A 225836-nucleotide genomic window follows, 5' to 3' on the forward strand; every position below is an offset into this window, starting at 1 on the left:
CGCGCTTCCGGCAATTTGCTGACAAGCCCGAGAAACGGAGCCCCTATGGCGCGCGTCACCGTCGAGGATTGCGTCGACAAGATCGAGAACCGTTTCGATCTGGTGCTGCTCGCCGCGCACCGGGCGCGGCAGATCTCGGGCGGCGCGGAGCTGACCATCGACCGCGATCGCGACAAAAATCCGGTCGTGGCGCTGCGCGAGATCGCCGACGAGACGGTCACGCCGATGCAGCTCTCCGAATCCGCCGTCACGGGAATGCAGCGCGTCCAGATCGACGAGGACGACGCGATCGACGAGATGGGCTCGCTCGCCCAGTCGGCGGAGGCGCTGCGCCTCACCGCCGCCGCCCCGGCGCGCAACCAGAACAGCGGTTCCGACTACGAATAGCCGCGCTTCGCGGTTGCGCTGACCTGCCCCCGCGCCACATGATGGCGTGGTGATGAGGCAATATGAGCTGGTCGAGCGGGTACGCCGCTACGACCCCGACGCGGACGAGGAGCTGCTCGACCGTGCCTATGTCTTCTCGCTGAAGGCGCACGGCACGCAGAAGCGGGCGTCGGGGGATCCCTATTTCAGCCACCCGATCGAGGTGGCCGGCATCCTCACTGACCTCCGCCTCGACGACGAGACGATCGCGACCGCGATCCTCCACGACACGATCGAGGACACGGTCGCCACCTACGAGGAGATAGAGCGGCTGTTCGGGCCCCGCGTGGCGCGCATGGTCGACGGCGTCACCAAGCTCTCGAAGATCGAGGCGCAGTCCGAGAGCGAGCGCGCGGCGGAGAACCTGCGCAAGTTCCTGCTCGCCATGTCGGACGACATCCGCGTGCTGCTGGTCAAGCTCGCCGACCGGCTGCACAACATGCGCACGCTCCACCACATCGCCAATCCCGAGAAGCGGCGACGCATCGCGCGCGAGACGATGGATATTTACGCGCCGCTCGCCGAGCGGGTGGGCATGTACGAGTTCATGAAGGAGATGCAGACGCTCGCCTTCCGCGAGCTCGAACCCGAAGCCTATGAATCGATTACGCGGCGGCTGGAGCTGCTGCGCGACGACAGCGGCGACAGGATCGCGCGCATCTCGTCGGGCATCACGCTGCTGCTCGGCCGCCACGGCATCCAAGCGGAGGTGACGGGGCGCGAGAAGCATCCCTACTCGATCTGGCGCAAGATGACCGAGCGCCACATCAGCTTCGAGCAATTGTCCGACATCATGGCGTTCCGCGTCGTCGTCGCGGATACCGAGCAATGCTACCGCGCGCTGGGCCTGATCCACGGGCGCTGGCCGATGGTGCCGGGGCGCTTCAAGGATTACGTCTCCACGCCCAAGCGCAACGGCTACCGTTCGCTGCACACCGCCGTCATCCACTCGGAGACGGCGCGGGTGGAGACGCAGATCCGATCGGAGGCGATGCACGCGCAGGCCGAATATGGCTATGCCGCGCACTGGGCCTACAAGCAGGGCACGCCCGCCGACACCGGCGGCACCAAGGAGAGCTGGATCCGCGACCTCGTCGAGATCCTCGATCATGCCGAGAGCCCCGAGGAGCTGCTCGAGCATACGCGGATGGCGATGTACCAGGATCGCATCTTCGCCTTCACGCCGACGGGCGAGCTCATCCAGCTTCCCAAGGGCGCGACGCCGATCGACTTCGCCTATGCTGTGCATACCGCGCTCGGCAACCAGGCGGTGGGCGCCAAGGTCAACGGCCGGCTGGTGCCGCTGCGTCACCCGATCGCAAACGGCGATCAGGTGCAGATCCTCAAGTCCGCCGGGCAGAAGCCGCAACCCGAGTGGCTGGGCTTCGTCGTCACCGCCAAGGCCCGCGCCGCGCTCCGCCGCTTCGTCCGCAACAAGGAGCGCGAGGAGATGATCGTGCTCGGCCGCAAATTCTACGACGAGATCGTCGCGGGCCTGCCTGCGCCGCTCGGCGCCGGCGCGATGCGCGAGGCGCTCAGGCGGTTGCACCTGCCGAACGAGGACGCCCTGATGGAGGCGATCGCGCGTCGAACCGTCGACGACGAGGCGGTGGCCGACGCGCTGATGCCCGGCGTGCGCGGCTCCGGCGCCGCGCCGCCGCGCCCGCTGCCGCATCGCGATGCGGTTTCGATCCGCGGCCTGACGGCAGGCGTCGCGTTCCAGCTCGCGCAGTGCTGCCATCCCGTGCCGGGCGACCGCATCGTCGGCGTGCGCCGGCCCGACGCACCGGTAGAGGTCCACGCGATCGATTGCCCGGCCCTCGCGAGCGAGGGGGACGATGCCGAGTGGGCCGATCTCGCCTGGGGCGAATCGGACGGGGGCACTGCGCGGCTGCACCTGATCCTGCGCAACGAGCCCGGCTCGCTCGGCGCGATGGCGGGGATCCTCGGCGCGCACGCGGCCAATATCCTCAACCTGTCGCTGATCCACCGCGACCGGAGCTTCCACACCTTCCTGATCGACCTGGAGGTGCGCGACCTCGCCCATCTGATGCGTATCCTCGCGGCGCTGCGCGCGGCGGATGCCGTATCCTCCGCCGAGCGTGTGCGCGAGGACGAGGAAAGGTGGGAGGCCGCCTAATCCTCGATCGGCCGCGCATCCGTCACCGCGCCGTACGGGATCGGACCGTAGACGTGAGGGAACAGCGCGCCGCCGCGCGCCGGCTCCCAGCGCACGGTATCGCCGAGCGCGTCGAGGTCGATCTCCACCAGCATCAGCTCGGACAGGCCGGCGAACCACTTGGCATGTGTCTCCGCCACCTGCTCGGCTGCCGACAGGTGAATGTATCCGTCGGCGAGATCGACGGGCGCGCCGGAGAACATGCCCGCCGCCTGCCAACCAGCCCACTGCCCGCGCGTCAGGATCTTGTACGCCTTGCTCGCCATCGGGATCATGGGTGGAGGTTGTCGACGCGGCACGGCGCCGCCTCGGTCTGCAAGGTGACGTGGCGCACGCCGAAGCGCTCGGCCAGCATGGCGGTGAGGCTGCGGCACACCGGCTCGGCATCGGCGATGTCCGCAACCTCGACGTGCGCGGTCAGGCTGGCGTCGTCGCCTGCCAGCGACCAGAGGTGGAGATCATGGACGCCGGCGACGCCGGGCGCGCCCGCCAGCGCCTCGCGCACTTCGGTGAGCGACAGGCGGGCGGGCACACCTTCCAGCAGCACCTGCGTCGTGTCGCGGAGCAGCGCCCAGGTGCGCGGCAGCACCCACAACGCGATGCCGATGCCGACCAGCGGATCGATCCACAGCGCGCCCGTCGTGCGGATCAGCACCGCGCCGGCGATCACCCCGAGCGAGCCCAGCGCGTCCGCCCAGACCTCCAGATAGGCGCCGCGCACCGTCATGCTGTCGCCGCGGCCGCCCGCCAGCACGGCCATCGCCGCGACGTTGGCGACGAGCCCGGCGGCGGCCACCGCCATCATACCCAACGACTGGACCGGCTCCGGCTCCAGGAAGCGACGGACGCCTTCCACCAGCACGATTGCGGCGACGACGAAGAGCAGCACGGCGTTGAACGCGGCTGCCAGGATCTCGAAGCGGCGATAGCCGAAGGTGCGCTTCTCATCCGCCGGCTTGCGCGCGATCCGCAGCGCCGCGAGCGCGATGCCGAGCGCGGCCGCGTCGGTGAACATGTGCGCCGCGTCCGAGAGCAGCGCGAGGCTGGAAAAGGCCCAGGCGCCGGCCAGCTCCAGCCCGAGCACCGAGAGGTTGAGCGCCAGCGCAACGCCGATCCGCCCCGCCGACGCGCCGGCGGCGTGATCGTGGTGGTGATGGCCATGATCGTGGCGGTGCACATGGTCCCGGTCGTGCGGATGAGCGTGGATGCTCATGCCGATCTCCCCACGTGGCCCCGGACCCGGCCCGCTGCCAACGACAGGACACGCGCGGGCGCGTGCCGGCGAGGCATCGGACCCGCGGCGAGGGCGGGGCCGGAACAGGGTCGGCGTGTCACCGGACGCCGCGTCAACCCGCCGCCCAGTGGATGTCGATCGGCTGCTCGGCGTCGGCCAGCACGCGGCCGATCGGGTATTCGGACTTGTTGCCCTGCTCGATCGCCTCCTCCAGCACGCGCTTCTTCTCGTCGCCCTCGATCGTAACGAGCAGCGCGCGCGCCGAGAGGATCGCCGAGCGTGTCATCGTCACGCGTGCCACCGGTGCCTCGGGCGGCAGCGGATCGGGGGTGACGCCGACCGCGCGCTTGGTGGACGACAGCGCCTCGTCGAAGTCGGGCCCGTGGAAGATCGACGCGGTGTGACCGTTCGTGCCCATGCCCAGCCAGACGAGGTCGGGCGGCCAGTGCAGGTCCGCGAGCCGCGCGTCGGCCGCCTCGCCCGCCTGCCGGACGCCGAGCTTGCCCGCCGTCAACGGCACCACCCGCGCGCCCAGCGGCATGAAGTGGCGGGCCAGCAGATTGGCGTTGGACAGCGGATCGGTGACGTCGACGAGCCGGTCGTCGCCGGGCACGATCGTCACCTTCTTCCAGTTGAGCTTGGCCGCCTTCAGCTTCTCGAAGATCGGGATCGGGCTCTTGCCGCCGGGCAGCGCCAGCACGCAGTCGCCGCGCGCGTCGAGCGCGCTCTCCACGATGAAGCCGATGTCGCCGGCGACGGCGTCCGCCATCTCGGACGCATCCTCATAATCCCACCACTCGGCCTCAATCATGCCAGCTCACTCCGTCACGTTCGGTGAGCGCAATCGCGGCAGAGGGCCCCCAGGTTCCCGCCGCATAGGGGCGAGGCTGCACGCCGGCCGCCGCCCAGCCGTCGCGGATGGCGTCCACCCACTGCCACTGCGCCTCCACTTCGTCCCGCCGGACGAACAGCGTGGGATCACCCTCGATCAGATCGAGCAGCAGCCGCTCGTAAGCGATGCGCCTGCGGAAGCCCGCGAAGGCGGTGGTCAGCGAGAGGTCCAGCGGCACCTCGCGCAGGCGGATGCCCTCGCGATCGAGACCCGGCTCCTTGGCCATGGTGTAGAGGCTGATGCTCTCCTCGGGCTGGAGGCGGATCAGCAGCTTGTTGGACTGCAGCACCGCGCCGCGCGATCCGAAGATCGAATGCGGCACCTGCCTGAATTGGATGTAAATCTCCGAGTGGCGGTTGGGGAGCCGCTTGCCGGTGCGGAGATAGAAAGGCACGCCCGCCCAGCGCCAGTTGTCGACATGCGCCTTCACGGCGACGAACGTCTCGGTGGCGGATGCGCGGCCGAGCTCGTCGGCGTAGCCCGGCACCGCCTTGCCCGCGACGGCACCCTCGCCATACTGGCCCGTGACGGAGTGGGTGGCCGCCGTCGCGCGGTCTATGGGCCTGAGCGAGCGCAGCACCTTCACCTTCTCGTCGCGCACCGATCGCGGGCCAAAACGCGCAGGGGCCTCCATCGCCACCAGCGCGAGCAGCTGGAGCATGTGGTTCTGAAGCATGTCACGCAGCGCGCCGACACCGTCATAATAGGAGACGCGGCCTTCGAGGCCGACCGTCTCGGACACGGTGATCTGGACGTGATCGATCCCTTCCGCGTTCCACAGCGGCTCGAACAGCCTGTTGCCGAAGCGCAGCGCCAGCAGGTTCTGCACCGTTTCCTTGCCGAGATAATGGTCGATCCGGAAGGTCTGCTCCTCGGTGTAGGCGGCGGCCACCGCGTCGTTGATCGCGGCCGAGGAGGCGAGATCGTGGCCGAGCGGCTTCTCCAGCCCGATGCGGACGTTGGCCCCGTCGAGGCCGGCGGCCTGGAGGCCCGCGATCGTCGATCCGAACAGCGACGGCGCGGTGGAGAGATAGATCGCGGTCGGCTGCTCCTCGCCCGCGCCCACCGCTTCCGCCAGCGACGCGAAGCCGGTCGGATCGGACGCATCGACCGCCACGTAGCGCAGGCGATCGAGGAAGGCGGCGATCGTCTCGTCGTCCTTGAGGTCGGCGGGCAGGTAGGTGTCGAGCGCCTGCCCCGCGATCGCGCGGAAAGCGTCGTCGTCGAGGTCGGAGCGCGCGGTGCCGACGATGCGCAGGCCCGGCGCGATCAACTTCTCGGCGTGCAGCGCGTAGAGCGAGGGCAGCAGCATGCGCTTGGAAAGGTCGCCCGTCGCGCCGAACAGCAGCAGTCTCGTGGCGGGAAGGGGGCGGGCGGCGCCCGACGGCGTCTCGATCAAGGGGCAGCTCCCGAGCTTTCCGCCCCGCTTAGCCGCAAAGCGCGTGACGAGGCTAGCGGAGAGGGACGCGTTCGGGTCAGCGCCGTTGCGCCACGCTCTCCTCGCGGGCGGCGCGGAACTCGCTGCCGTCGTTCCACGTCGGCCAGGCGCGCGAGTTGGCGAGACTCCAGCCGACCGTCCGCAGCGCTTCTATGTCGGCGACCGCGCCGCGCAGATCCCAGTCCGGCGACCAAAGGTCGCAGGTCTGGTGATAGCAGTGCGCGGTGTAGTCGCTCACCCACTTGTCGCCGCCCGCGCGGCCGCCGTTTAAGAGATCGACGCCCCCGCCCGCGCCCATCAGAAGCAGCGTCGGCACGCCGCGCTTGGCGAGCGAGAAATGGTCGGCGCGGTAGAAGAGCCCGCGCTCGGGCTTGGCATCGGGGGTGACGGTGCGGCCCTGGCGCGCGGCGGCCGCTGCCAGATCGCGCTCCAGGCTGTCCTGCCCGGCGCCCACCAGCACGATGTCGCGCGAGGGCCCGGCGGTCTGGAGGATGTCGATCGTCAGGTTGGCGACGGTGGCGGCGATCGGGAAGGCGGGGTGGCGGGCGTACCATTCCGAGCCGAGCAGCCCGCGCTCCTCCGCGGTCCAGAAGCCGAAGCCGATCGTGCGATCGGGCGCGGGGCCGGCCTTGAAGGCCTTGCCGAGCGCCAGCAGCGCGGCGACGCCAATGCCATCGTCGTTGGCGCCGGGACGGATGGTGCGGCCACGCGCGTCCGGCTTGCCGACGCCGTAGGCGTCCCAATGCGCGCCGTAGAGCACGGTTTCCTGTGGATGGCCGGAGCCCGGCAGCTTGGCGAGCACGTTGTGGCTCTCGACCCGCTCGGACGACACCGGCATGTCGATCGAGAGCGTCGCGTCGCCGATCGGCACGGGGCGGAAGCCCGCGCTTCGCGCCTTGACGGCGAGCGCGGCGAGATCGAGCCCCGCCGCCCGGAACAGCCGCTCCGCGAACGGCCCGCTGATCCAGCTCTGAAGCGCGACGGGCTGCGGCTCGCCCGGCCCGACGGGCAGCGCGTAGGTGCCGCCCACGCTGTTCCCCGCGACGTTCCAGCCATAACCCGCCGCCGCCGGCTCGTGGACGATCAGCGCGCCGATCGCGCCGCGCCGCGCGGCCTCTTCATACTTGTACGTCCAGCGTCCGTAATACGTCATCGCCTGGCCGCCGAAGCGACCGAAAGCATCGTCGCCGGGCTTCGCCGCGAAATCGGGATCGTTGACCAGGAAGACGGCGATTTTGCCGTTCAGGTCCACGCCCTTGAAGTCGTCCCACTTCCGCTCGGGCGCGGCGACGCCGTAGCCGACGAAGACCAGCGGCGCGCCCTCGATGCGCACGCGATCGGCCGCGCGCGCCGTGCCGGGGGCTATGTCGGTGCCGACCGCGATCGGCACCGGCTTGCCGCCAGCCGTGACGGACAGCGCGCGGGGCGTGCCCGCGACGTCATGGATCAGCGGCACCGCTTGCGTCCACCCGCCACCCGGCGCCGCCGGCTGGAGCCCGATCGCCTTCAGCCTGCGGACGAGATATGCGATCGTCCGCGCCTCGCCCGGCGTTCCGGGCGAGCGGCCCTGATAGGCGTCCGACGAGATCTCCTTCACGGTCGCCGAGATCTCGGTGGGCGTGATCGGCGCGGGTGTGGCGGCGAGGAGCAGCGGCGCGAGCGCGAGGACGACGCGCATCACGACGCCCTATAGGCGGCGAGCATGTCGAGGCGGAGCGCCGCCCCGCTGTCCGGCCGCGCGTAGAACATGTGCCCACCCGGGTACATGCGAAGGTTGACGCGATCCGCCCGCCCGTAGCCCGGAAGCTGCGCCGCGATCAGCCGCGAGGCGAAGTAGGGGCAGGAGAGGTCGTCCCAGCCGTGGACGATCGTGACCGCCATCCTGGGATCGATCGCGATCGCCTTCCGGAGATCGGATACCGGCGTGTCGCTCTGGTCGCGATCCCAGTCGGCGTTCACGACGTCGCTGAGCGCCTCGTAATGCGCGTCCACCTTCCACCCGACTTGGTTGGTGATGAAATCGACCATCGCGGACGTCGTCGGCGCGATCAGCGTGTCGAGCAGCGGATCGCGATACTGCTTGGTCGCGCTCGCCGGAAAGGGATCGAAGGCGGTGACGTTCGAGTCGTAGCGCGAACCGACCTCGCCCGTCGATCTGCGGATCTCGCGAAGATAGGTGTCGACGTCGACGCGGCCGTTCAGCCGGCGGACGAGCGCGGGATCGAGGCCGGTATATTCGGCCACCTTGGCGGATAGACGGTCGGTCGCCGCCTTGTCCTGCGGCCCGGCGAGCAGGTCCGTCACGAAGTCGGTACGGGCGTACTGCTCGACCGGGCCCAACGTCGCCATGTCGAGCGGCTTGCCCTGCCGCTCGAACTGGCCCGCCGCCATCGACGGCAGGTTGATCATCCACGGCAGCGGCGACAACGCGTCGTCCTCGCCGATCGCCGGCGGATCGAGATAGGGCGAGACCATGGTGATGCCCGATATGCCGACTCCAAGCTTCGTCTGGAGTTGGAAGGCGAGGCGCGGCACGCGATAGCCGCCATAGCTCTCCCCGACGAGATACTTGGCCGACGTCAGCCGCCCGTTCCTGGCCAGCCAGTCGTACACGACGCGGCTGAGATACTCGATGTCGGTCTTGGCGGTGTAGAAGCTCTTCTTGGTGCGCTCCTTGTCGACGAGGCTGCGCGAGAAGCCGGTGCCGATCGGATCGATGAAGACGAGATCGGTGAAGTCGAGCCAGCTCACCGGATTGTCGCGGAGGATCGGCCGGTCCGACGGCGCGTCACCCTGCCGCCCGAACTCGACGCGCTTGGGTCCGATCGCGCCGAGGTTGAGGTAGACCGACGCGGCACCCGGCCCGCCGTTGAAGGCAAAGGTGACGGGCCGCGCGGCGGGCGTGCGCCCGGCGACCGTGTAGGCGGTGAACACCACCTCGCCGATCGTCTTGCCCTTGTCGTCGCGCACCGGGATGGTGCCCACCGTCGCCTTGTAGTCGATGCGCCTGCCGGCGATCACGGCCTGTTGCTTGATGCTGCGATCGGCGGGCAGCGGCGGCAGGTCGATATCGGTCTTGGCGGCGTCCTTCGCCTTGTCGGTCGCCTCGTGCCCCGATGCGGGCGTATCATCCTTGGCGACGGCGGGGGCGGACAGGCAGGCGAGCGCCACGCAGGCGAGGGCGGAAGACGGTCGGAACACGCGCGATTTCCCGTTTCTACCCCCCGGCTGCGCCTGTAGACCACGCCTCAGGGCGCGCGGCAACCCGGCCGTCACCTTCGCGATTGCGGAAGACACGGTTTCGTGCTGACAGGCCTGCCCTATGCGTAAAGGACAGGGCCGCCGATGACCGACGATCGCACTGGCGAGCCGCCGACCGACGGGCGGGAGGGATTCCGCGACGGCTATCGGCGGGGTTTCCACGACGCGCGGGAGGATCGCGACGACGGGGAAGACGCGCAGGACGGAGGCGAGGACCAGGAGGGCGAGAGCGGCGGCGAAAAGGACGATGGCGACGAGGAGCGGAAGCCGCCGCCCTACAAGCGCCCGATCTTCTGGGTCGTCGTCGCCGTCATCGCCATTGTCCTGATCGTGGGAGGCATCCTCTACTGGCTGCATGCGCGGCGCTTCGTGTCGACCGACGACGCCTTCGTCGACACCCATATCGTTCGCGTCTCCGCCGAGGTGCAGGGCAAGCTCACTCACGTCGCCGCCGCCGACAACCGCCACGTCGAGGCGGGCGCGCTGCTCGCCACGATCGAGCCGCAGGGGCCGCAGGCGAACCTGGCGCAGGCTCAGGCGGGCGTCGCCCAGGCCGATGCGCAGATCCAGCAGGCGCAGGCGCAGCTGATTTCCGCCCGTGCCCAGCGCGCGCAGGCGGTGGCGAACGCGCGCGATCCGGAAGCGCAGGCGATCCGCGCGCACCGCGATCTCGATCGCTACCTGACGCTGCGCCGGCTGGATTCGGCGGCGGTGTCCGGAACGCAGATCGACCAGGCGCGTCAGCAGGCCGAGAGCGCCGACGCGCAAGCCGCCGCCGCGCGCCGGCAGGTCGACAATGGCGACGCGCAGATCACGGTCGCCGGCAAGCAGATCAAGGCCGCGCGCGCGCAGCGTGCCTCCGCGCTGGCGCAGAAGCGCCAGGCGCAGGTGACGTTCGGCTACCTGGCGCTGCGCGCGCCGGTGTCGGGGCAGGTCGTCAACCGCTCGGTGAACGTCGGCTCCTACGTCAGCCAGGGCACGCAGCTCCTCGCGATCGTGCCCGACCAGATCTGGGTGACGGCTAACTTCAAGGAGACGCAGCTCGCGCACATGCGGCTCGGCCAGCATGTCGACCTGAAGATCGACGCCTTTCCGGACGTCGCCTTCGAGGGTCATGTCGATTCGATCCAGCGCGGCGCAGGCCAGGCCTTCGCGCTGCTGCCTCCGCAGAACGCCACGGGCAACTACGTGAAGGTGGTGCAGCGCGTGCCGGTGCGCATCCTGTTCGACCGGCCCGATCCGCGCCGTTACGCGATCGGCCCGGGCATGTCGGTGGTGCCGACGGTCACGGTGCGCTGACGGTGGCGAGCGCCGCCCAAGGTTCGCATGGCCGGGCCAAGCCTGTGGGCGCCCGCCGGCGAAAGCTGGCATCCGAGCCGAACAAGGGGGGCGCGGGCGGCGGCGGCTGGACGCCGGCGCGGTCGGCGGCGGGGCGCCACAATCCGTGGCTCATCATCCTCATCATCAGCCTGGCGACCTTCATGGAGGTGCTGGACACCGCCATCGCCAACGTGGCGCTCACCCATATCGCCGGCAGCCTCGCGGTCTCCAACGACGAGGCGACCTGGGTGCTGACGAGCTACCTCGTCGCCAACGCGGCGGTGGTGCCGATCTCAGGCTGGCTGTCGGAGGTCGTGGGCCGCAAGCGTTTCTACATGATCTCAGTGGCGCTGTTCACCGTCTCCTCCTTCTTCTGTGGCGTGGCACCGAGCCTCACCTTCCTGATCCTGGCGCGCGTGGTGCAGGGGATCGGCGGCGGCGGTCTCGCGCCCTCCGAACAGTCGATCATCGCGGACACCTTCCCGCCGGCCAAGCGTGGGCTCGCCTTCGCGGCGTACGGAGTGGTGGTGGTGGCGGCCCCCGCGCTCGGCCCGACGCTCGGCGGATGGATCACCGACAACATCTCGTGGCACTGGATTTTCCTCATCAACGTGCCGGTCGGCATCCTGTCGCTGGCGCTGGTGCAGACCTTCGTCGCCGAGCCCGACGTGCTGAAGAAGGAGCGGCGCGAAAAGCTAAAGGGCGGGCTGCGCGTCGACTATGTCGGCTTCGCGCTCGTGGCGCTTGGCCTCGGCTGCCTCGAAGTGACGCTCGATCGCGGCCAGCGCGACGACTGGTTCTCGTCGGGCTTCATCCTGGCGATGGCGGTGATCGCGGCGGTGTCGCTGATCCTGCTGGTGGTGTGGGAGCTGCTCCACGATGAGCCCATCGTGGACATCCGGCTGTTCGGGAACCGCAACTTCGCGGTCGTCTGCTTCATGATGTTCGTCGTCGGCGTGGTGCTGCTCGGCTCGACGCAGATCATGCCGCAGATGCTGCAGGAGGTGTTCGGCTACACCGCCACCCTGTCGGGCGAGGCGCTTACGGTGGGCGGCATATTCGCGGTGCTGGCGATGCCGTTTGCAGGCCTCCTCGTCGGCAAGGTCCAGACGCGCTACATCCTCGCCGGCGCCTTCGCGCTGCAGGCGGTGGCGATGTGGCACTTGACGGGGATCGACACCGGCGCCTCCTTTTCTCACCTGGCCGAGGCGCGGCTGTACCAGGCGATCGGTTTGCCCTTCCTGTTCATCCCGATCACCAATCAAGCCTATGCCGACCTGAAGCCACAGGAGACGGGGCAGGCGTCCGCGCTGCTCAACGTCATGCGCAATCTCGGTGGCTCCTTCGGTATCTCGCTGAGCCAGGCGCTGATCCTCCGGCGCGAGCAGTTCCACCAGTCGCGGATCACCGAAGGACTGAGCCCGATCAATCCCGACTATGTGCAGGGGCTCGATCAGGCGCGGCAAACGCTGGGTCAAGCGTCGCCGGGCGACAACGCGCCGGTAAACGTCATCTATCAGCAGGTCACCGGGCAGTCGGCGATGCTCTCGTACATCGACGCCTTCTGGGTATTGGCGATCGTGGCGGCGATCGCGTGCGTGATGGCGGTGCTGCTGAAGCCCGCGGCGGGCGGCGAGGGCGGGGGGCATTGATGCGCAGGCTCGCACCTCTCGCGGCGGCGCTGGCGCTCGCCGGCTGCACCGTCGGCCCCAACTACAAGGCTGGGACGCCGGCGCCGCCGTCCGCCTTCGCGGGGCCGCAACGGGTAGGTCCGCCACCCGAGGTCGATCTCGCGCGCTGGTGGACGGCGTTTGACGATCCGGAGCTTGCCCGCCTGATCGCGATCGGCCTGCGCCAGGCGCCCGACCTCCAGACCGCCGCCAGCCGCGTGCGCCAGGCGCGTTTCGCGATCGTGCAGGCGCGTGCGCTCGGCCTGCCGCAGATCAACGCCAGCGCATCGCCGACCTATACGCGCCTCAGCAAGAATGCCGGTTTCTCCAGCCTCGCCTCGAGCTTCGGCGGGGGTGCGATGGGGGGCGGCGGCGCGGCGGGCGGCGGGGCCGGCGGCGGCGGCGCGAGCGGCGGTTCGGGCAGTTCGAGCGGGATCGGGCTGCCGGGTTCGGGGTTTGGGACCTACTCGCTGGGTTTCGACGCGAGCTGGGAAATCGACCTGTTCGGCGGCGTCCGCCGCCAGGTCGAGGAGGCGCGGGCGAACCTCGCCGCCGCCGAGTGGGACGCGCGCGACGCCCGCGTCCAACTCGCCGCCGAAATCGCCTCGGATTATCTCCAGTTGCGCGGCTATCAGCGCCAGGCCGCGATCGCGCGGGCTGAGGCGGAGCGGCAGGATCGCTCGCTCCAGCTCATCGCGCACACCGCGCAGGCGGGCCTCACGCCCGACCAGGACACGATCCGCCAGCGTACGCAGCTCGCCACCTCGCGCGCCCGCGTCGCGCCGCTCGAGGCGCAGGCGCTGGCCCAGATCGACGCGGTCGCGGTGCTGCTCGGCATGGCGCCGGAGGAGCTGATCGTCGAGCTGAAGGTTGAGCGGCCGCTGCCGCCGGTGCCGCCCCTGGTTCCCCCCGGATTGCCCGCCGATCTCGTCCGGCGCCGCCCCGACGTGCGCGCCGCCGAGCGCCGGCTAGCCGCGCAGACCGCCGCGATCGGCGTCGCGGTCGCGGATCTCTATCCGCGCCTCACGCTCACCGGCATGGCGAGCCTCGTCTCGACCGCGCTCGGCAACCTGTTCCAGGGCGACTCGCTGATGCTGACCGCCGCCGGCCAGGCGACCTTCCCGATCCTCGATTTCGGCACGCGCCGCGCGCAGGTCGACATCGCGCGCGAGCAGCGCGAGCAGGCCTATATCCAGTGGCGGCAGACCGTGCTCGGCGCGCTGCGCGACGTCGAGGACGCGCTCGTCCGCTTCGAGGGCGAGCGGCGATCCAATGTCGAGCTGAGTTCTGGCGTGGCGGATGCCGGCCGTTCGCTGAAATCGGTCGAGGCGCAGTACCGCGTCGGCCTCATCGATCTCCAGCCCGTGCTCGACGGCCAGCAGCAGCTCCTCACCGTGCAGGACAATCTGGCGCAGAGCGACGTCCGGCTGCGGCAGGACGTTGCGGCGCTCTACAAGGCGCTCGGCGGCGGCTGGTCCGACGCGGACCCGCCGCCCCTCCGGCCGGACATCGTCGATCAGCCGAAGGGAGGACGGCATGACTGACCTCTCGCGCTTCGTGGAGGCGCAGGCGGACGGCCTGTTCGAGCAGGCGCTGGGCGAGATCGAGCGGGGACGGAAGACCAGCCACTGGATGTGGTTCGTCTTCCCGCAGATCGCCGGGCTCGGCCAATCCCCTACCGCGCGTCATTATGCGATCCGCTCGATAGACGAGGCGCGTGCCTATCTCGCCGATCCGGTGCTCGGCGCGCGGCTGCGGCGCTGCCTCGTCGCGTTGGCCGCGCTGCCCGATCCAGATCCGCAGGCGGTGTTCGGCGGCATCGACGCCGTGAAGCTGCGCTCCTCGCTGACCCTGTTCGAGGCGGCGGGGGGCGGGGAGGCGTTCGGCGCCGCGATCGATCGCTGGTATGGCGGCGAGCGCGACGTAGCGACCACCCGGCTGATCGGATGAAGGCCGCCGCGTTCGCGCTGCTCCTCACCGCCGCTCCGGCGCTCGCGGATGCGCCGGTGGCCCTGCTCGTGGCCGGGGTGTCGCGCGGCGCGGACGGCGTCACCGTCGATGCGGTAATGCTCAACGACGGCGACGTACCCGTCCGGCGCGTGGTTCCCGCCACGATCGAGGCGAGCGCCCCGGCGGGTGACGGCGCGGCGCCGGTCATGCTCCGTCGCGCGGCTGGCCAGGCGGAGGCGGTCATCGTACCCGCGCACGGCTTCGCCCGCGTCCATTATCTCGGCCCGGTCGGGTTGGCGGCAGGTTTGACGCTGAGCCTGCCTGCTCCCGCTCAGGCCGCGGCGCCGAGCGCTGTCGCGAGCGCCGCGTCCTTCGCCGCCGAACCCGCGCCGTACCGCTCCGCGGACAATGACGGCGGCAATCACTTCCTCGCCAATCTCTCCGCGTACGAGCCGATCTACGCGGTCTACGGCCCGGGCACCGACAGCGACGCGCGGCTCCAGATCAGCTTCAAGTACCAGCTCCTCGGCCAGGCCGGTAAGATCGGACCGGGCAGCCCCTGGGCCAACGGCATCCACTTCGCCTTCACGCAGCGGCTCTACTGGAACCTCGGCGCCGAGAGCTCGCCCTTCCGCAACGTCGATTATCTCCCCGAGCTGTTCTACCTCGTGCCCGCCCGCTCGGTGACGGATCGCATCGCGATCGGTGGCCAGTTCGGCTTCCGCCACGAATCGAACGGGCGGGCAGGAGCGGATTCGCGCAGCTTCAACACGATCTACGTGCAGCCGGTAGGCACGATGCCGCTCGGCGACTGGAAGCTGGCGATCGGGCCGCGCCTGTGGGCCTATGTCGGCAGCCGCGAGGATAATCCCGACATCCGCCGCTATCGCGGCAACGCCGGCCTGTTCGCCGAGGTGGGGCAGGACGAGGGCTGGCGGCTGAGCCTCACCACCCGGCTCAATCCGGGCAGCGGCAAGGGCGCCGTCGACGCGCTCGTCTCCTACCCGCTCGACCGGCTCGTCTGGCGCGAGCTCAAGCTGTACGCCTTTGGCCAGGCGTTCGCCGGCTATGGCGAGAACCTGCTGGACTACGACCGGCGCACGACGCGGCTGCGCGTCGGCGTCGGGCTCGTGCGCTGACCGCGATCGTCACCGCGCCTTGCGCGTAGACCATCGGCGCAAGGATGCATGCCGCCGGACGTCGGAAAACGCGAGCGCCGCTCGGCCCGATGACACCGTTCATCGCGCCCACAGGGTGACGCCGTACATGAGCGCCATTCCGATCAGGCTTGCTAGGCTGGTCCGCATCCTCGGATCCAGCGCATGGCTGCGCGGCATCAGCTCGCATGCGCCGATGTAGAGGAACGCACCCGCGAAGAAGGCCAGGAGCAGCGACAGGGTCGTGGCCGGCAGGTGAATGGCCGTGCCTGCGAAGGCGCCCGCAATCGGCGACAGCGCGTCGGCCGCCAGCCAGAACCGCGCCGCTTTCCTGCGATCGGCCGCGATGCAGAGGCTCACGATGTTCACGCCGTCGGCGACGTCGTGCGTGAGAACCGCGATCGCGACCAGCCAAGCGATCTCGGGCGAGACATGGAAGGCGAGGCCGATACCGAGCCCGTCGATGAAACTGTGCAGCGCCAGGCTCGCCGGTCCGAGATGCGCGCGCCATGAACGGGGCGTTCCGCCCGCGCCCAGAGTGCGATCGAGCAGCATGTAACCAACCAGCCCGGCCGCCACCCCGACGAGGATCGTGCCGCCGCCGAGCGCGTCGCCGACGCGAAGCGCCTCGGGCAGAAGGTCGAACAGCGCGACGCCCAGCACCACGCCCGCCGTCAGGCCGAGGACGAGCGTGATGCCGCGCCGGAGCCGAAGCGCCAGCACGCCACCCGCAAGCGTCGCGGCGCCCGCCGACGCCGCCAAGTCGAGAGGCGTCGTCGCGATCACGGGCGTGACGTCGTCACGCGCGCCAAGAGGCCCGGTATGGCGCGGCAGGCGGCTTGCACGGTCATTGCTCTCACTTCCGTCACCCCCCCTTGTCAGCGAAGGGGCGCTATGCCCCTCGCGAAGACGTGATACAATGTCTCATGAGAAACACTCCCGCCAGCCGCGAGCCGCGGCACCGCACGCCATCGCTGCTGGCCCGTATGGCCAGCGTCGGCCTGCTGCTGGTGGCGGCCTCACCCGTCCCGGCGCGAATGCCGACGGATCGAGGGAGCGTCGTCGCGCTGACGTTCGACGACCTTCCGCTGTTCGGGCGCTACGCAAGCGCGGACGAGGCGCTACGCGTCACGACGCGGCTGTTCTCGGGGCTCAGGCGCCATCATCTGCCCGCGACCGGCTTCGTCAACGAGATCCAGCTCGAAGGGCCGGATCGCACGGCTCGCGCGGCGCTCCTCGCGCGATGGCTGGACGCGGGCATGGACCTCGGCAACCACACCTACTCGCACCTGTCGCTCGACCGCGTGTCCGTCGATGCGTACATCGCCGACACCGCGCGCGACGAGACCGTCACCCGGCCGCTGCTTGCCGCACGGGGCAGGGGAGAACGCTGGTTCCGTTATCCCTATCTCGAGACCGGACCGACCGTCGCCGCGCGCGACCGCTTTCGCGAGTGGCTGTCGAACCATGGCTACCGCATCGCGCCGGTGACGATGGAGAACGCGGACTGGCGGTTCGCGCCGGTTTATGACGAGGCGGTCGCGCGCGGCGATCCCGCGCGTGCCCGCGAGGTTCGCGCGGCCTATCTCGCCTTCACCGACCACATCGTGGGCTGGTATCAGGAGGCGGGAACTGTGCTTTTCGGCCGCGAGCCGGCTTTCGTCTTCCTGCTGCACGCCAGCCGGCTGAACGCGGCGGCGATTGATGATCTCGCCCGCATCCTCTCGCGCCATCGGCTGCGCGGCGTGACGCTCGACCAGGCCACCTCCGATCCCGCCTACGCCACGGCGGACGATTATGCCGGTCCGGACGGGGAGGGGTGGCTCTCCCGCTGGTCGCTCACGCTGCACCGGAACCTGCCCTGGCCGTCGCTGCCGCAGGTGCCACCGGACATCGTCGCCGCCGATCAGCGCATCGACGCGGGTGCGAGCGCCCTGCCGGCGTCCTGAACCCCGCTTCCGTCGCCGCCCGGTCTAAGGTGCGCGCGCCTGCGCGACGACCGGCTCGGCGGCGGCACCGCCGTCGTCCGCCACGATCGGCAGCAGCACGGCGCTGGCGTGCGCGCCGCCGTGATAGATGCTCTGGGTCGCGGCGCGATAGCTGTCTCTCGACGCGTTGAAGATGTTGGGCACGAAGGTCTGCGGGTTGCGGTCGTAGAGCGGGAAGAGCGTCGACTGGACCTGCACCATGATGCGGTGGCCGGACAGGAAGACGTGATCGACATTGGGCAGGCCGAAGCCGTAGCGCTCGACCGCGCCGGGGGTCAGCGCCGCCGGCGTCGCGAGGCCGTGGACGTAGCGGCCTCGGAAGATCTCGATCCCGATCGGCAGCTCGTAGCCCGCCATCGACGGCCGCACGCCCTGCTGTCCGGCCTCGGGCGCGTCGCCCGGCATGACGTCAATCAGCTTCACCACCCAATCGCTGTCGGTGCCGCTCGTCGCGGCATAGAGCGAGACCTGCGGCGCGCCCATGACGTGGACCGGCTTCGTCAGCGGTTCGGTGCGGTAGGTGAGCACGTCCGGTCGGCCGTCGATGAAGCGCTGATCGCGGACCAGCCACGTCGTCCACTGCTCGCTGGTGGAGAGCGACACCGGGCGCGGCGAGAAGGGCACCGGCTTCATCGGATCGGAGAGATAGTCGTCGTGCCCCTCCGCCTGAGGCGCGGCGAAGCCCGCGCGAAAGCCGGCATCGAGGTAGAGCGGGGTAGGCGTCCCTGCCGGCCACTGGGCCGACACCTCCCAGCGGTTCGCGCCGGTGGCGTAGGTGAGCACGGGTGGCGTCTGTGGATCGGGCGCGTTCTTCAGCCAATGATCGAAGAACGGCTTCATGTACCGCACCCGGAACTCGCGTGCGGTGTCGCCCGTGAAGCTGAGCGCGCCGAGATCGTAGCCATAGTGATTGACGCCCGAGTGCCGCCACGGCCCGATCACCAGCGAGACCTTGTCGTTGCCCGTGTCCTTGGGCTCCAGCGCGCGGTAGGCGGCGGGTGCGCCGTAGCTGTCCTCCTGGTCCCACTGGCCGACCACCAGCATCGTCGGCACCGTAAGCGGGCGTGTCGCCAGCCATCTGTCTACCGCCTGGCCTGACCAGAAGCCGGAATAGGCAGGGTTCTCCATCAGCTTGCGGACGAAGGGCACCTGATCGACGCCCCACTGGCGTGCGAAGTCGCCGACGGAACCGGCGGCGAGATAAACGTCGTAGTCGTCACCCGATCCGCGCGGGATCTTGGCCCCGGTCTCCGCCTTGCCGGTGCTCTGCTCCAGCGCATAGTCTAGGCCGGAGACGCGGAACGCGCCGTTGTGGAACCAGTCGTCGCCCATCCAGCCGTCCACCATCGGGCTCTCGGGCACCGCGGCCTTGAGCGCGGGATGCGGATCGATCTCGGCGGCGAGCGAGGTGAAGCCGAGATAGGAGGAGCCGACGATCCCGACCTTGCCGTTGCTCTCCGGCACGTTCTTCACCAGCCAGCCGATCGTGTCGTAGGCGTCGGTGGATTCGTCGATCTTCGTGGGGTTGAGTGGCCCGCGGATCGGGCGGTTCATCACGAACTCGCCCTCCGAGTGGTGGAGGCCGCGAATGTCCTGGTACACGCGGATGTAATGGTCGTCGACGAACTCGGCGTCCATGACGGGCAGCACCTCGGTGAGGGTCTGGCTGTCGTTGCGCGACGTCGATGCCTTGGCGTCGTAGGGCGTGCGCGAGAGCAGGATGGGGGCGTTGGCCGTGCCCTTGCGCATGAAGATAACCGTGTAGAGCCTGACGCCGTCGCGCATCGGCACCATCGCCACCCGCTTCACATAGTCCGCCTGCGGGCGAACCTCGTCGTAGCTCTTCACGACGTCGGGCGTCATCGGCGTCACCGGCCCGGTCGCGGCGCTAGGGGGCGCCGCCTCGGCGTAAGCCGGCGCGGCGAAGGCGGCGAAGGCGGCGATAAGGCCTCCGGTGCGATAGAGGCGAGCAGTGCGACGTCGGCTTAGGGGCGGACCGGACGGGCGAGCGTCCCCGATCAGCATGCTCGACAAGGTAGGTCCTGCTGCACGAGCCCGACCGAAGCGATGTCCAAGGTTCCGCCGCGCCATGATCCCGAACTGTCTCCCTCACCCGTTCGACGCCCCGCCGCGCGTGCGACGAAGTCTTTGCCGCATTAGGCTCATCGAACGGCGACGAGCTATGCGCCAGGCACAATGATGGTACAATGTCTCTGCCGCGAGTTTCGCCCGGCATGGTCGGACCTCCCGAGCACGCCGATGTCGTCTTGGGGAGGGCGGGAGCTCGCGTCCGGCTTCCGGCTTAGAAACAGCTTGCGGCCGGGTAACTTTATATCATAGCGAGGCTCGGCGCGACGGATCGCGCTTGGCTGGGATCGGATCATTGTCGCTCGCCCTGCGCCAACGCGCCAGCGCCTCCGCGGCGGGATCCGCGCCGGTAAGCGAGCCACCGGTCGCGCGTCGCTCCGGTCGCCTCCTGGCGTTTGCGCTCGCGATCCTAGTCCTCGTCTGGCAGAGCCTGGTCGTCCAGACGCATGTCCACGCGCCGAGCGTGCCAGCGCCCGCTCTTGATCATGCGCCGACCGTCGCCACGGCGTTCCTCGTGGCAGGGCCTGGGCGGGACGACGCACCGGCGACCTGTCCCCTCTGCCGCGAACTGGCGCAGGCAGGCAGCTACGTCTCCCCCGGCGCGACTGTCATCGCCGCGTCGGGATCGGCCTTCCATCCGCCGGCGACGGCGACGCTCGCCGTTGAGGCCGAGCGGCAGCTCTCGCACGCGTGGCTTGGCCGAGGGCCTCCGTCTCTTCGACCCCCGACTTCGACATAACGGGCGGCATGAGCCGCCGGCCCGCCTCGCTTGCCGAGCCGGCGCCTATCCAAGGTTCACGGAGATACCCATGCGTTACGCCTACCTCGTGGGCGCGGCTACCGCCGCGCTCTTGCCCGCCGCTGCCCAGGCGCAGCCGAGTTCCGCCGTGCCGCCCGACGACCGCAACACGATCGTCGTCACCGCCTCGCCTTTCGCCACCGCCGCCGACGACACGCCGACCATCGTCGCCAAGGTCGATCGCGAGACCATCCGCACCACCGGCGGCGCCAGCATCGCCGACTCGCTCGCCAACGTGCCGGGCGTCTCGGCAACGGCGTTCGCGGCGGGCGCCAGCCGTCCCATCATCCGCGGGCAGGACGCCAACCGCGTGCGCCTGCTGGAGGACGGCGTCAGCAGCTTCGACGTGTCGGACATCGGCCCGGATCACGGCATCCCCATCGATCCGCTCGCCGCGCAAAGCATCGAGGTGGTGCGCGGCGCCGCGACGCTGCGCTACGGCAGCCAGGCGATCGGCGGCGTGGTCAACGTGCTCAACAACCGCGTGCCCACCGCGCTGCCGGACAAGCCGCTCGCCGGTGAGGTGAACGGCAGCTATGGCACCGTGTCGGACGTCGGCGAGGCGGCCGTGCTGGCGGACGCAAAGGTCGGCAGCTTCGCGCTGCACGGCGACGCGTTCGAGCGGCGCGCCGACGACTATGACACGCCGCTCGGAACCCAGGTGAACAGCTACTTCCGCGGACATGGGGGGTCCGTCGGCGGCGCGTATATCGCGGGGGACACGCATCTCGGCGCCGCCTACACGCGCTACGACGCGAACTACGGCATCCCGAGCGACGACACCCATATCGTCATGCGGCAGAACAAGTTCCTGACCCGCGATGCGATCTCGATCGAATCCGGTGTGCTGAAGGAGTTCGACCTTTACGGCGGTTACGCCGACTACAAGCACAGCGAGGTCCAGCCCGACGGCGAGATCGCGACCACCTTCCGCAACAAGGAGTGGGATGGCCGCGGCGAGCTGCTGTTGAACCCGATCGGGCCGATCGCGAACACGGCCATCGGCGCGGAGGTGCAGCGCCGCCGCTTCTCTGCGGTAGGCGAAGACTCGAGCTACCTGTTTCCAACGCTGACGCAGAGCTACGCGGGGTATATCTTCACCGAGCTGCCGCTCACCACGGCGCTGAAGGTGCAAGCCTCCGGCCGCGTGGAGCATACGCGCGTCCGGGGTACGCCGGCCGGCTTCGACACGCGCGTGAAGACTGATTTCACGCCCGTCAGCGGATCGGTGGGCGCGCTGCTGAACGCGACGCAGGCGATCAAGCTCGGCCTCACCTTCTCCTCGACCGGCCGCGCGCCCGCGCAGACCGAGCTGTTCGCACGCGGCGGGCACGACGGCCCCGACACGTTCGAGACGGGCGATCCCGACTTGAAGATCGAGCGCGCCAACTCGCTCGAAGGCTCGTTCCGGCTCAACTCGGGCAGGCTGCACTTCGACGGCAGCGTGTACTACACCTGGTTCCGCAACTACATCTTCGGCGACCTGACGGGGCGTAGCTGCGACGACGACGGCGTCTGCGTCGAGGGCGACGGCGAGGATCTGCGCGAGCTCGACTACCGGCAGGGCGGCGCCCATTTTCGGGGCGCGGAGGGCGAGGCGACCTACGATCTCGTGAGGACCGGCTCGGGCGGGAGGCTGTCGGCCAACGCGCTCGCGGATTATACCCGCGCGACGCTGAACTCCGGCGGGAACGTGCCGCGTATCCCGCCCTACCGCGTGGGCGGCGGCCTCACCTACAAGAGCAAGCCGCTCGATGCCAGCGTGCTCTACCTCTACGTAGGACGGCAGGATAAGTTCGGCGTGTTCGACACGCCGACGCCGCACTACAACCAGCTCAACGCCCAGGTGGCGGTCAGGCCGTTCAGCGCCTATCCCGGCATCGAGCTGGCCGTCGTCGGGCAGAACCTGACCAACGACGTTCAGCGCGCCGCTACCGCGCTCAACAAGGATGTGGTGGTGCTGCCCGGGCGCAACGTCCGCTTCGTCCTGCGCTTCGCCTCCTTCTGACCGGCCCCGCCGCCGTCCGGGCTCCGGGCGGCGGCGGAGTGGGCCATCGGGCGCCGCCTGAACGGAGGCTTATATGCGAGACGGCGCCCGCCGTCGCGCGGCGGGCCGACCAGCTCGGCGCGACGGTTCTGCTGCAGAGCGTGAAGCAGGCGCGCGAGAGATCAGGTCTCACTAGCCGAAACCGCCACATCCTGCTTCGCGTGCATGCATATCTCGCTACTTCTCGGCCGCCAGTTTCGTTACGCATCGGGTGAGACCGCCAGCTACGGCGGCAGCGAGGAAGCGAGATGAGCGGCGAGGCGGACGAGCGGCACGAGGAGACACCACTTCCCTGGGAGACGGAGCCGAGTGGCCTCGGCACAGCCCACTGCGAGTGGTGCGGGCGCGACATCAACGCGCCGGCGCTGCCCTGCTCGGCGACGGACGGCGAGGGCATCGCTTCTGCCGCCACGACGCCGGGTCTTGGAGAGCGCTGCAAATGGGAGCTACGCGTTCGCGGCTTCGGCACGTAGCCGGTGGCGGAGCTTCGCGTGTCGTCGGGGCGTGGTACTCTCCGCGATAACGATCCAGGCTGCGGCACGGCCGCCGGCTCTCCGTATCCGGGTCAGGAACTGGGCGTCGGCGCCGATCGAGCGGACATGAAGATGCGGCGGCTTGAGTTCGGCCCCGATCGGGTTGCGGCACGATGAGCGCAGCACCCTTCGCCGCCTGGAACATCGCGGGGGCCACGAGCACCGACCCTTTCGGGTCCGCAGTCCGGGCTGATGTCGGCGGATTGGCCCGGGCCATTGCGGCGCCGGACGCGAGGACCGCTGCGGGCGAGACGATGCCGAACCTCATCAACTTTCCTCCAGCTATCGCATCCCGCGACCGCTCCCGTTGGAACGGTCAACCAACCGATTGTTAAGGCTCATCGTCCAGGTCCTGTACTCAGCCGGCCTGCAGTGGAGCGGCGGAGTTGATTCAGGGTTGCCGGAGGTGATCCGGCGATGGCGCGATATGATCGGAGCGAGGCGCAGTGGCGGCTGGTGGAGCCGCTTGCCGCCGGGTGGGCGCAGGCCGGCGCGGGTGGACGCCCAGGCCGCCGTCGCAGACCGTGGCTACGACAGCGATGCCGTCCTTGCGCTCGTCCAACGGCGCGGATCCGCCGCTCACATCCCCAGCACCTCGCGCCGCATCGTCCGCCGCTCGGTCGACCCCGACCTCTACCGCCAGCGCAGCATAGTCGAACCTACTTCTGCAAGCTCAAGCAGTTGCGCTGCGTAGCCACCCGCTTCGACAAGCTCGCCCGCAACTTCCTTGCCGCCGCCATGCTCGCCTCAACGCGCAACTGGCTCAGAGCGGTTGAGACCACGCCTTAGCACTACTTTGGCAGGTTAGAGGAGCCGGCTGGGATCGTCGTTGATTCTCGTGTGTCAGTGTAGGCTGACGGATCGATGGCGATGGTGGTGGACGAGGGCTGGCGAAGCGATCTGGAGCGATGGCTTGAGCCGTTCCTGGCGGGGCTGTCGCATCCAGCGCGACGCAGGATGTGTCCGCAGTATGTCGCTGGTCTGATCGGTCCCGGCGATCGCAAGAGCGTGCAACCGATGGCCGCTCGTGGCGGTGAGGCCGGCTATGACCAGCTCCACCACTTCGTCGCCGCGGGTGTCTGGGACAGTGCACCGCTCGAGGCGGCGCTGCTGAGCGAGGCCGACCGGTTGGTGGGTGGCGCCGGAGCCTTCCTCGTCATCGACGATACCGCCATGCCGAAGAAAGGGCGGCACTCGGTCGGCGTGGCGCCGCAATATGCCTCGTCGCTCGGCAAGAACGCGAACTGCCAGACGATGGTGTCGGTGACGTTGGCATCGCGCGAGGTGCCGGTGATGGTGGGCTTGCGCCTGTTCCTGCCGGAGAGCTGGACCGGCGACCCGGGACGCATGGCGAAGGCGAAAGTGCCCGCCGACCGGCAGGCTGCCCTGACCAAGCCGGAGATCGCCATCGAGGAGATCGACAAGGTAAGGGCCGCGGGCGTGCGCTTCGGCTGCGTGCTCGCGGACGCCGGCTACGGGATGAGCGCGCCGTTCCGCCAGGCGCTGAGCGAGCGTAGCCTGTCCTGGGCGGTCGGCATACCGGGGCGACAGAAGGTATATGCGGCCGATGTCGCGATGATCTTCCCGGTGGCAGGCCACGGGCGGCCTCGCCAGCACCATATCCCCGACAGCAAGTCCGTCGCTGCCGAGACGCTGCTGGCCGGACAGCCGTGGAAACAGGTCAGCTGGCGGCGCGGCACGAAAGGTCGGCTGGCCGCGCGCTTCGCGGCCTTGCGCGTGCGCGTAGCCGACGGTCCGACCCAGCGTATCCGTGACATGGGCAACCAGCATCTGCCGGGCGAGGAAGTATGGCTGGTCGGCGAGCATCGCTCGACCGGCGAGCGCAAATACTATCTCTCGAACCTGCCTGCCGACACGTCGATCAAGACGCTCGCCGGCGCCATCAAGGCACGATGGATCTGCGAACAGGCGCATCAGCAGCTCAAAGAGGAACTCGGCCTCGACCACTTCGAGGGCCGGTCGTGGACAGGGCTACACCGACATGCGCTGATGTCGATGATCGCCTACGCCTTCCTCCAGTCCCGCCGCCTCACGGCAGCGGGACGGAAAAAAAAGAGTCGGGGGACCACCACCGCAACCGAGCATGCCGGCCGTCAGGCAGGCCATCCTCGACATCTTCGCACGACCGCCACCGACACACTGCCCCCATTGCAATAAGCCGCTTGCGACAACCTCAACTACAAAAATGCCAAAGTAGTGCTAGGTTGTGGATTCATTTGATCTACTCGGCCACGGTGGCGGCGAGCGCGACGCCGGCGAGGTAGTTGCTGGCGTGTCGGTGGCATTGCGTAGCGATGCGGCGCCAGTTCTTGAGGCGGCAGAAGAGGCGCTCAACGACGTTCCCGCGGCGATAGATGCGCCTGTTCAGTAGGTAAGGCGTCCGGCGCGAGGCGGTCGAGGGAATGACGGCCCTGATGCGCCGCTCGGCGAGCCACAATCTGATCTGATCGAGCGCGTCGCCGTCGCCGGAAGTCAAAGCCGCGGATTGACAGCGTGCCGCCGGCCGAGCCGAACGGATTGTTGTTCTGGGAGCTGACGCCGGGCAGCAGGTTGATGATGTCGTCGCTCGACTGACCGGGCGTCTGCCGCTGGATCAGCACCGAGTCGAGGGCGCCCTTGGCCTTCGGTGGGCGGATTGATAATGCCATCGACGTCGTGGATCGCCTTCGATCGAGTAACGACGATCGTCTGCCGGTCGAGAACCTGCGAGCCGGTGGACTGGCCCCGTGCCGCCGTCGCGAGCGCCAGGGTGGACGCGCAGACGTAGGCCGACAACTCATACGCGTGGTTTGGAACGCTCCCAGAGTGGCGCGCGACATCTACCCGGCCGCGCTGCTGTGGCACGGCTAGGCGCGGTGCACGCGGCGTTTACCGCGCTATGATCCGCGTATGACGTTGCCGTGGAACGCGGTCAGGCGCGCTCCAGTCCCGGCTTGCCCGCCGCCACCGACCAACTCGCCGCGGTGCGGATCGGCAGCCCTTTGGTGGTTACTGCGTCGAGCGTGCGGAAATGCCCCGTCCACGCCTCGCGCGTCACGTCGCAGGAGAGGTAGCCGCGTCGATCGTTGGTCCAGCGCACTTGCGGGTTGCGCGCCATGATCGCCTCGTTGCCCGGCCGCATGTCGTAGCCGTCGCCGCCCGAGGTCATCGAGGTCGCGACATATTCGGACGCGACAGCGCGGCCGCCTCGCATCAGGTCATTGGCCCAGTTCTGATGCTCGTCGCCGGTGACCACCACGACATCCGCGCGCATGGCTAGGATGTCGAGAAGGCGCTCGCGCGGGCGCTGATAGCCCGCCCAGCTATCCATGTTGTAGGTGGCGGGACCATCGGCGGTGCGCGTGCGGTCCACCGGGCACACCATAACCTGCTGTGCCACGAGCTGCCAGCGTTGGCGGCTGGCGCGAAAGCCGTCCGCCAGCCAGCGCTCCTCCTCCGCGCCCATCATGCGTGCGGTCGGCGACGACACCGCCGGGCACACCTCCTTGAAGCCGTCGTCGCAGGGCTGCGGCGTGCGATCGAGCCGCGAGTTGAGGAAGTGACCGCGCATCAGGTCGCCGAAATCGGCGCGCCTGCGGCAATCGACGCGGCCGTCCGCGCCGGGCAGCGACGCGCGGCGGAGGGGCATGTGCTCGTACCAAGCCTGCAGTGCCTGGGCGCGGCGCAGGCGGAACAGTTCGGGCGGGGTGCCGTGGCGATCGGTGTCGCCCGCCCAGTCGTTCTGCACCTCGTGATCGTCGTAGGTGCAGAACCACGGGTGCGCCGCGCGCGCCGCTTGAAGATCCGCGTCCACTCCCTCCTGCGCGTAGCGGCGGCGATAATCGTCAAGCGTATAGGGCTCGGGGCCGACGTAGCGGCGCACCGGCTCGATCGGGCGGTAAAAGGCGTCGAGGACGAAGCCGGGGCTGTATTCATAAATGTAGTCGCCATAGTGGAAAACGAAATCGAGCGGCTCCTCGGCGACGTGGCGATAACCGGTATACCAGCCCGCCTCGTAATGTTGGCAGCCGACGGCGGCGAAGCGGACGCGATCCACCGCGGCACCCGGCGCGGGTAGCGTCTGGGCGCGTCCCTCCAGGCTCTTCTCGCCCGCGCAGCGGAAGCGGTACCAGTAGCTCCGTCCTGGCTTCAGCCCGCCGACTTCGGCGTGGACGCTGTGCGCGAGCTCGGGCCGCGCGATCTCCTGCCCCTTGGCGACGATGCGCTTGAAGGCGTCGTCCTCCGCCACCTCCCAGTCGACCGGAACGGCGCCCGCCGGCATTCCGCCGCGCGGCTCCAGCGGCCGTGGCGCGAGCCGCGTCCAGGCGACGAAGCCGACCGGGGTGGCATCGCCCGCCGCGACGCCCAGCGAGAAGGGGTAGTCGCCGAAGCCGAGCTGCGCCCCGGCTCTGGTGGAGAGGAGGAACGGCGCAGCCGCCATTCCGTGTAACACGCTTCGCCGCGAGGGGGAGCGAGGGCGCCCGGCGACCTCGATGCCGGCCCTCCGACCGGGCCGTCCAAGACGATCGTCCATGATACCACGCCACATCGTACAGCCACCAGCTGGGGGCGTGGCATCGCATGATGACGGAAAGAAGACGTTCGACACGGCCCGACACGCCGCTGGCGGGGAGTGGCGCTCGCCGGCCGCGCACCTGCACTAACAAGTTTTAGGCGGATTAGCCGTCAGCGACGCGGAGCCGCAGCCGCTTCCAGCGTTATAGCCGCTTCAACCAACGGGGCTCGTGCCATGGCCACCACCTATCCGCCACGCGCTGTCATGCGCACGCATCCGGTACACGGGATCCTCTCCGCCTATCCGCTCGCCTTCTTCACGGGCGCGTTCGCGACCGACGTGATCTACGCGCGGAGCGCGAACATGATGTGGGCGAATTTCTCAACCTGGATGATCACGGCGGGACTGCTGATGGGCGTGTTCGCCGCCGTCGCCGGGATCGTCGACGCGGTCACGTCGCGCGGCCGGGCACGACGGACGCGGCGTCCTTGGCCGCACAGCGTAACGACCGGGCTGATGATGGCGCTCGGGCTCGTCAACGCCTTCATCCACAGCCGCGATGCCTGGACGTCGGTGGTGCCAATCGGCCTCGTCCTCTCTGCGGTCGTCGCGGTGCTGGCGCTGGTATCGAGCTGGCTCGGCTACAGCCTCGAAGCCCGGCAGGAGGCGGCATGATGCGCACGACAGCCACGCTCCTCGCGACCGCCGCGATGCTCACCGCCTGCGGCGGAGGCGGCGGTTCGCCCGCCGCGCAGATCGGCGCGGGTCCGCCGCTGCCAGGACAAAACCAGTATCTGTTGCCGCCAATGCACATCGCCAAGCCGGCGCCGTGGAACGGCGCGCTCCCCAGCGTGCCGGCAGGTTTGAAGGTGACGGCGTTCGCCGACGGCTTCGCCAACGCGCGCTCGGTGTTCACGCTGCCCAACGGCGATGTGCTGGTGGTGGAGCCCAAGGGACCGCCGACGGTGGTCTTCCGGCCCAAGGACATCCTCGCCAGCTGGATCAAGGGCTTCGGGCACAGCAAGACGAAGGGGGGCGATCGCATCACGCTGCTGCGCGACGCCGACGGCGACGGCAGGCCGGAACTGCGCACCGTCTTCCTCGATCACCTCCACTCGCCGTTCGGCGTCGCGCTGGTGGGCGGCGACCTCTACGTCGCCGACACCGACGCGATCCTGCGCTTCCCATACCAAACCGGCACGACCAGGATCACCGCGCCGGGCGCGGTGCTGACTGAACTCCCCGCCGGTGCGATCGACCATCACTGGACCAAGAGCCTCGTCGCCAGTCCCGACGGCAGCAAGCTCTACGTCGGCATCGGCTCGAACAGCAACATCACCGAGAACGGCATCGACGCCGAGCAGGAGCGCGCGCGCATCTGGGAGGTGGACCGCGCAACCGGCGCGCACCGCCCCTACGCGACGGGCTTGAGGAACCCCAACGGGCTCCAGTTCGAGCCGCAGACGGGCAAGCTATGGGCCGTCGTCAACGAGCGCGACGAGCTCGGGCCCGATCTCGTGCCCGATTATCTGACGTCGGTGACGCCCGGCGCCTTCTATGGCTGGCCGTGGAGCTATTGGGGTCGGCATGTCGATCCGCGCGTCCGGCCCAAGCGGCCGGACATGGTCGATAGGGCGATTTCGCCCGATTACAGCCTGTCTTCGCACGTAGCGCCCCTCGGCATGGTGTTCGATACCGGCGCCAGCCTGCCGGCACCGTATCGCGGCGGCGCCTTCGTGGGCGAGCATGGCAGCTGGGATCGCGGCAATCTCAACGGCTACAAGGTCGTGTGGGTGCCCTTCACCGGCGGCCGGCCGAGCGGGCCGGCCAAGGACGTGCTGACGGGCTTCCTGGACGGGCAGGGCCATGCGCGCGGCCGTCCGGTAGGTTTGGCGCTCGATCGCACGGGCGCGCTGCTCGTCGCCGACGATCTCGCCAACGTCGTTTGGCGGGTGACGGCCGCGGCTTCGTAGGTGGCGGCGGACGGGCTCGACGCGGCGCCGGCGCTGAAGGGCCCCGGGTCCAGATCGTCCGCATCGGCGAGGAGCGCACCGCGCTGTGCGTAGACGACGCGAGGTGAGAGGCGCCATCGGCGTCGGCCCGCTCGCACTGGCGGCACTGCTCTCCGGCGGTCCGCTCGCCGCGCGGACCGTGCCGACGATCGATACCGAGGATGCCGATCTCGGCAGCCAGCAGGTCGGCGACCGGCGCTTCCACCCCGTCATCGGCGCCGACGTGCGCAACGGCGACTTCGCGCGCGGCAGCTACGACGACGATGCCGCCAGCCTTGACCGCCTGCCCGTCCACGCGCAGCTCGGCTTCGGCTGGGAGCTGCACCGCGACACCGAGAGGAGGGCCGACGCGTGGCTGGTCGGCACCTCGTCTAACGGCTTCCACGCGCCCGCCTCCTCTGAGAGGACCTCGCCCCGTGGCTGGTACGAGAGCAACAACCTTCTCGGCGTCGTGATCGAGCCTGCCAAGGGGCTGAGGGCGGGCCTGGCCTACGCGATCAAGACGAGCCCCAACGGCGTTTCCGCCACTACGCACGAGGCGAGCCTGACCGCCGCCTACGAGGCCGAACATGGCCTCGGCATCCTCCACCCCAGCTTCGCGGCGACGGTGCGGCCAAAGGGCGGCCACGGCGTCTTCACGCAGGCCGGCATCGAGCCCGGCTTCGCGCTCTCCGCCGGCGAGCAGGCGGCGAAGCTGAGCGTGCCGTTGCGGTTCGGCGTGGGATGGCGCGGCTTCTACGAGGCCGGCAGCGGCGACGTGACGTACGGCAGCGCAGGGCTCGCGCTGTCGCAGCCGCTCGCGCTCGGCGGAACACGATGGCAAGTTCGCGCCGAGGCGCTGGCCGTGGTGCGGGACGGCACGCTCCGACGCCTTGGGAGCGCGGATGCCGAGACCTCGACCGTCGTGCCGCTCGTCACCATCGGCGCCGCGCTGGCGCTCTGAGCGCCGGGAGCGGCGGCCGCAGGCTCGCGGGGCGACTAAAGCCGCCGCGCCTCGTCCACCAGCATCACCGGCATGCCGTCGCGGATCGGATAGGCGAGCCCCGCCGCCTCCGACACCAGCTCGCGCGCGTCGTGATCGTAGCGCAACGGCGTCCGCGTCGCCGGGCAGACGAGGATACGCAGCAGGTCCGGATCGATGCCGCCCTCGATCCTCATCGCGCCGGCCTCATCGCATCCCTCATTGCAAGGTCGCATCCTCACCGTCGTCGCCCAATCGGAAGAAGCGCAGGAACTGAGCCACCAGATCGGCGCGCTCGGCCAGATCCGGCGCCTCCAGCAGCGCCTGCTTGGCGGCCGCGTCGAACGGAGCGACCTGCGCGACGGCGTTGACCAGCGACTCGTCGTCCAGCCGGCCGACCGCCTCCCAATCGATCGCGTAGCCCCGCGCGTCGGCGAAGCGCCGCGCCTCGCGCTCGATCTCGGCGCGCACCACCGACGCCAGCGGATCGGGATCGTCGGCGTCGTCCCCGAACATATCGAGGTCGGCGTCGATCTGGCGGAACGGTGTGGCGACGTCGAGTTCGGTGACGAGGCGGAAGCGGCTCCTGCCCTCCAGCACGAGATTGAAACGACCGTCGTCAAGCGCCTGCACGTCGACGATGTGGCCGACGCAGCCCACGTCGAACAAAGCCGGCGGCCGGCCCGCGCTCTCCGCCTCGCGCGGCTGGATCATGCCGATCCGCCGGTCGCGCGCCATCGCGTCCGTCACCAGCGCGCGGTAGCGCGGCTCGAAGACGTGGAGCGGCAGGTGCGCGCGCGGGAACAGGATCGCGCCCGCCAGCGGGAAGATCGAGATGCGTGCCACCCGCGGCCGATCAGGTGAACAGGACCGCGGAGAGCCGGCGGCGCTGCGCCGAAACCCACGGATCCTCCAGGCCGACGGCGGCGAACAGCGTCAGCAGCCTCTCCTTCGCGGCGCCCTCGTTCCACGCGCGGTCCTCGGCGATGAGCGCGAGCAGCGTGTCCGCCGCCTCGTCGCGTTCGCCCGCGGCCATCAGCGCGCCGGCGAGATCGTAGCGCGCCTGCATGCCGCCGCCGGCAGCCGCCGCGCGCGCCGCCGCGAGGTCGCCGCCGCCGCCCGCCGAGGCAAGCCGCACCGCCGCGCGTGCCTGATCGAGCGCCGGGTCCTTGCGATCAGCAGGCACCGCATCAAGCAGCGCCTGCGCCTCCTCCGCGCGGTCGAGCGCGAGGAGCGCGCGGGCGCGGAGGGCCAGGGCGCCAAGGTGATCGGGTGCCATCTCCGCCACCTGCTCCAGGATACCCAGAGCCCGCGCCGCGTCACCGGCGGCGAGCACCTCGTCCGCCAAGGCCAGATACTGCGCGACGTCCTCCGCGCCCGGATCGCCGCCGGCCTGGATCGGCAGCTGCGCGAGGAGCTGATCGAGCAGGCGGGTGAGCTGGCCTTCGGTGCGCGCCTGTGTGAGATCGGCGACGGGTTGGCCCTGGAACAGCGCGTAAACGGTCGGGATCGACTGGACGCGGAACTGGGCGGCGATGAACTTGTCCTTGTCGACGTCGATCTTGACGAGCCGCACGCCCTTGCCGGCATAGGCATTGACGACCGTGTCGAGGATGGGCCCGAGCTGCTTGCATGGCCCGCACCATTCCGCCCAGAAATCGAGGATGACGAGTTCGGTCATCGAGGGCTCGACCGCGTCGCGCCGGAACGCCTCCACCGCCTCGCGGTCCGCCGCACTCATTCCCAAGGTCGCCACGCGCGTCTCCTCCTGTCCGAAGCCTTATGTGGGCTCGGAGGTGCCGCTGCCAAGCCCGCAGACGCAAGGGCGAGTGAGGCTTGCCTTTCCCCTCGCTGGAACGACACCTCTGTTGGAAACAAGGTCAGAAAAGTGGAAAACTACCGCTTTGGGGGGGGGGCTACGGTCCCTTTTCTTGGCCCCGCCGAAGTACGGGCGCGGATGAGAAGAACCGCAGAAATCTGCCGATGTTGGAGCGTGCTCGGCCGTGCTGTGACGCATGGAGTAACGCATGACTGACGCACGAGATGACGCCGAACCCGACCTGCTCTACGGCCTTGAGGCCATCGCGCAGCACGTCGGGCTAACGATGCCGCAGGTGAAATTGGCAGATAACGAAGAGCGGCTGGCCGACCTTCGAGCAGGGCGCGATCGTCTGCGCCCGGCGCTCGACGCTGGCCAAGCACTTCGCCGCGCAGGCCGCCGCCGCGAAGGCGGGTCGCTGATCCCGCTATGGTGGGCCGCCTCACCGCCAAGGGGCGCAAGCGCCACACGCGGTATACCCGGATCGACCACAGCATGATGGAGACGGCGGCTTGGCGCGATCTCGCCGGATCGGCGGTGAAGGTGCTGCTCTACGTCGCAGCCTGGAGGACGGCTCGAACAACGGCGAACTGCGATGCGGCGTGCGCGAGGCGGCGGCGGCCACCGGCTTGAGCAAGACGCCGCCGAGCGTGCCTTGGGAGAGCTACAGGGCCACGGTTTCATCGCGGCGACGATCGCCGGCCATCTCGCGGTCAAGATGCGCGTGGCGACGTGCTGGCGGCTCACCTAGGCGGCATGGCGCGCCGACAAACGACTTCCGCGAGTGGCGGCCGAAGTAAAATCTACAGCCCCCCTTTTCGGACCGCCACGGCCCCCGAAAAAGAACCGTCATCCGCGTAAACACTATTACCTATCGCAGAACCCGCCAACTACTTCAACTTCTGCGGCCACGAGCCAGACCAAACGAACCCGCTCCGTGAAGCGGCGATCCAGCTATGGACCTCCTGAACAACTTCTGGCTAAGGGACGGCGGACAAGATCATCTTGATCGTCCCCGCCGGCCTTGCCGCTTGCCGATCCTGGAATCAGCGCCATTCCTCTTCTACGAACAAGCGGGTGAGATGCGTACGCTGGATCCGCCACACGCCATTGGATTTGACGTAATCCTCGTGGTAATGACCATAGCCAACGAAGGCGCAGGTCGGAAAAAGCAGGTAATCGCGCATGGCCCAAACGCCTCTAGCATGCGTCTCGTCAATGATTTCGATCTCTGGCGCGTAAACGGAGTGTACGGTTGGAATGTTTTGAAGGTTGGCGGCGGTGCCGTCCGCTACCGACTTGCGGCCGGCGACGTGCGCGACTTCAGGTTCATCCTTACTGGCGCGCGGCATCCCGTCGTACTGCCCGGTGAAGTCCTCCGCCAAGCAATCCCCGAAACCGTCCCAGTCCTTGGTGTCAAGCGTCCGACAATAACGCGCCTTCAGCGCCGTGATCGCAGCAAGATCTTTAGCAATGGATGCCTGCATCATACTCTCTCCGATAGTGCCGTCGAATGCGGTCCATACTAGTTGGCACGCTTTGGCGGAAGGGGCTATGGGCCCGGTTCCACACGGCGGGCCCGTCCGACCGGGCGGTCATTCAAATGATACCGCGCGGGAGTGAGGAGAGCTGAGGGCGCTCGCCGGCCGGTACGGGATCAGCCCGACGAGCATGCGGAAGCGCGCGCTCGGCTATCACCGGTTCGTGATCCAGTGCAGGGACGCGGGCGCGTTCGTCAGCGCGCAGTTCGGCCATGCGCACGCGGGTGCTATCCTCGGCGTCCACCTGACCTTCCCTATCCTGCCCGGCGTGCCGAATGACGCGGGCGACCCCCCGCCGACTTCACCGAGACCGAGAAGAAGATGGCGGCGGGCGACGCCGAACGCGGCAAGACTGCGCAGATCCACACGCTCGTGAACGCGATCAGTTTGCAGACGCTCGCCTGGGCAATGCACGACGGTTCGGTCGGACTGGCCGCCTGAACTTCCAGGAAGGCCGTTTGGTTTGCCTGAAGTACAGGCGATGAGCGATGTCAGGAAGGTCCGCGACCTTTTCCAAAGCATCTCGGGACGCGGTTCCGCGCTCGTCACCGCCCCCTCGATCCGACGCGCTGCGTCGAATGCGATCCCAATATCGGCGACAGCGTCGATGGCCTGATCCGCTACGACGCCGAGCCGGACCTCGCCGACTGTCTGACGCTGGTCAGGGGGTTCGCGGACGGCGCGCATGTCACCGCACTGGCTGACGGCGGGTTCGCGGCGACAGGTTTTTCTACTCCCTTGCGTCTTGAGGTCGTTGGCACCGGCACGTCACATCCGATCGTGTGGCGCAAGGCGGCTCGAGATTTGCAACGCTCGGCGAGGTGATCTTTGTCCCAATTCGCCGGGCGCGGAGGCCCGCCTCTCCTGCGCCGATCCGCTTGCTCGGGCGCTGACGGACGGGTTTCCGCGCTCGATGGAACCGGCTTCAGCGCAAGGACAATGTCTCGACTCGCAAGGTTCCGGCTGACGCGCCGATCGCCAGGGCCGGCGTGACGCACCCCAGGTGGCGACCCGGACGATCCCGATCCAGCACGTGCAAAGCCACCTCGACGATGATCGCCGCGGTCGCGGTATAGCCTGGGTGGCCGGTGCCCTCCAGGCTGCTCGTGCCGATCCGACCATCCTTGGCGGTCGCGCGCGCCTCGACCCTCCAGGCCCAATCTTCGAGGAACCGGTTGGAAGGTCCCGTCCCCGCTTCGGGCAATACCTGGCGCAGTCCCGCGGCCGCCGCCTGCCGCACCGCCAACGGCAATCCGGTCGCCGCGACCGCTAACTGCTGTAGTTCGCCTTTCGCCTTCGCCTTGAGCTGGCGGCCGAGAGCAGCGGCGAGCGTCGCGCCACCCATGTCTTCGCCCTCGACGTAACTGGCGGCGCTGTAGGGAGCGTTCCGGCCGGCTGCGAGCAGGGCCGCCGTGCGACGGATGATCGGGGGATTTAGGAACGCCACCGGCGGCACCGGTCCCAGCACGCGTCCCTGCGCATCGCTTGCCCCGAACCGGAGCCGATCCGCCTTGCCGCCGCCCGTGCCGTCCGGCAGCAGCGCGTCGGCATGACCAACCAGGGCAGCGTCGGGGTCGTCGAGCATGGCGACGACGCTCGCCATTGTGCCGGCCGAGACCTGCTGCCTAAACGGCACGCCGCCCTCGGGGCGCCGCGTGAAGGTCACGGACACGACCACCTCCGCGATCGGGTCGGCCGCGCCCGGGCCGTCGGCACCAGCCTCGTCACCGACCGCGCGCCGGCACGCGACCAGCGTGGTCAGGTCGGCCGGCATCGCCTCCCACCCGGCCATCTGCACCACCTGCACGCCCGCAGCTCGCGCCGACGCATCGAACCGGTCGATTACTCGGCGCAGGAACGGGATCTCGCCGCTCAGGTCGACATAAGAGGTGCCTGCCTCGACGCAAGCCTCGATCAGGCTCGCCGCCTTCTGCGTATAGGGACCGGCGAGGTTCACGACGGCGGTCGTTCGCCGCGCCAGGGCCTGCAGCGATGCAGGCTGGTCGAGATCGGCGACCAGGATGTCGACGCCGTCCAGCTCCAGCTCGGCCAGCATTTGGGTGACCTGCTCGCGGTTGCGACCCACCGCGGCCCAGAGCCGCTTCCCGTCCGGCCCGCGCGGTTGCGCGTCCATTCCCGCCAGCTGTCTCACCACAAGCCGACCGGTGAGCCCGGTCGCGCCAAACACCGCCAGATCGTATTGGCGGGGTTCGTGGGAGTTGCCGGTCACCATGTCCATCACGTCGCTTAGACGAACTTCGTTCTTGCGCCAAGGGATCGGATGGGCCCGGCCGGCATGGGGGCGGAGGGCGTTCGCATCGGCCCGACATCATGCCGGTTAGATCGATGCAGCCGCTCCGTAGCATGGCCGTCTCTCGCCCCCTGGCGCGCCTCCGGTTTAGTTGAAGGCGTCGAGCAGTTGGCCGATGTTGGTTTGGACGGCCTCGCGGTTGGCGCGACGGCCTTGCGGAGCAGCGCCCCGAGCTTGAGAAAGACCTGCCCGGTGGAGTTTAGGTCGGGAGAGTATGGCGGCGAGTAGAGAATCATCGCCCTCATCCGCGGGGTCCAGGAGGAGGCGACGTGGTCGGCGGTCGCGGCTGAGGCGTTCACGTCGCTCGTGGTAGCGAAGTTCTGCGCGATCTAGTTACCATGTAGACGAGCCGGTCCAAACGTCCATTCGGCTGCCACCGCCGGCTCGTCGTGACGTTTCGACGCGACCGGCGGGCGAGCTCCTTGTAAGCCTCCTGCCATTGGTCGGGCCGTTGGAGGGCGTCACCTGACCGCCGTCACCTTGTACGCGGGACAGTTGGTGACCCGATCAGAGAAATCGAGGTGACGACGTTCGCTTGCGTGTCCTGGTGGGAAGGTGGTGTAGACCACGCCTGGCGTCACCCGGTTGGTCACCTTCGCGCGCAGGGTTCTCTCGCCCGGTCGGCTGGCGCGCCGCACCCAGTCGCCGGTGTCGAGACCGCAAGTTTGGGCATCTTGCGGGTGAAGCTCCAGCATGTCCTCGGGATGCCACGCGACGTTCTCGGTACGGCGGGTCTGGCCGCGATCTCGTCCATGATCTCGGACGGATGACGGTGGTCCCAGCCGAGGCCCAACGCATTCGCCACCAGCTGCACGATCTACCAACCGGCATGGCCATTGAGCGCCTCCGTCACGCGGCGGACGCGCTGGATGCGCCCGCCCGGCATCGGTGAAGGTGCCGACCTTCTCCAGGAAGGTGGAACCCGGCAGGAAGACATGGGCGTAGTTTGCCGTCTCGCCGTCTATTGCGTCGGATACATGGGTTTTCTGAGATGCCGTTGCCGGGAGCATGGTCGGCATCAGTCGCCGCATGATGGGCTTCGCGCGGCGACCTCTCCAAGGTTCAGGACGCACTCCGATGCCCTGAGGCGCCGGATGCAACGAACGTCGCGGAGTGGGTCGGCCCTACGTCCCGGCAGGATGTCTCGCAGCGCCTTGCGACGCGGGCGAGCCGGGTATTAGGCTGTGGCGAGTGTCTCTCTAATCGGTTCACCGGTGATCGGCATGCTGTGCATGGTGACCGCGAGCTTGCGGGCGACCGCGACCGCGGCGCGCTTAGGCCGAGCCGTTCACGCAACTGCAGCCCCCCCTTGCGCAGATCGCACTCTGACCGGCTGCGCACGAGCAACACGGTCGCGGCCGCGTAGAGGAGCCCGCGCAGGTGACTGTCACCCCGCCGGGAAATATGCCCGTCATAGTCGATCTCGCCCGACCGGTAGCGGCGGGTCGTCAGTCCGACCCAGGCGCCCACTGATCGGGAGCGCCTGAAGTTGGTCGGATTTTCGATCGCGCTGATGAAGGAGGACGCCGTCACGACGCCCACGCCAGGAGTAGACATGAGGAGCTGGCAGGCGTCGCTGCGCCGCGCATCCGCCAGCAGCTTACGCCAAGATCAGCGGCATGAAGGCGAACGGCGTGCCAAGCCTCGAGCAACGGACGTATGATCCGATCAAGTCCGGCATTGTCGGCCAGCAGGGCCTCTATCTGGCGCTCGAACTTGCTGCCCGACGCGGGTGGAACGATGAGCCCGAACGTCTTCATCAAGCCCGGATCTGGTTCGACAGCTCGGATGCCGTTCGAGCAGCGGAGCCTGTAACGGCGGCATCTTTGAACCCGCGCGACAGATTGAGCTTTCGCATAGGCAGCCGATGGTCGCCCAACTTCCGCAGCCTATCGGTCCAGAACGGCGCCAGCCGGCAGATCCGTGAATCCTTAAGACGATGCTCCTGCCCCCTGGAAACTTCGTCTTCAGGATTTCCGCCCTTTGCCGCCGAACGATGAGCGGGTGGCTGAGGCGAGCCAAGCCGTATCGATCTCTCTCCAGTCGAGCGCGAACGACCCGGCCTCCTCAAGCAACTCGTTATGAGTTGCACCACTTCTCCGCTTCGAAGAAGCTCCCCTCGTTGTCCGGGCTACGGCGACCTGCCTGCGTAGGCGCCGCCGGGCCGAGCAGCGACAGACGACCCGCCGTGGCCAAGGTGCCGCATGCGATGCCATGCCGACCACGAGAAACGCATTGGCTCGCGGGGATGCACTACGTAGGAGTGCATTGGTCTCCGCCTCGTCGGATTGGCGCGGGACATCCTGCCGGCCGAGAGGGTTCAAAGCTTTGATCACGGTCAATCCCGTTGCCGATCGGGCCTTTCGTTCGACCCTGCGATAACATTCGTCGCGACGTCATTGTCCTGCCGTCGCCTTCGACGCCGTGGCGATACTCCCGCCGGAGGAGTAGGTGCGCTGCATCGACCATACTGCACCTACTGTTCCTCCGTAGCCCGTTACGCCAATTCTCCCGGCAGCGCCGCAAGAGGCTGCGCCTGGGCGCGACCTTCCCTCGACAGGAACTCGTCGAAATAGGCGATCGTGCTCCTCAATCCCTCCCGGAGGGGGACGCTCGGTGTCCAACCGAGTTTTGCGCGCGCCAACGAGATGTCGGGTTTCCTCTGCTTGGGATCGTCGGCGGGCAGGGGATTGTGGATGATCCGCGACTTAGAGCCGGTCAGCTTGATCACTTCTTTGGCGAGCTCCAGCATCGTGAACTCGTCCGGATTGCCGATGTTCACTGGCCCCGCGACATCATCGTCGGACGCCATGAGGCGCAGGAAACCATCGACCTGATCGGAGACGTAGCAGAAGGCGCGCGTCTGGCTTCCGTCGCCGAACACCGTGAGGTCTTCTCCGCGCAGCGCCTGGACGATGAACGTCGAGACGACCCGACCGTCGTTCGGGTGCATGCGCGGACCATAGGTGTTGAAGATTCGGACGACCTTGATCCGAATCCGGTGCTGCTTGCGATAGTCGAAGAACAGCGTCTCGGCGCAACGCTTTCCCTCGTCGTAGCAGGATCGTGGCCCGATCGGATTGACGTTGCCCCAATAGCTTTCAGGTTGCGGGTGGACGACGGGATCGCCGTAGACTTCGGATGTGGATGCCTGGAATATCTTGGCGCCCACGCGTTTGGCCAGGCCGAGCATGTTGATCGCGCCCATGACGCTGGTCTTCGTAGTCTGCACGGGATCGCGCTGATAGTGGATCGGGCTGGCGGGGCATGCCAGATTGTAGATCTCATCCACCTCAACGTAGAGGGGGAAGCACACGTCGTGACGGATCAGCTCGAAGCGCGGATGATTGCGCAGGTGCGCGATATTGGCATGCGCGCCGGTGTAGAAATTGTCGACGCAGATGACGTACGCGCCCTGCCCGAGGAGGTTCTCGCAAAGATGTGAACCGAGAAAGCCGGCGCCACCGGTGACAAGAACGCGCTTTTCGAGGTGCATTACCGTATCTGCTCCAAAACGTCGCCACGCGTATCGGGATAGTCGGGCGAAACCAGGTCCTCGTCCCACCTTGGATGGGCCTTGATGTGCCAATCCCAGGCCGACCGGATGATGGTGCCGAAATCCGAGCTGCACGGCGCGAAGCCCAGCTCGCCGACGACGAGCGGTCTCCAGCGCACGTTGCGTTGCTGCCCCAGCGGCAGATTGTCGTAGACGACCGGAGTGAAGCCTGCGGCGGCCAGAGCCTTGCACGTATGGCTGGCGATATAACCGGTGCCGCCCGTCACGAGGATCTTTGCGTTCAATGTTCCGCCTACCGGATAGTCGAGGGCCGCGCATCTCGCTGTGCGGCGTCGTAGCGTTCGAAGCAAGGACCGCCGGGCCTTAGCGAGGGGAAGCTGCGTTCGTTGCGACACGATGCTTCGTCGAGACGCGCGGGCGGGACCAGCGCGGCAAAGACGCCTGAAACGAAATCGGCATGGCGCCCAACTCTCCGGCGCGGTCAATGTCAGGCGCCGGCATCGCTCGGCGATCCTGCGATCTGTAGCGCGAGTCGTGAAGCGACAGGTAGACGATACCGTTCATCACCCGCCGATCGTCCACCCGCGCCGGCCCGCGCCGGCCCGCGCCCAACCGGCGGCAACAGCGGCTCACCAGCCGCCACTCCGCCCCGCTCAGATCATATCGCGCCATCGCCGGATCACCTCCGGCAACCCTGAATCAACTCCGCCGCTCCACCGCCGGTTGAGTACAGAGCCTGGACGCGGCTCGGGAAATGTCGGCGCGGATAGCCATGGCGCGACCACTCAGCGGGAGATCGGCCAGCCGCTGGCAGCTCGGGCAAGGGCGGAAGGGATTGGTCGACGCGCCATGACCGAAACTCATGTCGGCCCGGGGCAGGAAAGACCTGTTCGCTGATCCGCATGGCCCGTGACGGTCGCCTCATTTACAAGAGGTTCGGCCGGGCCTCGTGCCAGTCGGTGATCGCCTGCACCGCCATCGCGGCGGCCAGCACGCGCCCGTCCGCGCCCTGAGGCCCGACGAGCTGGACCGCGACTGGCAATCCCGCCTCGTCCTGCCCCGCTGGCAGGCTGAGGGCTGGCGTTCCCGCGAAGTCGAACGGCGCCACGTAGCGGATCAAGCGATGGCTTATGGTCGCGGGATCGGCGATCATCGCCGCCATTTCGGCGAGCGTCGGCACCCCGATCGGCAATACCGGGCAGAGCAGCAGATCGATCCGGGTGAACAGCTCCGCGAGGTCACCGCGCAGGGCGTCTCGAGCAAGCCCGGCGGCCGCGATGGTCGTCGCATCGACTTGCCGGAGCGCCGCAAGGCTGAGGGCGAGCTCGGGACCGTACTCCGCGCGGCGCGACGGCCAGGTGTCCCGATGGTTAGCAGCCTGCTCGGCAACCACGAGGGCGAGCCCGACCGACATGATCGCCTGAGTCGATGGCATGCTTACCCTGATGAGTTCGGCGCCGAGTTCGCGGAGCACCGCTTCGACGCGATCGAGCGCAGCCGCGACCGGTGGCGCAAGGTCGCGGCGGTTCCAGTCGTCATCCAAGCCAATCCTCACGCCGTTCAGATCGAGCTTGACCGGAGCCTTGAGACTGCCCGGCAGGCTAGTCGGATCGGCAGGATCCCGTCCGGCGATCGCGGCGAGTACCAGTGCCGCGTCCTCGGCACTGCGCGCCAGCGGACCGATATGATCCAGGCTCTGCGCGAGCGGCAGAAGGCCGGCGCGGCTGACGCGACCATAGCTCGGCTTCATGCCTGTGAGCCCGCACGCCGCAGCCGGAATCCTGACCGAGCCGCCGGTATCGGTGCCGAGCCCGGCGAAGCAGAAGTCGGCTGCGACCGCGACGCCCGTGCCCGAGGATGAGATGCCCGGCCAATGATCGAGACTCCAGGGGTTTCGCGGCGGGTCGACGGACGGATGATGGGCGACACCCGCACCCTCGGACATCTGATGCTTGCCCAAGATCACGGCGCCCGCCTCCCGCAGCAGGCGAACCGCGGTGGCGTCATTGGCCGCTGGCGGAGCGTCTGCGCGCACCGTCATGCCGCCTAGCGTCGGCTTGCCGGCTATGTCGATCAGGTCCTTGATGCCGATCGGCACGCCATGAAGCGGCCCTCGCGTTCGTCCGGCGCGGCGTTCCCGATCTCGCGCGCGAGCCTCGGCAAGCGCGGCCTCGCCGTCGACGGCGACGTGCGCGCACAAAGCACCATCATGCGCCTCGATCTGCGCCAGCGCCTCCTCGGTGAGTCTTTCGGCACTGGTTTCGCCCGCTTTCATCGCGGTGGCAGCCGCGACTATCGTGTCCGGCCGCTCCATCCTATCTTCTCCCTCCCGAGCGGGCGGAGGATGGCCGCGCATACTTATCATGGCAAGCGTTCAGTGAGGTTCACGCTTCGCCGGCTCGATCCGCACCCGCTCGGTAAAGCTTTCGGCGGCAGCCGGTGCAGCCATTATCGCCCCCTTCTCGGAGCCGTCCACCCACCGAACAACCATCGCACGGCCGCCGGGTAGTGCGATGGGCAGCAAGTGCCGAGTTGGCCGGAAGACGCAAGGGGTAGAGGCTTGGAGGCGACAGTCCAGCGTCACCGCCCGACCGTGTTGGAAAACCGCGGCGCGGCGCAAGATTATGATGGCGCTCCGCCGCGAGACGCTGCCATGCTGGACGGCGGAACCATGCTCTCCCGCGACGTGAAGGAGAAGATGATGGCGGATCTCGGCGGTCTGCCACGGCGCCGCAGGATGTAAGGCGGATCGTGGTGCCGTTTCGCGGCATTCGCCGGATCTCGCGTACTTCCATGACGGGCAAGTCGAACACATGGTGCTCTGGGACAATTGGCGGCTGATGCACAGCGCCAAGAGCGTTGCCGCCGATGATCGGCGTGTGATGAAGCGGACGACGATCGCGGGCTATTACGCGCTTGGCCGAGTGGAAGGCGGCGTGCTCTTCCCCGACACTCTTCGGATCGGCGTCTGAGTTACTTGAGTGGAGGGCGCGCTCGGCGCAGGCGATCGGCCGCTCGCGCAAGGGCTGATCGATCAAGGTCGACGCGCTCGCCGCCGTCATCGGCCGTTCCCGTGTCATCTCGGCCTCGTCACCGCGATCGCGCGGCCGCTGCGGGGGCGAGCGCCGGTGCTCGCCAATATGCTGGCCTTCGCGCGCCGCGTGACGCGCTAGGGGCGTCGTCGCACGGGCACCGGCACGTTGCACAAGTCGGCGCCGCCGGCGGGGCGCACGAAGAAGGCGTCGCGCCGGTCGAGGCGCGCGTCCACATAGGCGGCGAAGGCGGCGCCGTCGGTCCGCATCGTCTGATAGGCGGGGCGCCCGGCCGCGGGCAGGTCGGCGGCGAGGCGGATCGAGGCGATCGGGACGCGCTGTCCCGGCCGCTCGTAGACGCCGAGCGCGCCCGTGCCGCGCGGCAGCGCCGACAGCGCCTCGATCCCGTCGATCACGCGGCCGACAACCGCTATGTTGCGATCGAGGTGGCGCGGCGCGTGGCCGATCACCGCGTAGAGTTCGCGCCCGTCGCCGGTATCGGGCGGCATGTCGCGCCCGACGCCGACGAAGCCGTAGCAGTGCGGCAGCCACGCGCGGCCCTCCTCCGACGCCACCGGCCAGCCGCCCGCGAAGCCGACGTGCGCGGCGTAGGCGTCGCGAACCGGCAGCAGCGTGAGGGCGAGGCCGGCAACCGGCCGATCATATTCTGCGGCGGGTTTCGCGATGACTCCGGTCGGCGTTGCGCGCCGATCGGCGGCGTCGCCCCACTGGACGACATAGTTGTCCTGCACGCGCGTGATCGCCCGGCCATCATAGCCGCCGGCGCGTGCGAGCGCGCGGATGTTGGCGACGTGGGCAGGCGCGAAACCGGGCGCGAGCTCGATCGTCACGCGACGCCCGTCGCCGAGCGTCATCACCAGCAGCGCGTCGGCGGGAATGTCGCGCCACGCGGACGCAGGCGCGGCGGCGGCGATCTCGCCGGGGCTGCGCACCGGCGCGGGCGCGGCGGCGAGCGTGGCCGCTGCCGCCACCAGCGCGGCGCCGCGTCGCCAAGCGGACGCGACGCGCACGCGCCTCAGCCCTCGTTCTGCTCGGACTCGGGCGCGCCGAGATGCGACTGCGCAGCGGCCTTGGCGGCCTTGATCCCGCGCGGCTTGCGACCCGGCTTCACCGCGTCCACCACCGCCTCGGCGGCGTGCGCCACCGAGGCGACGACCGCGCCCGCCTCTTCGACCACCTTCTTGCGGCCGAGACCGATCTTGTGCGCGAGCCCGCGGCGCTGCTCGGCATAGGCCGGGGCGACCATCGGATAGTCCCGCGGCAGGCCCCACTTCGCGCGATACTCGTCGGGGCTCATGTCGTAGTTGCTGCGCAGGTAGCGCTTGAGCATCTTCAGCTTCTTGCCATCCTCCAGGCAGACGATGTGGTCCTGCCGGACGGACTGGCGGACCGGTACCGCCGGCTCCTGCTTCGCCGCCGCTTCGGCGGGCGCGGGCTCGCCGGCGCGGGCGAGCGCGTCGTGGACCGCGCGGATGAGCACGGGCACGTCGCCTGCGCCCACGCTGTTGTGGCTGACATGCGCGGCGACGATGTCGGCGGTGAGGCCGATGAGATCGGTATCGGACACGGGATCGCTTACTCCGAAAGCGGGAGAACAGACGGCGCGCAACTAAGACCGTATCCCGTTCCGTTCAAGTATTGGCGGCGATCTTCCGGTTCCGACGACTGGATCAGGCGGCGACGCCGCGCCGTTCGAGGGCGTGCGCCGCCTCGTCGACCAGCGTCGCGAGGATGTCGGCCAGCGGCTCCTCCTTCGTCACCATGCCGACCGACTGGCCCGCCATCAGCGAACCGTGCTCGACGTCGCCGTCGATCACCGCCCGGCGCAGCGCGCCCGCCCAGTAATGCTCGATCTGGAGCTGCGCCTCCGCCATGGCGACGCGGCCCTCGTCGAGCGCCTGCGCCACCTCGCGCTGCTTGGCGCTGAACAGATCGCCGCCAGCGTTCCTGAGGGCCCGGACCGGGATGACGGGAAGGCGCGGATCGATCTGCACCGACGCGACCGCGTCGCGGGCGGACGCGCGGACGAACGCCTTCTTGAAGGCCGGGTGCGCCACGCACTCGGTCGCGCAGACGAAGCGCGTGCCGAGCTGGACGCCCGCCGCCCCCATCTCCAGATAGCCCGCGATCGCCTCGCCGCGCCCGATGCCGCCGGCCACGAACACGGGCAGCTCGGACGCGATCGTGGGCAGCATCTCCTGCGCGAGCACGCTGGTGGAGACGGGGCCGATATGGCCGCCCGCCTCCATCCCCTCGATCACCAGCGCATCGACGCCCGAGCGGATCAGCTTCTTCGCGAAGGGCAGCGTCGGCGGGAAGCAGATCACCTTGGCGCCCGATCCCTTGATCCGCTCGATCGCGCCACCGGGCGGCAGCCCGCCGGCCAACACGACGTGGCCGACCCCATGCCGCGCGCAGACGTCGACGAGGTCGGCGAGCTGCGGGTGCATGGTGATGAGGTTCACGCCGAACGGCCTGTCGGTGAGCGCGCGCGTTCCCGCGATCTCGGCGTCGAGCAGCTCGGGCGTCATCGCGCCGCATGCGATCACCCCGAAGCCGCCGGCGTTGGACATGGCGGCGACGAGGTTGCGCTCGGAAACCCACGACATCGCGCCCGCCATGATCGCGACCTCGGAGCCGAGGAAAGCGATGCCGCGCGCCATCAGGCGATCGAGCCGGTCGCGGCCGGTAAGCCGGGCAGGGACAGGGGCGGGAGGGGAGACGTCGATGGTGGCCATGCCGCCTCCTAGCAGGCCGGCGCGCCGGCTGAACAGACGAAGCCGGATCGCGCTTCGTGCGCTCGCCGCCTTAGCGCCGATCCGGAACAGGACATTGTCTTTGATTAACCCATCCGCTTAACTGGACCTCATCGTTCGACGTGGCAGGGCACCCGCGGTCGAGCGAGGATCGCGATGTCGCGCACCATCTACCGCCCGTCGCGGGCACCGGACCGGACAGGCCCCGCGCGGTGAACGCGCCCGTCCTGCTGCGAGCGCGCGAGGCCGCGCTGCTCGCGCCGCCACTCACGACCGGAGCGGGGCAGCGTGATTTCCTGCCGCACGTCCACCGCATGCGCGGCCTGGCGATCCTGCTCGTCGTCGCCGCGCACTGCTGGCCGTGCTTCGCCTGGACGCCGGCTCAGGAGCACGCGATCCTGCTGCTGCTCGACAACGTCACCGTGCTGTTCATGTTCATCTCGGGCTTCCTCTTCCAGCATCTCTCGCCGCGCTTCCGCTATGCCGCCTACCTGAAGCGCCGGATGGGCATGGTGATGCTGCCCTACCTGCTCGTCTCGATGCCGGGGATCGCGATGGCGGTCTTCGTCGCGCATCGCGAGGATGTCTGGCCGTGGGTGTACCGCCTGCCGGCGTGGCAGCAGGTCGCTTTCTTCCTGGTCACCGGCCGGCACCTCGCGCCCCTGTGGTTCATGCCGATGATGGCGCTGTTCATCCTCGCGGCGCCGCTGTTCGTGCGCGTGGACCGGCGGGGCGGCTATGGCCTGATCCTTCCACTCGCCGCCGCCTTCGCCACCGCGACCGGGCGCGATTGGGCGCCGGGCCTCGCCAACGTGCTGAGCAAGGCGAGCTTCATGGCGCCCGCCTACCTCGCCGGCATGGCGTTCAGTCGGCATCGCCTCGCCTGCGAGGCGTGGTGCGAGGCGCACTGGCGCCTGCTGCTGGCGCTGCTCTGCGCGATCACCGCCGCGATCGCCAGCCGGTGGTTCGCGGCCGATCTCAGCCTCATCCAGAAGCTGGTGATGGCGCCTCTCGTGCTGATGCTCGCCACGCGCGTGCCGGGGGGCGGCCACGTCGACGCCGCGCTCACGCGGCTCGCGACGCTGAGCTTCGGCATCTACTTCGTCCACGGCTACGTCATCTCCGCCGCACGGATCGCCTGCGCGAATTTGGGGGCGCCAAGCCATCCGGCGGGCACGGTGTTCGTACCGTCGGCGATCGCGCTCGCGCCGACGGTGGCGATGGTGACGATCGCCTCGGTGGCGATCGTCGAGGCGGTGAGGCGCGTCGCGGGGGAGCGCAGCCGCTACCTGATCGGCGCATAGTCCCGCGCGCCACGTCGACGGAGGACCGGCATGTCGCCCTGCCTTGTCGTGCCCACGACAAGCTGCGATCCGTGACCGAGGACGCGAAGACTCGGGGGGCGGACGATGAGCGGCATTTCTTACGCAGTGGATATCCAGCGTGCGGGCGGGCGGCTCGACGTTCAGGTCGACTATGTGGTCGATGCCTATCAGGATCCCGAAACCGGCGAGACCTTCAGCGACACGAACTGGATCGCGACCTACAAGGAAGCGGGGAAGGCCGCCGGCAGCAGCTCGGGCAACGGCGCCGATACCAACGTCGTCTACCTGAACCTCGGACTGCCGACCGACGCGGCGCTCCACCGCTATGCCTTCGACTTCGTCGCGCGCAACGATCTCGGCGGCGATCCGGTCAGTCAGCACCTCGACGTCCAGGCCGCGCCCGACGCGACCACCCCCCAGACGCTGATCGGCGGCGAAGGAGTCGACATCCTGATCGGCGGCGTGTCGGACGACGCGCTACGCGGCTTCGGCGGCGACGACATCCTCGACGGCGGCGACGGCGACGATATCCTCGACGGCGGCGCGGGCGGCGACCAGCTCACCGGCGGCGCGGGCTATAACACGCTGGTGGGCGGCGCCGACGACGACAGCTACTTCGTCGGCGCGGCGACCGACACGATCGTGGAGCGCGCGGGCGGCGGGTACGACACGGTCTACTCGACGATCAGCTACACGCTCGCGTCCGACGTCGAGCAACTGGTGCTGACGGGCGGCGGCCCGCTCAGCGGCACCGGCAACGAGATCGCCAACAGCATCGTAGGCAACGGCGAGGCGAACTTCCTGTTCGGGCTCGGCGGCGACGACACGCTGGTGGGCGGCGGCGGTAACGACAGGCTGTATGGCGGCGAAGGCAATGACATACTCGAAGGTGATACCGGCCGCGACCTGATGTATGGCGGGACAGGAAACGACATCTATGTGGTGGACTCGAACTCCGACCAGATTTTCGAAGATTTGAACAGTGGCTCCGACACGGTGCGCGTCGGGAAGATAACCTCTTATTACATGCCGGCGAATGTCGAAATCTTCGAGCGGATCGGCGATAGTGCCGTTTCCGTTTACGGCGGGGCCCTCGCCGAGAGAATGACCGGTGGCGGGGGCGACGATCTGTTTTTCGGATCAAATGGCGCCGACACGCTGATCGGAGGCGCAGGAAGCGACACGGTCAGCTACATAACTTATCTTACCACAACGGGATCGGAGATTTCTGTCGATCTCGGCACCGGGCAAACCGCCGGAAACGCGGCGGGCGACGTCCTCATCGGGATCGAGAACCTGACGGGCAGCGGCTCCGCCGATACGCTCGTCGGGGACGGCGGTGCCAACCGCCTGGACGGCTACTACGGCGCCGACACGCTTCGTGGCGGCGCGGGCGACGACACCATCATCGGCGGCCCGGGCGGCGACGCGATGTTCGGCGACGCCGGGCTCGACACGCTGAGTTACGTCGGCTCGACGAGCGGCGTGATCGTCAACCTGCTGGCCGGCACGGCGAGCGGCGGCGACGCCGCAGGCGACAGCTTTTCCGGCTTCGAGAACCTGATCGGCAGCGCGTACAACGACGTGCTGACCGGCGACGGCGCGTCGAACAGCCTCGTCGGCCGCGAGGGCAACGACACGCTCAGCGGCGGCGGCGGCAATGATTATGTCGACGGCGGTCCCGGCGCGGACCGGCTGATCGGCGGCGCGGGTGTCGACCGGCTCGCCTATGGCGGCTCGTCGGCGGGCGTGACCGTCGATCTCGCGAGCGGCAAGGCCTCCGGAGGCGACGCCACGGGCGACGTCTTCTCCGAGTTCGAGAACCTGCGCGGGAGCAACTTCGCCGACACGCTGCGCGGCGACGCCGGCGCCAACAAGCTGGAAGGCCAGGGCGGCGCCGACCTCCTCGACGGGCGCGGCGGCGACGACCTGCTGACCGGCGGCGCGGGCGGCGATGGCTTCGTCTTCGCAACCGGCTACGGCCACGACCGCATCGTCGATTTCGACGTCCACGACGGCGAGGTGATCCGCCTGTCGCTCGGCGCCTACTACGACAGCTACGACGAGGTCATCGCGGTGGCGAGGGCGAGCGGCGGCAACACGGTGTTCGATTTCGGCGGCGGCGACACGCTGACGCTGGCGGGCGTACAGCTGAACCAGATATCGTCGGCGGACTTCGTGTTCGGTTGAAGCGGGCCGCGCTGAAATTCGGGTTTCGGCGGGGACGAACGACGTGCTAGTCCGCGAGGCGAGACGGCAAGGGCGGTGGGTCGGTACGAAGCCGAAGGAATCGGGACATGAGCGATATTTATGTCAGTTCCACCAGGAACCAGGATGTCCAGATAACGGAAATCCTATTCGGCTACGCGATCGGGGGATACACCGATCCGATCACCGGCCGGTATAGCGACGACACGAGCTGGACGTTGACCACGACGGATCGGAACGGCCAGTCCAGCTACTCCGGTCATGGTGGCGCGGACTATCAGCTCACGACCGGCATACCCGCTCCCGAAGACGGCCAGATGGCGGTCGCGGCCTACGACTTCACCGCTCGCAACGATGCCAGTGGCGAGACGGTGACGCTGCACGTGGACCTGCAGGCGGCGGTCGATGCGGGCGTGGAATTCCCGCCCTTTATCCCGGTTCCGCAAACTTTGACCGGCAGCGATGGCTCCGATTTCCTGGTCGGCGCCGTGTCGGACGACGTGCTGCGCGGATTGGGCGGGAACGACATCATCATCGGCGGCGGTATCTACCGGTCCATCGCCGGAGCGGACAGCATCGACGGTGGCGCCGGGGACGACCAGCTCACGGGCTCCGGCACGCTCGTCGGAGGATCGGGCAACGACTATCTCAACGGTACCGGGATGCTCGACGGCGGGTCGGGTGACGATCAGATCGTGGGAACCGGCACGCTGCTCGGCGGCGCGGGCAACGACTTCCTCGTCGCGACGGGTGGCTCCGTCAGTCTGGAGGGCGGGCCGGGCGCCGACTATCTGGGCGGCAGTTACCTCGCCTCGACGCTCGTCAGCTACGCGCACTCGCCGGGAGCCGTCGTCGTCGACCTCGCCAGCCAGTCGGCCAGCGGCGGCGATGCGGACGGCGACACCCTGTCCGGGATCGAGAGCGCGCAGGGGAGCGAGTTCGACGACAGCCTCTCGGGCGACGGGAACGCCAACCACCTGTTCGGCGGCGGCGGCGCCGACATGCTCCGCGGCGGCGGCGGCAACGACACGATCGTCGGCGGCATCGGCGCGGACACGATGGGCGGCGGCGCTGGCACCGACACGCTGAGCTATGCCGGCTCGTCCGCGGGCGTAACGGTGGATATCGCAGCCGGCGCCGCCGCCGGCGGCGACGCGGCCGGTGATCGCTTCGCGGAGTTCGAGAACCTTCGCGGGAGCAGCTTCGCCGACACGCTCGGCGGCGATGGTGGCGCCAACATCCTCTTCGGCGACGCGGGCGACGACGTGCTCGACGGCCAGGGCGGCAACGACCTGATCGAGGGCGGCGCGGGCGCGGACCGGCTGGCCGGCGGCGCCGGCATCGACACGCTCGCCTACAAGGGCGACATCGCCGGCGTCTCCATCGATCTCGTCGCCAAGGCGGCGAGCGGCGGCGATGCCGCCGGGGACGTCTTTTCCGGCTTCGAGAACGTCATCGGCGGCGCCGGCGCCGACCGGCTGATCGGCGACAGCCACGGCAACAGCCTGGTCGGCAATGCCGGCGACGACACGATCCTGGCCGGCGCCGGCAACGACTATGTCGACGGCGGCCGCGGGAGCAACGTGCTGAGCGGCGGCTCCGGGATCGACCGGCTCTCCTACTCGTCGGCGCGCAACGCCGTCTCGATCAACCTCGCCACCGGCTCCGGCAATCATAGCGACGGCTCCGACACCGTCTCGCAGTTCGAGAATCTCGTCGGCAGCCGCTTCGGAGATTATCTCATCGGTGACAACGGCAGCAACCTGATCGACGGCCTTGGCGGCGACGATCAGCTCGACGGCCGCAAGGGAGACGACGTGCTGACCGGAGGCGACGGGCGCGACAGCTTCCTGTTCCGCACCGGCTACGGCCACGATCGCATCGCCGATTTCTCGGTCGGTGCCGGCGGCGAACAGATCAGGCTCGTGCTCGGACCCGCCTATGACAGCTATCGCGAGGTGATGGCTGCCGCGCACGTGAGCCGCGGCGACACCGTGTTCGATTTCGGCGGCGGCGACACGTTGACGCTCACGGGCGTGACGCCCGCGCAGCTCTCCGCCGGTAACTTCCTCTACGGCTGATCCGGCCTTCGGATCGCTACGCCGCGTCCTCCGCGTCCAGCCCGTAGGCGGTGTGGAGGACGCGGACGGCGAGCTCGGTATAGTCCTGGTGGATCAGCACCGAGACCTTGATCTCCGACGTGGTGATCGCGAGGATGTTGATGCCGCGCCCGGCCAACACGTCGAACATGGTGGCGGCGACGCCCGCGTGGCTGCGCATCCCCACCCCCACCACCGAAACCTTGCAGACTTCCGTGTCGGGGACGAGCGTCGCGAAGCCGATCGTCTCCTTCGCGCGCTCCAGCACATCGAGCGCGCGGGTGAGCTCGGCCGCCGGCACGGTGAAGGTCACGTCGGTGGAGCCGGTGCCGTGCGCCACGTTCTGCACGATCATGTCGACGTTGATCGACGCGTCGGCCAGCGGCGCGAAGATGCCGGCGACGGCGCCCGGCTTGTCGGGCACCGCCGTCAGCGTGATCTTGGCCTCGTTCCTGTCATAGGCGATGCCGGTGATGAGCTGGTCTTCCATCTGGTCTCCGATCTCCTCCTCGCTCACCACGAAGGTGCCCGGCGCCGGCTCCTCGTCGGGATCGCCGAACGAGCTGAGCACCTGCACGCGCACCCGCTCCTTCATGGCGAGCCCCACCGATCGCGTCTGGAGCACCTTGGCGCCCACCGAGGCGAGCTCCAGCATCTCCTCGTAGGTGATCCGCCCGATCTTGCGGGCGCGGGGCACGATGCGCGGATCGGTCGTGTAGACGCCGTCGACGTCGGTGTAGATGTCGCAGCGGTCCGCCTTCATCGCGGCGGCGACGGCGACGGCGCTGGTGTCCGATCCGCCGCGCCCGAGCGTGGTGACGCGGCCCTCGTCGGTCAGCCCCTGGAAGCCGGGAACGACCGCCACCTCGCCGGCGGCGAGGCTCGCGTCCATCGCGGCCGTGTCGATGCCGCGGATGCGGGCCGAGGCGTGCGCGTCCGAGGTGCGGACGGGCAACTGCCAGCCGAGCCAGCTTCGCGCGGGAACTCCGATCGCCTGGAGCGCGATGGCGAGCAGCCCGCTCGTCACCTGCTCTCCGCTTGCCACCACCACGTCATATTCGCGCGGATCGTAGAGCGGCGAGGCCTCGCGGCAGAAGCCGACCAGCCGATCGGTATCGCCCGACATCGCCGAGACGACGACCGCGACCTGATGGCCCTTCTTCCACTCGCGCCGGACCTGGCGGGCGACGACGCGGATGCGTTCGATGCCGGCCATCGATGTGCCGCCGAACTTCATGACGATGCGGGCCACGGGCAGGCTCTGTCGGTTGGGTGGGAGGGCTTGGGCGGAATGCGGGCGACCTGATAGGGGCGGGGCATGAGCGATGCAACCACGACGCCCGCCTCCTCCATCCTGGCGCGCGAGGCCGCGCATTTCGGGGGCCTCGCGGCGGAGTGGTGGGACCCGAAGGGCTCCTCGGCGATGCTCCACCGGCTGAACCCGGTGCGGCTGCGCTTCGTGCGCGAGGCGGTGAATGCGCACTGGGGCGCGGACGCGGCCACGCGCCGCCCGCTGGCGGGGCGGAGCGCGCTCGACGTCGGCTGCGGCGCGGGGCTGCTCGCCGAGCCGCTCGCGCGGATGGGGGCGGCGACCGCCGGGCTCGACGCCGCGCCCGAGAATGTCGCGGTCGCCGCCGCCCATGCCGAGGGCCAGGGTCTGGCGATCGACTATCGTGCGGGCAGCGTCGAGGATCTGGGCGAGGACGAGCGCTTCGATTTCGTCTGCGCGATGGAGGTGGTGGAGCATGTCGCCGATCCCGCGCCGTTCGTGGCGGGGCTGGCGCGCGCGCTGGCGCCGGGCGGCCTGCTGGTGATGTCGACGCCCAACCGCACCGCGCTCTCGCGCTTGGCGCTGGTGACGGTGGGCGAGGGCGCGGGGCTGATCCCGCGCGGCACGCACGATTGGAGCCGCTTCCTGACGCCCGGCGAGCTCGGCGCGCTGCTCGGCCGCGCGGGGCTGGCGGTGACGGAGACGCGCGGCTTGTCGCTCGATCCGCGCCGCGGCTTCGTACTGTCGGACGACGTGACGATGAATTACCTGGTGGCGGCGCGGCACGCCTGACGCCCCTACCTCCGCATGAAGTCGCTCGCGCCTTCCGGCGGCGCCTCGTGAACCTCGACGGCATCGACACGGGCGTGCTCCGGCCCTTCGCGGCAGCGCTCGACCATCGCTTCGATCGCAAGGGCCTCGCCCTCGATCCACGCCTCGACCCGCCCGTCCGCAAGGTTCCTGACCCAGCCCGCCAGCCCGAGCGCGCGCGCCGCGCCGATCGTCCAGTCGCGGTACGAGACGCCCTGAACCCGGCCGGAGATGAGGAGGCGCCGCGCGATCGTCACGTCGTCACCCTGCCACACTCGTCAATCGCCCGTTAACCTTATTCGGCGATGCCTCGTTCACCGCCTCGGTGGTGCGCTTGCCGCGGACGGCGGCCGGTGCTAGCAGCTCTCACCGCGCATCGCGGCGGCGTTCCGCCCGCCGATGCCGGCGCCGGCTTCCTGCCGGTATCCCAGGTTGACGTCCATGATGCCGATTTTCTCCGCTCCCGCAGACCGCCTTGCCAGAGATGGCGGCGCGCGCGTGGCGGATGGCATCGCGACGGCCGCACTCCTTCCCATCCCGGCCGATCCCGCGCGCTTTTCCGCGCGGCGGCCCTTCGCGCGCGCCTCAAGGGGGCTGCGCGCCTGGAGACACATATATGACCCAGCGCATGCTCATCGACGCGCGCCACCCGGAAGAGACCCGGGTCGCCGTTCTATCCGGTAACCGGATCGAGGAGTTCGACTTCGAATCCGCCGAGCGCAAGCAGCTCAAGGGCAACATCTATCTCGCCAAGGTGACGCGCGTGGAGCCCTCGCTCCAGGCTGCCTTCATCGAGTTCGGCGGCAACCGCCACGGCTTCCTCGCCTTCTCCGAGATCCATCCCGACTATTACCAGATCCCCAAGGAGGATCGCGAGGCGCTACTGGCCGAGGAGGCGGAGGGCGCGCTCGACGTCGCGGACGAGGACGACGAGGAGGCGGCGGACGCCGCGCGCGACGCCGAGGACGAGGGCGACGACCTCGACGAGGCGTTCGGCGAGGAGGGCGGCGACTACGAGGAGGGCGAGGCCGAGGCCGGCGAAGGCGAGCCCGCCGCCCCCACGCCCAAGCGCGCCGGCGGCAACGGCGACGCCGATCAGGTGGACGCGTTGCGCCGCCGCCGGCAGTCGCTGCGCCGCCGCTACAAGATCCAGGACGTGATCCACAGGCGGCAGGTGCTGCTGGTGCAGGTCGTCAAGGAGGAGCGTGGCAACAAGGGCGCCGCGCTCACCACCTACATGTCGTTGGCCGGCCGCTACTGCGTGCTGATGCCCAACACGTCGCACGGCGGCGGCATCAGCCGGAAGATCTCCAGCCCGGCCGATCGCAAGCGGCTGAAGTCGATCATGGCGGACCTGAACCTGCCGCGCACGATGGGCTGCATCGTGCGCACCGCCGGCCTTTCGCGCGGCGAGGGCGAGATCAAGCGCGACTTCGACTATCTCGCGCGGCTGTGGGACGAGATCCGCGAGCGTACGCTGGGTTCCTCCGCGCCGGCACTGATCCACGAGGATTCGAGCCTTATCAAGCGCGCGATCCGCGACGTCTACACCCGCGAGGTCGACGAGGTGCTGGTGGAGGGCGAGGGCGGCTACCATGCCGCGCGCGACTTCATGAAGCTGCTGATGCCGGCGCACGCCAAGAAGGTGCGGCCCTATTCGGACGTGGTGCCGCTGTTCCAGCGCTTCGGCGCGGAGGACCAGCTTTCCGCGATGTACAACCCGGTCGTGCAGCTGAAGTCCGGCGGCTACCTCGTCATCAACCCGACCGAGGCACTGGTCTCGATCGACATCAACTCGGGCCGCAACAACCGCGAGCATAATATCGAGCAGACCGCGACGGCCACCAACTTGGAGGCCGCGCACGAGATCGCGCGCCAGCTTCGGCTCCGCGACATGGCCGGCCTCGTCGTCATCGACTTCATCGACATGGACAATAATTCCAATGTCCGGAAGGTCGAGAAGGCGATGAAGGAGGCGCTGAAGAACGATCGCGCCCGCATCCAGGTCGGCCGCATCTCGTCCTTCGGACTGATGGAGATGAGCCGCCAGCGGCTGCGCACCGGCGTGCTGGAGGCCTCCACCCGTGTCTGCCCGCATTGCGAGGGCTCGGGCTTCGTTCGCACCGCCTCCTCGGCGGGCCTGTCCGCGCTCCGCCTGCTGGAAGAGGCCGCCGCGCGCGGCCGGGGCTCGCTGCTCTGCCTGCGCACCAGCCGCGAGGCGGCGATCTACGTGCTCAACCGCAAGCGCCACGAGATCGCCGACATCGAGGATCGCTACGGCGTGCGTATCGAGGTGCTGCCCGACGGCCATGACGAGGGCGCCCGCATGGCGATCGACGTCTCCGGCCCGCCGCCGGCGCACGCGCCCAAGCTGCCGCCGCCGGTGGAGCCCGAGACCGACGACTACGACCTGATCGAGGACGAGGAGGACGACATCGTCGAGGCGGACGACGGCGACGCGGAGGGCCGCGACGCCGAAGGCCGCGACGAGGGCGATCGGTCCGGCCGCAAGCGTCGGCGCCGCCGCCGTCGCGGCGGGCGCCAGAACGAAGGTGGCGATGAGATTTCGGGGGAGGCCGAAGCCGAGGGCCCGGCCGGCGACGCGCCGGTCGACGACGACGCCGCCGCCGAGCGCGTGGTCGAGGCCTATGCCGACGCCGCCGAGCCCGGCACCGAAGCGCCGGAGGGCGAGCACGAGGCCCGCGACGAGGGCGATCGTGCCGGCCGCCGTCGCCGGCGGGGGCGTCGTGGCGGCCGCCGCAGGGATGGTGCGAGCGAGAGCGGCGCCGAGGGTGCCGAGGGTGCCGAGCCGCTGATCGTCGACGCCGGCGACGTCGGCTTCGCCGCGACGGACGTCGAGGAGGCGCCGGTCGGCGCGTCCGCCAACGCGGACTTCGCGCCCGTGCCGCAGGCGGCCGCGCCCGAGGAGCCATCCTCCGACGGCGAGCCCGCGCCGCGCAAGGCGCGCCGCCGCCCCCGTGCTCGTACCGAGGCGGAGAGCGAGCCCGCTATCGTCGCCGGGGCCGACGAGGCGATCATGCCCACTCCCGACGCGTCGCCGGACGAGGCGTCCGGCGACGACGCGCCGCGCCGCCGCCGCTCGCCCCGGCGCAAGCCCGAGACGGAGGCGGCCGAGCCCGCCGCCGAGACCGGCGACACCGCAGAGGCCGCCGCGCCACGCGCCCGGCGTGCGCGGCGCAAGCCTGCCGACGAGCTGCCGCTCGATCCCAGTCCGGCCTTCGACCCCGAGCTGTCGCCCGAGCCGGTCCCCGGCCCGTCCGCGACCGAGACGCTGCCCGAGCCGGCCTTCCCCGAGCCCGTCTCGGCGACGATCCCCGATGCAGGGGCGGAGTCCGAGCCTGAAGGAGAAGCGGCGACCCCGCGTCGCGGCTGGTGGCAGCGCACCTTCGGCGGCTGAGCGTCCCGCCCGCCGCCGCGCCGCACCGCCTTCAGCGCGGGTTCAGGGCGCGGCGGCGAGCACGGGCCATGTCCCGCCGCCGGCCGCTCCGCGCGGCGTTCCTGATCCTGCTCGCGCTCGTCGTGCCGTTGCATGCGGTGGCGGCGGACGACGGGCCGCAGATCCTGCGCGATACCGAGACCGAGCGCTTCCTCAACGGCATCGCCGATCCGCTCGCGCGCGCATCCGGTCTCGCGCCGGGCGCGATCAAGGTAAACCTCGTCCAAGATCCCGAGATCAACGCCTTCGTCGTCGGGCGGCAGGAGATCTATATCAACTCGGGCACGATCCTCGCGGCCGACAACGCCAACGAGCTTGAAGGCGTGATCGCGCACGAACTCGGCCATATCGAGGGCGGGCACGTCCCGCTCGGCGACCAGAATGCGCGGCCCGCCACGCGTATCGCGCTGCTCTCGCTGTTGCTCGGTCTCGCGGCGGTGGCGGCGGGCGCGGGCGAGGCCGGGCTGGCGGCGATGGGCGCCGGCCAATCGCTCGCGCAGGCCAATTATCTCGGCTTCAGCCGGGCGCAGGAGGGCGCGGCGGACGCCTCGGCGGTGCGCCACCTCGACGAGGCGCATCTCTCGGGCAAGGGGATGATCTCCTTCTTCGGCAAGCTGCGCCGCGAGGAGTATCGCATGCAGTCGAGCTACGCCTCGACCGACCCGTTCGCGCAGACCCACCCGATGACCGCCGATCGCCAGGCCGCGCTGCAGGCGGACCTGTCGCGCTCGCCCTGGTGGAACACGCCGATCGATGCCGCCAAGCAGGCGCGCTTCCTGCGCGTGAAGGCCAAGCTCGCGGGCTATGTGCTCGATCCCGACGTCGCGCTGAAGCGCTATCCGCTGGCGGACCAGTCGGTGCCCGGACATTATGCGCGCGCCTTCGCCTATCATCGCGCGGCCTTCCCCGATCAGGCGATGCGCGAGGCGGCGGCGCTGCTGCGGGCGGCGCCCGCCGATCCCTATTTCAACGAGCTGGACGGGCAGATGCTGCTGGAGAACGGGCATCCCAGAGAGGCGCTCGCGCCGCTGCGCCGCGCGGCGGTGGGATCGGACGAGGCGCCGCTCATCACCGCGATGCTCGGCCACGCGCTGATCGCCACCGACGACCCCAGGAATTTCGCCGAAGCCGAGCAGGTGCTGCGGCTCTCGGTCGCGCGCGATCGCGAGGATCCGCTCGCCTGGTACGCGCTGGGCGTCGTCTACGCCAATCGCGGCGACGAGGCGCATGCCAGCCTCGCCAGCGCCGAGCGCTACTCGATGGACGGGCAGGACAGGCTGGCCGGCCTGAACGCGGAGAGGGCGATGCGCGTGCTCAAGATCGGCACGTCCGACTATCTGCGCGCCGAGGATATCGCGCTCGCCAGCCGCAACAATCTCGACTGGAAGGAGCGGCGCAAGTGAGCGGTCGGCCATGAATGGGGGGTGGCGCGCCTTCGGCGGCACGATGGGCGCGGCCTTGGCGGGCGGCGCGGGGGCGGCGGCGGTGATGCTGGCGCTGGCGGGGCCGGGCCAGAGGCCCGGCGGAGAGGCGGTGCGCGGCTACCTGCTCGATCACCCCGAGGTGATCCCGGAGGCGATGCAGCGGCTGCGCGACCGGCAGGACGGGCAGGTGGTCGCCGCCAACCGCGACCAGATCGTGACGGCCTTTCCCGGCGCCGAGGCGGGCAACGCGCGCGGCGACGTCACCGTCACCGAATATTATGATTACGCGTGCGGCTATTGCCGGCAGAGCGTGGCCGATCTGGATCGCCTGGCGGCGAGCGATCGCCAGGTCCACGTGGTCTTCAAGCAGATGCCGGTGCTCTCGCCGCTGTCCGACGAGGCGGCGCGGCTGGCGCTGGCGGCGGCGCGCGCGGGGCGTTTCTCCGCCTACCACCACGCGCTGTTCGACGCGGGCACGCTCGACGAGGCGACGATGGCCGCCGCCGCGCGCTCGGCCGGCATCGACGCGGTCGCCGCCGACACGCCGGCGATCGCGCGCGAGATCGAGGCGACGCGCGCGACGGTGCGCGCGCTCGGCCTGACGGGCACGCCCGCCTTCGTCGTGGGGAACCGCATCCTGTCGGGCGCGGTCGGCTACGACGCGATCCGCGAGGCGGTGACGTCCGCGCGGAGCGGGGCCGCGCCGGCTTAGCCGGGCCGGCCGGCGATGGGCCGGCGCCCACGCCTTCAGGAAATCTTCGTCAATTTCGACGACACCATATGCGACGGCGTGTAGAGGCGTCGGGCAGGGTGACGGCGTGATCCGACTGTTCAAACATTATGTGCCCCACGCCGTGCTGCTGCTCGGCGCGGTGGACCTGTGCCTGCTGGCGGTGGCCGCCGAGATCGCGTGGGACCTGCGCGCCTGGCAGATCGGCACCGATGCCGGCCTGCTCAGCGGCCGCATCGGCCCGCTGGCGAGCTTCGCGATCGCGGTCGAGCTGGCGATGGTGGCGGTGGGCGTCTACGGCGTCGAGTCGCTGCAATCGGTGCGCTTCGCCACCGTCCGCCTGCTGGTGGCGATCATGCTGGGCATGGTCGCGGTCTCGACGCTCGGCTTCCTGGTGCCGGGGCTGACGCTGTGGCGATCGAACGCGCTCTACGCGGCGCTGATCTCGCCGACCTTGCTGGTGCTCGCGCGGCTGCTGCTCGGCAGCGTGATCGGGCACGAGGCGTTCAAGCGCCGCGTAATGGTGCTGGGCGCGGGGCCGCGCGCGGCGCGGATCAGGGCGCTGGCGGACAAGCCGGGCGCGGGCTTCTGCGTGTGCGGCTTCGTCGGCATGAACGACGGCGCCGACGCGGTGCGCGGTGCCATCAACCGCAACGCGATCGAGAGCCTGGGCGACCATGTCGTCAACCTGCGCGCGAGCGAGGTGGTGCTGGCGCTGGAGGAACGGCGCAACGCGCTGCCGCTCGCCGACCTGCTGCGCATCAAGACCACCGGCGTCCACGTCAACGAGCTGTCGAGCTTCCTGGAGCGCGAGACCGGCCGCGTCGACCTCGCCACCGCCAGCCATAGCTGGCTGATCTTCTCCGACGGCTTCTCGTCCGGCCGGCTGATCTCGGCGGCGTCGAAGCGGCTGTTCGATCTGGTGGCGAGCCTGCTGCTGCTCGTCGTCGCCGCCCCGATCATCGCGGTGTTCGCGATCCTGATCCGGCTGGAGAGCCCGGGCGGCGCCTTCTACCGGCAGAAGCGCGTCGGCCTGTTCGGGCAGGAGTTCGACGTGCTCAAGCTCCGCTCGATGCGTCAGGACGCGGAGGTCGCGGGGCAGGCGGTGTGGGCGGCGGAGAACGATCCCCGCGTCACGCGCGTCGGCCGCGTCATCCGCAAGGTCCGCATCGACGAGCTGCCGCAGGCGTGGACGGTGCTGAACGGCCGGATGAGCTTCGTCGGCCCGCGCCCCGAACGCCGCCAGTTCGTCGCCGACCTGGAGCAGCGCCTGCCCTTCTACGCCGAGCGTCACATGGTGAAGCCGGGCATCACCGGCTGGGCGCAGATCAACTATCCCTACGGCGCCAGCCTGGAGGATTCCAGGAACAAGCTGGAGTACGACCTCTATTACGCCAAGAACTACACGCCGTTCCTGGACCTGCTGATCCTCCTCCAGACGCTGCGCGTGCTGTTGTGGCCGGCGGGCGCGCGATAGGAGGTAACGTCGGATTGTGGTGGTGAGCGGACAGGCGGCTACAGCGCTGCGCGACCGTGAGGCCGCGCCCGACCTCTTCAATCTTGTCAGCCATCTCGGTCGCTCCGATCACACATCCGAACGCCGAGGCCCCAAGAACATGCCCGGCGGCCGGTGGCCGGCGGAGGTTCCGCGTGCCAGCGCAGAACCTGCGTCCGAAACGGCACTTGCGCCTCATTTGGATCATCAGGCATTCGGGTAGGCTAGATCCGCAGCGTCCTGATGGTGGAGCAAGCACGATGGCGACGTTCATTCTAGTTCACGGCGGCGCGCATGGCGGATGGTGCTGGGAGCATCTCGTGCCGGAACTGGAGAAGCGTGGCCATCGCGCGCTCGCACCGGATCTGCCCGGCATGGCCGACAGCCCACTGCCAACCGCTGCGGCGACCATACCGAACTGGGCGAAGTTCGTCGCTGAACTGGCCCGGGCACAAGGCGAGAAGGTGGTGCTGGTCGGCCACAGTCGCGGCGGCCCGGTGATCGGGGAGGCCGCCGAGCTGGCGCCCGAGCTGTATCTCGGTCTCGTCTATCTGACGGCGCTCCTTCTACCCGCTGGCAAGGCGACGGTAGATGCCTTCGACGATCCTCAGCCGCGGCTGATGGAAGGTGCCAGCCAGACGGCTGACGGAGCGGCAGTTGTCTTCAACGGCGAGTCGGCGCGGGCAGCGTTTTATCATCGCACGCCGAAGGCCCTCTCCGATGCAGCGATCGCACGGCTGTGCCCCGATCCTATCGCGCCCAACATTGCTCCCATGACGGTGACCGAGGGACGCTGGGGCAGCCTGCCGCGCGCCTTCATCGAATGTACCGACGATCAAGTCATGCCGCTATCGCTGCAGCGACAGCAGCAGGCGGCGCTACCATGCAATCCCGTGATCACCCTTGATAGCGATCATTCACCGTTTCTGTGGATGCCTGAAGCGGTCGCCGACGGTCTTGACCAAATCGTCAGAGACTTCATTGCACGAAGCACATGACGCACGTGTCAGCTTCTCCGTTATGAACGCGTTGCAGATAGTGCACGGCGAGCGTCTATGCCTTGTAGCAGCGTAAGCTGACGGCGGTGTGCGCAAGGTGGAGTATGCCTTCACTTCGAACGTCGGCCTATCGCCTTCGTCACCCGAGGCGCTACGACAAGTTCTCGACCAGGACTGCCCGATGGTCAGTGCCATCACGTCCAACGACCACGCAACGTCTGTTATCGGGATCGGCGCAATGGGTAAGCTATGTCCGCGATTGTGAAGGAAATCGGGCACCGGCAGGTGTACGATATCCTCCAAAGCAGGAAGCCGCGGGCCACGGGCGGTGAGCTATGGGATTTTCGGTTTCAGGCCGGTTGTACGGCGAGCGCGATGGCTGGTGGGCTGCGCGGCAGCCGACGATAATGAGGCTGCCGGGCACGACGTTGGCTGAGGATATCGATCAGGTCTGCGGCTTGGGACGTGCATCGGGACGGCGGCCGGCAGCGGCAGCGCGACCGACATCGTCGCCGGAAGCGCAGGATCTGCGTGGCGGGATGACGGCGAGCCATGCCGGGTCATGGCGCGATGGTGCCGGTCGTGGCGGCGCCGTCCGGAGGCGCCCGCGGCTGTCGCCAGCGCTCGAAGGTCTCGATGACGAGCATGCGCCCGCCGCAGCATGGGCACGGTGGGCGGGTGTCGTCCGGCTCGACCGGGGCATCAGGTGCGGCGGGCAGTGCGACTCCGAGCAACTGACGGGCACGTTCGAGATGCCCCTTGCGGGTGGCGCCGGCGAGCAGGCCGTAGTGGCGGATGCGGTGGAAGCCCTTGGGCAGGACGTGGAGCAGGAAGCGGCGGATGAACTCGTGCGCGCTGAGCGTCATGACCTGCTGGCGGTCGGTGCCGGCGCGGCGGTAGTCCTTCCACCGGAAGGTGACGCCGGTCTCGTCGAAGCGGATGAGACGGCTGTTCGAGATGGCGACGCGATGGGTGTAGCGCGACAGGTAGGCCAGCACCGCCTCCGGCCCGGCGAACGGCGGCTTGGCGTAGACCACCCAGCGCTTCTTCCTGACCGGGGCCAGGTGGCGCAGGAACGCGCGCCGGTCGCCGAGATGAGCGATGCTGCCGTAGAAGGCGAGCCGCCCGGCGTCGTACAGCGCCACCAGTCGGGCAAGGAACAGACGGCGGAACAGCTTGCCCAGCACGCGCACCGGCAGCAGGAACGCCGGACGCGACGCGATCCAGCGGCTCCCGTCGGGCGGCAGGCCGCCACCCGGCACGATCGTGTGGATGTGCGGGTGGTGGGTCATCGCCGAGCCCCAGGTGTGGAGTACGGCGGTGATGCCGATGCGGGCGCCAAGATGCTTCGGATCCGCGGCGATGGTCGTCATCGTCTCCGACGCCGTCTGGAACAGCAGGCCATAGAGCGCGGCCTTGTTCTGGAAGGCGACGTCGGCGACCTCGGCCGGCAGCGTGAACACGACGTGGAAGTAGCCCACCGGTAAGAGGTCGGCTTCGCGCGCGGCGAGCCAGGTGCGTGCGGCGGCACCCTGGCACCGCGGACAGTGCCGGTTGCGGCAGGAGTTGTAGGCGACCCGCCAGTGCCCGCAGTCGGTGCAGGCCTCGACATGCCCACCCATGACGGCGGTGCGGCAGGTCTCTATCGCCGACATGATTTTGAGCTGGTCGAGGCTGAGGTGCCCGGCATGCGCGGTCCGGTACGAAGGGCCTGAGGCACGGAAGATGTCGGCGACCTCGAGAGAGGCGCGCACGCGGCGTCACCCCGCGGGCGTCTTCCCCTCCATGAGCGCCATCAGCTGGTCGAGTGGGCCGGTCACCGCGCGGATCGTGCGTGTCGCGACCTTGGTGTAGAGCGCGGTGGTCTCGAGCTTGCTGTGCCCGAGCAGCACCTGGATGACGCGGATATCGACATCCTGTTCGAGCAGGTGGGTGGCGAAGCTGTGCCGCAGCGTGTGCGGGCTGACGCGCTTGCGGATGCCCGCCGCCTCGGCAGCTTCTTGAACGGCGCGGTGGAGCTGCCTGGTCGAGATCGGATCGGTGTAGCTGCGGCCGGGGAAGAGCCAGCCGTGCGGCAGCAGGACACAGCGCCGCTTGCCCTCGCGCCACCATAGCCGCAGCAGCTCGAGGAGCTGCGGCGAGAGCATGGCGTTGCGGTCCTTGCGCCCCTTGCCCTCCTCGATGCGGATCAGCATCCGCTTGCTGTCGATGTCGTCGGCCTTGAGGTGAGCCACCTCCGACACGCGCAGCCCCGCGCCATACGCCACGCCGAGCGCCGCCCGGTACTTGATGCCCGGCGCCGCCTCGAGCAGCCTCGCCACTTCGTCGACACTGAGCACGTCGGGTAGCTTCCTGGGACGCGGCGCCAGCACCAGGCGGCGCGACAGGTCCGGCCGGTCGAGCGTCACCGTGAACAGGAAGCGCAGCGCCGACACCGTGCCGCCGATGACGGCCTCGCCCGCGCCGTGCTCGCGCTGGTGGACCTGGAAGCGCCGCACGTCCTCGGCGGTCGCGGTATCCGGCGAGCGTCCCAGGAAGGCGGCGAACGCGCGGACGTGGCGGACATAGTCGTGCTGGGTTCGCGCCCGCATCAAGCGCACGGCCATGTCGTCGAGCATCCGCTGGCGCAGCGGGGTGACGGGTCGGTCGGTGGGGAGAGAAGCCATGGGGAGTTCCTCTTGCTGAAGAAACTCCATCGTCCGCCGCCGCTCCGGCCGGACCAAACCTCAGCGCAGGCGCGCTACCTCACCGCCGAGCACCCCTGCCGCGCGAGCGGCTTCGTGCACTGGGGCGCAAGCAGACACACCTCTCCCTCCGCCCGCGCGGAAGAAGGGAGAAACGGCCGGCGCGTCCTGCCACGCGCACCCGGTTGCCGGACGACTTCAAGTGTCACGCGATGGTGATCGCGTCCGGACTTTCATGCCCCTCGGCGGTCCCGTCTCCCGGTGGTGGCCGGGACGGTTTCAGTTAGCCGAAGCGGCTGTTCACTTGCGGAGCCCCGTCTCACGAACCGGATGTCTCCGCGCCGGCCGCCGGCCTCGACAGGCTGTTGCCCGACGCGACCGGTCCCGTTCGTTCGCCGCGTGCGCATCGCGGCTCCCGAACGGCGAAGTCTATAACCAGAAGGGTTAGGAAAGTCAAGATGCGTGCGGGTGCGGCTTCAACCCGCCGCCGCGTCTCGCTATGCGGGCGTCAGCATGACCGACCCTCTCTACCGCATCGCCGCCGCGCTGGAGCGGCTGGCGCCACCGCCGCCCGCTGCCGCCGATCCCGCTTCGCACCCCGCCTATGTGTGGCGCGACGGCGCGCTGGCGGCGACGCGCGCGTTCCGGCCGCTGGCGCTCGAGCTGCTTACCGGCATGGACCGGCAGAAGGCGGCGGTGGTGGAGAATCTGCGGCGGCTGGGCGTGGGGCTGCCCGCGCACGACGTGCTGCTGTGGGGGGCGCGCGGCACCGGTAAATCCTCATTGGTGAAGAGCGCGGTCGCTCATCTTCAGGCCGGCGGCGCGCGCCTCGCGCTGGTCGAGGTCGCGCCCGACGCATTGCCGACGCTGCCCGCCTTGTTCGACCTGCTGGCGCGGACGGATCGCGCCTGGGCGCTGTTCGTCGACGATCTCGGCTTCGAGGAGGGCGGAGGCGAGCTTCGCGCGCTGCGCTCGCTGCTGGAGGGTGGGGCCGAGGCGCGGCCGGCCAACGCCCGGCTCCACGTCACCGCCAACCGCCGTCACATCGTGACGCGCGAGTTCGCCGAGGAGGAGCGGGCGGTGAACGCGCGCGACGTCGCCGACGATCGGCTGGCGCTCGCCGATCGCTTCGGGCTGAGCCTAGGCTTCCACGTCGTCGACCAGCAGGCCTATCTGGAAATGGTAGAGGGTTATGCGCGGGCGTTCGGCCTGGCCTTCGATCAGGCCGAGGCGGTGGCCTTCGCGACGGGGCGCGGCGCGCGATCGGGGCGCGTCGCCTGGCACTATGTGGTCGATCTCGCCGGCCGCGAGGGGGTGACGCTGTGACCGAGCGGGACGCGCGCGAACGGCTGGCGTGGCTCGCCGCCGAGATCGCGCGCCACGACCGGCTGTATCACGGCGAGGACGCGCCCGAAATCGCCGACGCGGATTACGACGCGCTGGTGCGCGAGAACCGCGCGCTGGAGGCGGCGTGGCCCGCGCTGGTGCGCGCGGACTCGCCCTCCGGCCGCGTAGGCCACGTGGCGCCCGGTCCGCTCGCCAAGGTGGCGCACGCGCGCGCGATGCTCAGCCTCGACAACGCCTTCTCGGACGACGAGGTGGCGGAGTTCCTGGCGCGCGTGCGCCGCTTCCTGGCGCTGGCGCAGGAGGAGCCGGTGGCGCTGACCGCCGAGCCCAAGATCGACGGCCTGTCCTGCTCGCTGCGGTACGAGGAGGGGCGGCTGGTGCAGGCCCTTACGAGAGGCGACGGAAAGACCGGTGAGGACGTGACGCCCAACGTCCGCACCATCGCCGACGTGCCCGAGCGGCTGAAGGGCCGCGCGCCCGACATCTTCGAAGTGCGCGGGGAGGTCTATATGGCCAAGAGCGATTTCGCCGCCTTGAACGCGCGGCTGGCGGGCGAGCGCGTGTTCGCCAACCCGCGCAACGCCGCCGCCGGCTCGCTCCGCCAGAAGGACGCCGCCGTCACCGCCGCGCGCCCGCTGCGCTTCCTGGCGCATGGCTGGGGCGAGGCCTCGACGCTGCCGGGCGACACGCAGCGCGACGTCATGGCGGCGATCGCCGGCTGGGGCCTGCCGGTGTCCGATCTGCTGGTGCGCTGCGACACGATCGAGGAGGCGTTGGCGCAGTACCGCCTGATCGAGCGCCGGCGCGCCGACCTGCCGTTCGACATCGACGGCGTTGTCTACAAGATCGACCGGCTCGACTGGCAGCGTCGGCTCGGCGAGGTCGGCCGCGCGCCGCGCTGGGGTCTGGCGCACAAGTTCCCCGCCGAGCGCGCCGAGACGGTGCTCAACGCGATCGACATCCAGGTCGGCCGCACCGGATCGCTGACGCCGGTGGCGCGGCTGGAGCCCGTGACCGTCGGCGGCGTCGTCGTCACCAACGCCACGCTGCACAATGCCGACGAGATCGAGCGGCTGGGTGCGCGCGCCGGCGACCGCGTGACGATCCAGCGCGCCGGCGACGTGATCCCGCAGGTGGTGGAGGTGCTGACCCGCAACGAGCCGCGCGCGCCCTACGACTTTCCGCGCGCCTGCCCCGAGTGCGGATCGGCCGTGGAGCGCGAGGCGGGCGAGGTCGTCTATCGCTGTACCGGCGGGCTCGTCTGCCCGGCGCAGCGGGTGGAGCGGCTGCGCCACTTCGTCTCGCGCCACGCCATGGACATCGATGGGCTGGGGTTGACGCTGATCGAGCGCTTCTTCGCCGACGGGCTGATCGCCACCCCCGCCGACATCTACCGCCTCGACGAGGCGCGGCTGCTCGAACGCAAGAAGTCCGGCAAGGTGTGGGCGGCGAACCTCCTCAAGGGCATCGACGAGAGCCGGACGCGCCCACTCGACCGTTTCCTGTTCGCGCTCGGCATCCGCCATGTCGGCGAGGTGACGGCGCGCGATCTCGCCCGCGCCTATCGCTCGCTCTCCGCGTTCCGCGCCCGCATGGCGGAGCTGGTGGCGATGCGCGGGGAGATCGTGGCGGCGGTGGGCGAGGCGGACGACAAGCACGCCGCCCGCGTCGCCAAGGCGCTGGCCGACGCGATCGGGGTGGCGGGGATCGGCCCCGAGGTCACCGACGCGCTGGTCGATTTCTGGGCGGAGTCGCACAATGTCGCCGTCGTCGACGATCTCCTCGCGCAGGGCGTCGCGCCGGCGGACGTGGTGCACGAGACGCTCGCCTCGCAGGTGGCGGGCAAGACGGTGGTGTTCACCGGCAAGCTGGAGACGATGAGCCGCGACGAGGCCAAGGCGCAGGCCGAGCGGCTGGGCGCGCGCGTGGCGGGATCGGTCTCCAAGGCCACCGACCTCGTGGTCGCGGGCGCGGATGCGGGCTCCAAGCTCAAGAAGGCGGCCGATCTCGGCGTCGGCGTTACCGACGAGGCGGGCTGGGCGGCGATCGTCGCGGCGGCGGGATAGGCGCGCCGCCAGCGCCGGGATCGAGTAGGCGCGACGCGGGTTGAGAGCATGTCTGTCACCTTCTCGTTCCTGTCGCGTCCGCTTTCCCCTCCTGTTCACGGATCGGCCATGGCGCGTCGCCTTCTCCTCCTGCTCACGGTCACGCTCGTCGCGGCCACGCCGCCGCCTCCGCTCGATCGGACTAAGCGTGTGCGGAGCGGCATCGCATCCTTCTACGGCCATAGCGAGGCCGGCAGGACGACCGCGAGCGGCAAGCCGCTCGACCCGCGTCGCATGACGGCGGCAAGCCGGACGCTGCCGCTCGGCACGCGGGCGAAGGTGGTCAATGAGGAGACGGGCAAGTCCGTGCAGGTGACGATCATCGATCGCGGTCCCTATGCCAAGGGCCGCGTGCTAGACGTCACGCCGAAGGCCGCCGAGCAGCTCGGCATGACGCACGACGGCGTCGCGCCGGTGATGGTGAAACCGGTGGCGCTGCCGCCGCCGCCGCCGCCGTCGCGCTGATCGCCTGCCCGGACACACCATCCGGATACAGGCGCGCGATGCGGCGTTCAGGGGTGATGCTTCGCGCCCTCATCAACCCGTTCCTCATTGGCCTGGCCGGCGGCCAGCGCGGGATCACGCCGCTGTCGGTGGTCGCCGCGGCGGCGCGCCGCGATGCGCTGCCCGCCGGCGCGCCGCTGCGCGCGCTCCTCGCCAATCGGCTGGTGGCGGCCGGCGCCGCCTCGCTCGCCGCCGCCGAGATGGCGGGCGACAAGATGAAGACGGCGCCCGATCGCACCGTGCCGATCGGGCTTGCGGTGCGCGGCGTCACCACCGCCTTCGCGGGTGCCGCGCTGGCGCCGCGCGGGAAGCGGATCGCCGGCGCGGCGCTCGCCACCGCGACGGCGCTCGCCGCCGCGCCGCTCGGCCTGCGCCTGCGCAAGCGCGCGATGGCGCGCTTCGGCCAGACCGCGACGGGCTTCGTGGAGGATGCGCTGGTGACGGCGGTCGGCCACTATGCCGGCCGCCGACGCGGAGCGTGACGGCGGTGGCCGAGCACGTCCTCGACAGCCCCCCGCCCGGTGCCGGCGCCGACTGGACGATCCCGCAGGATTGGGAGGCGTTCACGGCGGAGGAGCACGACACCTGGAACATCCTGTTCGAGCGCCAGACCGCGCTGCTGCCCGGCCGCGCGTGCGAGGCGTATCTGCGCGGGCTCGACGTGCTGCGCCTCTCGCGCCCCGGCATCCCCGACTATCGCGAGCTCAACGCCAGGCTGGGCGACGCCACGGGATGGCAGGTGGTGGCCGTGCCCGGCCTGGTGCCCGACGACGTGTTCTTCGATCATCTCGCCAACCGGCGCTTCGTGGCGGGCAACTTCATCCGCCGGCCCGACCAGCTCGACTATCTGCAGGAGCCCGACGTCTTCCACGACGTGTTCGGCCACGTGCCGATGCTCGCCGACCCGGTGTTCGCGGATTACATGGAGGCGTACGGGAAGGGCGGGCTGCGCTCGCTGGGATTCGGATCGCTCGACAAGCTCGCCCGGCTCTACTGGTATACCGTCGAGTTCGGTCTGGTGCGCGAGGCGGGCGGGCTGCGGCTGTTCGGATCGGGGATCGTCTCGAGCCGGGGCGAGAGCCTGTTCGCGCTCGACAGCGACAGCCCCAACCGTTTGGGCTTCGACCTCGAACGCGTGATGCGCACCCGCTACCGCATCGACGATTACCAGCAGGTCTATTTCGTCATCGACAGTTTCGCGGACCTGCTTGCCGCCACCGTCGAGACCGACTTCGCGCCGCTGTACGAGCGGCTGGCATCGCTGCCCGATCTCGCCCCCGACGCGCTCCTCGATGACGATGAGGTGCTGACGCGCGGCACGCAGGCGCATGCGACGGAGCGGGCACCCGCCTAACGCCGCATCCGCATCTCCAGGATCGTCCAGGCGCCGCGCTCGATCGCGCCCGCGCGGCGGAAGCCCTGGGCGACATAGGCGGTGCTGACGGCGGCGGCCTGGGGGCTCATCAGCCCCGCCAGCACCAGCGCGCCGCCCGGCGCTATGACGCTGGCGATACCGGGCGCGAGTTCGATCAGCGGCTGGGCGAGGATGTTGGCGACGACGAGGTCGAACGGCCCCATCGCCTCGTACAGCGGGTGCGCGACGCCCTCCGCCACCGCCGCCACCAGCCGCCCGCGCCCGTCGCCGATGCGCACCTGGTTGGCGACGGCGTTGTCGAGCGTGATCTCGATCGAGACGGGATCGATATCCGTCGCCAGCGCCCGCGCGCGGGGCCACAGCTTCAGCGCGGCGAAGGCGAGCAGCCCCGTCCCGGTGCCGACGTCCGCCACGGCCGCGAAGCGCCGGCCCCGCCGCTTGAGCGCATCCAGCGTCTCCAGGCAACCGGCGGTGGTGGCGTGGTGGCCGGTGCCGAAGGCGCGGTTGGCGGCGATCTCCAGCCCGATCTCGCGCGCGCCGACCGCGGCGGCGTGCGCGGGGGTGTGGACTACGAAGCGGCCGGCGCGGATCGGCTCCAGCCCGGCCTGGCTCATCGTCACCCAGTCCTGCGGCGGCACGGCGGCGATCTCGGGCTCGGCGCCGGTGGAGGCGATCAGCGCGCGCACCGCCGCCACCGCCTCCGCGTCCGGCTCGCCGAGCGTGTAGGCGTCGAGCAGCCAGTCGTCGGGCCTCGCCTCGTCGGGCTCGCGGACGTCGATCACCGGCGGCTCGTCGAGCGTGGCGAACAGCTCGGTCGCGGATGCCAGCGCCTCGGCTTCCGCGCGCGTGCAGGGCAGGGTGATCCGCCAGCTCTCGGGCTCGGCGGTCCCGGAACTAGCGGACATAGCTCGCCCCGTTGAGGTCCAGCGTCGCGCCGGTCAGCGAGGCGGGCGCGTCGAGCGCCAGCCAGCGAACCGCCTCGGCGATCTCCTCCGTCGCGGCGACGCGGCCGAGCGGGATGTCGGCAAGCAGCTTGTCCCCGCCGCGCGACGCGAGATAGTCGTCCGCCATCCCCGTCATGGTGAAGCCCGGCGCTACCGCGAAGGCGAGGATGCCGTCGCTCGCGTAGCCGCGCGCGATCGTCTTGGTCATCGCGATCATGCCCGCCTTGGAGGCGGCGTAGTGCCAGTGCGCGGGCGAATCGCCGCGATGCCCGGCGCGGCTGGCGACGTTGACGATGCGGCCGCCCACGCCCCGCTCGCGCCAGTGGCGCACGGCGTGGCGGCACAGTTCGGCGGCGGCGGTGAGGTTGATGCGCATCGTGCGCTCCCAACCCTCCAGCCAGTCCTCGGCGTCGATCGGGTTGGCCTCGAACACGCCGGCATTGTTGACGAGCACGTCCACGCGCCCGTCGAGCCGGTCCAGCGCCTCGCGCCACAGCGCGTCGGCGGCGCCGGGCTCGGCCAGGTCGGCGGGGACGGCGGCGCTGCCCTCGGCGGGGCGGCTGGCGTGGCCGACGAGGCGGACGTCGGCTTGGTCGAGCGCGGAGGCGATGGCGGCGCCGATGCCCCGGCTGGTGCCGGTGGCGAGGATGTGGACGGTCATGGCGACGCCCTAGCTGCGCCGCCGCTGCGGCACTAGGGGCGGGGAATGGCCGATCGCACCCCCGTCGCGGAGACCGGCTGCCGCTACGCGCGCTCGCTCGTCTTTCCGCAAGCCGTGGAGGTGGGGCTGGCGGTGGAGCGGCTGGGCACGTCCAGCGTCACCTACCGGCTGGGCGTGTTCGCGCGAGGCGAGGCGGAGCCGGCGGCGGAAGGCGGCTTCGTCCACGTCGTCGTCGGCCGCGATTCGCGTAGGCCGGTGCCGCTCCCGGACCGCTGGCGCGAGGCGCTCACGACGCTGCTCTAGCCGCCCGACGGCTGTAGCCGAGATACACCGCCAGCCCGATCGCGTTCCAGACGACGAAGCGCAGTTGCGTCGCCGCCGGCAGGTTGAGGAACAGATAGCAGCAGCCGATCACCGCCACGCCGCCGACGAGCGGCGCGGCCGGCGCGCGGAACGGGCGCGCCCGGTCGGGATCGCGTCGGCGCAGCACCAGCAGCGAGGCGCCCACCGCCACGAAAGCGCACAGCGTGCCCGCATTGGCGAGCGCCGCGATCTCGGCGAGCGGCAGGAAGGCGGCGATCGCCGCGACGATCGCGGCGGTGCCGATCGTCACCGCCACCGGCACGCCGCTGCGCGCCGAGACGCGGCCGAGCGCGGGCGGCAGCAGCCGGTCGCGCGCCATGACGAAGAAGATGCGCGTCTGCCCGAACAGGAAGGCGAGGATGACGGTGGGCAGTGCCACCACCGCCACCGCGCCGAAGATCGCGGCGGCGCGCGGCGCGTTAAGCGTGCGCAGCACCAGCGCCAGCGGCTCCGCGCTGTCGGCGAAGGCGGAGGGCGCCACCGCGCCGATCGCGCTCGCCGCCACCGCGACGTAGATCGCCACGCACGCCAGCATCGATCCGACGATACCGATCGTCAGGTCGCGCTTGGGATCGCGCGCCTCCTCCGCCGCCGTGGAGACCGCGTCGAAGCCGTAGAAGGCGAAGAAGATGATCGACGCCGCCGCCATCACCCCGCGCTTGGTGCCGTCCGGCCCGGCATGCTGGAAGAAGCCGTAGGGCATCAGCGGCCGGAAGTGGCCGACGTCGAAGGCGGGCAGCGCCACGGCCACGAACATCGCCAGCGCCGCGATCTTGAGCGCCACCAGCACGACGTTGAGCGTGGCGGACTCGCGCGTGCCGACGAGCAGCAGCCCCGCCACCACGGCGATGATCGCCACCGCCGGCAGGTTGACGACGCCGCCCGCCGCCGGTCCGGCGATGATAGCGGTCGGCAGCGGGTGGCCGATGCCCGCCATGAACCCGGCGAAATAGCCAGACCAGCCGACCGCCACCGTTGAGCACACCACCGAATATTCGAGGATCAGCGACCAGCCGACCACCCACGCCACCCGCTCGCCGATCGCGGAATAGGCGTAGGTGTAGGCTGAGCCCGATTGCGGGATCATCGTCGCCAGTTCGGCGTAACAGAGCGCGGCGGCCGCGCAGACCGTGCCCGCGATCAGGAACGACAGGATCACGCCCGGCCCGGCCAGCGCCGCGCCGACGCCGGTGAGCGTGAGGATGCCGGTGCCGACGATCGCGCCGACGCCCAGCGCCACCAGGTGCGGCCAGCCGAGCGTGCGGCGCAGCCGGTGGGCGGCGTCGCCCGCCGGCGGCTCGATCGGCTTCAGTCGGCCCAGCATCCCCGTCTCCTTTTCGGATGCGATTACAGGCGCGGCCGGCGCGGCACCAGCGTCGCGCAGGCTCGTTTCCCTGCCGACGATCGAGGAAATTTCGCATGAAGCTCTACTACGCACCCGGCGCGTGCAGCCTGGCCGATCACATCGCGCTCGCCGAGGCCGAGCTCCCCTACGAGCTCGCCAAGGTGGACCTGAAGACGAAGCGCGTCGAGGACGGGCAGGACTTCACCGCCGTCAACCCCAAGGGCTACGTCCCCGCGCTTGCGCTCGATGACGGCGGCGTGCTGACCGAGAACATCGCCGTGCTGAGCTATATCGCCGACAAGGCGGGCGCGCTGATGCCGGCGGGCGGCATCAAGCGCTTCCGAGCGCTGGAGATGTTGGCCTTCATCTCCACCGAGCTGCACAAGAGCTTCAAGCCCTTCTTCAAGCTCGACGCCAGCCAGATCGAGAAGGACGAGGCGGCCCAGACGATCGGAAAGCGGCTCCAGACGATCGCCGACCAGCTTTCGGGCGGCGACTTCCTGCTCGGCGACGCGCTGTCTGTGGCGGACTGCTACTTGTTCGTCATGCTAATGTGGGCGCGGAAGAATGGCCTGCCGCTGCCCGCCGGCCTGGACGGCTATTTCGATCGGCTGAAGGCGCGGCCGGGCTTCGCCAAGGCGCTCTCCGAGGAAGGCCTCTCCTGATGCCGCGGGGCGACAAGGACGCCTATACGACCAAGCAGCAGCGCAAGGCCGAGCATATCGAGGAAGGCTATGAGAAGCGCGGCGTGCCCGAGCAGGAGGCCGAGCGCCGCGCCTGGGCGACCGTCAACACGGACGACGGCGGCGGCAAGAAGTCCGGCTCCGGGCGCGGCAAGGCGGCGACGCACGAGGCATCGCGCAAGGGCGGCAAGGCGCATAAATCCGGCTCGTCGGAGCAACGCTCCGCCGCCGCGCGGAAAGGCTGGGAGACGCGACGGCGCAACGGCAAGGGCTGAGCGCGCGTCGCTAGCCGCGTGCCTCGATCATCTCCGCGAATGCCAGCAGCCGCTCCGCCTCGTCGACGTGGAGCTGCTCCACCATCGTGCCGCCGATCCGCGCGACGCCGGTGCCCGCGGGCCGCGCTTCCCACGCCGCCACCATCTCGCGGGCGCGGGCGATCTCGTCGGGCGAGGGCGCGAAGATGCGGTTGGCCGCATCGATCGTGCCGGGATGGACGAGCGACTTGCCGTCGAAGCCCAATGCCAGCCCCTGCCGGCACGCCGCCTCGAACCCGGCCGCGTCGTCGAGATCGAGGTGCACGCCGTCGATCGCTGCGAGCCCGTGCGCGCGGGCGGCGAGCAGCACCAGCGACAGCGACGTCAGCAGCGGCGCGCGATCGGGAACGTGGCGCGCGCGCAAATCCTTGGCGAGATCGTTGGTGCCCGCGACGAAGCCCGCCAGCGACGCGGACGCCGCCGCGATCTCGGGCGCGCGCAGCACGCCCAGCGGCGTCTCGATCATGCACCAGATCGGGTGCGGCGTCCGCTCGGCGGCGCCGCGCACCGTCCCGGCGTCTTCGACCTTGGGCAGCAGCACGCCGTCGAGCGGAAGCCGTTCAGCCAGCACGAAATCCTCCGCGCAGTCGGCCGCGCTGACCCGCAGGATCAGCTCGCGCGCGCCGTGCCCGCCGTCCGCCACCGCCTCAACGATCGCCTGCCGTGCCGCGTGCTTGTTACCGGGCGCGACCGCGTCCTCGAGGTCGAGGATCAGGCCGTCGGCGGGCAGCGCCATCGCCTTGGCGAGCGCGCGTGGCTTGTCGCCGGGTACGTAGAGCATCGAGCGACGGGGGCGGACGGGCGCGATCATCCGCCGCTGTTGGCGGGCGGGGCGACCGGGAGCAAGAGCCGCATGGGAAGAACGGCCAATCGCGCGAGCCCATGCGATGCCCTCTCGACCGGACGGTCCGAGCAGCGCATGATGGCGCCGCCATGAACAGCAACAGCACTCCCGATGTCGACGGTGCCACCTTCCGGCGCGTGCTCGGCCACTACCCGACCGGCGTCTGCGTCATCACCGCGATCGATCCCGGCGGCGACCCGGTGGGCCTCGCGATCGGCTCCTTCTCCTCGGTTTCGCTTGAGCCGCCGCTGGTCGCCTTCTTCCCCGATCGCCGTTCGACGAGCTGGCCGCGCATCCAGGCGGCGGGCAAGTTCTGCGCGAACGTGCTGGCGAGCGACCAGGAGGCGGTGTGCCGCCGCTTCGCGAGCAAGGGCGGCGACAAGTTCGCCGACATCAGCCACCGTGTCTCGGCGAACGGCTCGCCGATCCTCGACGGCGTGGTGGCGTGGATCGACTGCGACCTCCATGCCGTCCACGAAGCAGGGGACCACGACATCGCGCTGGGCCGCGTCAAGGAGCTGGAGGTCGAGAGCAAGGCGGGTCCGCTGCTCTTCTTCCAGGGCGGCTACGGTGAATTCGCGATGCTCGCCTGATGGGTTGTCCCGTCTGACGCGGGTTCCTCTACCCGATCCGATCCGAGTCGCCGAGCGGGATGAGGCCTCGAGCGCGGCGTCGCGACCCGCTCTGCGGGGCGCGAAGCGGCGGTTGCCCTGGGAGGGACGCCGCTGCTAAAGGGGGGAAACCACGAGGAGGATCGTGCCGATGAGCCGCCAGATCGAGATCGCCGAGCTGAACGGGCCAGGCCGCTTCGCCGCCTACGTCGCCGAGCCGCGGGACGCGCCCAAGGCGGCCATCGTCGTCATCCAGGAGGTGTTCGGCGTAAACGAGGGCATCCGCGCCAAGTGCGACCGCTGGGCGGAGCAGGGCTATGTCGCGGTTGCGCCCGATCTGTTCTGGCGAATTGAGCCGGGCTTCGAAGTCGATCCCGACCAGAGCGACGGACTGGAGCGTGGCATCGCGATGATCCAGAAGTTCGACCAAGACCAGGGCGTCGCCGATCTGGAGGCGACCATCCGTGAGGCGCGCGGGCTCGCGGGCGGCGGCAAGGTCGGCGCGGTCGGCTTCTGCATGGGCGGCAGGCTCGCCTTCATGGTCGCAACGCGCACCGATGTCGACGCGGCGGTCGGTTACTACGGCGTCGGCATCGACGGGCTGGTGCGCGAGTCGCACGCGATCGCGCGCCCCGTCATGCTGCACATCCCTACCGACGACGGCTTCGTCGCGCCCGAGGTACAGAAGGCGATGCACGAGGGGCTGGACGACCATCCCAGGGTGACGCTGCACGACTATGAGGGGCTGGATCACGGGTTCGCCGACACGTTCGGCAAGCGCCGCGACGAAGCGGGTGCGACGCTGGCGGACGGACGGACGGCGGAGTTCTTCGTCCAGCACCTCGCCCGCTAGGGATCGGCCCCCGGCGCGCCACTGGGCGTCGGCGGCGTCCTCCCGGCGGCGGCCCTGCCGCCGCGGTTTCGGGGGCGGGGCCACCACGTCACCGCCATGTCGTGGCGAGCAGCGCCTAGCGAAGTGGACGACGGTGGACACCCGCCGGCGCTCGCGCGCGGAAAGGGGTTGAGCGAGGAGCGCACCGGCGGCTGCAAAGGCCCAGCGGGGGCCGAGCGTCGGCACCGTCATCGCCTCCGCGCGCAGGTGGCCTAGGCAGCCATGACCGTGCCGGTGCCGTGGCGGCTCCGGTAGCGCGTCCTGCTTGCGGCTGCAGCCGGTGACGCGGGCTCCCGCCTCCGGCATCCAATCCGCGATCGCGCGACCGATTTTGCGACACCGGCGGCGATCGCCCGCGTTGACTCGGCGTGCCGAGACTCCACATTCCGGCGCGGCAGGCTAAGGGTGGAACGGGAGCCCGGCCGGGCAGCGCGCACTCAGGAGACAGGTGAATGGCGACGGCGATCGATGTGCGCGAGGGCGTGGGCACGGACGCGCCGACCCGTCACGAGGCGCTGAAGGCGTGGGTGGCCGACATCGCCGCCGTCACCAAGCCCGACGCGATCCGCTGGTGCGACGGTTCCGACGCCGAGTGGAACGAGCTTTCCGCCGAGCTCGTCGCCGCCGGCACGCTGATCCCGCTTGATGCCGAGAAGCGGCCCAACAGCTTCTACGCGCGTTCCGATCCCAAGGACGTCGCGCGCGTGGAGAGCCGCACCTTCATCTGCTCCGCCAACGAGTTCGACGCGGGCCCGACCAACAACTGGGCGGATCCCGCCGAGATGCGGCAGACGCTCAGTCCGCTCTTCGACGGCTGCATGGCCGGCCGCACGATGTACGTCGTGCCCTACTGCATGGGCCCGATCGGCTCCGACAAGTCGGCGATCGGCGTCGAACTGACGGACAGCCCCTACGTCGTGCTCTCGATGAAGATCATGACGCGGATGGGCGCGCAGGCGCTCGACATGCTGGGCGAGGACGGCTTCTTCGTCCGCTGCGTCCACTCGGTCGGCATGCCGCTCGGCGCTGGTCAGGCGGACGTGCCGTGGCCGTGCAACGAGACCAAATATATCGTGCACTACCCCGAAACGCGTGAGATCTGGTCCTACGGGTCGGGCTATGGCGGCAACGCGCTGCTCGGCAAGAAGTGCTTCGCGCTGCGTATCGCCAGCGTCATGGCGCGCGACGAGGGCTGGCTGGCCGAGCATATGCTGGTGCTCAAGCTCACCAGCCCCAAGGGCAAGGTTCACTACGTCACCGCCGCCTTCCCGTCCGCATGCGGCAAGACCAACATGGCGATGCTGGAGCCGACCATCCCCGGCTGGAAGGCCGAGACGATCGGCGACGACATCGCGTGGATGCGCTTCGGCAAGGACGGGCGGCTCTACGCGGTCAATCCGGAGGCCGGCTTCTTCGGCGTGGCGCCGGGCACCGGCGTCTCCACCAACAAGAACGCGGTCGACACGCTGACCGCCAACTGCATCTACACCAATACCGCGATCACCGAGGACGGTGACGTGTGGTGGGAGGGGCTGACCGACAGCCCGCCCGAGAAGCTGATCGATTGGCAGGGCAACCCTTGGTCGCCGGGCAGCGACAAGCCCGCCGCGCACCCCAATGCGCGCTTCACGGCACCCGCCGGCCAGTGCCCCTCGATCGCGGCCGAGTGGCAGGATCCCGCCGGCGTGCCGATCTCGGCGATCCTGTTCGGCGGGCGTCGTGCGTCGGCGGTGCCGCTCGTCACCGAGGCGCTCGACTGGAACCACGGCGTCTATCTTGCCGCCAACATCGCGTCGGAAGGCACGGCGGCGGCGGAGGGCAAGATCGGCGCGCTGCGCCGCGACCCGTTCGCGATGCTGCCCTTCTGCGGTTACAACATGGCGGATTATTTCGGCCATTGGCTGAAAGTTGGCGAGGCGGCGGGCAGCGACGCCAAGCAGCTGCCGCGCATCTACGTCGTCAACTGGTTCCGCAAGTCGGCCGAAGGCAAGTTCCTGTGGCCGGGCTTCGGCGACAATGTCCGCGTGCTCAAGTGGATCGTCGAGCGGCTGGAGGGCGAGGCGGACGCCAAGGACACGCCGATCGGCCGCCTGCCGACCGACGCGGCGATCGACGTCGACGGGCTGGCAATGCGCGAGGGCGCGCTGGCCGAGCTGTTGTCGGTCGATCCCGGCATCTGGCGCGAGGAGGCGAAGCTCTCCGCCGAAGATCTGCGCAAGCTCGGCGATCGCGTGCCCAAGCAGATCTGGGCGGAGCAGCAGGCGCTGGAGGCGCGGCTGAGCGCGGCCTGAGGATCGCGCGCGGGCGCGGCGTTCCCGCCGTTACCGCGCGCGGCCCAGCTTCTCAGTCATCTCGGGATAGGTGGCGAGCCGCTCGACGGCGGCGGCGTGGATGCCTGGTGCCGTCACCAGCACGCCGAACGCTTCCGCCGATGGCGTGTTGAACGCCAGCGGCCGGCCGGCCGCGTCGCTGACGGTGGCGCCCGCCTCCTCCGCGATCAGCACGGCGGCGGCGACGTCCCACTCGTGCCCCCAGCGGATCGTGGCCACGAGATCGGCCTCGCCCGAGGCGACCATCGCGATCCGCAGCGCGATCGAATTGGGGCGCGGCACCGGCACGAGATCATGGTCGCGCTCGGCGAAGCGGTCGGCGGGAACGCGCGCGCCAGCCAGCGCGTGACGCGCGGCGACCTGTACGGGCAGGCCGTTGCGCGTGGCGCCGAGCCCGGCCCGCGCCACCCAGCGCTCGCCCCGCGCCGGCGCCTCCAGCACCCCGATCAGCGGACGCCCGCGCTCGATCAGCGCCACCGACACCGCCCAGCCGGGCCGCCCGCGCAGATAGTCGCGCGTGCCGTCGATCGGATCGACCACCCATAGCCGATCGCATTTCAGTCGATCGGTGTTGTCGGCGGTCTCCTCGGAGAGCCAGCCGGCATCCGCGTCGATGCCAGCGAGGCGCTCGCGGAGCAGCGCGTCGATCGCGAGGTCGGCCTCGCACACGGGCTCGCCGCCCGCCTTCTCCCAACGCTCGACGCCGTGTGCCGCCTTGGCGAGCGCGAGCTGCCCGGCCTCGGCGGCGGCGGCCGTGACGGCATCGACCAGCGTCTCAGGCACCGGCCACCGTCATCCCGTCGATGCGGATCGTCGGCACCTCCACCGCGCGGGCGAGCTCCAGGTCGTCGGCGGGCACGGCGGCGCGGAACATGTCGCGCAGGTTGCCCGCGATGGTGATCTCGGCGACGGGCGGGCCCAGCCGCCCGTCCTCGATCAGGAAGCCCGCAGCGCCCCGGCTATAGTCGCCGGTGACGAGGTTGACACCCTGTCCGATCAGCTCGGTAATCCACAGGCCCCGCCCGATGTCGGCGATCAGCGCGTCGACCGGCAGCGATCCCGCCGCCATCCACAGGTTGCTCGTGCCCGCGCCCGGCGGGCCGCCGAGCCCGCGCGTCGCGTTGCCGGTGGGCTCCAGCCCCAGTTGCCGCGCCGAGGCCGAGTCGAGCAGCCAGCCGGTCAGCACGCCGTCGGCGACGAGATCGCGCCGCGCGGTGGACAGTCCCTCGCCGTCGAACGGCCGTGAGCCCAAGCCACGCACGCGGAGCGGATCGTCGACGACGGTGACACCGGTGTCGAACACGCGCTCGCCGAGTGCATCGAGAAGGAAGCTCGTGCGCCGCGCCACCGCCGATCCTGTGATCGCGCCGACGAGGTGCCCGAGCAGGCCGGTGCCGACGCGGCGATCGAACACGATCGGCATGGCGCCCGACCCGATCTTGATCGGGTTCAGCCGCTCGACCGCGCGCGTGCCGGCGCGCGCGCCGATCGCCGCGGCCTGTTCCAGGTCCGCGAGGTGACGCGCGGACCGGAATGCGTAATCGCGCTGCATGGCGCCGCCCTCGCCGGCGATGACGGCGGCGGACGTGCCGTGGCCGCTCGTCGCGTAGCCACCGGAGAAGCCGGCCGATGTGGCGAGCGCGATCGTGGTGCGCCCGACGCTCGCCGACGCGCCCTCGCTGTTGGTGACGCCGGCGACGGCGCGCGCGGCGTCCTCGGCGGCGAGCGCGCGGTCGCGCAGCGCCTCGGGCGCGGTCTCGCCGCCGTCGTCGCCGTCGACGTCGGGCACGGTGCCGCGCATCAGCCGATCCTCGGGCGCGAGCCCGGCGTAGCGGTCCTCGGGCGCCTCCCTCGCCATCGCCAGCGCGCGTTCGACCAGCAGGCCGAGCGAGGCGTCGGAGAGGTCGGAAGCGGACACGCTGGCGGAGCGGCGGCCGACGAACAGCCTGAGGCCGATCGTCTCGCCGTCCGAGCGCTCGACATCCTCCAGCGCCCCGAGCCGCACCGAGACGGCGGTGGACTGCGAGCGGACGTAGAGCGCGTCGGCGGCGTCGGCGCCTGCCTTCCGCGCGGCGGCGACAAGGTCGGCCGCGCGGGCCACGGCGGTATCGGAGATCGGCATCGCAGGCGAGTTAGGGACGCCGCCCGGCGACGTCAAAGCCCCGCGCTCCCGACCGCCAACGCCGCCAGCGCGATCAACAGCCCGGCGTCGCGGTTCGAGCGGAAGCGGGAGAGCGCGTGCGCCGGCGAGGCCGGGTCGAGCGTCGCCACCTGCCAGGCGAGGTGGATCGTCGCCGGCAGCAGCGTCGCCACCGCCAGCGGGTCGGGCCGCCGCAGCCAGAAGGCCAACCCCCACAGCGCCACCGCGCCCAAGTAAAACAGCGACACGCCCGCCCGGACGCGCCCGCCTAACGCGCGCGCCGAGGACTTCACGCCCGCGAGCACGTCGTCCTCGATATCCTGCAGCGCGTAGATCGTGTCGTAGCCGACCACCCAGCAGAGCGTTCCCGCCCAAAGCGCGAGCGCCGCAGGCGGCAGCGCGCCCGTCGCCGCCGCCCAGCCGACCGGCGCCGCCCACGAGAAGACGAGGCCGAGCCATGCCTGCGGCCACCAGGTGATCCGCTTCATGAAAGGATAGGCGGCGACGGGCGCGAGGCTCGCCAGCGCCAGCCCCTGCGCGAGGCGCGGCAGGCAGAGCAGCACGCCCAGGCCGACGAGGCACAGGCAGGCGAGCCAGAGCCACGCGGCGCGCGGCCTGATCCGCCCGCTCGCCAGCGGACGGGCGCGGGTGCGCGCGACGCGCGCGTCGAGATCGCGATCGACGATGTCGTTGTAGACGCAGCCGGCCCCTCGCATCGCCACCGCGCCGATCCCCAGCAGCAGGATCAGCCGCATGCTCCTGCCGGGCGGGGCGCCGGCGAGCAGCACCGCCCACGCCCCGGGCCAGAACAGCAGCCACGCGCCGATCGGCCGATCGAGCCGCGCCAGCGCGGCATAGTCGCGCGCGGCCGGCGGCAGCGCGGCGAGCAGGCCGTGGCGCTCGCTGTCGGGAACCGCGGCAGGAAAGGGGGAGGGATGCACGCCGACGTCGATGGCAGACGCCTCGCCGGCTGGAAAGCGCCGTCTGCGCCGGCGGCGCTTGTCGGGCGGCGGGCCGCCGAGCTAGACGCCGCGCGTGACCGCCACCCCGGCCTGGCCCCCGAACAGCGCGCCGCGCCTGTTCGTCGATACGAGCCTTGCCGAAGGCGCGGAGGTGAGGCTCGACGCCGCGCAGGCCAATTATCTCCTGATGGTGATGCGGCTCGGCGTCGGCGATGCGGTGCGGCTGTTCGACGACCGCACGGGGGAGTGGGCGGCGGAGATCGTCGTCGCCGGCCGTCGGGATGCACGGTTGCGCGCCGTCGCGCATCTCGCGCCGCGCGAGCCGATGCCGGACCTGTGGCTGTGTGCCGCGCCGGTGAAGCGCCAGCGCATCGACTGGCTGGCGGAGAAGGCGTGCGAGCTCGGCGTCGCGCGGCTGGTGCCGGTGCTGACCCGGCGCACCGTCGTCGACCGGCTCAACCTCGACAGGCTGCGCGCGCACATGATCGAGGCGGCCGAGCAATGCGGCCGCACCGCGCTGCCGGTGCTGGACGAGCCGGTGAAGCTTCCCGCCCTGCTGCGCGACTGGCCGGCCGACCGCCAGCTCCTCTTCGCCGACGAGACGGGCGGCGCGCCGCTGCCCGAGGTGGCGCGCGCCGGCCCGGCGGCGATCCTGATCGGCCCTGAGGGCGGCTTCGATCCGGCCGAGCGCGAGACGATCCGCGCATTGCCCCAGGCGCGCGGCCTGACGCTCGGCCCGCGCATCCTGCGTGCGGAGACGGCGGCGCTGGCGGCGGTGTCGCTGTGGATGGCGACGGCAGGGGACTGGCGCTGAGACGACGAGGGTGGCCTGGAGCGGCAGGCATTGCCTTCGGCGAGCCTGCACCACGGCTGAACGCCTCAACGGCTTCGGAGAGCGCGGCGGCATTGCGGCTTGCCCGCGCACCGCCTAGGCGCGCACGCGATGACGCAGCGCCTCGACACCGCCTCCGCCTCGCCCCCGATCGCCGGCCGCGACGAACTCATCGCGCTGTTCGCGAGCGGCGAGAAGCCGAAGCATCGCTGGCGGATCGGCACCGAGCACGAGAAGTTCGTGTTCCGCACGGCCGATCACCGCGCGCCGTCCTACGACGAGCCTGGCGGCATCCGCGACCTGCTCGACGGCCTGACCGCCTATGGCTGGGAGCCGGTGATCGAGGGCGGCAACGTCATCGCGCTGTCCGGCGCCGACGGTGGCGTCAGCCTGGAGCCCGCCGGCCAATTCGAGCTGTCGGGCGCGCCGCTCGACAATCTCCACCAGACCTGCGCGGAGACCGGGCGGCACCTGGAGCAGGTGAAGGCGGTGGGCGAGAAGCTGGGGCTCGGTTTCCTCGGGCTCGGCTTCTGGCCGGACAAGGCCCGCGCGGACCTGCCGGTGATGCCCAAGGGCCGCTACGCGATCATGCTCAACCACATGCCCAAGGTCGGCACGCTCGGCCTCGACATGATGCTGCGCACCTGCACCATCCAGACCAACCTCGACTATGCGTCGGAGGCGGACATGGTGAAGAAGTTCCGGGTCAGCTTGGCGCTCCAGCCGCTCGCCACCGCCTTGTTCGCCAACTCGCCCTTTACGGAGGGCAAGCCCAACGGCTTCCTCTCCTTCCGCTCGCACATCTGGACGGACACGGACCCGAGGCGCACGGGGATGCTGCCCTTCGTGTTCGAGGAGGGCTTCGGCTACGAACGCTACGCCGACTACATGCTCGATGTGCCGATGTACTTCGCCTATCGCGACGGGCGCTACATCGACGCCGCCGGCCTCTCCTTCCGCGACTTCATGGAGGGCCGGCTGGAGGTGCTGCCCGGCGAGCGACCGCTGCTGTCGGACTGGGTGGACCATCTCTCCACCGCTTTCCCGGAGGTCAGGCTCAAGACCTTCCTGGAGATGCGCGGCGCCGACGGCGGGCCGTGGAGCCGGATCTGCGCGCTGCCCGCCTTCTGGGTAGGCCTGCTGTACGACGACGACGCGCTGGACGCGGCGTGGCAGCTCGTGCGCCACTGGACGATCGAGGATCATCACCGCATCCGCGCGCAGGTGCCGCGCCTCGGGCTTGGCACGCAGGGGCCGCGGGGGCGCGACTTCCGCACGCTCGGCCGCGAGGTGCTCGAGATCGCCACCGCGGGCTTGCGCGCGCGCGCGCGCTTCGACGGCGCCGGCAACGACGAGACCGGCTTCCTCAATCCCCTGCGCGAGATCGTCGCCAGCGGGCGGACGCCGGCCGACGCGCTGCTCGCCGCCTACCAGGGAGAATGGGGCGGCGACCTCGGCCGTGTCTACGAGGCGATGGCCTACTGAACGGCTACTCGGCGGCGACGGGCGTCGGCGGCGGCGCCGGCCGCGCTAGCATCCGGGTGACGGGCCCGTGCGCCGCCATCCAGCGGGCGTAGGCGACGTAGACCGGATCGGCGGACAGGTGCCGCTCCTCCGTCTTCGCGCGCCACCAGTAGACCGCGTTGACGAGCGCCAGGATCGTGCAGTTGCGTACCCCGTCCGTCCAGTCGCCCGTCGTCAGGAAGGGCAGCGCGAAGCACCACCAGAACAGGTTCTTGGCGAGGTAGGCGGGGTGCTTGCTCCAGGCGTAGGGCCCGTGCGTCAGGATGCCGCGATGCGTGAGGTTGGAGAAGCGCAGGCCGAACGCGATCGTCGCCCAGGCGTAGATCCCGGTGAGCGCAATCAGCGCGAAGGCGTCGATCGCGAGCAGCAGCGGGTGGCCGGCCAGCCAATGGTCATAGTGGCCGAGCCCCGGGGAGTAATCGAGCGGGCCGCCCGCGTTCATCATCGAGAAGGGCGGGTAGCAGATCAGCGCCGCCGTCCACGCCGCCGCGTAGGGATTGGCCGAGCGGATGTGCGAATCGAGCGGGCGAAAGGTGGCGAGATAGCCGACGGTGGCGATCGTCACGTCGACCAGGAACATGACGGCGACGAGTCCGCCGCCCAGCGCCACCGGATCGCTCCACCACTTGGCGGGATCGATCGTCATCACCTGGTTCCAGTTGCCCGGCATGGCGCCCAGCATGAAGGCGGTGAAGAAACCCTTGACGGCCCAGGCGCGGGCGTGGCCCCACACCGCCTCGCGTCCATCGGCGTCGAGCTCGTGGCCGAGGAGCAGCCGGCCGAACTGCCAGCAGCCGTCTCGCGGCTGGACGATCCGCCGCTCGATCCACAGGATGTAGGGGATGGAGAGCACGCCGGCGATCGGCAGCAGCGTCGCCAGCACCTGCATCGCGAACAGGCCGGGCGGGTGCCAGTACCAGCGGCCGATCGCGTAGGCGAAGCCGATCAGCCCCCAGGTCGTCCACAATCCGGCGAGCTTGACGAGCCCGGTGTCGAGCGCCTCGCGCCACGGACGGGGCGGCGCGGACCAGTCGATCCCGGTGGTGAGGTTGCGGTGGACGCGATCGACGAGCAGCGACCAGCCGAGCATCGGGATCGCGGCGGCGAGCAGCGCCACCAGCGCCGCATACGGCCCGTCGAGCCCATGATGGTGCGCGACCACCGCCCACAGGCCGAGGCCCGCGACGCCGGCGTAGCCGACGCCCGGTGACACCGCCGAGCGCGGGCGCGCCGCGGGCACGAGGTGCTGATCCATCACGCCACGCTGCCTAGCGCGGCGGGCGTAAGCAAGCGGTGAACGCGGGTGCGATCAGCCCGCGAGCGCGGCGAGGCGGAGCGTGGAGGAGGACGCGTCCGCCGTCAGGGCGAGGGGCGCGGCACGCGCCAGCAGATCCGTGGCAAGCCCCGGTGCCGCCGTGACGGGCGCGGGCGTCGCGGACTGCGCGGCTACGAGGCGGGGCTTGACCTGCGCGGGCGGCGGCGCATCCGCCTTGCCGCCGTAGATGAAGCCGTACACCGGATAGTTGCGTTGCCCGAGATCGTGGAGCCCGCGGAACCAGACGCGGACGGACGACCAGTCCCCCTGCGCCGAGGTGTCCATCACCTCGACGTCGCGCTCGATCTGGCCGCGGACCGACCAGTTGGCGTGCGTCACCTTGACGATCCGATCGGACACGACCTGGCTGACGGTGGCGACGTGGCCCGAGCGCATCGAGCCGATTGCCTTGAACACCATTACCGCGCCCACCGCCGGGGCGCCGCCGCGCGTGTAACGCCCCACCGCCTGGCTCCACCATCCGGCCGCCGCGCCGAAGAGCTGGAGGCCGGAGAACATGCGCGCGAAGGTGGCGCACTGCCAAAACTGGCCATCCATGGCGCTGGCCGGGGCCGGCAACGCGGCGAGCGTCAGCGCCAGGGAACAGAAAGCGACACGCGACAGTTTCAACAAGCTTGTTCTCGCAACCTAGGTTGGGTTGCGGCGTGGATAGCGGTGCCGCTTCCGATCGGAAGCGCCGGGCGGCAGGTCGATGCTGCGCTGCGGCGGGCGGTGTGTGGCGAGTGTCCGCTCGTCGCCTCGACGCTTCATGGCGTCGGTTCGTCTCGGTGTACGGCTTCAGGCTTCCGCCGACTCGCTTCGCTCGATCGGCTGGCGCGGCAGCGAGACCGAGACGATCGCCAGGGCCGTCCCGACGAGCACAGCGCCGACGAGGAAGGCCGCGCCCGCGAAGCCATGTGCCGCGCCCGCCGCCAGCGACTGCGTCGCCAGCACCGGACCCACGATCGCGGCGACGCTGTTGAGGCTGCCCAGCCCCCCCTGCAGCGAGCCCTGGTGCCGGGCGTCGACCAGCCGCGACAGGATGCCGTTCATCGCCGGGTAGGCGAGCCCGCCCAGCGCGCCGGGCACGTACACCGCGTAGACGAGCCAAGCGCGATCGACGAACGCGTAGGCGAGGAGCGTCGCCATGCCGACGGCCAGCCCGAGCAGCGCCGCGCGCCGTTCTCCCAGCCGGGCGACCGCGCGCTTCACCACCAGCGTCTGCACCAGCACCGTCATCACGCCGATGAAGGCGAGCGACGCGCCGATCGCCCGCGCGTTCCAGCCGAGCACGATCGTCGCCCAGAACGCCCACGTCGCAGGATAGGCGACCGCGCCGAGCTGCCACAGGAACCAGGCGATGAGGATCGGCACCGCGATCCCCGTGCCGGACAGCGGCTTGAACGCGCCGACCACCGTTGCCTCCCGCCATCGGAATGCGCGGCGGTTCTCCGGCGCCAGCGTTTCGGGCAGCAGCGCCAGCATGGCGATCGCGTTGGTGGCCGCGAGCAGCGCCGCCACCGCGAAGGGCGCGCGCTCGCCCAGCCCGGCAACGAGGCCGCCCACCGCCGGGCCGACGATGAAGCCGACGCCGAACGCCGCGCCGAGCTTGCCGAAGGCGGCGCTGCGCTCCTCCGCGGGCGAAACGTCGGCGATCACCGCGCCCGCCGGGCCGACCAGCGCGCCCGATATGCCCGCGATCGCGCGGCCAAGGAACAGCCATCCCAGGCTCGGCGCCCAGGCCATCAGACCGTAGTCGATCGCGAACGCCGCCATCGCCAGCACCAGCACCGGCCGCCGCCCGAAGCGATCTCCCAGCGCGCCGAGCACCGGCCCGGCGACGAACTGCCCGACGGCGAACACCACCAGCATCCAGCCGGCCATGCGCGCCGCACCCTCGACGTCGAGATGACCGAGCCGGGTGACGAGCCCCGGCAACACCGGCATCACCACGCCGAAGCCGATCGTGTCGATCAGGATGGCGGCGAGCACGATCCAGACGGCGCGGCGATGCGAGGGCATGGCCCGGGCCTTAGCCGCGCCGCCGCCGCGCGGCTACCTGCCCGCCGCTTCAGGCCGGAGCCAGCCCGTCGACCTCGACGATGCCCTCGCCGATCAGCCGGCCGGCGACGCGCACGCGCTTCTCGACATGATCCACCGGCGTGCGGCCGAGTTCCAGCCGGTATCGACCGCCCGCGTCGCGGACGAGCGCGAATCCGCCGCCCTCGCGCTTCAGCATTCCGGTCTCGTCGATGTGCGATGTCATGGCTGTCCCTACCGCAGATCGCTTGCCCGACCACATCGTGGGCACTAGCGCATCCGCGGGTCCGGAGGGGATACGGGGACGTGTGGCGGGTTCAGGGGAGCGAAGCGGAGGCGGTGGCGCCTGTCCGATCGCCCTTGCGCATCGCTTTCCTCTGCTATCGTTCCGATCCGCGCGTCGGCGGGCAAGGGGTGTTCGTACGCCATGTGGCGGGCGCGCTCGTCCGGCGCGGCCACCATGTCGATATCCTGTCGGGGCCGCCCTATCCCGAACCGGTGCGCGGCGCACGGCTGGTGCCGATCCCTTCGCTCGATCTCTACGCGCAGCCGCATCACGGCCACCGCGCGCTACGCCCGCGTCACCTGCTCAGCCTTGCCGACAGCTATGAGTATATGGCGCATCTCTCCGGCGGCTTCCCCGAGCCCTATACCTTCGGGCGCCGCGTCGCGCATCACCTGCGCCGGCATCGCGCCGCCTATGACGTCGTGCTCGATAACCAGACGCTGGCGAGCGGCCTGCTCGCGGTTGAACGCGCCGGGCTGCCGGTGATCGCGATCGTCCATCATCCGATCGCGCGCGACCGCGAGCTCGCGCTCGCCGCCGAGCCTTCGCCGAAGGGGCAGTGGCTGATCCGGCGCTGGTACGGTTTCGTCGCGATGCAGGAACGCGTCGCGCGGCGGCTGCGCGGCATCGTCACCGTCAGCCGGGCGAGCGCCGATGACGTCGTGGCGCGGATGGGCGTCGCGCGCGAACGGATCACGGTGGCGCCGCCGGGCGTGGATCACGGCGTGTTCCGCCACCGCACCGATGTGGAACGGCTGCCCGCCAGGATCGTCACCACCGCCAGCGCCGACGTGCCGCTGAAGGGATTACGCTTCCTCCTCGAAGCCTATGCGGCGCTCCTCGCCGACCATCCTGCCCTGGAGCTGGTGGTGGTGGGCCGGCTGCGCGAGGACGGCGTCACCGCCGAGACGCTCGACAGGCTCGGATTGCGCGCGCGCGTCCGCTTCGTCCACGATCTTCCGGACGACGAGCTCGCCGCGCTGTTCGCCTCGGCGACGCTGTGCGTCACGCCATCGCTGTACGAAGGCTTCGGGCTCCCCGCTGCCGAGGCGATGGCGTGCGGCGCGCCGGTGGTCGTCAGCGATGGCGGCGCGCTGCCCGAGGTGGTGGGCGATGCCGGGCTGGTGGTGCCGAGAGGCGACGCGGGCGCGTTAGCGCGGGCGATCGCGGAACTGCTCGCCGATCCCGCGCGGCGGGGGGCGATGGCGGCCGCGTCGCTGGCGCGCGCACGGCTGTTCTCGTGGGACCGCTTCGCCGGACGGGTCGAGACGGTCCTGTACGACACGCTCGCGTGCTGACCGTCAGGCTCGAGCGGCTGGGATTGCGCGAGGGCGCGCGCGTCCTCGATCTCGGTTGCGGGGAGGGGCGCCACGTCCACGGGCTCGCGCTGCTGCCCGGCGTGGGCGCGGTGGGTTTGGATCCGGACGCCGCCTCGCTCGGCAAGGCGCGCGACGGGCTCGCGACGCTCCCGGCCGCCGACCCCGCGCATTTCGTGCGCGGCAGCGCCTACGCCCTGCCCTTCGCGGATGGACTGTTCGACGCGGTGATCTGCTCCGAGGTGTTGGAGCACCTCGACGACTGGCACGCCGCGCTCGCCGAGATCGCGCGCGTGCTCAAGCCCGGTGGACGCTTCGCGGCGACCGTGCCGCGCGCCTGGCCCGAACGCATCTGCTGGGCGTTGGCGCCGGGGAGCGGCGGCTACGCCGATCAGCCGGGCGGTCATGTCCGGATCTTCGACGCGCGGGCGCTGCGCCGCGCCATCGAGAGCCACGGCTTCGCCTATCGCGGCCGCCATTTCGCGCACGCGCTCCACTCGCCCTACTGGTGGCTCAAGACCGCGTTCTGGCGGCGGCGCGACGACCATCCGCTGGTCCGCGCGTGGCATCGCCTGCTGGTGTGGGATCTGATGCGGCGCCCTGCGCTGACGCGGGCGGCGGAGCGCGTGCTCGACCCGGTATTGGGCAAGAGCATCGCGCTCTACTTCGAGCGCACGGGGTGAGCGGCCCCGTGGCCGCGAGCGTCGCGCCGGCGCTCGCCGTGCTGCGCGGCGCGGCGGACCGCATCCTCGCGCTCCAATCGGCATCGGGCGCGATCCCGTGGTTCGAAGACGGCCCGTGGGACGCGTGGAACCATGCCGAGTGCGTGATGGCGCTGGGCGCGATGGGCGAGATCGACGCCATGCGCGCCGGCCTCAACCACCTCGCCGAGACGCAGGCCGCCGACGGAAGCTGGCTCGGCGGCTACGGCAACGCGCTACCGATGGAGGGGCGGCTGCGCATCGCGCGCGTGCCGGCGCCCGTCGTGCGCGACACCAACTTCACCGCCTATCCCGCCACCGCGCTGTGGCATGCCTGGCGGCTGACCGACGACGAGGCGCTGGTCCGCCGGCTGTGGCCGACGGTGCGCTCGGCCATCCGCTTCGGGCTGGCCTATCAGCATGACGAGGGCGACATCTCCTGGTCGGCGGAAGCGTACGGCACGGATGCGGACGACGCGGTGCTGGCGGGGAACGCCTCGATCCACCGCAGCATCGGCGACGCGCTGCGGCTGGCGGTGCTGGTCGGCGATCCGCAGCCCGGGTGGGAGGAGGCGCGCGGGCGGTTGCGCGCGGCCATCATGGGCCGGCCAGACCGCTTCGATCGCCGCGACACCGATCGATCGGGGTTCGCGATGGACTGGTACTACCCCGTGCTGTCGGGCGCGCTGTCGCGGGCGGCATCGTGGACGCGGCTGCGCTTCGGGTGGCGCCGCTTCGTGGAAATCGGGCGCGGCTGCCGCTGCGTCGCCGGGGAGCCCTGGGCCACCGTCGCGGAGACCGCCGAGCTCGCCATGGCGCTGATCGGCTTGGGGCGGCGGCGCGAGGCGGCGACGCTGCTCGGCTGGCAGGAACGGCATCGCACGGGCGACGGCGCCTACTGGATGGGCTGGCAGTTCGCGGAAGGCATCGCCTGGCCGCAGGAGACGCCGGGCTGGACGCAGGCGGCGATGATCCTCGCCACCGACGCGCTGACCGCAACGAGCCGGGCGCACGACGTGCTGACCGCCCGCGAGGAGCGGGGCTGATGCCCGCAACCCTCTCGCGCCCGCGACGGATTGCCGCGCCTTCACTATAGCCGCCGGAGCAGGCGCAGGCTCCGCACCGCCGCCGTCTCCTCGAACAGCCCGCTCGCCAGCGCCCGGGCGTAGACTTCGTAAGGAGGCCGGCCGCCATCGGCGGGATCGGGGAAGACGTCGTGGATGGCGAGCGTGCCGCCCGGCATGACGTGCGGGCTCCAGCCGCGCCAATCCGCCAGCGCCGCCGCCATCGTGTGCCCGCCGTCGATGAACAGCAGGGCGAGCGGCGTCGCCCAGTGCCGCGCCACCACGTCCGAGCGGCCGACCAGCGCCACGACATGCTCCTCCAGCCCCGCCTGCCGGATCGTGCGCCGGAAGTGCGGCAGCGTGTCGAGCGCGCCGGCTTGCGGGTCCCACAGCTCGGGATCGTGCCACTCCCATCCCGGCTGGTTCTCCTCCGATCCGCGATGATGGTCGAGCGAGTAGAGGAGCCCGCCCGCCGCCTTCGCCGCCGTGCCGATGTGCAGCGCCGACAGCCCGCAATAGCCGCCCACCTCCAGCATCGGCCCGTTCGGGCTCGCGGCGAGTGCTGCGTCGTGGAGCGCGCGCGCCTCCGCCGGATCGAGGAAGCCCTTGACGGTGGCGGGATCGATCGCGAGCTGCATGGCCACGCGCGCTAGCCGCCGACGAGCGCGTCGGCCAGCGCGGGCAGCGTCGGCGCGGACAGGAAGGGCTGGCGCAATGCCGGCACCGTCGGGCGGTCCGCGCTGAGATAGGCGGTGCCCAGCCCCGCCGCCGACGCGCCGTGGATGTCCCACGGGTGCGCGGCGATCAGCGTCAGCTCGTGCGGGGCGACGCCGGCCACGCGCGCGCCCTCGTGATACACTTCCGCCGCCGGCTTGGCGCGCTTCACCGCGTCGGTCGAAACGATGTGCGCGAACGCCTCCTCCAGGCCGGCATGGGCGAGCATCTCGCGCGTCGTCTTCTCGGTGCCGTTGGTGAGCGCGAGCAGCGGCACGCCCGCCGAACGCAGCCGCTCGATGCCCTCATGTGCGCCGGCGCGCGCCGGCAGCGTGGCGATGCCGGCGACGATCTCCTTCGCGCGATCGGTCGGCGGCAGCCGCTGCTCGGCGAGGATCGTCGTCAGCGACTGTTCGAGCAAGGTCGCGAAGGTCTCGTAGCCGCCGGTGAGCGCCAGCGCGCAGGCCTCGCGCTGGGCGGTGGCGAACCACAGCTCCAGCCCCGCCGGCGGCAGGCCGAGCGCCGTCAGCGACGCGCGCAACGGATCGAGCGGGAACAGCGTGCCGATGATGTCGAACGCCACCGCGCGGGGCGGTGTGCGCTTGCCCGATCCGAACATGGTCGATCTCCCTCAGTGCCGACGCCTGCGAACGCGCGGTCCCGTGCTTCGGCACCCGCGCCGCGCTGCCGCGTTCAGGCGGCGGGATCGACGAAGGAGGCAAGCGATGTTGGGACGCGACATACCCGAGGTGACGCTGAAGACGCGGGTGCGCGACGACAGCGTGGGCGGCGACAACCCGTTCCGCTGGCAGGACGTGAACACCAAGGACCTGTTCGCGGGCAAGCGCATGGTGGTGTTCTCGCTGCCCGGCGCCTTCACGCCGACCTGCTCGAACGAGCAATGCCCCGCCTTCGAGCGTTTGTACGACGAGATGAAGGCCAAGGGCGTGGACGAGGTGTACTGCATCTCCGTCAACGACGCGTTCGTCATGTACCAGTGGGGCCAGAAGCTGGGTGTGCGCAACGTCAAGCTGCTGCCCGACGGCTCGGCGGACTTCACGCGGCGCATGGGGATGCTCATCCGCAAGGACCATCTCGGCTTCGGCGAACGCTCGTGGCGCTACGCGATGGTGGTCGACGACGGCCGCATCGCCGCCTGGTTCGAGGAGCCCGGCATCAACGACGAGGGCCTCGACGACGATCCCTATGGCGAGACCGCGCCCGACAAGGTGGTCGCCTGGCTGGGCGGCAACGCGCGCTGAGGCGCGTCCGGAGCGGCGTCCGGGGGCGGCGAAGTTGACGAAGTTGACACCACGTCACCCCCCGGCCGCCTCTCCACCGGGGGGCGACCGGCCGGGGCCTCGCCCGCCGACGCGGCGGTAGCGGCGGCGTCCGCCTCGTCGAGCACGACGGCCAGCCGCGCGAACAGCGCATCGACCCGCCCGCGCGCCGCCTCCTCCTCCGCCCGCTCGCGCGCGACGCGGTCGGCGCGGGCGCGGCGCAGCGGATCATGCTCCGCCCAGTCCTCGTCGACGGGCAGCTCGGCCGGGCGCGCGGCGACCGTCGCGATCGGCTCGGCCGCGTAGGGCGGGGCGGGGGGAAGCTGCTCGCCGTCCGGCATCGCGGCGGCCTCGTCGAGCACGGCGTTGCGCGCGTGGGCGAAGCGGACGCCCGCGCCCTCCGGGTGGCCGGTATACACCATCTGGTCGAGGCTGGCGGCGTAGCGCAGCGGATCGCGATAGCGCAGCAGGAACATGGCGAGGCGATCGTCGTAGCGGCGATGCTCGCCGACCTGCTCGCCCTGATAGAAGTGCGGGATGGGCACGCCGTTGATCGCGCGCGCGAAGCAGGCGTCGGCGAGCGCGCGGATGCCGAGATCGAGCGCCGCGTCCCAGGCCATGCGGAACTGCTGCGCCTCGGGCTTCACGCGCAGCGCATAGGCGGACGCCCGCGACATGCCCACGGTGGCGCACGCCTCGGCGACGCAGCCCGAGGCGGCGAGCGCGTCGAGGAAGGCGGTGCGGCGTTCGGGCGTCCAGCCGTCGCGGCGGGCGGCGGGCGGAGCGGGAGGTGCGGGTTCGTGGCATGGGTTGTGGTGTAACCCATGTGGCACCGTGTAGGAAAGGGATTGTTGCCGCGGCGTATTGACATTGTACAGAACGTTTGACAAAGAAGCTGGATGGATACCGTCAGCTACTCCGATGCGCGGGACAATCTGAAGGCGGTGATGGACCGCGCGGTCGCCGATCGCGCGCCGATCCTCGTCACCCGCCAGCGCGGCGAGAATGTCGTGATGATCTCGGCCAGCGAGTGGGCGGGAATGGAGGAGACGCTGCACTTGATGGCGTCGCCTAGGAATGCCGAGCGCCTGCTGGAGGCGGTGCGAGGATTTGAGGCGGGCGAGCCCGGCGTCGACGAGCGGGGCACGCCGCTGCCGTGAAGGTCTCGTTCTGGCCGGCGGCATGGGACGATTACCGCCACTGGCAGGATCATGACGAGAAGATCGTCGCCAAAATTAACGGCATGATCGAGGAATGCCGCCGCCACCCGTTCAAGGGGACCGGCAAACCCGAACCCCTGGGCGGCGACCTGTCAGGCTGGTGGTCGAGGCGGATCAGCCAAGAGCATCGGCTGGTGTATCGTGTGGCGGGAAGCGGCGCGGATCAGGTGCTGCAGGTGGCGCAGTGCCGATATCACTACTAGCGGTTCGCCGCGCGACCCGTTCTCCCCCTGTTCACCCCGTTACGAGATGCTATCGTAGGCATGTCGCCGAGTCGCTTCGACGCTCAGCTTTGAGGAGGGGCCTATTCGATAAGGTATTTAAAGTGAACCGCCGCACCTCCCTTGCTGGTGACTAACGGGTTCGGGTTTAAGTGACGCCGCCGACGGGCACGTAAGGCAAATATGCCTGATACTCGACGCGAGCACTCGCTTCATCGAAGGCCCTATTACGAGCATCCGCTAGCGAAAGTGCATAGTCGCCGTCTATCTTCTGAGGAGAAGGCAGATGGAGCAGCCGCAGTGGTTCCTCCACATGGATGAGCGCTGGATGTGGCGTTGGTTTATTGCCAATCGTCGCGGACAGATGCTTGCTGTGTCGAAGAAGTGCTTCTTCCGCCGTGAAGAAGCGTTTCAGAACCTCAACGCTGCTCGCTCGGCCGTAACCGGCTCTTAGAGCGCGTTTGAGAAGGATTCCCAAGGCGGTTTTGGCGTGATTCATAGAGCGTCGGACCACCAACGCGAGCCGACGCCCGATGCCGAAGAGGAAGCCGCCTACAAGGCGGCGCTACGACACCGATCTAACCGATGCGCAGTGGGAGCTGATCGCGCCCATGATCCCGGATGCCCGTGCCGGCGGACGCCCGCGGAAGGCGACGTCGCGCGAGCTGGTCAACGCCGTCCTCTATTTTCTGCGGGCGGGCTCTGCCTGGAGGCTGCTGCCGCATGACCTGCCGCCGTGGCAGACGGTCTACTACTACCTGCGCCGCTGGCAGGAGGAAGGCGTGTGGCAGCACGTCCATCATGCGCTCGTGCTCGCCGACCGCGAGCGTTGCGGGCGGGACGCGTCGCCTTCGGCTGCGATCCTCGACAGCCAGTCGGTTCGCACCGCCGACCAAAAGGGGGCGACAAGGGCTATGATGCGGGCAAGAAGATCACCGGGCGCAAGCGCCACATCCTGACCGACACCGACGGTCGGCTACTCACCGTCCGCGTCCATGGTGCCGACGTCCAGGACCGCGACGGCGGCAAGCTGCCGCTCAAGGCCTCTCGGCAGCGCTTCCCCTTCGTCGCCCGCGTCTTCGCCGATGGCGGCTACGCCGGCCGCCTGGTGCACTGGGCCGCCAGCAAGACGCACATCACCCTCGAGATCATCCGTCGGGGCGCTCACGCCAAGGGCTTCAAGGTTCTGCCGCGCCGCTGGGTGGTCGAGCGCACCTTCGCCTGGATCTTCAAGAACCGGCGCCTCGTTCGCGACTATGAGCAGCTCACCGCCGTCGCCGAGACACTTATCACCATCGCCGCCTCAGCCACCCTGCTACGGCGGTGGGCATGATTAAACCGCCTTCTCAAACGCGCTTTTAGCGAGTAGTCATCGAAGCGATCGGTGACGGCGGGTAGCGGAAGCGCTACCCGCCAATTTACCCCGCCGCCGGCAGATAAATCTCCCCACCCGTCTCCCTGAACCGCTCGCTCATCTCCGCCATGCCCGCCTCGGCCTGATCCTCCGCCAACTGCGGGTTCGCCGCTTCCGCCGCCAGGAACGTCTCCGCGCTCGCATTCTGCTTCGCGGCGAAGTCGCGCACCTCCTGGGTGATCTTCATCGAGCAGAATTTGGGGCCGCACATCGAGCAGAAGTGCGCGGTCTTGGCGCCCTCCGCCGGCAGCGTCTCGTCGTGATACTGCTCGGCGGTGTCGGGATCGAGCGAGAGGTTGAACTGGTCGCGCCAGCGGAAATCGAAGCGGGCACGGCTCACCGCGTCGTCGCGGAGCTTGGCGGCGGGGTGGCCCTTGGCGAGATCGGCGGCGTGGGCGGCGAGCTTGTAGGTGACGACGCCGACCTTCACGTCGTCCCGATCGGGCAGCCCGAGATGCTCCTTGGGCGTGACGTAGCAGAGCATCGCGCAGCCGAACCAGCCGATCATCGCCGCGCCGATGCCGCTGGTGATGTGATCGTAGCCCGGCGCGATATCGGTGGTGAGCGGCCCCAAGGTATAGAAGGGCGCCTCGCCGCAGACCTGGAGCTGCTTGTCCATATTCTCCTTGATCTTGTGCATCGGCACGTGGCCGGGGCCCTCGATCATCACCTGCACGTCTTCCTTCCACGCGCGGTGGGTGAGCTCGCCCAGCGTATGGAGCTCGGCGAACTGCGCCTCGTCGTTGGCGTCGGCGATGGAGCCGGGGCGCAGGCCGTCGCCCAGCGAATAGGCGATGTCGTACGCCTTCATGATCTCGGTGATCTCGTCGAACCGCTCGTAGAGGAAGCTCTCGCGGTGGTGCGCCAGGCACCACTTCGCCATGATCGATCCACCGCGCGAGACGATGCCGGTGACGCGCTTGGCGGTCATCGGCACGTAGGGCAGGCGCACGCCGGCGTGGATGGTGAAATAGTCGACGCCCTGCTCGGCCTGCTCGATCAGCGTGTCGCGGAAGATCTCCCACGTCAGATCCTCGGCGATGCCGCCCACCTTCTCCAGCGCCTGGTAGATCGGCACCGTGCCGATCGGCACGGGCGAGTTGCGGATGATCCACTCGCGCGTGTCGTGGATGTTGCGGCCGGTGCTGAGGTCCATGACGGTGTCGGCGCCGTGACGGATCGACCACACCATCTTGTCGACTTCCGCCGCGACGTCCGACGCCACCGCCGAGTTGCCGATATTGGCGTTGATCTTGACGAGGAAGTTGCGGCCGATCGCCATCGGCTCGGATTCGGGGTGGTTGATGTTGTTGGGGATGATCGCGCGGCCGCGCGCCACCTCGTCGCGGACGAACTCGGGCGTGACGAAATCGGGGATCGAGGCGCCGAAATCCTGGCCGTCGCGGGGCAGCGCTTCCAGCAGGCCCTCGCGGCCGACATTCTCGCGCTCGGCGACGTAGATCATCTCCGGGGTGATGATCCCCCGGCGCGCGTAGTGCATCTGGCTGACGTTCATGCCCGGCTTGGCGCGCAGCGGGCGCTTGCGGACGTTAGGGAAGGGGACGACGCCGCCCGAGCGGTCCGGCCCCTTCATGCCATTGTCCTCGGGGCGCACGGCGCGGGCGTCGACCGCCTCGACGTCGCCGCGTGCCATGATCCACTCGCGGCGGAGCTCGGGGAGGCCGGCCATGATGTCGATGCGCGCCTGCGGATCGGTATAGGGGCCGGAGGTATCGTAGACGCGCACCGGCGGCTCGTTGGCGGTGGGCTCCAGCGCGATCTCGCGCATCGCCACGCGATGTTCGCCGACGTGGATCTTGGTGGATCCCCGGATCGGGCCGGTGGTGACCTTCATCTCGGTGCGCGCGTGGATATCGGCCATCGGTCTCGCTCCTCATGGGACGGAAGCGATCTGGCCGCTCCCTCCCTCCGCCGGCATCAACCGGATCAGGTTCGACGGGTCGCGGGCTCGGGTGCCCGCCTCTCAGCCGCGCCAGCGGCCCCCCGGGGAAGAGACGACCGTAGCCGGGATGGCGGCGTGGGGAAAGGGCGCTTGGCAAGCGCCGGCCGGCGCGGCTAGCCTGCGCGCGGGGAACAGGGGGGATGACCATGAGGAAGTCGTGCGCGCCGATGCTGGCGCTGATGCTGGCCGTACCGGGCGCGGGTCGGGCGGAGACGCTGGGCGTCGATCAGGTGGTGGCGCTGTCGCAGGCGGGCTTGGGCGACGAGGCGGTGATCGCCAAGATCCGCGCGTCGGGCAGCCGCTTCGATCTCTCCGCCGATCAGATGATGGCGCTCAAGAAGCGTGGTGTGTCGGGGCCGGTGATCGCGGCGATGCTGTCGTCGGCGCCTGCCGCGGCCGCGCCGGGTGCGACCGCCACCTCGATGGACAGCCCCGATCCGGCGGTGGCGCACCCGACCGGCGTCTACATGCTCCAGGCCGCGCCGGCGCCGCACATGGTGCGGATGAACGCCACCGTCTCCAACCAGTCCAAGACGGGCGGCATCATCGGCTACGCGCTGACCGGCGGGATCGCGTCCGCCAGCGTCAAGGCGTCGATCCAGAACGAGACCTCGCGCGTGCACGCCGCGACCGGCCAGCCCGACTTCTACTTCTTCTTCGACGAGGCCAACGCGGACGGCCGGCTGACCTCGACGTGGACGCAGGGCGACGGCGCCACCATCCAGTCGCCGTCCGAGTTCACGCTGGTGCGGCTGACGAAGAAGGACGGCCGCCGCGAGGCGCGGGTGGGCAGCTTCAACATCGGCGGCGCCAAGGCGGGCGTGATGGACAAGGATCGCCTGGGCTACGACTATCAGCTCGTCCGCCCCGGCGTGTACAAGGTGACAGTGGTGAAGCCGCTGCCGCCCGGCGAATATGGCTTCATCTACGCGCTGCGTGCCGGCGCGGGCGCCACCGGGGCGGCGGGCGCGCGGGTGTTCGACTTCACCGTGGACGGCGCCTGAGCGTCCTTGCGTCCAGTCCCGGACAGGCCGCGTCCGGGATCGTACATCGCGCGTTCAAGCGTTCCGCCCGATCGTTGCGGGACAGGAACAGGAGCTTGCCGCCATGAATGCTTTTCGCCGTCCCCTGCTGGCGCTCGCGGCGGCCGCCGCGATGCTGCCGCTCGCGGCCTGTTACGACGATGGCTACGGCCCGCAGGGCTACGGGCCGCCGCCTCCGCCGCCGCCACCGCAGGGCGGCTATTACCGCGACGCGCCTCCTCCTCCGCCGCCGCCGGGTGCGGGCGGCTATTACCGCGACGCGCCGCCGCCGCCTCCCGGCGCGGGCGGCTACTATCGCGACGCGCCGCCGCCGCGTGGCGCCGACGGCTATGATCCGCAGCGCGAATATCGCCCGCGCGCGGGCTACGACCAGCCGATGAGCCGGCAGGACTATGTCTATCGCGGCAATGACGGCCGCTATTACTGCCGTCGCTCGGACGGGACGACCGGCACCGTCGTCGGCGCGGTGGCGGGTGGCGCGCTGGGCGCGATCCTCGGCGGCGGCGGCGCGCTCGGCACGCTGCTCGGCGCGGGCGGCGGCGCGCTGCTCGGCCGCTCGGTCGATCAGGGGCAGGTGCGCTGCCACTGACGGGTCGGTGATTGGCGCCACGGAGCGGCGGTTCGCGCCGCTCCGTGGCGCGAACCGCCGCCTGAGTTGGGCGAACGGGCGCGTTCTTCCTCTATGCGGGCGGTTTGGCACGGTCCCTGCAATCCTCTCCCGGTGCGCCATTCAGGCGCGTCACGAGGGAGAAGACCGATGCTCACCACGAAGACCATCCTGACGCTGGCCGCCGCCGCCGAACTCGCGCTGACGCTGGTTGCCGCGCCCGCCTTCGCCAACGCGCCCGCCCAGGTGCGCGTCTCCACCGCCGACCTCGATCTCTCCAGCCAGTCCGGCCGCCGCGTTCTGCGCCAGCGTCTCGATGGCGCGGCAGGCCGCCTGTGCGCCGACGAGCGCCAGCTCGACACCGCCGCCGCGTGCCGCCGCGCGGTGCTCGACGACGTCGCGCAGCCGACGATCGCGTTCAACGGGAACGCCCGGTGACGAAGCGCGCGGGCCGGTGCGCCGGCCCGCGCCCGTCGCGGCGGGCCGCTACAGGAAGTAGCGCAGCCGCACCGTCTGCTCGGCGGTGCGATCGGTGAGCGCCACCGCGGCGCGCGCGAAGCTCGGCGGGCCGAACAGCAGCCGGGGATTGTTGGAGAAGCCCACGCCCTCCGCCGGGATGCCGAAGCGCGTGTCGATGCGGCCGTTGTCGTTCTCGTCGTGGAACAGCGCGACCGCATAGTCGCCGCTGGGCAGATCGCCGAAGCGCAGCGTGGCCGCATCCGCGACGGGCACCGTCATCCGCCGCGCGGCGGGATCGTCCTGGCAGCCGGGGAAGTGGCGCGCATCGGCGGTGACGCAGACGCGCACGACTCCGCGCGCGGAGCGCAGCCCCGCGACCGCGACGTCAAGCCCGGCGAGCGGCGAGGCGCCCGGCAGCGCCACCAGCGCGAGCGCCAGCAGCGGCATCGTCCGTAAACGCGCCCAGCCCCGCGTCCGTCCCGCAAAGCCGATCCCAGAAGCGGAAATAGAGGCCATAATTGCACCCGTAACGCTCGTGATGACGCTGGTGGTGGCTCGCCGTGATGAGCCAGTCGCCAGCGCGCCCCGTCACCACGCGCGCGGGGAAGAGTTCCCAGCCCATGTGGTTGGTCACCCCCATGACGGTCATTACGGTCAGCACCAAGCCCAACGCCGCGACGTGGATCGGAATCAGCAGCACCAGTGTCGGGATTGCCACGGCGCCCGTCACCGCCTCCCATGGGTGGAAGCTCATTGCCGCCCAGGCGGTCGGCGGCCGGCTGGCATGGTGGACCGCGTGCATCGCACGGAACGCGCGCGGGCGGTGCATCCAGCGGTGCGTCCAGTAGAACCACGTGTCGTGGAGGAGAAGGTAGAGGGCGATCGACACCGGCCACCACCACAGCGGATAGGCGTGCACGTCGGTATAGACGCGCGTCCACCCGCGCGCCTGCCAGCCCCAGGCGAGCACGCCCGCCGGCACGCCGTAGATTGCGGCCGACGCGAGCGACCAGCCGATCTCGCGGCGCATCTGCGGGCCGAGCCCGGCGTAGCGGCCGGGATGACGCAGCCGCGTCGCCCAGGCGAAGCCGCCCGACACGATCAGGTAGCGCACCGCGACGATGACGCTCATCGCCAGTGCCGAGAGGGCCAGCGCGGAGAAACCGAGCGCGGTCACGCGCCGGGTCCGTGCGCGTAGGGGTCGGCGATGCCGAGCATGGCCAATGCCTCGCGCTCCGCCGCCTCCATCTCGTCGGCGTCGGCATCGGAGAGATGATCGTAGCCGAGCAGGTGAAAGGTGCCGTGCACCACCAGGTGCGCGGCGTGCGCCTCGACGCTCACGCCCTTCTCGGCCGCCTCCGCCGCGCAGACCCCCTGCGCCAGCACGATGTCGCCGAGCAGCAGCTCGCCGTCGTCGGAGTTCTGGTCGACCGCGTCGAGCAGGTCGCGCTGCACCATCGGGAAGGAGAGGACGTTGGTGGGCTTGTCCTTCTCCCGATAGTCGCGGTTGAGCGCGCGCACCTCCTCGTCGGAGGCGAACTTCACCGACACTTCGGCCACCACCGGCGCCGCGACCAGCGCGGCCAGCGGCGAGTGCGCGATCGCGGCGCGCACCGCCTTGTCGGCGAGCGCCGCCCAATCGCCACCGGCGGGCCAGTCCCCGGCATCGGTCTCGACCTGGATCATCGCCTGTCTTCCCGCATCGCGCCGGCCATAGCGGATGGCGGTGCGAAAGGGATGCCGAAATCGGACGGGAGCCTCGACGCCGCTCGATCGTCCACTAGCGAGCGGCGCACGGTCCGCGAGGGGACCAACGCGATGAAGAGCGGCGACGAGGACGAAGCGTCGGACGGCTTGTCTGACGAGGATGTCGAGAGCGTCGCCGAGCGGAGCGCCGGTTCGGCCAAGGTGGTCCACGAGGTGATCCGCCTCCAGGGCGACGAGGAGCTTGGCCGGCCGTTCGCCTCGCTGCTGTTCTCCGGGCTCGCGGCGGGGGTCGCGATCAGCACGTCGATGCTGGCGCAGGCGTTCCTGGCGGTGCGGCTGCCCGATGCGCTCTGGGCGCCGCTGGTCTCAAGCTTCGGCTACGCGTCGGGCTTCGTCATCGTCATCATGGGCAACCTCCAGCTCTTCACCGAGAGCACGATCACCGCCGTTCTGCCGATCGCCACGCACCCGACGGGCCGGAACCTCGCGCGGCTGCTCAGGCTGTGGCTGATCGTCTTCGTCGCGAACATGGCCGGCACGCTGCTCGTCGCGGCGCTCTGCGCGAACGCGGTGATCGTCGAGGCGGATCAGCTCGGCGCGCTCGTGAAGCTGTCGCGCCACGCGCTCGATCACGGTTTCGTCGACACGCTGTTCCTGGGGATGCCCGCCGGCTTCCTGGTCGCCGCGATCGCGTGGATCCTGCCCAACGCGCGCGGCGGCGAATTCTGGGTGGTGACGTCGATCACCTACATCATCGCGATCGGCGGCTTCAGCCACGTCGTGGTGGGATCGGGCGAGGCGTGGCTGGCGTGGCTGACGGGCGGCATGTCGCTGGGGCAGGCGACGGGCGGGCACATCCTGCCCTCGCTGATCGGCAACATCGTCGGCGGCACCGGGCTGTTCGCGGTCGTCGCCCACGGCCAGGTGCGCGGCGAGATCGCCACCGGCGGCGGCGACGGCTGAGCCGCCGGCGCGGCCCTAGATCGGGCTGGCGCCGTCTCCCTCATAGGCGTCGACGATCCGCCCGACGATCGGGTGGCGCACCACGTCCGCCGCGCCGAACCGGATCATCGAGATCGCCTCCACCCCCTCCAGCCGGCCGACCGCGTCGGCGAGGCCGGAGCGGCCGATATCGGGCAGGTCGATCTGGCGGGGATCGCCGCACACCACCATGCGGCTGTTCATGCCGAAGCGGGTGAGGAACATCTTCATCTGCGCGGGCGTGGTGTTCTGCGCCTCGTCGAGGATGATGAACGCGTCCGACAGGGTACGTCCGCGCATGAAGGCGATCGGCGCGATCTCGATCTCGCCGGACGCGATCCGCCGCTCCACCTGCTCGGTGGGCAGCATGTCGTAGAGCGCGTCGTAGAGCGGGCGGAGATAGGGATCGACCTTCTCCTTCATGTCGCCGGGCAGGAAGCCCAGCCGCTCGCCCGCCTCGACCGCCGGGCGCGACAGGATCAGGCGATCCACCGATCCCTGGATGAGCTGCTGCACCGCCTGCGCCACCGCGAGATAGGTCTTGCCCGTGCCCGCCGGCCCGAGCGCGAAGATAATGTCGTCGCGGCCCAGCGCCTCCATGTAGCGGATCTGGGTGGCCGATCGCGGCACGATCGTCTTCTTGCGCGTGCGGATCATCACGGCGGGCGGCTGGCTGACGTCCGTCCGCACGATGCCTTCCAGCACCGGCTGGTCCGCCATCGCGATCACCGCGTCCACCGCGCCGGCGTCGATCTCCTGCCCCTGCACGATGCGGTTGTAGAGGCCGGTGAGCACGTCGCGCGCGACCGCCGCCTGTTCCGCCTGGCCCTCGATGTGCAGCCTGTTGCCGCGCGCCGAGATGTAGACGCCGAGCCGCTGCTCGATCGCGATCAGGTTGCGGTCATATTCGCCGAACAGGCGGCCGAGGAGCTGTGGCTTGTCGAACAGGACTTCGAGGCGGGCGCGATCGCCGGCCTGGGCGGGGACGGGCTTGCGGCTCATGCGATCCCTTCGTGGCGAGTGACGGAACGGAAGGTGGCGTCGCGCGGCGACAAAAGCTAGCCGTCACCGCGCGCGGCCGCGATCCGCCGCTGCCCGAGGAGCCCCGTGCCGATGCGCGACTGGATGCGGACCAAGATCGGCGCAATCAAGCGCAACAGCCTGCACGCCAAGCTGGCGCGGATCGAGCGCGAGAGCCACGGCAGCCGCGCGACCTACGTGGGCAACAACCGCGTGCTCGTGAAGTGCGTCGCGGCGGGCGCCAACATCGCCTATTACGTCGAGGCGGACGACAAGCTGCTCTCGCCCTGGTTCATCATCACCGGACAGTACGAGATCGAGCCGACCAACTTCTTCCTGCGCGAGATCCGGCACGACAGCCACTGCATCGACGTCGGTTCCAATTTCGGCTACTTCACCTGCCTGCTGGCGCGCTTCTGCCCCGAGGGCAAGGTGATCGGCGTCGAGGCCGATCGTCACGTCTACGAGCTCGTGCGCGACAACATCGCGATCAACGGCTTCGCCCACGCGCAGGCGGTGCACGCGGCGGCGGGCGACTCGGACGGCGAGGTCACGCTGTTCCGCCGTCACTCGCGCTCGGGCAATACCAGCATCATCGCGGCCGATCGCGGCTTCACCGACCTGCTGGGCGAGGAGCCGGCGCAGCCGTTCACGGTGCGCTGCGTCCGGATCGACGACCTCGCCGACAGCATCGGCGGCCGCGTCGACCTCATGAAGATCGACGTCGAGGGCTCCGAGCCGCTGGCGATCGCGGGCGCCGAGCGCACCATCGCCGCGAACCCGGGGCTGTCGATCGTGATGGAGTGGTCGCCCGGGCAGATCCAGGGGGCGGGCTTCGACGTCGGCGATTTCCTCCGCGTGCTGGAGGCCAAGGGTCTTCGCGCCTTCGAGCTGACCCGCGACGCGATCGTGCCGCTCCCCTACGAAAGGCTCGCCACGCTGTCCTACCGATCGGGGATCGTCCTGCGGCGCTGAGGGGCGCGCGTCAGGCGTCCGCGCCCGCCGCGAAGGTGTCGCAGCGCGACGGATCGCCGCTGTCGAGCCCGCGCTTCAGCCACTCCATACGTTGCGCCGCCGAGCCGTGGGTGAAGCTGTCGGGCACGACGCGGCCCTGCGCCTCCTGCTGGAGCGTGTCGTCGCCGATCTGGTGCGCGGCGCGCAGGCCTTCCTCGACGTCGCCGGGATCGAGGCGGTCGCGGTTGGCGGCCGCCCACACGCCAGCGTAGCAGTCGGCCTGGAGCTCGATGCGGACTTGGAGCGCGTTGCTCTCGGACGGGGAGGCGTGCTGCTGCTCGGCCGAGACCTTGGGGAGGATGCCCGTCAGGTCCTGCACATGGTGGCCGACCTCGTGCGCGATGACATAGGCCTGCGCGAAGTCGCCCGGCGCGCCGAACTTCTGCTTGAGCTCGTCGTAGAAGCTGGTGTCGAGATAGACGCGCTTGTCGGTCGGGCAGTAGAAGGGGCCCATCGCCGATTGCGCCGCGCCGCAGCCCGACATGCCGTTGCGCGCGTAGAAGATCAGCGCGGCGGGCTCGTAGCGTTGCCCCTGCTGCTGGAAGATCTTGCCCCAGGTGTCTTCGGTGGAGGCGAGCACCTGGCAGGAGAATTTGCTGGCGGCATCGACGCCGCATGCCTTGGTCGCACCCTGGTGGCTGACGGCCGGCTGGCCGACGTTGGTGCCGACGCCCCCGCCGCCGCCGAGCAGCGACAGCGGGTTCATGCCGAACAGCATGGCGCCACCCACCAGGATGAGGATGCCGACGATGCCGAAGCGGCTGGCGACGAAGCCGAACAGCAGGCCCAACCCGCCGCCGCCCCCGCCGAACCCGCCGCCGCCTCCGAAGCTCTGGCCGCGCTCGTCGCCGACATTGTCGCTTTCCCGATAGTCGTCGAGGCGCATCGCCATACTCCCGTGTGCAGCCGCCCTAATGCGCCGTCCCCGCGCCGGTTGCAAAGCGAGCGGGCTTGGCCGATGCGTGGCGTCATGCTGCTCCACGGCAAGACCGCGCTCGTCACCGGCTCCACCTCCGGCATCGGGCTCGCCGTCGCGCGCGCGCTGGCGGCGGAAGGCGCGGCCGTCATGGTCAACGGCTTCGGCGAGCCCCAGGTGATCGCGGCTATCGTCGCGGAGCTGGCGTCCGCGTCGGGCGCGGGTGCGCTGCACGACCCGGCCGACATGGCCGATCCGGCGGCGATCGCCGCGATGGTGGCGCGCTGCGCCGCCGAACTCGGCGGGCCCGACATCGTCGTCGCCAATGCCGGCATCCAGCACGTCGCCCCGATCGAGAGCTTCCCGGTGGAGCAGTGGGATCGCGTGCTGGCGATCAACCTGTCGTCGGTGTTCCATCTCGCCCGCGCCTGCGTGCCGATCATGCGGAGCAAGGGCTGGGGGCGGATCGTCGCCACCGCGTCCGCCCACTCGCTCACCGCCTCGCCGTTCAAGGCGGCCTACGTCACCGCCAAGCACGGCCTCGCCGGGCTCATCAAGACGATCGCGCTGGAGTGCGCGCGCGACGGCATCACCGCCAACTGCATCTCGCCCGGCTATGTGTGGACGCCGCTCGTCGAGGCGCAGATCCCCGACACGATGCAGGCGAGGGGGATGAGCCGCGAGCAGGTGATCGAGGAGGTGATGCTGGAGCGGCAGCCGACCAAGCAGTTCGTGACGGTGGAGGAGGTCGCCGCCGCAGCACTCTTCCTGTGCCGCGACGAGGCGCGGCAGGTGACGGGCGCCAACTGGTCGATCGACGGCGGCTGGACGGCGCAATGAGGCGGGCGGCGGCCCTGCTGCTGGCGCTCGCGCTCGCCGGCTGCGCGTCGCACCGCGTGTGCCTGCCCGACGGCGCGGCCGCCGCCGGCCCGCCGCCGCCCGACTGGCGCGACGCCGCGACCGATCCCGATCATGCCAAGCTGCGCGGCGTCCGCCAGGCCTTCCTCGAAGGCCTCGCGGCGGCGCGCGCGGCGGGCTTCGACGGCGCGATCGCCGCCGAGGGGCGCCTGTTCGATCCCGATGCCGGCGAGGACGGCGCGACGCTGGCGCCCGGCGCGTACCGCTGCCGCAGCTACACGCTGGGCAGCACGATGCCCGGCCGCCCCGCCTTCGTGGCTGAGGCGCCGCAGCCCTGCGGGATCGAGGCCGACGGCATGCTGCAGCGGCTGCGCGAGCAGGGCACGCCGCAGCGGCTGACCGGCCGCGTCTACCCCGACAGCCCCGCGAGGACGGTCTTCCTCGGCACCCGCGTGCTCGCCGACGAGGCGACCGCCCTCCACTATGGCCGCGATGCGGACCGCGACACGGCGGGCGCGATCAACCGCGTCGGCCCGGCGCGCTGGCGGCTGGCGATACCGCGGCCGGCCTGGGGCGCGACGATCGAGCTGGTGGAGATCGTGCCGGAGTAAGGGAGGAACCGGCGCGCCTGCGGACCCGGGGTTGCGACGGGATGCGGCCTGGTGCGATGCCGCACCGCCGCCACTTCCGAGTGCTTGCTCCCAACCACATGAAGTAAGTCCCTTTAAGTTTCCCGGAGAGTACGATGGGTAGCGTGCGACTGCAGGTCTCGGATGGCGGGCACGGCTGTGTCGTCGATGGCCAGGATTGCGCCCGATCCGGAACCGGCCCCGAGGCGTTCATCGCGCGCGGCCCCAACGAGCGCAGGAACGCAGGGCAGTTCACCGCCGAATTCATGATGCGCGTGGCCGGTCACCCCGACGTCCTCGGCGATCCGCTCGTGGCGTTGCTTCAGGTGGCGACCAACGGCGGAGCGACCATCATCCGCGAGGAGCGCCTCCTGCTCTCCCACCTCGAGCAGGAGTTCACGCGCTTCTCCGTGCCGTTCACGCTGCACGAGGCGCGGGATGTCGAGTACCGCGTCTATACGACCGGCCAGGTCGAGCTTCTCGCCCAGCTGCACGTGGAGATCCACAAGCAGCGGCGCTCCGGCTATCCGCCCGTCGCGTGCGCGATCGATCGGGAGTGGAAGAACGAGCGGGAGTATCTCGACGGCTACCTCCGCAACGTGACCGGCGTCATCCATGTCGGCGCCAATACCGGGCAGGAGCGGCGCTATTACTGGCTGCTGGGCGTCGACGTCGCCTGGGTCGAGGCCATCAAGGAGGTTTACGAGGAGCTGGTCGACAACCTCTCGGACTATGATCGCCAGCGGCCGATCCACGCGCTGCTCGCCGACGTCGATGGCCGGACGTTCGATTTCCGGATCGCCAACAACAAGGGGGCGTCCTCTTCGGTCCTGCCGCTCCAGGACCACGCGACCATCTTCCCCGATATCGAATATGTCGAGACGCGGACCATGCGTGGCATGACGCTCGGCACGATGATGAGGCGCGAGGGGCTTTCCAGTTCGATCTACCAGGCGCTGACCCTGGATGCCGAGGGAGCCGAGGCCATGATCCTGAACGGCGCCAAGGACGTGCTCCGGGGCTTCCGGTACATCAAGTGCGAGGTCGCGGACTTCCCGGCTCGCACCGGCACGCCCACCGTCGCCGAACTCGACGCGATACTGGCGGAGGTTGGCTTCGCGCAGCTGATCCGGCGCATGTTCGCGCATGGTCCGGACAGGCGCGGCACCTACTGGGACATCGTCTGGAAGCGGATCGAGCCGGGCGTCCCGCTCAACGAGCCCGGCCTGAAGCTGCCGCTGGTGGCACACGCGCAGGACGTCGCGGGGTTAGAGAAGCTGCCGGGCTAGCGTCCTCCGGCGCGCTTCCGGGGTCCGGCTCCCGGAGCGATCGTGGCGCCGTCGCCGCGATCTTGCGCCCGGCGGCCCGTCACGCGCGTTCATGACGATCTTGCCGGTGGGTGGGACGGGTATCGCTCCCGACGCCGGCTGATGCAGACAAGCAGGAGATCATCATGCGCACGATCATATTGGCGACCGCAATGCTTCTATCCGGCACCGTCAACGCGCAGACGGCTGCCGGTTCGCACAACCCCGCGCTGAAGGACGGTTCGCCGCACCCCACCGCCGCGGCCGCCGCCGGTCGCAACTCCTTCACGCAGGATCAGGCGAAGGGCCGGCTCGCCAAGGCGGGCTACACGGGCGTCGGCAAGCTCGTGAAGGACAAGGACGGCGTTTGGCGGGGCACCGCCATGAAGGACGGCGCGAAGGCGAACGTCGGCGTGGACTATAAGGGCGACGTGGTCGTCCATTGATCTGACTGGAGAATCCACCATGACCAAGACCATCACTCGTCTCTACGACGATCATGCCGATGCCACCGCCGCCGTCTCCGACCTGGAGGCGCTCGGCATCCCGCACGACGACATCAGCATCGTCGCCAACAACGCGCACGGCCAGCATGGCGCGCATGACGGCGTCAACGATCATGGCGACGTCAGCCGCGGCACCTCCACGGGCGCGCTGCTGGGCGGCGCCGGCGGCCTGCTGGCGGGGCTGGGCCTGCTCGCCATCCCCGGGCTCGGTCCGATCGTGGCGGCCGGCTGGCTCGCCGCCACCGCCGCGGGCGCGGGCATCGGCGCCGCCGGCGGCGCGGCGACGGGCAGCATCGTCGGCGCGCTCAAGAATGCCGGCCACTCGGAGGACGAGGCGCAGGTCTACGCCGAGGGCGTGCGGCGCGGCGGCACGATGGTGAGCGCGCGCGTCGACGACAGCGACGCCGCGCGCGTCGAGGCCGCGCTCGATCGCGCCAGCAGGGTGGACGTCGCCGCGCGCGGCGCGGCCTACCGCCAGTCGGGCTGGACCGGCTTCGACGAGAACGCTCCGGCCTACACGACCGCCGAGATCGACCGCGAGCGCGCGGGCTACCGCTCGTCCGCCGATCGCATCTGACGAGGCGCCCCGGGCCGGCGCGCGCCGCCGGCCCGGGGCGAGTTCGGCGCGCCCGTGCGCGTCAGTCCACCCAGCCGAGCCCGATCTCGCCGTACAGCCCGCGATCCTCTTCCCAGCCGGGCGCGACCTTGACGTGGAGGAAGAGGTGGACGCGGCGGCCGAGCAGCGGCGCGAGCTCGGCGCGCGCGCGCGATCCGATCTGCTTGAGGCGCTGGCCGTGCTCGCCCAGCACGATCGCGCGCTGGCTGGCGCGGCCGACCAGGATCTGTTGGTGGATGGCCACCGATCCGTCGCCGCGCTCCTCATACTTCTCGGTTTGCACGGCGGCGGCGTAGGGCAGCTCAGCGTGGAGCTGGAGGTAGATCTGCTCGCGCGTCACCTCGGCGGCCAGCATCCGGTCGGTGGCGTCGGACACCTGGTCCTCGGGGAAGTGCCACGGGCCTTCCGGCACCCGATCCGCCAACCAGCGCTTGAGGTCGGGCACGCCGTCGCCGGTAGTGGCCGACACCATCATCACCGCCTCCGGCTGGAGCCGTTCGTGGAGCGCGGCCGCCAGCGCCAGCAGCTTCTCCTTGGGCGTCGCATCCACCTTGTTGAGGACGACGAGCTTGGGCTCGGGGCGCGCCGCCACCGCATCGACCAGCGGGGCGACGCGGCGGGTGAGCCCGGTTTTCGCGTCGACCACCAGCGCGAGCAGGTCGGCGTCGGCCGCGCCCTCCCACGCCGCCGCGACCATCGCGCGATCGAGACGGCGCTTGGGATCGAACACGCCCGGCGTATCGACGAGCAGGATCTGCGCCTCGCCCTCGATCGCGATGCCCATCAGCCGGGTGCGCGTGGTCTGCGCCTTGGGGCTGACGATCGCCACCTTCTGCCCGACGAGCGCGTTGACCAGCGTGGACTTGCCCGCGTTGGGTGCGCCGATCACGGCGACCAGGCCGCAGCGGCTCACCTGACGCGCTCCAGCAGCGCGCGGGCGGCCGCCGTCTCCGCCTCCTGCTTGGACGATCCGCTGCCCTCCGCCGCGTGGCGGCCGGGGATCTCCACCGACACGGTGAACTGCGGCGCGTGGTGCGGGCCCGATCGCCGCGCGAGCGCATAGGTGGGCGGGCGCCACTGCCGGCTGGCGGCGAGCTCCTGCAGCTCGGCCTTGGGATGCTTGGGCGCGCGATCCACGGTGCTGACGCGATCGCCCCAGGCGCGGCGCACGAAAGCGCGCGCGGCGGCGAAGCCGGCTTCCTGGAACAGCGCGCCGATCAGCGCCTCGACGACGTCGCCGAGCACGTTGGTGCTGTGCTGCGCGCCGTCGTCGCGCGCCTGCTTGCCGAGGCGGACGTGCGCGGGGACGCCGATCTCCACGCCGATCGCGGCGCAGGCCTCGCCCGAGACGAGCGCGTTCAGGCGGCGCGAGAGCTTGCCCTCGGGCTCCTGCCCGAACGTCTCGAACAGCCACTCGGCCATGGCGAGGCCGAGCACGCGGTCGCCCAGGAACTCCAGCCGCTGATAGCTCTCGCCGGCGTGGCTCGGGTGGGTGAGCGCCGCGACGAACGGCGCCGGATCGGCGGGAGCGTGGCCGAGCGTCGTCGCCAGCCAGCGTGCGAGATCGGCGTCGCTCATCCCGCCGCCCGGCCGACGCGCGAGGGACGTAGCCCGGCAAGCCCGGCCGCCGTCGAGAAGAGGATGTGTCCGGCGCGCCCCTCCACATTCTCGGCCGGCACCAGCCCGACGCCGCCCGCCGAGACAGGGAAGCGGCTGTCCTCCGACAGATCGCGATTGTCGCCGAGCACGAATAGACGGCCGGCGGGCACCGTCACCGTGGCCATGTCATCGCCCATCGACCAGCCCTGATCGATGACGGCGTAGCGGCGGCCGCCGGGCAGCGTCTCGACAAAGCGGGGCAGGCGGCAGGTGGCGTGGCCGTGCGCGACGATGCGGCCGTAGGGCGGCAGCGCGATGCCGCGACAGCCCTCGTCGCGGCCGAGCGGCAGCACGAAGTCGGCCGTCGCCGCGCGCGGCACGACGCGGCCATCGAGCACCAGCCGGCCGGCGCGCATCGCCACCGTGTCGCCGGGCAGGCCGATCACGCGCTTGATATAGTCGCCGCCGCCGCCGGGCGCGCGGAACACCACGACGTCGCCGCGCGCGGGCAACGCGCCCGCCAGCCGCCCGTGCGGCCACGGCAGCGCCAGCGGCGGGCTGAACCGCGACCAGCCATAGGGCCATTTCGCCACCGCCACATAGTCGCCCGGCACCAGCGCCGGCATCATCGACTCCGACGGGATCGAGCGCGGCATGACCACGAAGGTCCGCAGCGCCAGCGCGACGAGCAGGAAGGCACCGAGGATGCGCGCCGCCTCCGCCCACGCCGGCGCGACCTCGCGGCGCGCGCGGCGGCGCCGTGCGGGGCGGAGGCGGGACGCGCGGGCGGTCACGCCGTCGCTGTCGTCCGGCGTTCCCACCGGGTCAAGCGCGAGGCGGCATTTGCCGGCTCGGGGCGGCACGCCTACATCCGGGCCGCACGGCGGAGCCGACGACGGGGAGAGGCAGTTGAGCGAGTTCGATTTCGACCTGTTCGTGATCGGCGCCGGATCGGGCGGGGTGCGCGCCGCGCGTGTCGCCGCCGCGCACGGTGCGAAGGTGGCCCTCGCCGAGGAGTATCGCGTCGGCGGCACCTGCGTGATCCGCGGCTGCGTGCCCAAGAAGCTGCTGATCTACGGCGCGCACTTCGCGGAGGACCTGCGCGACGCGCGCCGCTTCGGCTGGCACGTGCCCGATTGCGACTTCGACTGGGCGACGCTGCGCGACAACGTGCTCGCCGAGGTCGATCGGCTGGAGGGGCTCTACTGCAACACGCTGTCGAGCCACTCGGTCCACCTGATCCGCGAGCGCGCCGAGGTGCGCGGGCCTCACGAGGTGGAGACGGCGGGCGGCGCGCGCCACACCGCCGCCACGATCCTGATCGCCACCGGCGCGCGGCCGGCGGTGCCGGACTGCCCGGGCGCCGAGCTGGGCATCACGTCGAACGAGGCGTTCCACCTGGCCGAGCTGCCCAGGCGCGTCGTGATCGCGGGCGGGGGCTATATCGCCAACGAGTTCGCAGGCATCTTCAACGAGCTCGGCAGCCGCGTCACGATCGTCAACCGTTCCGGCGAGATCCTGCGCGGTTACGACGATTCAATCCGCGACCGGCTGCTCAAGATCTCGGTGGAGAAGGGCATCGACTTCCGCTTCCACGCGCCGTTCGAGCGGGTGGAGCCGAGGGAGGGCGGGGGCGTGATCGTCCATGTCGGCGGGCAGGATCCGATCCCGGCCGACGTCGTGATGTTCGCCACGGGCCGCGCGCCCAACACGCAGGGGCTGGGGCTGGAGCAGGCGGGCGTGACGCTCGACGCGATGGGCGCGGTGCCCGTCGACGAGGACAACCGCACTCCCGTGCCGTCGATCTTCGCGGTGGGCGACGTCACCAATCGCGTGCAGCTCACCCCCGTCGCGATCCGCGAGGGCCACGCCTTCGCCGACAGCCAGTTCGGCGGCAATCCGCGCCGCGTCGACTATCACTGCATTCCGTCCGCCGTGTTCAGCCACCCGCCGCTCGCCGGCGTGGGGCTGACCGAGCGGCAGGCGCGCGAGCGGCACGGCGACGTCAAGATCTACCAGTCGGATTTCCGCGCGATGAAGAACGTGCTCGCCGGCCGCGACGAGCGCGCACTCTACAAGATGATCGTCGACCCGACCGACGACCGCGTGCTCGGCCTGCACATGATCGGACCCGACGCGCCCGAGATCCTGCAGGCGGCGGCGGTGGCGGTGAAGGCCGGCCTCACCAAGCAGGCGTTCGACGACACGGTGGCGCTGCACCCGACGATGGCGGAAGAATTGGTGCTGCTGAGGTAGTGAATGGCTGGAATGGTGGAGGCTGTGTGAGAACGGCCTGCGAGCAGTGGTTGAGCGGGGGCGGGCGAGCGCGAGGGTTTAGGCCTGCATCGCTGCCATGAGCTTGGGAGTGCCGAGGAGGGCGATGGCAGGCTTGATGTTGTAGGCGAGGGTATGGAGGCTCGCCTCGGTTGCGACGTTGTTCAGCGTCCGCGTTTTGAAGTGGCTGCGGCCCATCCAGTCCTTGAGCGTGCCGAACACGTGCTCGACCGTGCGTCGTCGGACGCGCATGGCATCGGGCCAGCGATCGAGGCGGGCCTGCATGGCGTCGATCACCTCCTCGTGTTCCCATCGTTTGATGCGCCGTTCGATGCTGGCGGTGCAGTTCACTTTGATCGTGCAACGGGAACGGCACGCAGGCGTCGCATAACCGTGCAGCGTCATACCATGCGCAAGGGTAGAGAAGCGTCGGGTCATCGTCTCGCCGGCCGGGCAGCGATAGGTGTCGCTCTCCGCCTGGTAGACGAAGTCCTGCTTGCCGAAGCGCCCGTCCGCCTTGGCGCCGGAGGTGAGCGGCTTGGGGCACACGGCCGTGATGCCGGCTGCCTCGCAGGCGAGCACTTCCGGCCCTGAGAAGTAGCCGCGATCGGCAAGCACGGTGAGCGCCTGCGTGCCGGTCGCCTCCGACGCCTGCCGCCCATGGTCGCCAGCGACGTGCGATCGTGGCTGAGGTTGAGGACTTCGTGCGCGACGACGATGTGGCTCTCGGTGTCGACCGCCGTCTGCAGGTTGTAGCCGACCGTTCCTGTGCCGGTGCCGGCGGACGCCATCGCGCGCGCGTCCGGGTCGGTAAGCGAGACCTGCCGGTCGGGCGATGCCATCACCGCCTCTTCCATCGCTTCCAGCTCGCGCATCTGCCGCCGCAGCTCGCCCAGTCTCGTCGTCAGCCGTGCGGTGCGCAGCTCGGACGCCTCGCCCTCCTGCCGGTCGGCGGTGTCGAGCATGCCGAGATAGCGCACGATGCTGGCGTCCACCTGCTCCATCCGGCGGCGGATCGTCACCGGCGTGAAGTTGCGGTCGCGCGCGTTCACCGCGCGCAGGCGGCTGCCGTCAACCGCCACCGTGCCACAGGCGATCAGCCCGAGCCGGCGGCACAGCAGCACGAAGCGGCGACACGCCGCCTGGATCGCGGCGCCATGGTCGCGGCGGAAGTCGGCGATGGTCTTGAAGTCGGGCGCGAGCTTGCCCCTCAGCCACATCAGCTCGACGTCGCGGCACGCCTCGCGCTCCAGCCGCCGGCTCGACTGCACCTGATTCAAGTAGCCGTAGACGTAGAGCGTGAGCATCGTCGCCGGATGACAGCCCGGCCGCCCCGTCGCCGCCGCGCCCTCGAAGCCGAGCGCCGCCAGCTCCAGCTCGTCGACGAACACGTCCACCACGCGAACAGGGCTGTCCTCGCCTACATGGTCGTCGATGCAGTCGGGCAGCAGCAGCCTCTGCCGCCGGTCGCAACCCTCGATGAACCGGCTCATCCCAGCCTCCATCAGCACCGGAACACTACCACATCACGGCGTTTCCATACAGCCTCGGTGGTGAGCGGTCACATGGCGGCGCGGGTTCTCGCGCGTTTCATTACGGCGATTGAGTTGATCGCCGCTCCCGCCGCGATGCCGGTGGCTAGGTGTAGAAGTAGAAGGATGATCGCCGCTCTAAGAAGTATCGGCGTTACCAACCAGCCGGCTATGAAACTCACGATGCAAACGAGGAAGAGAAAACCGACCGAGAGTAGCAACGCCAACTTAAATACGAGCCACGTGATGGCAGTTCTACCCCTAAGACTCACTTTCTCTGTTCGGCCGACCATTAGCCGTAGAGCAATATCGGCCCCGAGACTCCACACTATGAGCGCAGCCCAAAAGGCAAGTTCCCCGGAGGACGCAACGAGGTCAAACGGCGTCAGCCTGTAGCCACAGCAAAAGGCTAGAGCGGATAGAGCGAGCAGAATCGCTCCTCCGACAATCGCCGATAGTGTTGACCTTGTCCGGTTCCTTGCGTTCATGCGCAGTGGATGGCATCCATGGCGGATGTCCGCAAATGGGCGCCAGCCGCCCGGCCCCTCACGCCGCCGCGCGGTCCTGCCGCGCCTCTAGCGAGGCCCTGATCTCGCCCTCGTCGGGCACTCGCTGCTCGATGACGCAGCGCAGCCCGAGGCCGCCGAAGCCGTGGACGGGAATCGCCGTCGCCTGCGCGACGATCAAGGCGTCGCGCGTCTGGACGAGGCGGCCGCTGCCAGCCGGCGGCGCGGCGACCGCCATCTGCTGGCCGAAGACATGGTCGCCGGTGGTGGCGAACACGGTGCCGCGCGGATCGACGATGCTGATCGCGGCGTCGCTGCCGCCGACATGCGCGGCGGCGAGCATGGCGGCGACCTGCCCCTCCCAATCATATTCCAGGTAGCAGACGCCGACCACGCGGCCGTCCTGGCGCACCGGCGCCACGAAGATCAGCACGCGGCGATCGTCCGACCAGGGGTTCTCCCACGGCTCGTCGGTGAACCAGTCGTCGGGCGACCGGCTGTCGAGCGCGGTCATATATTGGGGCTCGCGGCTGAAGTCGTGGCGGCGCACCGCCGCGTTCTCGTTCGCGGAGACGGCGATGCGGCCTTGATCGTCGCAGACGAAGGCGTTGATGAAATAGGGCGAGAAGTGGAGCAGCGCGCGCAGCCGCTCGCGCGCGCGGCGCTCCACGTCGCGGTCGGCGAGGCCTTGCGTCGCCCCGGCCACGATGGTGGGATCGGTGGCGAGCATCCTGAGATCGATGGCGCGATCGTGGAGCGCGCGCGTGATGATCTGGATGATCGACTGGGCGAGCTCGGCGAGCCGCGCGCCCTCGATCTCGCCGACCAGCTCGTCGGCGATGCCCGCGCCCTGCGCCAGCCTGTCGAGCACGCCCGCGCGGAACGAGGCGGCGGAGGAGCGCGCCTGCCCGGCGAGCGCCTTCACCTCCTGCGCCACCACCGAGAAGCCGCGCCCCGCCTCGCCCGATCGCGCCGCCTCGATCGTGGCGTTGAGCGCGAGCAGGTTGGTGCGCCCGGCGATCGCCTGCGTCTCGGCGGCGTAGTGCTGCACCTCCTCGCGAAGCGTCGAAAGGAGGGAACGGATACGACGCGGCATGGGCGATACTCGGCTGGTAGCGGTCGCTCCGGTGCTAGCCGGGCAGTGTAAACGAAGCGTTGACCAAATGTCGCGGGACGGCCGGCATCTCGCGCGCGGTCGTCCGGCTGTCTCCCGTTCACGCCTCCCCTCCCGCTCGGGGAGGCGCGGAGCCGAGCGTCGCCCGCGCACGTCCTCGGCGACCGCCCGCGACGGTCCGCTGATCGGGCTGGCCCCGGCGGCCGAGCAGCCGCGCCCCGATGCTCCGCGTCGAAGCCTGGGGATCTTTCTCGCACGCCTTCTAGGTCGATCGGGCGGGCCGTTGATCGTCGCGTGGGCCGCTCCAGCGCTTTACGATTTTGCTAACCATTGCTGTGCGACAGCCCAAGATCGACCGTGATGAAGATAACCGCACCCTTCAGGAACAAGGCCGCTCTGGCCACTTCCAATCGCGTCCGGCTCTGGTCGTGCGCGCTGCTGTTCGGCGCGCTGATCGGCCTGCTGCACGTGCCGGAGACGGGGCTGCGGTCGTTCCGGTCCTGGGCGCGCAGCCACAGGGTGACGAGCCACGTCACTGTCCTTGCGATCGACGACAGGTCGCTCGCCGCGATCGGCCAATGGCCGTTCCCGCGTAGCGTTCACGCGCGTCTCATCGACCGCTTGTTCGAGCTCGGCGCGCGGCGAGTCTTCTACGTCGTTAACTTCTCGTCCGCCCAGAGCCCGGAGGAGGATCGCGCGCTCGCCAACGCTCTTCGCCGCCACCCCGACCGCGTCTTCCTTGCGACTCGCGCCGTCGACGGGCGCGATGGCGCGCTGCACATGGTTCGTCCACTTCCTGGGCTTGCTTCTTCGGCGCACCTGGCGAACGTCGGCTATTCTATCAGCGATGACGGCAGCGTTTCGACGCTTCCGTACGCCTACGCATTGGAGGGGGAGCGCTTCGATGGAATTGCGTCGATCCTCGCCCGACAAACGAGGTCGAAAAGTTCCAGTTTTCCGGTGGACACTTCGATCCAGCTGTCGTCGATCCCGGAGCTGAGCATGTCGGAGGTGCTCAGCGGCCACTCCGACGTTAGGATCCAAGATCGCGACATCCTCGTCGGTGCGACAAGCGACCAATTACAGGACATCGTGCTTGTCCATCCTTACGGTCGCATTCCTGGAACTCGTCTTCTCGCGCTCGGTGCCGAGACGCTTTTCGAAGGTGATCCTCGCGAACTCGGATGGCTGCCGGCTCTCGCTCTGGCGGCGCTCGTCGGCTTCTTCTCGCTCAGCCGCAGGAGTCGTCGGGACCGGATCGGACTGTTGGCGCTGTTCGCGGGCGTGCAGCCGCTGGTTCCGTTGCTGCTCCCCACTTACCTTTTCATGGACGTCCTGCCGGCGCTTGCGATGCTCCTCTTTGCCACAGCCGCCGAAGCGCGCAACCTTCTCAAGGACAGTCTACGCGAGCGTTCGACGGTCAACCAGATGTCCGGTCTGCTCAATCTCGTCGCGTTGCGCCAGCTTGGGCCCCAGAGTGACCACCGCCTCGTCGTAGCGCGTATCCATAACTTTGCGGAGGTGAACGCCGCCCTGCCGCCAGAGGACGAGAAGGCGCTGACTGCGCAGATCGCGAGCCGGCTGAAGCTCGGCATGATCGGTGCCAACCTCTATCACGGCGACAATGGCGTGTTCGCTTGGCTTGCCCCAGACGATAAGGTCGTGCTCGGCGAGCGGCTGGATGCATTGCACGCGCTGTTCCGCAGCCCGGTCACCGTATCATCGCAGAACGTCGATCTGGTCGTCACCTTCGGCCTCGACGGCGAAGACGATCGCTCTGTCGCCAATCGCCTCGGCAGCGCGCTCGTCGCCGCCGCAGAGGCTTACGCGGAAGGCGTCAGGTGGCGTGAATTCGACAAGGCGAAACTTGCCGACGCGGCGTGGAAGCTGTCGCTGCTCAGCCAACTCGACACCGCGATCGACGAGGGCGACCTGTGGGTCGCCTACCAGCCCAAGCTCGATCTCGTCACCCGCAAGCTGATCGGCGCCGAGGCGCTGGTGCGCTGGACGCACCCTGAGAAGGGCGCGATCAGCCCGATCGAGTTCGTCGCCGCCGCCGAGCAGCACAACCGGATTGAGAAGCTGACGATGCACGTTCTCGATCGCGCGGTGCTCGCCTGCGCGACGATCAACGCGCACGGCATTTCCTTCAGTATCGCGGTTAACCTTTCAACGCGCCTGCTCGAGAACCGTGCGATCGTGGACGCGGTTGCCTCCACGCTCGCCGATCACAGGCTCGACGCGGCTAAACTGACGCTGGAGATCACCGAGACCGCGACGTTGACGAGCGCGACCAGCCTCGACGTGCTTGCGGAGTTGCGCGCGCTCGGCTTGCGCATTTCGATAGACGATTATGGCACCGGCCTGTCGACCTTGGACTATCTGAAGAAGATACCCGCGAGCGAGATCAAGATCGATCGCAGCTTCGTCCATTCGATGTTGTCTGGAGGCAGCGACCTGCTGATGGTCAATTCGACGATCCAGCTCGCGCACTCGCTGGGCCACGTCGTCGTTGCCGAGGGCGTCGAGTCCGATGAGGTGCTGACTCGCCTAACGGAGCTGCAGTGCGATATTGCGCAGGGCTATCGGATCGGCCGCCCGATGACCTTCCAAGACCTAGCGCGCCGATTGTTGGCGGAGCGCCGCCGCGCCGCTTAACAGTAACCATTAATCGCTTGCTAACCATCGTTAATCGTGACAACTGTTAACCGCATTCGATTCGGATGCGAGCGAACAGGGGAAGCGACATGGCAAACCGCGATTGGGTTTCGGGCGCCGGCGTGAAGGGCTGAACGCCCACGGACGACCTGAACTTCCGCTACTCGGCGGAGCAGAGAGCCACCCGGTAACGGGTGGCTTTTTTGTTGCTGCGGGCGATCGCGAGGTCGCGTCGGCGGGACGTCGCCGCTAGAAGGAGGGCGGAGACCAGCCTTGACCGACGTCGCTCACGATTTCCGCTCGATCCACCATCATGGTCTCGTCCGTGTCGCCGCTGCGACACCAGCTGCAACCACCGGCGATCCCGCCGCCAACGCGCGCTCGACGATCGCGCTCGTCCGGCAGGCGTGGGACGAGCATGTCGACCTGATCGTCTTCCCCGAATTGTCGCTGTCTTCCTACGCGGTTGACGACCTCCACCTTCAGGACGGCTTTCGCGATGCGGTGCTGGAAGCGCTCGCCGCCGTGCTCACGAAGACGACCGATATTCCCACGGTGATCGCCATGGGCGCGCCGCTCGCGCGCAACGGGCGGCTCTACAATACCGCGATCGTGGCGGCGCGGGGACAGGTGCTGGGCGTCGTGCCCAAGATCTTCCTGCCCAACTATCGTGAATATTACGAGAAGCGGTGGTTCGCGAGCGGCCATGGCCTCGCCGGGCTGGAGTTGGACCTGCTCGGCGAGCGGGTGCCGTTCGGTGCCGACCTGCTGTTCGCCGCCGACGACGTGCCCGGCTTCGTTCTGGGCGTGGAGATCTGCGAGGATTTCTGGGCACCGACACCGCCGTCCACCACGCTCGCGCTCGCGGGCGCGACCGTGCTCGCCAACCTGTCCGCCTCCAACGTCGTGATCGGCAAGGCGCGCGAGCGCGCCCTGCTCTGCGCCTCCCAGTCGGGCCGCACCGTGTCCGCCTACATCTTCTCCGCAGCCGGGCCGGGCGAGAGCTCGACCGACCTCGCCTGGGACGGGCAGGCGACGGTTCACGAACTCGGCCGCGAACTCGCCGCCTCCTCCCGTTTCTCGCGCGAGGCGGAAATCACCGTAGCCGACGTCGACGTGGGCATGCTGACAGCGGAGCGGATGCGCTTCGGCACCTTCGGAGACGCGGCTGCCTTCGCCGGCCATCCCGAGACGCGGGTGCGGCGTATCGGCTTCACCCACGGTGTGTCGCGGGCGGACGTCGGGCTGAGGCGCGACGTAGCGCGCTTTCCGTTCGTGCCGGCGGTGCCCGCCCGCCTCGACGAGGATTGCTACGAGGCGTTCAACATCCAAGTGGAGGCGCTCTCCACGCGAATCGCGGCGGCGGGGGCGAAGCGGCTGGTGATCGGCGTCTCGGGCGGGCTCGACTCCACGCACGCGCTGATCGTCGCCGCCAAGGCGTTCGACCGGCTCGGGCGCCCGCGCGCCGACATCGCCGCCTTCACCATGCCCGGCTTCGCGACCGGCGAGACCACCAAGGGCAATGCCTGGTCGCTGATGCGCGCGCTGGGCGTGACGGCGGAGGAGATCGACATCCGGCCGGCGGCGCGCACCATGCTCGCCGACATGGGCCACCCGTTCGCGGGCGGCGAGCCCGTCTACGACGTTACCTTCGAGAACGTGCAGGCGGGGCTTCGCACCGACTATCTCTTCCGCCTCGCCAACCAGCGGGAGGGGCTGGTGCTGGGCACCGGCGACCTGTCGGAGCTGGCGCTCGGTTGGTGTACCTATGGCGTCGGCGACCAGATGAGCCACTATGCCGTCAACGCCGGCGTACCCAAGACGCTGATCCAGTACCTGATCCGCTGGTGCATCCGCTCGCGCCAGTTCGACGAGGCGACCGACACGGTGCTCGACGCCATTCTCGATACCGAGATCTCGCCCGAGCTGGTGCCGGCGGGGGCGGACGGCGCGATGCAGAGCACCGAGGATCGCATCGGCCCCTACGCGCTCAACGATTTCTTCCTGCACCAGATCGTGCGCTGGGGCGCGTCGCCGGCCAAGATCGCCTTCCTCGCCTGGCACGCATGGCGCGACGTGGAGTCGGGCGAGTGGCCGGTCGGCGTGCCGGAGGCGGCGCGCGTCGCCTATGATCTGCCCGAGATCCGGCGGCGGCTGGAGGCTTTCCTCCACCGCTTCTTCCAAATCAGCCAGTTCAAGAGATCCGCCATTCCCAACGGTCCCAAGGTTTCGGGCGGCGGCGCGCTCTCGCCGCGCGGCGACTGGCGGGCGCCTTCGGATGGCACGGCGGCGGCGTGGCTTGCCGGCATGGCGGCGATCCCCGACGCATAGCTGCGGATAGCTGCCACACTGCCGATAACAGTTGCTTACAATAGGTTGGGCTTGCGAGGCGCAGGCCTGACGATAGACCTGCGGGTGGCAAAAACGACGAAGTGAACACGAGTGGCGGCTCGTGCCGGACCAGCAGAGAGGACGCCACGATGCGAAGGAGCCGGTCGCGAGGCTAGCACGACCCGCCGGGCGCGTGTCCAAGATCCCGGCGGGCGACCCGGCCCGCGCTACTCCTCCGCGCCGTCCGCCAAGTCGTCGTCCGTGTCGGCGCCGGGCACCGGATCGACCGCCGGCTCGGCGTCGGTGAGCACGGCCTCGGCCTCTTCCTCGGTCTCCTCGATGCGCGCCGCGGCGACGACATGCTCGCCTTCCGCAACGTGGAAGAGGCGCACTCCCGCCGAGCCGCGACCGATGACGCGCGTGTCGCCCACCGACATGCGGATGAGCTTGGCCTGATCGGTGACGAGCATGAGCTGCTCGCCGTTATGCGCCGGGAAGCTCGCCACCACCGGGCCGTTGCGGCGCAGATTGTCGATGTTGGTGATGCCCTGGCCACCGCGCCCGATGCGGCGATACTCGTAGGCCGAGGATCGCTTGCCATAGCCGTTGGCGCAGACGGTGAGGATGAACTCCTCGCTCGCTTCCAGCTCCGCCATCCGCTCAGCCGGCAGCGTCACCTCGCGTTCGCCGTCCTTCCACGATGCGGCGCGGAGATAAGCCTCGCGCTCCTCGGCGGAGGCGTCGACGCCGCGCAGGATCGACAGTGAGATCACCTCGTCGCCGTCCGCCAACCGAGCGCCGCGAACGCCGGCCGAAGTGCGGCTCTGGAACTCGCGCACGGCGGTGGCGGCGAAGCGGATCGCCTTGCCCTCGCGCGTCGCCAGCAGCACGTCGTCCTCCTCCGTGAGCAGCGTGACGCCGATCAGCCGGTCGCTGGCGTCGTCCGCCTCCTCGCTCTCGGAGAAGCGCATCGCGATCTTGCCCGCCGTGGGCACGCGGGTGAACTGGTCCATGCTGTTGCGTCGTACCAGGCCCTTGGCGGTGGCGAAGAGGATGTGGAGCTTGGCCCATTCCGCCTCGTCCTCGGGCAGCGGCAGCACGGTCGAGATCGTCTCGCCCGCCGCCAGCGGCAGCAGGTTGACCATCGGACGGCCGCGCGCCTGCGGTGCGCCTTCGGGCAGCCGCCACACCTTCTTGCGGTATACCTTGCCGGCGGTCGAGAAGAACAGAACGGGCGTGTGGGTGGAGGTGACGAACAGCCGCGTCACCGCGTCCTCGTCCTTGGTGCCCATCCCCGAGCGGCCCTTGCCGCCGCGCTTCTGCGCGCGGAAGGCGTCGAGCGGCGTGCGCTTGATGTAGCCGCCGAGCGTCACGGTGACGACCATGTCCTCGCGCTCGATGAGGTCCTCGTCGTCGATGTCGTCGCCGGCGGCCGCGATCTCGGAGCGGCGCGGCGTGCCGAAGGCGGCGGCAACCGCGTCCAGCTCCTCCACCAGCACCTCGTAGAGGCGGGCGCGGTTGCCGAGGATTCCCAGCAGCTCGCCGATCGAGCCGGCGAGGCCCTTCAGCTCGTCGCCGATCTCGTCGCGGCCTAGCGCCGTCAGCCGATGGAGGCGCAGATCGAGGATGGCGCGGACCTGCGCTTCCGAGAGGCGGTAGGTCTCGCCGAGTCGCGCGTCCTCCACCGCCTCCACCAGGCGGATGTAGGGCGCGATGTCGCCGATCGGCCACTCGCGCGCGAGCAGCGCGGCACGCGCCTCGGCGGGCGAGCCCGAGCCCCGGATCATCCGCACCACCTCGTCGAGGTTGGACACCGCGACGACGAGGCCGAGCAACAGGTGCGCGCGCTCCCGCGCCTTCGCCAGCTCGAACTTGGAGCGGCGGGTGATGACCTCCTCGCGGAACTGGACGAACGCCTGGATGATGTCACGCAGCGCCAGGAGCTCGGGCCGGCCGCCGCGGATCGCCAGCATGTTGGCCGCGAAGCTGGATTGCGCGGGCGTGTGCCGCCAGAGCTGGTTGAGCACCACGTCCGGCGTCGCGTCGCGCTTGAGGTCCATGACGATGCGCACGCCCTCGCGGCTGCTCTCGTCGCGGATATCGGCGAGGCCCTCGATCCGCTTGTCCTTGGCGGCCTCGGCGATCTTCTCGACCAGCCCGTTCTTGCCGACCTGATAGGGGATCTCGGTGAGCACGATCGAGCGCCGATCGCCGCGTCCTTCCTCGACGACGTGGCGCGAGCGCAGCAGGATGGAGCCGCGCCCGGTGGCGTAGGCGGAGCGCGCGCCGGCCTGCCCCAGGATGATGCCGCCGGTCGGGAAGTCCGGCCCCGGCACGATCTCCATGAGGCGCTCGGGCGTGATCGCGCCGTCCTCGATGTACGCCTTGCAGGCGGCGATCACCTCGACAAGGTTGTGCGGTGGCACGTTGGTGGCCATGCCCACCGCGATCCCGCCGGCGCCGTTGACGAGCAGGTTGGGGAAGCGCGCGGGCAGCACGACAGGCTCGCTCTCCGAGCCGTCATAGTTGGGCTGGAAGTCGACCGTGTCCTTGTCGATGTCCTCCAGCAGCGCGGTGGCCGATCGCGCCAGCCGCGCCTCGGTGTAGCGCATCGCCGCCGGCGGATCGGGGTCCATCGAGCCGAAATTGCCCTGGCCGTCGATCAGCGGCAGCCGCATCGACCAGTCCTGCGTCATCCGCGCCAGCGCATCGTAGATCGAGCTGTCGCCGTGCGGGTGGTACTTGCCCATCACGTCGCCGACGAGGCGGGCGGACTTGCGATAGGGCCGCCCGGCGACGAACCCGCTCTCCTGCGCGCCGTAGAGGATGCGGCGGTGGACCGGCTTGAGCCCGTCGCGCACGTCGGGCAGCGCGCGCGCGACGATCACCGACATCGCGTAATCGAGGTAGCTCGTCTTCATCTCGTCGACGATCGAGACGGGCGAGATATCGGCGGTGTCGGGGGGCGGGGGCGCGCTGGCCAAGGCGATGATGTCCGATCGTCAGGGTGGGCGCGAAATCGCGCCGACGGTCCGCCGGTCTAGTGCCGAAAGCGCGTACGCGCCACCCCCGCGCGCGTACGCACGCACGCGAGGGCGGTTCCCGGCTGGCTCAGCCCTTGCACACCTTCTTGTTCATGTTGCCCTTCTTGGAGCAATCATAGGTGATCTTCTTGCCGCTCTTGGTCGTGGCGGACGCCATCCTGCCGGTCCTGGTCGCGGGCGAGCCGCTCTGCGCCGCCTTGGGCTTGGTGACGGGCGCATTCGGCTTGGGCGTCGTCATGGCGGTCTGCGCGACGGCGCCCGTGGCGCCAAGCGCGATCGCGGCGGCGAGGGTGAGGATCGTCTTCATCGGCATGTCTCCCAGGGAGCCGCGAGAGGCGGCCACCCCTAGAGGATCATGCCGGGCCCCGTGGCGACAAGGGCGGCAGCGATGAAGTTTCGGTAACCTCAGCCCCGCACGAAGCGCCAGCGTCGTTCGTCGGATCCGGCGGCGTCGAAGCGGTAGCCGTCGCTGTCGAAATGCTTGAGGCCGGCGGGATCGTCGATGCGGTGCTCGCACAGGAAGCGCGCCATCATGCCCCGCGCGCGCTTCGCGGCGAAGCTCTCGAAACGCGGGCCGTCGGGCTTGGCCTGCAGGAAGTCGATCGTCAGGATCGTCGCGTGTCGGGGCGGGGCCGCCCGCACCGCGCGCCAATATTCCTGGCTGGCGAGATTGACGATCGTGCGCGAACCTTCCGCCCGCAGGTCGCGCGAGAGCGCATTGGCGACGCGATCGCCCCAGTAAGCGTAGAGGTCGGGCGCGTCCGGCCCCCAGCGCGTGCCCATCTCCAGCCGGTAGGGCCGGATCGCATCGAGCGGGCGCAGCAACCCGTACAGGCCGGAGAGGATGCGGACATGGCTCTGCGCGAACTGGACCGCAGGCTCGTCGAGCGAGCGCGCCTCGAAGCCCGTGTAGACGTCGCCCGCGAACGCGAAGAGCGCGGGTCGCGCGGGCGCGCGCCGGAAGTTCTTGAAGCGGGCGGCGTTGAGCGCGGCGAGCTTCGGGCTGATCGCCATGATCCGCTCCAAGTCCGCGGCGGAGAGCCGCGCCGCCGCGCGGGCGATGCGGCCGGCCTCGCGCGTCAGGCGCGGCGGCTCGCTTTCCACCCAGTCCGGCAAGATGCTGTCATAGTCGAGCGTCTTGGCAGGCGAGAGGACCGCGAGCATGTGGGCGGCCGGTAGCGAGCGCTTCGGCACCATGCAACCGGCGCGTTCAACACGGGTTCAGCGCGTGGGCGGAAACGACCATACGCCAGGGTTCGCGTTTCTTGAACCGGGAGAGGCGGGGGAATAGTGGTATGTCCGTACGGCATCCCCGGCCCGTAGGAGGAGAGACCCCATCATGAAGTTCGCCACCACGACCGCCGTCGCCGCCGTGCTCGCGCTCGGCCTTGCCGGCGCCGCCGCGCCTGCCCTCGCCAAGAAGAAGGAGGACGCGCAGCAGGCCCAGGGCAAGGCGCAGTTCAGCCCCGCTTTCCGCCAGGCCGCGCAGCCGCTGCAGGCCGCGGTCCAGGGCGGTGATGTCGCCGCCGCGCAGGCGGCGTTGCCGGCCGCGCAGCAGGCCGCCTCGACGCCCGACGACAAGTTCAACCTGGGCATCATGATGTTCTCTCTTGGCCAGAAGACGAACAACCAGGATCTGCAGCTGCAAGGCGCCGACCTCTCGATCCAGAGCGGCAAGGCGCCGGCCGACACGCAGGCGCAGCTCATCAACGCCAAGGGCGTGATCTCCTACAACAAGGGCGATCTCGCGGGTGCCGACGCGGCATTCACACAGGCCTTCCAGCAGAACCCCAACGATGGCGACAACGCCATCCTGCTCGCGCAGACCAAGATCCGCGAGAAGCAGCCGCAGGCGGCGCTGCCGATCATCGACAAGGCGATCCAGGCCAAGAAGGCTTCGGGCCAGCCGGTGCCGCAAGATTGGTATCAGCGCGCGCTCGCCGTCTCGTACGACGCGAAGGACGCCGTCGGCACCGTCAAGTACGGTCAGATGCTGGTCGCGGCCTATCCCTCGACCACGACGTGGCGCACTGCCGTCCAGACCTATCGCGACGTCGGCGCGCTCGATCAGCAGTCGCAGCTCGACGCGCTGAGGCTGATGCGCGCGGCGGGCGCGCTGGCCGGCGAGCGAGACTATTACGAGTATGCAAACCTCGCCAACGACCGCGGCTATCCTGCCGAAGCCAAGGCGGTGATCGACGAGGGCATGGCGTCGAGCATGGTCGACAAGGCGGCGGTCGCGGTGAGGAACAGCAAGGCGCTGGGCGAGATCAAGCGCATCGCCACCCCCAAGATTGCGGCCGACAAGGCGTCGCTGCCCGCGCAGGACAAGGCGGCACGTGCCGCCGGCGACGGCAAGAAGGCGCTGAACGTCGGTGACGCCTATCTCGGCTACGGCATGTATCCGCAGGCGGCCGAGCTCTTCAAGCTGGCGGCGCAGAAGGGCGGCGTCGACGCGACGGTCGCCAACCTGCGGCTGGGCGAGGCGCTCGCGCGATCGGGCCAGAAGGATGCGGCCGATCAGGCTCTCGCGAGCGTGACCGGGCCGCGCCAGCCGCTGGCGCAATATTGGACGATCTGGAACGATCAGGGCGCCAAGCCGGCGTCCGCCGCCGCCGCTCAGGCGCCCGCCGCCGCCCCGGCGCAGTAAGGCTGACGGGCGCGTTTCGCGCGGGGGACGCGCCCGTCACGCCGGATCGACCGGTACGCCCGGCTCGTCCTTCGAAGTGCGGATGGTGAGCGACGTCTTGACGCTGGCGACGTGCGGGGCGGTCGTGAGATGCGAGGTCAGGAAGACCTGGAAGCTCTGAAGGTCGTGCGCGACGATCTTCAGGATGAAGTCGATCTCGCCGTTCAGCATGTGGCACTCCCGCACCTCGGGCAAGGTGTCGACGTGCGCCTCGAACGCGCGCAACGCGTCCTCGGCTTGGCTCCTCAGGCTGACTAGCGCGAAGATCGCAATGCCGTAGCCGAGCGCGCCGGGATCAAGCCTGGCGTGATAGCCACGGATCACGCCGTCCTGCTCCAGCGCACGCACCCTTCGGAGGCAGGGTGGCGCGGTCAGCCCCGCGCGGGCGGCCAACGCGACGTTGGTGATTCGTCCATCCGCCTGGAGTTCTGCCAGGATCGTCCGGTCAACAGGATCGAAAGGCGGCAGGATCCTTGCCATGCCATTTTCCTTCGTGACGAACCTCGCGGATATAATATAGTTACCCGCCTTGGCAATTGTCCCATGATGCGACGTTTGCCCGCGACGACGCTAGGCGGACGATTCCGCACCCGGTAGGTTGCGCCTCAGCCGGATGAAGGCCGTCGCTGTCGGCGTCGCGGGAGGTCGGGTTGCGCTTCGACGACAAACTGGCGACGGTGCTCGGGCGAAATCCCGATCGGGAGTCGGCGCGCATCAGCCAGTGGCGCCAGCTCCTGGATCTGCTCGCGCAGCATCGCGACGGCGATGACCCGATGACTGCTCGCGCGGTGGAGCGGTTCGCGGAGCTGCGCGCCCGCGTGCCGGTGGAGGCGCGACGCGAGGCGGTGATCGCCATCGCCGGGCGGCCGCTCGTGCCCGGACTGGTGGCGATGCTGGCGGCGGACGTGCCGGCGGTCGCGGGCGCGCTGCTCGCCCGCGTCAGCCTCGACGAGGCGGCGTGGATCGATCTCTTGCCTCGCCTGACGCCGACGGCGCGCGGCTTCGTTCGCCACCGCCGCGATCTCGGCATGCGCGTCGGGGCCGCGCTCTCGGGTTTCGGCTCTACCGACTTCACGCTCACCGGCACGATCGCCGCCGCTCCCGCTGCCGCGATCGAGGCGGTCACCGCGCGCATGGACGAGGAGCCCGAGCTACCCCTCGCCAAACCGACGCCGCCCGCCGCCGCCGCGTTGGAACCGGGCGCGGGCGAAGGGCAGATCCGCGCCATCATCTCGCGCATCGCACGCTTCCGCAGCGGCCACGACGAGCCGCCTGCGCCGCCGCCCGCACCCACGACCTTCCGCTTCGAGACGAACGCCGTCGGGATCGTCACCTGGGTCGACGGCGTGCCGCGCGGGCCGCTGATCGGCGAGACGATCGCCAGCCCCGCCGATGGATCCTACGGCGTCGATGCGCAGGCGCCGGGCGCCTTCCGTAGCCGCGCGCCGTTCCGCGACGCGAGGCTGACGGTGGCGGGCACCGGCATCAGCGCGGGCGAGTGGCGGATCGCGGGCGTGCCCGCGTTCGCGCCCGCCGACGGTCGCTTCCTGGGCTATCGCTGCACCGCGCGCCGCCCGCGCGCGGGCGAGCGCGCACAGGCGGCGATCGATCCCGACACGCTGCGCCAACTCGTCCACGAGCTGCGGACGCCGATCAACGCGATCGGCGGCTTCGCGGAGATGATCCGGCGCCAGATGCGCGGCCCCGTCGCCGAGCCTTATCGAGACCGCGCGCGCGGCATCGTCGACGAGGCGGCGCGGCTGATGACGGCGGTGGACGACCTCGACGTCTCGGCGCGGCTGGACAGCGATCGCCTGGGATTGCAGCGCGCGGCGGTGGATCTTGCGAGCATCGCGGACGCCGTCGTCGCCGAGCATCGTGACGTGCGCGCCGGTGCGGCGGCCTCGGTGCGGACGGTCTCGGCCGATCCCCCGCTGGCGCTTGGCGATGTCGCCGCGATCCGCCGCATGGTGGCGCGGCTGGTCGCGGCGACGACGGCGCTCGCGGACGTCGGCGAGGCGATCGCGATCACGATCGATCATGGCGCGGGCGACACCGTGGAACTCGCGCTGCCGCGCCCGGCGCGGCTGGCCGGTATCGCGGAGGCCGAGCTCCTCGATCCCGGCTTCGACGCGGCGGGAGAATGGCCCGACGCGCCGTTGCTCGGCCTCGGCTTCTCTCTCCACCTGGTGCGGCGGCTGGCGGCGGCGGCGGGCGGAACGCTGGTCGTCGAGGAGCACCGCCTCGTGCTCGGGCTGCCGGCCGTGGCAGGCGACGACGCCCGGCTCGGCTGATCGCCCTTCCCATCGGTTCCGGCGGGTTCTAGCCAGACGCGGTGCAGGGGTGGGATCACCAGGCGGGACGGATCGACGAGCCGGCGGCAGCGGCGGATCGGGTGACCCTGCCCGCCGATCTCGGCCGCCGCTTCCTCGTCTTCGTCGATACCGAAGAGGAGTTCGACTGGACGGCGCCGCGCCGCCGCGACGCCGTCGCGACCTCCGCCGTCGCAGCGCTGCCAGAGGCGCACGACCGCCTCGTCGGCCTCGGTATAAAGCCCATCTACCTCGTCGACCATCCGGTCGCGGCATCGGCACGGGCGGTCGAATGCCTGCGCCCGCTGCTGGACGCCGGCGGGTGCGAGGTCGGCGCCCAGCTCCATCCGTGGGTTAACCCCCCCTTCGAGGAGCCGCTGACCGTCGCCAACAGCTTCGTCGGCAACCTGCCCGAGGCGCTGGAGCGCGCCAAGTTATCCGCGCTGACGCAGCGCATCGAGGATGGCTTCGGGCGCCGCCCGATCGTCTACCGGGCCGGGCGCTATGGCGTCGGCCCGAACAGCGCACGGCTGCTGGAGGAAGCGGGCTACAGGCTCGACAGCTCCGTGCGTGCGCTGTTCGACTATTCGGGGGAGGGCGGGCCCGACTTCTCCCGCCGCCCGCTGGAGCCGAGCTGGGCCGGCCCCGCGCGCCTGCTGATCGAGCTGCCGCTTAGCGCCACCTTCACCGGCTTCGCGCGGCGTTCCGGAGCGGGCCTGTACGGGATGGCGGGTCGGGTGCCGCGCCTGCGCGGGCTGCTCGCACGGGCCGGCGTGATGAGCCGCGTCGCGCTGACGCCCGAGGGTACGCCGCTCCCCGACGCGCTTGCCGCCATCGATGTGCTGGTGCGCGAGGACGTGCGGCTGCTGTCGATCTCGTTCCACTCGCCGTCGGTCGAGCCCGGTCATACCCCCTATGTCCGCGACGCGGCCGACCTGGCCCGGTTCTGGGCATGGTGGGACGGCGTGCTGGCGCGGCTCTCGCGCCACGGCTACCGCGCGATCGGCGCCGAGGCGCTGGTCGCCGCCGCCTGGGCCTCGCGAGATGTGGGGCTCTCGCTTGCCAGCCGCGCCGCGCCGACCTAGTCGAAGCGGGCTGGGGGCCTGTAGCTCAGCGGTTAGAGCTGGCCGCTCATAACGGCTAGGTCGCGGGTTCGAATCCTGCCGGGCCCACCAGCGTCCGGTATTACGCTGTTGCATACGTCGCAGAGGCCTTGGAAACGAGGCGTTCGGCGCCTTGGCGCGTCGTCAGCTGTCGTCCGATGTTGCATGCAATCGCTGTTACATGGGGGCACTGCTCGGAGCGGCTCAGATACCATATTGCGGGCAAGGAAAAGCGCTTGGTCCTCCGACCCTACTCAGAGATGTCGCTCGCTGAGGCACGCGGGAAGCGGGACGCGGCGCGACGGCACTTGCGAGAGGGACTCGATCCAGGACTTTAGACGGCCGGGCGACAACTGGTCCGCCTTTCGAGGCTGCATAGGAGCCCGCGCGCACTCGGAAGCAGTAAGTTGTTCGGCTAGTGTCCGCGGTCGTGGTGTAATTTACCGGTGGCGTATCGTTGGTCACCGGGCTCATCGGTTAAGGGTGAAGGTGTCGAAGCCGCACCCAGCCGAGGGGTTGTTCCCGATGATTGACGACGGGCTACCCCTGACCGAGCTGCTGCAGATCATCATGGAGGCCGACGTCGACGCCTGATCGGCGCCGGCCGGCACGAGCGATCCGGCGAGCGCAGCACGTGGCGCGACGGCTACCGAGACCGGGCGGTCGACACCCGGCTCGGCACGCTCAACCTGAAGATCCCCAAGCTGCGGACCGGCGCCTACGTCCCGAGCTTCCTGGAGCCGCGCAAGACGGTGGAGAAGGCGCTGGTCAGCGTCATCAGGAGGCCTGAACCGTCGGCGTCAGCACGCGGCGCGTCGACGAACTGGTCCAGGCCATGGGGTTGAGCGGGATCAGCAAGTCGTCCGTCAGCAAGTTGTGCAAGGACATCGGCGAGCGGGTGAACGCTTTCCTCAAGCGCCCGCTCGCCGGCGAGTGGTTCTATCTCTGGCCGGACGCCACCTATCTCAAGGCGCGCGAGGGCGGCCGCATCGTCAGCGTCGCCGCCATAATCGCCGTCGCCTTCACCACCGAGGGCAAGCGCGAGATCGTCGGGCTGCACATCGGCCCGAGCGAGGCGGAGCCGTTCTGGTCGACCTTCTGCGCGATCTCGTCCGGCGTGGGCTGAAAAGCGTGAAGCCCGTGAGCTCCGACGCCCATGAGGGCCTCAAGGCGACCATCGCCCGCGTCGTCGGCGCCACATGGCAGCGCTGCCGCGTCCACTTCATGCGCAACGCGCTGGCGCACGTGACCCGCAGATCGAGGAAGCCGCTCAGCTACAGATTACACCCAGGGCCGCCTGACCGATGCGGCCCGGGACCATACCCGAGATTACACCACGTTGACGGACACAACCCTATTCGTGTCGACCCACATGCTAAGGGGTGCGCTATGGCCGACCGTGCGGCAGCGTCAGACGAGCGTCTTCGTCAATTCCACCGAGTAGGCCGTCAGATCGCGAAATCTGCGTTCGCGCACCTTGATCGCCCAATCCGGGTCGGCGATCATCGCGCGTCCGACGGCGACGAGGTCGAACTCGCCTCGCTCAAGCCGCTCGGCCACCCCTTGGATCGTGGCAGGCGTCGGTGCCGAGAGCTCGTTGGTCTCGATGTCCGTCATGACATCGGTCGCAAGTCCGATTGAGCCGACAGTCATCGTCGGACAACCCGTAAGCTTCTTGGTCCAGCCGGCGAGATTGAGGTCGCTTCCGTCGAACTCGGGCTCCCAGTAGCGGCGTTGAGAACAATCGAAGATGTCCACTCCCGCGTCCGCCAGCGGTTGCACCCATTGTTCGAGCTCGGCCGGCGAGTGGACGATACGGGCATCGTACATCTTGGTCTTCCACTGCGATATGCGGAAGAGCAAGACGAAGTCTTCCCCTACCGCCTCGCGAGTCGCCCGGATCGTCTCCGTTGCGAAGCGAGCGCGCTCGCCGATGCTTGCCCCGCCGTAGCGATCGCCACGCTTGTTCGTCGCGTCCCAGAAAAACTGATCGAAGAGATAGCCATGGCCGCCATGAAATTCTAGCGCGTCGAACCCTCGCGCCTTCGCGTCCACCGCCGACCGAACGAAAGATGCCGACGCGTCGGCTATGTCCTCCTCCGTCATCTCGCGCCCACCGAGTACCTCCGGCCCGTAGAAGCCGGACGGGCTCTCCAGATCGTCGCTGAGCTTCGCGTCCGGAAAGGTAAAATCCCGCGCGCCGCCGGGATGCCAAATCTGTGGCGCTATAGCGGCGCCGCTTTCGTGAACGCCGTCCACGATCTTCTCCCACGCCTCGCGTCGCTCGCCATGAAACCAGGGGATATCGTCGTGATTGCGGGCGACTTCTCGATCCGGAGAAAGGGCTTCGGTGACAATCAGGCCAACGCCGCCCCGGGCGCGCCGCAAGTAATACTCGGCGACGTCGGTTGTCGGATGGCCACCCGGCGAGAAATACCGCGTCATCGGTGCCATTGCCAGCCGGTTATGCAGCTTCAGCGACTTATACTCGAACGGCTTGAACAGAACGTCGATCAGATCGGTGAACATAGGCCAAACCTTCCGACACGGAGTGGGTGAAACATGGGGGCGACACTCTGACGCGCCGCTCGCGCCCGCGTCGTTCTAGGCCTAACGTCGCAGTCTGTCTTTATCGGCATCCGACACAAGTTCTATCATAGCCGCGTACGACGCTCCGCTTCGAGCCGGCGTTCGTCCTCGAACCTGTCGCCTCTCGCGCCTGCGAGGGCGACGTGGGCGCTCCGCGGCCGATGCGGAGGCTTGGAACGGGCGTTAGCCTGCGGGTGCAGGCACGCCGTAGCCACCCGAGACGCGCCCGACTCCCGCAGCCGCTGAGATGGAGCTAACCGGCACGGTCGCTGCGCCAGGCGGGCACGTCCGCTCCGCCGAAGATGCTCCTGCGCACGCCGGCACCGAAGGCGCTCCACGGAAAGGCGAGCGGTGCCGCGCTGGCCGCTTCGAGGTCCGCGAGTTGGTCCAGAGAGAGGCTCAGCTCCAACGCAGCGATGTTCGTCTCGACCTGGTCAAGCCGGCTGGCGCCGATCAGGACGCAGTCGACCCCCGGCCGCGACGCCGCCCACGCAAGCGCCACCTCGGCAGGACTGCGCTCGACCTGCCCGGCGATGCGCTTCACGACATCGAGGATCGCCCAGTTACGATCGTTGAAAGGCGTTTGGCCGAGCGGGTTATCGCCCGTGAGGCGCCCCTTGCCGGCCGAGAGGTCGCCCGCGCGCTCGTACTTGCCCGACAGGAAGCCACCGGCAAGCGGGCTCCAGGGAACGATGCCGATGCCGAGCTCGCGCGCGGCGGGGCCATGCTCGTAGTCGGCGGACCGTTCGACCAGCGAATATTGCGCCTGGAGCGCGATCGGGCCCGGCAGCCCACGTTCCGCCGCCAACGTCGCCATGCGAGTCATGTACCAGGCGGGCACGTCCGACAGGGCGTAGTACCGGATGCGGCCGGCGCGGACGAGGTCTGCAAGCGTCAGGAGAACCTCTTCGACCGGGGTCACCATGTCCCAGAAGTGCAACCAGTAAAGGTCTATATAGTCCACGCCTAGCCGCCGGCAGGACGCATCGAGCGCGCGATGGATGTTCTTGCGCCCGTTCCCGCCGGCGTTCGGATTGCCGGGGTGCTGGTTCCAGGTGAACTTCGTCGCGAGCACGACCTGGTCACGCGCGCCCGTATCGGCGATGAAGCGGCCCAGCATCTCCTCGCTGCGGCCCTTAGCGTAGATGTCCGCGGTATCGACGAAGTTGCCGCCGGCATCGCGGTAGGCGTCGAAGATCGCCCGAGCCTCGTCGCCCGCGACCCCCCAGCGTTCGGTGCCAAACGTCATCGCGCCGAGCGCCAGCGGGCTGACGACGAGACCGGAGCGGCCGAGCGGGCGATAAGACGAGAGGTTCATGGAAGTGTCCTTGCGTACAGGCCCGGAAGCGCGACCGCCGTCGATGCACGGCGATGCGACGGCTGACTGGAGCCGATGCCGGCCGCAGGCGGGAGCCGCGGGTGGATAATCGTCGAAGAGGAAGCCCGCGCACCATTTCCTCCCTGCGAAGACGTAGGTGGGCGCACGGCCGATCCGCGACTAGGAGCAGTTTTCGGCATAGTCGGATGAGGAGAGCTCAACAATGATGCGTGGCTCGCTCGACGACCTCGCCGCCTTCGCAGTCATCGCGCGCGAACGCGGCTTCACGCCGGCTGCGGCCAAGCTCGGCGTATCTCCGTCCGCGTTGAGCCACGCGATGCGCGGGCTAGAGGAGCGACTTGGCACCCGGCTGCTCGCTCGCACGACGCGCAGCGTTGCGCCGACCGAGGCGGGCGAGCGCCTGCTGCTGTCGCTCGGGCCAGCGTTGGCCGGAATCGAGGCAGGGTTGATCGAGCTGCGCGATGCCCGCGAAACGCCGTCTGGCACAGTTCGGGTCACCGCCGTCAAGCATGCCGTACAGACCCTGCTCATGCCGATGTTGCCCGCGTTCACCGCCGCCTTCCCGGACATACGGCTGGAGATCGACGTCGACGATCGCTTCGTGGATATTGTCGCCGGGGGCTACGATGCCGGTATCCGCTTCGCCGGCAGCGTCGAGAGGGACATGATCGCGGTCGGGGTCGGCGCCGAGCTGCGCACCGCCGTGGTGGCGGCACCGGCCTATTTGCGCGCACATACGCACCCATCGAGCCCGCGCGACCTCGCCGATCATCGCTGCATCGTCCACCGCCGTGCCGACGGGGACATCTATCCCTGGCCGTTCCGGGGCAAGGGCAGGATCCAGCAGGTGCGTGTGGAAGGTGCGGTGCTGTTCAACGACGGCGATCTCGTGCTCGCCTCCGCCCTGGCCGGCCAGGGCCTGGCCTGCGTATTCGAGGATCGCGCGGCGCCGTTCATCGCGGACGGATTGCTCGTCCGCCTCTTGGAGCGGTGGACCGTCGCCGGGCAGAGATACGCGCTCTACTATGCCGGCCGCCGGCAGAACCCACCCGCCCTGGCGAGGTTCATCGAGGCGGTTCGCAGTCTGCCGGGCTAGGCTGTATCGCACGCCGACGTCGTCGATGGTCGCCGGGAGAACGGCGTTGCGATCCGCTACGCACCTTGTGCATGTTCCGGCCGTATTGCGCATGGCGAGCGTCTTGCCGACGCCACGGGCCGGACGGCACACGATACCGCAAAGGGCAGAACGAGGAGCGGAGATGGACGGCGGAACCGGGACCACCTTGCTGCGGCGCTACACGATAGTGGGCGACGAGTGGGAAGCCTTCCTCGACGTCTGGCGGCGCATCGTGGCCGTTCGCAAGCGCCACGGGTTCGAAGTGCTGTTCGCGCTCGTCGATCGCGAGGAGAACATCTTCACCTGGGCGATCCGCCACCCGGGCGACATCGATGCGGCGGCGGAGGTCTACTACAAGGATCCCGAACGCATCGAGCTGGAGATCGTAGGACGCTACGTCACCGACTGGTCGGTCTCGACGGTGACGCAGGAGCCGATACCCTGACCCATCCGGTAGCCTCCATCGAACAGACCGGGGAATTCGCGCGTGAAGTTCGGTCCACCCCTGCCGACGCTTACCGGCTTTCCGCGCGAGACCGGACCGCGTGGCCGCGACTGGCGGACGCGCTGGGCGCGCAGCTTTGAGATCGTCGTGCTGGCCGAGGATCTCGGCTTCGAGCGCGGGACGGTTGGCCACCACCGCTTTACCACGGAGCGCATCGCTTCATCCCAGCCGATGTTCGCGATCGCGGCGCTCGCCGCCCGGACCACCACGTTGCGCGTCCTGACGAACATCCTGATCCCGCCTTCCCGCGACCCGATTGGCATCGCCGAGCAGGTCGCGATGGTGGACGAGCCCTCCGACGGGCGCGTCATGCTCGCGTCGCGATCGGCTATCGGCCCTACGAGTTCGAGCAGCTCGGGCTCGTGTTCAAGGAACGGGTCAGCCGCGTCGAGGAGGGCATCGCCTTGCTGCGAGGCGCTTGGGGCGACGAACCGGTCACGTTCCAAGGCAAGCATTTCACCGTTATGGGCGCGAACGTGACATCCAAGCCCGTCCATAGCCGCTATTCGCGGACGCGGGAGCCGACCATGATCGAACTGTTCTTCTGCACCAGCGTCAATGTCTACAAGGTCGCAATCGCGATGGAGGAGATGGGGATCGAGTACGAGCATCGCCTGATCGACATCAGCAAGGGCGAGCAGCACGATCCCGCCCTGCTCGCCGGTTCGCCGACAGGCAAGCTGCCGGTGATCCGCGACCTCGATCCGAAGGACGGCGGTGAGCCCGTGGTGGTGTTCGAATCCGGTGCGATCCTGATGTACCTGGCGGAGAAGGCCGGCTCCTTCCTCCCCGCCGACGAGCGGGCGCGGCGGTACACCTTGCAGTGGCTGTTCTGGCAAGTCGGCAACCTCGGTCCGCTAAGCGGGCAGGCTTGGCACTTCCTCGCCTTCGCCCCAAAGATCGCGCCCGATGTCAATAACAGCTATCCGCACAGCCGATACTTCCGCATGATGGCGGATCACTGGCGAGTTCTCGACAAGCAGCTGGCGGCCAACTCCTATGTCGCCGGCGAGGAGTATGGGATCGCCGACATGGCCTGCTACCCCTGGATCATCTACTTCGATCCATTGGAGGGCATGGACGCTTTCCCGAACATAAAGCGTTGGCGCGATCTGCTTGCCGCCCGGCCCGCGCTGCGGCGCGCCTACGAGCGCGCTCGGCAGCTGAAGACGGGTTACGAGATGAACGACAAGAACATGACGCTGTTTCCGTGGGAAGACATCCAGCGCAACATGATCGTGAACTGACCGTCGCGCCGGTCGACACGCGACCGGAGAACGTGCGGCGAGTGCCGGCTTCGAGGGCGCGAGCGCCCGGCTCGAACGGTTCCTGACCTGCGGCACTCGCGGGACGGCGAGAACCTGATCCGCGACGATCGCAGCGCGCGATCGCTCCCGATCCGTCAGACCGCCGTGTAGCCGCCGTCAACGGGCAGCGTCACCCCGCTGATGAAGCGCGCATCGTCGCTGGCCAGGAAGGCGACCGCGGCGGCGATATCCTCGGCGGACGCCGTGCCCGGCATCGGGTTCATGTTCGTGAGGCCCTTTTCGAAGCCAGCGGGGTCGTCCGTCTCGAGCGCGGTGCGCGCGTTCATCGGGGTCCACACGCCCGTCGGCGCGACGGCGTTCACCCGAATGCCGTAGCGGGCATACTCCACCGCCGCTTCCCGGGTTAGCTGCGACACGCCCGCTTTGGCGGCGTTGTACGGTGGCAGTTCAGGGAAGGCGACCATCGCGGCGATGGAGGACAGGTTGACGATGACGCCGCTGCCCTGCTCGACGAAACGCGCCAGCGCGCTTCTCATGCCGTAGAATACGCCGTTCAGGTTCACGTTTATCACGCGATGCCAGTTCTCCAGGGTGGATGCGTGGATCGGTGCGCGAAGCGACGCCACCCCGGCATTGTTGACGAGGATGTCGAGGCGGCCGAGCTGCACGACCGTCGCAGCGATGGCCTGTTCGAACGAGGCGACATCTCCGACATCGAGTTGGACGAAGGGCATGTCGCAGACGTCCGCGACGGCCTTGCCGGCGGCTGCGTCGATGTCGGCGATCATCACGCGCGCGCCCTCGGCGACGAACCGCCTCACGATGGCTTCGCCGATGCCCGCGCCGCCGCCCGTGACGAGGACCGTCTTGCCGCCCAGGTTACGCATCTCACTCTCCCTGTTATCTCGCCAACCGGCAGCGTATCCGTGCCGGCGCGCCGCGCCACCCCGCGGCGACGCACAAGCCCCGCATCGGCTAGCAAATGCGCACTTGCGAACAGTTTCGCCGGCGGCGACCCGGAAGGCGCCCGGTTATGCTGGGCCGGACACTGGAGAATAGACATGAGCTTCGTCGAAGAACCGGTTTCCGTCGGCGGAGTGAAGGGCGTTACCTTCAGCGACCCGGAAGTCCGGCGCTGCCCTTTTCCCACCTACCATCAGCTGCGTGCCGAGTGCCCGGTCTATCAGGATCCGGTCAGCGGCAACTATGTGCTGACGCGGTACGAGGACGTGCGGCGGGCGGTCCTCAACAAGTCGCTGTCCGCGAAGACCGGCGTGATCCAAACCCGCAAGTCGAGCATCAGCGATCAGGTGGATCGGATGTACGAGGAGCAAGGCTACCTGCCCGTCGACACGCTGGTGACCAACGATCCCCCCTCCCACCGGCACTTCCGCGTGCTGGTCGACAAGGCCTTCACGCGCGAGAAGGTGACGGGACTCGATCCGCAGATCGAGGCATCGGTCGCGGAGCTGATCGAGAGCTTCGCCGACGAGCCCGAGATCGACTTCTTCGAGCGCTTCGCGATGCGCCTGCCGATGACCGTGTTCACGGACATCTTGGGCACGACGGACCGGGATCTCGCCAAGTTCAAGCGATGGACCGAGATGTCGCTGGAGAGCAGCAACCCAGTGCTGACGCCCGAGCGCGAGCTGCAGATCGTGCCGCACGTCATCGAGCTGCAGCGCTTCCTGGCGGCGAATGCCGAGCGGGTGATGGCGCAGCCCGACGACAGCCTGCTCAGCACGATCGCCAACGCGCAGGTCGACGGACGATCGCTGACCATGCAGGAGCTGGTCAGCATCCTTTTCCTGCTCTTCCTCGCGGGCGGCGAGACGACGGCGAACGCGCTCTCCGGCGGCATTAAGCTGCTGATCGATAAACCCGAGCTGGCCGACATGATCCGCGACGATCCGGTCAAAATGGACGCCTTCATCGAGGAGACTCTCCGGATCATGGCACCCGCGACCGTGATGTTCCGCCGCGCGACCGAGCCGCTGACGATCGGCGACGTCGCCATCCCGGAGAACGCCATCATTGAGACCCGCTTCGGCGCGGCGAACTTAGATCCCGAGGTCTTTCCCGATCCCGAGGCGGTGAACCTGGAGAGGCCGAACGGCCGCGCGCACCTCACTTTCGGCGCCGGCATCCACATGTGCATCGGCAACCAGCTCGCCCGCGGTGAACTGCGCGCCGCGTTCGGCCAGCTGGTCCGTCGCTTCAAGAACTTCCGCGCGTCGCGCGGCGAAGCCAGTTACGAGTATACGACGACCTACGTCGCTACGGCCTTACGAAATTGTGGATCAGCTTCGACAAACGCTGATCGCCGCGCGACGGGCGGTAGCCGCCCCTGTGTGATGAGATCGCAACCTCGCTCGAGGTCGCAGCCACGAGACGGCTGGGTCTCGCCGCATCACGCGACGCCGCCCGCTAATTCCCCTGTCAAGCTCGGAGAGCCTTCATGAACATGCAAAACACCATCCGTCCGGAAAGGCCCGCCTTCCTCGACGGGACACCTAAGAAGCTGCTGATCGGCGGCGAGTGGGTCGAGGCGCAGTCTGGCAGGAGTTTCACGACGAAGAACCCCGCTACCGGCGAGATCCTGGATGCGGTGGCGGAAGGCGACGCCGCCGATATCGATCGCGCGGTGGCGGCGGCCCGGCGGGCGTTCGAAGGGCCTTGGGGACGGTCCAAGCCTGCCGAGCGTCAGGCGCTGATGCTCCGCATCGCCGATCTGCTGGAGGCCAACATGGCGGAAATCGCGATGCTGGACACGCTCGACATGGGAATGCCGCTCGCCTTCTCGCGCTACATAGCGGCGGGGCCGGTCGTGGCGACGTTCCGCTTCTGCGCGGGCCAGGCCGTCGCAATTCACGGCGAGACGCTCTATCCGTCGCTGCCCGGCGATGTGCTGGCCTATACGCTGAAGGAGCCGATCGGCGTGGTCGGCGGCATCGTGCCGTGGAACGGCCCGGCGTTCAACGCGACGTGGAAGATCGCGCCGGCGCTGGCGGCGGGGTGCACGCTCGTCCTGAAGGTGGCAGAGCAGGCGTCGTTGACCGCGCTCCGGATGGCGGAGCTGTGCATGGAGGCCGGCCTTCCCGCGGGCGTGCTGAACGTTGTCACCGGCTTTGGGGAGACCGCGGGGGCGGCACTTGCCGGACACCGGGACGTCGACAAGGTTTCGTTCACCGGGTCAACGGAGACGGGACGCCACATCATCCGCGCCTCCGCCGGCAACATCAAGAAGCTGACGCTGGAGCTCGGCGGCAAGTCGCCCAACATCGTGTTCGACGATGCCGACATGGAGCACGCGGTCCCGGGCGCCGCGATGGCGGCGTTCGGTAATTCGGGCCAGGTCTGCCTGGCGGGCACGCGCCTGTTCGTGCAACGTGGGATCTACGAGGAGTTCACCCAGCGTGTGGCGGATTTCGCCAAGGCGCTGGTCGTGGGCGATCCGCTCGATCCAGCGACGATGATCGGGCCGGTCGTCTCCGAGGAGCAGCTCCATCGCATCTCGGGCTACCTCGCCGCCGGGACGACCGAGGGCGCGACGGCGATGGCGGGCGGAGCGCGGCTGACCGAGGGCGCGCTCGCCGATGGCTACTTCGTTCCGCCCACGCTGTTCTCCGGCGTTCGCGACGACATGACGATCGCGCGGGAGGAGATCTTCGGTCCGGTCATCTCCGCGATGGCGTTCGACGACGTCGACGACGTGATCGAGCGCGGCAATGCCACAGACTTCGGGCTGGCCAGCGGCGTCTGGACCAGCAACATCCATGTGGCCAACAAAGTCTCCAGGCGCCTGCGTGCCGGCACGGTATGGATCAACGGCTACTCGCTGATGGATCCCGCGGTGCCGTTCGGCGGCTACAAGATGAGCGGCTACGGCAAGGAATCCGGCAGCCACCACATTGAGGAGTATCTCGCCAGCAAGTCGGTGTGGATCAGCACGCACTGACCGCGATCGTCACGCCGCGCCGGAGCGCCAATAGGCGAGAGTGTTCCGGCCGGCGCGGCCCCAACATGATCTCGATCTCGCTGAGTAGGCCGCGTCGATATTGCTGTCCCCCGTTAAGCGACGGCTGCCCTAAATGACACATCGCTTTAAGCCCGTCCCGCTCGGGGGAAGCGAACTCGGCCAGTTCTCGATCAGCCTGGAAACTGCGCCATTCCTGCTTCGGGCTCGCTCGATCTGAGCGGACGCGGGCGCAACGGCACTCGTCCCAACGTGCTATCAGCGTCGCGTGCCGTAGCGATGACATCGCCTTTCAGAGCTATGGGCGCGTGCTGCCCAGCTCGATCGGCAGCCCAGCTGCAGTAAGTGGCGGCTAGCAACGCCGGCTGCCCCCATTGGCAACTTCGCCCGCGCTCCCAGCGAACCTAAAGGCAGTCGCCCATCGGCCTGCCTAGGCGGCTTCCCTGACGCGCGCGGGTTCGTTTCTCGGACGCTTGCGGAACGCGTCCGGGATCAGCCCGTCCAGATCCGCCTTGATGAGTAGCGCCAGCCGCTCCGATCCCGGGCGCATCTGGTTGATGCCGCCGCCGTTGAACCAGAGGCCACGCTGGCCGGTTTGGCTCCACATGCTTGCCCATTCTCCCTCGGCATCGAGCCGCGCGATATCACCGACGCGCTCGGCAACGTCCTCGCCGAAGGCGGTGGCGACTTCGGTCTTTCGGTTTTGGTAGCCGGTCGCGAGCACGATCAACTCCGCCTCGACGATCGTGCCGTCGTGCAGCCTGGCGCCCTCGGGCACGAACGTCTCGATGTGCTCGAATTGCTCGATCTTGATGCTGCCATTTGCGATCAGCTCGGACGTGCCCGTGTTGAGATAGTAGCCGCCGCCGGTTCGGAGAAACAGATCGAGGAAGCCCTGCCCGTCGACCCCGTCGCCGAGACGGAGTCCCGCAGTCGCCAGCCTGTCGAGTAGGTCGCGATCCTTCTCCTTGGCCATCTTGTGATAGGCTTGGCTCGCGCGTTCGCGCAGCGGATTGATAAGGCCGATGCCGTAGCGAAGGTCGACTAGAGCGGTCGGCGTCTCGGGATCGAGGTAGCCGGCATAGGCGAGGTTCGCGGTCGCGACGTTGGTGATGACCACCGGCCCGCGCTGGAACATCGTGACTTCGACGCCGCTTTCCGTCAGGTCGCGCGCGATATCGTGCGCGCTGGTCGCCACCCCGACGATGATGGCCTTCTTGATCTTGTGATCAGCCACCTTGGTGTATTGCGACGAGTGCAGGACGGGGCCCGAGAAGGTGTTCAGGCCCGGAAGCTGCGGAAGGTGCGGCTTGCCGCCGATCCCACCCGTCGCGAGGACAATGTGCGCCGGACGTAGTTCGCGCTCGGTGCCGTTGGCGTGACGGACCGAAGCGGTCCAGCGCCCGTCTCGATTATCGAACCGCGCGCCGCAGAACTCGGTCTCGCTCCAGACGTTCAGGCCCATGTAGCGGGCGTAGAGGTCAAGCCACTCACCCATCAGATCCTTGCTGAGATACTCCGGGTAGTGGGGCGGAAAGGCGAGGAAGGGAAAGCCGTTCATCTCGACGGGATTGTGCAGCGCCAGCGCATCGTACCGCTTGGCCCAGCTGTCGCCGACCCGTGGATACCGATCTATGACGAGCACACTGACGCCGAACGTGCGCAGGTGCGCCGCGGTGGTGAGGCCGGACTGGCCCGCACCGACGATGATCACGTCGGGCTCGCGATCCTCGTGCAGGCGCAACGCATCGCGATGTTGCTTCCAGGTCTGCCCAGGGAACGCCTGCGTGTAGCCACGGCCGCGGGGGTGCGGGACGTGCTGCTCGATCGAGTTCAGGCCTTCCAGCCGAGTGAAGATCGCGCGCGCCTTCATGCCGCCCGGCGCATCGGCGACCGGAACGGCGTTCATGACCAGCACGCCCGAGCCGTGCCGCGTGTCGAAATCGAAAAAGGCTTCGATGTATGCCGTCTCGCCCGTTTCCATGAGGTGCGGCGCCGGCCACTTTTCCGACAGGCGGAAGTTGCGCGGCCTGATCTCTCCGGCAATCGAGACGAGCGTCGACGCGACCGCGTCAAGGCCATGGAATTGCCGGTAGTCCCAGGTCAGCGCGCCATTGTCGCGCAGATAGGCAGGGTCGCAGAGCAGCGCCTTCAGTCCGGCCTCGTCGGATGCTTCGATTGCCTTCTCCAAAGCCGCGATCCAGTCACGCGCGCCAGCTTTGATTCCCGTCTCGTCCATTTCCATACCTCTACCCGCAAGGCACACCGCGCAGTCTCAGCCATTAGCCCGGTGGCGCGGTCCTAGGGCAGGGATGACACCGTCTCAATCATGTCGACCCGAATGCCCGCTATCTGAACGTCATCGTCAGATTTATTAAGTAGCACTGCCGACGAGCTGCTTTTCCAAGTCCATCTTTCCGAACTTAGTTGCGCTCACGAACACGAGCAGATTACCGCAAGTCCGAATCAACAGTTCCGGAGCGCGAAACAGATGGAGCAGGTCGTCTATCCGAGCCTTGCGGGCAAGGTCTGCTGGATTTCGGGCGGCGCCAGCGGGATCGGTCGCGCCATCTCGCTCGCCTTGGCCGCGAGCCGGGCGACGGTGGCCGTCGCCGACATCGACGAGGCGGCGGCGGCGGCGCTGGCCGAGACGCTGTCGGCGGCCGGCGTGAAGGCATCGTCCGGCCGTGTCGATGTTCTCGACGATGCCTCCGTTTGCACGAGCATCAAGGGTGCCGTGGCGCAGCACGGTCGGCTCGATCTGGTGGTGAACTCAGCGGGACGAACGAGCACAGAGTCGTACGACGATTTCGAGCGCAACGTCGATATGTTCCTGTTGTCGACGTGGCGCGCCATGCGTGCGGGTTTGCCGATCCTCCAGCGGTTCGGCGGTGGATCGATCATAAACATCGGCTCCATCGCCGGCGTGACGGGCTCGATCGGGCCGAGCGGCTACGGCCCGTCCAAGCACGGGGTGATCGGGGCGACGAAGGATGCCGCGCTGCGCTACGCGAAGGACGGGATCCGGGTGAATGCGGTCTGCCCCGGCTACATCACCACGCCGATGACCGCGCGCTTCCAGCCCACGCCGGAGGAGAGCGATGCGCTGATCAACGAGCGCCTGCGGGTGCCGATGGGGAGGTGGGGACAGCCCGAGGAGATCGCCTCCGTCGTCGCGTTTCTCGCGTCCGACCAAGCGTCGTTCATCACCGGGCAGGCGATCGTGGTCGACGGAGGGTTGACGGCGCGCTGACCGCGGTCAGTCGACGGCCAGCCTCTTGCGCTCCTCCCAGTTGACGAGCGCATCCTCAATGCGAGACACACAGGTTCGAAGCTTGACCAGGTAACGGTCGGCCGCTTGTTCCGGCGTCATGACGCTGCGGAAGAAAACGACGTTGATCGCGCCCGCGACCGTCCTGTCCGGCGCCAACACCGGTACCGCGATCGCGCTGATTTTGCTCTCCGTCAGCCCGGCCGCGCTCGCATAGCCACGCTGGCGCACCGATTGCGCAATGCTGTGCACCGCGTCGCGATCGTGGATGTCGTCGGCGTTGGGGCCGCCGAGACGCGCCACGACATCCAGTGAGGCATCGAGCGCCTCGACCGACATGGCGGACAGGATCGCCATGCCGAGCGCGGATCGCGTCAGGAGCCGCTCCTTGCCCACCATCGCCCGGTGGATCGACATCGGGCTGATCTTGTGCGTCGACAACCGGATCAGGACCTTGCCGCCTTCCAGACTGGCGAAGTCGCACGGCCAGAGCAGCTCCTTGGTTAGCTCGAAGAGGTTCGGCCAGGCGAACTGGGTGACGACGTCGTCATCACGGAGACCTTCGGCGAGATAGGCGAACCTGGTGGTGAGCGCGACCGCGCCGTCCTCGCCCCGTCGCGTAACGTAGCCGAGCTGCTCGAGCGTATGGACGATCCGGTAGGCGGACGATCGCTCTATCCGCGCGGCTTCGCTCAGCGGCCCGATGCGGGCCCAGCCGAGCTCGCTGAGCGCCTCGACAATCCTTAGGCCGCGTACCAGCGACTGCACATCCTTGTAGGGCTTGTCGTCTTTGGTGCTCATGGCAGGAAGCCTGTTCGCTAGACGAACATGCCTGCATTCGGCGTTGCCAGATTGCAAGCCCGTTCCGATAGCCCGGCGGCAGCGGCGCCTGCCTTAAGCCAAACGCGACGAGACGCATTTTCGGGAGCCAACATGATCGTCGGATCCGTCTGCCTGTCGCATAGCCCGCTAAAGGATCGCAATCGAGCCGATCCCGCGGTCGAGGCGAGGTTCGATGCCTCTGTCCGGCAAGCCGCGGAGTTCGTCGAGGCGGCCGGCCCGGACGTGGCTGTCATCTTCTATCCGGATCACGTCAACGGCTTCTTCTACGGAATGCTGCCGCCCTTCTGCGTAGGCATCGAGGCGACCTCCATCGGCGACTACGGCACGGCGGCGGGCGCGCTGGAGATACCGGAAGAGCGCGCGCTGGATCTGGCTGAGTCGGTGCTCGGGTCCGGCGTGGACATCGCTATCTCGTACAGCATGAAGGTCGACCATGGCGCGGCGCAGCCGCTGGAATGGCTGTCAGAGCGACATCCGCTCGCGCGCGTCATACCGATCTTCGTCAACTGCGCGGCGCCGCCGCTGCCGACGTTCCAGCGGGTACGAGCGCTCGGCGCCGCCGTCGGTGCCTGGGCCGAGCGAGCGCCGGAGCGGGTGCTCATCATCGGTTCGGGCGGCCTGTCGCACGACCCGCCCGTCCCCGCGATGGCGACCGCGCCGGCCGACGTGCGGAGCAGGCTGATCGCCGGCGGTTCGCTGAACCATGCCCAGCGCTACCAGCGCCAGAACCGGGCGCACGGCGAAGGCAGTGCGATGGCGCGCAAGCAGTCCAGCCTGCTGCCCGCCAATCCCGATTGGGATCGCATGGTACTCGACGCGCTCGCGGCGGGCGACCTCGCCGTCCTGGACGCCGCCAGCCACGCGTCGATCACCTCGGTCGGCGGGCGCGGCGGGCACGAGGTGCGCACATGGATGGCGGCACTCGCCGCGCTCGGCCCCGACTATGCGGCGACCGAACTCTTCTACGAGGCGGTCGACGAATGGATCACGGGCATGGGCGTCCTGCAGGCCGTGCCGGCCTGACCGCGCGAGCGTTCATCCCGAAGATCATCGGAAGCAGCAACATGTCCGATTCCAAGCCGTCGATCTGGTCCGACCTCACGGGCGCATCCTTCTCGCAAGGGTTCCTGGATGCAGGTGGCGTGCGAACGCGTTTTCTAGCCTCCGGATCGCCCGACAAGCCGCTCCTGCTGCTCCTCCACGGCACCGGCGGACATGCGGAGGCCTATACCCGCAACCTCGCCGCGCACGGGGAGCACTTCCACACCGTCGCGGTGGACCTGATCGGCCACGGCTGGAGCGACAAGCCCGACGGTGGATACGAGATCGCCGACTACGGCGCGCACGTCCTGGCGATTTTGCGGGCGCTTGGGCGCGAGCGGGCGCACTTCTCCGGCGAGTCGCTCGGGGGCTGGGTCGCAGCCTGGCTCGCGGTGCACCATCCCGAGAAGGTCGACCGGCTCGTCCTGAACACGGCAGGCGGGTGGACCGCGCATCCCGTCGTGATGGAGCGGATCAAGCGTCTCTCGATGGAGGCCGCGCGCGATCCGAACCCGGCGCGGATCCGTACTCGGCTGGAATTCCTCATGCACGATGGCTCCAAGGTGAACGACGACCTGGTCGAGACCAGGCGGGCGATCTACGCGCAGCCGGGCTTCCCGGCGGTGATGGAGAAGGTGCTTTGCCTTCAGGACATGGACGCTCGCCGGCGCAACATGTTCTCCGACGAGGAGACGGGGCGCATCGCGGCGCCGACGCTGGTGTTGTGGACATCGCACGACCCTACGGCGACCTCGGAGGAGGGCCGGCGGATCGCCGACCTGATCCCGGGTGCCCGCTACGAGGTGATGAACGGCTGCGGGCATTGGCCCCAGTTCGAGGACGCAGCGACGTTCAACGAGCTGCACTTGAACTTCCTGCTGAGCCGCTGAGGACAGGCGCCTATGCTCCGTTCTGATGCACGAGGGTAAGCAATGAAGCCTAAAGCCGAGCTTGACGTCTTCGACGTCGCCATCGTCGGCGCCGGCCCCGTCGGCCTGACGATCGCCAATTACCTGGGTTGCATGGGTATCCGCACGCTGGTGCTAGAACAGCGCGACACGCTGATCGACTATCCTCGCGGCGTCGGCATGGACGACGAATGCCTTCGCAGCTTCCAGGCGATCGGTCTGGCCGACGCGATCGCGGCGCACACCATCCCCGGCCAGAAGATGCGCTTCCTGACTATGACGGGAAAGACGTTCGCGTTGATAGACCCGCAGACGCGCGAGTTTGGATGGCCGCGGCGCAACTCCTTCATCCAGCCGATGATCGACGAGATCCTGTTCGACGGGCTGAAACGCTTCGACGGCGTGGCCGTCGAGTTTGGCGCCGAACTCCAATCCTTCGAAGAGGAAGGAGAGCGCATCCACCTGCAGGTGGGATCGGCCGGACGCACGCGGCGCGTATCGGCGCGGTGGCTGGTCGGCTGCGACGGCGGACGAAGCATGGTGCGCAAGGCACTCGATATCGACTTCGTCGGCATCACGGACGCAACCCGCTGGGTGGTCATCGACCTCAAGAACGATCCAATCGGCCTGCCCGATTCCTACCTCTATTGCGTGCCATCTCGGCCCTACGTCTCGATCGCGCTACCACATGGTATGCGCCGGCTTGAATTCATGGTGTTCGGCGACGAGACGGAGGAGGAGCTCTGCTCGCCGGCGGGGGTGCAGGCGCTGCTGGCACGCGCGCTGCCGCATCCGGAGCGCGCCGACGTCATGCGCAGCCGGGTCTACACGCACAACGCCCGTCTCGCCTCGCATTTCGGCCGCGGGCGCGTGCTGATTGCAGGGGACGCCGCTCACCTCATGCCGGTATGGCAGGGGCAGGGTTATAACAGCGGCATCCGCGACGCCACGAACCTCGCGTGGAAACTTGCGCTGGCGGTCCGCGGCGACGCCTCCCCTGACATCGTGCAGAGCTACGAGCCGGAGCGGCGCGAACATGCCAAGGCCATGATCGACCTGTCGGTTACCGCGGGGCGGATCTTCGCGCCCACCAACAAGGCGATCGCCTGGCTGCGCGACAGGGTCGCGCTGGGACTAAACACGTTGCCGCCGGTCAAGCGCTACTTCGTTCAGATGCGCTTCAAGCCGATGCCCAGGTTCGTACGCGGCCTCGTGCTGACCGGAGCGGACGGCCAGCCGCAGGGCCGCGCGACCGGCAAGTTGTTTCCGCAGCCCGATGTCGTGACAGCGGACGGCGGGACGCGGCGCCTCGACGACGCTATCGGGCTCAGGTTCGCGATCCTGTCCTGGGGCTCCGATCCGCAGCTGCACATGACGGAGGAGGTCCGGCGCTACTGGGCCGACATGGGGGCGGCACTGCTCGCGGTGGTGCCGACGACGCAGCTCTACAGCTTCCGCGGCGAGATCAGGCCGGGAACGGTGCTGATCGGGGATGCGTCCGGAGCGCTGCACGACTGGTTCGCCGGGCAGGAGGGCGATGGCTCGATCGTGGTGGTGCGGCCCGATCGCGTCGTCGCGAGCATCGTGCCGCCGCAGCGGCTGGAGGAAGCGAGCCGCACCCTGCGCGCGCTTATCGGCGGACGCTTCTCCGCCGGGGAGCCCGCCATGCGAGAGCGGCCGTCGCCGCCGACGAATTTTGATCGCGGTCTCGGGAAGGCGGCATGATCGGCGAGGCCGCCATCGCGGACTTCGCCGGCGAACTTCACCGCGCCCTTCGCGAGGCGCGTACCGTGCCGGCGCTCCGCGATCGTGCGGCGCTGTCGATCGACGATGCGTACGCCGTTTCGCTCGCGCTGCTGGCGAAGCGCGAAGCCGAAGGCGAGCGGGTGATCGGCAAGAAGATCGGCGTGACGTCGAAGGCGGTCCAGGACATGCTCGGGGTAGATCGGCCCGATTTCGGCTTTCTGACCGACAGGATGCAGGTGAGGGGGGAGCCCGTCCGTATCGCGGGACGGCTGATCGCGCCGCGTGCCGAGGCGGAGATTGCCTTCATCCTCAAGGATGATCTGATCGGTCCGGGCGTGGGCGACGGCGACGTCCTCGCTGCAACCGAGACGGTGTGCGCCTGCTTCGAAATCGTCGACAGCCGCATCGCCGACTGGAACATCCAGATCGTCGACACGATTGCGGACAATGCGTCGTGCGGCGTGTTCGTGCTCGGCGAGAAGCGCGTCGACCCACGCGAACTCGACCTGCCAAACCTGCGGTGCGAAGTGTTCAAAAATGGCCGCCAGCTATCCGAGGGCTTCGGCTCCGCCGTTCAGGGCTCGCCGCTCACCTCGGTCGCGTGGCTCGCCAATACGCTGGGGGCGTACGGCGTTCCCCTGAAGGCTGGCGAGATCATCCTGTCGGGCTCGCTCGTCCCGCTTGAGCCCGCCGCCGCGGGTGACGAGTTCGTGACGAAGATCGACGAGCTGGGCAGCGCCGCAATCCGTTTTGCCTAGACCGGCTTGTTCGCAGAACGAACACTCGGTTCATGGAACTTGGTAACGAGCGGGGCGGGCAGCTAGTCCCCGACCGGGGCGGGGGAGAGCCGACGGATGTGCGATGATCATCACGGCGTGACGGGTGACCAGTCCGCGGACACGAGCCGCCTGCTCGCGACATCGCCGAGCAACTGGGGGCGTTGGGGCGAGACCGACGAGGTCGGCTCGCTCAACTTCCTGACGTCTGCGGAAGTGATGCGGGGCGTCCGCTCGGTTCGGCAGGGCAAGGTCTTCACCTGCGGGGAGGTGATCGGCAGCGCGAGCGGTGATCCGTTGTGGCCGGGTCGGATCCACGCGAAGCGCGAGACCGTCATCGACAAGGCGAGCTACGTGCGTGGCGACTTGTCCAGCCTGCCCGGCGGCGCCGAGTTCGCCGACGACAAGATCGAGATGTTCCTGCAGGGCTCCACCCAGTTCGATGCGCTGGGCCATGTCTGGTACGACGACATGCTCTGGAACGGCTATCCCGCCACCGACACGAACGGCGGCATGAAGAAGGCATCGATCCTGCCGATCGCCGAACGCGGCGTCGTCGGGCGCGGCGTACTGCTCGACATGGCGAGGTTTAAGGGCAAGGAGTATCTCGAGAAGGGCGACCTTCTCGGCCTCGACGACATCCTCGGCTGCGCGGAGGGGCAGGGCGTCACGATCGAGAGGCACGACATCCTCTGCCTGCGGCTAGGCTTCCTGCAGCTCCTGCACATCCAGGGGCCGGACGTCTTCTATAGAGACTTCCTCGAACCGGGCCTGACCTACTCGCCCGCGCTTGTCGACTGGTTCCACCGTATGGAAATCCCGTGCCTATCGACCGACACGATCTCCAACGAGACCGAACTCGATCCGCGCGTCGGCGTCCAGATACCGCTCCATTGCGCGCTGATGCGGAACCTCGGCATCGCCTTTAACGAGATCTGTAATTTCGAGCGGCTGGCCGAGGATTGTCACGCCGACGGACAGTGGGACTTCCTCTACGCCGCGGCGCCGCTGAAGGTCGCCGAGGCGACCGGCGCGCCGACGAACGTGCTGGCGATTAAGTAGGCCGTCGGTGGTGGATCAGCTTTTCGATATGGTCGTCGCCGGGTCCGGCGCGGCGGGGCTGGCCGCCGCGGTGGTCGCTCGATCGATGGGGCTGCGCGTCCTCGTCGTCGAGAAGACCGGCTTGATCGGCGGGACGACCTCCTATTCCGGCGGTGTCGTCTGGGTGCCCAACAGCCGCCAGATCGTCGAGCGCGGCGGGCTGGACAGCCTCGAGCGGGCCGAGGAATATCTCGACGCCACGATCGGCAGTCTGCACGAGCGCGAGGCGCGCCGTCAGTACCTGCGGCGCGGTGCCGAAGCCTTTGCCTACCTGGAGGACGTGACCGGGCCGCTGTTCTACGTGCGTGCGAGCAACTCGCCAGACTACTATCCGGACGCGGAGGGCGCGTCGCAGCAGGGGCGTGCGATGACGCCGCTGACCTTCGACGGGCGGCTGCTTGGCGAGCACTTCCGCGACGTGCGCGCGCCGCTACCGGAGTTCGCGCTGTTCGGCCGGCAGATGCTGGAGCTAATGGACGTCCACCACCTGCTCAACGCCCGCCGATCGCTGCGTTCCGCAGTCCACACGGGTGGCCTGTTGCTCAGGGACGTTCGCGACCGCCTGCTTTACCGCCGCTTCGGGCGCGGAACGCGGCTGACGGGCGGCAACGCCCTGGTCGGCCGGCTCTACAAGTCCGTCCTGGATCTTGGCATAACCGTCGAGCGCGACGCGCCGCTGGTGGACCTGGTGAGGGACGATGCGGGTGTGAAGGGCGTGGTGATCGAGCGCGACGGCGAGAGGCACGCCATCACGGCCGCTCGCGGCGTCATCCTCGCGACCGGCGGGTTCCCATGGGGCGAGGCGCTCAGGCGACAGCGTATGCAGGAGGTGCCGCTCGGTTATTCGGCGACCAGCCCGGAGAGCCAGGGCGACGGCATCGCGATCGCGATGGCGCACGGGGCGGTGTTCGATCGCGAGAATTCGGAAGGCGCGTTCTGGGCGCCGGTGTCGGTGACGAAGCGAAAGGACGGATCGCTTGCCCGGTTCCCGCACCTGATGGCCGATCGCGCCAAGCCCGGACTGATCGCGGTGAATAAATCTGGCAGGCGCTTCGTCAACGAAGCCGAGAACTACCATGACTTCGTCCGCGCGATGATGGGCCGCGACAGGAACGAGGATCAGCAGCCCGTTCACCTGATCTGTGACGCTTCGTTCCTGCGCCGGTACGCGTTCGGGGCCGTTCCGCCGCTCGCGTCGGAACGGCGTCGGGCGGTGCGGTCCGGCTACCTGATCGAGGCTCCGACGATCGCGCGGCTGGCAGCCGGGATCGGTGTTGAGGCGGCCGCGCTCGGCGAGACCATCGATCGCTTCAACCGTCAGGCCGTTGCAGGGGAGGATCCGGACTTCGGCAAGGGCGAGAGCCTCTACAATCGCTACCTGGGCGATGCGGGTCAACGGCCGAACCCCTGCCTGGGGCCGATCGCGCGCGGGCCATTCTACGCGATCAGGGTCCATGTCGGCGATATCGGGACCACGCACGGGCTGTCCGCCGACGTGAACTCGCAGGTGCTGGACGATCGCGGCGATCCGATCTGCGGCCTCTACGCCTGCGGCAACGACCGAAATTCGATTATGGCGGGCTCGTACCCGGGCGGTGGCATCACGATCGGGCCGGCCATAACCTTCGCCTACCTGGCCGTTCTGCACGCGACCGGAGCGGCGGCCGATCGCGCGGCGAGCAAGTCGGCCTGAGCGCGGCGCGCGGCTGTCGACATGCCCGAACGAATGGACCAGCCATGAACCGTGACGAACCGCCACTGCCTTTCCGCCGACACGAGATCCTCGTCGACGGGTTGGAGACCAGCTTCCTGGAGGCGGGCTCGGGTGCGCCGGTCGTCCTGCTGCACGGCGGCGAGTTCGGCGGTGAGGCCGAAATTTGCTGGGAGGCGACGATTCCCGCGCTCGCCAGGCACTACCGCGTGCTGGCACTCGACCTGCTGGGCTTCGGGCGCACGGCGAAGGTGGTCGACTTCGTCGACGGGCGGATGCGGCGGCTGCGCCATCTCGCGCGCTTCGTGGAGGCGGTAGACGCCGTCGGCGCGCCGTGCATCGGCAACTCGATGGGCGGCATGTTGCTGCTGTTCGATGCCGGATCGGAGCGGCCGCTGCTCAAGCCCGGCAGCATCGTGACCATCGCGGGCGGCGGCGCGCTGTTGATGGACTCGCCGCATGTCGCCGCGCTGTTCTCCTACGACGGATCGATCGATGCGATGCGGCGGATCGTCAGCGCATTGTTCCATGGCGAGGCCTGGTCGCGCGACGATGCCTATGTCGAGCGACGGCGCGCGACCAGCCTGATGCCGGGAGCCTGGGAGGCCGTGGCCGCTGCCCGCTTCCGGCGGCCCGCCGAGCTGCAGCAGGCTCGCGCGCCGTCCGGCATCGCGTACGGTCGCATAGCGACACGGACGCTGATCGTCGCGGGCGAGAAGGACAAGATTAAGCCCGGCGGCTGGTGGCAGGAGCTCACCAGCCAGATGCCGAGGGCCGAGGTCGTGGTGGTCCCCGACACCGGCCATTGCCCGCAGATCGAGGCGCCGGAGATCGTGAACGAAGCGCTGATCCGCTTCCTTGCCGATGGCGATGCACCCTGATCGCCGCCTCTGCAGAGACGTTTCGGGCCGGTGGTCGACATCGGATGCGCGTCGCGACCGAGCGGGCGCGCAAGCGCGGAAGCCTTTCCCGCCCGGAGTGGCGGTAGCGACCGAAACGGGGACGAGTTGCTTGACCGAACACCTCCGATCGGAGCCTTGCGGGCGACGATCGCCGCGGAGGATCGACCGCGCGATCCGCCGGCCATGCGCGCATGTAGCGCGTTTTATGTTGTTCGATCCGGATCGGGGCGTTCGCCGCGCGAGGATCATTGAGGTATCACCGGCTGAAGCCGGTCGGCCGGAGGAACACCATGGCTCAGACGATGACGTGCAAGCTGCTCGCCCGGGCTTCGGGAAAGCCCAGCGTGGTTCCGGGCGACGCGGTGCTCGCCCGAATCAGCATGATGACCAACCTGGACGGCACGACCTTCATCGACAGCTTCGTCGAAAAGGGGCTGCGAGTGTGGGACCCGAGCCGAATGATCTTCTGCTTCGACCATATGTTCCAGCCCGACTGGTTCCCGCAGCAGGCGGCGAAGGAGCATCCCAAGATTCGCGCCTTCGCCCGCGAGCAGGGCATCCCGGCGGAGAACGTCTACGATCTCGGCCGCAACGGCATCTCCCACCAGATCCCGGTCGAGCAAGGCTGGGCGTTGCCTGGGACGGTCTGCATCGGCGCCGACACGCAAAGTTCCACCATGGGCGCCGCGAACTGCTTCGCGCTACCGGCCCTGTTCGGTGTCGACCCGATCGTCCTCACCGGCGACATCTGGATGATCGTGCCCGATGCGATCCGCATCGAACTGACGGGCGAGCTTCCGCGAGGCGTCAGCGGCAAGGACATCGTCTACCACCTTATCCGCGACCTTGGCGAGCGGGTTAGCGGCAAGGTGCTGGAGTTTTCGGGCCCCGGCGTCGCGACGCTGCCGATGGACGTGCGCCTAGCAATCGCGAACGGCGCCGTGCAGATCGGCGCGCTCACCATCATGTTCCCGTGCGACGAGATCCTGCTCGACTATCTCAATGGTCGCGCACGCGAGCCGTTCGAGCCAGTCGCCGCCGATCCGGACGCCAAGTATGTCGAGCTGATCGCTTACGACCTTGCCGCTATCGAGTGCCTCGTCGCCGGGCCGCACGAGATCGAGCTCGTGCGCCCGCTGGGTGCGGTGGTCGGGCAGCCGATCGACGCCGCCAACATCGGCTCGTGCTCCAGCGGCCGGCTGTCGGACCTCGCGCTCGCGGCCGAGGTGCTCAGGGGCCGCAAGGTGCATCCCGGAGTGCGGCTGGTGATGACCCCGATCTCGGCCGACACCGCGCGCGAAGCGGCTGCCGCCGGCATCACCCAGATCTTCCTCGACGCGGGCGCCATGGTGACGCAGCCTGGTTGCGGCGGCTGCTACAGCGGCAACCTGTCGCCCCTGAAACTCGGCGACGGCGAGCGTTGCATCTCGACATCGGTGGAGACGCTACGCGGACGCATGGGGAGCCAGCAATCCGAGGTGATCCTGGGCAACGCCGCGGTCGTCGCGGCGTCGGCGGTCGCGGGCTGCATCGCCGATCCGATCGCGTACCTGGCCCGTGTTCCGGAGCCCCAGTCGTGATCCTTACCGGGCGCGTGTGGAAGCTGGACCGCAACGTCGGCGCCACCGACCTGCTGCCCGCCCGCTACGACAAGCAGGGCATGAGCCGGCAGTGGCAGGACTGCGCGAAGCACATCCTTGAGGACGCGCGGCCGGGCCTCGCCGAGCGCGTTCGCCCGGGCGACATCGTCGTCGCCGGCGAGGGCTTCGGAGCGGGCCACGCGCACTACTACTCGGCCGCGGTGATGGGCTGCCGGACCGCTGGCGTGGCGGCCTTCCTCGTCGACGGGATCGGCGGGCTGTTCCAGCGGGCCTGCATCGATTTTGGAATGCCTGCCTGGGCCATGTCGGGCATCTCCACCTTTGTCTCGGAGCATGACGAACTGAGCATCGACCTGGCGACTGGCGACGCCACGAACCTCTCGACCGGGGCGGTCACGCGGTTCGAGCCGGTGGCGCCGCTGATCCTCGATATCCTGGGGGCGGGCGGCAGCGAGCCCTGGGCGCTGCGCCGCGTCGGCGCCGGGGCGGCGGCCTGACCCGTGCGACGGCCGGGCTGCCGCCGTACGAGCGTCGCGCGGGCCGCGATCACGCCCTCGCGGCTAGACCCGGAGAGCTAGCGCATGGCGACGACGCACCAGACCTTCTGCCGAAACTGCACCCATAGCTGCGGTCTGCTGGTCACGGTGGAGGCCGATCGGGTGCTCGACGTGAAGCCGGATCGCGACCACCCGATTACCGAGGGCTATTTCTGCATCAAGGCGCTGGCCAACGCGGAGCTGCACGGCGGCGGGGGCGGGCGACTGGCTCACAGCGTCCGGCGCGGTGCGGACGGCTCGTTCGAGGCCGTCGAGGCATTTGCGGCGATCGCGGAGGCGGGCGATCGGCTCCGCGCCATCTTGGACGAGCACGGCCCGCGTTCTGTCGGCATCTACATGGGCACCGGCGGCTACTTCAACTCGCTGGTCCAGCCGCTCGCCAAGGCGTGGCTGCACGAGGTCGGCAGCCCCAACTTCTTCACCTCGTCGACGGTCGACCAGTCGGCGGGATGGGTCGCCATGATGCGCATGGGCTTCGTCGCGTCCGGCAAGCCGAACCCGGCCGAGGTCGACGCGCTGATGATCGTCGGCGCGAACCCGCTGGTGTCGCACTGGCTGCCCGCGTTCAACCCGTCGAAGCGGCTGCGCGAATGGGGCAAGCGCGGTCAGAAGACGATCATCGTCGATCCCCGTCGCTCCGAGACCGCGCGGATGGCCGACATTCACCTCCAGCTTACGCCCGGAGAGGACGTGACGCTGTTCGCGGGCATGGTGCGGTTGCTGCTGGAGCGGGGCTGGGAGGATCGCGCCTTCTGCGAGCGCTACGTCGGCGGCACCGAGGCGCTCCGGCGGGCGGTGGAGCCCTACTCGCCCGGCTACGTCGAGGAGCGTGCCGGCGTGCCGCGCGACCTGCTGGAGGAGGCCGTGCGCGTGTTCGCGACGAGCGGCAGGTCGCTCGTCATCACGGGCACCGGCATCTGCATGGGGCCGCGGTCCAACCTCGCAATGCATCTGGCGACCGCGCTGAACGTGCTGTGCGGCGGGCTGCGACGTCCGGGCGACCTCGTCGACAATCCCGGCGTGATGATGCCGCGCCGCTTCACGGACGCGGTGGTCGCTCCGCAGCGGCCCTGGGCGTCGGGCATCCAGTGCCACGGCGTCCCGACCGGCCGGATCTACGGCGAGATCCCGACGGGCGCGCTGCCGGACGAGATCCTGACGCCCGGCCCGGACAAGCTCCGCGCGCTGATCGTGCTCGGCGGCAACCCGGTCAAGGCCCTGGGTCAGCCGGCGAAGACGCTGCGCGCGTTCCGCGATCTGGACCTGCTCGTCAGCGTGGACGTGCGGCTCAACGATACCGCCAGGCTCGCCGACTACGTGATCGCGGCGGCGCTGCCGTTCGAGCGCCATGACGTGCCGTACATCTTCGACGGGCTGAGCTGGGCCAGCAAGCCGTTCGCGCAATATGCCGCGCCGCTGGTGGCGCCGCCGCCGGGCGTCATCGATGAGACGCTGTTCTTCTGGGCGCTCGCGCGCCGGATGAGTCTCTCGCTCGAATACCGCAGGATCGGACTATCCATGGCCTACGAGGATGCGCCGCCCGGCTTGGCCCTCGACATGAAGAGCCCGCCCGATCCGGAACGGTTCGCGCGCTGGTGGCTGGACGGCAGCACGGTCGACTTCGACGCGCTCAAGGCGGCGCCGGGAGGGATCGTACCGGACCTGCCCGAGCAGAGGGTGGAGCCAGCGCCCGATGACGGCACCCGCCTCGATCTCTGCCCTGCCGATGTGGCGGAAGAGCTCGCGGCGGCGCTCGCCGACCGGCGCGATCCCGCCCGTCCGTACCGGCTGGCGACGCGGCGGCTGCTCGAGACGATGAACAGCGCGTACCGCGATTCCGCATCGGCCGCGCGACGCTGGGCGACGAACCCGGCCTTCATGAACCCCGACGACATGGCGGACGAAGCCCTGTCGAACGGCGATCGCATCGAGGTCGCGTCGCGGCACGGCGCGCTCACCGCGCGGGTGCAGGCGGACAAGGGCGTCCGCCGGGGGATGATCGCGATGGCGCACTGTTGGGGCGAGGCGGATGCCGTCCACGATCCGCAGCAGCGGCGGGGCGCGTTTACGGGGCGGCTGGTCTCGCTGGACGAGGACATTGAGCCCATCAACCGCATGCCGATCCAGACCGGTTTTCCAGTGAGCATCGAGCGCTGCGCCAAGACGGCGGCGGGGCCGGCATGAGCGCGCGGCAATCGGCCCGGCTCCGCACGCTGCTGGCGGGCGAGATGGTCGTGGCACCCGGCGTCTTCGACGCGCTGTCGGCGCGGCTGGCCCAGCTCGCCGGCTTTTCCGCAGTGCACATGACCGGGCTTGGCGTGGAAGCTTCGCAGCTCGGCGCGCCGGATCTCGGGCTCATGACCATGACCGAAATCGCGCAGCACGCCGCCCGCATCGCCGGCGCGATCGACATCCCGGTGATCGCCGACGTCGACACCGGCTTCGGCGGCGTCCTGAACGTTCAGCGCACGATCCGCGAGATGGAGCGCGCCGGCGTCGCCGGCGTCCATATCGAAGACCAGTCCCTGCCCAAACACTGCCCGCTGCTGGCTGGCCGCAAGGTCGTGTCGCGCGCGGAGGCAGTGGACAGGGTCAAAGCCGCGCTCGACGCACGCTCCGATCCCGATTTCGTGATCGTCGCCCGCAGCGATGCCGATACCGTATCGTTCGGCGAGCTTATCGAGCGGTGCAACATGTTCCTCGCCGCGGGCGCCGACATGGCGATGCCCGTGCTGATGAACGTGGACGGCGCATCGCTGTTCGCGCTACCGCCCGACGAGCAGATGGCATGGCACCGCAAGCTCGTCGCCGCCATCGACGGCCCCGTGATGGGTATGGGCGCCGGGGCGCCGCGCGGCTACACGCACCGCGACCTCGCCGCCGCCGGATATCGGCTGATGATGTATTCGGCCGACGCGCTCGGCGCCGCCGCCAACGCGATGGCGGCGCTGTTCGCCGAGATCGCGGCGACGGGTTCGGCGACGGGCTATGCCGACGCCAATCCCGGCCCGTACACCGATCCGCTCGCGCTGATGCGTGCCGCGCGGCTCGACGAATATGTCGAGGCCGAGCGCCGCTACGCCGCCAGCCTGGCGAGCTGACGCTCAGGCGGCGACCAAAGGCTTCGTCGGCGCCGCGAATTCGCACACCGCCTCGCGCGGCACGAGATCGAGCACGAAGGTCATCTTGGCGGCTCCGATCAGCACCGCCGCGACCATCGCCATCTCCACGATCTGCTCGTCGCTGAAGCTGCGCCGGAGCCGATCGTAGAGCGGCCGGTCGAGCGACCCGTCCTGGTTGGTTAGCACCATCTGGTCGGTGAAGGCGATAACCGCCAGCTCCGCTTCGTCGAAGAGATCCGCAGAAGGCTCGTCCTCGAAGAATGCATCGACCTGTGCCTCGCTCAGCCCGAGCGCGCGCACCTCCTCCTCGTTGGCGCGATTGCACAGCGCGCAGCCGTGTCGCTTCGAGATGCGCAGCCGCATCACCTGCTTGAGGTGCTGGTCCACCTTCAGGCCCGGCCGCTCGTTGTAGAACATCTGGCGGTAGAAAGTCTGGAAGTAGAAGTCGGTCGACGGCATCGAGTGCGCGAACACCTGGATGGTCGTCGCGTCGCCGACCAGCCGGCTCATCATGTCCGCCGTCTGGCGGTACTCGGCCGGGATCTCCTCGATCGGCACCGGCGGGATCACACCACGGATCATCAGCGACTCCTCCTCGTCTGCTTCCAACGGAACCATAGATGCCGGCGACGAGCGCGTGGAGCGCGAAGGCTTACGGGAACCGAGCGCTAATCGGGCCGTGGTGGCTTGCGATGCGGGCTCGGGTTAGCCAGCCCGCCGGATAGGCCACATTCCGCAGCAAAAGCACGTTTTGCAACGCACGGCGACTTTGCGCTTCGTCCGCGCAGCCACTCATGGTTGCAGCGAGGATGCCGAGCTTCCGCTCGGCAGGCGCACCGCGCGATTTCTTCTGATGGAGCGTGTATGCCGAGAACGGTGAAGGCGGCCATCATCGGCTCGGGCAACATCGGCACCGACCTGATGATGAAGCTCGTCAAGTTCCCGCAGAACATGGAACTGGTGGCAGTCGTCGGCATCGACGAGGCGTCCGAAGGGCTCGCCTTGGCGCGCGAGCGCGGCGTCGCGACGACCCACGAAGGCATTGCGGGCCTACGCGCGATGACGATCTACCCGGAGATCGGCATCGTCTTCGATGCGACGTCCGCCTACGCGCACAAGGCGCACGATGCCGCGCTGCGCGCCGACGGCAAACAGGTGGTGGACCTGACGCCGGCGGCGATCGGCCCGTTTACCATCCCGCCGGTCAACATGGAGGCGCATCTCGATCAGCCGAACGTCAACATGGTGACGTGCGGCGGGCAGGCGACGATCCCGATGGTCGCCGCGGTCAGCCAGGTCGCGACGGTCCATTACGCCGAGATCGTCGCCTCGGTCTCATCGCGGTCAGCCGGCCCCGGCACGCGCGCCAACATCGACGAGTTCACCCGCACCACGACGAACGCGATTGAGCAGGTTGGCGGAGCCGCGCGGGGAAAGGCGATCATCATCCTCAACCCGGCCGAGCCACCGATGATAATGCGCGACACGGTCTTCACGCTGTCTGAGGGCGCCGACGAGGCCGCGATCCGCGACTCCGTCGAGGCGATGGTGGCCAAGGTACAGGCCTATGTCCCCGGCTATCGCCTGAAGCAGGACGTGCAGTTCGAGCGATACGGCGACAACAATCCGCTGACGATCCCCGGACGCGGGACGTTCACCGGCATCAAGACCTCGATCTACCTCGAGGTCGAGGGGGCGGGCGACTACCTGCCCAGCTACTCGGGCAATCTCGACATCATGACCGCGGCCGCCAAGGCGACCGGCGAGCTGCTCGCTGCGCGCATCCTGGCGCGCGACGTCGTGGAGGCTTGAGATGGCGAGCTTCGACGCGACGGCGACCAAGCTGTACATCCAGGACGTGACGCTGCGCGACGGTATGCACGCCATACGCCACATGTACGCGATCGAGCATGTCCGCTCGATCGCCGCGGCGCTGGACGCGGCCGGCGTCGACGCGATCGAGGTCGCGCACGGCGACGGGCTGAACGGCGCGAGCTTCAACTACGGCTTCGGGGCGCACACCGATTGGGAGTGGCTGGAGGCGGTGGCGGACGTGCTCACACGCTCCGTGCTGACGACGCTGATCCTGCCAGGGGTCGGCACGGTCGAGGAGCTGCGCCGGGCCCACGACATCGGCGTGCGATCGGTTCGGGTCGCAACCCATTGCACCGAGGCTGACGTTTCAAGGCAGCACATCGGCATCGCGCGCGACCTCGGCATGGACGTGTCCGGGTTCCTGATGATGAGCCACATGATCGAACCGGATGCTCTAGCCGCGCAGGCGCTGCTCATGGAGGGGTACGGCGCGCAGTGCGTCTACGTGACCGACTCCGGCGGCGCGTTGGATATGGACGGCGTGCGCGACCGGCTGCGCGCCTACGATCGCGTGCTGAAGCCCGAGACGCAGCGGGGCATGCACGCGCACCACAACCTCTCGCTCGGCGTGGCGAACTCGATCGTCGCCGCGCAGGAAGGCGCCGTGCGCATTGATGCCAGCTTGGCCGGCATGGGCGCGGGAGCCGGGAACGCTCCACTGGAGGTCTTCGTCGCCGCAGTGGACCGCAAGGGGTGGCACCACGGCTGCGACGTCAATGCGCTGATGGACGCTGCGGAGGACCTGGTACGACCGCTGCAGGATCGGCCGGTCCGCGTCGATCGTGAGACGCTGAGCCTCGGCTATGCCGGCGTCTACTCCTCGTTCCTCCGCCACGCGGAGAAGGCATCCGAGACCTACGGCATCGACACGCGGACGATCCTGGTTGAACTCGGCCGGCGCAAGATGGTCGGCGGCCAGGAAGACATGATCGTCGACGTCGCGCTCGACATCATTAAGGCGCGAGAGTCGGCCTAGACCCGGGAGCATAGGACGTGGAGGGAACGGTCTCTCTGGATGGCAAGAGCATCGTCGTCACCGGCGCGGGCTCCGGGATCGGCGCGGCGGCCGGCCGCATGGCCGCTGCCGCAGGCGCGCGCGTGATGCTCGCGGACCGCGACCAGGCGGCGGGTGAGGCCGTGTTGGCCGGGATAGTCGATGCCGGAGGAGAGGCGCGGTTCGCGCGCTGCGACATCGGCGACGAGGCGGCGGTCCGCGCGCTGGTGGATGCCGCGGTGGAGGTGTTCGGGCGTATCGACGGCGCGTTCAACAACGCCGCCCGGCCGAGCTTCAGCCACACCGACGTCGCCAAAGCCTTGGCCGACATGCCGAACGAGGCGATGGAACGCGCGATCGCCGTTAACGTCATGGGCACCTTTTACTGCCTCAAGCACGAGATCGCGGCCATGCTCGGCACCGGGGGCGGCGCGATCGTCAACACCGCGTCGAACGCGGGCGTGCTCGCGATCCCGAATGCTGCGGATTACGTGACGACCAAGCACGCGGTGATCGGCCTCACCAAATCCGCCGCCCTTGATTACGCACGGGCCGGCATTCGCGTCAACGCGGTGCTGCCGGGCGTTACGCGCACCAAGATGATGGAGGAGAGCTTCGCGCGCAATCCCGAGCTGAATGAATGGGCAGCGGAAGTCCAGCCAAACGGCCGGGTCGGCGAACCGGAGGAGATAGCGGCGGCGGCGCTGTGGCTCCTGTCCGATGCCGCGTCCTTCGTGACCGGCATCGCCATGCACGTCGACGGCGGGTACGCGATGACCTGACGGTCAGCCGCCCGGCGACAGCGGCACAATTACCAGCCGAAGTCGCGTGAGCCGAAGCGAAGCGATCCGCCAGCCAACCGGGGTGCGGACGTAGGTCTCGTGATAATGGCCTGAGCCGATCGCGGACGCGAACGGCGCCCGCGGATCGTCTGCGTCGAAGTAGCGCTCGTCGCTCATCGCCCAGATGCCGCTCGCGCTCCCTGGGCCGTCCAGATCGATTTCGGGCATGTGCCCGTGGTGGATGGTGACGCAGCGGCCATAATTATCCCGCAGCAGATCGGCGAGTTCGCGCGGGGTGAACGGGTCGGCGCGCGCCTCCTCGATCACCACCGATGCGTCCGGCATGAAAAGCCCTTCGAGCGCGTCCCACGCCTTTGTATCGACGAAGCGGAAGTAGCGCGCCTTGAGCGACCTGATCTGCTCGATCGCGTCCAGCCGCGCTGATGCCGCCATATGCTCCCCTTCGCGACCGAACCCGTCGATGCCTAGAAATCGACGTCCAAGGCGACGCCCCAAGTGCGCGGCGGCGACGGGACATAGGCGAAGCCGAGCGGACCCTGATAGCTGGCGGCGCCGGCGATAATTTTCTCGCCAACGAGGTTGCGCCCGAACACCCGTACGGCGTAGTTCCTGCTGACCTTCCACCGCACCTGCGCGTTCACGAGTTCGTAGGACGGCTGATGGAGGAGATTGTCGGGTTCGAAGAAATAGCCGCTATTGTGATACCAGTCAGCGGTCAACGTAACGTCGCCGGCGGACGTCTCAATCGTATAGTCGGCTCCGACGTTGAACGTCAGCTTGGAGGCGAGAGGTGTGCGGTTGCCCTTGGCGTCGATGCCGCCGGGAATAGGCACGGAACCCCCGTTCACCAGATCCGGGATCGAAGATGGCGCTCCAAGATAGTCGGTATACTTTGAGTCCAAGTACGTCGCGCTCGCCCGCGCGGTTAAGCCCCGCACGATCGCGAACTGCGCATCGGCCTCGGCGCCCTTCACTCTCGAACCACCAGCGTTGGAGAAGAAGATGGTATTGGTCGCGAGATCGATCAGCGCCACCTGCGGGTTCGAAATGTCGTAGTAGAAGAGAGCGCCGTTCAGGCGGACATGGCGATCGAACAATTCGGTCTTGAGGCCGACCTCGTAGGCGTCAATGCCTTCAGGCCTCGTCGGCTGCGCGCGGTTATAGGTCAGCAGGCCGTAGTTGCCTGACTTGAAACCGCGACTGAATGACGCATAGCCGAGGATGTTGCTTGAGAATTGGTAGTCCGCGGCAGCCTTGAAGGTCACCTTGCCGATCGAGTTCTCGCCGGGTGGCGGAACGCCGAGATCGAAGCCGTTGAACAGCTGGAAGATGCCTCGCGCGGCCAGATGGTCGTGCGTGTAGCGGATGCCGCCGGTCAGCTTGAGCTTTGGCAGCACCTCGACGGTCGCCTGCGCGAACCCGGAGATCGAGCTTGTCTTCTGTCGCGAGTCCGCTCGGATGCCAGGCCCGAACGCCGGCCCGGTGAACTCGAGATCGTTATAGCCGGTCCTGTTGTGGTAATAATAGGTGCCGACGATCCAATCGAACGGTGAGCCCGGCTTATTGGTGAGCTGCACCTCCTGCGAGAAGACGTTCGTCGGGCCACGGCCAATCACGTTTCCATCTTCGGTCGGAAGAAAGTCGAAGTCGAAGTTCGATCTCTCGACTGTCGTCGAGTAGGAAGTGATGCTCGCTAGGTTGGCGAAGCCGACCTGCTGCTCGATGCGCAGCGAACCGCCTCCGACACGGAACTTGTTGATGTTGTCGGGGTTCGATGTGCCGTCGTAGAAGCTGATGTCCTTGGAATCGAGCACGTAGACGGGCGGGAAGTTGGAGCGGCTGGAGAAGCCGGGAAATGCCGCACGCTGGTGGCTCTGCTTGGAGTCCGAGTAGAAACCGGACAGCAGGATGCGGGTTGTCTCCGCAGGCGTCCAGAGCAGTTTGGACCGCACGAGGATGCTGTCCTCGAACCCGTAGCGATGGCCGGTCGCGATATCGTTGCCGAAGCCATCGCTTGTTTTGCCGCTGACGGCAAGGTCGATGGCAAGGTTTTGGGTGAGGCCGGTCGTGACATAGGCGTCGCCCTGCACGGCGTTGAATCGACCGTAGCTCACGCTCGCCGACATTGCCGTCCGCTGGGACGGATTGCGGGTGATGACGTTGATGACCCCACCTGTCGAGTTGCGGCCAAACAAGGTACCCTGCGGACCCTTGAGCACCTCCACCCGTTCTAGGTTCTTCAGGTCGAAAAAGGACGAGACGACGCGCGGGAAGTAGACGCCGTCGATATAGGTCGCGACGCTGGGCTCGTTGCCGGCCGCGTTGCCGGTGTTGCCGATGCCGCGGAGGAACGGCAGCACGATGCCGTTGACGCGCTGGAATTCCAAGCCCGAAACCGAGGTGCCGAGGTCCGTGACCGTCTCGATGCCCCGCGTTTTCAGGTCTTCCCCGCTCACGGCGGCCACCGCGATCGGCACCTTCTGCAGGTTCTGCGCGCGCTTCTGCGCGGTGACCACAATCTCCTGCAGCTGGGTGCCGTCGCTCGCCACCTCGGCGCTCGTCGCCGGGCCGGCGACGGGGACGGCTTGGCCTGGGCGATCGGGGGAAGCGGTCGTCGCCTCGCGGGCGGACTGCGCCGACGTGTCGCTGGTGCCGACGCCGGTGGACGGCGTCGTCTGCGCGTCGGCCCGGACGGTCGTCGCGATCGACAGGACTGTCGCGGAGCAGCCGGCCAAAAGCAACTTCGTAGCGTAGGTCAATCGAGTCCTCCCTTGTTCGAGCGTCAGGCCGCTTCGGACCCTTGTTGCCGCCACCATCATTGTTCGTCCGGTGGCTTCGCAACAGCGGCCACACCTGACGAGATCGTGCTTTTTTTAGCGTTAAGTTGACGGCCGTCGATCCGCGCATGTGGCAGGTCGGCTCATTCTCGCAAGCGAACCTCGCTAACTGCGATCGATCGGCCTCGTACTACTGACGTCCGCTCAGTACGGTATACGGCATGGACCGCATAATCGCCGGGCTGCCCGGCGACTATATGTCCCCCTGCATCTTCGAAGGGACTGTCATGACGACCATTGCCGACGAGCCGATCTCCATCGCCCATCCCGACAAGCTGTTCGTGGATGGCGCGTGGATCGACACCGCGTCCTCGCGACGCCTGGACCTCGTGAACCCGGCGACCGAGGGGGTCTTCATGTCAGTGGTGGCTGCCGATGTCGAGGATGTTCACCGGGCGGTGGCGGCCGCGCGCCGGGCGTTCGACAAGGGCCCTTGGCCGCGCATGAGCCCGCAGGAGCGGGCGACGACGCTCGACGCGCTGGCGGCTGCGTTAACGGAACGGACGCACGAGCTGGCGCACTGCTGGACACGCCAAATGGGTGCGCCGTTCGCGATGGCGCAGCAGGGTACGACCGCGGGGATCGGGTTCATCGGTATGAACACGGGGCTGATCGATCAGGTCCAATGGACCAAGGAGATGCCGACGGTCTTCCCCGGCAGTAAGGGAATGCTGGTCGCCGAGCCGGTCGGCGTGGTCGCCGCAATTGCGCCGTGGAACGGGCCCCTGTTCCTGATGCTCGTCAAGATCGCGCCGGCGCTGCTGGCCGGATGCACCGTCATCCTGAAGCCCGCGCCGGAAACGCCGCTCGAAGCGTATATCCTGGCGGAATGCGCGGAGGCGGTCGGGTTTCCCGCAGGCGTGATCAACCTGCTTCCCGCCGAGACCGATGTTGCGAACGAGTTGGTGCTCCACCCTGACGTCGACAAGGTAAGCTTCACGGGCAGCACCGCGGCCGGCCGCAAGATCGCATCGGAGGTCGGCGCGCGTATCGGTCGAGTGACCTTGGAACTCGGCGGGAAGTCGGCGGCGATCGTGCTGGACGACTATGACATGGCTACCGCCGCGCAGAACCTCGCATACACGATCGCCAATCTGACCGGACAGTTCTGCACCAATTTGACGCGCATACTTGTGCCGCGTGCGCGCAAGGACGAGTTCGTCTCGGCGATGGCCGCAGCGATGCGCGGGCTCAAGGTCGGTGATCCCTACGATCCCGACACGTACCTGGGGCCGACTGCGGGCAAGCGACACCTGGACAAGGTCATGTCCTACATCGAGAAAGGCAAGAGCGAGGGCGTGCTCGCGGTCGGCGGCGGTCGTCCGGAAGGGCTGGATCGCGGCTTCTACGTCGAGCCCACGCTGTTCGTCGACGTCGATAATTCCGCCGTGATATCGCGAGAGGAGATATTCGGGCCGGTCGCTTGCGTGATCACCTACGAGACGCTGGACGAGGCGATCGAGATTGCGAACGACACGATCTACGGCCTCGCGGGATCGGTGTTCACCAACGATGCCGAGGCGGCCTATCGCGTCGCCCGCGGCGTTCGCACCGGCACGATCGCGCAGAACGGGCTCAAGTTCGATTTCTCGATCGGCTTCGGCGGCTTCAAGCAGTCCGGGCTCGGCCGCGAGGGCGGGGTGCGCGGCGTCGAACACTATCTGGAATACAAGACCGTCATCCTCGACGACAAGGAGGCCGCATAAGCGCAGCGCGTTGCCGGTCCGCTATCAGCGTGGACCGGCGATCGCGCGGCGCAGCGCAGCCTGCCAAGCGGCGGTGAACCGCTTCGTGACGCCGGCGTCCGGCGCTGCAAGATCGAAGCCGTGGTACGCGCCGGGCACGACCAGCAGCTCCACCGGTAGTCCCGCCGCCATCAGGCGCCTGGCATAGGCGACGTTCTCGTCGACGAACAGGTCAAGCTCACCGCAACCGATGAACGTGGGCGGCAGGCCCGACAGATCGTCGACGCGTGCGGGAGCCGCGAGCGGGGGGCGTGTCCGCGGCACCGGCGGCACGGCCCAGATAGCTGCTCCAGCCGAACCGATTCGACCCGCGCGTCCAGACGTAACGCCCGATATGGTCGGCCGGATCGTGACCACTTCCGACGCGATCCTCCAGCATCGGGTAAATCAGCAGTTGGAGGGCGATCGCGGGCCCGCCACCGTCCCGCGCGGCGATCGCGAGCGCGGCGGCGTGGCCGCCACCGGCACTCTCGCCGCCCACGGCGATCCGGCGTCGATCCATGCCGAGCGCATCCGCCTCCGCAGCGAGCCAGCGCAGCGCGGCGTAGTTGTCGTTCAAAGCGGCGGGAAACCGCCACTCGGGCGCCAAGCGATAGTCTACGGCAACCACAACGATATCGTGGTCGATAGCCAGTCGCTGCAGCGCCTCGGGATCCCGGCGGCGTCAAACATCACGTAGCCGCCGCCATGCGTGTAGACGAGCGCACCGCGACCCGTCCGGCCGGGTGAGGGATCGACCAGCACAAGTGCGACGTCGGGCTCGCCCAGCCGGCCGGGGACCCTCCGGCGTTGCAGAGCCGGCGCGGGGGGTGGCAGGGGCCCGGGCGAGCGAGACGGGAGCGAGCGCCAATCCATCAGCGTCGTGGCATCCACGTCGCCCGTGGGGCACTGCTCGAGTGCGGCGACGAGTTCCGGATCGATCGGATGCGCCATGCTCAGCCCGCGTCGGCCAGGTGCTCGGAACACTTCACGAGGAAGCCGCCGTCGATGGCCAGCGCATGACCGGTGGTGAACCGGAGTTCGGGCCTGCGAGATAGAGCGCGGCCCCGGCAATCTCCACCGAACCGAACCGACCCGGCCCAGCACGCTTTGGCTTTCGAGATCGCGCCGCCACTCCGGATTCGTCGTCGGATGCGTGATCCCGGTCAGGATCGTGCCGGGGTTCATGCTGTTGGCAGTGATCCCGTACCGGCCGAACTCCACTGCGAGGCTGATCGTCAACCCGGCGATGGCGTGCTTGGTCACGGTGTACGGCCCGAAACCGCTCCGCACCCGCGCGGCGCTGACGCTCGCGCTGTTGACGATCCGGCCGGCGCCGCACGCCCTCAACGCCGGCAGGACACGGACGCACGACCGCAGCGAAGCTTCGAGGTTGATTGGCAACATGCGGCGCCAGGCGGCGAAATCGAGCTTGTCGAGCGGGAGGAGCTGGAAGACGCCGGCCGCATTAACGAGCATGTCGAGCCGGCCGAACCGCTCGAGCGGCGTGTCGACGAGACGATCCGCCGCATCCTCGGCGGTGGTGTCCGTCGCGACCGTGGCCACCCTGTCACCGCCCGCGAAACCGGCCCGGAGCCCGGCGCATGATGTCGGTCGCGATCACCCCGGCCCCTTCCTCGCAAAACCGCCGAGCGATGCCCTGACCCATGCCGTCGCCGCGCCGGTGACGATCGCCACCTTTCCCGCAAGCTGTCCCGAAGACCTCCTCGACGCTTCGGACCGCGGCTGGCGCCGACCGGCATAGTAGAGACCTACTCGCACTTTAGCGCGCACGTCCTCGCGAGAGCATGGAAATGTCCGCACGCTCCTCAGAACGTGACGTAGGAGCGTATTCCTTCCCCGCGCTTCTGGATGTCATAGCCGGCATTGATCTCCTCCACCGGCAGGTGGGCGGTGACCAGGCTGTCGATGTCGAGTTTGCCGTCCATCATCAAATCGACGAGCTGCGGGATGTGCACCATGCCGCGCGCCCCGCCCATTGCTGCGCCCTGCAGCCGGCGGCCGGTGATAAGCCCGGTGGGCGACAGCGCGAGCAGGTCGGCATCGGGCGCGATGCCGATGATCGTGCAGGTGCCGTAAGCAAAATGTGCGGTGTCGAAGGCTTGGCGCATGAGGTTCACGTTGCCGATTGCCTCGAAGGTGAAGTCGGCACCGCCGCCGGTCCTCTCGTTGAGGTGCCCGACCAAGTCGCCGTCGACCGACCGCGGGTTGACGAAATCGGTGGCGCCCATCCTGCGCGCCATCTCCTCGCGCGACGGATTGATGTCCACCCCGATGATCATGGCCGCGCCGGCGAGGCGCGCGCCCTGGACGACATTCAGGCCGATGCCGCCCAAGCCGAACACGATGACGCTGGATCCCGGCTGGATGTCGGCCTTGAACAGCGCCGAACTAAGCCCCGTCGTCGCGCCGCAACCGAAATAGAAGAGCCGGTCGAACGGCGCGTCCTTGCGCACCGGCACCAGCGTGAAGTCGCGAACGACCGAATACTGGCTAAACAGGCCGAGGCCGAGGAAGGGATGGATGCGGCGGCCGTTGTAGCTGAAGCGGCTCGTGAGCCCCGCGTCGACGAAGCTGGCCTCGCAATTGTTCGTTCGGTCGGATCGGCAGCAGGCGCAGTCGCCGCACTCGGGGATGAACGGCACGACATGGTCGCCCGGCTTCACCCGCGTGACGCCGGGCCCGACCTCCAGAACCACGCCCGCGCCTTCGTGGCCCATCAGCCCGGGAAAGCCGGAGTTGAAGTTCCAGTGACCTTCGATCGCGTGCATGTCGGAATGGCAGAGCCCGGTCGCCTTCAGCTCGATCAGCACCTCGCCCCGCTGCGGCGGATCCACATCGATCATCTCGATCTGAAGCGGCGCGCCGACTTCGAACGCTATCGCCGCCTTGCTCTTCATCGCCGTTCCATCCGCTGATTCGGCGACCGTAGTAGCCGCGGCTGGCAGCACAAGTGGCGGTTGCCCCTTGCAAAAAGCGGGTTTGGCTTACGGTAAGCTGTGCGACGCGCGGCGGTCGCTACCGATCGCGCACTAGCGTCGCGGCGGCACCGTCGCGGACGTCGCCGCGATACTCCGGACCGCCGAGCGCCGCGCGCCGCTCGGGATCAAACGCGTCAGTACCGATCAGCCGCGCCGCCGCGACCGCGGGGCGCTGCGCCATGGCATCGAACCAGCGGCGGACGGCCGGAAACCCGTCGAGCGACTGCGCGTGCATATGGTGGAACCACACCCAGCCCCAAGTCGCCATGTCCGCGATGCCGTACTCCGTTCCCGCCAGCCACTCGCCTGTCGCGAGCCGCCGGTCGAGCACGCCGTAGAGCCGTGTGCACTCCCTGACGTAGCGTTCGACGGCGTAGTCGTTGCCAGACGGAGCGTAGCGCAAGAAATGGTGCGCTTGGCCGGCCATGGGCCCGAGGCCGCCGACTTGCCAGAACAGCCACTCGAACGCGGCCGTTCGGGCGGGGCCGTCCGCGGCCAGGAAACGACCGGTCCGTTCGGCGAGGTGGAGCAGGATAGCGCCCGATTCGAAGATGGTGCGCGGCCCGGTGGTCACGTCGTGATCGACGATGGCAGGCACTCGGTGGTTCGGGCTGATCGCACCGAACGCGGGCGCGAGCTGCTCGCCGCCGGTGATGTCGACCAAGTGGACGCTGTACGGCAGCGCGCACTCCTCCAGCATGATGCCGACCTTCCAGGTGTTCGGCGTCGGATAAGTGTGGAACTCGATCAAGTTCAGAAATCCAGTGGCAGGCCGATGTGATGGCGGTAGATGAAATCCCGGTGCGCGAGCAGCGCGGGATCGAGCGCGGCCGCGACCGCGGGATCGAGCGCACCGTAACCGTCACGTATGGCGTCCGGCATCGGCGCATCGGCCGGTGGCAGCGGTGCGACCATGTTGGAGAAACATGACCAGTAAAGGTCGCAAGCGGTAAGCCGCTCGCCGACGAGATAGGGCGACGAGGAGGCGCGCTGCCGATCGAGCTGGGCGGTCAGCGTCCGGAGGATGTCGGCCATCCTTGCCGGCGCGTTCGCCACCGCCGCGGCGCCGTAGCCGTAGCGCCGGCAAGCTGCGAGGATCGATGCCGGCGTCCCCGGCGGCGGATCCGCCCCGCCGAAGCGGCTGCCGAGCATCAGCAACCGTCGCGCCCACCCGAAGCCGTGCGGCGCGCAGATCTCCGCCGACAGTCCCAGAACGAGCGCCCGGTCGGCCGATCCGTCGGGTAGCAGAGACGGGCCCTCGCCCAGGCGCTCCGCAAGCATGAGCAGGTCGAGCCAGCCCGCGACCGGCGGCTCGTCGTCCAGCACTGCGATCGGCGCGTTGCGATGACCGGTCCAGGCGTGCAGATCATCGTTGTCGCCGAACACCTCCTGTGCCACGGGCTGCACAGCGACGCCGCGTACCGCGAACACGGCCTTGGCCGCCTCTCCCCAGGGTCCGGGAACATGCGCCGAGAGCACGAGACGCAGGCCCGATCGGGCACGCGCCTCCGCCACAGTCAGGTAGTTCATACGGTCCCCAGCTTCCCGCCCGCCCTTATCGGCATCGGCTGCGGAGCGCCATCGGCCTGCACGGATCGGGCAAGCGCTGCTCGCGACAGGCAACAAAGCTCCCTCCCGGCGTCGTTCGCCGCCGTCTAGCAACGATGGCACAATCCATCCGGGACCGCAGTCATGGCCATCGACACCAGTCCGTTGTTCCAGCCGCTCCGGCTCGGCGAGCACATGACGCTCAAGAACCGCATCGTGATGGCGCCGATGACGCGCAACCGTTCGCCCGACGGCGTCCCGGGGCCGGATGTCGCCGCCTATTATCGCCGACGTGCGGAGAACGACGTGGCGCTGATCGTGACGGAGGGCGTCGCGGTCGCGCATCCCTCCGCCGTCGGCGACGCGGGCCTCGCCGAAGTCGCGGTGCCTGAGATGTTCGGGGAAGCCGCGCTCGATGGGTGGCGCCGCGTGGTGGAAGAGGTGCACGGAGCCGGCGGACTGGTGTTCCCGCAGCTGTGGCATCAGGGCGTGATGCGGCGCGAGGGCAGCGGGCGTTATCCGGACGCGCCGTCGATGCGCCCGTCCGGCCTGTGGGGGCCTCCCGGTCGGCGCACCTCGTCCGCCGAGGCCTACCTGGCCGATATGAGCGAGCCGACCCGGCCGATGACGGATGCCGAGATCGCCGACGTCATCGCCGCCTTCGCAAAGAGCGCCGCGGCCGCCAAGTCGGTCGGGTTCGACGGGATCGCGTTGCACGGTGCTCACGGCTACCTGTTCGATACCTTCTTCTGGGCGGAGACGAACCGCCGCGATGACCATTTCGGCGGCGACATCGTCGGCCGGTCGCGCTTCGCCACGGAGGTGGTGCGAGGCATCCGGGAGGCGGTCGGGCCGGAGCTCCCGATCATGTTCCGCTTCTCGCAGTGGAAGCAGCAGGACTTCGATGCGCGCGTCGCGGGCACGCCCGCGGAGCTGGAGCGGTGGCTGGGCGTGCTCGTCGATGCGGGCGTGGATATCCTCGATTCCAGCACGCGGGTGTTCGATGCGCCCGCGTTCGAGGGATCGGACGTCAGCCTCGCCGGCTGGACGCGCAAACTCACCGGCCTGCCGACCATGGCGGTCGGCAGCATCGGACTGGAGAAGGATCTTTACGCACAGATGAGGCCGGACGAGGGCATCTCCGCGAGCAATCTAGATCGCGTCATGGCCCGGTTCGATCGCGGCGAGTTCGATCTGGTCGGCGTCGGGCGCTCGCTGATTGCCGATCCCGCATGGGCGGTCCGCGCGCGCGAGGGCAAACCGTTCGAACCGTACACGCTCGAGGCGCTGGCAACGCTGCAATGATGCGGCGAGCATGAGCTGGGAGAAGTACGAGGCGCTGGGCGCGAAGATGGCCGATCCAGCGATCGGGCCCCGCGTCGCCGAGGACGAGGCGCGTTTCTTCGGTCGCAACTCGATGATGATGTTCCTGGTCGACGAGCGGGGCACGTCGCCGGAGGACCGCACCGCGGGAGCCAAGCGCGCCCCGGCCTGAGCAGGGCGCGTCTGCCGATCCGCTTGGCCGGCGGCCCCGCCGCTGGCCGTCATTGTCGCCTTCCGGCGCCGCCCAAGCGCCCGTGCCAGCTCGGCGCGTTCGCCATGCGAACAGAACCGTCCACCGTGTTGATACCTCGCGACGCGCGGATTATTGATTTATCCGCGTAACAGATAACTCCGTCGAGCGGAGAGAGGAGAGGTATGAACCAGCAGGTGGACTGTTCGGTCGTATCGGAGATCAGGACAGCGGGTGCGACGTTCCAAGTCGCCGATTACCACTGGGATGCGGGAACGGAGATCCTCGAACGAGAGGAGACGATCCTGCTGCGCTGGCGTATGCGGCCCTACCGGATCAAGACCAAGGCGTGGCTCGATCCGGGACAGGAGGCCAGCTTCGGGCAGTTGATGCTCCATCCGGCAGGCGTCGCGACGCACGCCTATGCGGCCGATGAGCAAGAGGACGTCCGGTGCCTCGACTGCCACTTCGACCGCGACTGGATACAGGACGTGACGGGCACGAATTTTGATCGGATCGACGGCCCGCTAACCTCCAGCCTCGACCTGCGCAACGCGGACCTGGATCATTCCATGCGCCGTCTGATGCGCGAGATGGTGGAGCCGGGCTTCGCCAGCGTCGTGCTGGCCGAGTCCCTCGGCTCGTCGATGGCCGTGGACATCGTCCGCCAGTTCGGGATGCAGCGCCGTGCCGACGAAGTTTTAAGCGACGCCAAGGGCGGGCTGTCGCCGGGCCGTTTGCGGCAGATCCGCGACTACATCATATCGTTTCAAGAGGGTTCGCCGACGCTCGCGGGGGTGGCCGCACAGTGCGGCGTCAGCGTCGCCCATCTCCGGCGCATGTACAAGTCGACGACCGGGCACACCTTGCACCAGTTCATCGAGGAGCTGCGCGTGTCCCGCGCCAAGGCGCTGCTACTCGACACCAACCTTCCGCTGAAGGTGATATCGCACAAGCTTGGCTTCTGCCATCCAAGCGCCTTCTCCTTCGCATTCAAGAAGACGGCGGGCGAGTCGCCGCGGGCGTTCCGGCATCGTTGCGCGACGGGTGTGACCTCGGTCGACTGAGCTCCTCGGTTCGCCCGCGCAATACGCACATCGGGTAAGCGCGACGCGTTGCCGCGGGGTGCGCGCGCACCTAGGCCTCTATTGCAACGCTGGTGAGAGATCGGGATGACCGCCGAACTGCGGCTCGACGGCAAGGTGGCGCTGGTGACCGGCGCGGGCCGCGGACTCGGAAGAACCTATGCGCTGCTGCTCGCCGAGCGGGGAGCAAGCGTCGTGGTGAACGACCTCGGTGCCGAGCTCGACGGTGCCGGGCGAGATGGCAGCTTCGCCGCGTCCGTCGTCGCGGAGATCGAGGCGGCAGGCGGGCGGGCGGTCGCGAACGTCGACAGCGTCGCGACCGAGGCGGGTGCCCGGTCCATGGTGGAGCAGGCGCTGGACGGCTTCGGCGGCCTGCACGTCGTCATCAACAACGCAGGCAATTTCACGCCGGCCAAGCCGTTCCTGGACACCAGCAGCGACAGCTTCCTCGGCGTGCTGCAGGTCCACCTGCTCGGCACGGTCAATGTTGCGCGCGCGGCCTGGGACCACCTAGTCCGGCAGGGCTACGGCCGGATCATCAACGTGGGCTCGCACACCGGGTATTTCGGCCATCGCGGCCGCTTCGAATATGCGTCGGCGAAGGGCGCGGTGCACGGCTTCACCATGTCGCTCGCGATGGAGGGGGAGGCACACGGCATCGCCGTCAACCTGCTCGCGCCGGGTGCGGGCACCCGGCCGGTGCGCTCGTGGGACGACCAGGCGATCTTCTCGACCGACGCATTCGCGCCGGAGCTCGCGGCGCCCACCGCGCTGTGGCTCGCGCACGACAGTTGCGACGTGAGCGGCCAGGCGATCGGGATCATAGCCGGCGCCAGCTCACGGATCGTCGTCGCCGAGACGAAGGGGTATCAGAGTCGCTCCCCGACGCCGGAAGCGATCGCGGCGCATCGCGACGCGATCATAGAGCCCGGCGACGTGAGCGGATCGAACCTCGAGCTGCCGACGAGCGCCGTCGCGCGCGGCATGGAGCTGGTGGAGCGCTTCCAGGCCCTCCCGTCCGTCTGATCGGATCGAGCCGGCTGAACGCCCCTCAGCGTGGTGCGGCGATTGGCGCAGTTCATCGTCTCTCCGGCACCCGACAAGCCGAAAAGCGATCAACGGACAGCGCTGCCTAGTTCACTTTGCGAACATTGCGGCGAATGCATGTTGCGGTGGTGAAGCCGGTTGTCCGCGAAGACGGTGCGCGGCGAAGCGAGCGAGGCCACCGATCCAGCGTTACTGCCGCGGTCCGAAGACCGGCCCCGGTCAGAGCCGTTGGCGCTCGCCCGTATCGGCGGCGCGCACCACCGCGGCAAGTAGCTCGTGCCGCCGGACGCCGTGATCGAAATCCGTCGCGCACGGCGTTCCGCCTACGAGCGAACGCGCGAAGTCACGGTACATGTGCGCCACGTCGACCGGCTGGCCGCGCGGCACCGAGGCGGGCACGCGATCGTAGCTCGCCGGCACGGCGAGCGGCGCGAAGGCTTCTCCCAGCGCCGGCGCACCGTAGAGGGCCAGGTTGTACGGGACGCCGGGATGCCGGGCGGCGGGCAGCAGGTCGTCGGCCGTGGTGATCACCAGCGCGCCGCGCGATCCGCTAATCTCCAGGTGGAAAGGCCGGTAGGTCGGCGAATTCTGCTTGAGCGTGGCCGACACGATCGCATGCCCCGCCAATCGCCCCTGCAACACGATCTGGTCCTTGTGGCGCACCGTCGCGCGCTCGCCCGTGGTGAGCCGCAGCTCCTTGAGCCCGATCTCCATATAGGCCTGGATGTCGACGAACTCGCCGACATAGGCGGCGAGCGTGTCCAGGCCGTGACCACCAAGGATGCGGAGACCGGCGTTAGCGCGCTCCAGGAACTCGAGATACTCGGGCGTCACGTCCTTGCGCGCGGTCTGGTCGTTGGCGCGGTTGAAGATGGTCGACCATAGCTCGCCAACGTACCCCTGCGCGACGAGATCGCGGACATAGGCGACCATCGGCGCGTAGCGCGTCTGCAGGCCCACCAGCGTGCGGACTCCGCGTGCGCGGGCGGCGTCGCGCATCTCCACCGCCTGCGCCATAGTCTCGCCGAACGGCCACTCGCAGAACACGTGCTTGCCGGCCGCGATGGCCGGCATGACGAGGGCGTGGTGGTGGATCGAGCTGGTGCTGACGCAGATCAGGTCGATGTCGGACTGGCCGATCATCTCGGCATAGTCGCCATAGGCGCGCAAGATGCCGTGCGCGGCGGCGGCGGCATCGGCGTTGGCCTGGTTCCGCGACGCGACCGCGATCAGTTCCAGCTCGGGCAACGCCTTCAGCGCAGGTACGTGCGCGGTCGACGCCCAGGCCCACGGGTCGGCGCTCGCGCCAACGATTCCGACCCGGATTGGCGCGCCGTTTCCCGTTGCCACCGCGCGATCAGCCAAGGGTATCGTGCGACAGCCGGGTGCCTGGGGCGAAGGTCGCGGGCATGTTCATCCAGCCGTTGATCGTGCCGATCGAGCGATACCGCTGCGCCCGATCGATATCGATGCGGTAGTTCGGCATCCGCGACAGGACCTGCTTGACCATCTCCTCGAACATCACGCGCGCGACGAACGATCCGATGCAACGGTGCGCGCCCGCGCCGAAGCCGATGTGGCGATTGGGAAAGCGCGCCATGTCGATAAAGTCGGGCTGCTCGAAAACCTCGGGATCGCGGTTGCCGGCACCCCACGGCATGTAGATGCGATCACCGGCGGCGATCAGCACGCCACCGACCTCGACATCGCGCGTGCAATTGCGGGCGACCGCGTGCTGGGGAGCGAAGAAGCGCACGAATTCCTCGCGCGCCGTGGGCAGCAACGCGGGATCGCCGATCAGCCGCTGCCGCTCGTCGGGGTTGCGCCACAGATAGACGAGGACGTTGGTGGTGAGCGCCGTGGTGGTGTCCACGCCGCCGGCCAGAATGTTGTTGCAATAGCCGAGAACCTCGTCGTCGGTGAGCGGTCGACCCTCGAACGGCTCGTGTGCGAAGACCGAGAGCAGGTTGTCCTCGGGCGGCAGCTCGCGATAACGGCGGAGTTCGACCAGGCAGCGGTCGAACATCTGCTGGAAACGGGCCGCGACATCTGGGAACTCGGCGGACTCTTTGGGCGTGTAAACGATCTCGTGCAGCGGCTCGGCGAAGTCGCGCCAGTCGGCGAGCGGCAGCCCCATCAGGTCCATAGTGACGATCGCGGGCAGCGGGCCGGTCAGGTCGGCGATGAAGTCGATCTCACCCGTCTCGATCACCTGATCCAAGAGCCGCGACGCGTGGTGCCGCGCAAAGTCGCGCCGCGCCTCCGCCGCCTTCGGTGCGAAACGGCGATTGATAAAGCTTCGATATGCGTCCCAGACGGGTCTGTCGGTCTCGATCGGGTAAGCGGTCGGAAACGGGATGGCGGGAATCAGGACGCCCCCGCTCACCGCGCCTGTCGCGGCGTCGAACGTCTTGGCGCTGGAGAAGGTTTGCGAGTCCTGGGCGATGGCGACGATGTCGTTGTAACGGCTGGGCACGAAATAGCCACCATGAGCGCCGGACCAAGCGATCGGGCACCCGCTTTCCCGGATCGTCCGGTACTGGTCAGTCCACCGTGCCGCATACTCGGCCGACTCGTGGTCGAAGTCGATCGGGTTGGCTTTGGCGCCGATCGGAGCCGCGCCCGCATCGGCGTTCACGCCGTCGCATCCACGACGATGGCCTGTTCCGGGCAGCTGCGTTGCGCCTGATGGACCGCTTCGTCGAGGTCGGGCGATACCTCCTCTGAGGAGACGTAGGCGTGGCCGTCCTCGTCGCTGAGCTGGAAGACTTCCGGAGCGGCGAGGAAGCACATCCCCTGCCCGACGCAGCGTTCGCCGTCGACGCGTACCTTCATGGACCAGCTCTCCCGCACTACACCTCCCGACACTCTGACGACGCCGACGCGGACGACAATCGGCTCCCCTTGTGCAAAGCGAACAAATGACGAGAAATGCGGCGCGCTAGGGTGCTGGCGGCAGGGCCGCTCGCCTCTCGGCAGGAAAAGCGCTTCGCGCGACGCGTGCAGGCGTCGGCACGGCAGTGCACCATCTGGTCCGGCGGCCACGGGAAGCGGACGGACGCGGATCGGGATCATCGGCGGCACGGAGGCGCTGGGTTCGGGACCGGCGATGCGCTGTGCGCGGCCGGCCACAAGGTCGTGACCGGAACGCGCGACCCGGGCCGGGGTACCGCGGTCGCGTCGGCACTCCTCGCGAAGCTTGGCGAGAGGGGGGAGGGCCGCGACGCTGCGGGCCGGCGGCAACGTGGAGGCCGCGGCTTGCGCCGACATGGTCATCGTCGCGGTCCGGTTCGGCAACCAGCGCGAGACGCTCGACGCCGTCCGCGACGCCGTCCAAGGCCAGATCGTGGTGGACACCACCATGTCGCTGGTGCCGCCCAGGGTGATGCGCGTGTAGCTGTCGAAGGGCGGATCGGCTGCACAGATCGCGCAACGCGCGCTGGAAGAGGGCGTTCGCGTCGTCTCCGCCTTCCAGAGCGTGGCTGCGCATCATTTCGCCGCCATGGGCGAGGTTTCTTGCGACACGGTGTGGAGCGATCAGGCCTTCATCGTCGGCAACTACTCCGTCGCCGACATGGCCTGCGCGCCATGGCTGTACGCCCATCAACGGCGCGGACAGCTCGACCTGGACGGATTGCCGCACGTCGCGCGCTGGTATGCCGATGTATGCGAGCGACCAGCTTTCCTGCGCGCGTACGAGATCCTTGCCGGCGGGGCCGGCGGTCCGTACGTCGCGAACCGCTCGATGCTCCATGCGGAAGCGCGACGCATCCTGTTCGGACGCACGCGGTGGAGTAGCGGCGACAGGTCGGCGCAAACCCTGGCCGCGATTGCGGTTCGCGCCTCGTCGATCTGCAGCGCGCAATCATCGTCGCACGGCACCGATCAGATGGATGCCGGTGTGGTCGGGCGCTCCAAGCCGCCCCACCGCTCTCTCCCGACCAGACCGTGTCGGCAGCACGCAACGCGCGGGCTCGCCGTGTCCGAAGCCGGTCGCCGCGATCGCCCGAGCCTTGCCGATGCCGGCTCCGGCCTAGCGTGCATGGCCGGTCATAGATGAGAGGACGATCGTTTTACGACAGCGACGATCATGTCGAGCCGTTCGAGCCTCTTGTCGACGGATCGCCACCGCTGCAAGCCGCTCGCGTCGGAGAAGATCGCAGCCGTTTCGGGACGTGCCGGAACGTAGAGCATGGTCGAGCGAGCGAAGAACGGTGGCGGCGTACAGATGAAGGTAGCTGTTCTGGCTGAGCGTATTGTTGGCGAGCGTCGTGTTGCGGCGGTGCCGGAGACGGTTCGGAAGCTTGTTGGTCTTGGGGCGTCGGTGTCGGTGGAGGCTGGCGCTGGTCTGGGGGCATCGGTTGCGGACGGGGCGTTCGTTTCGGCCGGTGCCGGGGTGGGCGATCGGTTGGCGGTGCTGGCCGGGGCGGAGCTGATTCTTGGCGTTCAGGGTCCGGATCCGGCCTCGCTCGCGGGTGCCCGGCCGGGTGCGTGGCTGGCGGCCGGTCTCAACCCTTTCGGCGCCGGTCCCGAGGGCGGGCGTGCGAAGGTCGACGGCTATGCGGCGGCGGGCATCGAGGCGCTGGCGATGGAGTTCATGCCGCGCATCACGCGCGCGCAGTCGATGGACATTCTCTCCTCGCAGTCGAACCTGGCGGGCTACAAGGCGGTGCTCGACGCGGCGGCCGAATATGGCCGCGCCTTCCCGATGATGATGACGGCGGCGGGCACGATCTCGGCCGCGCGCGTGTTCGTGATGGGCGTGGGCGTCGCGGGCCTGCAGGCGATCGCCACCGCGCGCAGGCTGGGCGCGCAGGTATCGGCCACCGACGTGCGATCGGCCACCAGGGAGCAGATCCAGTCCTTGGACGCCAAGCCGATCTTCGTCGAGAACGTGGCGGGCATCGAGGGCGAGGGATCGGGCGGCTACGCGACCGAGATGAGCCCCGAGTATCAGCGCGCGCAGGCCGAGCTCGTCTCGGGCCACATCGCCAAGCAGGACATCGTGATCACCACCGCGCTGATCCCCGGCCGCGCCGCGCCGCGGCTGATCTCGGACGCGCAGATCGCCTCGATGCGGCCGGGCAGCGTGATCGTCGATCTCGCGGTGGAGAGCGGCGGCAATGTCGAGGGCGCGGTGCCGGGCGAGGTGGTGGAGCGGCACGGTGTGAAGATCGTCGGGCACAGGAACGTGCCGTCGCGGCTGGCGGCGGATGCGTCGGCGCTGTTCGCGCGCAACCTGTTCAACTTCCTCGCCGCCTTCTGGGACAAGGAGCAGGGTCGCCCCGTGCTCGACGCCGAGATCGGCGACGCGATCCGGCTGACCCGAGGCGGCAAGGTGGTGCACCCGAGACTGTTCCAGTAACCGATCTGGTAAAAGTCGTTGACATGAGCGGCGCGCCGGGTTAGCGCGATCCTGCCGGGGAGGGCTGAGCGCCGTGGACTTCATCTCGATCCTGTCGATCTTCGTGATGGCCTGCTTCGTGGGCTATTACGTCGTCTGGTCGGTGACGCCGGCGCTGCACACGCCGTTGATGGCCGTGACCAACGCGATCTCGTCGGTGATCGTCGTCGGCGCGCTGATCGCGGGGGCGGCGCCGGCCTTCGTCGGCGCGGGTGCCGCGTCGGCCACGTCGAAGTGGCTGGGGCTGCTCGCGGTGGTGCTCGCCTCGGTCAACATCTTCGGCGGCTTCGCGGTCACCGAGCGGATGCTCGCCATGTACAAGAAGAAGGAGCGGCCGGCGGCGAAGTGAGCCGCACGCCGGTGCCGACGACGCGTTCGAGGGGGTAGGAATGCACGAAGCAGTCGCGACGCCGGCCTGGGCGATGCTGGCCTACCTGATCTCCGGCATCTGCTTCATCCTGGCGCTGCGCGGGCTGTCGAGCCCGGAGACCAGCCAGAAGGGCAACCGCTACGGCATCTGGGGCATGGGCATAGCGGTGGTGACGACGCTCGTCACCCACGTGCCCGTGCTCGCCACGTTGGCGGTCGTGCAGACGCCGGCCGGCGACTACACCGCGCTCCTCGCGCGCATCGACTGGGTGACGGCGCTGGAGATCCTCGCCGCGATCGGCCTCGGCGCGGCGATCGGCCTCGTCACCGCCAGGCGCATCAAGATGACGGACATGCCGCAGCTCGTCGCGGCGTTCCACAGCCTCGTCGGCCTGGCGGCGGTGCTGGTGGCGGTGGCGGCCTACGCCAACCCGGCGGCGTTCGGCATCCTCGATCTCGTCACCGGCCACATCCACCAGGTCTCGCGCATCGAGATGGGGCTGGGCATCGCGATCGGCGCGATCACCTTCTCGGGCTCGGTCATCGCCTTCCTGAAGCTCAACGGCAACATGGGCGGCAAGCCGATCCTGCTGCCCGCGCGCCACGTCATCAACCTGGGCACGCTGGCGGCGATCCTGCTGCTCATCGCCTATTTCGTCACCGACGACGCGCTGCCGGTGTTCGCGGCGATCACGGTGCTGAGCTTCGCGATCGGCTTCCTGCTGATCGTGCCGATCGGCGGCGCGGACATGCCGGTCGTCGTCTCGATGCTCAACAGCTACTCGGGCTGGGCGGCGGCCGCGATGGGCTTCACGCTGCACAACTCGGCGATGATCATCACCGGCGCGCTGGTCGGCTCGTCGGGCGCGATCCTGTCCTACATCATGTGCCGCGCGATGAACCGAAGCTTCATCAGCGTCATCGCGGGCGGCTTCGGCGCGGTGTCCGACGGGGGCGCCGGCGGTGATGCCAGGGAGCAGCGGCCGTGGAAGCGCGGCTCGGCGGAGGACGCCGCCTTCCTGATGAGCCAGGCCGAGCAGGTCATCATCGTGCCGGGCTACGGCATGGCGGTGGCGCAGGCGCAGCACGCGCTACGCGAGATGGGCGACGTGCTCAAGAAGGAGGGCGTGCGCGTGAAATACGCCATCCACCCCGTCGCGGGACGGATGCCGGGGCACATGAACGTGCTGCTCGCCGAGGCCAACGTGCCCTATGACGAGGTGTTCGAGCTGGAGGACATCAACGGCGAGTTCGCGCAGACCGACGTCGCCTTCGTGATCGGCGCCAATGACGTCACCAACCCCGCCGCCAAGACCGACAAGAGCTCGCCGATCTACGGAATGCCCGTGCTCGACGTCGAAAAGGCCAAGACCGTGCTGTTCGTCAAGCGATCGATGGGCGGCGTGGGCTATGCCGGCGTCGACAACGACGTCTTCTACATGGACAACACCATGATGCTGCTCGCCGACGCCAAGAAGATGGTCGACGATATCGTCAAAGCCATGGGTTGAGGGGCGGGAAGGCGGGCGCCCGCTTCAACGCGGCGCCGGCGGCCTCCATGTAGCCGGGAAGCTGGCTGAGCGCCTACTTACGGCTTTGGGTCTGCCGCTCGAGCAAGCGAGATCCAGATTCTCAAAAGCGAGACCGCCGATGGACCCGGCAATCTTCAAATACTTAGATTGTGAGGACGGGGCCTGATTACTTCTCGTTTTAGGAGTCTTCTTATCAGTCGGTCCTCAAGAATACGACCAAAGATGTAAAGAACAGCAAATCCACCGGCAAATACATAGGCAGAGGTGGGTTTTGGCTTCTTGTCACGTCCAGGCTTGTCTGGGTCCTTCTTGCTGCTGTCGGGTTCCGGGGCGCCCAGCGCCTTGTCGATCGGATTGAGCGGCACGTCCGGCTTCTTAACGTCCGCTTTCTTCGCCGCGCTCTCCGGCTTGGATAGTCTGCCGAGCTCGACGGTGAACTGGGCGATGGCCAGGAACATGAAGGGCATGAGGAAACAGAAAAGTAGCGCTCGGCTGAACAGTCGGTAGCGCAGCACGGGCCCGTTGGGGCCTGACTCAATCCGCAACGTGCCGCGATCGAAAACGGACATCTTGTCCTGCGCGGCTTGGTCCTTCTTGCGGAAAGTCAGCGCGTCGACCGTCCGCTCGTGGCTCGTGCCGGCTACCCGAAACAGGGGCTCAAGCGAGTCGAAGGCCTCCTCGTGCGTTTGTCCTGGCGCGAGCGCCATGCTGCCCGTGACGTGCCAGATCCAGTCGACGTACCGCAGGTTCACCCGATCACCTGTCGCAACGGCAGTCCTACGGGCTCGATGCGGCGGGCCGTAACCGGACGACCCGTGACGGTGTCGGAGCGATGCAAGGATCGCTCAGGCCGGCGAGGCGACTATGTCGGTCGGCAACGCACGATCGCGGTCGCGACTTTGCTTCATCGTCTTCCAGCCTTCGGTGAAGGGATGCGTCATCTGCTCGCCGATCGACATGCGGCGCCCGCTTTCCATCCCCAGCAGCTCGGCCTCTCCGTCGATGCAGGTGCCGAACATGCGGTCGATGAAGATGTAAGACCCGGCATAGTTGCTCCGGCTGGATTCATAATCCTGCGAATGATGCAGGCTGTGGTGCTCGGTGGTGTTGAACAGGAACCGCCACCACCTGGGTGAATCGAAGCGGACATTGATGTGCTGGTAGGTTCCGATCGCCAGGCCGAAGGCCCCTGAAAGGAGGAAGGCGCGCGGCAGGAAGTCGAAGAAGCCGCCGATGCCGAGCCCGATCAGGAACAGCTCCACCGGATTGCCGACCGCGCCCTTGTTGATGTTGAGTTGGGTGATGTAATGATGGACGGAATGCGGCAACCATAGCGGATACCAGTTGTGCATCCCGCGATGCATCCAATACTGCCCGAAATCGAAGATGAACGAGATCAGGAACGCCTGCACGAGCAGCGGCAGGCTCGTGAACCAAGTGAACTTGTCGTATTTGAAGAAGTGCTGGATGCCGGCGATCATTGCATCGCCGCCGATATAGTATTCGACGATGTTGAGCAGCGTGTAGCCCAGGCCCACGTAGAACAGGTCGGTGATCAGCTCCTTCCAGGTCAGCCGCCAGCTCGCGTAGCGCGGGTTCACCCACTCGAGCGCGAGCAGTAGCACCTTGAAGCCGATGCCGATGTAGATGGCGGTCGAAGCCTTGGCGATCGAGTTCGGCGCGTAGTACCAGAAGGCGAGCAGCGCGAAGAGCATCGTGGGCTGGAACCAGGTGAAGACGAAACGCTTCATCGGGCCGCCCTGTACCTTCGGGATGTTCTCCCACCCCACCGTCACGGGCGCTTGCGTGCCGATCACCCGCTTGCCGACGCGGATACCTTCCATCTCGTCCCCGCGAAATCTGTTGTCGCAGCGGCGGTACCGGATCGGAGGCGGAGACGTCATACGTCATCGGACGTAGGACGTGCCCTTCATGTCGCGGGCTTGGGCGGACGCGGGTACAGGATGAAGTCGGTGTGGCGGTCGATCTCCGGCCGCGTTCCCGCGCGGCCGGCGGCCTGCCGGAGCTCGGCGATCGCCGCGGGCGGCAGCGGCAGCGCGTGCTCCGAGGGGTGTGTGGCGGCCTCGAAAGGATAGTCTTTGCCGGGCGTCGTGGTCATCTCGACATGCGCGCCGAGCAGCGCGCGGATCGGGTGGGTAGCAGCGAACGCGGCCAGCCGGTCGGCGCTCGCGCGGAACTCGCCGAAATGGTCGGTCGGCACATAAAGCCGCCCAGGATATAGCATGTCGCCCGAGAACAGCAGCCGCGTGCGCGCGTCGTAGATCATGATATGCGCCGGCTCATGGCCGGGCGTGGGGAGCACGTCGAGCACGCGGCCGCCGAGATCGAGATGTCCGGTGCCGCGCGGCCAGTCCGCCACGCCGAAGAAGGCGGCGACCTGCGCGGGCGCGAGGCCGACGACGTCAGTATCCGGCCGGTCGCGGAACTCGCCGTCTCCGGCGTGGTGATCGCCGTGGCCGTGCGTGTGCGCGACGACGAGGTGGATCGGGTGACCGCCGTGCCTCGCCTGCCAGTCGCCGATCAGCCGGTCGACGGTCGGCCGGATCGCCAGCCCTCCCGCGCCGGTGTCGAGGAGCAGCGCCCGATCCTTGCCGAAGAGCAGGTAGAGGAACGGCGCTTCGAAGTTGGTCCGCACGGACTGGCGGAGGACGATGGTGTCCGGATCGACCCGCTGCACCTGCAACTCGGGTTCGTCCGCCTTCGTGCCGTCAGTCCAGGGTGCGAAGGCGGGGAACGCCGGCGGCGCGGAGCCGGCGGCAAGGCACAAGGCGCCGGCGAGGAGCAGACAGGCGACGCCCGTCCGGCGGCGGAAAGAGCGGTAAGCGAACGGCATGATCGGTCCTGCTCCTCAGGGTGTCGGGAGTTCGTCGGGCGCGCCGCTCGGCCTCCGCTCCAGCGAGTGTCGGTCAGCGCGAGGTAGACGCTGTCGTACCATCGATCACCGACGAGCAAAGTGCGGTCCGCCCTCCCGGTCTCGCGAAAGCCGAGCCGCTCGAGCAGGCGACGCGAAGCGGCGTTGCGCGGATCGACGTCGGCGTCGACTTCGCGCAGGCCGTGAACATCGAAGCCGCGCGCGATCACGGGACACAGCGCCTCCGCCGCGAGGCTGACCCCAACTCTCGCGGCGCAGCTCGATCCCAATCTCTGGGAAGCTATGAGGCCCGGCCTTGCCGATGATCCGTCCGCCTTGTTCCAGCACGTAGTCCTCGCCCTCGGCGGGATCGATATCGATCACGGGCAAGATCCACCGTCGCGTCTTCGCAGGGGCGGCGTGCGCCGGTGTCGACCAGTAGGCTATCACCGCGGGATCGCTCACGATGGCGTGGATCGCCTCGGCATCGCTCGCCCGCGCGCGGCGGAGGAGCAGGCGCTCGGTGCGCAGCACCGGCATCAGGCGATCGCCGGCAATCGGTCCAGCAGCTTGTCGAGCGTGATCGGGTAGTCGCGCACGCGAACGCCGCTGGCATTGTGGACGGCGTTGGCGATCGCCGCGCCGACGCCGCACAGCCCGAGCTCGCCGACGCCCTTGGCCTTCATCGGGTTCGCCTTCTCGTCCGCTTCGTCCAGGAACAGGACGTCCTGGTGGGGGATGTCGGCGTGGACGGGCACCTCGTAGCCGGCCAGATCGTGATTGACGAACAGGCCGAAGCGCCGGTCGACGGCAAGCTCCTCCATGAGCGCCGCGCCGACGCCCATCGTCATCGCGCCGATCACCTGGCTGCGCGCCGCCTTGGGATTGATGATCCGCCCCGCCGCGCACACCGCAAGCATCCGGCGCACGCGCGTAACGCCGGTGCAGGCGTCGACGCCGACCTCGACGAAGTGCGCGCCGAACGTCGAGATCCGGTACTGCTTGTCGAGCGTGCCGAACGCGATCCCGTCCTCCGCGACGAGCTCGCCCGCGGCGGCGGCGTCGCGCAGGCTGGCCGATCTCCCGCCGCTCGACACCCGGCCGCCGGCGAAGTCGGCGGCGGCAGGATCGAAGCCGAGCCGCCGCGCCGCCGCCTCGCGCAGCGCGACGCAGGCGGCGTAGACGCCGGCGGTGGCGTTGGCGGCGCCCCACTGGCCGCCCGATCCCGCCGAAACCGGAAAGGCGGAGCTGCCCAGCCGCACAATCACCGTGTCCGCCGGCGCGCCCATCATCTCGGCGGCGGTCTGCGCGACGATCGTGTAGCTGCCGGTGCCGATGTCGGTCATGTCGGTCTCGACCGTCACGACGCCGTCACGCCCGAGCCTGACGCGCGCGGCCGAGGGCCGGTTGACGTGGTTGCGGAAGGCCGCCGCCACGCCCATGCCGACCAGCCAGCGTCCGTCGCGCACCTGCCCGGGCACGGCGACGCGCCGCGACCAGCCGAAGCGCTCGGCGCCCTCGCGCAGGCAGCGCACGAGCTGGCGCTGCGAGAAGCGGCGGGCGGGCTGTTCCGGATCGACCTGCGTGTCGTTGCGGACGCGGAAGTCGATGGGATCCATGCCCAGCGCCTCGGCCGTCTCATCCATCGCGATTTCGAGCGCCATCAGCCCCGGCGCCTCGCCCGGCGCGCGCATCGCATTGCCCTCGGGCAGATCGAGCACGGCAAGCCGCATCGCCGTCAGCCGGTTGGCGCCCGCGTAGAGCAGCTTGGTCTGGTTGACCGCCGTCTCGGGATCGCCGCCGGGCAGGTCGCCCGATCCGCTCTCGTGCGCGATGGCGGTGATCGTTCCGTCTTGTTGGGCGCCGATGCGGATGCGCTGGCGCGTGGCGGGACGGTGGGTGGCGTTGTTGGCCATGAGTGGCCGCTGCATCGCGATCTTGACCGGCCGCCCCGCCGCCCGCGAGCCCAGCGCCGCCAGCACCGCGTCGGCGCGCAGGAACAGCTTCCCGCCGAAGCCGCCGCCTACATAGGGGGAGAGCAGGCGGATCTTCTCCTTGGGGATGCCGAGCGTCGTCGCGAGATCGCCGCGCCCCCAGTCGATCATCTGGTTGGACGTCCAGAGCGTCAGCCCGTCGCCCTGCCACGCCGCGATCGAGGCGAAGGGCTCCATCATCGCGTGGCTGTGATTGGGGGTGCGGTACTCGGCGTCGATGCGGACGGGTGCGGCGGCGAACGCCCGCTCGAAGTCGCCGACCCGGTCGGCGGCGGGCGCGGCGCTGCCCTCGCCGCTCGATCCGCCGGCGAGCGGCGCCGTCTTCAGCGCCTCGTCGAGATCGAACCGCCCGCCCCTGTCGCGCGCATAGTCGACGCGCACCAGCCCGGCGGCGGCGCGCGCCTGCTCGAAGGTCTCGGCGACGACGACGGCGATCGCCTGGTGATAGTGCTCGATCGCGGGGCCGCCGAGCAGCCTGGCGGTGTTCATCTTGCCCTTGCCAAGCGGGCCGGCGTTCGTCGCCGTGACGATCGCCAGCACGCCGGGTGCGGCGCGGGCCTCCTCCAGCCGCATCGCGACGATGCTGCCCTTCGCGATCGCGGCGCCGACGATGTAGCCATAGGCGGGGTTCGCCACCTCGGCATGATGTTCATAGGCGTAGGGGGCGGTGCCCGTTGTCTTCAACGGGCCGTCGATGCGATCGTGCGCGCGGCCGACGACGCGCATCCGGTCGATCGGGTTGGTGCCGGCGGGCGCGTCGAACTTCATGACGTGGCTCGCCCGATCGCGGCGGCCAGCGCGCGGGTGGCGAGCGGCAGCTTGAAGGCGTTGTCGCGCGTCGGCGTCGCGCCCCGGAAGGCGCAGGCGGTGACGGCGGCGGCGCCCTGCGGCAGCAGCGCGTCCGCCTCCTCGACCCGCCACGGCCGTGGCGCCACGCCGCCGAAGGCGACGCGGCCGCTGCCGTCCGCCTGGATCACCGCCGCCACCGACACGAGTGCGTAGGCGTAGGAGGCGCGGTCTCGTACCTTCTCGTAGACGTGCCGTCCGCCGAGCGGGCGGGGGAGCGTCACCGCCGTGATGAGCTCGCCCGGTTTGAGCACTGTGTCCTGCTCGGGATGATCGCCCCACAGGCGATGGAAGCCAGCGATCGGGATGGTCCTGCATCCGCCGTCCGCATTGACCGTCTCGATCGTGGCGTCGAGCACGCGCATCGCGACGGCCATGTCGCCGGGGAAGGTCGCGATGCAGGCGTCGGAGACACCGATCACCCCAAGCTGGCGCGACAAGCCGCCGATCGCGGCGCAGCCCGAACCCGGCCTGCGCTTGTTGCAGGCCATGTTGGTGTCGTAGAAATAAGGGCAGCGCGTGCGCTGGAGCAGATTGCCCGCAGTCGTCGCCTTGTTGCGCAATTGGCCGCTGGCACCCGCCACGATCGCGCGGGTGAGCACGGGGTAGTCGCGGCGCACCCGCATGTCGGAGGCGAGATCGCTGTTGGTGACGAGTGCGCCGATGCGCAGGCCGCCCTCCCGCGTTGCCTCGATGCTGTCGAGGCCGATGTCCTGCACGTCGACGAGATGCGCCGGAGCCTCGATCTCCAGCTTCATGAGGTCGAGCAGGTTGGTGCCGCCCGCCAAAAACTTGACGCCCGGCCGCGCGGCGGCGGCGCGCGCGGCGGCGACGGGATCGCGCGCGCGCTCGTAGGTGAACGCCCTCACGACGGCACCCCTGCCACCTCGGAGATGGCGTCCGCGATGTTGGAGTAGGCGCCGCAGCGGCAGATGTTGCCGCTCATCCGCTCGCGTAGCTCGGCGTTGCTCGGGCGGGGAGGGGCGACGACGTCGGCCTGCACGTGGCTCGGTACGCCGCGCGCGATCTCGTCGAGCACCGCCACCGCCGAACAGATCTGGCCGGGCGTGCAGTAGCCGCACTGAAAACCGTCGTGCTTCACGAACGCCGCCTGCATCGGGTGGAGGCGCTCGGGCGTGCCCAGTCCCTCGATCGTGGTGATCCTGTCGCCCTCGTGCTGGACGGCGAGGCTGAGGCACGAGTTAATGCGCCTGCCCTCCACCAGCACGGTGCACGCGCCGCACTGGCCGTGATCGCAGCCCTTCTTGGTACCGGTGAGGTGGAGATGCTCGCGCAACGCGTCGAGCAGCGTGGTGCGCGTGTCCATCATGAGCTCGCGACGCTCGCCGTTGACTTCGAGGCGCACCGGCATCTGCGGCGGCCTGGCCGCCGCCGCGCCGCCGCCGGGCGGATCGGCCGGAATGGCGGCGACGGCGGTGGTCGCGGCGCCGCCGATCAGCACGCCCCTTCGGGTGACGGTCACGATCCGGATCTCCGCCTGTCGCCGGCGGCAGCGCGATCGGCTTGCATCGAACCCTCGCCCGCGAGCCACCGCTGGGGCGCACTCAGGCCACGCGAGTGATCGGGATGGTCGAGCGTCGAGAGCAGCAGCTTCATGTTACGGCCGTGCAGGCCCAGCCGTCGGACATCCGCCTCGATCGATGGCGCCGCCGCCGCCGTCGCGCCGTCGATCAGGATCGCGTCTGCGAGTTTGGCGAACAGGAGCACGACGTTTTCCGCAGGCGCCGACTTCGTACATATCGCCGAACATGCGGATTCGGTACACCCGTTTTTGCCCGCGCACTGCGACCGAAGCTCGGTCACGCTCGACCCAGGCGCTCCCGGGGCAGCAGGGAGGGGCGCGTCGGCCTGCGCAGCCGTCGCGCTCAGCGCGAGACCAGCAGCCGCGAGCGCCGCGCGCGGGAGAGCCTTCATCTCGCTGGACTCCACCCGCGCGCGGGGCGCGTCAATAGTGATAGCGGAGCTCGACGCCGACGCGCCGCGGCGTCAGCACCGTCTGCGCGTAGTAGCGTTCGACCACGCCCTCCCCCGCCACCGAGCCGAAGGCGTCGCGGACGCGGTTGAGCGAGCTGCGGTCGTTGCCGATGGAGGTGATCGCGTACTTGTCGAGGATGTTATCGGCGAACACGCCGACATCGAAGGCGTCCGTCCGGTAGGTGAGCGAAGCGCGGTGGGTGACGTAGCTCGGAATGCGGGTGCCGAACCCGCGCAGGCCGACGCGCGAGTAGACGCTGCCCGTGTACGTGGTCGCCCAGTTCGCCTCGATCGCGCGGCCCTCGCCCAACGGATGGGTGTAGGTCGCCTGGATACTGCCCGAGTTCTTGGTGGAGCCGGGCAGACGATCGCCGGGCTCGCCGTCGAACAGGTTGCTGTCGTAGCCGGGGCCCGGATCCTGCACCACCACCAGCGCGGGGGCGCGCTGCGTCAGGTGCGCGTCGACGTAGGAATAGGTGCCCTGGACCACGAGCTGGGGCGTGATCTTGACGGTGCCGGTGAACTCCAGGCCCTGCGAGACCGCCTTGTTGCCGTTCTTGGTGATGCCGATCGCGCCGTTGATCGTCGTGCTCGGCACCTGAATGCCGCTCCAGTTGACGTGGAAGCCTGCGAGCGTGAGCTGCACACGCTTCTGGAACAGGGCGGCGCGTACGCCGATCTCGGCATTGCGCGTCTTGTCCGGACCGAAGGAGAGCTCGTCAGGCAATGCGCAGAGAGCCTGGCCGCCCGCCGCGATCGTGGCGAGCTGGTCGTCGGTGCAGCCGGGCACGCGGTTGACGCCGCCGACACGATAGCCGGTGCTGTAGGTGCCGTAGGCGAGCAGGTTCTCGCTGAACTTGAAGGAGGTGTTCGCCTTCCACACGACGCCGTCCGAGCCGGTCGTGCCGGTCCGGACGCGGTTCGGGGCGAAGTTGCTCGTGAAGTCCGGGTCGAGCGGGTAAGGCACGCGCGTGGTGAGCAGCGGCAGGTCGGACCCGCCGGTCGCGACGACGTCGTACTTGTAGTAGCGGATGCCGCCCGTAACCTGCCATGCCTTGGTGACGTGCAGGGTCGCCTCGCCATAGACCGCCTTCTCGACGTTCTTCTGGTTCACGAACGAGATATATTCCAAGTCGTCGGGGCGTTCGATCCCGGCGAAGGCGGCAAAGCCCGGCACATGTTCCTGCCGGTTCGATTTGAAGCGGAGCCGGTTGTAGAAGCCGCCGAGCACCCAGTTGATCGGCCCCCCGTGCGTGGAGACGAGGCGGATCTCCTGGTTGAACTGCTTGTAGCGCTGCTGGTTATCCGCGAAGGACGAGAACTCCGGGAACGCTTCGTAGCCATAGTTGAGATCGAGCAGCAGGTCGGTGTTGTCGTCGGTGTTGCGGTTGTCCTGCTCGGTATAGGCGGTGGTGCTGGTAAACTGCGCGATGTCGAACAGGTTGACGTTGAGCTCGGCCGCGTAGAGGTCCGCCTTGCGCTTGAACGGCTCCTCGTAGCGGAACGGGGCCTCGTAGCGGTCGGTGCCGAGCACGCCCGCGATGTTTGCCTGTCGCCCGTCCGTCTTCGTCGTCTGGTGTGCGTAGGTGAGATAGAGCTTCAGATCGGGGTTATACTCCAGCAGCAGCTGGTTGCGCGTCGTGAAGGTGCGCTCGTAGTTCAGATCCTTCTTCGCGCGGAAGTTCGCGGCATAGTCCGCCGGCGTGCCGAACGACGCCTGGTTCGCGTCGGTGCTGCGCACCGGCTGCGGATTGGAGACGCCGGGCTGCTGGAGGATGTAGTTGTCGTCGATGAATCCGGCATTGTGGTAGTAGCCGGTGGCCGTGCGGAAGGCGACGTGATCGGCCACGATCGGCACGTTGACCGCGACATCACCGACACCGCCGAAATCGTCGCTGTGCGACTCCGCATAGCCGCGGGCGTGGACGTCGATCGAGAAGCGGTCCGTCGTCGGCCGGTTGGGGATGTAGCGCACCGCGCCGGCCAGCGTGCCGAGGCCGTAGAGCGTGCCCTGCGGCCCTTCGAGAACCTCGACGCGCGCGATGTCGATCAGCTTGAAGTCGAGGTAGAGCGGAACCTCGCCCAGGTAGACGCCGACCGTGTTGTTGGTGTTGTCGCCGGCGCTGGAGGTGTCTCCCGAGTTGATGCCACGCAGCACGATGTTGCCCGTCCCGGTCGGGCCGGTATCAAGCACGGTGAGGCCGGGGGTGAAGGCGGCGAGCCCGCGCACGTCGTCGATACGCTGCCTGTCGATCGTGTCCGTCGTGACGGCGCTGATGTTGATCGGCGTGTCCTGCAAAGTCGTCTTGCGGCGGCTGCCCGTCACGACGATCTCGTTGCTGCCGGCCGCCGCCGCGTCCTCCGTCGGCGTCGATGCGGACGCGTCGGCCGGGGGCGCCGTCTGGGCGGCCGCCATGGTGGCCGCGATCCCGGACAGGATGGTCGCGCCCAGCAGCGCCGCGCGAGAAAAGGTTCCTACCACTCCGAGCCCCCCGTTAGATCGAACAAGCACCTCACCTTCAGGTCCGCCCCCGTGATCGCCGCGTCTCTGCGGACGCGTTCCTCGGGTATTACGATTTGGTGAATTCGTGTTCGTCGCCATGAGGCGTTTGACGTAGCGGGAGGTAACGGCGTCGGGGCGATCGCGCCGACGGCGGTGCGGCGGTGCGGCGGTGCGGCGGTGCGGCTGGGCTACGGGCGCTCGGCCGGGGTCGTGCTCCACCACGTCAGCGTGTGGAGATCGTGCGCGGTCGTCCACAGGCCGCTGCCGGCGTAACGCAACGCGCCGCTGCCGGACGGCTTGCCCACGCGCGCGACGATCCGCAGCGATTGGGGGTCGATCACCACGAACGTCTGGTCGGCGGTGGTGCGGAGCCACACTGCGCCGCCGGCGGCGTCGATGTCGCCGTAGAGGAGATCGCGGCCCACCTTGACGCGGCCCGACACCGCGCCCGTAGCCGCATCGACGCGAGCGACCGTGCCGTCACCCTGTTCCTGCACCCACACGGCGTCCTCGCCCGCCGCGAGGAAGCCGGGCTGCCTACCCAGCGCGATCCTTTTAACGACGGCGTTCGTCGCGGGGTCGATCTTCTGAAGCGAGCGGCTCGCGCTGCTGACCGCCCACAGCGAGCCGAAGCCGAAGGCGAGGTAGTAGCTGCCGGCATCGACCGCTACGGTGGCGACGACGCGGTTCGTGGCGGGATCGACCTTCGCGATCCGGCCGGCGTCGTCGCTCGCCACCCAGACCGATTCCGGGCTGGCGACAACGTTGAGCTCGCCCTTCGGATTGGCAATGCCCGTGGCCACACGCGCGACGATCCGCGCGGTCCGCGGATCGATCCGCACGAGCGTGCCCTCCTGGCAGTCGGCCACCCACAGGGCGCCGAACCCAAGCGCCATCGCGCCGCAGGGATGCGACATCGGAACCGTGGCAACGAGGCCACGCCGTGACCAGCGCTCAACGCGACCCTTGTTGGTCGCCCACACGGTGTCGCCGTCGACCGCGAGGAAGTCCGCGAAGCCGGGCACGACGAGCGTCTGCTCCTCGCGTGCGGCCGAAACGGGGAAGGCCGCGGCGTCCCTGGCGATCAGCAGGACCAACGACGCCAGGAGCCGGTGCACGAGGCTCGAGCGACGGCCAGCGTATCTGCCGCTCCTCCCGTCACGTTCGCCGACTGCCCTCATGGTCGGGGTCAGGCCCGCGCCATCGCCCGCTCGACGGCGGGCGAGGGACGGCCCGCGACCGCTCCGGCAGGCAGCGCGGCGAGCACCGCCTCGACATGCTCGCGCCGCGTCTTGATCCGGGCGATCGCGGGGTGGAACGGGAAGAGCATCTGCTCGACGATGCCCAGCCGCCGCCGTTCGTCTTGCCCTACGGCTTCCGCCTCGCCGTCGCGATAGGTGCCGAAAACGCGGTCGAGCAGGATCAGCGAGTTGCCGTAGTTGCAGCGCGTCTCGTCGTAGCCGACCGAGTGGTGAAGGCTGTGGTTGCGGATCGTGGTGAAGATATAGGCGTACCAGGCCGGCGGATCGAACCGCGTGTTGGCATGTGCGAAGGTCGACACGATGCCGAGGATCGAGAAGGCGCAGAACAGCGCTGGCACCGGCAGATCGAACAGCGCGACAACGCTGAGGCTGATGAGGAACAGCTCGATCGGGTTGCCGACCGCACCCTTCGCGGCGTTCAGCTGCGTGAGGTGGTGGTGCGGCGCGTGCGTCGACCAGAACAGCGACTGGTTGTGCATCAGCCGGTGCATCCAGTATTGCCCGACTTCGACCAGGAAGACGACCAGCGCGACCTGCGCCACGAAGGGCGCGTGCATCGCCCAGGGCGTTGCGATGCCGAGCGCGTGCTTCGCCGCCTTCAGCGGATCCTCGGCGAGCGTCGTCGTCAACCACGAGATCACGGTCGAGCTCAGCACGACGTAGAAGAGGTCAGTTAGGAACTCGCGCGCGTTCATCCGCCAGCTCGCGTGCCGTTCGTTGGCGAGTTCAAGCCATAGGATGAAGAGCGTAGTCAGCGCGGACGTGACCACGATCGTCCATGGGTTGGTTGTCAGCGCCGTCGGCGCCAGCGACCAGAACAGCAGGGCGCCGAGCACCATCGCGGGCTGGAGGCAGCTCGCGACGACGTGTCGCAGGGTGCGTCCGGCCAGCGGCTCTCTCCGTACGTCGGCGCTCAGGTGCGGCTGCGCGCAGGAGACTTCGGCGGAACCCGCTCGGCTCACCGCCTCGAGACAAGCCAAGTCGACCATGATCGCCTCCATTGCGACCGGCCGATTAGGGTGACGCCCGCGTTCGCGCAGGTGGGCGAATGACGTAGGGCGCCTTGCGACTGAAAGGACGATCGACCCGCCGTCGAGCGGCGGGGCGACCGGTTCTCAGCGCGCCGAGGCGAGCTGGACCGCGTGGGCAGGGGAGGCGGCGGCCACGCGCGACTCGATCTGGCCGCGGACCTGCTCGGCCACATCGGCGCGACATGCGCGGGCGCGCGCCTCAAGATCGATGTGCACCGTGGCGAGGCTCTCGCCGCAGACGGCGCGGGCGGCTTGATCCACGCGCACCGCGAGACGCTGCTGCCCGCCCGCGGTCGCGAGATCGATGCCCTTGAGCGACAGGGTGGCGCTGTTTCTGCCGAAGGGATTGTCGATCGTGCCGGCGACGGCGGCGGACCCGAGCGAGGCGGCGGCGATCACCGCGACTGCGATCTTCATGGCATTCTCCTGCGATCACTTCCCGCCTCTTCCCGGGCGGCAGCGTGTATCTAGTGTCGCAGGTCGGTTAGGGCAATCGGGATACAGCGGGCATGGCGACAGACGGCACAGGCATGAACTTGCGCCGTGTGGGAGAGGTCTGTTGTCGGAGGGACGGCCGGGCGATCGTTCGCGCTTCTCCCCGCTACCGAGCGCGTACGGTCAGAGACGCCAGCTCGATCCTGTGGGCCAAGAGCCCGACGGGGAGGCGCACGGCCTCGTCTTCCACGCGCGCGCCTGTCGGTTCCTCGATGGCAATCTGCAGCGTGCGGGCGAAAGGGGTGGACCAGTCCCGGACGGTCGCGAGCGGCAGGGTTACCTGCCAGGCGCCTTCGCCCGACGCCGCGACCGGGTGGCCGTTGATCCGGACTGCGGCTCGCGGCGACGCTCGACGACCCCGGACGAGCAGACAATCGTCCGCGCCGCATGAGACGAGGCGCGTGGTCGCGACCGGGCGGGCCACGACGGGCGAGGCCGCCGCCGCAGCGAAGAGAAGCAGAGCCGCCTGAGACCGACCGATCATGACGCCATCGCTGGGCCGCGCAGGCCGCGCTCGCCATGAGGCGTTTGACGTAGCGGCACCTGCCTCAGTCTGGCGCGATGCCGTGGGCCTCGAAGAAGGCGCGGACTGGCGTCATCGCGTCGGCGTGCGTTCGCCAGCGCGCGATCGACGTCCCGTAGATCGGTTGGCGGACCTGCGATGCGCTGGGCGTCGACACTGCGCCGCCGTGGTTGTGGAACTCCAGGCAGGATCCCGACCAGCCGAGCCCGCAATGCGCGAGCAGCCGGCGCGTCTCGCCCTCCTGGTCGGTGACCAGCGTCTCGTAGCCGAGTTCCAGGATGCGGCCGGGCAGCGCCGCTCGCCAGAAAGCCATCAGCCGATCGAAGCGATGATAGTAGCGGGCGATGTCGAGGAGGTCGTAGCTGTAGTCGTAGTAGCGTGATCCGATCGCGAACAGGTTGCGGAAATTGGCGAGCACCGTGTCCATCGGGCTGCGGCGCAGGCATATGATGGCGGCGTTTGGCAGCGCCCGCGCGGCGATGCCCGCGTAGAGGACGTTTCCGGGGAACTTGTCGACGAAGCGGCGCTCGGGCTGGCGGCGATGGTGGGCGGCGCGGGCGAGGTAGTCGCGCCCGATCGCCGCCGGATCGGCGGCTGCGGCGGCAGCGATCGTCTCGGGATCGAGGACGGTGCGGCTGTGCGTCCCCGCCGCCGCCTTGACCGCGAGCGGCAGCGCCTGAAGCTCGCCCGCGCTCTCAACCTCGGGGTGGGAAGCGAGGATGCGATCGACCAACGTGGTGCCGGTGCGCGGCATCCCGACCACGAGGATCGGGGCTTCGGCGGACGGCGTGCCCGACGGCGCGCGCGACATCGCCGGCCAAGCCGCCTCCACCCCGTCGAACAGCGCCGCGTCGCGCGCGAAGTCATAGGCAAGCGCGACGCGATGCGCGGCATTAGCGGCGGCGAGCCGCTCGAAGGCCTCGTGCGGCCGCCCGATATCCTCCAGTTCCTTCACGAGTGCGTAGCCGGTCAGCAGGCGGTCGCGACCGAGCCGCGCGCGGTCGTGCGCGGACTGCAGGCGCTCGACGTGGTTGCGCGTCTCTGTCTGCTTGCGCAGCCCCGCCAGCAGGTGGTGAGCGCGCGCGTTGTCGGGCGAGCGCGCGAGGATCGTCTCCAGCGCGGCGTCGGCCTGCTCCGCGCGGCCAAGGAAGCTGAGCGTCGCCGCCAGATTGTAGCAAAACGCGTCGTTGCCCGGCGCCAGCGCGGTGGCGGCGAGAAAGTGGGGGAGGGCGGCGTCATGGTCGCTGAGGCGCGCATAGACGCACCCCATCGTGTCGCGGCCGAGCGCATCGGCGGGCGGCGCTCGCTCGGCAGCGCGCAGCATCGCTGCGGCGTCGCCGTCGCGGTGGACGAGCGTGTAGAGGCGGGCGAGCTGGGCGCGATACTCGCCGTGCGGCGCGATCGCCACCGCCCGCTCGATCCGCGCGATGCCGTCGCGCACGCGCCCCTCCTCGGCGTCGGCGATGCCGAGGAGGAACTCGCCCTCGGCGGCGCCGGCCGCCTCGCGGAGCCGCACCGCCCCCAGCTTGCGTGCGCCGTCGAGATCGCCGGATTCCAGCGTGGCGCGCGCCGTGGCGCTTAACGCCGCTCTCGTAACGGGGCCGGGTGGACGGGCAGGAGAGCTTTCAGGTGGCACGGCGTCTCCTCCTCGTCGTCGACGCGCTCGCCGATGCTGGGCGCCCGGGCGGCGGCCAAACCTACGTCAAACGACGCATTACCGGTCGTGAGACGCGCTCACTACCACCCTCCATCATGGCCTACCGCGACAGTGTGCCCACGGCGATCGCGGTGGCGGACGCCCGGTTCTCGACGCCCATTTTCTCAAAGATCTGCTCCAGATGCTTGTTCACGGTGCGCGGGCTGATCTTCAGGATCGCGCTGACCTCGCGGTTCTGCTTGCCGCGGCTGATCCAGAACAGCACCTCGGCCTCGCGCGAGGTGAGGCCGTGACGTGTCGCGAGGCGCCGCTCGGCGTCGCCTTCGCGCGTCTCGATAAGCCGGAAGAGGTGGTCGCCGCCGGTCGCGCGGTGCAGGAAGGTGCATTCGACCACGCTGTCTCCGACCTCCAGCGACGCGTGCGTGCCTTCGGGCCCGTTCGCGCTCAGCAGGCGGCGGACCGCGGTCGCCAGCGGCCCGGGCAGGGCGGCATCATGCGCGCGCCAGCCCGGGAACAGCCGCTCGATGGTGCCCGCGGCGAGCGGCGTCAGCCATGAGGTCGCGCCCGCGTCGTCGACCGCGAAGGACGGGCGTCCCGACGTGTCGAGCGCGAGCTGGCTGCCCCGCGCGATGCGTGCGTTGGCGAGGTGGACCGCCACCCGCGCCAGCAGCTCGTCGACCACGATCGGCTTGTGAACGTAATCGACCGCGCCCGCCTGAAGGCCGCGCACGACATGCTCGGTCTCGCTCAGGCCGGTCATGAAGATTACCGGCAGGTGGCGGAGCCGGCCGTTCGCCTTGATCCGACGAGTCGTCTCGAAGCCGTCGAGGCCCGGCATCATCGCGTCCATCAGCACCAGGTCGGGGGTGGCGTGGTCGAGCAGATCGAGCGCGGCGAGGCCGTCGACCGCGATCAGCGCGGTCATACCGGCATGTTCGAGCGTGGCGGTGAGGAAGCGCAGCGAGTCTGGCGTGTCGTCGACGACGAGGATGGTCGCGCCGCCGCCGCTGCGGGGGGGATCAGCCGACATCGTCGAGCATCCGGGCGAGCCCGCGCAGATCGAAGGCGTCGAGCAGGCGCCGCATCTCGGCAATCGTCGGGGCGCTCGCCGGTGCGGCGGCCTCGAGGTCGGTCAGCGCGTCGTCGATGCCCCGCACATGCCCCGTCCTGACGAGGCCCCGCAGCGTGGCGATATGGGCGAGGGCCGCTTCGGGAAGAGGAGCGGATCGCGGTGTCTCGGCGCCGACCGCCCCGTCGCCGGCGCTGATCCAGCCGAGATCGAGCTGACGGCCGATCGTCTCGAGCAGCCCGTCGAGCTCCACTGGTTTGGAGAGAAAGGCGTCGTGGCTGCTGCGGCCGTCACCGCCGGCCTGGAACTCGTGCGCGTTGGCGGAGACGATGACGATGCGCAGCTTGCCCCGGCAGACGCGGCGCAGCCGTTCGGCGACCTCCCAGCCGCTGAGGCCCGGCATCTGGATGTCGAGCAGCACGAGGTCCGGGCAGCAACGCTCGGCGAGCGCCAATCCGTCCGGTCCGTTGGACGCCAAGAACACCATAAAGCCGAGCGGCCGCAGCAGGTTCTGCAGCACCGCGATCTGCGCGGGATCGTCGTCGATGACGAGAAGCGTCCGCCGCTCGCCATGATAGCCGGTCACTCGCTCGTAAGCCGAAGCCCTCGGCGGCGCGACCATCGGCTCGGGCAGCATCATGCGAAGCCGGAAGCGGCTGCCGCGTCCGGGCTCGCTCGACGCCGTCACCTCGCCGCCGAGCACGCGGGCGAGCGCGCGGGTGATCGCGAGGCCGAGCCCGATGCCTGGTTGGGCCGCGGCATCGGGCGAGCTGCCGCGCTCGAAGGGCTCGAAGATCCTCTCGATGTCGTCCGCCGCTATGCCGATGCCGGTATCCGAGACCTCCACCAGCGCCATCTGGCTGCGGTAGGTGATCGCGAGGGTAGCGCCGCCCTCGCGCGTGTATTTGATCGCGTTGGACAGCAGATTGATGAGGATCTGCCGCAGCCGCTTCTCGTCCGTCCGCACGAACGGCGGCAACCGGCCGTTGACGACATAGTCGAGCGAGAGGCCCTTGGCCGCCGCCTGCATCCGGAACATGTCGACGACGTGATCGACGAGCGCGGGCAGGCGAACGACGTCCTGCCGCACCTTGAGCACCCCGCTCTCGATCCGCGAGATGTCGAGCAGGCCCTCGACCAGGTTGGTGAGATGCTCCGCCGCACGCCGGATCACGCTTCCCGCTTCGGCGGGCGGGATGGCGCCCTCCCGTTCCAGAAGCTGGGCGTATCCGTAGATCGCGTTCAGCGGCGACCGGATCTCGTGGCTGACGGCCACGAGGTAGCGGGTCTTGGCGGCGTTGGCGGCCTCGGCGGCCTCCTTGGCCCGGCGCAGTTCGTCGTTCGCCGTCACGCCCGCGGCTCCGTCGCTGCCCGCGCGCTCAGCCATGCCCGACCTGACCGCCGAGGTACACGCCGGGTACCATTTCTGCCGCAGCGCAAAACAGGATGACAGCCGCCATCCGCTCGATATATTGGTTATTACTGAGTTGTTCAAACGTAATATCGGGTGCATCGTCGCTTAGCGGGAAACCAGGCTTTCAGCACCCGAGGACGTGATCGAGAAGGGGCAAACATGGCTAGCTGGCTGACGAAGACGCGGGTCGCGATCGCAACTGCCGCGATGCTCGCCACCGCCTCCTGTGGCGGCGGTGCACAACAGGCCAAACGGACGGATTTCTCGATCGGCTGGTCGATCTACGCCGGCTGGATGCCGTGGCCCTACGCGCAGCAGGCCGGCATCGTGAAGAAGTGGGCCGACAAGTACGGCGTCAAGATCAACTTCGTGCAGGTCAACGACTATGTCGAATCGGTGAACCAGTTCAACGCCGGCAAGCTCGACGGCGTGACGGTCACCAACATGGACGCGCTCACCATCCCGGCGGCCGGCGGCAAGGACACCAGCGCCATCATCCTCGGCGACTATTCGGACGGCAACGACGGCATCGTGCTCAAGAACGCGTCGAGTCTGGCCGACATCAAGGGCCGCACCGTCAACCTCGTGGAACTCTCGGTCTCGCACTACCTGCTCGCGCGCGGCCTCTCGACGGTCGGGCTCAAGCTCAGCGACGTAAAGACGGTGAACACGTCGGATGCCGATATCGTCGGCGCCTTCGCCAATCCCAGCGCCACCGCCGCCGTGACGTGGAACCCGCAGCTCACCGAACTCGCCAAGCAACCCGGCGCCAAGCTCGTCTTCGATTCGCATCAGGTGCCCGCCGAGATCCTGGACCTGCTCGCGGTGGACACCGCCACGCTCAAGGCCAATCCCAATCTCGGCAAGGCGCTCGCCGGCATCTGGTACGAGACGATCAGCCTGATGCAGCGCCAGGACGCGGCAGGCGCCGCCGCCCGCGCGGCGATGGCCAAGATGGCGGGATCGACCCCGCAGGCCTTCGACGCGCAGCTCAAGACCACGCACCTCTACGGCACGCCCAAGGACGCCGTAGCCGCGATGACGTCGCCCGCATTGCCGGCCACGATGACCAAGGTGCGCGACTTCAGCTTCTCCAAGGGCCTGTTCGGCCAAGGCGCGAAGTCCGCCGACGCGGTGGGCATCGGGTTGCCGGGCGGCAGGACGCTGGGCGATGCCGGCAACGTGAAGCTCCGGTTCGATCCGAGCTTCATGGAGCAGGCGGCCGCCGGCAAGCTCTGAGAAGGCGGCGGCGATGCGCTGGGTCAACGTCAGGCCGGGGCGCCGGAACTCGATCCTGCTCGGCGCGATCCCGCTGCTGGCGATCCTCGCGGCGTACATGCTCGCCGCCGCCTCCCGCCACGCCGCCAATCCTTCGGACAAGCTGCTGCCCACGCCCGCCGCGATGTTCACGGCGATGCACGGCCTGATCGCCGAGGTCGATCCGCTGAGCGGCCGGCTGGTGTTCTGGGCGGACACGCTGGCGAGCCTGGAGCGGCTCGGCATCGCGCTCGGCATCTGCACGCTCTCCACGCTGTTCGTCGGCATGGTGCTGGGCGTGCTGCCCGCCGCGCGCGCAACGCTCGGCGGGCTGGTGACGGCCATCGCGGTGATCCCGCCGATCGCGCTGCTGCCGATCCTGTTCATCGTCTTCGGCTTGGGCGAGACCGCCAAGGTCGCGCTGATCGTCATCGGTGTCGCGCCCTTCCTGATCCGCGATCTCGCCGATCATGTCGCCGCGATCCCGCAGGAGCAGCTCGTCAAGGCGCAGACGCTCGGCGCATCGAGCTGGCAGCTCGCGTTGCGGGTGGCTCTGCCGCAGGCGTTGCCACGCCTGATCGCCGGGCTGCGGCTGTCGCTCGGGCCGGCGTGGGTGTATCTCATATCGGCGGAGGCGATCGCGTCGGACGTCGGCCTCGGCTACCGCATCTTTCTCGTCCGCCGCTACCTGTCGATGGACGTCATCATCCCCTACGTCGCGTGGATCTCGGTCCTCGCGATCGCGATGGACGTGGCGCTGGCGCAGCTCAGCCGTCGCGCCTTCGCCTGGGCGCATGGGCACCGCCGGTGAGCGCGCTGCTCGCTCTCGACAATGTCTGGCTCGAATATGGCGACAAGGTCGTGCTTGAGCGCGTCGACCTCGGCATCGCGGAGGGCAGCTTCGTCTCGATCGTCGGGCCTTCGGGGGCTGGCAAGAGCAGCTTCCTGCGCCTCGTGCTCGGCCAGGAGGCGCCCAGTCGCGGACGCATCCTGCTCGACGGCAAGCCCCTCGTCGCGGAGTGCGGGCCGGATCGCGGAGTGGTGTTCCAGCGATATTCGGTGTTCCCGCACCTGACCGTGCTGCGCAACGTGATGTTCGCACGGGAATGCGCCGGCGCCCGCTTCACCGCCCGCCTGTTCGGACGTGCGCGCCGCGCCGCCGCCGAGGAGGCCGAGGCGATGCTGGCGGAGGTGGGCCTCGCCGATGCGTTAGACGCATATCCCGCGCAGCTCTCAGGGGGGATGCAGCAGCGCCTCGCGATCGCGCAGGCCCTGATCGCACGGCCCCGCGTGCTGCTCCTCGACGAGCCGTTCGGCGCGCTCGATCCCGGCATCCGGCAGGACATGCACGGCCTCATCCTCCGCCTGTGGCGCGAGCACGGGCTGACCGTGCTGATGGTGACGCACGATATCGGCGAGGCCTTCAAGCTCGGCACCCGCCTGCTCGCCTTCGACAAGCGCCGCATCGATCCGCACGCGCCGCACCGCTTCGGCGCCACCGCGATCTACGATCTCGCGCTCAAGGCCGCGCCGACGCCCGATGCGATCGACGATCAGGCAACCGGTATTACGATTGACAGCATCGGTAATAATCATGAGAAATGATCCCGTGAAGGATGCGCCGCCCACCAACCTCGCACGGCTCAGCATGAGCCTGCCGTCCGGCCTCTCCCGCCAGCTCGACGCGATGGTGGAGGAGCGCGGGTTGCCGTCGCGCTCGCAACTCATCGCCGAGCTGATCCGCAACGAACTGGCCGAGCATGGCGCGGCGGTGCGCCCGGATGCCATGCTCGCGGGCACGATCACGCTCGTCTATCGCGGCGACATGGGGCGCGTGCGCCACCAGCTTTCCCAGATGCAGGGTGATTTCCTGAAGGAGGTCATCTCCTCCCAGCATGTCTTCCTGGAGGATGACCAGTCGCTGGAGGTGCTGCTCGTCCAGGGGCCGGCGACGCGGCTGCGCGAGCTGTGCGACGCGCTGCGCACCGTGCGCGGGGTGCGCCAGCTCAGGCTGTTCACCACCACCGCGCTGCTGCCGCCGCTGCACGAGCAGGAGCGGGGCGCGCCGCTCGCGGCGGGCAAGGCGGCATGAGCGCGCTCGCCGATCCGAACGCGGCACGCGATCATGCCCGCGCCATGGCCGGCACGACGGTCGAGGCGATGCCGGTGCTGCCGCCCCGCGCCGACGATCTGCCGGAGGGTGTCTGCCCCGACGATCTGGTCTGGGAGGAGACGATCGCGGGCGGCGGCTATGCCTCGCGCGTCCTCGCGCGCGGCGCGCGGCTGCGGCTGATCGACCTGCGCGGCGATGCCTGCGCCTCGCTCAACCTCTTCAATGCCGCGATGCCCGGCGAGCGGCTGAACGTCGCGGATACCCTCAAGGTGCAGTGGAACGCCTATCTGTCGGCGGGCAGCGTGCTGCTCTCCGACATGGGCCGCGTGCTCGCCAGCATCGAGGCGGACGACGCGGAGACGCACGACGCCTTCTGCGGCCCCTCCACCGCCGCATCCAACACCCGCCGCTACGGCGACGGCCGCAATTCGGGCGAGCATCCGAGCGCGCGCGACCGGCTGCTGCTCGGCGCGGCCAAGCACGGCCTGGGCGCACGCGACGTCCATCCCTGCATCAACCTGTTCAAGGGCGTGCGCATCGCCGCCGACGGCACCGTCGAGCCCGAACTCGGCCCCTTCGCAGCGGGCCGATCGCTGATCCTGCGCGCCGAGATGGATGTGATCGCCGTCATCGCCAACTGCCCGCATGTGCTCGACGCGCGGCCTTGGAGCGTGACGCCGCTGCGCGTCACCGCGTGGCGCGGACCGATTGCGGCGCAGGACGACCCGATCCGCAACGCGACGCCCGAGCGGCAGCGCGCCTTCCTCAACACGGAAGACCTTCACCGCCGATGAGCCATGACGATCCCCACCTCGCCGGCTTGCCCGGCGCCGTCGTCCATGACGAGATCGTGCCCGCGCGCGCCCCGTGGCTACACCGGGTGAGCGCCGGCGAGACGCTCCGCATCGTCGACCTCGAAGGCAACCAGGCAGTCGATTTCCTGGCCTACGCCGCCGCCGACGATGCCGAACGCTACAGCGCGCAGGACACGATCGCGGCACAGGCCAACATCTTCCTGCGCACAGGCTCGGTGCTGCTCTCCAACGAAGGGCGGCCGATGATGACCATCGCCGGCACGTCGGTGGAGTATCACGACACCATCGGCGGCGCCTGCTCGTGCGAGTCCAACTCGCTGCGCTACGGGCACCACACCAAGGCGCAACACGCCTGCGTCGACAACTTCCTCGAAGCGAACCTGCGCGACGGCCGGACCAAGCGCGACATCGTATCGAACGTGAACTTCTTCATGAACGTGCCCGTCGAGGCGGATGGCGCGCTCGGCATCGTCGACGGCATCTCCGCGCCCGGGCTGACCGTCGACCTGCACGCCGAGATGGACGTGATCGTCGTCGTTTCCAACTGCCCGCAGATCAACAACCCCTGCAACGGCTTCAATCCCACGCCCGTGCGCATGATCGTGGCGGCGTGAACGTGCGAACCGTCCTGATCGCCAATCGCGGCGCGATCGCGTGCCGGATCATCCGCACGCTGAAACGCATGAGGATCCGCTCGGTCGCGGTCTTCTCCGACGCCGACGAGGCCTCGCGCCACGTCGCCGAGGCCGACGTGGCGGTGCGGATCGGGCCGGGGCCGGCCGCGGAGAGCTACCTCGATGCGGAGCGCATCCTCGCCGCCGCACGCGAGACGGGGGCGGACGCGATCCATCCCGGCTACGGCTTCCTCTCCGAAAATGCCGGCTTCGCGGAGGCGTGCGAGGCGGCGGGGATTGCCTTCATCGGGCCGACGGCGGACAACATCCGCGCCTTCGGCCTCAAGCACAGCGCGCGCGCGCTCGCCGAGGCCGAGGGCGTGAAGCTGGCGCCGGGCACCGGGCTGCTGGCGAGCCCCGAAGAGGCGATCGAGGCGGCCGCGCGCGTGGGCTATCCGGTGATGCTCAAGGCGACGGCGGGCGGCGGCGGCATCGGCATGCGCGTGTGCGCCGACGAGACGGCGGTGCGCGAGGGCTACGCGGCGGTGGCGCGGCTCGGCGCGGGCAATTTCGGCGACGCCAGCCTGTTCCTCGAACGCTTCGTGCCGCGCGCGCGCCACGTCGAGGTGCAGATCTTCGGCGACGGGGCGGGGCACGTGGTGGCGCTCGGCGAGCGCGACTGCTCGCTCCAGCGCCGCAACCAGAAGGTGATCGAGGAGGCGCCCGCGCCCAACCTGCCGGAGCATATCCGCGCGGAGTTGACGCAAGCGGCGGTGCGGCTGGGCATGGCGGCGCGCTATCGCTCGGCGGGCACGGTCGAGTTCCTCTACGATCCCGAGCGGGAGGACTGGTTCTTCCTGGAGGTGAACACCCGTCTGCAGGTCGAGCATGGCGTCACCGAGGAGGTGACGGGCGTCGATCTCGTCGAGTGGATGGTGCGCGGCGCGGCGGGCGATTTCGCCTTCCTCGACACACCCGTGCCCGCGCCTGTCGGCTGGTCGATCCAGGCGCGGCTCTACGCCGAGGATCCGGCGATCGACTTCCGCCCCGCCGTGGGCACGCTGACCGATGTCGCTTTTCCGGCCGACGCGCGCGTCGAGACCTGGGTGGAGAGCGGCGCCGAGGTCTCCTCCTTCTACGATCCCATGCTGGCCAAGCTGATCGTGCGCGGCCCTGATCGCGCCTCGGCCGTGGCGGCGCTGCAAACCGCGCTCGACGCGACGCGCCTCGCCGGCATCGAGACCAACCTGCGCTGGCTGCGCGACGTGGCGCGCAGCCCCGATCTCGTGTCCGGCGACGTCTCCACCGGCTCGCTCGCCCATGTCGAGCATCGTCCATGCAGCGTCGTGGTGCGATCGGCGGGCACCGCGACGAGCGTGCAGGACTGGCCCGGCCGGATCGGATCGTGGGACGTCGGCGTGCCGCCGTCCGGCCCGATGGACGCGCGCGCGTTCCGGCTGGGCAACGCGCTTCTCGGCAACGATGCGCGCGCATCCGGCCTCGAAGTGACGGCGACCGGCCCGACGCTCCAGTTCAACGTCGCGACCCGCGTCTGCATCACCGGCGCCGACTTCTCCGCCACGCTCGACGGCGAGCCGGTGCCGCGCAACGTGCCGGTAGCGGTGGGTGAGGGGCAGACGCTGGCGCTCGGCCGCGTCGGCGGCGGCGGAATGCGCGGCTACCTCCTGTTCGCGGGCGGGCTCGACGTTCCGGCCTATCTCGGCAGCGCGGCGACCTTCGATCTCGGCGAGTTCGGCGGCCATGGCGGGCGCCGCCTGCGCGTCGGCGACACGCTGCACATGACGCCGCGCGCGTCCGCCGCGGTTGCGGGCGGGCACGAGGTGGATCAGCTTGCGTTCGGCCCCGACTGGACGATCCGCGTGCTCTACGGCCCACACGGCGCGCCCGATTTCTTCGCCCCCGAGGATATCGACACGATCCTGTCGGCCGCGTGGCAGGTCCACTACAACAGCAACCGCACCGGCGTGCGGCTGATCGGCCCCAAGCCGCGCTGGGCGCGCAAGGACGGCGGCGAAGCCGGGCTCCACCCCTCCAACATCCACGACAATCCCTACGCGATCGGCGCGATCGACTTCACCGGCGACATGCCGATCATCCTCGGCCCCGACGGGCCGTCGCTGGGCGGCTTCGTCTGCCCGTTCGTGGTGATCGCGGCCGATCTGTGGAAGGTCGGCCAGCTCAGCCCCGGCGATCGCATCCGCTTCGAGCAGGTGGGCCTCGCCGAGGCGGAGGCGGCGAGCGCCGTCGAGGAGGCGTTCATCGCGGGCGGCGCCGCGCCCGCCGCTCCGGCCGTCACCGGTGGCGGAAGGGACGCGATCCTCGCCGATCTGCAGGCGCAGGGCCGCCGCCCGCGCGTGCTCGTGCGCCGGCAGGGTGATCGCAACGTGCTGGTCGAATACGGCCCGATCACGCTGGATCTCGAATTACGGCTGCGCGTCCACGCCGCCACCGGCGCGCTGCGCAAGGCGGCGCTGCCCGGCATCCTCGACATCGTGCCCGGCATCCGCTCCTTCCAGGTCCATTTCGACGGCGTGTCGCTGCGCGAGGGGGCACTTCTCGATCGATTGGCGGCGATCGAGGCGCTGCTCGGCGAGCTCGACGACTTCACGATCCCGTCGCGCATCGTCCACCTGCCGCTGAGCTGGGACGATCCCGCGATCCACCAGACGATCGAACGCTACATGGCCGTCGTGCGCGACGATGCGCCGTGGTGCCCGAACAATATTGAGTTCATCCGTCGCGTGAACGGGCTGGCCGATGCCGACGCGGTGCGCCGCACCGTGTTCGACGCCAGCTACCTCGTCTACGGGCTGGGCGACGTCTATCTCGGCGCGCCGGTCGCGACGCCGATCGATCCGCGCCACCGGCTCGTCACCACCAAGTACAATCCCGCGCGCACCTGGACGCCGCCCAACGTCGTCGGCATCGGCGGCGCCTACATGTGCATCTACGGCATGGAGGGGCCGGGCGGGTACCAGCTCTTCGGCCGCACCATCCAGGTGTGGAACACCTACCGCCAGGGCGGCGCCTTCGTCGACGGCAAGCCTTGGCTGCTGCGCTTCTTCGACCAGATCCGCTTCTTCCCCGTCAGCCACGACGAGCTGACCGAATGGCGGCGCGATTTTCCGCTCGGCCGCCGCGCGATCGAGATTGAGGAGACCGAGTTCCGCCTCGCCGACTATCGCGCCTTCCTGGCCGACAACGCCGGCTCGATCGCCGCCTTCGAGGAGCGCCGCAACGCCGCCTTCGCCGCCGAGCGCGCCGATTGGGAGCGGCGCGGCGAGTTCGACCGCGTGGCGAGCCTCGTCGAGGAGGCGACCGGCGAGCCGGCCGACGCCGTCGAGATGCCGGTTGGTTCCGAGCTCGTCGAGGCGCCGTTCGGCGGCAGCGTCTGGAAGGTGATGAAGGCGCCGGGCGACGCCGTGGCAGCGGGCGAGACGATCCTGGTGGTTGAGGCGATGAAGATGGAGTTCCCGGTCGTGAGCCCTGCCGCCGGCACGATCGCCGCGCTGTTCGTGGCCGAGCGGCAGGCGGTGGCGCCCGGTGCGCCGATGCTGGCGCTGGTGCGGGCATGATCGCGCTCGATCGCCTGTCCGTCGTGCGGATCGCGGACGACGTGCAATCCGGGCGCCGCAGCGCCGTCGCGGTGATCGAGGAGGTGCTGGAGCGGCTCGCCCGCTACGACGCGGTGCAGGACGCGGTGTGGATCTCGCGCTTCGACGCGCAGGCGCTCCGCGCCGCCGCCGCCGCCGTCGACGAACGTGTCGCGCAGGGTGAGGTGCTGCCGCTGGCCGGCGTGCCGTTCGCGGTGAAGGACAATATCGACGTCTTGGACCTCGACACCACCGCCGCCTGCCCCGCTTTCGCCTACGCGCCCGATCGCTCGGCGACGGTGATCGAGCGGCTGGTCGCCGCCGGCGCCGTGCCGGTGGGCAAGACCAACCTCGACCAGTTCGCCACCGGCATCAACGGCACGCGCAGCCCCTACGGCGTGCCGCGCAACGCCTATAATCGCGCGTGGATCAGCGGCGGATCTAGCTCGGGCTCGGCGGTCGCGGTGGCGGCGGGGCTGGTGGCGTTCGCGTTGGGCACCGACACCGCCGGTTCGGGGCGCATCCCGGCGGCCTTCAACCACCTGATCGGCTTCAAGCCCTCGAGGGGACGGTGGAGCAGCCGCGGCCTCGTCCCCGCCTGCCGCACGCTCGACTGCATCACCGTTTTCACCGGCACCGCCGAGGAGGCGGGACTGGTAGACGCGGTGGTCGCCGGCTTCGACCCGCAGGATGCCTTCTCGCGCGCGCTGCCGGACGTGCCCCGCGCGACCCGCCGCATCGGCATTCCGCGCGCCGATCAGCGGCCGTGGTTCGGCGACATCGAGTCGGGCTTCCTCTACGATACAGCGCTGGCTACGCTCGATGTCGAACTGGTCGAGATCGACATGGCGCCACTCGCGGAGGCCGCGCGCCTGCTCTACGACGGACCTTGGGTGGCCGAGCGTACCGCCGCCGTGCGCGACCTGCTACGGGACGATCCGGACGCGATCCACCCCGTCGTTCGCGAGATCGTCGAGCAGGGCCTCTCGTACGGCGCGGTCGAAGCCTTCGAGGGACAATATCGTCTCGCCGAGCTCGCCCGCGCCGCCGAGGCGATGTGGCGCGAGGTCGACCTGCTCGCCTTCCCCACTGCGCCGACCTGTTATCGCGTGGCCGAGATGCTCGTCGCGCCGATCGCGCTTAACGCGAACCTCGGCGCCTACACCAACTTCGTGAACCTGCTGGACATGGCGGCGATCGCGCTGCCCGCCGGGCGCTATGGCAGCGGAGTAGGCTTCGGCATCACGCTCATCGGGCCGGCCGGCACGGATCGCGCGCTCGTCGATGCCGCCGACGCTCTTTTCCCCGCGCCGGCATCGCCGCCGCCGCTCGATCTGGAGGGACGGATGGAGACCGTGAAGCTGGCCGTGGTAGGCGCCCACCTCAAGGACATGCCGCTCCACTGGCAGTTGACGTCGCGCGACGCGCGCTTCCTGGGCGAGGCGAAGACCGCGCCGACCTACAGGCTCTACGCGATGGCCGACAGCGCCCCGCCCAAGCCCGCGCTGGTCCATTCCGAAAATGGGGGCGCCATCGCGCTCGAGCTCTACGAACTCGATCTAGCGGCGTTCGGCAGCTTTGTCGCCGAGGTGCCGCCGCCGCTGGCGATCGGGACGGTCACCCTGGAGGACGGCAGCTTCGTCAAAGGCTTCGTCGCGGAACCGCGCGCCCTGACGAACGCCGAGGACGTCACGGCGCTGGGCGGTTGGCGGGCCTATGTTGCACGAGGAGCAGACTGACGGCGTATGGTTTGCGCGGTGCGAACCGTGCGAGGATCAGCATCGTGCCTTACCCGGAAGCTGGCCTACAAGGTCGCCGGGATCCGTGATGCGGACACCCGCCGCTACACTCAGCTCCTATGATTGTCGCCTGCGTTCCCGGCCTAGACTCATGGAGATGGCGTTCGCCAAGCTCGAGGCGCTGTTGCGGCAGGAACCGGTCCGCATGGCTATGGCGAGGATGGCGGCGGGAGGTTCGCCGGCGTCGTCCGGTTTGTGCTGCTTGGCGAACTTACCTGACAGCCTGTTCCGCGGCAACCGCATTGCACCGCACCGCGCCGGATTTCGGTGAGCAGGCGACATCGAACCCCATTGCCGCGACGCCTTCGCGGAGGAGTTCGGGGGCATTGGGACCGGCGCGGTCTCACCTTCAGCCCGAGCTGCCGCACGTGACGCGGGCGTGCGCCGACGCCATTCTCGTGCGTGGAGCTGGAGAATGAAGAAGTCGAGGTACAGCGAGGAGCAGATCGCGTTTGCGCTGAAGCGGGCGGAGACGGGCACGCCAGTCGCGAAGGTCATCCGCCAGGCAGGCATCTCGGAGCAGACCTTCTACCAATGGAAGAAGGTGCATGGCGGCCTGGGTGGCGACGCGAGCTCGTCGCGCACGCCAGGCGTCGGCGAAAGTCGCCATCCGAGGCGTGCCTCGAGAGGCTCCAGTCTCCGTAGGCGCCCCGCCGCCCGCTGAGTTCGACAGAGGTCTGTTTCGAAGCGAAGTTCACCACCGACAACGCCTTGTTGAGCCACGAGACGCTCTCGTAAGCGATGTCCATGAGGAGGAGTGCGTCCGCGTAGCCGGAGATCCCTATCCCGATCTTGCGCGTCCGCGTCATCACTGCCGCTGCCGTCCGAGTGCAAACGCTTGTGCGCCGAATGCCGTCTGAAGGGGCTGGCCAAGAACACGCCGGAACGGCTCCGGATCGAACAACTCTATAAGCGGTTGACGGAGCACCGGACGAAACCGGCTAGCTAGGCAGCAACGAGCAGCCGCCTCTCGGGGCCTGTGCGCGCGGCGCGATGTCCGGATATGGGATCGGATCCAAGGGCGCGGCCTGATCAGCGTTGCTTCTTGGCTGTGGTCGCGCTGAAATCGGGATCCATGTTCGCGACCCAATCGACGAATTTGCGTACGTTGGGGTTGGCTGCCGCCGCTTGCTCGAGCCTCGCCGCCTTTAAACGGCTTTCCACCATCTGCGGACCAGTTGACTGTCCTATCTTCCTGACGTTTCGCTCATCACGCTTCGACCCTTACCGCGTATTGCCGAGCTGAAAGCCGACAGCCTAGACACGGCCACATAGCTCGAATTCCAAACCTGAATGAGTGTTTAATTCCGGGAAGCGGATCAGCAGCGCGAACGTCCGGGAATGGGTCGAGCCACCGCAAAGCTACCGGCTCACAAGCGCAACGCATCGGGACGCGTCCATCAGCCGGAGACAGTGGTCGGTTTTCCATCTTCGTTCAGCGCGACGTAGCGGAAGACGCCTTCCGTCACCTTGTGCGGCGCATCGCTCGTTCGAGCCCGCGCCCACACCTCGATGGCGACCGCAATGGACGTGTCGCCCTCCTGGTCCAGGCGGCAGAACACGCTGACGTCATCGCCAACCGACACCGGCTTGAGGAACTCGACCGCCTCCACTCGTACCGTCACCACCCGCCTGCCCGAATGGACCGCGGCGAAGGTGCCGCCGGCCAGGTCCATCTGCGACAAGGTCCAGCCGCCGAAGATGTCGCCGCTAGCATTGGCGTCGCGAGGTAGTGCCACGGTGCGGAGGTGCGCACCGCCAGCCGGTTGCGGAAAGTCGTCGCTCATGTTCGGTGCTCCTGATGCGGTAAGTGTCGGGTCACGCTTCGCCGAGCGCGCGGCGGACCTGCTGCTCCTCGAGATCGAGCTCCGCGCCGAGCGCGCGGTGGGCGTCGGCTTCGATCTGGTCGGTCTGCTCGACTAGCCTCTCGCGCGCCGCCTCGATCGCCACCAGACGGAGACGCTGCTGCGCTACGAGCTGCCCGGTCTTGGTCTCGACGTCCTGGCCCTCGATGCTCGCCCGCTCGGCGCGGACCTTGTACTCCTCGACGAGTTCGGCTGCCGCGTCACCGTGCTCTGACGCGTCGTCGTCGAGATGCTCCTGCACCGCATCGAGCGAGGCCGTGGCGAGCTCCGCGCGCGCTTGCGCGGTGTCGGACTCGGGGAGTGCGGCCTCATCCTCCTCAAGCCCGAGTCGGCGGATCAACCAACCCAGCGTCGTGCCTTGCACCACCAGCGTCGCGAGGATCGCGCAGAAGGCCAGGAACACGATGAGATCGCGCCCCGGGAAGCGGAGCGGCAGCGCCAGTGCGGTGGCAAGGCTCACCACGCCGCGCATTCCTGCCCAGGAGAGCACGGTTGGGTAGGTCCACGGCGGCATCGGATCGCGTTCCCGGAGGCTAGGCGACAAGGCGCGCGGCAGCCATACGGCCGGGAAGGTCCAGGCGAAGCGGCTGACGATCAGCGTGGCCGAGACCGCCAGGGCGATCAGCGCGAGCCTCGCGGGGTCATCGCCTTCGAGCCGCCCGACGATGCCACGCAGTTGTAGCCCGATGAGCATGAACACGAGCGCGGTAAGCAGGAACTCGATGAAGCTCCAGACGGTGGCCAGACCGAGCCGGCTCTCGCCGGTGAACTCGGCATGCTGCTTTCGGCCGAGCACCAGGCCGCACGCCACTGCCGCCAACACGCCCGAGGCGTGGACCTGCTCGGCGAGGATGTAGGCGAGAAAGCCGGCGAGCAGGCTGACGGTGATATCGAGCAGCGTGTCCTCAAGCAGCGCGAAGATCCACATCGCGACGCGCCCCACGAGCCAACCCGCGAAGGCGCCGCCGAGCGAGGCGCCGAAGAATTGGAGCACGCCCTGGCCGAAGCTGAAGGTGCCGGCGAGCGTGGCGGCGACGGCGCACCGGTAGAGCACCAGCGAGGATGCGTCGTTGATGAGGCTCTCGCCCTCGAGCACCGTCACGATGCGTTTGGGCAACCGGACCTGCTTCAGCACTGCGGCCGCCGCTACCGCATCGGGAGGCGCCACGATCGCGCCGAGTGTGATCGCCGCCCACCATGGCAGGCTGGGCACCAGCAGCCTGGCGACAATCGCGACTGCGGCGGCGGTGAAGAACACGGCTCCGAGCGCCAGCAGCAGGATCGGCCGCAGGTTGAAGCGGAACGCCGGCCAGTCGGTGCGGTAGGCGCTGGCTTGGAGCAGCGGCGGCAGGAAGAGCACCAGCGCCAGCTCGGGATCGAGTTCGACGGTGCCGATGCCCGGCACGAACGCCAGCGCGATCCCGCCGAGCACCAGGGCCACGGCCAAGGGGATACGCAGCCGTTCAGCGGCGTAGGCCAGCGCCACCGAAGCGGCGATCAGGATGAGAAGCAGCTCAAACGTGTGCACGGCCCGACCTTTGCGATGGAGCGAGCCGATGACGGCGTATGTAGGTCGAACCCGCCCAGGAGCAGCTCCGTTCCGCCGAACGCGCCTTCCGCTTGCCTCGTCGACAACCTGCTAGCTCCAGGCTGAAGGAGCCGTATGCCTCCTCAGGCTCGTACTCAATTCTACCATGCTCATCCAAGTTGCGACCCAAGCCAGCCCATGCCGCTCACCTTGCTCCTAGATCGTTGTTCCGGCAGCCCCAGCCACTGGATTAACCGCTGGCGGCTGAAAACCTTTTCTATTGTGTAGAGCAAGGAGGCATCGTCATGCATGTGGGGCACGGTGGGGCATTGGAGCTTGAGTAAACCCTATATTCCGCTGTTCTCACAAACGCCTAGGCACCGTAATCCGACAGTTGCCGGGCCCGCCAATGTCACTGTCACGGCGCTGGAGAACGTCGCTTCCGATGTGGAGCGGTGCGCCGGCCGGCTGCTGAGGTGCCGCAGTCGTATCGACGAGGGCGCGGTGGCGCCGACATATGGTTGGCGTCGCTCATCGGGCGCTGCATTTGAGCTGACCGAGCCTGCTTGGGGGCTGGGCTTGACCCGCCTTCGCGCCAGCTCGGTCTTGTCGCGGACTAGGAGACGCTCGTGACGCCGCTGGATCGTGCTGCCGCCGCCCTCATCGTCCACAAGGACGATCCGCTCAATGCCGAGCCCGCGCCGTGCGAGCTGATCGCGGAATATTTGACGCCGCAGCGGCTGTTCTACGTACGCTCGCATGGCCAAGTGCCCACGCTCGGCGAGGATCACGCCTTCGTCCTCGACGGGCTGGTGGCCGAGCCCGCGCGCTGGACGCGGGCGGAGCTCGCGGCCCGCTTTCCCGTGCGCACCGTCACCGCCGTGCTGCAATGCGCGGGCAACCGGCGTGCGCACCTGCGGGAGGTGGCGGAGACCAGCGGCGATCCGTGGGACGTGGGCGCGATCGGCAACGGCGCGTGGACGGGCGTGAGCCTAATCGACCTGCTGCGTGCGGTCGGGCTCGACGAGGCGCGCTGTCGCTTCGTGCGCTTCACCGGCGCCGACGAGGTCGAGGTGGAGGGCGAGACGGCACCGTTCGGCATCTCGCTGCCGATGGGCAAGGCGTGCGATCCGGACGTGCTGATCGCCTGGGCGCTGAACGGCGAGCCGCTGGCGCCGGAGCATGGCGCGCCGCTCCGGCTCGTGACGCCCGGCTATGCCGGCGTGCGTAGCGCCAAGTGGCTGACGCGGATCGAGGCGACGGATGAGCCGTCGCAGGCCCCGGTCCAGCAGAGGGATTACAAGCTCTTCCCGCCGGACGAGAGCGGCGCGAAGCCGGACTGGTCTGCCGGACTGACGATCGAGGAAATGCCGGTCAACGCCGCGATCTGCTCGCCTGCCGATGGCGGCAGGGTGGCGCCGGGCACGGTCCGCGTCGCGGGCTACGCCACCGCTTACGCGCGCGGCGTGGCGTGGGTGGAACTGTCCGCCGACGGCGGTCTCACGTGGCGACAGGCGGTGATCGAGCGCTGCCCCGACGCGCGCTGGGGCTGGGTGCGCTGGTCCGCCGATATCGAGCTGCCGCCAGGCACGCACCGCCTCGCCGTGCGTGCCGTAGACGGTGCCGGGCAGCGTCAGCCCGCTGATCCCGCGCAGGTGTGGAACTATGCCGGCTATCTCTCGTCGGCGTGGCATCGCATCGCCGTGCGGGCGGAGTAACCGTTCGACCGCGTCGCGGACCCTGCGCGGTTGCGTATGAACCGGAAGCTTGGCCAAGCGTCTCGACGCGATAACGAGGAGAGCGGCGATGCGGCTTGCGGACAAGGTTGCGATCATCACGGGCGCCGACAGCGGCATCGGGCAGGCCACCGCCGCCGCTTGCGCCGAGGCCGGCGCGGATGTGGCCATCACCTACCAGACCGATGAGGACGGCGCCCGCGAGACCGCCGCGCGCATCGAGGCGGCGGGCCGGCGTGTCGTCGTCTGCCGGACCGACATCACCGATGCCGGCTCGATCGAGGCGCTGTTCGCCGCCACCCGCGATGGGCTCGGCGTGCCGGACGTGTTCGTCGCCAACGCCGGGCGCGGCATGAGCGGCATGGCCGTCGCCGAGATGGAGGAGGCGCGCGCGATGGAGATCCTGCGCACCGACCTCGTCGGGCCTTTGCTGTGCGCCCGCGCCTTCGTCCAGGCCCGCAAGGCGGCGGGCGGCGGCGGGCGGCTGGTGTTCATCGGATCCGTGGCGGGCCACCTTCCGACGCCCGAAAGCGCGCCCTACGGCATGGCCAAGGCCGGCGTGAACTCGCTGGTGCGCAGCCTCTCGCGCGAGGTGGCGGCCGATCGCATCAACGTCAACGCGGTGGCACCCGGCCTGATCGCGACGCCGATGACGCAGAAGCGGCTCGACGACCCCGACGCGCGGAAGGCGGCGATGAAGAACATCCCCTGGGGCCGCCCCGGGGCGCCGGAGGAAATCGCCGGTTTGGCGCTGTTCCTGGCTTCTGACGCGGCCGACTACGTCACCGGCCAGACCTTCGTGATGGACGGCGGCCTGACGATGAATTGGGGCGGCGCTTAAGCGCCGACGACGCGCCGATCTCGCCGCAGGCATCGCCGCCGCGGACCTCGCGCCGGCGCGGTCCTGAAGGAGCGGTTCGGCGAGACGACGTGATCCTCGTGCGGCGAGATGGCGAGGTCTGCTACGCCCGCTTCGACTTAGCCAGCGGCGTGGCGATTGCCCCCGCCTTCAATCCGCTCGCCGTTTGCGGTGTCGCGGAGCATGAGGGCCGGGTGCGTCACCGGGCGCCGGGAGCGCGCCATCGGGCTTCCGCCCACCCGCTCGCCGGGCCGGATGGTGATCGTCGTCGGCGGCGCGGCCTGCCATGCCTGCGCCGAGCTGCTGGTGAGCCACGGGCGTGGCGCGGCGGTGACGGCGGCCAGCGACGATCCCGCCCCGCCTTATGACCGCACCTGCTGCAAACAGTATCTGATCGGCATGGTGAAGCACGACGAGACGACGCTTGCCCGACCGGACTTCTACGATCAGCGGGGCGGGCCTGTCCCGACGACGACGAGGTCGGCGGCGATCTCGTCGCCGTCGTCGAGGCGGACGCCCTTCTCCTTGTGCAAACCCCGGATCACGACGCTGATCTCGGTGCCGAGCAGCCTGCCCAGCGGCACCTCGTCGGGCGCCACCACGACCACCTCCTCGGCCGCCGCATCCGCGTCGAGCACTGGGTGACGGCGGAGCGCCACGGCCAGCACGTCGCGCGCGTGCTGATTGGGCTCGTCGACGCTACCAGGAGACGCCGTTCTTCTGGAGCGCGCACTTCGACACCGGCCTGCGCTACCTCGGCCAAGCCGGTCCAGGCACCGCGCCCGAGATCGAGGGATCGACTGACGATCGCCGCTTCGTCGCCCGCTCCGGAAGCGACGATGCGACCGCGACGTGCAACCGGCACAGGACGCGCTGGCGATCGGCCGCGAGTTCGACTGGACGGTCCATGCTCCAGCGCCTCTCGTGTGACGAGACGCCGGCAGGCCTCGCCCGCCGGCTGCGCGTCGCAGCGCCCGACGAGCGCAAGGCTGGGCGCACAACGGCCATATCGGCGACGCGCGTGCGACGACATCGGGAGGCGCGGGGTGAGCCCGGTATCGGCCAGCAGGGGCGCGACCGCCTGAACGGCGACAGCAGGCTGATCGGCCTCGGCATCCACGCCGGCACTGTCGTGGCGGCGACCGGCCGGGCGGCGACATGGATTGGTTGAACGTCTTCTTGAGGCCGCAACTATACGTAACGCCAGACGCGCCGGAGAGAATCGTGAACGTGGTGAGATCGGTGCCGGTGCGGGTCAGCCATCGGCGAGACGGTGTCGACGGCCATAATGATCGACGCGAGCGGGTCGAGAATGGTGTCGATGCCTCGGCGAACAGGCAAAACGGCGCGGCGTAGAACCTCATCCGCCGGGTGAGCAGACGCCGTGCCCGCGGCAAGCGCGTCACGCCGCCTCTGCGGGCTTCGCCCGGCGAAGCAGGATCGGCATCGTCGCCCCCTGTACGAAGATCGAGAAGGCGACGACGGCAAAGGCGACGCTGACCAGTGCGTCGTGCTCGGGTAGCGCCACGGGCGCTGCCAGCGCCAGCGCCAGCGCCAGCGCGCCGCGCAGCCCACCCCAGAACAGGATATGGCGGGTCAGCCCGTCGATCGCGCCGCGGCTGCGCGTGAACAGTCCGGCGATCGGATAGATCGCAGCGGCGCGCCCGGCGAGCACCAGCAGCGTTGCCACCGCCGCAGGCCAGAGGAAGGTGAGCAGCGGCTGCTCGGCCTCGCGGCTGCCGATCAGTAGGAAGACCATCGAGTTCGCCAGGAAAGCCGCGAAATCCCAGAAGCGGATCAGCGCCTCGCCGCCGCGCTCCGTCAGCGAACGCGCGGGCCCGAAATTCCCGACCAGCATCCCGGCGGCGAGCGTGGCGAGCACGCCCGAGACGCCGAGCTCCTCCGCCAGCAGGAAGGACCCGTAGGCGGCAAGCACCGTCAGCGTCAGTTCGACAAGATGATCGTCCGAGCGGCCCGCGACGAGCAGCAGGCCGCCCGCCACGACGGCTCCGCAGAGCACCCCACCCGCAACCGTCGTCGCGAAGGCTTGGCCAATCGTTCCCGCGTCCGTCGGAGCGCCGGCGATCGCTGCGGCGACGAGGCCGAACAGCACCGCTGCCGCGCCGTCGTTCAGCAGGCTCTCCGCCTCCATTATGAAGCGCAGCCGCGGCTCCGCGTCCTGCTCCTTCATCATCGACACGACCGCGACGGGATCGGTGGCGGCGATCAGCGATCCGAACAGCAGCGACGCCTGCCATCCCCAGCTCACGGCCCAATGCATCCCGGCCGCGACCACGCCCGCGGACAGCAGCGTGCCGACGAAGGCGAGGCTCAGCACCAGCGACGCCTCCTCGCGGAACCGCTGCCACCTCAGGTGCAGCGCGGCCTCGAAGACCAGCGGCGGGAGCAAGACCGTGAAGATCAGCTCCGGCGTGAGCACGATCCGGCTGCGATAACCCACGAAGCTGAGCGCGATCCCGGCCGCGACCAGTCCGATCGTGTAGGGCCAGCCAATCCGGCGGGTGACGATCGCGACGAGGCAGGCCACGAACAATAGCAGTCCGAGTTCGACGATGTTGACGTGATTCATCCAAGGCCCCGCGAAACGCTTCCCGCCGACCGGAGCCGGCCGACACCTCATCATCGCCGAACCGCCCGCGGCACCCGATGGATGCGGCAAGCTCCACGATCGCGCCGGCCCCGACAATCCCCGCGATTGCCTCGCCATCGATAGTGGCTTCGCCCGTCTCGGAAACGTCCAGTCGAAGGCGATGCGGGGACGGACGCCTCATCGCCTGTCCGGCACGATTTCCGGGGACCATCGCGGCGCTTGGGGCGGGCGGCAGGTGGCGAGATCCCGGAACGGAGCGACGATGGATGGCCGCGGTCGGCCCGGGCTGCCGCTTCGCCAGATCGTCGTGGCGCGCGAGTAAGTCGGCGATCAGGGTGCGGCCATCGCCCCCAATGTCTCGCTAGCGGGGGCGCGTCATGGTGGAGGCAAGCGCGAGCGGCGGCATCGCCGAGCCTTAGCCGAGCGCCGCCGCCGCTGCCACGTTCCGTCTCAGCCGACCTGCATTGCCAGCGCGCCGTCGCCCTCGTCGACGCTGACGCGCGCACCGTCCGGCACTCCGCCCTGAAGGATCATCTCGGCGAGAGGGTCCTGGAGGTGGCGCTGCACCGCGCGCTTGAGCGGCCGCGCGCCGTACACGGGATCGTAGCCGACGCGGCCCAGCCACGCCCGCGCGCCGTCGGTGAGCGACAGCGCGATCTTGCGGTCGCGCAGCAGCTTGGCGATCCGCGCCACCTGGATGTCGACGATCGGCGCCATGTGCGCGGCCGCCAGCCTGTGGAACAGGATGATGTCGTCGAGCCTATTCAGGAACTCCGGCCGGAAGTGGCCGCGCACCACCTCCATCACCTGCGGCTCCACCGAGGCGGTGTCCGCCTCGTCGCTGAGGTTCGCGAGATACTGCGAGCCGAGGTTCGACGTCAGGATGATGAGCGTGTTGGTGAAGTCCACCGTGCGACCCTGACCGTCAGTCAAACGACCGTCGTCGAGCACTTGGAGGAGGATGTTGAACACGTCGCCGTGCGCCTTTTCCACCTCGTCGAACAGGATCACCTGATAGGGGCGGCGGCGCACCGCCTCGGTGAGCACGCCGCCCTCCTCGTAGCCGACATAGCCCGGCGGCGCGCCGATCAGGCGCGAGACGGCGTGCTTCTCCATGAACTCGCTCATGTCGATCCGCACCATCGCGGCGTCGTCGTCGAACAGGAAGCCGGCGAGCGCGCGGGCAAGCTCGGTCTTGCCGACGCCGGTCGGCCCCAGGAACAGGAAGGAGCCGAGCGGACGGTTGGGATCCTGTAGGCCGGCGCGGGCGCGGCGGACGGCGCGGGACACCGCTTGCACCGCCGCCTGCTGCCCGATCACGCGCGCGCCGATTGCCTGCTCCATCTGGAGCAGCTTCTCGCGCTCGCCTTCCAGCATCCGGTCGACGGGTATGCCCGTCCAGCGGCTGACGACGCCGGCGATGTCCTCGCCCGTCACCTCCTCGCGCAGCATCGCGTCCTCGGTCGCGGCCTCGACCTCGGCGATCTGGCGTTCGAGGCCGGGGATGACGCCATAGCTAAGCTCGCCCGCGCGCCCGAGGTCGCCCTGGCGCTGTGCCTGATCGAGCGCGACGCGCGCCTCGTCGAGCTGCGCCTTCAGCCTTGCCTCGCCGGCGATCTTGTCCTTCTCGCCCTGCCAGCGCGTGGTGAGCGCGTCCGATTCTGCCTCCAGCCGCGCGAGATCGCCGTCGAGCGTGGCGAGGCGATCCTGCGAGGCGCGATCGGTCTCGCGCTTCAGCGCCTCGCGCTCGATCTTGAGCTGGATGATGCGGCGGTCGAGCGCCTCGATCTCCTCGGGCTTGCTCTCCACCTCCATGCGCAGGCGGGAAGCGGCCTCGTCCATCAGGTCGATCGCCTTGTCGGGCAGGAAGCGATCGGTGATGTAGCGGTTGCCGAGCGTCGCCGCCGCCACGATCGCGCCATCGGTGATGCGCACGCCGTGGTGGAGCTCGTACTTCTCCTTGAGCCCGCGCAGGATCGAGATGGTGTCCTCGACGGTAGGCTCGCCGACGAACACCGGCTGGAAGCGGCGCTGGAGCGCGGCGTCCTTCTCCACATACTTGCGATACTCATCGAGCGTGGTGGCGCCGATGCAGTGCAGCTCGCCGCGCGCGAGCGCGGGCTTCAACAGGTTGCCGGCGTCCATCGCGCCTTCGGATTTGCCGGCGCCGATCAGCGTGTGCATCTCGTCGATGAACAGCACGACCTCGCCGTCCGCGCCCTTCACCTCGTCGAGCACGCCCTTCAGCCGCTCCTCGAACTCGCCGCGATATTTCGCGCCCGCGATCAGGCTGCCCATATCGAGCGCCATCAGCCGGCGGTCCTTCAGCGTATCGGGTACGTCGCCGTTGACGATGCGCAGCGCGAGCCCCTCCGCGATGGCGGTCTTGCCCACGCCCGGTTCGCCGATCAGCACGGGATTGTTCTTGGTGCGCCGCGCGAGGATCTGGACGGTGCGGCGGATCTCCTCGTCGCGGCCGATCACCGGATCGAGCTTGCCCGCACGCGCCGCCTCGGTGAGATCGCGTGCGAACTTCTTGAGCGCGTCGTAGCGATCCTCCGCGCCGGCGGTGTCGGCGCTGCGGCCGCCGCGCAGCTGGTTGATCGCGGTGTTGAGCGCGTCCGCCTTCACGCCGGCCTCCGCCAGCGCCTTGCCGGCGGCCGTGGTGGTGGCGAGCGTGCAGGCGAGCAGCAGCCGCTCGACGGTGACGAAGCTGTCGCCGGCGGTCTTGGCGATCTGCTCGGCCTGGTCGAGCAGGCGCACCGCGTCGTTGTCGAGCCCGGGCGGCGTGTTGGCGCCTCCGCCCGATACTCTGGGCAACCGAGCGATCGCGGCATCCACGCTGCGGGTCGCGACGTCGGCCGAACCGCCGGCGCGCGCGATCAGGCCTGATGCCATGCCCTCCTTATCCTCCAGCAGTGCCTTGAGGATATGCTCGGGCGCGATGCGCTGGTTGTCGTTGCGGATCGCCACCGTCTGGGCGGACTGGAGGAAGCCCTTCGCGCGATCGGTGAAGAGGTCGAGGTTCATAGCGTCCCCTGTGATCTGGTCCGACCGAATATGGTGTTGCTCAAATGACACACAAGGTGCGCGAGCTTGCACGCGTTGGTGTCCTTCGCCAAACCTTTGGTATGCGTATCCCGTTCTCGCCGCTCGTCGCGTTCGTCCTCGTCGCGTCGCCGCTGGCCGCCGCGCCGCTGGCCAAGCCTGCGTCGCTCGACACGATCGCGCGCCAAGCGAACATTCCTTTCGATCAGTTCACGCTGCCCAACGGGCTGCGCGTGGTCGTCTCCACCGATCATTCGGTGCCGCTGGTCGGCGTCTCGATCTGGTATCATGTCGGATCGAAGGACGAGCCCGCCGGCCGCACCGGCTTCGCCCACCTGTTCGAGCATCTGATGTTCTACGGATCGGAGAACAACCCCGACGGGATGCTCGGCCCGCTGGAGAATATCGGCGCCACCGATCAGAACGGCACCACCTACTTCGATCGCACCAACTATTTCGAGACGGTGCCGACACCCGCCTTGCCCTACACGCTGTTCCTGGAGAGCGACCGCATGGGCCACCTGCTCGGGGCGGTGACGCAGGAGCGGCTGAACCGTCAGCGCGGCGTCGTCCAGAACGAGAAGCGGCAGGACGATAACCAGCCTTTCGGCCTCGTCCAATATGCCGAGCTGGAGGCGCTGTTCCCCGCCGGACATCCCTATCACCACACCACGATCGGCTCGATGGCGGACATCGATCGTGCTTCACTGGAAGACGTGCGCGCCTGGTTTCGCGGCCATTACGGGCCCAACAACGCGGTGCTGGTGCTCGCCGGCGACATTGACGTTGCGACAGCCAGGACGATGGTGACGAAGTATTTCGGAGACCTGCCGCGTGGGCCGCAGCCGGTGCCGACGCCCGCCGCCGTGCCGACGCTGGTGGCGCCCAAGGTCGAGACGCTGCACGACGAAGTCGCGACCAGCCGCGTCTATCGGGAGTGGACGACGCCGGGGCTCACCGACCCCGACACCGTGCCGCTCGACATCTTCGCCAGCGTGCTCGGCGGGCTCGCCTCCTCCCGTTTCGACGACATCCTCGTCCGCAAGGAGAAGCTCGCCGTCTCCGCCTCGGCGCAGCTCGAACCATTGGAGCGCGTCGGCAGGTTCGAGATCCAGGCGGACGCGCGGCCCGGCGTCGATCCCAAGCTGCTCGGCAAGCGCATCGACGAGATCCTCGCCGATCTGATCGCGCACGGCCCCACCAGGGACGAGATCGAGCGCGCGGTGACGGGCGAGGTCGCCGGCCGCCTGTTCGCGCTCCAGAATGTCGGCGGCCAGTCCGGCCGCGCGGTGACGCTGGCGGAGGGTGCGACCTACGCGGGCGATCCCGGCTTCTACGGCAAGCAGCTCGCCCAATATGCCAAGGCGACCCCGGCGAGCGTGACGGCGGCGGCGCGCAAGTGGCTGACGCGGCCGGTCTACGCGCTCACCGTCTCGCCGGGGCCGCGCGAGCCCTATCAGGAAGCGAAGGCGGCGCAGGGCGGCCCGGCGGATGCGTCCGCCAGCGCCACCACGACACCCGCCAGCGGCGCGCCGCCGGCCGCCAAGCCGACACGGACCGCGCCGCCGGTGGGCGAGATCGTGGCGCTGAACTATCCGCCGATCACCCACGCCAAGCTCTCCAACGGCATCGAGATCGTCTACGCGCAGAGAAAGACGCTGCCGCTGACCTGGGCGACGCTGAGCTTCGATGCCGGCCACGCCGCCGATCCGCGCGACGCGCTCGGCACCGACAACCTGATGCTGGAACTGCTCGATCAGGGCACCACCACGCGCAGCGCCGCCGACATCGCCGCCGATCAGGAGCGGTTGGGCGTCGCCATCGCCACCACCGCGTCGATGGACCGATCGACGATCGCGTTCGCCGGCCTCTCCGCCAACGTCGTGCCTGCGCTCGACCTGCTCGCGGACGTGACGCTGAACCCGAGCTACGCCGATATCGAGCGCGTACGCGTGGCCGAGCTCACGCAGATCGACGGCGAGATCAAGGACCCCTCCGGCCTCGCCGCGCGCACGCTGCCGCCGCTGATCTACGGCGGCTACCCTTACGGCGTGCCGGGCGGGGGATCGGGCGATCCGGCGGTCGTGAAGCGGCTCACCAAGGTCGATCTCGCCGCGTTCAAGGCGCGCTGGGTGCGGCCGTCCACCGCCAAGCTCTTCGTCGTCTCCGACAAGCCGCTCGCCGAGTTGCAGCCGCTGCTGGAGGCGCGGTTCGGGACGTGGAAGGGCGCGGACGAGCCCGCCGGCACCAAGCGGTTCGACGCGCCCGTGCCCGCCCCCCGGCCCCGGATCGTGCTGCTCGACAGGCCGGGCTCACCGCAGTCGGTGATCTACGCCGGCCGCGTGCTCGACAAGACCGGGATCGACGGCCTCGTGCCGCTGGTCGCCGCCAACGATCAGCTCGGCGGCAGCTTCACCAGCCGCCTCAACCTCGACCTGCGCGAGACGCGCGCCTGGTCCTACGGCGTGCAGAGCGGCGTGTCGCAATATGTCGGCCGCTCGCAATGGTTCGTGGTGGCGCCGGTGCAGACCGATCGCACCGGCGCCTCGGTGCGCGCCATCGTCGACGACATGAACGCCTATCTGGGCGCCAGGCCGATCACCGAGGCGGAGCGGACGCGCACGGTGGAACGCTCGATCCGCGAGCTGCCCGGCCAGTTCGAGAGCGGATCGGACCTGATCGGCGCGATGCAGCGCAACGACCGGCTGAAGCGGCCGGACGACTTCTACGTCCACCTCGCCGATCGCTACCGTGCGCTCACCGCCGCCGACCTGAACGCGGTGGCGCGCGCCAACTTCCAGCCGGGGCAGCTCACCTGGGTGGTGGTGGGCGACGCGGCGAAGGTGCGCCCGCAGCTCGCGACGCTGGGCATTCCGATCGAGGAGGCGAAGGCGCCGGCGGGGGCGAAGTAGCCGCCTAGCGGCCGACGCGGGTGACGTGGCCCATCTTGCGGCCGGGTCTTACCGTCTTGCCGTAGAGGTGGAGCTTGGCGTCGGGCTCGGCGAGGAGCGCGGGCCAGCGCCCGGCCTCGTCGCCGATCAGGTTCTCCATGGTGGCCGCCCGCCCCGCGAGGCTGGTGGCGCCGAGCGGCAGGCCGCAGATCGCGCGCACATGGTTCTCGAACTGCGAAGTGACGGCGCCCTCGATCGTCCAGTGGCCCGAATTATGGACGCGCGGCGCCATCTCGTTGAAGACCGGGCCGTCGTCCGTCGCGAAATACTCGGCCGTGAGCACACCGACATGATCGAGCCGGTCCGCGATCGCGCGCGTCATCGCGACCGCATCAGGGATCAGGCGCTGCACCGCCTCGCCTGACGGGACCGTGGAGGTGGCGAGGATCCCGTCGCGGTGGACGTTCTCGGGCACGTCCCACACCACCGACCGCCCGTCCGTCGCCCGGCAGAGTATCACCGAGAACTCGGCCGCGAAGGCGACGCGGCCCTCCAGGATCGCGGGCACCTGATCGCCCGCCGTCGCCGGCGCCCCGATCGCCGCCCAGGCCGAGGCGCCGGCGTCGTCGTCGTCGATCCGCGCCTGGCCCTTGCCGTCATAGCCGAACAGCGTCGTCTTGAGGATCGCGGGCGTGCCCACCGTCGCGAGAGCCGCCGCCAGCGCGCGCCCGTCGGGGACGGGAGCCCAGGGCGCGGTACGGCCGCCGAGTTCGGCGACGAGCGTCTTCTCCGCCGGGCGGTAGCGCGAGACCTCCAGCGAGCGCGGCGAGGGATGGACCGCCACGCGCTCGCCGACGCGCGCCACCGCGCGCGGATCGACATTCTCGAACTCGTAGGTGACGACGTCGACCGCGTCCGCGAAGCGGGCGAGCAGCGCCTCGTCGTCATAGGCGCCCTGCGTCCAATGCGCGGCGACTTCGCTCGCCGGCCCGCTCGCGCCCGGCGCGTAGATATGCGCGCGATAGCCGAGCCGCGCCGCCGCCATCGCCAGCATCCGGCCGAGCTGTCCGCCGCCGAGGATGCCGATCGTGCCGCCAGGAGGGACGATCACTCGGGCGTCTCGGCGACCCGATCGGTCTGCTCGGCGCGCCAGTCCGCCAGCCGCGCGGCGAGCGCCTCGTCGGAGCCGGCGAGGATCGCGGCCGCCAGCAGCCCG

General features: G+C 69.3%; 200 protein-coding genes, 1 tRNA gene, 8 pseudogenes and 1 riboswitch (1 of these 210 running past the window's edge). Of the genes and pseudogenes, 110 read left to right on the plus strand and 99 right to left on the minus strand.

All coding sequences use genetic code 11. The features are described 5' to 3' along the window. Positions 1–45 precede the first annotated feature (45 nt). Both rpoZ and ACOFKX_RS11140 read left to right on the plus strand, forming a co-directional pair. Positions 46–387: a DNA-directed RNA polymerase subunit omega gene (rpoZ, locus tag ACOFKX_RS11135; RefSeq protein WP_419827047.1), complete on the plus strand. Its 342-nt coding sequence runs from the start codon at positions 46–48 to the stop codon at positions 385–387. A gap of 49 nt (positions 388–436) precedes the next feature. Next, positions 437–2566: a RelA/SpoT family protein gene (locus tag ACOFKX_RS11140; RefSeq protein ID WP_419827048.1), complete on the plus strand. Its 2130-nt coding sequence runs from the start codon at positions 437–439 to the stop codon at positions 2564–2566. On the opposite strand, the gene ACOFKX_RS11145 is transcribed toward ACOFKX_RS11140, so the two are convergent. From ACOFKX_RS11145 to ACOFKX_RS11170, 6 genes are all read right to left on the minus strand, one after another. After that, a complete protein-coding gene (locus tag ACOFKX_RS11145; RefSeq protein ID WP_419827049.1) occupies positions 2563–2871 on the minus strand; it encodes a DUF952 domain-containing protein in 309 nt (102 codons plus the stop codon). The two genes, ACOFKX_RS11140 and ACOFKX_RS11145, sit on opposite strands and share 4 nt — an antisense overlap. A gap of 5 nt (positions 2872–2876) precedes the next feature. Next, positions 2877–3818: a cation diffusion facilitator family transporter gene (locus ACOFKX_RS11150; protein WP_419827050.1), complete on the minus strand. Its 942-nt coding sequence runs from the start codon at positions 3816–3818 to the stop codon at positions 2877–2879. Positions 3819–3951: 133 nt separating this feature from the next. Then, complete coding sequence (pgl, locus tag ACOFKX_RS11155) at positions 3952–4650, minus strand: 6-phosphogluconolactonase (RefSeq protein WP_419827051.1); 699 nt, start codon at positions 4648–4650, stop codon at positions 3952–3954. Continuing rightward, positions 4643–6130, minus strand: coding sequence for a glucose-6-phosphate dehydrogenase (gene zwf / locus ACOFKX_RS11160; protein WP_419827052.1), 1488 nt, complete (start codon positions 6128–6130; stop codon positions 4643–4645). The genes pgl and zwf overlap by 8 nt, the downstream gene beginning before the upstream one ends. Before the next feature lie 76 nt (positions 6131–6206). Next, positions 6207–7847: a M28 family peptidase gene (locus ACOFKX_RS11165; protein WP_419827053.1), complete on the minus strand. Its 1641-nt coding sequence runs from the start codon at positions 7845–7847 to the stop codon at positions 6207–6209. Beyond that, positions 7847–9370 (minus strand): S10 family peptidase, encoded by a 1524-nt coding sequence (locus ACOFKX_RS11170; protein ID WP_419827054.1) that lies wholly within the window; start codon positions 9368–9370, stop codon positions 7847–7849. Before ACOFKX_RS11170 ends, ACOFKX_RS11165 begins: the two co-directional genes overlap by 1 nt. A 144-nt stretch (positions 9371–9514) precedes the next feature. On the opposite strand from ACOFKX_RS11170, the gene ACOFKX_RS11175 reads away from it, so the two are divergent. The 5 genes from ACOFKX_RS11175 to ACOFKX_RS11195 are packed head-to-tail and all read left to right on the plus strand — an operon-like array spanning position 9515 to position 15509. Next, complete coding sequence (locus ACOFKX_RS11175; RefSeq protein ID WP_419827055.1) at positions 9515–10729, plus strand: HlyD family secretion protein; 1215 nt, start codon at positions 9515–9517, stop codon at positions 10727–10729. A 2-nt stretch (positions 10730–10731) separates the two neighbouring features. Continuing rightward, positions 10732–12402 (plus strand): DHA2 family efflux MFS transporter permease subunit, encoded by a 1671-nt coding sequence (locus ACOFKX_RS11180; protein WP_419827056.1) that lies wholly within the window; start codon positions 10732–10734, stop codon positions 12400–12402. Further along, entirely contained in the window at positions 12402–13964 is a 1563-nt protein-coding gene (locus ACOFKX_RS11185) for an efflux transporter outer membrane subunit (RefSeq protein ID WP_419827057.1), read from the plus strand. Before ACOFKX_RS11180 ends, ACOFKX_RS11185 begins: the two co-directional genes overlap by 1 nt. Then, positions 13957–14370 (plus strand): DUF1810 domain-containing protein, encoded by a 414-nt coding sequence (locus tag ACOFKX_RS11190; protein WP_419827058.1) that lies wholly within the window; start codon positions 13957–13959, stop codon positions 14368–14370. Before ACOFKX_RS11185 ends, ACOFKX_RS11190 begins: the two co-directional genes overlap by 8 nt. Next, positions 14367–15509, plus strand: a complete 1143-nt coding sequence (locus ACOFKX_RS11195; RefSeq protein WP_419827059.1) for a phospholipase A — start codon at positions 14367–14369, stop codon at positions 15507–15509. Before ACOFKX_RS11190 ends, ACOFKX_RS11195 begins: the two co-directional genes overlap by 4 nt. A 99-nt stretch (positions 15510–15608) precedes the next feature. Here the strand turns inward: ACOFKX_RS11195 and ACOFKX_RS11200 are convergent, their stop codons facing one another. Then, the gene (locus ACOFKX_RS11200) at positions 15609–16313 is read right to left on the minus strand and encodes a ZIP family metal transporter (protein ID WP_419827060.1); all 705 of its coding nucleotides are present in this window, start codon (positions 16311–16313) and stop codon (positions 15609–15611) included. A gap of 140 nt (positions 16314–16453) precedes the next feature. Here ACOFKX_RS11200 and ACOFKX_RS11205 point away from each other — a divergent pair, with 140 nt between their 5' ends. Beyond that, positions 16454–17476, plus strand: coding sequence for a polysaccharide deacetylase family protein (locus ACOFKX_RS11205; RefSeq protein WP_419827061.1), 1023 nt, complete (start codon positions 16454–16456; stop codon positions 17474–17476). A 24-nt stretch (positions 17477–17500) separates the two neighbouring features. Here the strand turns inward: ACOFKX_RS11205 and ACOFKX_RS11210 are convergent, their stop codons facing one another. Further along, a complete protein-coding gene (locus ACOFKX_RS11210) occupies positions 17501–19378 on the minus strand; it encodes a CocE/NonD family hydrolase (protein ID WP_419827411.1) in 1878 nt (625 codons plus the stop codon). A gap of 1034 nt (positions 19379–20412) precedes the next feature. On the opposite strand from ACOFKX_RS11210, the gene ACOFKX_RS11215 reads away from it, so the two are divergent. The 3 genes from ACOFKX_RS11215 (at position 20413) to ACOFKX_RS11225 (ending at position 25160) form a co-directional block, all read left to right on the plus strand. Next, entirely contained in the window at positions 20413–22410 is a 1998-nt protein-coding gene (locus ACOFKX_RS11215; protein WP_419827062.1) for a TonB-dependent receptor, read from the plus strand. Positions 22411–22697: 287 nt separating this feature from the next. Continuing rightward, a complete protein-coding gene (locus ACOFKX_RS11220) occupies positions 22698–22922 on the plus strand; it encodes a hypothetical protein (protein ID WP_419827063.1) in 225 nt (74 codons plus the stop codon). A 930-nt stretch (positions 22923–23852) separates the two neighbouring features. Then, on the plus strand, positions 23853–25160 hold the full coding sequence (locus tag ACOFKX_RS11225; RefSeq protein ID WP_419827379.1) for an IS701 family transposase: 1308 nt from the start codon (positions 23853–23855) through the stop codon (positions 25158–25160). Positions 25161–25333: 173 nt separating this feature from the next. Here the strand turns inward: ACOFKX_RS11225 and ACOFKX_RS11230 are convergent, their stop codons facing one another. Beyond that, positions 25334–25651 carry a hypothetical protein gene (locus tag ACOFKX_RS11230; protein WP_419827064.1) on the minus strand — a complete coding sequence of 106 codons (318 nt, stop codon included), beginning with the start codon at positions 25649–25651 and terminating at the stop codon, positions 25334–25336. A 263-nt stretch (positions 25652–25914) separates the two neighbouring features. Then, positions 25915–27423, minus strand: a complete 1509-nt coding sequence (locus tag ACOFKX_RS11235) for an alkaline phosphatase D family protein (protein WP_419827065.1) — start codon at positions 27421–27423, stop codon at positions 25915–25917. 339 nt (positions 27424–27762) lie between these two features. On the opposite strand from ACOFKX_RS11235, the gene ACOFKX_RS11240 reads away from it, so the two are divergent. The 3 genes from ACOFKX_RS11240 (at position 27763) to ACOFKX_RS11250 (ending at position 30453) form a co-directional block, all read left to right on the plus strand. Continuing rightward, on the plus strand, positions 27763–28173 hold the full coding sequence (locus ACOFKX_RS11240; RefSeq protein ID WP_419827066.1) for a DUF2231 domain-containing protein: 411 nt from the start codon (positions 27763–27765) through the stop codon (positions 28171–28173). Next, entirely contained in the window at positions 28170–29471 is a 1302-nt protein-coding gene (locus tag ACOFKX_RS11245) for a PQQ-dependent sugar dehydrogenase (RefSeq protein ID WP_419827067.1), read from the plus strand. The genes ACOFKX_RS11240 and ACOFKX_RS11245 overlap by 4 nt, the downstream gene beginning before the upstream one ends. 103 nt (positions 29472–29574) lie before the next feature. Further along, entirely contained in the window at positions 29575–30453 is an 879-nt protein-coding gene (locus ACOFKX_RS11250; RefSeq protein WP_419827068.1) for a hypothetical protein, read from the plus strand. Positions 30454–30488: 35 nt separating this feature from the next. Here the strand turns inward: ACOFKX_RS11250 and ACOFKX_RS11255 are convergent, their stop codons facing one another. Genes ACOFKX_RS11255 through ACOFKX_RS11265 form a run of 3 tightly spaced genes read right to left on the minus strand, consistent with a single transcriptional unit; the run spans position 30489 to position 32227 of the window. Next, positions 30489–30668: a Trm112 family protein gene (locus ACOFKX_RS11255; RefSeq protein ID WP_419827069.1), complete on the minus strand. Its 180-nt coding sequence runs from the start codon at positions 30666–30668 to the stop codon at positions 30489–30491. Between the two features lie 22 nt (positions 30669–30690). Continuing rightward, on the minus strand, positions 30691–31317 hold the full coding sequence (locus ACOFKX_RS11260) for an LON peptidase substrate-binding domain-containing protein (protein WP_419827070.1): 627 nt from the start codon (positions 31315–31317) through the stop codon (positions 30691–30693). A gap of 10 nt (positions 31318–31327) precedes the next feature. Further along, positions 31328–32227, minus strand: coding sequence for a tetratricopeptide repeat protein (locus ACOFKX_RS11265; RefSeq protein ID WP_419827071.1), 900 nt, complete (start codon positions 32225–32227; stop codon positions 31328–31330). Between the two features lie 658 nt (positions 32228–32885). On the opposite strand from ACOFKX_RS11265, the gene ACOFKX_RS11270 reads away from it, so the two are divergent. Continuing rightward, positions 32886–33041 (plus strand): hypothetical protein, encoded by a 156-nt coding sequence (locus ACOFKX_RS11270; protein ID WP_419827072.1) that lies wholly within the window; start codon positions 32886–32888, stop codon positions 33039–33041. Positions 33042–33336: 295 nt separating this feature from the next. Here ACOFKX_RS11270 and ACOFKX_RS11275 read toward each other — a convergent pair whose 3' ends face one another. The 7 genes and pseudogenes from ACOFKX_RS11275 to ACOFKX_RS11305 form a co-directional block, all read right to left on the minus strand. Beyond that, on the minus strand, positions 33337–33780 hold the full coding sequence (locus ACOFKX_RS11275; protein ID WP_419827073.1) for a nuclear transport factor 2 family protein: 444 nt from the start codon (positions 33778–33780) through the stop codon (positions 33337–33339). A 976-nt stretch (positions 33781–34756) separates the two neighbouring features. Beyond that, entirely contained in the window at positions 34757–36070 is a 1314-nt protein-coding gene (locus ACOFKX_RS11280) for a saccharopine dehydrogenase NADP-binding domain-containing protein (protein WP_419827074.1), read from the minus strand. Positions 36071–36603: 533 nt separating this feature from the next. Further along, entirely contained in the window at positions 36604–37161 is a 558-nt protein-coding gene (locus ACOFKX_RS11285) for a molybdopterin dinucleotide binding domain-containing protein (protein ID WP_419827075.1), read from the minus strand. A gap of 158 nt (positions 37162–37319) precedes the next feature. Then, a pseudogene (locus ACOFKX_RS11290) lies at positions 37320–37961 on the minus strand (transposase); the annotation flags it as partial. Positions 37962–38639: 678 nt separating this feature from the next. After that, on the minus strand, positions 38640–39638 hold the full coding sequence (locus ACOFKX_RS11295; RefSeq protein ID WP_419827412.1) for a UDP-glucuronic acid decarboxylase family protein: 999 nt from the start codon (positions 39636–39638) through the stop codon (positions 38640–38642). Further along, entirely contained in the window at positions 39638–39943 is a 306-nt protein-coding gene (locus ACOFKX_RS11300) for an NAD-dependent epimerase/dehydratase family protein (protein ID WP_419827076.1), read from the minus strand. Before ACOFKX_RS11300 ends, ACOFKX_RS11295 begins: the two co-directional genes overlap by 1 nt. 641 nt (positions 39944–40584) lie before the next feature. Then, positions 40585–41973: an amidase gene (locus ACOFKX_RS11305; protein ID WP_419827077.1), complete on the minus strand. Its 1389-nt coding sequence runs from the start codon at positions 41971–41973 to the stop codon at positions 40585–40587. A 246-nt stretch (positions 41974–42219) separates the two neighbouring features. Between ACOFKX_RS11305 and ACOFKX_RS11310 the strand changes: the two genes are divergently transcribed. Beyond that, positions 42220–42402, plus strand: a complete 183-nt coding sequence (locus tag ACOFKX_RS11310; protein ID WP_419827078.1) for a hypothetical protein — start codon at positions 42220–42222, stop codon at positions 42400–42402. Then, positions 42368–42631, plus strand: a complete 264-nt coding sequence (locus tag ACOFKX_RS11315; RefSeq protein WP_419827413.1) for a TauD/TfdA family dioxygenase — start codon at positions 42368–42370, stop codon at positions 42629–42631. Before ACOFKX_RS11310 ends, ACOFKX_RS11315 begins: the two co-directional genes overlap by 35 nt. Positions 42632–42828: 197 nt before the next feature. Here ACOFKX_RS11315 and ACOFKX_RS11320 read toward each other — a convergent pair whose 3' ends face one another. The 3 genes from ACOFKX_RS11320 to ACOFKX_RS11330 form a co-directional block, all read right to left on the minus strand. Then, positions 42829–43722: a peptidylprolyl isomerase gene (locus ACOFKX_RS11320; protein WP_419827079.1), complete on the minus strand. Its 894-nt coding sequence runs from the start codon at positions 43720–43722 to the stop codon at positions 42829–42831. A gap of 5 nt (positions 43723–43727) precedes the next feature. Then, the gene (locus ACOFKX_RS11325; protein WP_419827080.1) at positions 43728–44279 is read right to left on the minus strand and encodes a MucR family transcriptional regulator; all 552 of its coding nucleotides are present in this window, start codon (positions 44277–44279) and stop codon (positions 43728–43730) included. Positions 44280–44382: 103 nt separating this feature from the next. Further along, a complete protein-coding gene (locus ACOFKX_RS11330) occupies positions 44383–45450 on the minus strand; it encodes an NAD(P)H-dependent flavin oxidoreductase (RefSeq protein WP_419827081.1) in 1068 nt (355 codons plus the stop codon). A gap of 230 nt (positions 45451–45680) precedes the next feature. Between ACOFKX_RS11330 and ACOFKX_RS11335 the strand changes: the two genes are divergently transcribed. The 3 genes from ACOFKX_RS11335 to ACOFKX_RS11345 all read left to right on the plus strand — a co-directional run bounded on the left by ACOFKX_RS11335 (position 45681) and on the right by ACOFKX_RS11345 (position 51082). Then, a complete protein-coding gene (locus ACOFKX_RS11335) occupies positions 45681–46772 on the plus strand; it encodes an acyltransferase family protein (RefSeq protein WP_419827082.1) in 1092 nt (363 codons plus the stop codon). A 105-nt stretch (positions 46773–46877) separates the two neighbouring features. Then, positions 46878–48983: a calcium-binding protein gene (locus ACOFKX_RS11340; RefSeq protein ID WP_419827083.1), complete on the plus strand. Its 2106-nt coding sequence runs from the start codon at positions 46878–46880 to the stop codon at positions 48981–48983. A gap of 107 nt (positions 48984–49090) precedes the next feature. Further along, a complete protein-coding gene (locus ACOFKX_RS11345; RefSeq protein WP_419827084.1) occupies positions 49091–51082 on the plus strand; it encodes a calcium-binding protein in 1992 nt (663 codons plus the stop codon). Between the two features lie 16 nt (positions 51083–51098). On the opposite strand, the gene ACOFKX_RS11350 is transcribed toward ACOFKX_RS11345, so the two are convergent. Next, on the minus strand, positions 51099–52352 hold the full coding sequence (locus ACOFKX_RS11350) for an aspartate kinase (RefSeq protein ID WP_419827085.1): 1254 nt from the start codon (positions 52350–52352) through the stop codon (positions 51099–51101). A 66-nt stretch (positions 52353–52418) separates the two neighbouring features. Here ACOFKX_RS11350 and ubiG point away from each other — a divergent pair, with 66 nt between their 5' ends. Further along, positions 52419–53162, plus strand: a complete 744-nt coding sequence (gene ubiG, locus ACOFKX_RS11355; RefSeq protein ID WP_419827086.1) for a bifunctional 2-polyprenyl-6-hydroxyphenol methylase/3-demethylubiquinol 3-O-methyltransferase UbiG — start codon at positions 52419–52421, stop codon at positions 53160–53162. A 5-nt stretch (positions 53163–53167) separates the two neighbouring features. Here the strand turns inward: ubiG and ACOFKX_RS11360 are convergent, their stop codons facing one another. Continuing rightward, entirely contained in the window at positions 53168–53437 is a 270-nt protein-coding gene (locus ACOFKX_RS11360) for an acylphosphatase (protein ID WP_419827087.1), read from the minus strand. Between the two features lie 359 nt (positions 53438–53796). On the opposite strand from ACOFKX_RS11360, the gene ACOFKX_RS11365 reads away from it, so the two are divergent. The 5 genes from ACOFKX_RS11365 (at position 53797) to ACOFKX_RS11385 (ending at position 61284) form a co-directional block, all read left to right on the plus strand. Further along, positions 53797–56598: an Rne/Rng family ribonuclease gene (locus ACOFKX_RS11365; RefSeq protein ID WP_419827088.1), complete on the plus strand. Its 2802-nt coding sequence runs from the start codon at positions 53797–53799 to the stop codon at positions 56596–56598. 68 nt (positions 56599–56666) lie between these two features. After that, positions 56667–58040, plus strand: coding sequence for a M48 family metalloprotease (locus tag ACOFKX_RS11370; protein ID WP_419827089.1), 1374 nt, complete (start codon positions 56667–56669; stop codon positions 58038–58040). A 10-nt stretch (positions 58041–58050) separates the two neighbouring features. Further along, positions 58051–58773, plus strand: coding sequence for a DsbA family protein (locus ACOFKX_RS11375; RefSeq protein ID WP_419827090.1), 723 nt, complete (start codon positions 58051–58053; stop codon positions 58771–58773). 106 nt (positions 58774–58879) lie between these two features. Further along, positions 58880–60268, plus strand: a complete 1389-nt coding sequence (locus ACOFKX_RS11380) for a TIGR03013 family XrtA/PEP-CTERM system glycosyltransferase (protein WP_419827091.1) — start codon at positions 58880–58882, stop codon at positions 60266–60268. A 278-nt stretch (positions 60269–60546) separates the two neighbouring features. Next, entirely contained in the window at positions 60547–61284 is a 738-nt protein-coding gene (locus tag ACOFKX_RS11385; RefSeq protein ID WP_419827092.1) for an alpha/beta fold hydrolase, read from the plus strand. A gap of 560 nt (positions 61285–61844) precedes the next feature. On the opposite strand, the gene ACOFKX_RS11390 is transcribed toward ACOFKX_RS11385, so the two are convergent. Together ACOFKX_RS11390 and ACOFKX_RS11395 are read right to left on the minus strand one after the other, a co-directional pair. Then, entirely contained in the window at positions 61845–63038 is a 1194-nt protein-coding gene (locus ACOFKX_RS11390) for an IS91 family transposase (RefSeq protein WP_419827093.1), read from the minus strand. 6 nt (positions 63039–63044) lie between these two features. Beyond that, a complete protein-coding gene (locus ACOFKX_RS11395; RefSeq protein WP_419827094.1) occupies positions 63045–63950 on the minus strand; it encodes a tyrosine-type recombinase/integrase in 906 nt (301 codons plus the stop codon). A 531-nt stretch (positions 63951–64481) separates the two neighbouring features. Here ACOFKX_RS11395 and ACOFKX_RS11400 point away from each other — a divergent pair. The 5 genes from ACOFKX_RS11400 (at position 64482) to phhA (ending at position 69278) form a co-directional block, all read left to right on the plus strand. Then, complete coding sequence (locus ACOFKX_RS11400) at positions 64482–65294, plus strand: ATP-binding protein (RefSeq protein ID WP_419827095.1); 813 nt, start codon at positions 64482–64484, stop codon at positions 65292–65294. Continuing rightward, complete coding sequence (gene ligA, locus ACOFKX_RS11405) at positions 65291–67381, plus strand: NAD-dependent DNA ligase LigA (RefSeq protein WP_419827096.1); 2091 nt, start codon at positions 65291–65293, stop codon at positions 67379–67381. The genes ACOFKX_RS11400 and ligA overlap by 4 nt, the downstream gene beginning before the upstream one ends. 108 nt (positions 67382–67489) lie before the next feature. Then, on the plus strand, positions 67490–67885 hold the full coding sequence (locus ACOFKX_RS11410) for a septal ring lytic transglycosylase RlpA family protein (RefSeq protein ID WP_419827097.1): 396 nt from the start codon (positions 67490–67492) through the stop codon (positions 67883–67885). 56 nt (positions 67886–67941) lie between these two features. After that, positions 67942–68406 (plus strand): DUF4126 domain-containing protein, encoded by a 465-nt coding sequence (locus ACOFKX_RS11415; protein ID WP_419827414.1) that lies wholly within the window; start codon positions 67942–67944, stop codon positions 68404–68406. Positions 68407–68411: 5 nt separating this feature from the next. Continuing rightward, a complete protein-coding gene (phhA, locus tag ACOFKX_RS11420; protein WP_419827098.1) occupies positions 68412–69278 on the plus strand; it encodes a phenylalanine 4-monooxygenase in 867 nt (288 codons plus the stop codon). Here the strand turns inward: phhA and ACOFKX_RS11425 are convergent. Beyond that, a complete protein-coding gene (locus ACOFKX_RS11425; protein ID WP_419827099.1) occupies positions 69275–70204 on the minus strand; it encodes a 50S ribosomal protein L11 methyltransferase in 930 nt (309 codons plus the stop codon). The two genes, phhA and ACOFKX_RS11425, sit on opposite strands and share 4 nt — an antisense overlap. Continuing rightward, positions 70194–70904: an SDR family NAD(P)-dependent oxidoreductase gene (locus ACOFKX_RS11430; RefSeq protein ID WP_419827100.1), complete on the minus strand. Its 711-nt coding sequence runs from the start codon at positions 70902–70904 to the stop codon at positions 70194–70196. Before ACOFKX_RS11430 ends, ACOFKX_RS11425 begins: the two co-directional genes overlap by 11 nt. Positions 70905–70949: 45 nt before the next feature. Here ACOFKX_RS11430 and ACOFKX_RS11435 point away from each other — a divergent pair, with 45 nt between their 5' ends. Next, a complete protein-coding gene (locus tag ACOFKX_RS11435; protein WP_419827101.1) occupies positions 70950–71207 on the plus strand; it encodes an acyl-CoA thioesterase in 258 nt (85 codons plus the stop codon). On the opposite strand, the gene ACOFKX_RS11440 is transcribed toward ACOFKX_RS11435, so the two are convergent. After that, the gene (locus tag ACOFKX_RS11440) at positions 71191–72591 is read right to left on the minus strand and encodes an amino acid permease (RefSeq protein ID WP_419827102.1); all 1401 of its coding nucleotides are present in this window, start codon (positions 72589–72591) and stop codon (positions 71191–71193) included. The two genes, ACOFKX_RS11435 and ACOFKX_RS11440, sit on opposite strands and share 17 nt — an antisense overlap. Positions 72592–72686: 95 nt before the next feature. Here ACOFKX_RS11440 and ACOFKX_RS11445 point away from each other — a divergent pair, with 95 nt between their 5' ends. Both ACOFKX_RS11445 and ACOFKX_RS11450 read left to right on the plus strand, forming a co-directional pair. Beyond that, positions 72687–73277, plus strand: a complete 591-nt coding sequence (locus tag ACOFKX_RS11445) for a glutathione binding-like protein (RefSeq protein ID WP_419827103.1) — start codon at positions 72687–72689, stop codon at positions 73275–73277. Further along, positions 73277–73570, plus strand: coding sequence for a plasmid stabilization protein (locus ACOFKX_RS11450; protein WP_419827104.1), 294 nt, complete (start codon positions 73277–73279; stop codon positions 73568–73570). Before ACOFKX_RS11445 ends, ACOFKX_RS11450 begins: the two co-directional genes overlap by 1 nt. A gap of 10 nt (positions 73571–73580) precedes the next feature. Here the strand turns inward: ACOFKX_RS11450 and ACOFKX_RS11455 are convergent, their stop codons facing one another. Then, positions 73581–74420: an HpcH/HpaI aldolase/citrate lyase family protein gene (locus ACOFKX_RS11455; RefSeq protein ID WP_419827105.1), complete on the minus strand. Its 840-nt coding sequence runs from the start codon at positions 74418–74420 to the stop codon at positions 73581–73583. A 122-nt stretch (positions 74421–74542) separates the two neighbouring features. Between ACOFKX_RS11455 and ACOFKX_RS11460 the strand changes: the two genes are divergently transcribed. The 3 genes from ACOFKX_RS11460 (at position 74543) to ACOFKX_RS11470 (ending at position 78247) form a co-directional block, all read left to right on the plus strand. Beyond that, on the plus strand, positions 74543–75046 hold the full coding sequence (locus ACOFKX_RS11460; protein WP_419827106.1) for a flavin reductase family protein: 504 nt from the start codon (positions 74543–74545) through the stop codon (positions 75044–75046). 169 nt (positions 75047–75215) lie between these two features. Continuing rightward, entirely contained in the window at positions 75216–75917 is a 702-nt protein-coding gene (locus ACOFKX_RS11465; protein ID WP_419827107.1) for a dienelactone hydrolase family protein, read from the plus strand. Between the two features lie 491 nt (positions 75918–76408). Next, positions 76409–78247: a phosphoenolpyruvate carboxykinase (GTP) gene (locus tag ACOFKX_RS11470; protein WP_419827108.1), complete on the plus strand. Its 1839-nt coding sequence runs from the start codon at positions 76409–76411 to the stop codon at positions 78245–78247. 30 nt (positions 78248–78277) lie between these two features. Here ACOFKX_RS11470 and ACOFKX_RS11475 read toward each other — a convergent pair whose 3' ends face one another. The 3 genes from ACOFKX_RS11475 to ubiA are packed head-to-tail and all read right to left on the minus strand — an operon-like array spanning position 78278 to position 81367. Next, complete coding sequence (locus ACOFKX_RS11475; protein WP_419827109.1) at positions 78278–79069, minus strand: 3'(2'),5'-bisphosphate nucleotidase CysQ; 792 nt, start codon at positions 79067–79069, stop codon at positions 78278–78280. After that, entirely contained in the window at positions 79062–80408 is a 1347-nt protein-coding gene (locus ACOFKX_RS11480) for a TldD/PmbA family protein (protein WP_419827110.1), read from the minus strand. The genes ACOFKX_RS11475 and ACOFKX_RS11480 overlap by 8 nt, the downstream gene beginning before the upstream one ends. Positions 80409–80440: 32 nt before the next feature. Continuing rightward, positions 80441–81367: a 4-hydroxybenzoate octaprenyltransferase gene (gene ubiA / locus ACOFKX_RS11485; RefSeq protein WP_419827111.1), complete on the minus strand. Its 927-nt coding sequence runs from the start codon at positions 81365–81367 to the stop codon at positions 80441–80443. Between the two features lie 94 nt (positions 81368–81461). Between ubiA and ACOFKX_RS11490 the strand changes: the two genes are divergently transcribed. Both ACOFKX_RS11490 and ACOFKX_RS11495 read left to right on the plus strand, forming a co-directional pair. After that, on the plus strand, positions 81462–82202 hold the full coding sequence (locus tag ACOFKX_RS11490) for a 16S rRNA (uracil(1498)-N(3))-methyltransferase (protein ID WP_419827112.1): 741 nt from the start codon (positions 81462–81464) through the stop codon (positions 82200–82202). A gap of 129 nt (positions 82203–82331) precedes the next feature. After that, complete coding sequence (locus tag ACOFKX_RS11495) at positions 82332–83705, plus strand: glutamate--cysteine ligase (protein WP_419827113.1); 1374 nt, start codon at positions 82332–82334, stop codon at positions 83703–83705. A gap of 4 nt (positions 83706–83709) precedes the next feature. On the opposite strand, the gene ACOFKX_RS11500 is transcribed toward ACOFKX_RS11495, so the two are convergent. From ACOFKX_RS11500 to ACOFKX_RS11515, 4 genes are all read right to left on the minus strand, one after another. Then, positions 83710–84999: a methyltransferase family protein gene (locus ACOFKX_RS11500; RefSeq protein ID WP_419827114.1), complete on the minus strand. Its 1290-nt coding sequence runs from the start codon at positions 84997–84999 to the stop codon at positions 83710–83712. Positions 85000–85053: 54 nt separating this feature from the next. Beyond that, complete coding sequence (locus ACOFKX_RS11505; protein WP_419827115.1) at positions 85054–85617, minus strand: CHAP domain-containing protein; 564 nt, start codon at positions 85615–85617, stop codon at positions 85054–85056. Positions 85618–85857: 240 nt separating this feature from the next. Next, positions 85858–87081: an MFS transporter gene (locus tag ACOFKX_RS11510; protein WP_419827116.1), complete on the minus strand. Its 1224-nt coding sequence runs from the start codon at positions 87079–87081 to the stop codon at positions 85858–85860. A gap of 49 nt (positions 87082–87130) precedes the next feature. Beyond that, on the minus strand, positions 87131–87325 hold the full coding sequence (locus tag ACOFKX_RS11515) for a DUF5818 domain-containing protein (RefSeq protein ID WP_419827117.1): 195 nt from the start codon (positions 87323–87325) through the stop codon (positions 87131–87133). 134 nt (positions 87326–87459) lie between these two features. On the opposite strand from ACOFKX_RS11515, the gene ACOFKX_RS11520 reads away from it, so the two are divergent. Genes ACOFKX_RS11520 through ACOFKX_RS11530 form a run of 3 tightly spaced genes read left to right on the plus strand, consistent with a single transcriptional unit; the run spans position 87460 to position 90448 of the window. Further along, a complete protein-coding gene (locus ACOFKX_RS11520) occupies positions 87460–88683 on the plus strand; it encodes a glycosyltransferase family 4 protein (protein WP_419827118.1) in 1224 nt (407 codons plus the stop codon). Next, on the plus strand, positions 88677–89384 hold the full coding sequence (locus ACOFKX_RS11525; protein ID WP_419827119.1) for a methyltransferase domain-containing protein: 708 nt from the start codon (positions 88677–88679) through the stop codon (positions 89382–89384). Before ACOFKX_RS11520 ends, ACOFKX_RS11525 begins: the two co-directional genes overlap by 7 nt. Further along, on the plus strand, positions 89381–90448 hold the full coding sequence (locus ACOFKX_RS11530; protein WP_419827120.1) for a hypothetical protein: 1068 nt from the start codon (positions 89381–89383) through the stop codon (positions 90446–90448). Before ACOFKX_RS11525 ends, ACOFKX_RS11530 begins: the two co-directional genes overlap by 4 nt. Positions 90449–90492: 44 nt before the next feature. On the opposite strand, the gene ACOFKX_RS11535 is transcribed toward ACOFKX_RS11530, so the two are convergent. After that, positions 90493–91104 carry a class I SAM-dependent methyltransferase gene (locus ACOFKX_RS11535; RefSeq protein ID WP_419827415.1) on the minus strand — a complete coding sequence of 204 codons (612 nt, stop codon included), beginning with the start codon at positions 91102–91104 and terminating at the stop codon, positions 90493–90495. An 11-nt stretch (positions 91105–91115) separates the two neighbouring features. Continuing rightward, entirely contained in the window at positions 91116–91799 is a 684-nt protein-coding gene (locus ACOFKX_RS11540; protein WP_419827121.1) for a haloacid dehalogenase type II, read from the minus strand. 106 nt (positions 91800–91905) lie between these two features. Here ACOFKX_RS11540 and ACOFKX_RS11545 point away from each other — a divergent pair, with 106 nt between their 5' ends. Then, complete coding sequence (locus ACOFKX_RS11545) at positions 91906–92442, plus strand: peroxiredoxin (protein ID WP_419827122.1); 537 nt, start codon at positions 91906–91908, stop codon at positions 92440–92442. Here the strand turns inward: ACOFKX_RS11545 and ACOFKX_RS11550 are convergent. After that, positions 92385–93293: a hypothetical protein gene (locus ACOFKX_RS11550; protein WP_419827123.1), complete on the minus strand. Its 909-nt coding sequence runs from the start codon at positions 93291–93293 to the stop codon at positions 92385–92387. The two genes, ACOFKX_RS11545 and ACOFKX_RS11550, sit on opposite strands and share 58 nt — an antisense overlap. 66 nt (positions 93294–93359) lie before the next feature. Between ACOFKX_RS11550 and ACOFKX_RS11555 the strand changes: the two genes are divergently transcribed. The 4 genes from ACOFKX_RS11555 to ACOFKX_RS11570 all read left to right on the plus strand — a co-directional run bounded on the left by ACOFKX_RS11555 (position 93360) and on the right by ACOFKX_RS11570 (position 95234). Next, complete coding sequence (locus ACOFKX_RS11555; protein ID WP_419827124.1) at positions 93360–93620, plus strand: type II toxin-antitoxin system Phd/YefM family antitoxin; 261 nt, start codon at positions 93360–93362, stop codon at positions 93618–93620. After that, positions 93617–93883 carry a Txe/YoeB family addiction module toxin gene (locus ACOFKX_RS11560; protein WP_419827125.1) on the plus strand — a complete coding sequence of 89 codons (267 nt, stop codon included), beginning with the start codon at positions 93617–93619 and terminating at the stop codon, positions 93881–93883. The genes ACOFKX_RS11555 and ACOFKX_RS11560 overlap by 4 nt, the downstream gene beginning before the upstream one ends. A gap of 304 nt (positions 93884–94187) precedes the next feature. Then, a complete protein-coding gene (locus tag ACOFKX_RS11565; protein WP_419827126.1) occupies positions 94188–94355 on the plus strand; it encodes a hypothetical protein in 168 nt (55 codons plus the stop codon). A gap of 79 nt (positions 94356–94434) precedes the next feature. Then, positions 94435–95234 (plus strand): IS5 family transposase gene (locus ACOFKX_RS11570; protein WP_419827127.1). Its coding sequence is split into 2 segments (ribosomal slippage): positions 94435–94794 and positions 94797–95234, totalling 798 coding nucleotides; the frame shifts between segments, so codons are not numbered across the junction. Between the two features lie 85 nt (positions 95235–95319). Here the strand turns inward: ACOFKX_RS11570 and thiC are convergent. Continuing rightward, positions 95320–97197: a phosphomethylpyrimidine synthase ThiC gene (gene thiC, locus ACOFKX_RS11575; RefSeq protein WP_419827128.1), complete on the minus strand. Its 1878-nt coding sequence runs from the start codon at positions 97195–97197 to the stop codon at positions 95320–95322. A 25-nt stretch (positions 97198–97222) separates the two neighbouring features. Continuing rightward, positions 97223–97332: riboswitch (TPP riboswitch) on the minus strand. A 92-nt stretch (positions 97333–97424) separates the two neighbouring features. On the opposite strand from thiC, the gene ACOFKX_RS11580 reads away from it, so the two are divergent. From ACOFKX_RS11580 to ACOFKX_RS11590, 3 genes are all read left to right on the plus strand, one after another. Continuing rightward, positions 97425–98282, plus strand: coding sequence for a hypothetical protein (locus ACOFKX_RS11580; protein WP_419827129.1), 858 nt, complete (start codon positions 97425–97427; stop codon positions 98280–98282). Positions 98283–98385: 103 nt separating this feature from the next. After that, positions 98386–98910 (plus strand): hypothetical protein, encoded by a 525-nt coding sequence (locus ACOFKX_RS11585; protein ID WP_419827130.1) that lies wholly within the window; start codon positions 98386–98388, stop codon positions 98908–98910. A 168-nt stretch (positions 98911–99078) separates the two neighbouring features. Beyond that, positions 99079–99366 (plus strand): UrcA family protein, encoded by a 288-nt coding sequence (locus ACOFKX_RS11590; RefSeq protein WP_419827131.1) that lies wholly within the window; start codon positions 99079–99081, stop codon positions 99364–99366. Positions 99367–99414: 48 nt separating this feature from the next. Here the strand turns inward: ACOFKX_RS11590 and ACOFKX_RS11595 are convergent, their stop codons facing one another. From ACOFKX_RS11595 to ybeY, 3 genes are read right to left on the minus strand one after another with little or no spacing between them, the layout of a single operon-like run. Beyond that, entirely contained in the window at positions 99415–99834 is a 420-nt protein-coding gene (locus ACOFKX_RS11595) for a DUF2141 domain-containing protein (protein WP_419827132.1), read from the minus strand. Beyond that, positions 99773–100519: a sterol desaturase family protein gene (locus ACOFKX_RS11600; RefSeq protein WP_419827416.1), complete on the minus strand. Its 747-nt coding sequence runs from the start codon at positions 100517–100519 to the stop codon at positions 99773–99775. The genes ACOFKX_RS11595 and ACOFKX_RS11600 overlap by 62 nt, the downstream gene beginning before the upstream one ends. A gap of 41 nt (positions 100520–100560) precedes the next feature. After that, on the minus strand, positions 100561–101073 hold the full coding sequence (gene ybeY, locus ACOFKX_RS11605; RefSeq protein ID WP_419827133.1) for an rRNA maturation RNase YbeY: 513 nt from the start codon (positions 101071–101073) through the stop codon (positions 100561–100563). Between the two features lie 132 nt (positions 101074–101205). Between ybeY and ACOFKX_RS11610 the strand changes: the two genes are divergently transcribed. Beyond that, positions 101206–102057, plus strand: coding sequence for a formate/nitrite transporter family protein (locus tag ACOFKX_RS11610; protein WP_419827134.1), 852 nt, complete (start codon positions 101206–101208; stop codon positions 102055–102057). A gap of 15 nt (positions 102058–102072) precedes the next feature. On the opposite strand, the gene ACOFKX_RS11615 is transcribed toward ACOFKX_RS11610, so the two are convergent. After that, entirely contained in the window at positions 102073–103077 is a 1005-nt protein-coding gene (locus tag ACOFKX_RS11615; protein WP_419827135.1) for a PhoH family protein, read from the minus strand. Between the two features lie 111 nt (positions 103078–103188). Between ACOFKX_RS11615 and ACOFKX_RS11620 the strand changes: the two genes are divergently transcribed. Beyond that, positions 103189–104070: an FkbM family methyltransferase gene (locus tag ACOFKX_RS11620; RefSeq protein ID WP_419827417.1), complete on the plus strand. Its 882-nt coding sequence runs from the start codon at positions 103189–103191 to the stop codon at positions 104068–104070. Positions 104071–104080: 10 nt separating this feature from the next. On the opposite strand, the gene ACOFKX_RS11625 is transcribed toward ACOFKX_RS11620, so the two are convergent. Next, positions 104081–104995: a neutral zinc metallopeptidase gene (locus ACOFKX_RS11625; RefSeq protein WP_419827136.1), complete on the minus strand. Its 915-nt coding sequence runs from the start codon at positions 104993–104995 to the stop codon at positions 104081–104083. Positions 104996–105079: 84 nt separating this feature from the next. Here ACOFKX_RS11625 and ACOFKX_RS11630 point away from each other — a divergent pair, with 84 nt between their 5' ends. The 5 genes from ACOFKX_RS11630 (at position 105080) to ACOFKX_RS11650 (ending at position 108902) form a co-directional block, all read left to right on the plus strand. Further along, the gene (locus ACOFKX_RS11630; RefSeq protein WP_419827418.1) at positions 105080–105865 is read left to right on the plus strand and encodes a 3-hydroxybutyrate dehydrogenase; all 786 of its coding nucleotides are present in this window, start codon (positions 105080–105082) and stop codon (positions 105863–105865) included. Continuing rightward, positions 105862–106494, plus strand: a complete 633-nt coding sequence (locus ACOFKX_RS11635; protein ID WP_419827137.1) for a DUF4893 domain-containing protein — start codon at positions 105862–105864, stop codon at positions 106492–106494. The genes ACOFKX_RS11630 and ACOFKX_RS11635 overlap by 4 nt, the downstream gene beginning before the upstream one ends. A gap of 134 nt (positions 106495–106628) precedes the next feature. Beyond that, on the plus strand, positions 106629–107801 hold the full coding sequence (locus ACOFKX_RS11640; RefSeq protein ID WP_419827138.1) for an FkbM family methyltransferase: 1173 nt from the start codon (positions 106629–106631) through the stop codon (positions 107799–107801). Positions 107802–107965: 164 nt separating this feature from the next. Further along, on the plus strand, positions 107966–108265 hold the full coding sequence (locus ACOFKX_RS11645) for a hypothetical protein (protein ID WP_419827139.1): 300 nt from the start codon (positions 107966–107968) through the stop codon (positions 108263–108265). Between the two features lie 19 nt (positions 108266–108284). Then, complete coding sequence (locus ACOFKX_RS11650; RefSeq protein WP_419827140.1) at positions 108285–108902, plus strand: general stress protein; 618 nt, start codon at positions 108285–108287, stop codon at positions 108900–108902. 61 nt (positions 108903–108963) lie between these two features. On the opposite strand, the gene era is transcribed toward ACOFKX_RS11650, so the two are convergent. The 3 genes from era to lepB are packed head-to-tail and all read right to left on the minus strand — an operon-like array spanning position 108964 to position 111403. Further along, on the minus strand, positions 108964–109854 hold the full coding sequence (gene era / locus ACOFKX_RS11655; RefSeq protein ID WP_419827141.1) for a GTPase Era: 891 nt from the start codon (positions 109852–109854) through the stop codon (positions 108964–108966). Continuing rightward, a complete protein-coding gene (gene rnc / locus ACOFKX_RS11660) occupies positions 109851–110519 on the minus strand; it encodes a ribonuclease III (protein WP_419827142.1) in 669 nt (222 codons plus the stop codon). The genes era and rnc overlap by 4 nt, the downstream gene beginning before the upstream one ends. Beyond that, complete coding sequence (lepB, locus tag ACOFKX_RS11665; protein ID WP_419827143.1) at positions 110516–111403, minus strand: signal peptidase I; 888 nt, start codon at positions 111401–111403, stop codon at positions 110516–110518. The genes rnc and lepB overlap by 4 nt, the downstream gene beginning before the upstream one ends. Before the next feature lie 46 nt (positions 111404–111449). Between lepB and gorA the strand changes: the two genes are divergently transcribed. After that, positions 111450–112796 (plus strand): glutathione-disulfide reductase, encoded by a 1347-nt coding sequence (gene gorA / locus ACOFKX_RS11670; protein WP_419827144.1) that lies wholly within the window; start codon positions 111450–111452, stop codon positions 112794–112796. Between the two features lie 78 nt (positions 112797–112874). On the opposite strand, the pseudogene ACOFKX_RS11675 reads toward gorA, so the two are convergent. Together ACOFKX_RS11675 and ACOFKX_RS11680 are read right to left on the minus strand one after the other, a co-directional pair. Then, positions 112875–114307, minus strand: a pseudogene (locus ACOFKX_RS11675) (IS1182 family transposase). 585 nt (positions 114308–114892) lie between these two features. Beyond that, positions 114893–115948, minus strand: coding sequence for a methyl-accepting chemotaxis protein (locus tag ACOFKX_RS11680; protein ID WP_419827145.1), 1056 nt, complete (start codon positions 115946–115948; stop codon positions 114893–114895). 378 nt (positions 115949–116326) lie between these two features. Here ACOFKX_RS11680 and ACOFKX_RS11685 point away from each other — a divergent pair, with 378 nt between their 5' ends. Continuing rightward, positions 116327–118624: an EAL domain-containing protein gene (locus tag ACOFKX_RS11685; protein WP_419827146.1), complete on the plus strand. Its 2298-nt coding sequence runs from the start codon at positions 116327–116329 to the stop codon at positions 118622–118624. Positions 118625–118897: 273 nt separating this feature from the next. Then, positions 118898–120955 carry an NAD(+) synthase gene (locus tag ACOFKX_RS11690; RefSeq protein ID WP_419827147.1) on the plus strand — a complete coding sequence of 686 codons (2058 nt, stop codon included), beginning with the start codon at positions 118898–118900 and terminating at the stop codon, positions 120953–120955. A gap of 227 nt (positions 120956–121182) precedes the next feature. Here the strand turns inward: ACOFKX_RS11690 and gyrA are convergent, their stop codons facing one another. The 3 genes from gyrA to yaaA all read right to left on the minus strand — a co-directional run bounded on the left by gyrA (position 121183) and on the right by yaaA (position 125163). Beyond that, positions 121183–123939, minus strand: coding sequence for a DNA gyrase subunit A (gene gyrA / locus ACOFKX_RS11695; protein WP_419827148.1), 2757 nt, complete (start codon positions 123937–123939; stop codon positions 121183–121185). A gap of 127 nt (positions 123940–124066) precedes the next feature. Further along, positions 124067–124306 carry a hypothetical protein gene (locus ACOFKX_RS11700; RefSeq protein WP_419827149.1) on the minus strand — a complete coding sequence of 80 codons (240 nt, stop codon included), beginning with the start codon at positions 124304–124306 and terminating at the stop codon, positions 124067–124069. Between the two features lie 98 nt (positions 124307–124404). Next, positions 124405–125163, minus strand: a complete 759-nt coding sequence (gene yaaA, locus ACOFKX_RS11705; RefSeq protein WP_419827419.1) for a peroxide stress protein YaaA — start codon at positions 125161–125163, stop codon at positions 124405–124407. 175 nt (positions 125164–125338) lie between these two features. Here yaaA and ACOFKX_RS11710 point away from each other — a divergent pair, with 175 nt between their 5' ends. After that, the gene (locus ACOFKX_RS11710) at positions 125339–126649 is read left to right on the plus strand and encodes a hypothetical protein (protein WP_419827150.1); all 1311 of its coding nucleotides are present in this window, start codon (positions 125339–125341) and stop codon (positions 126647–126649) included. 36 nt (positions 126650–126685) lie between these two features. Here ACOFKX_RS11710 and ACOFKX_RS11715 read toward each other — a convergent pair whose 3' ends face one another. Further along, the gene (locus ACOFKX_RS11715) at positions 126686–127168 is read right to left on the minus strand and encodes an Lrp/AsnC family transcriptional regulator (protein WP_419827151.1); all 483 of its coding nucleotides are present in this window, start codon (positions 127166–127168) and stop codon (positions 126686–126688) included. A 170-nt stretch (positions 127169–127338) separates the two neighbouring features. On the opposite strand from ACOFKX_RS11715, the gene ACOFKX_RS11720 reads away from it, so the two are divergent. The 5 genes and pseudogenes from ACOFKX_RS11720 to ACOFKX_RS11740 form a co-directional block, all read left to right on the plus strand. After that, positions 127339–128982 carry a sensor histidine kinase gene (locus ACOFKX_RS11720; RefSeq protein ID WP_419827152.1) on the plus strand — a complete coding sequence of 548 codons (1644 nt, stop codon included), beginning with the start codon at positions 127339–127341 and terminating at the stop codon, positions 128980–128982. Between the two features lie 41 nt (positions 128983–129023). After that, on the plus strand, positions 129024–130085 hold the full coding sequence (locus tag ACOFKX_RS11725) for a polysaccharide deacetylase family protein (protein ID WP_419827153.1): 1062 nt from the start codon (positions 129024–129026) through the stop codon (positions 130083–130085). A 14-nt stretch (positions 130086–130099) separates the two neighbouring features. Continuing rightward, positions 130100–130175 (plus strand) — tRNA-Ile (locus ACOFKX_RS11730). 86 nt (positions 130176–130261) lie between these two features. Beyond that, the gene (locus ACOFKX_RS11735; protein ID WP_419827154.1) at positions 130262–130441 is read left to right on the plus strand and encodes an Arm DNA-binding domain-containing protein; all 180 of its coding nucleotides are present in this window, start codon (positions 130262–130264) and stop codon (positions 130439–130441) included. A gap of 232 nt (positions 130442–130673) precedes the next feature. Further along, positions 130674–131357, plus strand: a pseudogene (locus tag ACOFKX_RS11740) (IS256 family transposase); the annotation flags it as partial. Positions 131358–131513: 156 nt separating this feature from the next. On the opposite strand, the gene ACOFKX_RS11745 reads toward ACOFKX_RS11740, so the two are convergent. Both ACOFKX_RS11745 and ACOFKX_RS11750 read right to left on the minus strand, forming a co-directional pair. Continuing rightward, positions 131514–132632, minus strand: coding sequence for a 12-oxophytodienoate reductase (locus ACOFKX_RS11745; protein WP_419827155.1), 1119 nt, complete (start codon positions 132630–132632; stop codon positions 131514–131516). Positions 132633–132945: 313 nt separating this feature from the next. Next, positions 132946–134010 (minus strand): aldo/keto reductase, encoded by a 1065-nt coding sequence (locus tag ACOFKX_RS11750; protein WP_419827156.1) that lies wholly within the window; start codon positions 134008–134010, stop codon positions 132946–132948. A 223-nt stretch (positions 134011–134233) separates the two neighbouring features. On the opposite strand from ACOFKX_RS11750, the gene ACOFKX_RS11755 reads away from it, so the two are divergent. The 4 genes and pseudogenes from ACOFKX_RS11755 to ACOFKX_RS11770 all read left to right on the plus strand — a co-directional run bounded on the left by ACOFKX_RS11755 (position 134234) and on the right by ACOFKX_RS11770 (position 136900). Next, positions 134234–135127 carry a LysR substrate-binding domain-containing protein gene (locus ACOFKX_RS11755; RefSeq protein ID WP_419827157.1) on the plus strand — a complete coding sequence of 298 codons (894 nt, stop codon included), beginning with the start codon at positions 134234–134236 and terminating at the stop codon, positions 135125–135127. 163 nt (positions 135128–135290) lie between these two features. Then, on the plus strand, positions 135291–135593 hold the full coding sequence (locus ACOFKX_RS11760) for a hypothetical protein (RefSeq protein WP_419827158.1): 303 nt from the start codon (positions 135291–135293) through the stop codon (positions 135591–135593). Positions 135594–135740: 147 nt separating this feature from the next. Beyond that, positions 135741–135908 (plus strand): annotated as a pseudogene (locus ACOFKX_RS11765) (LLM class flavin-dependent oxidoreductase); the annotation flags it as partial. A 68-nt stretch (positions 135909–135976) separates the two neighbouring features. Further along, a complete protein-coding gene (locus tag ACOFKX_RS11770; protein WP_419827420.1) occupies positions 135977–136900 on the plus strand; it encodes an LLM class flavin-dependent oxidoreductase in 924 nt (307 codons plus the stop codon). 155 nt (positions 136901–137055) lie between these two features. Here the strand turns inward: ACOFKX_RS11770 and ACOFKX_RS11775 are convergent, their stop codons facing one another. Next, a complete protein-coding gene (locus ACOFKX_RS11775) occupies positions 137056–137808 on the minus strand; it encodes an SDR family NAD(P)-dependent oxidoreductase (protein WP_419827159.1) in 753 nt (250 codons plus the stop codon). Positions 137809–137847: 39 nt separating this feature from the next. On the opposite strand from ACOFKX_RS11775, the gene ACOFKX_RS11780 reads away from it, so the two are divergent. Together ACOFKX_RS11780 and ACOFKX_RS11785 are read left to right on the plus strand one after the other, a co-directional pair. Beyond that, positions 137848–139383: a cytochrome P450 gene (locus ACOFKX_RS11780; protein WP_419827160.1), complete on the plus strand. Its 1536-nt coding sequence runs from the start codon at positions 137848–137850 to the stop codon at positions 139381–139383. A gap of 2 nt (positions 139384–139385) precedes the next feature. Then, positions 139386–140879: an aldehyde dehydrogenase family protein gene (locus ACOFKX_RS11785; protein ID WP_419827421.1), complete on the plus strand. Its 1494-nt coding sequence runs from the start codon at positions 139386–139388 to the stop codon at positions 140877–140879. Positions 140880–141327: 448 nt separating this feature from the next. On the opposite strand, the gene ACOFKX_RS11790 is transcribed toward ACOFKX_RS11785, so the two are convergent. Then, the gene (locus tag ACOFKX_RS11790; protein WP_419827161.1) at positions 141328–143136 is read right to left on the minus strand and encodes a flavin-containing monooxygenase; all 1809 of its coding nucleotides are present in this window, start codon (positions 143134–143136) and stop codon (positions 141328–141330) included. A 252-nt stretch (positions 143137–143388) separates the two neighbouring features. On the opposite strand from ACOFKX_RS11790, the gene ACOFKX_RS11795 reads away from it, so the two are divergent. Further along, entirely contained in the window at positions 143389–144150 is a 762-nt protein-coding gene (locus ACOFKX_RS11795; protein WP_419827162.1) for an SDR family NAD(P)-dependent oxidoreductase, read from the plus strand. A gap of 6 nt (positions 144151–144156) precedes the next feature. On the opposite strand, the gene ACOFKX_RS11800 is transcribed toward ACOFKX_RS11795, so the two are convergent. Beyond that, complete coding sequence (locus tag ACOFKX_RS11800) at positions 144157–144969, minus strand: IclR family transcriptional regulator domain-containing protein (protein WP_419827163.1); 813 nt, start codon at positions 144967–144969, stop codon at positions 144157–144159. 132 nt (positions 144970–145101) lie between these two features. Here ACOFKX_RS11800 and ACOFKX_RS11805 point away from each other — a divergent pair, with 132 nt between their 5' ends. From ACOFKX_RS11805 to ACOFKX_RS11855, 11 genes are all read left to right on the plus strand, one after another. Next, on the plus strand, positions 145102–146034 hold the full coding sequence (locus tag ACOFKX_RS11805) for a 3-carboxyethylcatechol 2,3-dioxygenase (protein ID WP_419827164.1): 933 nt from the start codon (positions 145102–145104) through the stop codon (positions 146032–146034). 41 nt (positions 146035–146075) lie between these two features. Beyond that, complete coding sequence (locus ACOFKX_RS11810) at positions 146076–146942, plus strand: alpha/beta fold hydrolase (protein ID WP_419827165.1); 867 nt, start codon at positions 146076–146078, stop codon at positions 146940–146942. Between the two features lie 42 nt (positions 146943–146984). Continuing rightward, a complete protein-coding gene (locus ACOFKX_RS11815; protein ID WP_419827166.1) occupies positions 146985–148685 on the plus strand; it encodes a bifunctional 3-(3-hydroxy-phenyl)propionate/3-hydroxycinnamic acid hydroxylase in 1701 nt (566 codons plus the stop codon). After that, complete coding sequence (locus tag ACOFKX_RS11820) at positions 148682–149464, plus strand: 2-keto-4-pentenoate hydratase (protein ID WP_419827167.1); 783 nt, start codon at positions 148682–148684, stop codon at positions 149462–149464. The genes ACOFKX_RS11815 and ACOFKX_RS11820 overlap by 4 nt, the downstream gene beginning before the upstream one ends. A gap of 96 nt (positions 149465–149560) precedes the next feature. Then, positions 149561–150544 carry a cyclase family protein gene (locus ACOFKX_RS11825; protein ID WP_419827168.1) on the plus strand — a complete coding sequence of 328 codons (984 nt, stop codon included), beginning with the start codon at positions 149561–149563 and terminating at the stop codon, positions 150542–150544. Between the two features lie 7 nt (positions 150545–150551). Further along, positions 150552–152276, plus strand: coding sequence for an FAD-dependent oxidoreductase (locus tag ACOFKX_RS11830; protein WP_419827169.1), 1725 nt, complete (start codon positions 150552–150554; stop codon positions 152274–152276). A gap of 44 nt (positions 152277–152320) precedes the next feature. Then, positions 152321–153175: an alpha/beta fold hydrolase gene (locus ACOFKX_RS11835; protein WP_419827170.1), complete on the plus strand. Its 855-nt coding sequence runs from the start codon at positions 152321–152323 to the stop codon at positions 153173–153175. Between the two features lie 311 nt (positions 153176–153486). Next, positions 153487–154776 (plus strand): 3-isopropylmalate dehydratase large subunit, encoded by a 1290-nt coding sequence (locus ACOFKX_RS11840; RefSeq protein ID WP_419827171.1) that lies wholly within the window; start codon positions 153487–153489, stop codon positions 154774–154776. Then, positions 154773–155294, plus strand: a complete 522-nt coding sequence (locus ACOFKX_RS11845) for a hypothetical protein (protein ID WP_419827172.1) — start codon at positions 154773–154775, stop codon at positions 155292–155294. Before ACOFKX_RS11840 ends, ACOFKX_RS11845 begins: the two co-directional genes overlap by 4 nt. 84 nt (positions 155295–155378) lie before the next feature. Then, on the plus strand, positions 155379–157538 hold the full coding sequence (locus tag ACOFKX_RS11850) for a molybdopterin-containing oxidoreductase family protein (RefSeq protein ID WP_419827173.1): 2160 nt from the start codon (positions 155379–155381) through the stop codon (positions 157536–157538). Next, positions 157535–158455, plus strand: a complete 921-nt coding sequence (locus ACOFKX_RS11855; protein ID WP_419827174.1) for an isocitrate lyase/PEP mutase family protein — start codon at positions 157535–157537, stop codon at positions 158453–158455. Before ACOFKX_RS11850 ends, ACOFKX_RS11855 begins: the two co-directional genes overlap by 4 nt. A 3-nt stretch (positions 158456–158458) precedes the next feature. Here the strand turns inward: ACOFKX_RS11855 and ACOFKX_RS11860 are convergent, their stop codons facing one another. Continuing rightward, complete coding sequence (locus ACOFKX_RS11860) at positions 158459–159058, minus strand: carboxymuconolactone decarboxylase family protein (RefSeq protein WP_419827175.1); 600 nt, start codon at positions 159056–159058, stop codon at positions 158459–158461. Positions 159059–159340: 282 nt separating this feature from the next. Here ACOFKX_RS11860 and ACOFKX_RS11865 point away from each other — a divergent pair, with 282 nt between their 5' ends. Genes ACOFKX_RS11865 through ACOFKX_RS11875 form a run of 3 tightly spaced genes read left to right on the plus strand, consistent with a single transcriptional unit; the run spans position 159341 to position 162127 of the window. Next, on the plus strand, positions 159341–160288 hold the full coding sequence (locus ACOFKX_RS11865) for an acetaldehyde dehydrogenase (acetylating) (RefSeq protein ID WP_419827176.1): 948 nt from the start codon (positions 159341–159343) through the stop codon (positions 160286–160288). A 1-nt stretch (position 160289) separates the two neighbouring features. After that, on the plus strand, positions 160290–161327 hold the full coding sequence (gene dmpG, locus ACOFKX_RS11870; RefSeq protein ID WP_419827177.1) for a 4-hydroxy-2-oxovalerate aldolase: 1038 nt from the start codon (positions 160290–160292) through the stop codon (positions 161325–161327). Between the two features lie 17 nt (positions 161328–161344). Further along, positions 161345–162127 (plus strand): glucose 1-dehydrogenase, encoded by a 783-nt coding sequence (locus ACOFKX_RS11875; RefSeq protein WP_419827178.1) that lies wholly within the window; start codon positions 161345–161347, stop codon positions 162125–162127. Between the two features lie 3 nt (positions 162128–162130). Here the strand turns inward: ACOFKX_RS11875 and ACOFKX_RS11880 are convergent, their stop codons facing one another. Both ACOFKX_RS11880 and ACOFKX_RS11885 read right to left on the minus strand, forming a co-directional pair. Then, the gene (locus tag ACOFKX_RS11880; protein WP_419827179.1) at positions 162131–162580 is read right to left on the minus strand and encodes a nuclear transport factor 2 family protein; all 450 of its coding nucleotides are present in this window, start codon (positions 162578–162580) and stop codon (positions 162131–162133) included. A gap of 32 nt (positions 162581–162612) precedes the next feature. Next, positions 162613–164907: a TonB-dependent receptor gene (locus ACOFKX_RS11885; protein WP_419827180.1), complete on the minus strand. Its 2295-nt coding sequence runs from the start codon at positions 164905–164907 to the stop codon at positions 162613–162615. Between the two features lie 239 nt (positions 164908–165146). Between ACOFKX_RS11885 and ACOFKX_RS11890 the strand changes: the two genes are divergently transcribed. Continuing rightward, a complete protein-coding gene (locus ACOFKX_RS11890) occupies positions 165147–166691 on the plus strand; it encodes an aldehyde dehydrogenase (RefSeq protein WP_419827181.1) in 1545 nt (514 codons plus the stop codon). Positions 166692–166715: 24 nt separating this feature from the next. Here ACOFKX_RS11890 and ACOFKX_RS11895 read toward each other — a convergent pair whose 3' ends face one another. The 7 genes and pseudogenes from ACOFKX_RS11895 to ACOFKX_RS11925 form a co-directional block, all read right to left on the minus strand. Further along, positions 166716–166862 (minus strand): hypothetical protein, encoded by a 147-nt coding sequence (locus tag ACOFKX_RS11895; RefSeq protein WP_419827433.1) that lies wholly within the window; start codon positions 166860–166862, stop codon positions 166716–166718. A gap of 3 nt (positions 166863–166865) precedes the next feature. Then, positions 166866–166946, minus strand: a pseudogene (locus tag ACOFKX_RS11900) (alpha/beta hydrolase); the annotation flags it as partial. Continuing rightward, a complete protein-coding gene (locus tag ACOFKX_RS11905) occupies positions 166909–167340 on the minus strand; it encodes an alpha/beta hydrolase fold domain-containing protein (RefSeq protein WP_419827182.1) in 432 nt (143 codons plus the stop codon). The pseudogene ACOFKX_RS11900 and the gene ACOFKX_RS11905, both read right to left, overlap by 38 nt. Further along, on the minus strand, positions 167328–168275 hold the full coding sequence (locus ACOFKX_RS11910; RefSeq protein ID WP_419827183.1) for an SDR family NAD(P)-dependent oxidoreductase: 948 nt from the start codon (positions 168273–168275) through the stop codon (positions 167328–167330). The genes ACOFKX_RS11905 and ACOFKX_RS11910 overlap by 13 nt, the downstream gene beginning before the upstream one ends. Positions 168276–168538: 263 nt before the next feature. Beyond that, a complete protein-coding gene (locus tag ACOFKX_RS11915) occupies positions 168539–169630 on the minus strand; it encodes an alcohol dehydrogenase catalytic domain-containing protein (RefSeq protein WP_419827184.1) in 1092 nt (363 codons plus the stop codon). Positions 169631–169748: 118 nt separating this feature from the next. Next, positions 169749–170462, minus strand: coding sequence for a glutathione S-transferase family protein (locus ACOFKX_RS11920; protein WP_419827185.1), 714 nt, complete (start codon positions 170460–170462; stop codon positions 169749–169751). A 2-nt stretch (positions 170463–170464) separates the two neighbouring features. Next, positions 170465–171241, minus strand: a complete 777-nt coding sequence (locus ACOFKX_RS11925; protein ID WP_419827186.1) for a hypothetical protein — start codon at positions 171239–171241, stop codon at positions 170465–170467. Between the two features lie 162 nt (positions 171242–171403). Between ACOFKX_RS11925 and ACOFKX_RS11930 the strand changes: the two genes are divergently transcribed. The 4 genes from ACOFKX_RS11930 to ACOFKX_RS11945 all read left to right on the plus strand — a co-directional run bounded on the left by ACOFKX_RS11930 (position 171404) and on the right by ACOFKX_RS11945 (position 174883). Then, positions 171404–172564 (plus strand): NADH:flavin oxidoreductase, encoded by a 1161-nt coding sequence (locus ACOFKX_RS11930; RefSeq protein ID WP_419827187.1) that lies wholly within the window; start codon positions 171404–171406, stop codon positions 172562–172564. 10 nt (positions 172565–172574) lie between these two features. After that, entirely contained in the window at positions 172575–172754 is a 180-nt protein-coding gene (locus ACOFKX_RS11935) for a hypothetical protein (RefSeq protein WP_419827188.1), read from the plus strand. A 203-nt stretch (positions 172755–172957) separates the two neighbouring features. Then, entirely contained in the window at positions 172958–173839 is an 882-nt protein-coding gene (locus ACOFKX_RS11940; RefSeq protein ID WP_419827189.1) for a helix-turn-helix transcriptional regulator, read from the plus strand. A gap of 105 nt (positions 173840–173944) precedes the next feature. Beyond that, positions 173945–174883: an SDR family NAD(P)-dependent oxidoreductase gene (locus tag ACOFKX_RS11945; protein ID WP_419827190.1), complete on the plus strand. Its 939-nt coding sequence runs from the start codon at positions 173945–173947 to the stop codon at positions 174881–174883. Positions 174884–175123: 240 nt separating this feature from the next. Here ACOFKX_RS11945 and ACOFKX_RS11950 read toward each other — a convergent pair whose 3' ends face one another. The 3 genes from ACOFKX_RS11950 to ACOFKX_RS11960 are packed head-to-tail and all read right to left on the minus strand — an operon-like array spanning position 175124 to position 178180. Further along, positions 175124–176269 (minus strand): Gfo/Idh/MocA family protein, encoded by a 1146-nt coding sequence (locus ACOFKX_RS11950; RefSeq protein ID WP_419827191.1) that lies wholly within the window; start codon positions 176267–176269, stop codon positions 175124–175126. Further along, on the minus strand, positions 176262–177542 hold the full coding sequence (locus ACOFKX_RS11955) for a cytochrome P450 (protein WP_419827192.1): 1281 nt from the start codon (positions 177540–177542) through the stop codon (positions 176262–176264). Before ACOFKX_RS11955 ends, ACOFKX_RS11950 begins: the two co-directional genes overlap by 8 nt. Further along, the gene (locus tag ACOFKX_RS11960) at positions 177539–178180 is read right to left on the minus strand and encodes a ferredoxin (protein WP_419827193.1); all 642 of its coding nucleotides are present in this window, start codon (positions 178178–178180) and stop codon (positions 177539–177541) included. The genes ACOFKX_RS11955 and ACOFKX_RS11960 overlap by 4 nt, the downstream gene beginning before the upstream one ends. Here ACOFKX_RS11960 and ACOFKX_RS11965 point away from each other — a divergent pair. The 5 genes from ACOFKX_RS11965 to ACOFKX_RS11985 all read left to right on the plus strand — a co-directional run bounded on the left by ACOFKX_RS11965 (position 178173) and on the right by ACOFKX_RS11985 (position 182188). Then, positions 178173–178301, plus strand: coding sequence for a hypothetical protein (locus ACOFKX_RS11965; RefSeq protein ID WP_419827194.1), 129 nt, complete (start codon positions 178173–178175; stop codon positions 178299–178301). The genes ACOFKX_RS11960 and ACOFKX_RS11965 overlap by 8 nt on opposite strands. Before the next feature lie 81 nt (positions 178302–178382). Continuing rightward, the gene (locus tag ACOFKX_RS11970) at positions 178383–178964 is read left to right on the plus strand and encodes a glutathione binding-like protein (protein ID WP_419827195.1); all 582 of its coding nucleotides are present in this window, start codon (positions 178383–178385) and stop codon (positions 178962–178964) included. Between the two features lie 168 nt (positions 178965–179132). Further along, positions 179133–180269 carry an NAD(P) transhydrogenase subunit alpha gene (locus ACOFKX_RS11975; RefSeq protein ID WP_419827196.1) on the plus strand — a complete coding sequence of 379 codons (1137 nt, stop codon included), beginning with the start codon at positions 179133–179135 and terminating at the stop codon, positions 180267–180269. A 73-nt stretch (positions 180270–180342) separates the two neighbouring features. Further along, entirely contained in the window at positions 180343–180657 is a 315-nt protein-coding gene (locus ACOFKX_RS11980) for an NAD(P) transhydrogenase subunit alpha (RefSeq protein WP_419827197.1), read from the plus strand. A 40-nt stretch (positions 180658–180697) separates the two neighbouring features. Beyond that, on the plus strand, positions 180698–182188 hold the full coding sequence (locus tag ACOFKX_RS11985; RefSeq protein ID WP_419827198.1) for an NAD(P)(+) transhydrogenase (Re/Si-specific) subunit beta: 1491 nt from the start codon (positions 180698–180700) through the stop codon (positions 182186–182188). Positions 182189–182343: 155 nt separating this feature from the next. Here the strand turns inward: ACOFKX_RS11985 and ACOFKX_RS11990 are convergent, their stop codons facing one another. From ACOFKX_RS11990 to ACOFKX_RS12070, 17 genes and pseudogenes are all read right to left on the minus strand, one after another. Continuing rightward, positions 182344–182961, minus strand: a complete 618-nt coding sequence (locus tag ACOFKX_RS11990; RefSeq protein WP_419827199.1) for a hypothetical protein — start codon at positions 182959–182961, stop codon at positions 182344–182346. A 93-nt stretch (positions 182962–183054) separates the two neighbouring features. Continuing rightward, entirely contained in the window at positions 183055–184053 is a 999-nt protein-coding gene (locus ACOFKX_RS11995; RefSeq protein WP_419827200.1) for a sterol desaturase family protein, read from the minus strand. 86 nt (positions 184054–184139) lie between these two features. Beyond that, positions 184140–185063, minus strand: coding sequence for an MBL fold metallo-hydrolase (locus ACOFKX_RS12000; RefSeq protein ID WP_419827201.1), 924 nt, complete (start codon positions 185061–185063; stop codon positions 184140–184142). Positions 185064–185266: 203 nt separating this feature from the next. Next, positions 185267–185311 (minus strand): annotated as a pseudogene (locus ACOFKX_RS12005) (hypothetical protein); the annotation flags it as partial. Positions 185312–185396: 85 nt separating this feature from the next. Continuing rightward, positions 185397–185621, minus strand: a pseudogene (locus tag ACOFKX_RS12010) (GNAT family N-acetyltransferase); the annotation flags it as partial. Beyond that, positions 185621–187843, minus strand: a complete 2223-nt coding sequence (gene paoC / locus ACOFKX_RS12015; protein WP_419827202.1) for an aldehyde oxidoreductase molybdenum-binding subunit PaoC — start codon at positions 187841–187843, stop codon at positions 185621–185623. The pseudogene ACOFKX_RS12010 and the gene paoC, both read right to left, overlap by 1 nt. Next, positions 187840–188790 carry an FAD binding domain-containing protein gene (locus ACOFKX_RS12020; RefSeq protein WP_419827203.1) on the minus strand — a complete coding sequence of 317 codons (951 nt, stop codon included), beginning with the start codon at positions 188788–188790 and terminating at the stop codon, positions 187840–187842. Before ACOFKX_RS12020 ends, paoC begins: the two co-directional genes overlap by 4 nt. Next, positions 188787–189404 (minus strand): aldehyde dehydrogenase iron-sulfur subunit PaoA, encoded by a 618-nt coding sequence (gene paoA, locus ACOFKX_RS12025; RefSeq protein WP_419827204.1) that lies wholly within the window; start codon positions 189402–189404, stop codon positions 188787–188789. The genes ACOFKX_RS12020 and paoA overlap by 4 nt, the downstream gene beginning before the upstream one ends. After that, complete coding sequence (locus tag ACOFKX_RS12030; RefSeq protein WP_419827205.1) at positions 189401–189649, minus strand: hypothetical protein; 249 nt, start codon at positions 189647–189649, stop codon at positions 189401–189403. Before ACOFKX_RS12030 ends, paoA begins: the two co-directional genes overlap by 4 nt. A gap of 238 nt (positions 189650–189887) precedes the next feature. Further along, positions 189888–192398 carry a TonB-dependent receptor gene (locus tag ACOFKX_RS12035; protein WP_419827206.1) on the minus strand — a complete coding sequence of 837 codons (2511 nt, stop codon included), beginning with the start codon at positions 192396–192398 and terminating at the stop codon, positions 189888–189890. Between the two features lie 209 nt (positions 192399–192607). Further along, a complete protein-coding gene (locus tag ACOFKX_RS12040) occupies positions 192608–193537 on the minus strand; it encodes a YncE family protein (RefSeq protein ID WP_419827207.1) in 930 nt (309 codons plus the stop codon). A 71-nt stretch (positions 193538–193608) separates the two neighbouring features. Continuing rightward, positions 193609–194520 carry a sterol desaturase family protein gene (locus ACOFKX_RS12045; protein WP_419827422.1) on the minus strand — a complete coding sequence of 304 codons (912 nt, stop codon included), beginning with the start codon at positions 194518–194520 and terminating at the stop codon, positions 193609–193611. Between the two features lie 276 nt (positions 194521–194796). After that, positions 194797–195129, minus strand: a complete 333-nt coding sequence (locus tag ACOFKX_RS12050; RefSeq protein ID WP_419827208.1) for a UrcA family protein — start codon at positions 195127–195129, stop codon at positions 194797–194799. A gap of 184 nt (positions 195130–195313) precedes the next feature. Continuing rightward, positions 195314–195691, minus strand: coding sequence for a hypothetical protein (locus ACOFKX_RS12055; RefSeq protein ID WP_419827209.1), 378 nt, complete (start codon positions 195689–195691; stop codon positions 195314–195316). A gap of 64 nt (positions 195692–195755) precedes the next feature. Beyond that, positions 195756–197366, minus strand: coding sequence for a sulfotransferase (locus ACOFKX_RS12060; protein WP_419827210.1), 1611 nt, complete (start codon positions 197364–197366; stop codon positions 195756–195758). A gap of 121 nt (positions 197367–197487) precedes the next feature. Then, positions 197488–198417: a response regulator gene (locus tag ACOFKX_RS12065; RefSeq protein WP_419827211.1), complete on the minus strand. Its 930-nt coding sequence runs from the start codon at positions 198415–198417 to the stop codon at positions 197488–197490. Then, positions 198407–199807 (minus strand): hybrid sensor histidine kinase/response regulator, encoded by a 1401-nt coding sequence (locus ACOFKX_RS12070; protein ID WP_419827212.1) that lies wholly within the window; start codon positions 199805–199807, stop codon positions 198407–198409. Before ACOFKX_RS12070 ends, ACOFKX_RS12065 begins: the two co-directional genes overlap by 11 nt. 222 nt (positions 199808–200029) lie before the next feature. On the opposite strand from ACOFKX_RS12070, the gene ACOFKX_RS12075 reads away from it, so the two are divergent. The 9 genes from ACOFKX_RS12075 (at position 200030) to ACOFKX_RS12115 (ending at position 210746) form a co-directional block, all read left to right on the plus strand. After that, positions 200030–201109: a putative urea ABC transporter substrate-binding protein gene (locus tag ACOFKX_RS12075; RefSeq protein ID WP_419827213.1), complete on the plus strand. Its 1080-nt coding sequence runs from the start codon at positions 200030–200032 to the stop codon at positions 201107–201109. A 13-nt stretch (positions 201110–201122) separates the two neighbouring features. Continuing rightward, entirely contained in the window at positions 201123–201938 is an 816-nt protein-coding gene (locus tag ACOFKX_RS12080) for an ABC transporter permease (protein ID WP_419827214.1), read from the plus strand. Continuing rightward, positions 201935–202732 (plus strand): ABC transporter ATP-binding protein, encoded by a 798-nt coding sequence (locus ACOFKX_RS12085; RefSeq protein ID WP_419827215.1) that lies wholly within the window; start codon positions 201935–201937, stop codon positions 202730–202732. Before ACOFKX_RS12080 ends, ACOFKX_RS12085 begins: the two co-directional genes overlap by 4 nt. Then, a complete protein-coding gene (locus ACOFKX_RS12090; protein ID WP_419827216.1) occupies positions 202722–203219 on the plus strand; it encodes a CopG family ribbon-helix-helix protein in 498 nt (165 codons plus the stop codon). Before ACOFKX_RS12085 ends, ACOFKX_RS12090 begins: the two co-directional genes overlap by 11 nt. After that, the gene (locus ACOFKX_RS12095) at positions 203216–204034 is read left to right on the plus strand and encodes an urea amidolyase associated protein UAAP1 (RefSeq protein ID WP_419827217.1); all 819 of its coding nucleotides are present in this window, start codon (positions 203216–203218) and stop codon (positions 204032–204034) included. Before ACOFKX_RS12090 ends, ACOFKX_RS12095 begins: the two co-directional genes overlap by 4 nt. Continuing rightward, a complete protein-coding gene (locus tag ACOFKX_RS12100) occupies positions 204031–204669 on the plus strand; it encodes an urea amidolyase associated protein UAAP2 (protein WP_419827218.1) in 639 nt (212 codons plus the stop codon). Before ACOFKX_RS12095 ends, ACOFKX_RS12100 begins: the two co-directional genes overlap by 4 nt. Next, positions 204666–208265, plus strand: a complete 3600-nt coding sequence (gene uca, locus ACOFKX_RS12105) for an urea carboxylase (RefSeq protein ID WP_419827219.1) — start codon at positions 204666–204668, stop codon at positions 208263–208265. The genes ACOFKX_RS12100 and uca overlap by 4 nt, the downstream gene beginning before the upstream one ends. After that, positions 208262–210022 carry an allophanate hydrolase gene (gene atzF / locus ACOFKX_RS12110; RefSeq protein ID WP_419827220.1) on the plus strand — a complete coding sequence of 587 codons (1761 nt, stop codon included), beginning with the start codon at positions 208262–208264 and terminating at the stop codon, positions 210020–210022. Before uca ends, atzF begins: the two co-directional genes overlap by 4 nt. Positions 210023–210497: 475 nt before the next feature. Beyond that, positions 210498–210746, plus strand: coding sequence for a transposase (locus ACOFKX_RS12115; protein ID WP_419827221.1), 249 nt, complete (start codon positions 210498–210500; stop codon positions 210744–210746). Positions 210747–210750: 4 nt separating this feature from the next. Here ACOFKX_RS12115 and ACOFKX_RS12120 read toward each other — a convergent pair. From ACOFKX_RS12120 to ACOFKX_RS12130, 3 genes and pseudogenes are all read right to left on the minus strand, one after another. Further along, positions 210751–210891: pseudogene (locus ACOFKX_RS12120) on the minus strand (hypothetical protein); the annotation flags it as partial. 591 nt (positions 210892–211482) lie between these two features. Next, positions 211483–211869 (minus strand): acyl-CoA thioesterase, encoded by a 387-nt coding sequence (locus ACOFKX_RS12125; protein WP_419827222.1) that lies wholly within the window; start codon positions 211867–211869, stop codon positions 211483–211485. Between the two features lie 31 nt (positions 211870–211900). Continuing rightward, positions 211901–213475 carry a Na+/H+ antiporter gene (locus tag ACOFKX_RS12130; protein ID WP_419827223.1) on the minus strand — a complete coding sequence of 525 codons (1575 nt, stop codon included), beginning with the start codon at positions 213473–213475 and terminating at the stop codon, positions 211901–211903. Between the two features lie 629 nt (positions 213476–214104). Between ACOFKX_RS12130 and ACOFKX_RS12135 the strand changes: the two genes are divergently transcribed. Then, positions 214105–215193 (plus strand): molybdopterin-dependent oxidoreductase, encoded by a 1089-nt coding sequence (locus ACOFKX_RS12135; protein WP_419827224.1) that lies wholly within the window; start codon positions 214105–214107, stop codon positions 215191–215193. Positions 215194–215281: 88 nt separating this feature from the next. Next, positions 215282–216052 carry an SDR family NAD(P)-dependent oxidoreductase gene (locus tag ACOFKX_RS12140; protein ID WP_419827225.1) on the plus strand — a complete coding sequence of 257 codons (771 nt, stop codon included), beginning with the start codon at positions 215282–215284 and terminating at the stop codon, positions 216050–216052. 464 nt (positions 216053–216516) lie between these two features. Here the strand turns inward: ACOFKX_RS12140 and ACOFKX_RS12145 are convergent, their stop codons facing one another. Continuing rightward, the gene (locus ACOFKX_RS12145; protein ID WP_419827226.1) at positions 216517–216738 is read right to left on the minus strand and encodes a hypothetical protein; all 222 of its coding nucleotides are present in this window, start codon (positions 216736–216738) and stop codon (positions 216517–216519) included. A 239-nt stretch (positions 216739–216977) separates the two neighbouring features. Between ACOFKX_RS12145 and ACOFKX_RS12150 the strand changes: the two genes are divergently transcribed. Then, positions 216978–217241: a hypothetical protein gene (locus ACOFKX_RS12150; protein WP_419827227.1), complete on the plus strand. Its 264-nt coding sequence runs from the start codon at positions 216978–216980 to the stop codon at positions 217239–217241. Between the two features lie 231 nt (positions 217242–217472). On the opposite strand, the gene ACOFKX_RS12155 is transcribed toward ACOFKX_RS12150, so the two are convergent. After that, positions 217473–218660 (minus strand): cation:proton antiporter, encoded by a 1188-nt coding sequence (locus ACOFKX_RS12155; RefSeq protein ID WP_419827228.1) that lies wholly within the window; start codon positions 218658–218660, stop codon positions 217473–217475. A gap of 471 nt (positions 218661–219131) precedes the next feature. Continuing rightward, positions 219132–221711 (minus strand): ATP-dependent chaperone ClpB, encoded by a 2580-nt coding sequence (gene clpB, locus ACOFKX_RS12160; RefSeq protein WP_419827229.1) that lies wholly within the window; start codon positions 221709–221711, stop codon positions 219132–219134. Between the two features lie 101 nt (positions 221712–221812). On the opposite strand from clpB, the gene ACOFKX_RS12165 reads away from it, so the two are divergent. Then, the gene (locus ACOFKX_RS12165; protein WP_419827230.1) at positions 221813–224641 is read left to right on the plus strand and encodes a M16 family metallopeptidase; all 2829 of its coding nucleotides are present in this window, start codon (positions 221813–221815) and stop codon (positions 224639–224641) included. A gap of 4 nt (positions 224642–224645) precedes the next feature. On the opposite strand, the gene ACOFKX_RS12170 is transcribed toward ACOFKX_RS12165, so the two are convergent. Next, positions 224646–225731 (minus strand): 5-(carboxyamino)imidazole ribonucleotide synthase, encoded by a 1086-nt coding sequence (locus ACOFKX_RS12170; protein WP_419827231.1) that lies wholly within the window; start codon positions 225729–225731, stop codon positions 224646–224648. Further along, on the minus strand, positions 225728–225836 hold the end of the coding sequence (purE, locus tag ACOFKX_RS12175) for a 5-(carboxyamino)imidazole ribonucleotide mutase (protein ID WP_419827232.1). It continues 374 nt past the right edge of the window; 109 of the gene's 483 nt are visible here — the last part of the coding sequence; the start codon falls outside the window, past its right edge; the stop codon is at positions 225728–225730. Before purE ends, ACOFKX_RS12170 begins: the two co-directional genes overlap by 4 nt.

This window comes from Sphingomonas sp., assembly GCF_965200105.1.
In the GTDB taxonomy this organism is placed as follows: Bacteria; Pseudomonadota; Alphaproteobacteria; order Sphingomonadales; family Sphingomonadaceae; genus Solisphingomonas.

What these genes read in the sequence shown, in the direction of transcription:
- ACOFKX_RS11850 (WP_419827173.1), top strand. Translation starts at nt 155,379, where the DNA reads ATGGCGACGACGCACCAGACCTTCTGCCGAAACTGCACCCATAGCTGC.
- ACOFKX_RS11615 (WP_419827135.1), bottom strand. Translation starts at nt 103,077, where the DNA reads ATGAGCCGCAAGCCCGTCCCCGCCCAGGCCGGCGATCGCGCCCGCCTC.
- ACOFKX_RS11345 (WP_419827084.1), top strand. Translation starts at nt 49,091, where the DNA reads ATGAGCGATATTTATGTCAGTTCCACCAGGAACCAGGATGTCCAGATA.
- ACOFKX_RS11240 (WP_419827066.1), top strand. Translation starts at nt 27,763, where the DNA reads ATGCGCACGCATCCGGTACACGGGATCCTCTCCGCCTATCCGCTCGCC.
- dmpG (WP_419827177.1), top strand. Translation starts at nt 160,290, where the DNA reads ATGGCGAGCTTCGACGCGACGGCGACCAAGCTGTACATCCAGGACGTG.
- ACOFKX_RS11825 (WP_419827168.1), top strand. Translation starts at nt 149,561, where the DNA reads ATGTGCGATGATCATCACGGCGTGACGGGTGACCAGTCCGCGGACACG.
- ACOFKX_RS11640 (WP_419827138.1), top strand. Translation starts at nt 106,629, where the DNA reads ATGGGTAGCGTGCGACTGCAGGTCTCGGATGGCGGGCACGGCTGTGTC.
- ACOFKX_RS12055 (WP_419827209.1), bottom strand. Translation starts at nt 195,691, where the DNA reads ATGATCGGTCGGTCTCAGGCGGCTCTGCTTCTCTTCGCTGCGGCGGCG.
- ybeY (WP_419827133.1), bottom strand. Translation starts at nt 101,073, where the DNA reads ATGATCCAGGTCGAGACCGATGCCGGGGACTGGCCCGCCGGTGGCGAT.
- ACOFKX_RS12150 (WP_419827227.1), top strand. Translation starts at nt 216,978, where the DNA reads ATGCTCCAGCGCCTCTCGTGTGACGAGACGCCGGCAGGCCTCGCCCGC.
- ACOFKX_RS11820 (WP_419827167.1), top strand. Translation starts at nt 148,682, where the DNA reads ATGATCGGCGAGGCCGCCATCGCGGACTTCGCCGGCGAACTTCACCGC.
- ACOFKX_RS11445 (WP_419827103.1), top strand. Translation starts at nt 72,687, where the DNA reads ATGAAGCTCTACTACGCACCCGGCGCGTGCAGCCTGGCCGATCACATC.
- ACOFKX_RS11305 (WP_419827077.1), bottom strand. Translation starts at nt 41,973, where the DNA reads ATGGAGCGGCCGGACACGATAGTCGCGGCTGCCACCGCGATGAAAGCG.
- ACOFKX_RS11220 (WP_419827063.1), top strand. Translation starts at nt 22,698, where the DNA reads ATGAGCGGCGAGGCGGACGAGCGGCACGAGGAGACACCACTTCCCTGG.
- ACOFKX_RS11815 (WP_419827166.1), top strand. Translation starts at nt 146,985, where the DNA reads ATGAAGCCTAAAGCCGAGCTTGACGTCTTCGACGTCGCCATCGTCGGC.
- ACOFKX_RS11680 (WP_419827145.1), bottom strand. Translation starts at nt 115,948, where the DNA reads ATGCCGCGTCGTATCCGTTCCCTCCTTTCGACGCTTCGCGAGGAGGTG.
- ACOFKX_RS12075 (WP_419827213.1), top strand. Translation starts at nt 200,030, where the DNA reads ATGGCTAGCTGGCTGACGAAGACGCGGGTCGCGATCGCAACTGCCGCG.
- ACOFKX_RS11385 (WP_419827092.1), top strand. Translation starts at nt 60,547, where the DNA reads ATGGCGACGTTCATTCTAGTTCACGGCGGCGCGCATGGCGGATGGTGC.
- yaaA (WP_419827419.1), bottom strand. Translation starts at nt 125,163, where the DNA reads ATGCTCGCGGTCCTCTCGCCTGCCAAGACGCTCGACTATGACAGCATC.
- ACOFKX_RS12100 (WP_419827218.1), top strand. Translation starts at nt 204,031, where the DNA reads ATGAGCCATGACGATCCCCACCTCGCCGGCTTGCCCGGCGCCGTCGTC.
- ACOFKX_RS11410 (WP_419827097.1), top strand. Translation starts at nt 67,490, where the DNA reads ATGGCGCGTCGCCTTCTCCTCCTGCTCACGGTCACGCTCGTCGCGGCC.
- ACOFKX_RS11580 (WP_419827129.1), top strand. Translation starts at nt 97,425, where the DNA reads ATGAGGAAGTCGTGCGCGCCGATGCTGGCGCTGATGCTGGCCGTACCG.
- ACOFKX_RS11620 (WP_419827417.1), top strand. Translation starts at nt 103,189, where the DNA reads ATGCGCGACTGGATGCGGACCAAGATCGGCGCAATCAAGCGCAACAGC.
- ACOFKX_RS11775 (WP_419827159.1), bottom strand. Translation starts at nt 137,808, where the DNA reads ATGCGTAACCTGGGCGGCAAGACGGTCCTCGTCACGGGCGGCGGCGCG.
- ACOFKX_RS11150 (WP_419827050.1), bottom strand. Translation starts at nt 3,818, where the DNA reads ATGAGCATCCACGCTCATCCGCACGACCGGGACCATGTGCACCGCCAC.
- ACOFKX_RS11935 (WP_419827188.1), top strand. Translation starts at nt 172,575, where the DNA reads ATGAGCTGGGAGAAGTACGAGGCGCTGGGCGCGAAGATGGCCGATCCA.
- ACOFKX_RS11710 (WP_419827150.1), top strand. Translation starts at nt 125,339, where the DNA reads ATGAAGTTCGCCACCACGACCGCCGTCGCCGCCGTGCTCGCGCTCGGC.
- ACOFKX_RS11365 (WP_419827088.1), top strand. Translation starts at nt 53,797, where the DNA reads ATGACCCAGCGCATGCTCATCGACGCGCGCCACCCGGAAGAGACCCGG.
- ACOFKX_RS12065 (WP_419827211.1), bottom strand. Translation starts at nt 198,417, where the DNA reads ATGTCGGCTGATCCCCCCCGCAGCGGCGGCGGCGCGACCATCCTCGTC.
- ACOFKX_RS12050 (WP_419827208.1), bottom strand. Translation starts at nt 195,129, where the DNA reads ATGAAGATCGCAGTCGCGGTGATCGCCGCCGCCTCGCTCGGGTCCGCC.
- ACOFKX_RS12125 (WP_419827222.1), bottom strand. Translation starts at nt 211,869, where the DNA reads ATGAGCGACGACTTTCCGCAACCGGCTGGCGGTGCGCACCTCCGCACC.
- ACOFKX_RS11585 (WP_419827130.1), top strand. Translation starts at nt 98,386, where the DNA reads ATGAATGCTTTTCGCCGTCCCCTGCTGGCGCTCGCGGCGGCCGCCGCG.
- ACOFKX_RS11500 (WP_419827114.1), bottom strand. Translation starts at nt 84,999, where the DNA reads ATGGATCAGCACCTCGTGCCCGCGGCGCGCCCGCGCTCGGCGGTGTCA.
- ACOFKX_RS11790 (WP_419827161.1), bottom strand. Translation starts at nt 143,136, where the DNA reads ATGGACGAGACGGGAATCAAAGCTGGCGCGCGTGACTGGATCGCGGCT.
- ACOFKX_RS11750 (WP_419827156.1), bottom strand. Translation starts at nt 134,010, where the DNA reads ATGAACCTCTCGTCTTATCGCCCGCTCGGCCGCTCCGGTCTCGTCGTC.
- ACOFKX_RS11595 (WP_419827132.1), bottom strand. Translation starts at nt 99,834, where the DNA reads ATGCCGCTGCTGGCGCTCGCGCTGGTGGCGCTGCCGGGCGCCTCGCCG.
- ACOFKX_RS11255 (WP_419827069.1), bottom strand. Translation starts at nt 30,668, where the DNA reads ATGAGGATCGAGGGCGGCATCGATCCGGACCTGCTGCGTATCCTCGTC.
- ACOFKX_RS11880 (WP_419827179.1), bottom strand. Translation starts at nt 162,580, where the DNA reads ATGGCGGCATCAGCGCGGCTGGACGCGATCGAGCAGATCAGGTCGCTC.
- ACOFKX_RS11785 (WP_419827421.1), top strand. Translation starts at nt 139,386, where the DNA reads ATGCAAAACACCATCCGTCCGGAAAGGCCCGCCTTCCTCGACGGGACA.
- ACOFKX_RS11890 (WP_419827181.1), top strand. Translation starts at nt 165,147, where the DNA reads ATGGACCGCATAATCGCCGGGCTGCCCGGCGACTATATGTCCCCCTGC.
- ACOFKX_RS11510 (WP_419827116.1), bottom strand. Translation starts at nt 87,081, where the DNA reads ATGCCCTCGCATCGCCGCGCCGTCTGGATCGTGCTCGCCGCCATCCTG.
- ACOFKX_RS11645 (WP_419827139.1), top strand. Translation starts at nt 107,966, where the DNA reads ATGCGCACGATCATATTGGCGACCGCAATGCTTCTATCCGGCACCGTC.
- ACOFKX_RS11470 (WP_419827108.1), top strand. Translation starts at nt 76,409, where the DNA reads ATGGCGACGGCGATCGATGTGCGCGAGGGCGTGGGCACGGACGCGCCG.
- rpoZ (WP_419827047.1), top strand. Translation starts at nt 46, where the DNA reads ATGGCGCGCGTCACCGTCGAGGATTGCGTCGACAAGATCGAGAACCGT.
- ACOFKX_RS11370 (WP_419827089.1), top strand. Translation starts at nt 56,667, where the DNA reads ATGTCCCGCCGCCGGCCGCTCCGCGCGGCGTTCCTGATCCTGCTCGCG.
- ACOFKX_RS12155 (WP_419827228.1), bottom strand. Translation starts at nt 218,660, where the DNA reads ATGAATCACGTCAACATCGTCGAACTCGGACTGCTATTGTTCGTGGCC.
- ACOFKX_RS12140 (WP_419827225.1), top strand. Translation starts at nt 215,282, where the DNA reads ATGCGGCTTGCGGACAAGGTTGCGATCATCACGGGCGCCGACAGCGGC.
- ACOFKX_RS11715 (WP_419827151.1), bottom strand. Translation starts at nt 127,168, where the DNA reads ATGGCAAGGATCCTGCCGCCTTTCGATCCTGTTGACCGGACGATCCTG.
- ACOFKX_RS11270 (WP_419827072.1), top strand. Translation starts at nt 32,886, where the DNA reads ATGCGGCGTGCGCGAGGCGGCGGCGGCCACCGGCTTGAGCAAGACGCC.
- ACOFKX_RS11210 (WP_419827411.1), bottom strand. Translation starts at nt 19,378, where the DNA reads ATGACGCCCGACGTCGTGAAGAGCTACGACGAGGTTCGCCCGCAGGCG.
- ACOFKX_RS11165 (WP_419827053.1), bottom strand. Translation starts at nt 7,847, where the DNA reads ATGCGCGTCGTCCTCGCGCTCGCGCCGCTGCTCCTCGCCGCCACACCC.
- ACOFKX_RS11915 (WP_419827184.1), bottom strand. Translation starts at nt 169,630, where the DNA reads ATGAAGAGCAAGGCGGCGATAGCGTTCGAAGTCGGCGCGCCGCTTCAG.
- ACOFKX_RS11245 (WP_419827067.1), top strand. Translation starts at nt 28,170, where the DNA reads ATGATGCGCACGACAGCCACGCTCCTCGCGACCGCCGCGATGCTCACC.
- ACOFKX_RS11535 (WP_419827415.1), bottom strand. Translation starts at nt 91,104, where the DNA reads ATGCAGCTCGCGATCGATCCCGCCACCGTCAAGGGCTTCCTCGATCCG.
- ACOFKX_RS11860 (WP_419827175.1), bottom strand. Translation starts at nt 159,058, where the DNA reads ATGATCCGTGGTGTGATCCCGCCGGTGCCGATCGAGGAGATCCCGGCC.
- ACOFKX_RS11145 (WP_419827049.1), bottom strand. Translation starts at nt 2,871, where the DNA reads ATGGCGAGCAAGGCGTACAAGATCCTGACGCGCGGGCAGTGGGCTGGT.
- ACOFKX_RS11755 (WP_419827157.1), top strand. Translation starts at nt 134,234, where the DNA reads ATGATGCGTGGCTCGCTCGACGACCTCGCCGCCTTCGCAGTCATCGCG.
- ACOFKX_RS11805 (WP_419827164.1), top strand. Translation starts at nt 145,102, where the DNA reads ATGATCGTCGGATCCGTCTGCCTGTCGCATAGCCCGCTAAAGGATCGC.
- ACOFKX_RS11590 (WP_419827131.1), top strand. Translation starts at nt 99,079, where the DNA reads ATGCTCACCACGAAGACCATCCTGACGCTGGCCGCCGCCGCCGAACTC.
- ACOFKX_RS11985 (WP_419827198.1), top strand. Translation starts at nt 180,698, where the DNA reads ATGCACGAAGCAGTCGCGACGCCGGCCTGGGCGATGCTGGCCTACCTG.
- ACOFKX_RS12115 (WP_419827221.1), top strand. Translation starts at nt 210,498, where the DNA reads ATGAAGAAGTCGAGGTACAGCGAGGAGCAGATCGCGTTTGCGCTGAAG.
- ACOFKX_RS11235 (WP_419827065.1), bottom strand. Translation starts at nt 27,423, where the DNA reads ATGGCGGCTGCGCCGTTCCTCCTCTCCACCAGAGCCGGGGCGCAGCTC.
- ACOFKX_RS11295 (WP_419827412.1), bottom strand. Translation starts at nt 39,638, where the DNA reads ATGCACCTCGAAAAGCGCGTTCTTGTCACCGGTGGCGCCGGCTTTCTC.
- ACOFKX_RS11460 (WP_419827106.1), top strand. Translation starts at nt 74,543, where the DNA reads ATGAACAGCAACAGCACTCCCGATGTCGACGGTGCCACCTTCCGGCGC.
- ACOFKX_RS11280 (WP_419827074.1), bottom strand. Translation starts at nt 36,070, where the DNA reads ATGGACATGGTGACCGGCAACTCCCACGAACCCCGCCAATACGATCTG.
- ACOFKX_RS11215 (WP_419827062.1), top strand. Translation starts at nt 20,413, where the DNA reads ATGCGTTACGCCTACCTCGTGGGCGCGGCTACCGCCGCGCTCTTGCCC.
- ACOFKX_RS11945 (WP_419827190.1), top strand. Translation starts at nt 173,945, where the DNA reads ATGACCGCCGAACTGCGGCTCGACGGCAAGGTGGCGCTGGTGACCGGC.
- ACOFKX_RS11795 (WP_419827162.1), top strand. Translation starts at nt 143,389, where the DNA reads ATGGAGCAGGTCGTCTATCCGAGCCTTGCGGGCAAGGTCTGCTGGATT.
- ACOFKX_RS11735 (WP_419827154.1), top strand. Translation starts at nt 130,262, where the DNA reads ATGTTGCATGCAATCGCTGTTACATGGGGGCACTGCTCGGAGCGGCTC.
- ACOFKX_RS11540 (WP_419827121.1), bottom strand. Translation starts at nt 91,799, where the DNA reads ATGTTCGGATCGGGCAAGCGCACACCGCCCCGCGCGGTGGCGTTCGAC.
- ACOFKX_RS11395 (WP_419827094.1), bottom strand. Translation starts at nt 63,950, where the DNA reads ATGGCTTCTCTCCCCACCGACCGACCCGTCACCCCGCTGCGCCAGCGG.
- ACOFKX_RS11995 (WP_419827200.1), bottom strand. Translation starts at nt 184,053, where the DNA reads ATGGAAGGTATCCGCGTCGGCAAGCGGGTGATCGGCACGCAAGCGCCC.
- ACOFKX_RS11855 (WP_419827174.1), top strand. Translation starts at nt 157,535, where the DNA reads ATGAGCGCGCGGCAATCGGCCCGGCTCCGCACGCTGCTGGCGGGCGAG.
- ACOFKX_RS11275 (WP_419827073.1), bottom strand. Translation starts at nt 33,780, where the DNA reads ATGATGCAGGCATCCATTGCTAAAGATCTTGCTGCGATCACGGCGCTG.
- ACOFKX_RS11375 (WP_419827090.1), top strand. Translation starts at nt 58,051, where the DNA reads ATGAATGGGGGGTGGCGCGCCTTCGGCGGCACGATGGGCGCGGCCTTG.
- ACOFKX_RS11455 (WP_419827105.1), bottom strand. Translation starts at nt 74,420, where the DNA reads ATGATCGCGCCCGTCCGCCCCCGTCGCTCGATGCTCTACGTACCCGGC.
- ACOFKX_RS11965 (WP_419827194.1), top strand. Translation starts at nt 178,173, where the DNA reads ATGGTCATCGTCGCGGTCCGGTTCGGCAACCAGCGCGAGACGCTCGAC.
- ACOFKX_RS11185 (WP_419827057.1), top strand. Translation starts at nt 12,402, where the DNA reads ATGCGCAGGCTCGCACCTCTCGCGGCGGCGCTGGCGCTCGCCGGCTGC.
- ACOFKX_RS11225 (WP_419827379.1), top strand. Translation starts at nt 23,853, where the DNA reads ATGGTGGTGGACGAGGGCTGGCGAAGCGATCTGGAGCGATGGCTTGAG.
- ACOFKX_RS11330 (WP_419827081.1), bottom strand. Translation starts at nt 45,450, where the DNA reads ATGGCCACCATCGACGTCTCCCCTCCCGCCCCTGTCCCTGCCCGGCTT.
- paoC (WP_419827202.1), bottom strand. Translation starts at nt 187,843, where the DNA reads ATGAAGTTCGACGCGCCCGCCGGCACCAACCCGATCGACCGGATGCGC.
- ACOFKX_RS11960 (WP_419827193.1), bottom strand. Translation starts at nt 178,180, where the DNA reads ATGACCATGTCGGCGCAAGCCGCGGCCTCCACGTTGCCGCCGGCCCGC.
- clpB (WP_419827229.1), bottom strand. Translation starts at nt 221,711, where the DNA reads ATGAACCTCGACCTCTTCACCGATCGCGCGAAGGGCTTCCTCCAGTCC.
- ACOFKX_RS12080 (WP_419827214.1), top strand. Translation starts at nt 201,123, where the DNA reads ATGCGCTGGGTCAACGTCAGGCCGGGGCGCCGGAACTCGATCCTGCTC.
- ACOFKX_RS11400 (WP_419827095.1), top strand. Translation starts at nt 64,482, where the DNA reads ATGACCGACCCTCTCTACCGCATCGCCGCCGCGCTGGAGCGGCTGGCG.
- ACOFKX_RS11800 (WP_419827163.1), bottom strand. Translation starts at nt 144,969, where the DNA reads ATGAGCACCAAAGACGACAAGCCCTACAAGGATGTGCAGTCGCTGGTA.
- ACOFKX_RS11495 (WP_419827113.1), top strand. Translation starts at nt 82,332, where the DNA reads ATGACGCAGCGCCTCGACACCGCCTCCGCCTCGCCCCCGATCGCCGGC.
- ACOFKX_RS12095 (WP_419827217.1), top strand. Translation starts at nt 203,216, where the DNA reads ATGAGCGCGCTCGCCGATCCGAACGCGGCACGCGATCATGCCCGCGCC.
- ACOFKX_RS12090 (WP_419827216.1), top strand. Translation starts at nt 202,722, where the DNA reads ATGAGAAATGATCCCGTGAAGGATGCGCCGCCCACCAACCTCGCACGG.
- ACOFKX_RS11835 (WP_419827170.1), top strand. Translation starts at nt 152,321, where the DNA reads ATGAACCGTGACGAACCGCCACTGCCTTTCCGCCGACACGAGATCCTC.
- ACOFKX_RS11515 (WP_419827117.1), bottom strand. Translation starts at nt 87,325, where the DNA reads ATGACATCGCACATCGACGAGACCGGAATGCTGAAGCGCGAGGGCGGC.
- ACOFKX_RS11230 (WP_419827064.1), bottom strand. Translation starts at nt 25,651, where the DNA reads ATGGCATTATCAATCCGCCCACCGAAGGCCAAGGGCGCCCTCGACTCG.
- ACOFKX_RS11340 (WP_419827083.1), top strand. Translation starts at nt 46,878, where the DNA reads ATGAGCGGCATTTCTTACGCAGTGGATATCCAGCGTGCGGGCGGGCGG.
- ACOFKX_RS11810 (WP_419827165.1), top strand. Translation starts at nt 146,076, where the DNA reads ATGTCCGATTCCAAGCCGTCGATCTGGTCCGACCTCACGGGCGCATCC.
- ACOFKX_RS11555 (WP_419827124.1), top strand. Translation starts at nt 93,360, where the DNA reads ATGGATACCGTCAGCTACTCCGATGCGCGGGACAATCTGAAGGCGGTG.
- ACOFKX_RS11435 (WP_419827101.1), top strand. Translation starts at nt 70,950, where the DNA reads ATGGCCGATCGCACCCCCGTCGCGGAGACCGGCTGCCGCTACGCGCGC.
- ACOFKX_RS11685 (WP_419827146.1), top strand. Translation starts at nt 116,327, where the DNA reads ATGAAGATAACCGCACCCTTCAGGAACAAGGCCGCTCTGGCCACTTCC.
- ACOFKX_RS11545 (WP_419827122.1), top strand. Translation starts at nt 91,906, where the DNA reads ATGTTGGGACGCGACATACCCGAGGTGACGCTGAAGACGCGGGTGCGC.
- ACOFKX_RS11635 (WP_419827137.1), top strand. Translation starts at nt 105,862, where the DNA reads ATGAGGCGGGCGGCGGCCCTGCTGCTGGCGCTCGCGCTCGCCGGCTGC.
- ACOFKX_RS12000 (WP_419827201.1), bottom strand. Translation starts at nt 185,063, where the DNA reads ATGCCGTTCGCTTACCGCTCTTTCCGCCGCCGGACGGGCGTCGCCTGT.
- thiC (WP_419827128.1), bottom strand. Translation starts at nt 97,197, where the DNA reads ATGGCCGATATCCACGCGCGCACCGAGATGAAGGTCACCACCGGCCCG.
- ACOFKX_RS11625 (WP_419827136.1), bottom strand. Translation starts at nt 104,995, where the DNA reads ATGCGCCTCGACGACTATCGGGAAAGCGACAATGTCGGCGACGAGCGC.
- pgl (WP_419827051.1), bottom strand. Translation starts at nt 4,650, where the DNA reads ATGATTGAGGCCGAGTGGTGGGATTATGAGGATGCGTCCGAGATGGCG.
- ACOFKX_RS11600 (WP_419827416.1), bottom strand. Translation starts at nt 100,519, where the DNA reads ATGAGCGTCATCGTCGCGGTGCGCTACCTGATCGTGTCGGGCGGCTTC.
- ACOFKX_RS11745 (WP_419827155.1), bottom strand. Translation starts at nt 132,632, where the DNA reads ATGTTCACCGATCTGATCGACGTTCTGTTCAAGCCGTTCGAGTATAAG.
- ACOFKX_RS11175 (WP_419827055.1), top strand. Translation starts at nt 9,515, where the DNA reads ATGACCGACGATCGCACTGGCGAGCCGCCGACCGACGGGCGGGAGGGA.
- ACOFKX_RS11925 (WP_419827186.1), bottom strand. Translation starts at nt 171,241, where the DNA reads ATGAACTACCTGACTGTGGCGGAGGCGCGTGCCCGATCGGGCCTGCGT.
- ACOFKX_RS12045 (WP_419827422.1), bottom strand. Translation starts at nt 194,520, where the DNA reads ATGGTGCTCGGCGCCCTGCTGTTCTGGTCGCTGGCGCCGACGGCGCTG.
- ACOFKX_RS11480 (WP_419827110.1), bottom strand. Translation starts at nt 80,408, where the DNA reads ATGCCGATCTCCGATACCGCCGTGGCCCGCGCGGCCGACCTTGTCGCC.
- ACOFKX_RS11565 (WP_419827126.1), top strand. Translation starts at nt 94,188, where the DNA reads ATGGAGCAGCCGCAGTGGTTCCTCCACATGGATGAGCGCTGGATGTGG.
- ACOFKX_RS11415 (WP_419827414.1), top strand. Translation starts at nt 67,942, where the DNA reads ATGCTTCGCGCCCTCATCAACCCGTTCCTCATTGGCCTGGCCGGCGGC.
- ACOFKX_RS11760 (WP_419827158.1), top strand. Translation starts at nt 135,291, where the DNA reads ATGGACGGCGGAACCGGGACCACCTTGCTGCGGCGCTACACGATAGTG.
- ACOFKX_RS11465 (WP_419827107.1), top strand. Translation starts at nt 75,216, where the DNA reads ATGAGCCGCCAGATCGAGATCGCCGAGCTGAACGGGCCAGGCCGCTTC.
- ubiG (WP_419827086.1), top strand. Translation starts at nt 52,419, where the DNA reads ATGAGCGATGCAACCACGACGCCCGCCTCCTCCATCCTGGCGCGCGAG.
- ACOFKX_RS11440 (WP_419827102.1), bottom strand. Translation starts at nt 72,591, where the DNA reads ATGCTGGGCCGACTGAAGCCGATCGAGCCGCCGGCGGGCGACGCCGCC.
- ACOFKX_RS11205 (WP_419827061.1), top strand. Translation starts at nt 16,454, where the DNA reads ATGAGAAACACTCCCGCCAGCCGCGAGCCGCGGCACCGCACGCCATCG.
- ACOFKX_RS11840 (WP_419827171.1), top strand. Translation starts at nt 153,487, where the DNA reads ATGGCTCAGACGATGACGTGCAAGCTGCTCGCCCGGGCTTCGGGAAAG.
- ACOFKX_RS11630 (WP_419827418.1), top strand. Translation starts at nt 105,080, where the DNA reads ATGCTGCTCCACGGCAAGACCGCGCTCGTCACCGGCTCCACCTCCGGC.
- ACOFKX_RS11650 (WP_419827140.1), top strand. Translation starts at nt 108,285, where the DNA reads ATGACCAAGACCATCACTCGTCTCTACGACGATCATGCCGATGCCACC.
- ACOFKX_RS11865 (WP_419827176.1), top strand. Translation starts at nt 159,341, where the DNA reads ATGCCGAGAACGGTGAAGGCGGCCATCATCGGCTCGGGCAACATCGGC.
- ACOFKX_RS11425 (WP_419827099.1), bottom strand. Translation starts at nt 70,204, where the DNA reads ATGTCCGCTAGTTCCGGGACCGCCGAGCCCGAGAGCTGGCGGATCACC.
- ACOFKX_RS11700 (WP_419827149.1), bottom strand. Translation starts at nt 124,306, where the DNA reads ATGAAGACGATCCTCACCCTCGCCGCCGCGATCGCGCTTGGCGCCACG.
- ACOFKX_RS11450 (WP_419827104.1), top strand. Translation starts at nt 73,277, where the DNA reads ATGCCGCGGGGCGACAAGGACGCCTATACGACCAAGCAGCAGCGCAAG.
- ACOFKX_RS11975 (WP_419827196.1), top strand. Translation starts at nt 179,133, where the DNA reads ATGAAGGTAGCTGTTCTGGCTGAGCGTATTGTTGGCGAGCGTCGTGTT.
- ACOFKX_RS11940 (WP_419827189.1), top strand. Translation starts at nt 172,958, where the DNA reads ATGAACCAGCAGGTGGACTGTTCGGTCGTATCGGAGATCAGGACAGCG.
- ACOFKX_RS11195 (WP_419827059.1), top strand. Translation starts at nt 14,367, where the DNA reads ATGAAGGCCGCCGCGTTCGCGCTGCTCCTCACCGCCGCTCCGGCGCTC.
- ACOFKX_RS12165 (WP_419827230.1), top strand. Translation starts at nt 221,813, where the DNA reads ATGCGTATCCCGTTCTCGCCGCTCGTCGCGTTCGTCCTCGTCGCGTCG.
- rnc (WP_419827142.1), bottom strand. Translation starts at nt 110,519, where the DNA reads ATGAGCGACGCCGATCTCGCACGCTGGCTGGCGACGACGCTCGGCCAC.
- ACOFKX_RS11505 (WP_419827115.1), bottom strand. Translation starts at nt 85,617, where the DNA reads ATGGATGGCCAGTTTTGGCAGTGCGCCACCTTCGCGCGCATGTTCTCC.
- atzF (WP_419827220.1), top strand. Translation starts at nt 208,262, where the DNA reads ATGATCGCGCTCGATCGCCTGTCCGTCGTGCGGATCGCGGACGACGTG.
- ACOFKX_RS11285 (WP_419827075.1), bottom strand. Translation starts at nt 37,161, where the DNA reads ATGCCGACCATGCTCCCGGCAACGGCATCTCAGAAAACCCATGTATCC.
- ACOFKX_RS11895 (WP_419827433.1), bottom strand. Translation starts at nt 166,862, where the DNA reads ATGGCGGCGGGACTACCGGTGGAGCTGCTGGTCGTGCCCGGCGCGTAC.
- ACOFKX_RS11930 (WP_419827187.1), top strand. Translation starts at nt 171,404, where the DNA reads ATGGCCATCGACACCAGTCCGTTGTTCCAGCCGCTCCGGCTCGGCGAG.
- ACOFKX_RS11190 (WP_419827058.1), top strand. Translation starts at nt 13,957, where the DNA reads ATGACTGACCTCTCGCGCTTCGTGGAGGCGCAGGCGGACGGCCTGTTC.
- ACOFKX_RS11430 (WP_419827100.1), bottom strand. Translation starts at nt 70,904, where the DNA reads ATGACCGTCCACATCCTCGCCACCGGCACCAGCCGGGGCATCGGCGCC.
- ACOFKX_RS11610 (WP_419827134.1), top strand. Translation starts at nt 101,206, where the DNA reads ATGAAGAGCGGCGACGAGGACGAAGCGTCGGACGGCTTGTCTGACGAG.